The sequence below is a fragment of the Paenibacillus mendelii genome, from assembly GCF_024498075.1.
Classification (GTDB): Bacteria; Bacillota; Bacilli; order Paenibacillales; family Paenibacillaceae; genus Paenibacillus_Z; species Paenibacillus_Z mendelii.
Map to the genome: position 1 here is coordinate 1,038,087 of NZ_JANHOF010000001.1, position 228,752 is coordinate 1,266,838.

General features: G+C 52.7%; 245 protein-coding genes, 2 tRNA genes and 2 riboswitches (2 of these 249 cut by a window edge). Of the genes, 30 read left to right on the plus strand and 217 right to left on the minus strand.

Going from position 1 to position 228,752, the window contains the following annotated elements; translation table 11 throughout:
- Together NNL21_RS04570 and NNL21_RS04575 are read left to right on the plus strand one after the other, a co-directional pair.
- A protein-coding gene (locus NNL21_RS04570) for an AraC family transcriptional regulator (protein ID WP_204816241.1) crosses the window boundary here: on the plus strand, window positions 1–131 show its final stretch. The gene continues 751 nt to the left of window position 1, outside the view; 131 of the gene's 882 nt are visible here — the last part of the coding sequence; the start codon falls outside the window, past its left edge; the stop codon is at window positions 129–131.
- 143 nt (window positions 132–274) lie between these two features.
- A complete protein-coding gene (locus NNL21_RS04575; RefSeq protein WP_305880682.1) occupies window positions 275–1,636 on the plus strand; it encodes a hypothetical protein in 1,362 nt (453 codons plus the stop codon).
- Between the two features lie 110 nt (window positions 1,637–1,746).
- Here the strand turns inward: NNL21_RS04575 and NNL21_RS04580 are convergent, their stop codons facing one another.
- From NNL21_RS04580 to NNL21_RS04725, 30 genes are all read right to left on the minus strand, one after another.
- Complete coding sequence (locus NNL21_RS04580) at window positions 1,747–2,643, minus strand: TatD family hydrolase (protein ID WP_309145304.1); 897 nt, start codon at window positions 2,641–2,643, stop codon at window positions 1,747–1,749.
- Window positions 2,640–3,422, minus strand: a complete 783-nt coding sequence (locus NNL21_RS04585) for an ABC transporter ATP-binding protein (protein WP_204816243.1) — start codon at window positions 3,420–3,422, stop codon at window positions 2,640–2,642. Before NNL21_RS04585 ends, NNL21_RS04580 begins: the two co-directional genes overlap by 4 nt.
- Complete coding sequence (locus NNL21_RS04590) at window positions 3,419–4,201, minus strand: ABC transporter permease (RefSeq protein ID WP_204816244.1); 783 nt, start codon at window positions 4,199–4,201, stop codon at window positions 3,419–3,421. Before NNL21_RS04590 ends, NNL21_RS04585 begins: the two co-directional genes overlap by 4 nt.
- Window positions 4,191–4,493: a thiamine-binding protein gene (locus NNL21_RS04595; protein ID WP_204816245.1), complete on the minus strand. Its 303-nt coding sequence runs from the start codon at window positions 4,491–4,493 to the stop codon at window positions 4,191–4,193. The genes NNL21_RS04590 and NNL21_RS04595 overlap by 11 nt, the downstream gene beginning before the upstream one ends.
- Before the next feature lie 72 nt (window positions 4,494–4,565).
- Window positions 4,566–5,636, minus strand: coding sequence for an ABC transporter substrate-binding protein (locus NNL21_RS04600; protein WP_256555046.1), 1,071 nt, complete (start codon window positions 5,634–5,636; stop codon window positions 4,566–4,568).
- Window positions 5,637–5,787: 151 nt separating this feature from the next.
- Window positions 5,788–5,898, minus strand: a riboswitch (TPP riboswitch).
- 110 nt (window positions 5,899–6,008) lie between these two features.
- Window positions 6,009–7,121 (minus strand): GerAB/ArcD/ProY family transporter, encoded by a 1,113-nt coding sequence (locus tag NNL21_RS04605; protein WP_204816246.1) that lies wholly within the window; start codon window positions 7,119–7,121, stop codon window positions 6,009–6,011.
- 11 nt (window positions 7,122–7,132) lie between these two features.
- Window positions 7,133–8,359, minus strand: coding sequence for a Ger(x)C family spore germination protein (locus NNL21_RS04610; RefSeq protein ID WP_204816247.1), 1,227 nt, complete (start codon window positions 8,357–8,359; stop codon window positions 7,133–7,135).
- A 4-nt stretch (window positions 8,360–8,363) separates the two neighbouring features.
- Window positions 8,364–9,995 carry a spore germination protein gene (locus NNL21_RS04615; RefSeq protein ID WP_204816248.1) on the minus strand — a complete coding sequence of 544 codons (1,632 nt, stop codon included), beginning with the start codon at window positions 9,993–9,995 and terminating at the stop codon, window positions 8,364–8,366.
- Between the two features lie 101 nt (window positions 9,996–10,096).
- A complete protein-coding gene (locus NNL21_RS04620; protein ID WP_256555047.1) occupies window positions 10,097–10,789 on the minus strand; it encodes a DnaD domain protein in 693 nt (230 codons plus the stop codon).
- A 95-nt stretch (window positions 10,790–10,884) separates the two neighbouring features.
- Window positions 10,885–12,180 carry an asparagine--tRNA ligase gene (gene asnS, locus NNL21_RS04625; RefSeq protein ID WP_204816249.1) on the minus strand — a complete coding sequence of 432 codons (1,296 nt, stop codon included), beginning with the start codon at window positions 12,178–12,180 and terminating at the stop codon, window positions 10,885–10,887.
- A gap of 128 nt (window positions 12,181–12,308) precedes the next feature.
- Complete coding sequence (locus tag NNL21_RS04630) at window positions 12,309–13,544, minus strand: acetate kinase (protein ID WP_204816250.1); 1,236 nt, start codon at window positions 13,542–13,544, stop codon at window positions 12,309–12,311.
- Window positions 13,541–14,413: a 3-hydroxyacyl-CoA dehydrogenase family protein gene (locus NNL21_RS04635; protein WP_204816251.1), complete on the minus strand. Its 873-nt coding sequence runs from the start codon at window positions 14,411–14,413 to the stop codon at window positions 13,541–13,543. Before NNL21_RS04635 ends, NNL21_RS04630 begins: the two co-directional genes overlap by 4 nt.
- Window positions 14,414–14,617: 204 nt before the next feature.
- Complete coding sequence (locus NNL21_RS04640) at window positions 14,618–16,132, minus strand: AAA family ATPase (protein WP_204816252.1); 1,515 nt, start codon at window positions 16,130–16,132, stop codon at window positions 14,618–14,620.
- Window positions 16,125–16,661, minus strand: a complete 537-nt coding sequence (locus NNL21_RS04645; protein WP_204816253.1) for a hypothetical protein — start codon at window positions 16,659–16,661, stop codon at window positions 16,125–16,127. The genes NNL21_RS04640 and NNL21_RS04645 overlap by 8 nt, the downstream gene beginning before the upstream one ends.
- 155 nt (window positions 16,662–16,816) lie before the next feature.
- Window positions 16,817–17,365, minus strand: coding sequence for a cell wall elongation regulator TseB-like domain-containing protein (locus NNL21_RS04650; protein WP_204816254.1), 549 nt, complete (start codon window positions 17,363–17,365; stop codon window positions 16,817–16,819).
- Window positions 17,365–18,666 (minus strand): amidohydrolase family protein, encoded by a 1,302-nt coding sequence (locus NNL21_RS04655; protein ID WP_204816255.1) that lies wholly within the window; start codon window positions 18,664–18,666, stop codon window positions 17,365–17,367. The genes NNL21_RS04650 and NNL21_RS04655 overlap by 1 nt, the downstream gene beginning before the upstream one ends.
- On the minus strand, window positions 18,647–19,297 hold the full coding sequence (locus NNL21_RS04660; protein ID WP_204816256.1) for a redox-sensing transcriptional repressor Rex: 651 nt from the start codon (window positions 19,295–19,297) through the stop codon (window positions 18,647–18,649). Before NNL21_RS04660 ends, NNL21_RS04655 begins: the two co-directional genes overlap by 20 nt.
- 3 nt (window positions 19,298–19,300) lie before the next feature.
- Window positions 19,301–22,168, minus strand: coding sequence for an ATP-dependent DNA helicase DinG (gene dinG, locus NNL21_RS04665; RefSeq protein ID WP_204816257.1), 2,868 nt, complete (start codon window positions 22,166–22,168; stop codon window positions 19,301–19,303).
- Window positions 22,169–22,193: 25 nt separating this feature from the next.
- Window positions 22,194–22,988, minus strand: a complete 795-nt coding sequence (locus NNL21_RS04670) for a tetratricopeptide repeat protein (protein WP_204816258.1) — start codon at window positions 22,986–22,988, stop codon at window positions 22,194–22,196.
- A 65-nt stretch (window positions 22,989–23,053) separates the two neighbouring features.
- On the minus strand, window positions 23,054–23,437 hold the full coding sequence (gene panD, locus NNL21_RS04675; RefSeq protein ID WP_204816259.1) for an aspartate 1-decarboxylase: 384 nt from the start codon (window positions 23,435–23,437) through the stop codon (window positions 23,054–23,056).
- Between the two features lie 3 nt (window positions 23,438–23,440).
- Complete coding sequence (gene panC / locus NNL21_RS04680) at window positions 23,441–24,319, minus strand: pantoate--beta-alanine ligase (protein WP_204816260.1); 879 nt, start codon at window positions 24,317–24,319, stop codon at window positions 23,441–23,443.
- On the minus strand, window positions 24,316–25,218 hold the full coding sequence (gene panB / locus NNL21_RS04685) for a 3-methyl-2-oxobutanoate hydroxymethyltransferase (protein WP_204816261.1): 903 nt from the start codon (window positions 25,216–25,218) through the stop codon (window positions 24,316–24,318). Before panB ends, panC begins: the two co-directional genes overlap by 4 nt.
- A 286-nt stretch (window positions 25,219–25,504) precedes the next feature.
- The gene (locus NNL21_RS04690) at window positions 25,505–26,488 is read right to left on the minus strand and encodes a biotin--[acetyl-CoA-carboxylase] ligase (RefSeq protein WP_204816262.1); all 984 of its coding nucleotides are present in this window, start codon (window positions 26,486–26,488) and stop codon (window positions 25,505–25,507) included.
- Window positions 26,485–27,837, minus strand: a complete 1,353-nt coding sequence (locus NNL21_RS04695; protein WP_204816263.1) for a CCA tRNA nucleotidyltransferase — start codon at window positions 27,835–27,837, stop codon at window positions 26,485–26,487. The genes NNL21_RS04690 and NNL21_RS04695 overlap by 4 nt, the downstream gene beginning before the upstream one ends.
- A 28-nt stretch (window positions 27,838–27,865) precedes the next feature.
- Complete coding sequence (gene bshA / locus NNL21_RS04700) at window positions 27,866–29,026, minus strand: N-acetyl-alpha-D-glucosaminyl L-malate synthase BshA (RefSeq protein ID WP_204816264.1); 1,161 nt, start codon at window positions 29,024–29,026, stop codon at window positions 27,866–27,868.
- A 67-nt stretch (window positions 29,027–29,093) separates the two neighbouring features.
- Entirely contained in the window at window positions 29,094–29,792 is a 699-nt protein-coding gene (bshB1, locus tag NNL21_RS04705) for a bacillithiol biosynthesis deacetylase BshB1 (RefSeq protein ID WP_204816265.1), read from the minus strand.
- Window positions 29,792–30,208, minus strand: coding sequence for a methylglyoxal synthase (mgsA, locus tag NNL21_RS04710; protein ID WP_204816266.1), 417 nt, complete (start codon window positions 30,206–30,208; stop codon window positions 29,792–29,794). The genes bshB1 and mgsA overlap by 1 nt, the downstream gene beginning before the upstream one ends.
- Before the next feature lie 42 nt (window positions 30,209–30,250).
- On the minus strand, window positions 30,251–31,054 hold the full coding sequence (gene dapB / locus NNL21_RS04715) for a 4-hydroxy-tetrahydrodipicolinate reductase (protein ID WP_204816267.1): 804 nt from the start codon (window positions 31,052–31,054) through the stop codon (window positions 30,251–30,253).
- Window positions 31,055–31,061: 7 nt separating this feature from the next.
- A complete protein-coding gene (locus NNL21_RS04720) occupies window positions 31,062–31,607 on the minus strand; it encodes a tetratricopeptide repeat protein (protein ID WP_204816268.1) in 546 nt (181 codons plus the stop codon).
- Window positions 31,608–31,660: 53 nt separating this feature from the next.
- Window positions 31,661–31,996 carry a nucleotide pyrophosphohydrolase gene (locus NNL21_RS04725; RefSeq protein WP_204816269.1) on the minus strand — a complete coding sequence of 112 codons (336 nt, stop codon included), beginning with the start codon at window positions 31,994–31,996 and terminating at the stop codon, window positions 31,661–31,663.
- A 145-nt stretch (window positions 31,997–32,141) separates the two neighbouring features.
- On the opposite strand from NNL21_RS04725, the gene NNL21_RS04730 reads away from it, so the two are divergent.
- Window positions 32,142–33,008, plus strand: a complete 867-nt coding sequence (locus tag NNL21_RS04730) for a YitT family protein (protein WP_256555048.1) — start codon at window positions 32,142–32,144, stop codon at window positions 33,006–33,008.
- 38 nt (window positions 33,009–33,046) lie between these two features.
- Here NNL21_RS04730 and NNL21_RS04735 read toward each other — a convergent pair whose 3' ends face one another.
- The 58 genes from NNL21_RS04735 to NNL21_RS05020 all read right to left on the minus strand — a co-directional run bounded on the left by NNL21_RS04735 (window position 33,047) and on the right by NNL21_RS05020 (window position 80,989).
- The gene (locus NNL21_RS04735) at window positions 33,047–33,967 is read right to left on the minus strand and encodes a sporulation protein YpjB (protein ID WP_204816271.1); all 921 of its coding nucleotides are present in this window, start codon (window positions 33,965–33,967) and stop codon (window positions 33,047–33,049) included.
- Between the two features lie 36 nt (window positions 33,968–34,003).
- The gene (locus NNL21_RS04740) at window positions 34,004–34,654 is read right to left on the minus strand and encodes a DUF1405 domain-containing protein (protein WP_204816272.1); all 651 of its coding nucleotides are present in this window, start codon (window positions 34,652–34,654) and stop codon (window positions 34,004–34,006) included.
- A gap of 57 nt (window positions 34,655–34,711) precedes the next feature.
- On the minus strand, window positions 34,712–35,590 hold the full coding sequence (locus NNL21_RS04745) for a c-type cytochrome (RefSeq protein ID WP_204816273.1): 879 nt from the start codon (window positions 35,588–35,590) through the stop codon (window positions 34,712–34,714).
- A gap of 22 nt (window positions 35,591–35,612) precedes the next feature.
- The gene (gene qcrB, locus NNL21_RS04750) at window positions 35,613–36,284 is read right to left on the minus strand and encodes a menaquinol-cytochrome c reductase cytochrome b subunit (RefSeq protein ID WP_204816274.1); all 672 of its coding nucleotides are present in this window, start codon (window positions 36,282–36,284) and stop codon (window positions 35,613–35,615) included.
- Window positions 36,285–36,302: 18 nt separating this feature from the next.
- Complete coding sequence (locus NNL21_RS04755; RefSeq protein WP_204816275.1) at window positions 36,303–36,836, minus strand: QcrA and Rieske domain-containing protein; 534 nt, start codon at window positions 36,834–36,836, stop codon at window positions 36,303–36,305.
- A 243-nt stretch (window positions 36,837–37,079) separates the two neighbouring features.
- Window positions 37,080–37,502 (minus strand): DUF2487 family protein, encoded by a 423-nt coding sequence (locus NNL21_RS04760; RefSeq protein WP_204816276.1) that lies wholly within the window; start codon window positions 37,500–37,502, stop codon window positions 37,080–37,082.
- A gap of 141 nt (window positions 37,503–37,643) precedes the next feature.
- Window positions 37,644–37,826, minus strand: coding sequence for an IDEAL domain-containing protein (locus tag NNL21_RS04765; protein ID WP_204816277.1), 183 nt, complete (start codon window positions 37,824–37,826; stop codon window positions 37,644–37,646).
- 298 nt (window positions 37,827–38,124) lie between these two features.
- Entirely contained in the window at window positions 38,125–39,339 is a 1,215-nt protein-coding gene (locus NNL21_RS04770) for a hypothetical protein (RefSeq protein ID WP_204816278.1), read from the minus strand.
- Between the two features lie 143 nt (window positions 39,340–39,482).
- On the minus strand, window positions 39,483–40,073 hold the full coding sequence (locus NNL21_RS04775) for a histidine phosphatase family protein (protein WP_204816279.1): 591 nt from the start codon (window positions 40,071–40,073) through the stop codon (window positions 39,483–39,485).
- 76 nt (window positions 40,074–40,149) lie between these two features.
- Complete coding sequence (locus tag NNL21_RS04780; RefSeq protein ID WP_204816280.1) at window positions 40,150–40,752, minus strand: anti-sigma factor; 603 nt, start codon at window positions 40,750–40,752, stop codon at window positions 40,150–40,152.
- On the minus strand, window positions 40,749–41,345 hold the full coding sequence (locus NNL21_RS04785) for an RNA polymerase sigma factor (protein WP_204816281.1): 597 nt from the start codon (window positions 41,343–41,345) through the stop codon (window positions 40,749–40,751). Before NNL21_RS04785 ends, NNL21_RS04780 begins: the two co-directional genes overlap by 4 nt.
- 559 nt (window positions 41,346–41,904) lie before the next feature.
- On the minus strand, window positions 41,905–42,996 hold the full coding sequence (locus NNL21_RS04790) for a prephenate dehydrogenase (RefSeq protein WP_204816282.1): 1,092 nt from the start codon (window positions 42,994–42,996) through the stop codon (window positions 41,905–41,907).
- A gap of 4 nt (window positions 42,997–43,000) precedes the next feature.
- Window positions 43,001–44,098 carry a histidinol-phosphate transaminase gene (hisC, locus tag NNL21_RS04795; protein ID WP_204816283.1) on the minus strand — a complete coding sequence of 366 codons (1,098 nt, stop codon included), beginning with the start codon at window positions 44,096–44,098 and terminating at the stop codon, window positions 43,001–43,003.
- Between the two features lie 193 nt (window positions 44,099–44,291).
- Window positions 44,292–45,098, minus strand: coding sequence for a tryptophan synthase subunit alpha (gene trpA, locus NNL21_RS04800; RefSeq protein ID WP_204816284.1), 807 nt, complete (start codon window positions 45,096–45,098; stop codon window positions 44,292–44,294).
- The gene (gene trpB, locus NNL21_RS04805) at window positions 45,085–46,290 is read right to left on the minus strand and encodes a tryptophan synthase subunit beta (protein ID WP_204816285.1); all 1,206 of its coding nucleotides are present in this window, start codon (window positions 46,288–46,290) and stop codon (window positions 45,085–45,087) included. The genes trpA and trpB overlap by 14 nt, the downstream gene beginning before the upstream one ends.
- Window positions 46,287–46,982: a phosphoribosylanthranilate isomerase gene (locus NNL21_RS04810; protein ID WP_256555049.1), complete on the minus strand. Its 696-nt coding sequence runs from the start codon at window positions 46,980–46,982 to the stop codon at window positions 46,287–46,289. The genes trpB and NNL21_RS04810 overlap by 4 nt, the downstream gene beginning before the upstream one ends.
- Entirely contained in the window at window positions 46,979–47,776 is a 798-nt protein-coding gene (trpC, locus tag NNL21_RS04815; RefSeq protein ID WP_204816286.1) for an indole-3-glycerol phosphate synthase TrpC, read from the minus strand. Before trpC ends, NNL21_RS04810 begins: the two co-directional genes overlap by 4 nt.
- Window positions 47,766–48,812: an anthranilate phosphoribosyltransferase gene (trpD, locus tag NNL21_RS04820; protein ID WP_204816287.1), complete on the minus strand. Its 1,047-nt coding sequence runs from the start codon at window positions 48,810–48,812 to the stop codon at window positions 47,766–47,768. The genes trpC and trpD overlap by 11 nt, the downstream gene beginning before the upstream one ends.
- Window positions 48,813–48,818: 6 nt before the next feature.
- On the minus strand, window positions 48,819–50,369 hold the full coding sequence (gene trpE, locus NNL21_RS04825) for an anthranilate synthase component I (RefSeq protein ID WP_204816288.1): 1,551 nt from the start codon (window positions 50,367–50,369) through the stop codon (window positions 48,819–48,821).
- Window positions 50,370–50,745: 376 nt separating this feature from the next.
- Window positions 50,746–51,114 (minus strand): chorismate mutase, encoded by a 369-nt coding sequence (aroH, locus tag NNL21_RS04830; RefSeq protein WP_204816289.1) that lies wholly within the window; start codon window positions 51,112–51,114, stop codon window positions 50,746–50,748.
- A 4-nt stretch (window positions 51,115–51,118) separates the two neighbouring features.
- Entirely contained in the window at window positions 51,119–52,225 is a 1,107-nt protein-coding gene (aroB, locus tag NNL21_RS04835; RefSeq protein WP_204816290.1) for a 3-dehydroquinate synthase, read from the minus strand.
- On the minus strand, window positions 52,225–53,394 hold the full coding sequence (gene aroC, locus NNL21_RS04840; RefSeq protein WP_204816291.1) for a chorismate synthase: 1,170 nt from the start codon (window positions 53,392–53,394) through the stop codon (window positions 52,225–52,227). The genes aroB and aroC overlap by 1 nt, the downstream gene beginning before the upstream one ends.
- 302 nt (window positions 53,395–53,696) lie before the next feature.
- Window positions 53,697–53,864 (minus strand): hypothetical protein, encoded by a 168-nt coding sequence (locus NNL21_RS04845; protein WP_204816292.1) that lies wholly within the window; start codon window positions 53,862–53,864, stop codon window positions 53,697–53,699.
- Between the two features lie 69 nt (window positions 53,865–53,933).
- The gene (locus tag NNL21_RS04850; protein ID WP_204816293.1) at window positions 53,934–54,716 is read right to left on the minus strand and encodes a CheR family methyltransferase; all 783 of its coding nucleotides are present in this window, start codon (window positions 54,714–54,716) and stop codon (window positions 53,934–53,936) included.
- Between the two features lie 68 nt (window positions 54,717–54,784).
- A complete protein-coding gene (gene ndk / locus NNL21_RS04855) occupies window positions 54,785–55,228 on the minus strand; it encodes a nucleoside-diphosphate kinase (RefSeq protein ID WP_204816773.1) in 444 nt (147 codons plus the stop codon).
- 29 nt (window positions 55,229–55,257) lie between these two features.
- Window positions 55,258–56,232, minus strand: coding sequence for a polyprenyl synthetase family protein (locus NNL21_RS04860; protein WP_204816294.1), 975 nt, complete (start codon window positions 56,230–56,232; stop codon window positions 55,258–55,260).
- Window positions 56,229–57,089, minus strand: coding sequence for a menaquinone biosynthesis protein (locus NNL21_RS04865; protein ID WP_204816295.1), 861 nt, complete (start codon window positions 57,087–57,089; stop codon window positions 56,229–56,231). Before NNL21_RS04865 ends, NNL21_RS04860 begins: the two co-directional genes overlap by 4 nt.
- The gene (locus NNL21_RS04870) at window positions 57,052–57,702 is read right to left on the minus strand and encodes a UbiX family flavin prenyltransferase (protein WP_204816296.1); all 651 of its coding nucleotides are present in this window, start codon (window positions 57,700–57,702) and stop codon (window positions 57,052–57,054) included. Before NNL21_RS04870 ends, NNL21_RS04865 begins: the two co-directional genes overlap by 38 nt.
- The gene (locus tag NNL21_RS04875; protein ID WP_204816297.1) at window positions 57,696–58,571 is read right to left on the minus strand and encodes a UbiA-like polyprenyltransferase; all 876 of its coding nucleotides are present in this window, start codon (window positions 58,569–58,571) and stop codon (window positions 57,696–57,698) included. The genes NNL21_RS04870 and NNL21_RS04875 overlap by 7 nt, the downstream gene beginning before the upstream one ends.
- Window positions 58,568–59,287: a demethylmenaquinone methyltransferase gene (locus NNL21_RS04880; RefSeq protein ID WP_204816298.1), complete on the minus strand. Its 720-nt coding sequence runs from the start codon at window positions 59,285–59,287 to the stop codon at window positions 58,568–58,570. The genes NNL21_RS04875 and NNL21_RS04880 overlap by 4 nt, the downstream gene beginning before the upstream one ends.
- A gap of 22 nt (window positions 59,288–59,309) precedes the next feature.
- The gene (locus NNL21_RS04885) at window positions 59,310–60,164 is read right to left on the minus strand and encodes a heptaprenyl diphosphate synthase component 1 (protein WP_204816299.1); all 855 of its coding nucleotides are present in this window, start codon (window positions 60,162–60,164) and stop codon (window positions 59,310–59,312) included.
- A 133-nt stretch (window positions 60,165–60,297) separates the two neighbouring features.
- Entirely contained in the window at window positions 60,298–60,852 is a 555-nt protein-coding gene (locus tag NNL21_RS04890) for a hypothetical protein (protein ID WP_204816300.1), read from the minus strand.
- A 121-nt stretch (window positions 60,853–60,973) separates the two neighbouring features.
- Complete coding sequence (mtrB, locus tag NNL21_RS04895; RefSeq protein WP_204816301.1) at window positions 60,974–61,198, minus strand: trp RNA-binding attenuation protein MtrB; 225 nt, start codon at window positions 61,196–61,198, stop codon at window positions 60,974–60,976.
- 89 nt (window positions 61,199–61,287) lie between these two features.
- Window positions 61,288–61,364 (minus strand) — tRNA-Pro (locus NNL21_RS04900).
- Between the two features lie 164 nt (window positions 61,365–61,528).
- Complete coding sequence (hbs, locus tag NNL21_RS04905; RefSeq protein WP_204816302.1) at window positions 61,529–61,804, minus strand: non-specific DNA-binding protein Hbs; 276 nt, start codon at window positions 61,802–61,804, stop codon at window positions 61,529–61,531.
- 734 nt (window positions 61,805–62,538) lie between these two features.
- On the minus strand, window positions 62,539–64,017 hold the full coding sequence (gene spoIVA, locus NNL21_RS04910) for a stage IV sporulation protein A (RefSeq protein ID WP_204816303.1): 1,479 nt from the start codon (window positions 64,015–64,017) through the stop codon (window positions 62,539–62,541).
- A gap of 344 nt (window positions 64,018–64,361) precedes the next feature.
- Window positions 64,362–65,093, minus strand: coding sequence for a YphF family lipoprotein (locus NNL21_RS04915; protein ID WP_204816304.1), 732 nt, complete (start codon window positions 65,091–65,093; stop codon window positions 64,362–64,364).
- A gap of 18 nt (window positions 65,094–65,111) precedes the next feature.
- Window positions 65,112–65,453, minus strand: a complete 342-nt coding sequence (locus tag NNL21_RS04920; protein WP_204816305.1) for a 2Fe-2S iron-sulfur cluster-binding protein — start codon at window positions 65,451–65,453, stop codon at window positions 65,112–65,114.
- Complete coding sequence (locus NNL21_RS04925; protein WP_204816306.1) at window positions 65,450–66,073, minus strand: nucleotidyltransferase family protein; 624 nt, start codon at window positions 66,071–66,073, stop codon at window positions 65,450–65,452. Before NNL21_RS04925 ends, NNL21_RS04920 begins: the two co-directional genes overlap by 4 nt.
- Window positions 66,074–66,135: 62 nt before the next feature.
- Window positions 66,136–66,306 (minus strand): DUF2768 family protein, encoded by a 171-nt coding sequence (locus NNL21_RS04930; RefSeq protein WP_305880686.1) that lies wholly within the window; start codon window positions 66,304–66,306, stop codon window positions 66,136–66,138.
- Window positions 66,307–66,486: 180 nt separating this feature from the next.
- Window positions 66,487–66,762 (minus strand): stage VI sporulation protein F, encoded by a 276-nt coding sequence (locus NNL21_RS04935; RefSeq protein ID WP_204816308.1) that lies wholly within the window; start codon window positions 66,760–66,762, stop codon window positions 66,487–66,489.
- Between the two features lie 63 nt (window positions 66,763–66,825).
- Window positions 66,826–67,848 (minus strand): NAD(P)H-dependent glycerol-3-phosphate dehydrogenase, encoded by a 1,023-nt coding sequence (locus tag NNL21_RS04940; RefSeq protein ID WP_204816309.1) that lies wholly within the window; start codon window positions 67,846–67,848, stop codon window positions 66,826–66,828.
- 10 nt (window positions 67,849–67,858) lie between these two features.
- Window positions 67,859–68,452 carry a glycerol-3-phosphate 1-O-acyltransferase PlsY gene (plsY, locus tag NNL21_RS04945; RefSeq protein ID WP_204816310.1) on the minus strand — a complete coding sequence of 198 codons (594 nt, stop codon included), beginning with the start codon at window positions 68,450–68,452 and terminating at the stop codon, window positions 67,859–67,861.
- Between the two features lie 165 nt (window positions 68,453–68,617).
- On the minus strand, window positions 68,618–69,940 hold the full coding sequence (der, locus tag NNL21_RS04950; protein ID WP_204816311.1) for a ribosome biogenesis GTPase Der: 1,323 nt from the start codon (window positions 69,938–69,940) through the stop codon (window positions 68,618–68,620).
- A 161-nt stretch (window positions 69,941–70,101) separates the two neighbouring features.
- Window positions 70,102–70,287 carry a capping complex subunit for YIEGIA gene (locus NNL21_RS04955; protein WP_204816312.1) on the minus strand — a complete coding sequence of 62 codons (186 nt, stop codon included), beginning with the start codon at window positions 70,285–70,287 and terminating at the stop codon, window positions 70,102–70,104.
- The gene (locus NNL21_RS04960; RefSeq protein WP_204816313.1) at window positions 70,280–71,206 is read right to left on the minus strand and encodes a YIEGIA family protein; all 927 of its coding nucleotides are present in this window, start codon (window positions 71,204–71,206) and stop codon (window positions 70,280–70,282) included. Before NNL21_RS04960 ends, NNL21_RS04955 begins: the two co-directional genes overlap by 8 nt.
- Before the next feature lie 3 nt (window positions 71,207–71,209).
- On the minus strand, window positions 71,210–71,833 hold the full coding sequence (locus NNL21_RS04965) for a YphA family membrane protein (protein ID WP_204816314.1): 624 nt from the start codon (window positions 71,831–71,833) through the stop codon (window positions 71,210–71,212).
- A 229-nt stretch (window positions 71,834–72,062) separates the two neighbouring features.
- Complete coding sequence (rpsA, locus tag NNL21_RS04970; protein WP_204816315.1) at window positions 72,063–73,313, minus strand: 30S ribosomal protein S1; 1,251 nt, start codon at window positions 73,311–73,313, stop codon at window positions 72,063–72,065.
- 98 nt (window positions 73,314–73,411) lie between these two features.
- A complete protein-coding gene (locus NNL21_RS04975) occupies window positions 73,412–73,990 on the minus strand; it encodes a lysophospholipid acyltransferase family protein (protein ID WP_204816316.1) in 579 nt (192 codons plus the stop codon).
- Between the two features lie 3 nt (window positions 73,991–73,993).
- Entirely contained in the window at window positions 73,994–74,662 is a 669-nt protein-coding gene (gene cmk, locus NNL21_RS04980; protein WP_204816774.1) for a (d)CMP kinase, read from the minus strand.
- A gap of 180 nt (window positions 74,663–74,842) precedes the next feature.
- A complete protein-coding gene (locus NNL21_RS04985) occupies window positions 74,843–75,058 on the minus strand; it encodes a hypothetical protein (RefSeq protein ID WP_204816317.1) in 216 nt (71 codons plus the stop codon).
- A gap of 91 nt (window positions 75,059–75,149) precedes the next feature.
- Complete coding sequence (locus NNL21_RS04990; protein ID WP_204816318.1) at window positions 75,150–75,803, minus strand: flagellar brake protein; 654 nt, start codon at window positions 75,801–75,803, stop codon at window positions 75,150–75,152.
- Window positions 75,804–75,913: 110 nt separating this feature from the next.
- Window positions 75,914–77,248 carry a germination protein YpeB gene (ypeB, locus tag NNL21_RS04995; protein ID WP_204816319.1) on the minus strand — a complete coding sequence of 445 codons (1,335 nt, stop codon included), beginning with the start codon at window positions 77,246–77,248 and terminating at the stop codon, window positions 75,914–75,916.
- 104 nt (window positions 77,249–77,352) lie between these two features.
- Window positions 77,353–77,511 (minus strand): hypothetical protein, encoded by a 159-nt coding sequence (locus NNL21_RS05000; RefSeq protein ID WP_204816320.1) that lies wholly within the window; start codon window positions 77,509–77,511, stop codon window positions 77,353–77,355.
- A gap of 70 nt (window positions 77,512–77,581) precedes the next feature.
- Window positions 77,582–78,277, minus strand: coding sequence for a glutamic-type intramembrane protease PrsW (gene prsW, locus NNL21_RS05005; protein WP_204816775.1), 696 nt, complete (start codon window positions 78,275–78,277; stop codon window positions 77,582–77,584).
- 119 nt (window positions 78,278–78,396) lie between these two features.
- Window positions 78,397–79,647: a Glu/Leu/Phe/Val family dehydrogenase gene (locus NNL21_RS05010; protein WP_204816321.1), complete on the minus strand. Its 1,251-nt coding sequence runs from the start codon at window positions 79,645–79,647 to the stop codon at window positions 78,397–78,399.
- A gap of 167 nt (window positions 79,648–79,814) precedes the next feature.
- Entirely contained in the window at window positions 79,815–80,420 is a 606-nt protein-coding gene (locus NNL21_RS05015; protein ID WP_204816322.1) for a genetic competence negative regulator, read from the minus strand.
- A gap of 251 nt (window positions 80,421–80,671) precedes the next feature.
- On the minus strand, window positions 80,672–80,989 hold the full coding sequence (locus NNL21_RS05020) for a hypothetical protein (RefSeq protein WP_204816323.1): 318 nt from the start codon (window positions 80,987–80,989) through the stop codon (window positions 80,672–80,674).
- 242 nt (window positions 80,990–81,231) lie between these two features.
- Between NNL21_RS05020 and NNL21_RS05025 the strand changes: the two genes are divergently transcribed.
- The gene (locus NNL21_RS05025) at window positions 81,232–82,170 is read left to right on the plus strand and encodes a polysaccharide deacetylase family protein (protein ID WP_204816324.1); all 939 of its coding nucleotides are present in this window, start codon (window positions 81,232–81,234) and stop codon (window positions 82,168–82,170) included.
- On the opposite strand, the gene NNL21_RS05030 is transcribed toward NNL21_RS05025, so the two are convergent.
- Genes NNL21_RS05030 through NNL21_RS05040 form a run of 3 tightly spaced genes read right to left on the minus strand, consistent with a single transcriptional unit; the run spans window position 82,142 to window position 83,791 of the window.
- On the minus strand, window positions 82,142–82,981 hold the full coding sequence (locus NNL21_RS05030; protein WP_204816325.1) for a metallophosphoesterase: 840 nt from the start codon (window positions 82,979–82,981) through the stop codon (window positions 82,142–82,144). The two genes, NNL21_RS05025 and NNL21_RS05030, sit on opposite strands and share 29 nt — an antisense overlap.
- Complete coding sequence (locus tag NNL21_RS05035; RefSeq protein ID WP_204816326.1) at window positions 82,971–83,201, minus strand: hypothetical protein; 231 nt, start codon at window positions 83,199–83,201, stop codon at window positions 82,971–82,973. Before NNL21_RS05035 ends, NNL21_RS05030 begins: the two co-directional genes overlap by 11 nt.
- Entirely contained in the window at window positions 83,198–83,791 is a 594-nt protein-coding gene (locus NNL21_RS05040; protein WP_204816327.1) for a CPBP family intramembrane glutamic endopeptidase, read from the minus strand. The genes NNL21_RS05035 and NNL21_RS05040 overlap by 4 nt, the downstream gene beginning before the upstream one ends.
- 110 nt (window positions 83,792–83,901) lie before the next feature.
- Between NNL21_RS05040 and NNL21_RS05045 the strand changes: the two genes are divergently transcribed.
- Window positions 83,902–84,828, plus strand: coding sequence for a hypothetical protein (locus tag NNL21_RS05045; RefSeq protein ID WP_204816328.1), 927 nt, complete (start codon window positions 83,902–83,904; stop codon window positions 84,826–84,828).
- Between the two features lie 17 nt (window positions 84,829–84,845).
- Here NNL21_RS05045 and NNL21_RS05050 read toward each other — a convergent pair whose 3' ends face one another.
- Window positions 84,846–85,172, minus strand: coding sequence for a rhodanese-like domain-containing protein (locus NNL21_RS05050; protein ID WP_204816329.1), 327 nt, complete (start codon window positions 85,170–85,172; stop codon window positions 84,846–84,848).
- A 393-nt stretch (window positions 85,173–85,565) separates the two neighbouring features.
- Between NNL21_RS05050 and serA the strand changes: the two genes are divergently transcribed.
- A complete protein-coding gene (serA, locus tag NNL21_RS05055) occupies window positions 85,566–87,158 on the plus strand; it encodes a phosphoglycerate dehydrogenase (RefSeq protein WP_204816330.1) in 1,593 nt (530 codons plus the stop codon).
- A gap of 131 nt (window positions 87,159–87,289) precedes the next feature.
- On the opposite strand, the gene NNL21_RS05060 is transcribed toward serA, so the two are convergent.
- From NNL21_RS05060 to ald, 35 genes are all read right to left on the minus strand, one after another.
- Window positions 87,290–88,723 carry a HAMP domain-containing sensor histidine kinase gene (locus tag NNL21_RS05060; RefSeq protein WP_204816331.1) on the minus strand — a complete coding sequence of 478 codons (1,434 nt, stop codon included), beginning with the start codon at window positions 88,721–88,723 and terminating at the stop codon, window positions 87,290–87,292.
- Window positions 88,724–88,726: 3 nt separating this feature from the next.
- Window positions 88,727–89,443, minus strand: a complete 717-nt coding sequence (locus NNL21_RS05065; RefSeq protein ID WP_204816332.1) for a response regulator transcription factor — start codon at window positions 89,441–89,443, stop codon at window positions 88,727–88,729.
- Between the two features lie 40 nt (window positions 89,444–89,483).
- Window positions 89,484–90,743, minus strand: coding sequence for a cytochrome c biogenesis protein CcsA (gene ccsA, locus NNL21_RS05070; protein ID WP_204816333.1), 1,260 nt, complete (start codon window positions 90,741–90,743; stop codon window positions 89,484–89,486).
- Complete coding sequence (gene resB, locus NNL21_RS05075) at window positions 90,740–92,404, minus strand: cytochrome c biogenesis protein ResB (protein ID WP_256555051.1); 1,665 nt, start codon at window positions 92,402–92,404, stop codon at window positions 90,740–90,742. The genes ccsA and resB overlap by 4 nt, the downstream gene beginning before the upstream one ends.
- 19 nt (window positions 92,405–92,423) lie before the next feature.
- Entirely contained in the window at window positions 92,424–92,957 is a 534-nt protein-coding gene (locus NNL21_RS05080; protein ID WP_204816334.1) for a redoxin domain-containing protein, read from the minus strand.
- An 88-nt stretch (window positions 92,958–93,045) separates the two neighbouring features.
- Window positions 93,046–93,786, minus strand: coding sequence for a pseudouridine synthase (locus tag NNL21_RS05085; RefSeq protein WP_204816335.1), 741 nt, complete (start codon window positions 93,784–93,786; stop codon window positions 93,046–93,048).
- Window positions 93,787–93,921: 135 nt separating this feature from the next.
- The gene (locus tag NNL21_RS05090; protein ID WP_204816777.1) at window positions 93,922–94,410 is read right to left on the minus strand and encodes a spore maturation protein; all 489 of its coding nucleotides are present in this window, start codon (window positions 94,408–94,410) and stop codon (window positions 93,922–93,924) included.
- A 37-nt stretch (window positions 94,411–94,447) separates the two neighbouring features.
- A complete protein-coding gene (locus tag NNL21_RS05095) occupies window positions 94,448–95,182 on the minus strand; it encodes a nucleoside recognition domain-containing protein (RefSeq protein ID WP_204816336.1) in 735 nt (244 codons plus the stop codon).
- Window positions 95,182–96,387 (minus strand): D-alanyl-D-alanine carboxypeptidase family protein, encoded by a 1,206-nt coding sequence (locus NNL21_RS05100; RefSeq protein ID WP_256555052.1) that lies wholly within the window; start codon window positions 96,385–96,387, stop codon window positions 95,182–95,184. Before NNL21_RS05100 ends, NNL21_RS05095 begins: the two co-directional genes overlap by 1 nt.
- Window positions 96,388–96,592: 205 nt before the next feature.
- Complete coding sequence (locus NNL21_RS05105) at window positions 96,593–96,886, minus strand: spore germination protein GerW family protein (protein WP_256555053.1); 294 nt, start codon at window positions 96,884–96,886, stop codon at window positions 96,593–96,595.
- 139 nt (window positions 96,887–97,025) lie between these two features.
- Window positions 97,026–97,466 (minus strand): GerW family sporulation protein, encoded by a 441-nt coding sequence (gene ytfJ, locus NNL21_RS05110; RefSeq protein ID WP_204816337.1) that lies wholly within the window; start codon window positions 97,464–97,466, stop codon window positions 97,026–97,028.
- Window positions 97,467–97,825: 359 nt separating this feature from the next.
- Entirely contained in the window at window positions 97,826–98,530 is a 705-nt protein-coding gene (locus NNL21_RS05120; protein ID WP_204816338.1) for a DUF2953 domain-containing protein, read from the minus strand.
- Between the two features lie 81 nt (window positions 98,531–98,611).
- Window positions 98,612–99,280, minus strand: a complete 669-nt coding sequence (gene scpB, locus NNL21_RS05125; RefSeq protein ID WP_204816339.1) for an SMC-Scp complex subunit ScpB — start codon at window positions 99,278–99,280, stop codon at window positions 98,612–98,614.
- The gene (locus tag NNL21_RS05130) at window positions 99,249–100,031 is read right to left on the minus strand and encodes a segregation and condensation protein A (RefSeq protein ID WP_204816340.1); all 783 of its coding nucleotides are present in this window, start codon (window positions 100,029–100,031) and stop codon (window positions 99,249–99,251) included. Before NNL21_RS05130 ends, scpB begins: the two co-directional genes overlap by 32 nt.
- Before the next feature lie 51 nt (window positions 100,032–100,082).
- On the minus strand, window positions 100,083–100,553 hold the full coding sequence (gene ribH / locus NNL21_RS05135) for a 6,7-dimethyl-8-ribityllumazine synthase (RefSeq protein WP_204816341.1): 471 nt from the start codon (window positions 100,551–100,553) through the stop codon (window positions 100,083–100,085).
- A 115-nt stretch (window positions 100,554–100,668) separates the two neighbouring features.
- A complete protein-coding gene (locus tag NNL21_RS05140) occupies window positions 100,669–101,916 on the minus strand; it encodes a bifunctional 3,4-dihydroxy-2-butanone-4-phosphate synthase/GTP cyclohydrolase II (RefSeq protein ID WP_204816342.1) in 1,248 nt (415 codons plus the stop codon).
- Between the two features lie 36 nt (window positions 101,917–101,952).
- Complete coding sequence (ribE, locus tag NNL21_RS05145; RefSeq protein ID WP_204816343.1) at window positions 101,953–102,648, minus strand: riboflavin synthase; 696 nt, start codon at window positions 102,646–102,648, stop codon at window positions 101,953–101,955.
- Between the two features lie 33 nt (window positions 102,649–102,681).
- Window positions 102,682–103,812: a bifunctional diaminohydroxyphosphoribosylaminopyrimidine deaminase/5-amino-6-(5-phosphoribosylamino)uracil reductase RibD gene (ribD, locus tag NNL21_RS05150; RefSeq protein ID WP_256555054.1), complete on the minus strand. Its 1,131-nt coding sequence runs from the start codon at window positions 103,810–103,812 to the stop codon at window positions 102,682–102,684.
- A gap of 139 nt (window positions 103,813–103,951) precedes the next feature.
- Window positions 103,952–104,160, minus strand: a riboswitch (FMN riboswitch).
- A 117-nt stretch (window positions 104,161–104,277) separates the two neighbouring features.
- Window positions 104,278–104,625, minus strand: coding sequence for a hypothetical protein (locus NNL21_RS05155; protein ID WP_204816344.1), 348 nt, complete (start codon window positions 104,623–104,625; stop codon window positions 104,278–104,280).
- 176 nt (window positions 104,626–104,801) lie between these two features.
- Window positions 104,802–105,233 (minus strand): peptidylprolyl isomerase, encoded by a 432-nt coding sequence (locus NNL21_RS05160; RefSeq protein ID WP_204816345.1) that lies wholly within the window; start codon window positions 105,231–105,233, stop codon window positions 104,802–104,804.
- Between the two features lie 189 nt (window positions 105,234–105,422).
- Entirely contained in the window at window positions 105,423–106,754 is a 1,332-nt protein-coding gene (lysA, locus tag NNL21_RS05165) for a diaminopimelate decarboxylase (protein WP_204816346.1), read from the minus strand.
- 129 nt (window positions 106,755–106,883) lie between these two features.
- A complete protein-coding gene (locus NNL21_RS05170) occupies window positions 106,884–108,668 on the minus strand; it encodes a spore germination protein (protein WP_256555055.1) in 1,785 nt (594 codons plus the stop codon).
- Window positions 108,669–108,704: 36 nt separating this feature from the next.
- Entirely contained in the window at window positions 108,705–109,139 is a 435-nt protein-coding gene (locus tag NNL21_RS05175) for a stage V sporulation protein AB (protein WP_204816347.1), read from the minus strand.
- On the minus strand, window positions 109,136–109,765 hold the full coding sequence (locus NNL21_RS05180; protein WP_204816783.1) for a stage V sporulation protein AA: 630 nt from the start codon (window positions 109,763–109,765) through the stop codon (window positions 109,136–109,138). The genes NNL21_RS05175 and NNL21_RS05180 overlap by 4 nt, the downstream gene beginning before the upstream one ends.
- 113 nt (window positions 109,766–109,878) lie before the next feature.
- A complete protein-coding gene (gene sigF / locus NNL21_RS05185) occupies window positions 109,879–110,634 on the minus strand; it encodes an RNA polymerase sporulation sigma factor SigF (RefSeq protein WP_204816348.1) in 756 nt (251 codons plus the stop codon).
- Between the two features lie 20 nt (window positions 110,635–110,654).
- Window positions 110,655–111,101 carry an anti-sigma F factor gene (gene spoIIAB, locus NNL21_RS05190; RefSeq protein ID WP_204816349.1) on the minus strand — a complete coding sequence of 149 codons (447 nt, stop codon included), beginning with the start codon at window positions 111,099–111,101 and terminating at the stop codon, window positions 110,655–110,657.
- Window positions 111,098–111,451: an anti-sigma F factor antagonist gene (gene spoIIAA, locus NNL21_RS05195; protein ID WP_204816350.1), complete on the minus strand. Its 354-nt coding sequence runs from the start codon at window positions 111,449–111,451 to the stop codon at window positions 111,098–111,100. The genes spoIIAB and spoIIAA overlap by 4 nt, the downstream gene beginning before the upstream one ends.
- A gap of 220 nt (window positions 111,452–111,671) precedes the next feature.
- Window positions 111,672–112,814: a D-alanyl-D-alanine carboxypeptidase family protein gene (locus tag NNL21_RS05200; protein ID WP_256555095.1), complete on the minus strand. Its 1,143-nt coding sequence runs from the start codon at window positions 112,812–112,814 to the stop codon at window positions 111,672–111,674.
- Between the two features lie 367 nt (window positions 112,815–113,181).
- Complete coding sequence (locus tag NNL21_RS05205) at window positions 113,182–114,519, minus strand: pyrimidine-nucleoside phosphorylase (protein WP_204816352.1); 1,338 nt, start codon at window positions 114,517–114,519, stop codon at window positions 113,182–113,184.
- A 45-nt stretch (window positions 114,520–114,564) separates the two neighbouring features.
- Window positions 114,565–114,738 (minus strand): aspartyl-phosphate phosphatase Spo0E family protein, encoded by a 174-nt coding sequence (locus tag NNL21_RS05210; RefSeq protein WP_204816353.1) that lies wholly within the window; start codon window positions 114,736–114,738, stop codon window positions 114,565–114,567.
- 120 nt (window positions 114,739–114,858) lie between these two features.
- On the minus strand, window positions 114,859–115,683 hold the full coding sequence (locus NNL21_RS05215; protein ID WP_373567521.1) for a purine-nucleoside phosphorylase: 825 nt from the start codon (window positions 115,681–115,683) through the stop codon (window positions 114,859–114,861).
- A 47-nt stretch (window positions 115,684–115,730) separates the two neighbouring features.
- Window positions 115,731–116,906 (minus strand): phosphopentomutase, encoded by a 1,176-nt coding sequence (locus tag NNL21_RS05220; protein WP_204816354.1) that lies wholly within the window; start codon window positions 116,904–116,906, stop codon window positions 115,731–115,733.
- A 36-nt stretch (window positions 116,907–116,942) separates the two neighbouring features.
- Window positions 116,943–117,842, minus strand: coding sequence for a site-specific tyrosine recombinase XerD (gene xerD / locus NNL21_RS05225; protein WP_204816355.1), 900 nt, complete (start codon window positions 117,840–117,842; stop codon window positions 116,943–116,945).
- A 127-nt stretch (window positions 117,843–117,969) separates the two neighbouring features.
- Complete coding sequence (locus NNL21_RS05230; RefSeq protein WP_204816356.1) at window positions 117,970–118,203, minus strand: YqzK family protein; 234 nt, start codon at window positions 118,201–118,203, stop codon at window positions 117,970–117,972.
- Window positions 118,204–118,298: 95 nt separating this feature from the next.
- Entirely contained in the window at window positions 118,299–119,453 is a 1,155-nt protein-coding gene (gene ald, locus NNL21_RS05235) for an alanine dehydrogenase (RefSeq protein ID WP_204816357.1), read from the minus strand.
- 197 nt (window positions 119,454–119,650) lie between these two features.
- Between ald and NNL21_RS05240 the strand changes: the two genes are divergently transcribed.
- On the plus strand, window positions 119,651–121,042 hold the full coding sequence (locus tag NNL21_RS05240; RefSeq protein ID WP_256555096.1) for a S8 family peptidase: 1,392 nt from the start codon (window positions 119,651–119,653) through the stop codon (window positions 121,040–121,042).
- A gap of 92 nt (window positions 121,043–121,134) precedes the next feature.
- Here the strand turns inward: NNL21_RS05240 and fur are convergent, their stop codons facing one another.
- From fur to NNL21_RS05260, 4 genes are all read right to left on the minus strand, one after another.
- A complete protein-coding gene (gene fur / locus NNL21_RS05245) occupies window positions 121,135–121,587 on the minus strand; it encodes a ferric iron uptake transcriptional regulator (protein ID WP_204816359.1) in 453 nt (150 codons plus the stop codon).
- 96 nt (window positions 121,588–121,683) lie between these two features.
- Window positions 121,684–122,328 carry a stage II sporulation protein M gene (spoIIM, locus tag NNL21_RS05250; protein WP_204816360.1) on the minus strand — a complete coding sequence of 215 codons (645 nt, stop codon included), beginning with the start codon at window positions 122,326–122,328 and terminating at the stop codon, window positions 121,684–121,686.
- A gap of 133 nt (window positions 122,329–122,461) precedes the next feature.
- Complete coding sequence (locus NNL21_RS05255) at window positions 122,462–123,658, minus strand: endonuclease Q family protein (RefSeq protein WP_204816361.1); 1,197 nt, start codon at window positions 123,656–123,658, stop codon at window positions 122,462–122,464.
- Between the two features lie 2 nt (window positions 123,659–123,660).
- Entirely contained in the window at window positions 123,661–124,218 is a 558-nt protein-coding gene (locus NNL21_RS05260; RefSeq protein WP_204816362.1) for an NUDIX hydrolase, read from the minus strand.
- Between the two features lie 153 nt (window positions 124,219–124,371).
- Between NNL21_RS05260 and mciZ the strand changes: the two genes are divergently transcribed.
- Entirely contained in the window at window positions 124,372–124,533 is a 162-nt protein-coding gene (mciZ, locus tag NNL21_RS05265) for a Z-ring formation inhibitor MciZ (RefSeq protein WP_204816363.1), read from the plus strand.
- 220 nt (window positions 124,534–124,753) lie between these two features.
- Here mciZ and NNL21_RS05270 read toward each other — a convergent pair whose 3' ends face one another.
- The 6 genes from NNL21_RS05270 to lpdA form a co-directional block, all read right to left on the minus strand.
- On the minus strand, window positions 124,754–125,887 hold the full coding sequence (locus NNL21_RS05270) for a M20/M25/M40 family metallo-hydrolase (RefSeq protein ID WP_204816364.1): 1,134 nt from the start codon (window positions 125,885–125,887) through the stop codon (window positions 124,754–124,756).
- A gap of 128 nt (window positions 125,888–126,015) precedes the next feature.
- A complete protein-coding gene (gene lipB / locus NNL21_RS05275; protein WP_204816365.1) occupies window positions 126,016–126,756 on the minus strand; it encodes a lipoyl(octanoyl) transferase LipB in 741 nt (246 codons plus the stop codon).
- An 18-nt stretch (window positions 126,757–126,774) separates the two neighbouring features.
- Window positions 126,775–128,142, minus strand: coding sequence for a dihydrolipoamide acetyltransferase family protein (locus NNL21_RS05280; protein ID WP_204816366.1), 1,368 nt, complete (start codon window positions 128,140–128,142; stop codon window positions 126,775–126,777).
- A 50-nt stretch (window positions 128,143–128,192) separates the two neighbouring features.
- Window positions 128,193–129,176, minus strand: a complete 984-nt coding sequence (locus tag NNL21_RS05285; RefSeq protein WP_204816367.1) for an alpha-ketoacid dehydrogenase subunit beta — start codon at window positions 129,174–129,176, stop codon at window positions 128,193–128,195.
- Window position 129,177: 1 nt separating this feature from the next.
- A complete protein-coding gene (locus tag NNL21_RS05290; RefSeq protein WP_204816368.1) occupies window positions 129,178–130,209 on the minus strand; it encodes a thiamine pyrophosphate-dependent dehydrogenase E1 component subunit alpha in 1,032 nt (343 codons plus the stop codon).
- A gap of 132 nt (window positions 130,210–130,341) precedes the next feature.
- Complete coding sequence (lpdA, locus tag NNL21_RS05295; RefSeq protein ID WP_204816369.1) at window positions 130,342–131,766, minus strand: dihydrolipoyl dehydrogenase; 1,425 nt, start codon at window positions 131,764–131,766, stop codon at window positions 130,342–130,344.
- Between the two features lie 160 nt (window positions 131,767–131,926).
- Between lpdA and NNL21_RS05300 the strand changes: the two genes are divergently transcribed.
- On the plus strand, window positions 131,927–132,223 hold the full coding sequence (locus tag NNL21_RS05300; RefSeq protein WP_204816370.1) for a DUF2627 domain-containing protein: 297 nt from the start codon (window positions 131,927–131,929) through the stop codon (window positions 132,221–132,223).
- A gap of 289 nt (window positions 132,224–132,512) precedes the next feature.
- On the opposite strand, the gene NNL21_RS05305 is transcribed toward NNL21_RS05300, so the two are convergent.
- From NNL21_RS05305 to NNL21_RS05525, 45 genes are all read right to left on the minus strand, one after another.
- Complete coding sequence (locus tag NNL21_RS05305) at window positions 132,513–134,333, minus strand: methyl-accepting chemotaxis protein (protein WP_204816371.1); 1,821 nt, start codon at window positions 134,331–134,333, stop codon at window positions 132,513–132,515.
- Between the two features lie 19 nt (window positions 134,334–134,352).
- Complete coding sequence (locus NNL21_RS05310; RefSeq protein WP_256555056.1) at window positions 134,353–135,240, minus strand: fumarylacetoacetate hydrolase family protein; 888 nt, start codon at window positions 135,238–135,240, stop codon at window positions 134,353–134,355.
- A gap of 251 nt (window positions 135,241–135,491) precedes the next feature.
- On the minus strand, window positions 135,492–136,490 hold the full coding sequence (locus tag NNL21_RS05315) for a Gfo/Idh/MocA family protein (protein WP_204816372.1): 999 nt from the start codon (window positions 136,488–136,490) through the stop codon (window positions 135,492–135,494).
- Window positions 136,487–137,521 carry a zinc-dependent alcohol dehydrogenase gene (locus NNL21_RS05320; protein ID WP_204816373.1) on the minus strand — a complete coding sequence of 345 codons (1,035 nt, stop codon included), beginning with the start codon at window positions 137,519–137,521 and terminating at the stop codon, window positions 136,487–136,489. Before NNL21_RS05320 ends, NNL21_RS05315 begins: the two co-directional genes overlap by 4 nt.
- Before the next feature lie 60 nt (window positions 137,522–137,581).
- Window positions 137,582–138,715: an aminotransferase class V-fold PLP-dependent enzyme gene (locus NNL21_RS05325; protein ID WP_204816374.1), complete on the minus strand. Its 1,134-nt coding sequence runs from the start codon at window positions 138,713–138,715 to the stop codon at window positions 137,582–137,584.
- Between the two features lie 44 nt (window positions 138,716–138,759).
- Window positions 138,760–139,500 carry an MBL fold metallo-hydrolase gene (locus NNL21_RS05330; protein ID WP_204816375.1) on the minus strand — a complete coding sequence of 247 codons (741 nt, stop codon included), beginning with the start codon at window positions 139,498–139,500 and terminating at the stop codon, window positions 138,760–138,762.
- 24 nt (window positions 139,501–139,524) lie between these two features.
- Window positions 139,525–139,914: a RidA family protein gene (locus NNL21_RS05335; RefSeq protein ID WP_204816376.1), complete on the minus strand. Its 390-nt coding sequence runs from the start codon at window positions 139,912–139,914 to the stop codon at window positions 139,525–139,527.
- A gap of 68 nt (window positions 139,915–139,982) precedes the next feature.
- A complete protein-coding gene (locus NNL21_RS05340) occupies window positions 139,983–141,203 on the minus strand; it encodes a M20 family metallopeptidase (RefSeq protein ID WP_204816377.1) in 1,221 nt (406 codons plus the stop codon).
- Window positions 141,140–143,344, minus strand: a complete 2,205-nt coding sequence (locus NNL21_RS05345; protein ID WP_204816378.1) for a glycoside hydrolase family 20 zincin-like fold domain-containing protein — start codon at window positions 143,342–143,344, stop codon at window positions 141,140–141,142. Before NNL21_RS05345 ends, NNL21_RS05340 begins: the two co-directional genes overlap by 64 nt.
- Before the next feature lie 124 nt (window positions 143,345–143,468).
- Entirely contained in the window at window positions 143,469–144,455 is a 987-nt protein-coding gene (locus NNL21_RS05350; protein ID WP_204816379.1) for a substrate-binding domain-containing protein, read from the minus strand.
- Window positions 144,456–144,530: 75 nt separating this feature from the next.
- The gene (locus NNL21_RS05355) at window positions 144,531–145,514 is read right to left on the minus strand and encodes an ABC transporter permease (protein ID WP_309145305.1); all 984 of its coding nucleotides are present in this window, start codon (window positions 145,512–145,514) and stop codon (window positions 144,531–144,533) included.
- On the minus strand, window positions 145,507–147,009 hold the full coding sequence (locus tag NNL21_RS05360) for a sugar ABC transporter ATP-binding protein (RefSeq protein ID WP_204816380.1): 1,503 nt from the start codon (window positions 147,007–147,009) through the stop codon (window positions 145,507–145,509). Before NNL21_RS05360 ends, NNL21_RS05355 begins: the two co-directional genes overlap by 8 nt.
- Window positions 147,010–147,035: 26 nt before the next feature.
- Entirely contained in the window at window positions 147,036–147,737 is a 702-nt protein-coding gene (locus tag NNL21_RS05365; RefSeq protein WP_204816381.1) for a GntR family transcriptional regulator, read from the minus strand.
- A 327-nt stretch (window positions 147,738–148,064) separates the two neighbouring features.
- Window positions 148,065–148,646 (minus strand): ATP-dependent Clp endopeptidase proteolytic subunit ClpP, encoded by a 582-nt coding sequence (gene clpP, locus NNL21_RS05370; protein ID WP_204816382.1) that lies wholly within the window; start codon window positions 148,644–148,646, stop codon window positions 148,065–148,067.
- 90 nt (window positions 148,647–148,736) lie between these two features.
- Window positions 148,737–149,453, minus strand: coding sequence for an RNA polymerase sigma factor (locus NNL21_RS05375; protein ID WP_204816383.1), 717 nt, complete (start codon window positions 149,451–149,453; stop codon window positions 148,737–148,739).
- Between the two features lie 117 nt (window positions 149,454–149,570).
- Complete coding sequence (locus NNL21_RS05380) at window positions 149,571–150,065, minus strand: YhjD family protein (protein WP_204816384.1); 495 nt, start codon at window positions 150,063–150,065, stop codon at window positions 149,571–149,573.
- Window positions 150,062–151,318, minus strand: coding sequence for a DNA polymerase IV (locus NNL21_RS05385; protein WP_204816385.1), 1,257 nt, complete (start codon window positions 151,316–151,318; stop codon window positions 150,062–150,064). The genes NNL21_RS05380 and NNL21_RS05385 overlap by 4 nt, the downstream gene beginning before the upstream one ends.
- Window positions 151,308–151,508: a hypothetical protein gene (locus NNL21_RS05390; RefSeq protein ID WP_204816386.1), complete on the minus strand. Its 201-nt coding sequence runs from the start codon at window positions 151,506–151,508 to the stop codon at window positions 151,308–151,310. The genes NNL21_RS05385 and NNL21_RS05390 overlap by 11 nt, the downstream gene beginning before the upstream one ends.
- Window positions 151,509–151,689: 181 nt before the next feature.
- On the minus strand, window positions 151,690–153,045 hold the full coding sequence (locus tag NNL21_RS05395) for an outer membrane protein assembly factor BamB family protein (protein WP_204816387.1): 1,356 nt from the start codon (window positions 153,043–153,045) through the stop codon (window positions 151,690–151,692).
- 365 nt (window positions 153,046–153,410) lie between these two features.
- Window positions 153,411–154,232, minus strand: a complete 822-nt coding sequence (gene spo0A, locus NNL21_RS05400) for a sporulation transcription factor Spo0A (RefSeq protein WP_204816388.1) — start codon at window positions 154,230–154,232, stop codon at window positions 153,411–153,413.
- 231 nt (window positions 154,233–154,463) lie between these two features.
- Window positions 154,464–155,789 carry a SpoIVB peptidase gene (spoIVB, locus tag NNL21_RS05405; RefSeq protein WP_204816389.1) on the minus strand — a complete coding sequence of 442 codons (1,326 nt, stop codon included), beginning with the start codon at window positions 155,787–155,789 and terminating at the stop codon, window positions 154,464–154,466.
- A gap of 122 nt (window positions 155,790–155,911) precedes the next feature.
- Window positions 155,912–157,612, minus strand: coding sequence for a DNA repair protein RecN (recN, locus tag NNL21_RS05410; RefSeq protein ID WP_204816390.1), 1,701 nt, complete (start codon window positions 157,610–157,612; stop codon window positions 155,912–155,914).
- Between the two features lie 44 nt (window positions 157,613–157,656).
- Complete coding sequence (gene ahrC / locus NNL21_RS05415; protein ID WP_204816391.1) at window positions 157,657–158,106, minus strand: transcriptional regulator AhrC/ArgR; 450 nt, start codon at window positions 158,104–158,106, stop codon at window positions 157,657–157,659.
- A 30-nt stretch (window positions 158,107–158,136) separates the two neighbouring features.
- A complete protein-coding gene (locus NNL21_RS05420; protein ID WP_204816392.1) occupies window positions 158,137–158,601 on the minus strand; it encodes a hypothetical protein in 465 nt (154 codons plus the stop codon).
- A 294-nt stretch (window positions 158,602–158,895) separates the two neighbouring features.
- Window positions 158,896–159,723, minus strand: a complete 828-nt coding sequence (locus NNL21_RS05425) for a TlyA family RNA methyltransferase (protein WP_204816393.1) — start codon at window positions 159,721–159,723, stop codon at window positions 158,896–158,898.
- Between the two features lie 15 nt (window positions 159,724–159,738).
- Window positions 159,739–161,637, minus strand: coding sequence for a 1-deoxy-D-xylulose-5-phosphate synthase (gene dxs / locus NNL21_RS05430; RefSeq protein WP_204816394.1), 1,899 nt, complete (start codon window positions 161,635–161,637; stop codon window positions 159,739–159,741).
- Window positions 161,638–161,751: 114 nt separating this feature from the next.
- A complete protein-coding gene (locus NNL21_RS05435) occupies window positions 161,752–162,663 on the minus strand; it encodes a polyprenyl synthetase family protein (RefSeq protein ID WP_204816395.1) in 912 nt (303 codons plus the stop codon).
- A gap of 5 nt (window positions 162,664–162,668) precedes the next feature.
- Window positions 162,669–162,917, minus strand: a complete 249-nt coding sequence (gene xseB / locus NNL21_RS05440) for an exodeoxyribonuclease VII small subunit (protein WP_204816396.1) — start codon at window positions 162,915–162,917, stop codon at window positions 162,669–162,671.
- Window positions 162,918–162,920: 3 nt separating this feature from the next.
- Complete coding sequence (gene xseA, locus NNL21_RS05445; protein ID WP_204816397.1) at window positions 162,921–164,273, minus strand: exodeoxyribonuclease VII large subunit; 1,353 nt, start codon at window positions 164,271–164,273, stop codon at window positions 162,921–162,923.
- A 7-nt stretch (window positions 164,274–164,280) separates the two neighbouring features.
- On the minus strand, window positions 164,281–165,141 hold the full coding sequence (folD, locus tag NNL21_RS05450; RefSeq protein ID WP_204816398.1) for a bifunctional methylenetetrahydrofolate dehydrogenase/methenyltetrahydrofolate cyclohydrolase FolD: 861 nt from the start codon (window positions 165,139–165,141) through the stop codon (window positions 164,281–164,283).
- 12 nt (window positions 165,142–165,153) lie between these two features.
- On the minus strand, window positions 165,154–165,627 hold the full coding sequence (gene nusB / locus NNL21_RS05455) for a transcription antitermination factor NusB (protein WP_204816399.1): 474 nt from the start codon (window positions 165,625–165,627) through the stop codon (window positions 165,154–165,156).
- 149 nt (window positions 165,628–165,776) lie between these two features.
- Window positions 165,777–166,007: a DUF2273 domain-containing protein gene (locus tag NNL21_RS05460; RefSeq protein WP_204816400.1), complete on the minus strand. Its 231-nt coding sequence runs from the start codon at window positions 166,005–166,007 to the stop codon at window positions 165,777–165,779.
- Window positions 166,008–166,018: 11 nt separating this feature from the next.
- Window positions 166,019–166,579: an alkaline shock response membrane anchor protein AmaP gene (gene amaP, locus NNL21_RS05465; RefSeq protein ID WP_204816401.1), complete on the minus strand. Its 561-nt coding sequence runs from the start codon at window positions 166,577–166,579 to the stop codon at window positions 166,019–166,021.
- Between the two features lie 103 nt (window positions 166,580–166,682).
- On the minus strand, window positions 166,683–167,090 hold the full coding sequence (locus NNL21_RS05470) for an Asp23/Gls24 family envelope stress response protein (RefSeq protein ID WP_204816402.1): 408 nt from the start codon (window positions 167,088–167,090) through the stop codon (window positions 166,683–166,685).
- Between the two features lie 165 nt (window positions 167,091–167,255).
- Complete coding sequence (gene accC, locus NNL21_RS05475) at window positions 167,256–168,641, minus strand: acetyl-CoA carboxylase biotin carboxylase subunit (RefSeq protein ID WP_204816403.1); 1,386 nt, start codon at window positions 168,639–168,641, stop codon at window positions 167,256–167,258.
- Window positions 168,642–168,695: 54 nt separating this feature from the next.
- Complete coding sequence (gene accB / locus NNL21_RS05480; protein ID WP_204816404.1) at window positions 168,696–169,172, minus strand: acetyl-CoA carboxylase biotin carboxyl carrier protein; 477 nt, start codon at window positions 169,170–169,172, stop codon at window positions 168,696–168,698.
- 268 nt (window positions 169,173–169,440) lie between these two features.
- Complete coding sequence (locus NNL21_RS05485) at window positions 169,441–170,124, minus strand: SpoIIIAH-like family protein (protein ID WP_204816405.1); 684 nt, start codon at window positions 170,122–170,124, stop codon at window positions 169,441–169,443.
- 29 nt (window positions 170,125–170,153) lie between these two features.
- Window positions 170,154–170,792, minus strand: a complete 639-nt coding sequence (gene spoIIIAG / locus NNL21_RS05490; RefSeq protein WP_204816406.1) for a stage III sporulation protein AG — start codon at window positions 170,790–170,792, stop codon at window positions 170,154–170,156.
- Between the two features lie 20 nt (window positions 170,793–170,812).
- The gene (spoIIIAF, locus tag NNL21_RS05495; protein ID WP_204816407.1) at window positions 170,813–171,616 is read right to left on the minus strand and encodes a stage III sporulation protein AF; all 804 of its coding nucleotides are present in this window, start codon (window positions 171,614–171,616) and stop codon (window positions 170,813–170,815) included.
- 18 nt (window positions 171,617–171,634) lie between these two features.
- Window positions 171,635–172,897, minus strand: a complete 1,263-nt coding sequence (gene spoIIIAE / locus NNL21_RS05500) for a stage III sporulation protein AE (RefSeq protein ID WP_204816408.1) — start codon at window positions 172,895–172,897, stop codon at window positions 171,635–171,637.
- Window positions 172,898–172,901: 4 nt separating this feature from the next.
- Window positions 172,902–173,297, minus strand: a complete 396-nt coding sequence (spoIIIAD, locus tag NNL21_RS05505) for a stage III sporulation protein AD (protein WP_204816409.1) — start codon at window positions 173,295–173,297, stop codon at window positions 172,902–172,904.
- A 34-nt stretch (window positions 173,298–173,331) separates the two neighbouring features.
- On the minus strand, window positions 173,332–173,538 hold the full coding sequence (gene spoIIIAC, locus NNL21_RS05510; protein ID WP_204816410.1) for a stage III sporulation protein AC: 207 nt from the start codon (window positions 173,536–173,538) through the stop codon (window positions 173,332–173,334).
- Between the two features lie 15 nt (window positions 173,539–173,553).
- Window positions 173,554–174,078, minus strand: a complete 525-nt coding sequence (gene spoIIIAB / locus NNL21_RS05515; RefSeq protein WP_204816411.1) for a stage III sporulation protein SpoIIIAB — start codon at window positions 174,076–174,078, stop codon at window positions 173,554–173,556.
- Complete coding sequence (gene spoIIIAA, locus NNL21_RS05520; protein WP_204816412.1) at window positions 174,071–175,081, minus strand: stage III sporulation protein AA; 1,011 nt, start codon at window positions 175,079–175,081, stop codon at window positions 174,071–174,073. Before spoIIIAA ends, spoIIIAB begins: the two co-directional genes overlap by 8 nt.
- 143 nt (window positions 175,082–175,224) lie before the next feature.
- The gene (locus NNL21_RS05525) at window positions 175,225–175,491 is read right to left on the minus strand and encodes a YqhV family protein (protein WP_204816413.1); all 267 of its coding nucleotides are present in this window, start codon (window positions 175,489–175,491) and stop codon (window positions 175,225–175,227) included.
- A 188-nt stretch (window positions 175,492–175,679) separates the two neighbouring features.
- On the opposite strand from NNL21_RS05525, the gene comA reads away from it, so the two are divergent.
- The 3 genes from comA (at window position 175,680) to NNL21_RS05540 (ending at window position 177,861) form a co-directional block, all read left to right on the plus strand.
- Entirely contained in the window at window positions 175,680–176,543 is an 864-nt protein-coding gene (gene comA / locus NNL21_RS05530; RefSeq protein WP_256555057.1) for a phosphosulfolactate synthase, read from the plus strand.
- A 53-nt stretch (window positions 176,544–176,596) separates the two neighbouring features.
- On the plus strand, window positions 176,597–177,307 hold the full coding sequence (locus NNL21_RS05535; protein WP_204816414.1) for a 2-phosphosulfolactate phosphatase: 711 nt from the start codon (window positions 176,597–176,599) through the stop codon (window positions 177,305–177,307).
- A 92-nt stretch (window positions 177,308–177,399) separates the two neighbouring features.
- Complete coding sequence (locus NNL21_RS05540) at window positions 177,400–177,861, plus strand: DUF441 domain-containing protein (RefSeq protein ID WP_204816789.1); 462 nt, start codon at window positions 177,400–177,402, stop codon at window positions 177,859–177,861.
- Between the two features lie 134 nt (window positions 177,862–177,995).
- On the opposite strand, the gene NNL21_RS05545 is transcribed toward NNL21_RS05540, so the two are convergent.
- From NNL21_RS05545 to NNL21_RS05565, 5 genes are all read right to left on the minus strand, one after another.
- Window positions 177,996–179,249, minus strand: a complete 1,254-nt coding sequence (locus NNL21_RS05545) for an aspartate kinase (protein ID WP_204816415.1) — start codon at window positions 179,247–179,249, stop codon at window positions 177,996–177,998.
- A gap of 126 nt (window positions 179,250–179,375) precedes the next feature.
- Window positions 179,376–179,933, minus strand: coding sequence for an elongation factor P (efp, locus tag NNL21_RS05550; RefSeq protein WP_204816416.1), 558 nt, complete (start codon window positions 179,931–179,933; stop codon window positions 179,376–179,378).
- Window positions 179,934–179,985: 52 nt separating this feature from the next.
- Entirely contained in the window at window positions 179,986–181,059 is a 1,074-nt protein-coding gene (locus NNL21_RS05555; RefSeq protein ID WP_204816417.1) for a M24 family metallopeptidase, read from the minus strand.
- Between the two features lie 42 nt (window positions 181,060–181,101).
- The gene (aroQ, locus tag NNL21_RS05560; protein ID WP_204816418.1) at window positions 181,102–181,554 is read right to left on the minus strand and encodes a type II 3-dehydroquinate dehydratase; all 453 of its coding nucleotides are present in this window, start codon (window positions 181,552–181,554) and stop codon (window positions 181,102–181,104) included.
- A gap of 101 nt (window positions 181,555–181,655) precedes the next feature.
- Entirely contained in the window at window positions 181,656–182,159 is a 504-nt protein-coding gene (locus NNL21_RS05565; RefSeq protein ID WP_204816419.1) for a YqhR family membrane protein, read from the minus strand.
- Between the two features lie 256 nt (window positions 182,160–182,415).
- On the opposite strand from NNL21_RS05565, the gene NNL21_RS05570 reads away from it, so the two are divergent.
- Window positions 182,416–183,330 carry a DUF1385 domain-containing protein gene (locus NNL21_RS05570; protein ID WP_204816790.1) on the plus strand — a complete coding sequence of 305 codons (915 nt, stop codon included), beginning with the start codon at window positions 182,416–182,418 and terminating at the stop codon, window positions 183,328–183,330.
- Window positions 183,331–183,366: 36 nt separating this feature from the next.
- A complete protein-coding gene (locus NNL21_RS05575; RefSeq protein ID WP_204816420.1) occupies window positions 183,367–183,654 on the plus strand; it encodes a hypothetical protein in 288 nt (95 codons plus the stop codon).
- Here the strand turns inward: NNL21_RS05575 and NNL21_RS05580 are convergent.
- Window positions 183,651–184,589 carry a patatin-like phospholipase family protein gene (locus NNL21_RS05580; RefSeq protein WP_204816421.1) on the minus strand — a complete coding sequence of 313 codons (939 nt, stop codon included), beginning with the start codon at window positions 184,587–184,589 and terminating at the stop codon, window positions 183,651–183,653. The two genes, NNL21_RS05575 and NNL21_RS05580, sit on opposite strands and share 4 nt — an antisense overlap.
- Window positions 184,590–184,752: 163 nt before the next feature.
- Entirely contained in the window at window positions 184,753–185,175 is a 423-nt protein-coding gene (mntR, locus tag NNL21_RS05585) for a transcriptional regulator MntR (protein ID WP_204816422.1), read from the minus strand.
- Between the two features lie 222 nt (window positions 185,176–185,397).
- Here mntR and splB point away from each other — a divergent pair, with 222 nt between their 5' ends.
- Window positions 185,398–186,465 (plus strand): spore photoproduct lyase, encoded by a 1,068-nt coding sequence (gene splB, locus NNL21_RS05590; RefSeq protein WP_204816423.1) that lies wholly within the window; start codon window positions 185,398–185,400, stop codon window positions 186,463–186,465.
- On the opposite strand, the gene NNL21_RS05595 is transcribed toward splB, so the two are convergent.
- From NNL21_RS05595 to NNL21_RS05625, 8 genes are all read right to left on the minus strand, one after another.
- A complete protein-coding gene (locus NNL21_RS05595; RefSeq protein WP_204816424.1) occupies window positions 186,462–187,175 on the minus strand; it encodes a cytochrome c biogenesis CcdA family protein in 714 nt (237 codons plus the stop codon). The two genes, splB and NNL21_RS05595, sit on opposite strands and share 4 nt — an antisense overlap.
- 378 nt (window positions 187,176–187,553) lie before the next feature.
- Complete coding sequence (locus NNL21_RS05600; RefSeq protein ID WP_204816425.1) at window positions 187,554–188,357, minus strand: metal ABC transporter permease; 804 nt, start codon at window positions 188,355–188,357, stop codon at window positions 187,554–187,556.
- Window positions 188,345–189,163, minus strand: coding sequence for a metal ABC transporter ATP-binding protein (locus NNL21_RS05605; RefSeq protein WP_256555059.1), 819 nt, complete (start codon window positions 189,161–189,163; stop codon window positions 188,345–188,347). Before NNL21_RS05605 ends, NNL21_RS05600 begins: the two co-directional genes overlap by 13 nt.
- Before the next feature lie 40 nt (window positions 189,164–189,203).
- The gene (locus NNL21_RS05610) at window positions 189,204–190,172 is read right to left on the minus strand and encodes a metal ABC transporter substrate-binding protein (protein WP_204816426.1); all 969 of its coding nucleotides are present in this window, start codon (window positions 190,170–190,172) and stop codon (window positions 189,204–189,206) included.
- 127 nt (window positions 190,173–190,299) lie between these two features.
- Window positions 190,300–192,294 carry a methionine--tRNA ligase gene (gene metG / locus NNL21_RS05615; RefSeq protein ID WP_204816427.1) on the minus strand — a complete coding sequence of 665 codons (1,995 nt, stop codon included), beginning with the start codon at window positions 192,292–192,294 and terminating at the stop codon, window positions 190,300–190,302.
- 95 nt (window positions 192,295–192,389) lie between these two features.
- Window positions 192,390–192,605: a hypothetical protein gene (locus tag NNL21_RS37005; protein WP_444875337.1), complete on the minus strand. Its 216-nt coding sequence runs from the start codon at window positions 192,603–192,605 to the stop codon at window positions 192,390–192,392.
- A gap of 84 nt (window positions 192,606–192,689) precedes the next feature.
- The gene (yidD, locus tag NNL21_RS05620; protein ID WP_204816428.1) at window positions 192,690–192,953 is read right to left on the minus strand and encodes a membrane protein insertion efficiency factor YidD; all 264 of its coding nucleotides are present in this window, start codon (window positions 192,951–192,953) and stop codon (window positions 192,690–192,692) included.
- 47 nt (window positions 192,954–193,000) lie between these two features.
- Entirely contained in the window at window positions 193,001–193,411 is a 411-nt protein-coding gene (locus NNL21_RS05625; protein WP_204816429.1) for a Fur family transcriptional regulator, read from the minus strand.
- A gap of 214 nt (window positions 193,412–193,625) precedes the next feature.
- Here NNL21_RS05625 and NNL21_RS05630 point away from each other — a divergent pair, with 214 nt between their 5' ends.
- From NNL21_RS05630 to NNL21_RS05640, 3 genes are read left to right on the plus strand one after another with little or no spacing between them, the layout of a single operon-like run.
- Entirely contained in the window at window positions 193,626–194,618 is a 993-nt protein-coding gene (locus tag NNL21_RS05630) for a Gfo/Idh/MocA family protein (protein ID WP_204816430.1), read from the plus strand.
- 30 nt (window positions 194,619–194,648) lie between these two features.
- Window positions 194,649–195,611, plus strand: coding sequence for an AraC family transcriptional regulator (locus NNL21_RS05635; RefSeq protein ID WP_204816431.1), 963 nt, complete (start codon window positions 194,649–194,651; stop codon window positions 195,609–195,611).
- A 6-nt stretch (window positions 195,612–195,617) separates the two neighbouring features.
- Complete coding sequence (locus NNL21_RS05640; RefSeq protein WP_204816432.1) at window positions 195,618–196,697, plus strand: Gfo/Idh/MocA family protein; 1,080 nt, start codon at window positions 195,618–195,620, stop codon at window positions 196,695–196,697.
- Window positions 196,698–196,818: 121 nt separating this feature from the next.
- On the opposite strand, the gene NNL21_RS05645 is transcribed toward NNL21_RS05640, so the two are convergent.
- On the minus strand, window positions 196,819–198,810 hold the full coding sequence (locus tag NNL21_RS05645; protein ID WP_204816433.1) for a stalk domain-containing protein: 1,992 nt from the start codon (window positions 198,808–198,810) through the stop codon (window positions 196,819–196,821).
- 214 nt (window positions 198,811–199,024) lie between these two features.
- A complete protein-coding gene (locus NNL21_RS05650) occupies window positions 199,025–199,246 on the minus strand; it encodes a hypothetical protein (protein WP_204816434.1) in 222 nt (73 codons plus the stop codon).
- Between the two features lie 190 nt (window positions 199,247–199,436).
- Here NNL21_RS05650 and NNL21_RS05655 point away from each other — a divergent pair, with 190 nt between their 5' ends.
- Entirely contained in the window at window positions 199,437–199,967 is a 531-nt protein-coding gene (locus NNL21_RS05655) for a PCYCGC motif-containing (lipo)protein (RefSeq protein ID WP_204816793.1), read from the plus strand.
- A 2-nt stretch (window positions 199,968–199,969) separates the two neighbouring features.
- Here NNL21_RS05655 and NNL21_RS05660 read toward each other — a convergent pair whose 3' ends face one another.
- The 3 genes from NNL21_RS05660 to NNL21_RS05670 are packed head-to-tail and all read right to left on the minus strand — an operon-like array spanning window position 199,970 to window position 203,252.
- Entirely contained in the window at window positions 199,970–201,136 is a 1,167-nt protein-coding gene (locus NNL21_RS05660) for an ABC transporter permease (protein WP_204816435.1), read from the minus strand.
- A complete protein-coding gene (locus tag NNL21_RS05665) occupies window positions 201,129–202,289 on the minus strand; it encodes an ABC transporter permease (RefSeq protein WP_204816436.1) in 1,161 nt (386 codons plus the stop codon). The genes NNL21_RS05660 and NNL21_RS05665 overlap by 8 nt, the downstream gene beginning before the upstream one ends.
- 15 nt (window positions 202,290–202,304) lie before the next feature.
- Complete coding sequence (locus tag NNL21_RS05670; RefSeq protein ID WP_204816437.1) at window positions 202,305–203,252, minus strand: ABC transporter ATP-binding protein; 948 nt, start codon at window positions 203,250–203,252, stop codon at window positions 202,305–202,307.
- A 194-nt stretch (window positions 203,253–203,446) separates the two neighbouring features.
- On the opposite strand from NNL21_RS05670, the gene NNL21_RS05675 reads away from it, so the two are divergent.
- From NNL21_RS05675 to NNL21_RS05685, 3 genes are read left to right on the plus strand one after another with little or no spacing between them, the layout of a single operon-like run.
- Window positions 203,447–204,589 carry a sensor histidine kinase gene (locus NNL21_RS05675; RefSeq protein ID WP_204816438.1) on the plus strand — a complete coding sequence of 381 codons (1,143 nt, stop codon included), beginning with the start codon at window positions 203,447–203,449 and terminating at the stop codon, window positions 204,587–204,589.
- Between the two features lie 26 nt (window positions 204,590–204,615).
- On the plus strand, window positions 204,616–205,347 hold the full coding sequence (locus tag NNL21_RS05680) for a response regulator transcription factor (protein WP_204816439.1): 732 nt from the start codon (window positions 204,616–204,618) through the stop codon (window positions 205,345–205,347).
- Complete coding sequence (locus NNL21_RS05685; protein WP_204816440.1) at window positions 205,347–206,012, plus strand: YktB family protein; 666 nt, start codon at window positions 205,347–205,349, stop codon at window positions 206,010–206,012. The genes NNL21_RS05680 and NNL21_RS05685 overlap by 1 nt, the downstream gene beginning before the upstream one ends.
- A gap of 145 nt (window positions 206,013–206,157) precedes the next feature.
- On the opposite strand, the gene NNL21_RS05690 is transcribed toward NNL21_RS05685, so the two are convergent.
- Window positions 206,158–209,163, minus strand: coding sequence for an efflux RND transporter permease subunit (locus tag NNL21_RS05690; RefSeq protein WP_204816441.1), 3,006 nt, complete (start codon window positions 209,161–209,163; stop codon window positions 206,158–206,160).
- 239 nt (window positions 209,164–209,402) lie between these two features.
- Here NNL21_RS05690 and NNL21_RS05695 point away from each other — a divergent pair, with 239 nt between their 5' ends.
- A complete protein-coding gene (locus tag NNL21_RS05695) occupies window positions 209,403–210,164 on the plus strand; it encodes an ABC transporter ATP-binding protein (RefSeq protein ID WP_204816442.1) in 762 nt (253 codons plus the stop codon).
- Window positions 210,161–211,180, plus strand: a complete 1,020-nt coding sequence (locus NNL21_RS05700; RefSeq protein ID WP_204816443.1) for an ABC transporter permease — start codon at window positions 210,161–210,163, stop codon at window positions 211,178–211,180. Before NNL21_RS05695 ends, NNL21_RS05700 begins: the two co-directional genes overlap by 4 nt.
- Window positions 211,181–211,351: 171 nt before the next feature.
- On the opposite strand, the gene NNL21_RS05705 is transcribed toward NNL21_RS05700, so the two are convergent.
- From NNL21_RS05705 to NNL21_RS05740, 8 genes are all read right to left on the minus strand, one after another.
- The gene (locus NNL21_RS05705) at window positions 211,352–212,317 is read right to left on the minus strand and encodes an ROK family protein (protein ID WP_204816444.1); all 966 of its coding nucleotides are present in this window, start codon (window positions 212,315–212,317) and stop codon (window positions 211,352–211,354) included.
- On the minus strand, window positions 212,314–212,949 hold the full coding sequence (locus tag NNL21_RS05710; RefSeq protein ID WP_204816445.1) for a D-sedoheptulose-7-phosphate isomerase: 636 nt from the start codon (window positions 212,947–212,949) through the stop codon (window positions 212,314–212,316). Before NNL21_RS05710 ends, NNL21_RS05705 begins: the two co-directional genes overlap by 4 nt.
- A gap of 114 nt (window positions 212,950–213,063) precedes the next feature.
- Window positions 213,064–215,847 carry an ABC transporter permease gene (locus tag NNL21_RS05715; protein ID WP_204816446.1) on the minus strand — a complete coding sequence of 928 codons (2,784 nt, stop codon included), beginning with the start codon at window positions 215,845–215,847 and terminating at the stop codon, window positions 213,064–213,066.
- Window positions 215,844–216,527 carry an ABC transporter ATP-binding protein gene (locus NNL21_RS05720; RefSeq protein WP_204816447.1) on the minus strand — a complete coding sequence of 228 codons (684 nt, stop codon included), beginning with the start codon at window positions 216,525–216,527 and terminating at the stop codon, window positions 215,844–215,846. The genes NNL21_RS05715 and NNL21_RS05720 overlap by 4 nt, the downstream gene beginning before the upstream one ends.
- Window positions 216,528–216,651: 124 nt before the next feature.
- Window positions 216,652–217,995, minus strand: a complete 1,344-nt coding sequence (locus NNL21_RS05725; protein ID WP_204816448.1) for a sensor histidine kinase — start codon at window positions 217,993–217,995, stop codon at window positions 216,652–216,654.
- Between the two features lie 6 nt (window positions 217,996–218,001).
- Complete coding sequence (locus NNL21_RS05730; protein WP_204816449.1) at window positions 218,002–218,703, minus strand: response regulator; 702 nt, start codon at window positions 218,701–218,703, stop codon at window positions 218,002–218,004.
- Between the two features lie 119 nt (window positions 218,704–218,822).
- Window positions 218,823–220,016, minus strand: coding sequence for an MFS transporter (locus NNL21_RS05735; RefSeq protein ID WP_204816450.1), 1,194 nt, complete (start codon window positions 220,014–220,016; stop codon window positions 218,823–218,825).
- An 18-nt stretch (window positions 220,017–220,034) separates the two neighbouring features.
- On the minus strand, window positions 220,035–221,291 hold the full coding sequence (locus NNL21_RS05740; RefSeq protein ID WP_204816451.1) for an MFS transporter: 1,257 nt from the start codon (window positions 221,289–221,291) through the stop codon (window positions 220,035–220,037).
- A 142-nt stretch (window positions 221,292–221,433) separates the two neighbouring features.
- Between NNL21_RS05740 and NNL21_RS05745 the strand changes: the two genes are divergently transcribed.
- Both NNL21_RS05745 and NNL21_RS05750 read left to right on the plus strand, forming a co-directional pair.
- Complete coding sequence (locus NNL21_RS05745; RefSeq protein WP_204816452.1) at window positions 221,434–222,903, plus strand: aminotransferase class I/II-fold pyridoxal phosphate-dependent enzyme; 1,470 nt, start codon at window positions 221,434–221,436, stop codon at window positions 222,901–222,903.
- A gap of 141 nt (window positions 222,904–223,044) precedes the next feature.
- The gene (locus NNL21_RS05750) at window positions 223,045–223,464 is read left to right on the plus strand and encodes a DUF1885 family protein (protein WP_204816453.1); all 420 of its coding nucleotides are present in this window, start codon (window positions 223,045–223,047) and stop codon (window positions 223,462–223,464) included.
- A gap of 68 nt (window positions 223,465–223,532) precedes the next feature.
- Here the strand turns inward: NNL21_RS05750 and NNL21_RS05755 are convergent, their stop codons facing one another.
- The 3 genes from NNL21_RS05755 to NNL21_RS05765 form a co-directional block, all read right to left on the minus strand.
- Complete coding sequence (locus tag NNL21_RS05755; protein ID WP_204816454.1) at window positions 223,533–223,844, minus strand: DUF1292 domain-containing protein; 312 nt, start codon at window positions 223,842–223,844, stop codon at window positions 223,533–223,535.
- Window positions 223,845–223,963: 119 nt separating this feature from the next.
- On the minus strand, window positions 223,964–224,527 hold the full coding sequence (locus NNL21_RS05760; protein WP_204816455.1) for a stalk domain-containing protein: 564 nt from the start codon (window positions 224,525–224,527) through the stop codon (window positions 223,964–223,966).
- 185 nt (window positions 224,528–224,712) lie between these two features.
- Window positions 224,713–224,910 (minus strand): hypothetical protein, encoded by a 198-nt coding sequence (locus NNL21_RS05765; RefSeq protein WP_204816456.1) that lies wholly within the window; start codon window positions 224,908–224,910, stop codon window positions 224,713–224,715.
- Between the two features lie 182 nt (window positions 224,911–225,092).
- Between NNL21_RS05765 and NNL21_RS05770 the strand changes: the two genes are divergently transcribed.
- Entirely contained in the window at window positions 225,093–225,821 is a 729-nt protein-coding gene (locus tag NNL21_RS05770) for an MBL fold metallo-hydrolase (RefSeq protein WP_256555061.1), read from the plus strand.
- A gap of 80 nt (window positions 225,822–225,901) precedes the next feature.
- Here NNL21_RS05770 and NNL21_RS05775 read toward each other — a convergent pair whose 3' ends face one another.
- From NNL21_RS05775 to NNL21_RS05785, 3 genes are all read right to left on the minus strand, one after another.
- Window positions 225,902–226,156: a DUF3892 domain-containing protein gene (locus NNL21_RS05775; protein ID WP_204816457.1), complete on the minus strand. Its 255-nt coding sequence runs from the start codon at window positions 226,154–226,156 to the stop codon at window positions 225,902–225,904.
- A 265-nt stretch (window positions 226,157–226,421) separates the two neighbouring features.
- Window positions 226,422–226,655: a hypothetical protein gene (locus NNL21_RS05780; RefSeq protein WP_204816458.1), complete on the minus strand. Its 234-nt coding sequence runs from the start codon at window positions 226,653–226,655 to the stop codon at window positions 226,422–226,424.
- A 75-nt stretch (window positions 226,656–226,730) separates the two neighbouring features.
- On the minus strand, window positions 226,731–226,913 hold the full coding sequence (locus tag NNL21_RS05785; RefSeq protein WP_204816459.1) for a hypothetical protein: 183 nt from the start codon (window positions 226,911–226,913) through the stop codon (window positions 226,731–226,733).
- A 162-nt stretch (window positions 226,914–227,075) separates the two neighbouring features.
- Here NNL21_RS05785 and NNL21_RS05790 point away from each other — a divergent pair.
- From NNL21_RS05790 to NNL21_RS05800, 3 genes are all read left to right on the plus strand, one after another.
- Window positions 227,076–227,151 (plus strand) — tRNA-Val (locus NNL21_RS05790).
- Window positions 227,152–228,306: 1,155 nt separating this feature from the next.
- Window positions 228,307–228,486, plus strand: coding sequence for a small acid-soluble spore protein H (locus NNL21_RS05795; protein ID WP_204816460.1), 180 nt, complete (start codon window positions 228,307–228,309; stop codon window positions 228,484–228,486).
- A 77-nt stretch (window positions 228,487–228,563) separates the two neighbouring features.
- On the plus strand, window positions 228,564–228,752 hold the 5' portion of the coding sequence (locus NNL21_RS05800) for a DUF2905 domain-containing protein (RefSeq protein WP_204816461.1). It continues 33 nt past the right edge of the window; the window shows 189 of its 222 coding nt (coding positions 1–189); it begins with the start codon at window positions 228,564–228,566; the stop codon falls past the right edge of the window.

Sequence of the window (228,752 nt, forward strand, 5' to 3'; positions counted from 1 at the left end):
TCACGCAGCTGTCGATGCAGGAAATGTCTGAAGCGCTTGGATATCCTAATCTCCATACGTTCAGTCGTGCTTTTAAAAATAACTCCGGCTGCAGTCCTACCGCTTACCGCAATGCATTCCGCCACTCATGAGAACGCCTTCAAATAACCGAACGCCCAGCCCCTCCCCCGCATAGGATGTAGGACCATTCCTATAGGTACGAGAGGGTGTTTCCCAAGTGGACATTCAGCTTACTGCGCTGCACTGGGTTTATCTGGCATTCATTGTGTTTATCATGTCGCTTCTCATTAAACGCAGGGATACGTCACTCATTTGTGTGGTCGGAATTTTTGCGCTTGGCTTGCTTGCGACGGAAAGCCTCAGCGGGTCGGTCAGCGGCGTGTTCAACAGCTTTATTTATGCAACCAAAGAGTTGATCGGAACCATCTTCATCATCTCCATCATTGTAGCCATGAGCCGGATCCTCATCATTACCGGCGTAAACGAAATGATGGTAGCTCCCCTCACACGATTTATCCGGACGCCGGCGCTCGCTTTCTGGGGAATCGGAATTATTATGATGGTCACCTCATGGTTTTTCTGGCCTTCACCGGGGGTTGCCCTGATCGGAGCGGTTCTGCTTCCGGTAGCGGTCCGCGTCGGCCTCCCGGCGTTAGGTGCGGCGATGGCAATGAACCTGTTCGGTCACGGCATTGCCTTATCCGGCGATTATATTATCCAAGGTGCGCCGAAGCTGACTGCTGATGCGGCTGGGTTGCCCGTTACCGATGTCATGCAGGCCAGTATTCCACTTGTTATCGTTATGGGGCTTGTGACCACGGTCACCGCGTTCTGGATGATGAGGCGGGATATGCGCAGAGGGACATGGAGGAACGGTCTGGTTAAACTGGGACCTGGCGGCGGAGCGGAAAGCGACCCGACCCGCACCGACCCTTCCGTCCAAGTCCAGCTGCCGCTGCAATTGAAGCGATGGCTTGCTGTAATCGTCCCGGTGCTGTTTGCCGCCGATGTTATCGCCATGTTCGTGCTCGATTTGCAGGGCGGCGATGCAACGGCCCTAATTGGCGGCACGGCAGTGCTCATTTTAATTGCCATCACAATGATTGCACATCGCAATCGCGGGCTTGAACAAACAACTGTTTATTTAATTGAAGGATTTCAGTTCGGGTTTAAAGTGTTCGGTCCTGTCATTCCGATCGCCGCTTTCTTCTATCTGGGTGACGCGGCTTTCACGGAGCTGTTTGGCAAGTCGCTCCCTGATGGTTCCCATGGGATCGTGAATGATCTAGGGGTCGCGTTAGCTAACCATGTTCCGCTTAACGAAGCAATAGGCGCAATTACACTGACCGTAACAGGTGCGATCACAGGTCTCGACGGCTCCGGCTTCTCCGGTATTTCATTAGCAGGCTCGATCGCTCAGCTGTTCTCCTCCGCTATCGGAACCGGTGCCGATACGTTGACCGCGCTCGGTCAGGTAGCCGCCATTTGGGTTGGCGGCGGAACACTGATTCCCTGGGCACTCATTCCAGCAGCTGCTATATGCGGCGTCGACCCGTTCGAGCTGGCTCGGCGTAATTTGAAGCCGGTGCTCATCGGTCTGGCTGTGACGACGATCGTCGCTATGTTTCTCATTTAGAAGGTGTAGAAGGCCGCCCCAATTGTCACTCTCAATGACATTTGGGGCGGCCTTCTACTTTCTTTCTACCATGCGCTTACATCATGGTCAATCGACATAGGCTGGGCTGTTTACACCCAACCATAAAAAGAGGCCGCGTTACGCCATAATCGTAATTCCGCGTCTTCCTTCGCGAGCCCCTTCAGCTCCGCAATCTTATCCACTACTTGTCTTACCATGAGCGGCTTCGTCCGTTCACCGCTAAAGGGGCCTTCAAACGGCCAAGGGCCATCGGTTTCGGTCATCATCAGCTCAATCGGGTAAGCCCTCACAAGCCGCTGAATCTCAGGCTCATATTCGACATCTGGCGTGATGGAGATGTAATAACCTGCTTTAATCATTCGGTCAATCGTGGCAGACGATCCCTTGAACCAGTGAAAATGCGCTTGACGTACGCGATGCTTCTCCAACAGATCAAGCGACTTATCCGCATCCTCATAGACAGCATGCAGAACGATTGGCAGCTGCGTGTCAGAAGCAAGCTTGATGAATTTCTCCAGCAGCACTATATAAGGCATCTCGTCAAACGGTCTTCCCGCCGCTTCCGATTCCGTTCGCGTATAATAGGGCAATCCCACCTCGCCGATGACAAACCGTTCACCGGAAGCGAAGCGGACACGAATCCAGCGAAGCAGCTCTTCGATCGCGGCTTCGCCTGGCAGCGGCTGCTCGGGATGGAATCCGTATGCAGGCCGTACTCGGCCGGGGAACCGACTTGCCAGCGCTTGATTCGTCCGGGAGGATTCCAGGTGCATCGATACCGCCACCACACCGGTTATACCGCCAGCGAATGCCTCGGACAACAACGGTTCCCGCTCTTCCTCGGGATATAAATCCACATGCAGATGGGCATCGAACCAGCGCCCCGCCACCGGCTGTGAACGCTTTGATGATGATGCACTGTCCCTGCTTTCAAATCCGCGATTCTGGTTCACGCTGCCTTCTATATTCCCGTCCTCAGATTTCACGAGTGTCCTCCCTTCGACTCCGCGGGTGTGAGCAGGCTATAAATTTCTCGTTTCAGCTCGTTGAATACCGGATCGCTCCAAAGCTGCTCCCCGCGCGGACGCGGGAAAGGCACCATAATCTCGCGAATCACCTTCGCAGGTGCAGTAGAGAGCACGAGGATACGATCGGATAGCAGCAGCGCCTCTTCAATACTATGCGTGATGAATAACACGGACCGCCTGTCTTCCTCCCACAGCGAGAGCAACCACGTCTGCATATGCTGCCGGGTTAATGCATCGAGCGAACCAAAGGGCTCATCGAGGCACATGAGCGGCTGCGGTGACAGCAGCGCACGCAGGAACGAGACCCTCTGCTGCATGCCTCCTGACAGTGCATGTGGATAGGAATCCGCATCCCTCTCCAGCCCGATTCGCGCTAACCATTGGCGTGCAGATTGCCGGGCCTCCATCCGGTCGATACCGGCAATCTCGAGGGCCATCTCAATATTCCCTGCAACCGACAACCATGGCAGGAGCGAGGCATGCTGCGGCATGTATGAAATCAGACCGCGTTCTAACGGAGCAATTCGCCGACTGCCGATACGGATCTCGCCCGCATTCGCCTTCTCAAGACCGCCGATCAGATGAAAGAGCGTCGATTTGCCGCTGCCCGAAGGGCCGATAAGCGAGACGAATTCACCTTCCTTGACATGAAAGGATACATCGTCCAGAACAGCCTTCGAGGTGCGCCCGGACGCAAACGTCTTTGATACACCAACTACATCCAGAGCATGCGTCATCGTCCTGCCTCCTCCTCGCTCCGTACGCGCCACCGGATCATCATTCGCTCTGCAGCTGTGATTAATCCAAACAATAACAAACTAATGGCGATGATTGTGACAATACCGACGAATACCCGGCTCGTCTGCCAACCGTTCGAAGCCAATTGAATGAACTTACCAAGTCCCTTATCCGCCGTTGACTCCGCATAGATGGCGCTAATGACACTGTAGCTAGCCGCGATTTTCAAGCCGGAGAACAAATAACTGATCGAGCCTGGCAGCTCAAGCCGCCAGAAAAGCTGACCTTTGGTCGCTCCGATCATCTTCATATAGTTGACAAGTTTTGGATCGGCCTGCGTAAGTCCGGTTAGCATCGCCACCGCAACGGGAAAGAAGCATACAAGCATAAGCAGCAGCAGCCGGGGCAGCATACCAAAGCCGAACCAGATAACGAATAAGTTGATCAGCACAAAGACGGGAACATTCTGGGTCAGCACGAGCAGTGGATAGAAGCCTGCCTTTACCCAAGGAACCAGATGCAGCAAAGCGGCGAGCAACAAGCCCGCCGCCGATCCCGCTGCAAACCCAAGCAGCGTAATACCAAGTGTCGCAGATGCATGCTCGAACAGCCGCGGTGCAACGGACACGAACTCCCTAGCAATGTCAAGCGGCGAGGGAAGGATATACTCCTCAACTCCCATTAGCCTTACAGCCGCTTGCCAAATAACGATCAGCGAGGCAAGAACGACAACAGGCGGTCCTGCCTTACGAAGGCTGAACCATCTTCTATTGCCCATCAGGGTATTTCTCCAGCAGACGGTCCATCGAAGCCCCGCTTCCCGGATTGTGATACACTTTGATCTGGGAAATAATCGACGGGCAGCCCATCTCAGTCATCGCCTCGTTCATGCGCTGGACGATGGCAAGCAGCTCACCCAGCTCGCCCTCCATCGTCGTTTCGAGCGGCGCTACCCGGTAGGGCACGCCAGACGCTTTAATGATATCGATGGCACGGTCAACATAGGGAAGGACGCTTTCGCCTCCGGGGGTATGAGGTATAATTTGAATGCTTAGCAATGTGTTAGCCATGTTGTTCATTCTCCTCTCGAATTGCTGATCTTCATAGCAGACAATCAGTATTTCCGGTATGACACCAATGGTTTATTCCGGCAGAAACTCGTTCGTGAACGCCTTCTCCGCATCCAGCTCTTTATCCAGCAGCTTGTGCTCAAACATCCACTGTGCGTAGTTTTTCCAAACGTCGAGCTTTTGCTCACCCCACCGCGGCGCATCGTCTTGGTATTTGGGGCTGAGCCATTTCTGACTGGCACGAACCAGTTCGGGCTTCAGTTCTGGCTCTGCCTTGATGAGTACTTCTGCTGCTTCCTCAGGATGATCGATTGCGAATTGATACCCTTCCGCCGAACCTGCTACAAACGCCTGCACAATTTCTTTGTTGCCTGCAATCATCTTTTCGTTAGTCGCCAATACCGGTGTATAATAATCCAGCTTGTCGCTGTAATCGGTCAAATATACCATGTTCAGCTTATCGCCGCGCAGCTCGGCCTCTACACCCGTCCACGCGTAGAAAATCCAGGCAAAATCGATATTCTGCTTAACGGCCGTGAAGAAGTCCACATCCCCTGTACTGACGATCTTAACCTTCTTCGCGTCTGCTTTCTCCTCCTGCATCAGTGAATCAATAACCGCTTCCTCTGCCGGGGAACCCCAGCCGCCGTACGTCTTCCCTTCAAAATCCTTCGGCGTCTTGATGTTCTTGTCCGCCGGGGAAGCAAAGCCCGAGGTATTATGCTGAATGACCGCCGCGAGTGAGACGATTGGAACGCCTTGAATACGCGCCTGCGTAATGCCTTCCTGATAGCTGACGCCGAATTCCGCCGCTCCTGTCGCGACCATTTTGTCGGCACCGGCTTCACCAGGCTGTATGATCTCGACATCCAGTCCGTGATTTTTGTAAAATCCGTTGTCACGGGCTACATACAGGCCGGTATGGTTCGTATTCGGTGACCAGTCGAGCACCACCTTCACTTTCGTCAGCGGTTTAGCCGCCTCCTTATCAGCGGTTTCACCCGTACTGTTCCCGCCAGCACCGCTCTCCTTCTCCGGCGCATTCGCTCCATTGTTCGCGCCACAGCCTGTAAGCGCAAGCAGCATGATAACGAGTGCGATCCCCCATTTTGCCAAAGTTGTGTTTTGTTTGCCGTTCCTCATGATCAACTGCTCCTCTCCGTATTGCTTGGTGAGCGACAACCATTAGACATTACCATGAACCCATAAGAAAAAGCGTCCCCCTGGAATGGAAGACGCTTCGACATTGCTCTCTTGTCCCGCACAGCTTCCTTCCCTTAAAAGGCGAAAGCGGCACGGCTTGACGCGCAATTCCTACGCTGGCATTATCCAGATCAGGTCAGTGGGTCGGGATTCATCGGATCCCCTCTCAGCCGGCCAAACTCCAGCTCCCCGTGTCATATTCAGTTTGTCGCAAAACTTATTATAGCACTTGTCGGGCAAAATACCACTCTTTTATATCCAGAAGGGTTACGCTTCATCCTTCGGCGGGATCGAACAAATCCATTCTAAAGCTTATTTTTCAGCCGCCGCCCCGCCATCGACGCCTTTATTACTCCCCAGCCCTCTTAAAGCCCCGATGACCAGCAGCAATAGAGGAATGACAATTTGAAACAGAGGAAAAATTTTCACGCTGACGGTCAAGCCAATCCAGATGAACGTCGTATGGTCTGGCTCCAGGAAAGCCATGGCGGCGATAAGAACGATAATCACGACCGCATATGTGCGATAAGACTTCGGAAAAATCCCATTTACGACGAGGATCGCGGCCATATAAAACAGCGTCATCTTGACATAAAGTCCGATATAGAGCAGCAGTGTAACAAACACATCGACCCGCTCAAGGAAACTGGCGAAGCGGATCAGTTGAACGACTTCAAGGAGCGGCAGCGACGAAATCGATGCGATTTCCGGACCGAGTATGGAGATCGTGAGCGCGTTCATCAGCGTCAAGAAGAACGCCACGACGATATACGCCCAAACGGCGGCTCTTCCTAGCCGCTTGTTCTCCTTCACGCGGTGCCAGAACACGAGGAACACGACCATTTGCCCGAAAGGGAATGATACGATGTCGGGAAAAGCGGCGTTCAGGACGGGGGCTACGCCGTGCTCAAGCATCGGCAGCAGCCTGTGGTAATTGGACAGCCGGGAAACGATTAGCAGCAGCAGGATGAACGCATAGCTGACGAACACGATCGGAAATAGCAGTTCGACCACCCGGAAGAAAACCGTCGTTCCTTTCCAGGCGGCGTACAGCCCGATTAGACAAACAATTGCGATAATAATCCATTGCGGCGTCTGCTGCAGAATCGTCATGACGGTCAGCTCGCTGAAATCGCGTACGTTACGGCTTGCCTCGTAAATAAAATAAACCGCAAACAACAGACTGACCGCTGCTCCGAGAATTCGGCCAAGGTGGGCTCGAAGCAGTTCGTTCAGGCCATAGGAAGGAAAGCGGAGTTGAATGCGCAAATAGATCCAGGTCAGGACTAGCCCGGCTAATGACGCGAACAACATGGCAAGCCACGCATCCTGCTTGGCTTCGATGCCGAGCTCGAACAGCGGCGTGCTTCCCAGTTCGAACATGACCGTCATGACCACGATTTGGTACTTTCCGAGCGCCCCCATCGTCCTTCACCTCATCTTTGTCCGCCTGTCTTTTCCTGTGCCGCCTTAAAGCTGTTATTGCTCATACCGGTCCGGGAAACGGACACCTTGGTTTCCAACCGGATTTGCACGTCTTCCAGCTTGTCATTCCAGCCGGAACGGATTTTGTTCCACGTTTGCGGATATTTCTCATGGATGATGGTGCCGAAGCCGACAATATCCGCATGCTGTTTCTTCACCGCCACCCATCCGGCACTCATCATACGGTTTATTTCGCCGGCAATTTGGCTCTCCATGCGCCGAATGGATTGGGGCTTAGACAAATCGTCTATGCAGCGGTATTCGGTCAGGACGCCTTTCACCTTCGTACGGATTTGCATGACGAAGCCGTCCTTCGTGCGTTCCGGCTTGACCGTCGTCTTCGCTTCTTCGATGCGTATAGAAGATGATCGCGTCGTTTCGCCATTGACGCAGGCGAATGCGACCGTGGTCTGTTTAATTCGGCCGGATAGCCACATGACCCCCCGGCTCTGCTGTTCATTCAACCAGCCGATCAGCTTGTCCCCCTGAATGAGTCCGAGCTGATGGAGACGGATCTTCTTATTGGAATGCGTCTCCTTCATAATGTCGACGGAATCCGCCAACTCGCCTTCTCCCGATAGGGTCAAGCTCGGAATGCCGGCCGTATGGGTCGGACCCAGCAAGTCGAGCAGAATGCGATGGATTGACATCTGCGGAAACGACGAGCCGTTCTTCTGGTCGTTCTCGATCATACGCTGAACGGCTTGCCCGGGAATCTTCTCGAGGGGCATCAACTGCTCGAGAATGCTGCGCGCTTTGCCCCGTGTCAGAAACACGGTAACCGTTTCCCTTGAATCCGGGGTGCGCAGATAGACGTCAAGGAGCGGACCGATTCCTTGGCGAGCCGCCTTCTCACTGATGACGACCATTTGGTTATGGGGAAAGTATAGCTTCCGCGACAGCTCCTGACTCGTCTTGTTGACCGCCTCGCGTATACTGTCACTCTCCGTGGAGAATACATAGACGGGAGCTCCACCGGTCGAAACGCCCGTCGTGGCGGAGATCGCTTGAGGAATGATCAATTGGTAGGACATCCGCCATTTGCCGTTATCCTCCACATCGACTCCGGTTGCTGAAACGATACTGATATCGTTCAGCTCGATCTGGTTCCAGCAGCCACATTGAACAAGCAGGAGTAGAACGGCCGCGACGATTCGGACTATCCGTTGAATGAGCATACCGTTACTCCTCCTCCGGACCGGAGCTTCGGCGCTGCCATGGCGGCGCTTTGGCGTCCTTCTTGCGCTTTCCCCCGCCGATCGCGAGTGGTCTCGTCGACATCGCCCATCTTGGGACGCGGATCAGAATATCTTTCAGACTGCTAGGCAGGAGCGGCGCTGCAGGCGTCATATACGGAACGCCGAACGAACGCAATCCAGCGAGATGGGTTAACACCACGATAATTCCCGTAATAATGCCGAAGAAGCCAAGCGCGCCTGCCAGAAGCATCAAAGAGAAGCGGATCAAACGGGCAGCGATGGCGATATTGAACTGGGGGGTGACAAAGTTGGAAATCGCCGTGAATGAGACAGCGATGACCATCGCAGGCGATACGAGCCCCGCTTGCACCGCCGCTTGCCCCAATACGAGGGCGCCGACGATCGAGATCGCCGGGCCGATTGCCCGGGGCATACGAACCCCGGCTTCGCGCAGAACCTCGAAGGTGATTTCCATGAGAAGCGCTTCCGCAAGCGCCGGGAACGGGACTCCTTCCCTCTGAGCAGCCAAACTGATTAGCAGCGTCGTCGGCAGCATTTCCTGATGAAACGTCGTGACGGCGATATATGTAGCGGGCAGCAGCATGGAGACGACAAACGCAAAATGACGCAGCATCCGTAAAAACGTGGAAATATCGTAACGTTGATAGTAATCTTCCGCCGATTGGAAAAATTTAAAGAAGGTGACCGGCGCAAGAAGAACGAAAGGCGTTCCGTCCACAATGACCGCCACCTGTCCTTCCAGCAACCCGGCAGCCACCACGTCGGGCCGTTCCACGTTCATAAGTGTCGGAAACGGTGTAAACGTCTTGTCCTGGATGAATTCCTCTACGTATCCGCTCTCGAGCACGCCGTCTATATCGATTGCACGCAGCCTTCGGTTCATTTCATTGACGACGCCGGCGTCGGCGATTCCTTCAATATAAACGACAGCGATCCTGGTGTTGGTATGCCTTCCGATATAGAGACAGTGGATGCGCAGCTCGGACGATCGGATAATACGCCTGAGAAGGCCGATATTGGTCATACAATTTTCCGTAAAGCTGTGCTGAGGGCCGCGAATGACGGTTTGCGTGCTCGCCTCAGTAACAGCACGCTGTTCGCCCCCGCTCACGTCCGCGGCTAAAGCCGTCTGCTCGGATTCAGCGAGAATAAGGCATGATCCACCAAGCAAGGCTTCCAGCGCTTCCTCAATAGTCGTGATGGATCGAATCGTTCCAATGGAAAGAATGTGCTTGGCAATACCGACGATGATGCTGCCCTGTCTGTTGTTGTCCTGTCCGCTGTCCTGCAAGTCGAGTGGCGGTATCGGGCTATCCGCCAAGGGCGACAATATCCCTTCCTGGATCATCCGGTGATCGACGATGCTATCGATATAAACGACTATCAGCCGGATCGACTCTTTCCCGGCGCTACGCAATTCACGGAGCACGATATCGAGGCTCCCGCCAAGACGATCGCCAATTACGCGGGCGTTAACGTCCAGATCGGCCGTCAACGGTTCGACTTTATCGGTCTGCTTCCCGCCTTTTCCTTTAGTGGATGTATAGGTGTCGGACTGACGTGCGGAGCCTTTACGTTTGGAGAAGAAAGCCATAGCGTCCACCTTTTTCTTGGTAAGAGATCCACCTTATTGTGGGTAGACGCCAGAGTTATTATGTACTGCTGGGGAAATAAATCGGGTATGTAAGAACCGGTCTATTGGGGAGAACCGCTGCGGCCGCCGCGGAATTTCTGGGTATGCGCCTTCGCTTCGTCTGTGTTCGTCACCCGGTTGCGGCTCCATTCGATCAGGATGCGATCGATGTAGCGGAAGTGGAGCTTGCCTGCAAATACAGCTTCCTTCAGCGCAAACCGGATAAGCTCGTCTGGATACTTGTCCTGATCCAGCCAGGCGCTAATCGTTTCGCACTCCATCGGAGATAAGGGACGGCCGAACTCCTGCTCGAACACCGTAAATAGATCGGATGCTTTGGGCTCAACTTCGCGCTCTTCACGATTGTTCTGCATGGATTGGCGGGCGCTGTCCGACAGCCACTCCGCCGAACGGAGCATCCAACCATCCCAGTTATAGCACTCTGATCGGATGCCCGTAATCGGATCGACTTCTTCATCGATGGAGAGCAGCCCTTCCTTCATCAGTCGTCCAAGCAGCTGATGGGCGGCCATGGGTGTGACGCCGAGCCGCTCGGCAAGCTGCTCCGGTGTTGGAAAGTCGATTTGCTCCAGCTGCCGGAACATCAGCAGCTGAAGCAGCAGCAGCATCTCGGTATCGGATAATCCGATCGCTCTATAAGCCCGCAGCAAACCTGCGGGGATTACAACGCTTCCGCCGTTCATGGCAGCAGCCATGCCCCGTGCGTAAGCCTTCCACATATCATTGTTTTTCAATCATGTACCCTCCAAAAGTTTTGTGAGCGAATGCGTCCCTATAACCGGCTGCTTCACAAAACCCATCGGAATCGTACGAGGGATTGGACGCTCGTTTACGGATAGAGCCGGTGAAGCAAGCGCGGGAACGGAATCGTTTCCCTTACGTGCTCCAAGCCGCAAATCCAGGCGACTGTCCGCTCCAGTCCGAGGCCGAAGCCGGAGTGGGGAACGGTGCCGTAGCGGCGCAGATCCAAATACCATTGGTACGCCTCTTCAGAGAGCTGATGCTCATCAAAGCGCTCCGTGAGCAGCTGCGGATCATCGATCCGCTGCGATCCGCCGATAATTTCACCGTATCCTTCCGGCGCGATCATATCGGCGCATAGGACGACCTCCGGCCGTGCAGGATCCGGTTTCATATAGAAAGACTTAATGGCAGCCGGGTAATGCGTAATAAAGACAGGGCGGTCGAATTTCTCGGCGATAGCCGTCTCATGCGGCGCTCCGAAATCCTCACCCCATGGCACATCGAAGCCGTTCTCTTGAAGCAGCTTGATGGCGTCATCGTATGTCATGCGGGGGAACGGTGCTTGGATGGACTCCAGCTTGCTAATATCCCGACCAATCGTCTCCAGCTCTTTGCGGCAATGCGTGAGCACAGATTGAATAATCGACGAAACAAACTGCTCCTGTACGCGCAAGCTCTCCTCATGATCCACAAAAGCCATTTCGGGTTCAATCATCCAGAATTCGATCAGATGACGGCGGGTCTTCGATTTCTCCGCACGAAACGTCGGCCCGAACGAATAGACTTTACCCAGTGCCATGGCAGCGGCCTCCATGTAGAGCTGACCGCTTTGCGTTAAGTAGGCATCGTCGTCGAAATATTTGGTGTGAAACAAATTCGTCGTGCCTTCGCAAGAAGAAGGCGTCAGAATGGGCGGATCAACCAGCGTAAAGTCGCGATCGTCGAAAAACTGTTGAATCGCGCGTATAATTTGCGCACGCACGACTAGAATGGCACGCTGCTTCGGCGTTCGCAGCCATAGGTGCCGGCGGTCCATCAGAAAGTCGACGCCATGCTCCTTGGGTGTGATCGGATATTCCTCGGTTAGCTGGATGATCTCAATATCCTCTACGAGCAGCTCGAAACCCGAGGGACTGCGCGGTTCTTCACGCAACGTTCCTCGGACGTATAAGGAGCTTTCCTGCGTCAGGCGCTGAGCCGACTCCCAGACGGCTTCGGTCACTTCGCTTTTCACAGCAACGCCTTGAATGTAGCCCGTCCCGTCGCGAAGCTGAAGAAATTGGATTTTACCGCTGGAACGTTTGCCGCTGAGCCAACAGCCGATCCAGACCTGCTGCCCGGCGTACTCGCTTACTTGCTTGATCGTTCTTAACGTTTTCATCGTGAAATCACGTCCTTTCGGATCCTATCCTTCCCTTTTCCGTGGAACAGGCGGGCGTCGGTTAGCTGCTGACCAAGAAATATCCATCAATTCTGTACGCTTCCGCGGGAAACGAAGGCTTCTATAACCTATGCTTCCACTTCTACGATATTGCGATCTTCAGCTTGCTGCATCAAGATATGGTACGTATCCCGCGCAATAAGCAGCTCCTCGTTGGTCGGAACGACCAGGACAGCGACGCGCGACTCGTCCGTCGAGATAAGACGCGCATCCTTCGAGCGCTCCTCATTGCGGGCGCGATCGAGCTCAATACCAAGAAACGTAATCCCTTCGCATACCGTCTGCCTGGTGATCACGGAGTTTTCTCCCACGCCGGCAGTGAAGACCAGCGCGTCTACACCGTTCATGGCCGCCGCATAAGCTCCAATATACTTCTTCACTCTGTGCATGTACATGTCGAAAGCAAGCTTCGCCTGCTTATTGCCTTCCTCCATCGACTCCGTTATTTCGCGCATATCACTGCTGAGGCCGCTAATAGCCTGCAGGCCGCTATGCTTATTCAGCATGGAGTTCACTTCGTTCAGCGTCAGGTCTTCCTTGTTCATCGTGAACGGGACGATGGCCGGATCCAGATCTCCGCTTCGGGTTCCCATCATCAGGCCTTCCAGCGGGGTAAGCCCCATACTTGTATCGTAGGACTTCCCATGGAGAATGGCGGTACAGCTCGCCCCGTTGCCGATATGGCAGGTAATCATCTTCAACGATTCGAGAGGTTTCCCGAGCTTTTCCGCCGCCTGGCGGCTCACATAATCATGAGAGGTGCCGTGAAAGCCGTATCGGCGGATCTTGTGCCGTTTATATAGCACCATCGGAATCGGATATAAGAAGGTTTCCTGCGGCATGGTTTGATGGAATGCCGTGTCGAAGACGACTGTCTGCGGAACATCCGGCATATTCGTTTCAACCGCGTTGATCCCCATCATCGCTGGCGGGTTATGTAGAGGCGCCAGGTCAAACAGCTTGCGGATTTCAAGCTTCACGTTGGCATCGACGAGCGTGGAATGCTTGAAGCTTTCCCCCCCGTGCACCACCCGATGGCCGACAGCTTTGATTTCGTCCATGGACTTCAGCACACCGTACTCGGGATGAGTCAATAATTCGATTACGCGCTTGACCCCTGTAATATGATCCAATATTTCACTTACATGTCTAACCTCAGGCTTACCCGCCGGTTCATGGGTTATGATGGAGGAGTCGAGGCCAATGCGCTCCACCCGGCCTTTAGCGATTACGCTTTCGTCATGCATGTCGTAGAGCTGATATTTAAGCGATGAGCTTCCGGCATTCATAACCAAGATTATCATATGCGATTCCCGTCCTTATCATAATTGAAAAATCCGACTCCGCTCTTCGCGCCGAGCTGACCGCCGCGAACCATCTTCTTTAATACGATTGAAGGACGGTATTTCAATTCCCCATAATCGCGGAACATCCGCTCCAGTGCCGCCAGCACCGAATCGAGTCCGAAACGGTCGGCCATCTCAAAGGGTCCGTTCTGAAAGGAATATCCGATCCGCATCGCGCTGTCGATATCATCGGCGGAAGCAACGCCTTCCTCCAACACATGCAAAGCTTCGTTTATAAACAGACAAATGAGGCGCGTCGTTACATAACCGGGCGATTCGAACACCATGACGCCCTTCTTCTGGATAATGACCTCGACAAAATGCTTGGTACGTGAAAAGGTATCGTCTGAAGTCTTTAAGCCCCGCACGATTTCAACCAAATCCGTCTTCATGACCGGGTAGACGAAATGCATGCCGATGACTCTTTCCGGGAAAGCGGTAACACTGGCAAGCTCAGTTAAACTGAGCGTAGAGGTATTGCTAGCTAGTATGACATTCGGTCCGCATATCCGATCAAGCTCTTCAAATACGGTCTTCTTGCTGTCCAGATCCTCGGTTATCGTCTCGATCACAAGCTCGCACTCGTGCATGGATAACATCGTGTCCACGATATGAATCCTGCTGATGACCAGCTTCTTCTCCGATTTGGTTATGGCCCACTTCTCGATTTGCTTGTCCAAGCTCTGCTCAATCATGGCCAGGGCTTGCGATTGCCGATCCTCCGAATGCTCATATACATATACGTCCAGCCCATGAAAGGCAAGCATCTCTGCAATACCTTGACCCATCGTACCAGCTCCGATTACGCCTACTTTACGTACACTCAATTATGTCATCCCCCATATGCGCAAATAAAATCGAAGCTTATCCGCTTTCACTCTCCGTCTCTTATTATACCGTGTTTGTTTCACCGGGGCTAGGGAGAAACCTGGATGAAACCGTCTTCCTACGGGCATCGGGCAGTCTTAATTGTGACAGTACATGTACGAAAAAGACAAAAAAGGCGGAGCTGGACTCCGCCTTCCATTCGTTTATGCCGTTACCAGCGCGCTCGGGCTGCCGAGTGATTCAAGAAGCTCTCTGAACTGGTCGCCGCCTAATGTTTCCTCGCGGATGAGCACATCCAGCGACTTCTCAAACACGACTCGCTGTTCCTCGAGAAGCTGTTTAACCTGAATCATTAAGCCGTTCAGAATCTCCCCATTGACATGGGCCCACTTGTCGGGAGTCATCATCGAATTGTCGACAATTCCCATCTCCGTCAAGCCGGATTCAACCAATGTCCGCACGATGCTCATCGCTTGATCAAAATCACCGCGCGAGCCCGTGCTGCGATCGCCGTAGAACATTTCCTCGGCGGCGGCACCGCCAAGCGCGATCATGATCTGTCCCTCCAGAAATTGCCGCGTGTACAAATAACGGTCCTGCTGCGGATTGTGCCGTACATAACCAAGCGCTTGTCCGCGCGGGGACAGCGCAACCTGAGATACGCTGCCGGGTCGGACCAGCTCGGCGGTAATAGCATGCCCCAGCTCGTGCAGGGCTACACGCTCCTGCTCTTCCTTCGTTGCCTCCCGGTCTGTCTTCTCGCCCATCATGACCTTGTCAATCGCCATTGACAGATGGCGGTGCGAGATGGATTCCGTTTCATCACGCATCGCATAAATCGCCGCTTCGTTCATCACGCTCTCCAGCTGTGCACCGGAGAAGCCGAACGATTCCGCAGCTACCTTGTCCAGGTCAGCATCCTCGCCAAGCGGCTTATTCCGCGCATGTATGCTCAGAATATGCGAGCGGCCCTTCTTATCCGGAAGATCGACGGAGATATGACGGTCGAATCTGCCCGGACGCAGCAATGCGCTGTCGAGCATCTCCTTCCGGTTCGTAGCCCCCATTAACAAGATTCGGGGAGTATCGGACGTATGGATACCATCCATCTCGGTCAGCAGCTGGTTCAGTGTCTGATCGTATTCGCGATGCTGCCCTCCGTCCCGCTTGCCGCCGATCACATCGATTTCATCGATGAAGACTACAGCGCTGTTTAATCCGGCCTTCGCCGCCTTCTGCCTGGCTTCCTTAAAGATATCACGTATGCGGCTTGCCCCTACTCCGACATACATCTCGACAAATTCTGAACCCGATGCGGTCACATAGACGGAATTGGTATACTGCGCTGCTGCTTTGGCCAGCAGCGTCTTACCGGTTCCCGGAGGACCTGTCAGCAGTATTCCTTTTAACGGGCGAATGCCGAATTTCGCAATTTGTTCCTCGTGAACCAAGAAATCCAGAGCTTCGATCAGCTCCTGCTTAGCCCGCTCCTGACCGCCAATTTCATCGAAGGACAGCTGAAGGGGCGGCCGGGACTTCGTTCGGCGATCCCCGCCGACCGCAGCCAAATTGCCGCGCGATCTGATCATGAACAGCAGTCCGCCGAGAATCACGATGGACAGAACTAATGGCATGACGTTCATGCCGACGAAAAACTGCAGAAAAATTAAAAGCACGGGTACGAAACCAATGGCAATCTCCTTGATGTAATTACGCATTTGGCCACACCCCCAGCTTGTCAGGCGTACGCGGAAGAACGATATACTTCGTTGATGCTCCGTCCTTCAAGGTGATGTAGACGTTCACCTCATCCATCTCCGATGCTGCTTGCACACCTTTATACTGCGTTTCGATCTGCTTCATAGCCGCAGGGATTTCCGTATATTTGCGTGTTTCCATCGCTTGTGCAACGTCGAACAGCACGGAAGCCCATACATCGTTCAAGGTGGAGTCCGACTGCTCTCCCTGAATATTCAGGCGCAACTCGCGGGAGCCAATAACGGATTCGCCCTCACGTGCTATTTGATCATATATATTGCGAATGTTCGCGTCTTTATTAAGGGTCAGCTCCATCGTTACTGCATCACGGCCGATCACCGGCTTTGCCGTATCTACGCCGGGCACACTCTGAACGATTTGCTCGAGCGGCTTCACAGCAGCAAAGTTCCGGTACGTATACCAGCCTCCAATGAGGAGGGCCGCTGATATCACGGCAGTTATAATCGTAGGAAGAACTCGAATTTTCATATCTGCAAAAAGCCCCCTTTCAAGGATGCTGTAACTCTCTTTATAGCAACAAGTGTATACCCGTCTGCTATAAAAAAGTATATCACATCAACTTGTGTAAGGGGGTGTGTAATAGATGGCAGAGCTGGGTGCTGCACATCCGCTGGCAATCGCCGCTATTGCTTGGGCAGGCTGTACGTGATGATATAACCGCCGTCGCTATACCGGTAAAAATCATAATAATAGAAGTTCGTCCCCGACTGATCGCGGGAATAGAACAGCTCCCAGACGGGCTGGCCATCCTTCCATCCGAGTTTGATATGCTCCAAATCGGCATCGGGCTTCGAGCTGAGAAGCTTTTCTTTCAATTGGTCTTTGGTAAAGCCTTCTTTCACTTTGCGGATGACTGGCTGCTTGGTTATGTCCGTTTGTTCCGCCTGTTCTTCGTTCAGCCACACATATACATCGTCGCCCTGCTCATCTTTTCCTTCGACGATCCATACCGTTTCGTCCCATACATAGGTGTAGGAATCGCTCGTTTCCTTCAATGCGGCCGCCTTCATGGCCTGTGCTTCAACCTTCGTTTGCACATTCCACAAGGGGGCTTGAACATAACGGTAATATCCATTTGCTCCGATCAACAGGACGATCAAACTAGCGATAACCACTGCGGCTATGCGCGCCGGGGTCATCGAGGACGGACGCTTGCGGCGTGTAGCGCGCATTACCGTGCCAGCAGCCTTTCAAAGCAGCGCTGCGCCTCTGCTTTTACTTTCGACTCGTCGAGAAGGAGACATTCTCCCGATCTGACGACCTGGCGTCCGTCGATCCATACATGCTTAACGTCCCGTCCAGAACCAGCATACACAAGATGCGAGAGGATTTCCGTCTGCGGGTAAAAGTGAGGCTGGTCGGCATCGATCGCGATAAAGTCCGCCTTCATTCCCTGCTTAAGCATCCCCATTTGCTTCTCTTGTCCTAAAGCGCGGGCGCCGTATACCGTTCCCATCTTAAGCGCCTCGGAGGCAGGCACCGCAGTCGGATCGCCCGACACTCCCTTATGAATTAGTGCTGTAAGACGAATTTCATCAAATAGATCCAAGTTATTATTGCTCGCCGCACTGTCCGTACCCAGAGATACCGTAACTCCTGCTCTTAGCAGCTCCGGCACGCGCGCAACACCGCTGGCCAGCTTCAGATTGCTCGCCGGATTGTGAGACACCGCTGCTCCACGCTCCGCAAGCAGGGCAATTTCGTCATCGTTCAGATGAACCGCATGTGCAAGCAGGGCAGGACGTGAGAAGAAACCAAGCTTGTCCAGATGCTCGACCGGCCGGCAGCCATACTCATTCACATTCTGCTGCACCTCCGCCATGGATTCCGACATATGCGTATGCAGCGGCAAATTAAGCTCATGTGCGGCTTCAACGATACGCTCGATATAATCCGGGGGACAGGTATACGGCGCATGAGGAGACATCATGGTCGTTATGCGGCCGTCTGCCTGACCATTCCAATCCTTGGCGAACTGCTTGGCTTCCATCAGCTTCTCGGTTTGAATCTCAGGCAGACATAAGCCAATTACACCGCGGGTCAAAACGCCGCGAATACCCGATTGCATGGCCACCTCGGCTACAATATGCATACGGTCATACATATCCACGAAGGTGGTTGTACCCGATTTCAACATTTCGGCCACAGCAAGCGATGTGCCCCAGCGGACATCCTCGTCGGTAAACTTCGCTTCCATCGGCCACATTTTCTGCTCCAGCCATACTTGAAGCGCTTCGTCATCCGAATACCCCCGCAGAAGTGACATCGCGGAGTGCGCGTGCGTATTAATCAAGCCCGGCATAAAGACAAGCCCTTGTCCGTTCAACCGCTGCGCCCCTTCCGGGGCCGGGCTTGGCGCCTCTTCTCCCAAATAGACGATACGGTCATTCTCTACGACCATATGTCCTTTCAATACGGGACGGCTATCATCCATGGTCACGAATGTGCCGTTCTCAATCCACAGCCGGTTCATCGTCTTCCTCCTCTTTCTTCTCCAAATAATACGCTAAGCTCAGCAGCTCCGTTGTAAAATCGGCATAATGGATCCGTATATGATCGGGAACGCGCAGAATGGTCGGCGCAAAGTTCAAAATCCCTTTCACACCTGCATCTACGAAACGGTCCGCCACATTCTGCGCTTCAACTGCAGGGACGGTAATAATTCCGATCACGATGTTGAGCTCTTCCACCTTCGGCTTCAGATCGTCCATCGCTTGAACGGTCAGACTGTTTATTTGCGACCCCACTACGGCAGGATGCGCATCGAATACGGCCGTTATTTTCATGTTGTCTTTCAAATACGTATTGTAATTGCATAGTGCCCGCCCTAGATTGCCGGCACCTACAAGCCCGACGCTAAGCGGCTGGTCGAGCTTGAGGATTTGCCTTATCTTTTCAATGAGATACGAAACGTCATAACCAATTCCTTTACGTCCAAACTCGCCGAAGTAAGCCAAATCTTTGCGGATTTGCGCCGGATTAAGATCCAGCTTGTTGCCGAGCTCCTGCGACGAGACAGTCTGGACGTCCCGTTTATGCAGATCATTCAGCACCTGCAGGTAAACTGGCAGCCTGCGCACGACCGCTTCGGATATTTTCTTCATGGCTTACGTCTCCTCTCTTCCAACCGCTAACCATTCCCTGATCCTTGGTACGATTTGATCGAGATGCATATGCTCGATCTTCGGCCCAGGCAGCGAATACAAGAAATACTTACCATAGTACGTATCGATAACGCGGGTATCGTAAATAAGTACAATTCCCCGATCATTCGCCGTTCGGACAAGCCGCCCGAACCCCTGCTTAAATCGGATCACCGCTTGCGGTATAGAAAGCTTCATGAACGGGTTCTGCTTCTGCTCCTGCAGCATCTCCGACTTTGCCTCTACGAGCGGATGGTTCGGCGGTTGAAACGGCAATCTGACAATGGCCAGGCAGGTCAGAGCCTCCCCGGGTATGTCCACCCCTTCCCAGAAGCTGCTCGTCCCCAGCAGCACCGAAGCGGTCTGCTGCTGGAAGCGCCTGGTCAGCTTGCTCCGGTTACCGCTGTCAATGCCTTGTGCAAGCAATTGAATGCCGCTGGGGGCCAAGGCTTCCTTGAGTGGCTCGTAGACCTGCTTCAGCATACGATACGAGGTGAACAGGACTAGCATTCTTCCTTTGGTCTCCGTCGCTGCATCGGCTAGCGAGCGTATGAGCATTTCGTTGAATTGCGGGTCGCCAGCCGCCCCTTTCAATATGGGGAAATTGCGCGGAATACATACCAGTGCCTGTTCCCTGAAATTGAACGGAGACGGAAGCTGCACGGTTTTCAGCCTTCCCCGCTCCTCTTCCTGCAGCAGCCCGAGCTGCTCACTCGCATATTGAAACGATTTCTGAACCGATAAAGTTGCCGACGTAAGCACCACGCTTTTCTTTGCATCGAAGAAGTAGGTCCGCAGTTGGCCGCTTACGTCTGCCGGCACGGCATACAGATGAACCGATTTGGCGCGAAAATTGTTATTGGCTTCCAGCCAATAAACAAACTCCTTTTTGTCCGCTTTCATGAAGGCACGAAGATCGTCGCGCGCACGCATCAAATCCTTGACCGTGCCGCTTAAGTCGGTAACCAGCGCTACAACCGCTTGCTCATTGAGCTCGTCCTTCATCTCCGTGAACATCTTATCCAGCGCGCGGACGATTTTGTTCAGATGGCCGTGAACGACTTCCTCGACGCTCTGAGCATCCTTCCAGCTGCCCGGCAGCTTAGCGGATCTTAGGCGCAGCACGAACTGACCCGCTTCGCCGGATGAATCCTGAGCCCCGCTTCCCATTAAAGAGAACAGCGTTTCGAACAAACGGTCCCAATCATCGCGCAGCTCACCGAATACCGGCACCACATCGTCGATCGTTTCCCGCCATGCCTCGCTTTTCTCCGCGTCTTCATTGTTCAGTTTATGTTTAAGCTGAATCAACAAGCCGTTGCGGGCGTCCTTGCACAGTCTTGCAATTGGATGATTAACGGAATGATACGATAATTGCGTCCCCAAATGCTTGCCCGCCACTTCTTCCAGGTGATGGGCTTCATCCACAATGAGATGCTCATAGCCAGGCAAGAGCCGGTGATCGGCCCGGATATCCGTGAACAGCATGGAGTGATTGGTAATGACGACATCAGCTAAATTGGCTTCCTGCTTGGCGCGGTGATAATAACACCGTTTGAACCATGGACAGCTGCGGTTTAAGCAGGAGTCGGCGTCGCTTGCAACCGTTCCCCAGAAATCGGCGCCTTTATTGCCAAAGTTCAGCTCCTCCTGGTCGCCGTTATCCGTTTCCCCAAGCCATACGACCATCTGCGAAGCGGTTATACGATCCTCATTCGGTGAGCTGAAGTCCTTGGTGACGACTTTACCTTCGAACTTGCGCAAACATAAATAATTGCCGCGCCCTTTGAAGACCGCGGCCTTGAATGGATAAGGGAGTACGGATTGCAATAACGGTAAATCCCGTTGTCTAAGCTGTTCCTGAAGATTAATGGTATGGGTGCTGACCAGAATCTTTTTGTCCATCTTCACGCCGTAATAGAGCGCAGGAATGAGATAACCGAGTGATTTGCCCGTTCCTGTACCTGCTTCAATCATCAAATGCTTGTCCTGCTCGAAAGCCTCAAGCACTTCCTGAAACATAATATTTTGCGGTTCGCGTTCTTCATAATTCGGAATGATGGCTCGAAGGTTGTCTTTCATATGAGCAAGAAAGTCGGGGAACGTCCATTCTCCTACTGATTCTGCCTCTCCTGCACCGCTTCTTGGCGGCTCCTCATCCGTCCAGTCGCCGGTATTCATGGCGAATTGACGAAAGTAAGCATGGGCGCCCGGATCCACGGACGAAGAGAGCTCCCGCTGAACGGCAATTTCCTGCACAAACCAGCCTAAGTCATCAATATCATCCCCGAGTAAGATGGTTAGGCGTTGAAGCGTCAGTAGCGGAAGCTGTTCCAGCTTCCGGTAGCACAGCGCAAATAATTCACCGGTCGCAATAGCATCGCTGTCCGCACGGTGATGCTGATCATGTGCGATACCAAAAAGCTCCGTGACGGCTCCCAGCTGGTACGTTGTCAGCATCGGATACAGAATGCGCAGCAGATCGATTGTATCCAAGCGTCTCCCGGCGAAGGGCATATACCCGCAGCGATCGAGCGCTTGATTCAGAAAACCGGCATCGAATCCGACATTATGGGCAACCAACACGGCGTCATCCAGCAGCGGTATAAGCTCAAGCAGTACATCTTCAGCAGGCGGGGCATCTTCGACCATGGATTCGTCGATACCCGTCAGCTGCGTAATAAAGGGTGGAATCGGAATCGTGGGCTTGACGAAGCTGCTGAACGTACGAACGGTCTGCATATCCTCGTCAAGCAGCACGAGCCCCACTTGTATGATTTCATCGCCGGCACTATGTCCGGTCGTTTCCAAATCCAGTACCGCATAATTCATCCGAATTTCGATCCTCTCCCAAATTCTAAAGCTGCCCACTCCCAAAATATAGAGATAAGTGCCCCTGATCATGCTGCCGGCATGAATTCAAATTGGAGAGCGGGTCGGTAAAGGCGGGGTCGGTCTCATGAGCCTTCAAGAAGTATCTCTCCGCCTGCTCCAGATTCATCCTTACGGCCTGTATGCAGCCCAGCGCATTATAGCCGAGCGCCTGCCATTTGGGATGATCTGTCAGCTCCACAAGTAGTTGAAAATGGCGCTGCGCCTCCAGCCATTCCTGCAAATGCATATAAGTCATGGCTAGGAAAAGGCGTGCTCCATTGTTGTCTGGCGCACAATTGACTGCTTCCTGAAAATGTTCCGCGGCATGACGGAACATGAATAGCTTGAAGTATCCCTGGCCTTTCATGATCGCAGGGATCTCCTGGCCGTTGGAATCCGTCGTTGACAGTGAAATAAGATTAGGCGGAGATGAAGCGGAAGCCGTTTGAATACAGCCGGAAGCATGCGGCTGCGCCGATTGCCCCTTCTGCTGCTCCTGAACGGGTTTGTCGGCAGCGTCAAGCTGCTGCTCCCGAAAGTCAGCCATTTTTTCCTCAAACTGCAGCCATTCTTCAATAAATGTGTCACTTATTGATTTTAACATGGAAAGTTGCTCGGTGTATTGTTTCTTTTGTTCAAATGCTGCATGCGGATAATGAACCATAATGTCGTCAAGCATTTCGTGCATCGTTGCGAATACATGCCGGAACAATAGCCTGCACCTCGCCTTCGCTCCAAAGTTGAGTGAATTGTTATGCTCATTCTTTGCGCGGGGCATGGTTTTCATACTCCATGGCAATCGTTACACAAGTTTGGGATCATCATTAGGCTGTGGCCAGGCCGTTATATTATGGTGGCGTGAACTTCCTCGTTCATCGTCTCCACCGGACGGTTCGCTTCGTCCAGAATAACAACCTTTGGCTTATATTGGCGGGCTTCCTCCTCCGTCATCATGCCGTATGAAATGATAATGACGTTATCGCCGGGCTGAACCAGCCGGGCAGCCGCTCCGTTTAAGCAGATGACACCTGAGCCTCTTGGCCCGGGAATAACATAGGTTTCAAGCCTTGCTCCGTTGTAATTGTTGACAATTTGAACCCTTTCATTGGCCCAAATATCGGACAGCTCCATTAAATCCTCGTCAATGGTTATGCTTCCTACATAATTCAAGTTAGCCTCCGTCACAGTGGCCCGGTGCAGCTTGGATTTCATCATTGTTCTAAACATGACTTACACCTCCATGGAGTCCAGCAAGCGGTTATCGATCAGCCGCGTCTTGCCGAATTTTACAGCGAGCGCGACGATAAGTTTATTCGGGTAGCGGGATAAATCGGCATCAGCCGGAGGAACCGTTAGATCGGGATATTCCAATATTTCCGCATAATCAATGTCAGCCAGCGGCGCCTTCGCAATTGCTTGGCGTATTCGTTCCCCAAGCTGCTGCGCCGTAATCCCCGGTTCTTTCACCCATTGCTCTGCAGAAGCCAGCGCTTGAGACAGAACGACGGCTTGAGCCCGCGCCTCAGGGCTTAGATAGACGTTGCGCGAGCTCATCGCAAGACCATCGGCTTCACGCACCGTGTCGCACGGCACAATCTCAACTGGAATATTCAAATCGTATACCATTCGCTGGATAACGGCTACCTGCTGCGCATCCTTCATTCCAAAATAAGCACGATCAGGCTGTACGAGATGGAATAGCTTGCTTACAACCGTGCCAACTCCGTCAAAATGACCTGGGCGGGACGCTCCGCACAGCCGCTCGGTGACCTGATTGACAAGGACGCTCGTGAGCGGCTTCGAAGGATACATCTCCTGAACCGAAGGCATGAAGATGAGATCGATGCCGTTTTTTTCCGCCAATTCGATATCACGCTTCGCATCTCTGGGATATTGATCATAATCTTCATTAGGGCCAAATTGAAGCGGGTTGACGAATATCGATAATACGGCATAACCGCACTCCGTTCTCGCCCGGCGCATCAGACTGGCATGACCCTCGTGCAGATAACCCATGGTCGGCACCAATCCGATCCTGCCTTCCGAGGCCTCACGGCGATACTGGCGAATCGTGCGCTTCAGTTCTTCAATCGTGGTAACAACAATCATGCTTGTTTCCCTCCGCTTGTAGGACGATCATCAGAAGCTGGCTCATGAGCCGCAGAACCGGCACCGTATAAGTGTTTAACGAGCTCCTGATCCATCGGGAATGAATGCTCTTCTTGCGGGAAGGCCTTCGATTTCACGTCGGACACATACGCGCTGATCGCGCTGCGAACCGTCGTACCCAGATCGGCATACGTCTTAACGAAGCGCTTCGCCCGATAAGGTGATGAATATTGGAGGATGTCATGGTACACGAGCACCTGACCGTCACAGCTGCGCCCTGCTCCTATGCCAATGGTCGGGATTTTCAGTGCAGAAGTAATCGCCTCCCCGAGCGGCTCGGTGACCAATTCCACGACAATAGCGAACGCGCCGGCGGCTTCCAAAGCGAGGGCATCCTCGACCAATTGCTTTGCTTCCTGCTCTAGCTTGCCCTGCACCTTATACCCGCCAAGCTGGTGAACGGATTGCGGCGTAAGTCCAATATGGCCCATTACTGGAATTCCGGCTTGAACGAGTGCAGCTACCTCTTCGGCGATGTCTGCGCCGCCTTCCATTTTGACCGCATGAGCATGCCCTTCCTGCATGAGCCGCGCAGCATTGCGGAGAGTCGTTTCTTTTCCAAGACGGTAGGTCATGAAGGGCAAGTCTGCGACGATGAACGTCTGCCTTGCTCCGCGCGCCGCAGCGCGCGTATGGTACACCATGTCGTCCAGCGTTACCGGTATAGTTGTATCGTAGCCAAGCACGACATTGCCAAGCGAGTCACCGACGAGAATGACGTCAATACCCGCTTCCTCGGCCAACTTGGCGGATGGATAGTCATAAGCTGTCAGCACCGAGATCGGTTCGCCGCTTTGCTTCATTTTTTTCATTTTTGTAATCGTCAATGGTTGTTTCATTCTTCTCGTCCCCCTATGGGTTTAGGATAAACGCAAAAAAACCTTTTAGCCGCCGCTAAAAAGGTCCCAAACCAAAAAGGAACAACCCTCGCGCTTGCAAGCTTCCTTCTGTCTCGGTCCCTAACGGCTCAGAGCAGAATACGCAATGCCTTGCTACTACCATTATGTCGATAAATCGGGTCTGTTACTCTAAAGGCGCTCCGTCTTGAGGTGTGGTTCGCGGCTGCGATACCACCCTGCAGAGGCCTCTAATCACGATCAGTATAGCAGAAAACCGCTATATCGTCTATCCGCGGACATCCGGCGGCCCGCTTGTCACAGCCGAAAAGACATTGACTTGTGACCCGTCAAGCTTCTGTACAATAAGCGCGCCGCTCTCGCTGAGTCCGATTGGCGTTCCTTCAACTACTCCCGCAGGCGTCGTCAGCTTTACGGGCTTATGCAGCGTGACCGACAAGGCTTCCCACAAGGTCTGTATCGGTGAGAACCCTTCCTGCTGATAGAGCGTGTAGAGAAGCTCGAATTGACGGAAAAAGGCCGCGATGACCTCAGTCCGGTCTAACTCATTTCCCTGTTCAATCCGGAGCGACGTCGCAATACCGCGAAGCTCTTCCGGATAATCCTCCTCCGTCAAATTCACGCTGATCCCGATTCCGGCTATTATGTACCGGATCCGCTCGTCTTCAGCCGTAGATTCCAGCAGGATGCCGCTTATTTTCTTGCCGTCCACCAGCAGATCATTCGGCCACTTGATTCCGATATCCAGCGTTGTGAGCTCCTTCAATGCACGGCATAAGGCAACAGCGGTAAGCAGAGTTAGCTGCGGGGCGAATTGAAGGGAAAGGCTAGGGCGGAGAATCACGCTCATCCAGACTCCTTTGCCCGCGGGCGAAATCCAATTGCGCCCCATTCTGCCCCGGCCATTGGTTTGCTGCTCCGCGATGACAAGCGTGCCTTCCGCTGCTCCATCCTCAGCTAACTGCTGGGCAGCATTATTCGTCGAGTCCACCGAGTCCAGCAGCTTAACGGAACATATGAACGACGTATCCTTAAGCTTGGTCAAGAGCTCGGACAAAATCAGCTTGGACGGTTTTCCCGCCAGCCGGTAACCAAGTCTTCGGGAAGCCTCGATTTGATAGCCAAGCTCCTCCAGCTTCTTGATCTTTTTCCAGATGGCCGTCCGGCTTATGCCGAGCTCCTTGCTGATCGTCTCACCCGAAAGATATTGCCCGTCTTGCTGTTCCAGCATTTCGATAATCCGGCTGCTCATGTCTTCTCCAACTCACTTTCGTTTTCTTTCATGAAAGCCAGCAGTGACTCCCGGTCGTTCCGTACATGTCCATGGATAACGGCCCGCAGCAGCCCTTGAAGCAGCTGACCCAGCCATGGCCCTTCCGGCCGCTGAAGCAATCTGACTGCATCCGCGCCGCCAATTGCAAGCTCTCGCAGCGACCTTATAGGCATGTCCGATAGCCATTGACCGAGCTTGACTACTAATCCTTCAGCCGCAATTATTTCGAATGACCGTTCTTCCTCGGGTGCAAGCAGCTGAGGAATTGTACGCACCGCCGTTAGCCACGTGGAAGCATTCCCGATCCCTTCCCGAATAACCGTATCCAGCCATAGCTGACGGAGCTGTTCCTCCGAGCGATTCCCGTCTAATGCATGGTCAAGCTCTATTCCCATTAAATTCCCAATGCGTACGGTGGCGGCTAACGCGGCTTTGCGAACATTCGAAAACTTGAGTGCTTCCGCCAATTGAAAGGCATCCTCCGAGGTCAATCCCAGCGCTAGACATAGAGAAGTCCACCTTGTATCGGTTTCACTTAGCTTCTCCAACTCTTTCATGGCCATCACCTGATTATGCCGCGGTTCAGGCAGAGGCGTTGAAGCCTCCTTCTCTCCTGACAAGATCAGGAGCGTCTGCGGCAGCGGCACCTTTGTATGATGAAGCAATCCGCTTGCTGCAAACAAAGCGGCAGCCCGATGTGGATGGCTGCCGCTGATCATTTTGTCCGCTTCTGCACCTATCCGTTCCATAGCCACATGCTGGAGAAGCGCTCGATGACGTATCAAAGCATTCCATGTGCCCATCTCAAACCGTAGACGAAACTCAGCTGCAAACCGGATAGCTCTCACCATCCGCAGGGCGTCCTCTTGAAATCTCGCATCCGCCTCGCCTACGCACCGCAGTGTGCCATGACGCAAATCATTTAGCCCGCCGAACGGATCCACGAGCTGACCATTACCGCGCATAGCCATCGCGTTGATCGTAAAATCGCGTCTTAGCAGATCCGCCTCCAGATCGGTTACAAATTGAACCTCTGCCGGCCGGCGGAATTGCTCATAGGCCGATTCCTTGCGGAAGGTCGTGATTTCATACACGCCATTGCCCGTCATCACCGTGATCGTCCCATGCGCGAGCCCTGTCGGCACATGACGGGGAAAGAGCGCCATCACCTGCTGCGGCTCAGCAGACGTTGCGATATCGACATCCTTAAGCTCACGCCCCATCATCGTGTCCCGCACGCAGCCGCCGACGAATACTGCCACGTACCCATGCTCCTCCAGGAGATGAAGCACCGGGAGCGCTTCGTTTAAAGCTTTATTCAAGCGCATAGCGCTCCCTCCTTCAATCCGATCATTCTTAATCGCATACCGGCTGCGGAATATTGGCTTCGATTCCAAGTACCCGGTAGTAAATCCGTTCATATTCAGCCGTAATGAGGTCGTTGCAGAATTGCGTTCTCGCTCTCTTCAAGCATGCGTCGCGGAACTGCTCGTAAAGCCGTTCGTTCTGAAGCAGCCGGATCGCGTTCTCCGCCATGCTGTCCGTGTCTCCGATCGGAGACAAGTAACCGGTCTCTCCGTGTGTGACGAGCTCCGGAATGCCTCCTGCTTGAGAGCCGATCGTCGGCACGCCGCATGCCATAGCTTCCAACGCTACGAGACCGAAGCTTTCCTTCTCGGAAGGAAGCAGCATCAAATCCGCGATAGAGATCACATGTGCGACGTCATCCTGTTTGCCTAGGAAGTGCACACGATCTTCAAGTCCCATACTCCGAATTTTATGTTGGACCTTCGGCAGATCCGGTCCTTCTCCGACCAGCAGCAGACGGCTTGGAACCTGCTTTGCCACCTTGGCGAAGACATCCACGACATCGCTGACTCGTTTGACGGGACGGAAATTCGAGATGTGCATTAATATTTTTTCGCCGGGTCCGACATAATCATTGCGAAGAGACGCGCAGCTGCGCGGATAATAGATGCGTTTATCAACAAAGTTATAGGTCAAATCAATTGGCTTAACAATATCAAGCAGCTCGCGCGTTTCGCGGATCAAGTCATTCGATACAGCCGTAACCGCATCGCTTGAATTAATAGCCAGGCGGATTAAATCCTTCAAGGTCTCATCCTGCGCCAAAACCGTTATATCCGTGCCGTGTAGCGTGGTCACCGTACGTAAGCCGTCGCCCGCCATCTGCTTCGCGAGAAACGCACATATGGCATGCGGGACCGCATAATGAACGTGAAGCAGATCTAGCTGCTGCATCTTGGCTACCTGGGCCATCTTACTTGCCAACGACAAGTCGTAGGGCGGATAACGGAATACATAATAGTCGTTCACTTCGACTTCATGATAAAAAATATTTTTATGAAATTGTCCCAACCGGAACGGGACACTATGGGTTATAAAATGAATTTCATGTCCCTTCTCTGCCAAAAGCTTGCCCAGTTCCGTCGCCACGACGCCGGAACCACCCAATGTCGGATAACATGTTATGCCGATTTTCAGAGGTCTAGCCACGTAACCACCTCCATATGCGCTCTCTAGTGTAATTTATATGCGTCCGGTGACGAATTCTGACATCACGTTAAAATAAATTGACCGGCTGCGGTCGTTTAATGGCGAAGCCCTCGGCGTACGCCCACTGGCGTGTCTGGCCGAGCAGCAAATCCCTGGCTTCCACCCGCTCCACATAGCGGTCTGTCAGCGGGGTTTGTACCCGGTCTTCTCCACCCGCCACTTGCTCAAATTGAGAACGGTAGGCGCGAAGAGCGCTAATTTTCTGATCATAATGACCGCTCACATCCACGATAAGGGAAACGTCCGAGCTGTCATTAATATAATAAAAGAGAAGCTGCTCGACATGAACAGGTGGAAGCTCCGGCAAATATTTGCGCAGCTTGGCATTGAATACAGCTTCTTCTACCAGCCTGCTGCACGCGCCATGATCCGGATGACGATCCGCCCAATAGGGAGCGAATACAATGCGGGGACGCAAACGGCGAATTTCCCGGACGATGGCTTCTATTTGCTCAGCCGAGCCTGTTAGACCCCGGTCAGGCAGCGCTAGACAGGATCGGTCGTATAGACCCAGCACTGCGGCAGCTTCCGCCGCCTCCTGCCGCCTGATCTCCACTGTGCCGTTCGATGACATCTCCGCTTCCGTCAAGTCGCAGATAGCCACACGATAACCGGCCTCTACATGTTTAGCAATGGTGCCGCCCATACCAATTTCCACATCATCAGGATGAGCGCCGAAGGCCGCTATATCGACATATTCACTCATTACACTTCTCCTGGTTTGTATTTGTGTACAAGCTCCCGCCATGCGAAATCGCCGCGCTGGAGCGCCTTAACGAGCAGCTCGGCCGTTGCAACGTTCGTCGCGACCGGAATACCCTGCACATCGCAGAGCCGCAGCAGTGCGATAATATCAGGCTCATGCGGCTGCGCCATCAGCGGATCGCGCAGGAAGATGATCAGATCCATCTCGTTCTGCGCGACCAGCGCCCCGATCTGCTGGTCGCCGCCAAGCGGGCCGGACATGAAGCGGTGGATCGATAACCCGGTGTTCTCCATAATCCGCATTCCGGTCGTTCCGGTTGAATACAAGGTATGCCCATTAAAAACGGGCTCATAAGCGATTACGAAATTGACCATTTCTTCTTTTTTGCGGTCATGTGCGATAAATGCGATGTTCATGATGTAGTTCCCCTCTCCCGAAATACCCGTCAATCAAACGTATTAATCCATAATGTGCTCAAAACCGTAGATAAGTCCGGTATAGGTCATCACTTTTTTCACGGCAACAGCTACACCCGGCATATAACCTGCGCGCTCATAGGAATCGTGACGGATCTTAAGTGTTTGACCGAAGCCGCCAAAAATAACTTCCTGCTGTGCAAAGACGCCCGGCAGTCTTACGCTATGTATGCGAAAGCCGTTGTAGTAGCCGCCGCGCGCGCCCTCGATCGTCTCTTCTTCTTTAGGATTACCCTGACGAAGCTCCTGGCGAACCCCGGCGATGAGCTCGGCCGTCTTGATCGAAGTTCCGGAAGGCGCATCCAGCTTCTGGTCGCCGTGATATTCAATAATTTCGAGATGCGGAAAATATTTGGATGCCTGCGCGGCAAATTGCATCATGAGAATGGCGCCGATTGAGAAGTTCGGTGCGATAAGCCCTCCGATTTCCCGTTCCTGACAAAGCTTGTCCAGCTCTTCGATTTGCTCCGGGGTAAATCCCGTCGTCCCGATTACCGGGCGAACACCATGCATGATGGCGGTTTTTGTGTTCCCGTAAGCTGCTTGTGGTACCGTGAAATCAACGAGCACATCCGCGCGCGCGTCTGAAAGAGCGGTCTCCAAATCAGCCGCCACGGTAACGCCGCAAGGCTTGACGCCGACCATCGTACCCGCATCGATCGGCCCCGCGGAGGGACTGACTGCGGCAGCCAGCGTCATGTTCTCATCCTGCAGCACCATCTTGACTACTTCCCGGCCCATCCGGCCTCCGGCCCCAATAACCGCCACTCTTATCGTATCTGTCATGATTTGATCACCTGTTCCTTCTTCTATTTCTTCTATTGGATCCCTGCCCCTGTTTCCGCCCTTTCCGCGTCACATCGGCATATAGCCTTCGAGCGGCAGAATGCTGCGGGTCAAGCCGAATCGCTTCTTTGGCAAATTCAGCCGCTTGCTCGTAGTCCGCAAGCGATTCATACAGCGCGCCCAGCAGAAGCAGCGCCTCTAGGCTTAAGGGGTCCAAGTGGACCGCAAGGCGAAGCTTCGTGATCGCGCCTTCCGAATCGGGGGGCGTCATCGCCAGAAGCGCTTCGGCTTCCTGTGAAAGCAGCTTTGCTTGAACGGTCTGCAAATGGTAATGATATTCCTCATGATCCCCGTTAAGCTTGACGGCTTGCTCGGCATAATGAAGCGCCTTCGGCCATTTGCCGCTGCGGGCGCATGTTATCGAGCATTTATAATGATAATCCGCCTCTTGCGGGGCAAGTGCGATAGCTTCCTCAAACCGCATAACGGCCAGCTCGTAGTCTCCATTAAGGATGGCTTCATAAGCTTTTTTCATGCTGCTTTCTCCGTTCATCTGCCCATCCTCCTTGTACACAGGTGATGGTACAGCATATGTAGGGAGCTTGTTTACGGTTCGACGTTTTTTGGTGTCCAGCGATTCGCATCCCGGGTCGCGAATTTATTCATCACCCGATTATGCGCTTCCGTCATATCTATTCCTAGCGAGTTGGCAAAGCAGCATACAATGAATAAAATATCGCCCAGCTCCAGCTCGATCGAATTATCCGCTTCATCCAGCTTCTTCGGCTTCTCGCCAAATTGGTGGTTCACCTCGCGCGCCAGCTCGCCGACTTCTTCACTCATGCGGGCAAGCATGGAAAGCGGGCTGAAATACCCCTCTTTGAATTGTGAAATATAACGGTCCACCTCGCGTTGGATCTCCGCAAGCGATTTTTCGGCCATGATCGGTCGCAGTCCTTTCTGTCCTCATATTCTCTCCATATGTTATCGTAAAGCGCAATCGAAAACAATGCTTTTCGATTGCCCTCAAATCAGCCATACTAAGCCATACAATCCATCTTCGTTCCTGAAAGGAGCTAAAGCCATTGTGAACAACCGATTGTCAGCACTGCTGCGTACTCTGCCGCTCGTGACGGTGGGTACAGCCATTTATGCATTTGGCCTTCACTACTTCATTCTTCCGAATCAATTGATGGAAGGAGGCGTGACAGGCGTTGCCGTGCTCTTGAATTATGCCCTTGGCTGGCCGCTTTGGGTATCGACGCTTGTCTTGAATATACCTTTATTTATCATTGGATGGAGGATCCTGGGGTTTGGTCCGATGAGCTACTCCATATACGGAACGGTCTCGCTCTCGCTGTTCCTCGCTTTGATCGAGAAATGGATCGAGGCGGGCTGGATTGTCCCTTTCCAAACATCGAATGATTTCATTTTGGCCGCTTTATACGCGGGGGTTACGCTCGGGGCTGGCCTTGGCATCGTCTTCCGGTTTGGAGGCACAACGGGAGGGGCGGACATTCTGGCCCGGATCGGCTCCAAAATGCGGGGCTGGAGCATGGGCCAAATCATTTTGACCCTTGATGCCGTTATCATCGCCATATCGTTGTTATACATCCCAAAGGAGAAGGTGCTCTATACGCTGGTAGCTGTCTTCATAGCATCCAAAATGATTGACTTTATTCAGGAAGGCGCCTATGCCGCCAAAGCATTCTCCGTCTTCACTGACCACGGGGAGCGAATGTCTGCGCTCATCACTAAGGAAATGGAGCGGGGCACGACGTTGTTTGAAGCAAAAGGCGGGTATTCGGGCAACAAAAAGCAGGTCCTCTACTGCGTCGTCGCCCGCCATGAAATTAGACGGCTGAAGACGTTAATACGCAGTATCGACCCGCTTGCTTTCATCGTGATATCCGATGTGCACGACGTGCTTGGAGAAGGTTTCAAGGAAGAATAATAGGACATGAGCTGTGCATCGTGATCGTTCACGATCCATCAGCGGCGGCGAGCCTCATCAGAGAAGCCGGTTGGCGGATAGGCCGCCCCGTGATTCTGATCGAATCGATACCTTCTCCAGCCGGCATAGCCCAGTACGCCGAGCACGAACGCCGAAATATACATGGTGGCCAGCTGCTCTTTGCCCCTCCGCGCATCACGGATCGTTTGCGGCAGCATTGCAGGAAGCGGAGCTTCGGCCACAGCAGCATTGGTAACGAAAAGCGCTTCAACCGTCTGATCGAGTGCTATGAAAGCACCTTCGACAAGGCGCTTGTGTTCCTTATGGCTCGAAGCAAAGGCCAGAATACGTTCCGTGCGCTCAATTTGGTCATAGAACGCGCGAACCTGCTCCTGCGGGCGCCCCATGAGAGCCGCCACCTCGATCCGCTTCGAATGAAGCTGAAGAACATTCAAATTCGCCAGTGCGGCCGCCGGCCGGTCGATACCTTGTGCAGACCAAGCTTGGCGCATCCGAACAAGGTCGTTCTTCAACACCTCGCGGTATTGCAGCCATAACGGCGCCTTCCGGAATAAAGCATCGGCAGCGAGTTTCAATCTCGCAGCTTGCAAATATGCCGCATTCCCCTTATCATCGCTTAATGCCTGTCTGGCATCGCGTAAACTACGGTCGAAAGCCTCCCAGCCTGGCAGATTGCCAATATTGCGGATTTCCGGCTTGGCGGCAGCTTGCTCCAGCCGGTTAACCATTGAATAAGCAAGCTGGCGATTGCCGGCATTAGCTGCGGCGTATACTTGGTCCGCTAATTTGACGAAGAGCGCATCCGCTCTAGCGGCCGTCAGATCCGGCGACTTTGAATTAGGAACCTCGGCCGCCGCCGATACCTTGTCCCAACTATAACCGCCAATCGCCACCGATAATAGAGCAGCGAATAGTAATGAGATTATCGACCTTTTCACAAAGCATCCCCCCATACTAATGTATGAGGGGATGTCCTAATTTAGACTTCTTGAACGCTGGGCTAGGCGAATAGCAAGCACGGTCAACAGGAAACTGAATAACGTCAGGCCTACTGTGAAATTCCGAACGTCCGGCAGAATATCATCCAGCACCTGCGGAAGCCAGGGATAAATGTAGTACGAATAATCGATCATATCATTCAAGAACAGCCAGCATGCCGCCCCGAATGCCGCGGCAACGCCATAGGCGAAGAATCGGGTGAACAGCAGCGCTTCGATGGCCATCGCCAGATGAGAGGCGATCAGCATATAATTCTCCCATACCATCGGACTGCCTTTCATGGCGCCCGCAATAATCATTGCAACGGCCCAAATGCCGTATTTGATCGATGTCACGACGCCCAACGCTTCAATTGCTGAGCGCAGAAACTTTGCAGGTCCCGTCAGCGCCCGCTTCGGAGGGAAGAGCAGGTACAGCAAGGCCAATGTAAAAAACAAGCTTGCCGTCGGACTATCCGGAACGAATATGAGCTGCCATGCCGGATTATGCTCATAGGTTTCGATTAGCTGATCGCCGTACCAGATATAACCGTATATCGTGCCAAGCGCGTTGACGGTAAACAGCAGCCATAGAAAGGATCTGTTCATCAGCAGCGCACGGCTCCAAAACCATGATAGGGTCGACATGGACAACTCTCCTTAAAAAAAACCTGATCGCAGATTACGATCAGGTTTTGCGTTTGCTTATTCGGCCGGCGCTTTTTGCTTGGCCATCCAAGTAGAGATTTGCTCAATCTCGTCGGCGGAAAGCTGGTCTTTCTGAGCCGGCATGTTGTTCTTGCCGTTCGTAATGATATCGACGATCTCCTCTTTCGAGTGACGATCGCCTACGCCATTAAAGCCCGGAATACCTCCGCTTTCATTGCCTTTCATATCTGGTGCGTGGCAGCCCAGACAACGAGCCTTCAGAATATCCGTTACGGGATCATTCTTGTCCACGATCGGAATCGCAGCAGCTTCTTCCTGGGTTCCGCCTTCTCCTTGGCCTTTCTCAGCCGCTTCGCGAGCTTTCTCTTCGCGAAGATGATGCTCAGGGATCGTGTTCGTTTTCTCAAGCTCATGCGTGTAATGATCCCACGATTGCTTCGTAAGATAGAACAGCGAGATAAGTGACAAGAGCATAAGAATCGACGTGATCGGACGTTTGTAGAAGCGGCGCTCTTTACCGGTATCCAGGAACGGCGCTAGCAACAACGCACCGAATGCAATACCCGGAATGCCGATCGTTCCGAGAACGACATAGTCTTGCGCTACATACGGATATTTCAAAAATTGATACAGGAACAAGAAGTACCAGTCCGGCATCGGAATAAATGCCCCGTTCGTCGGATCCGCCGGGTAACCGAGCGGTGCCGGCTCCGCGATCGTCAGAACGAGGAAGCCGACGAGAACAACGACGCCGACCATCCATTCCTTCAGCAGGAAGTTCGGAATGAATGCTTCCGACTTACCCGGATAAGCCGAATAGTCCGGCGGTACTGTATCGTATCCGCCTGGTTTCTTCTTTACCCTGGAATCGCCGACGAATACGACTTTTTCGTTCGATTTGTGGCCGTGTGCCATTCGCAAATTGCCTCCCTTCGGCTTATAGTGGTCCCGAAATGCCTTGCTTCCGGATCATAAAGAAGTGAGCCGCTAGAAGCGCAAGGAGCGCGCCTGGCAAGAAGAAGACGTGAATCGCGAAGAAGCGCGTCAGTGTTTCCGCACCGACAATCTCGCCGCCCTGCATCAATTCTTTAATGTAAACACCGATATACGGAACGGATTCCGCAATCTGAATACCGACCTTCGTAGCAAAGTATGCTTTGTTATCCCATGGAAGCAGGTAACCTGTGAAGCCCAGACCGAGCATGATGAAGAAAATAAGCATCCCGACGACCCAGTTCATCTCGCGAGGCGCCTTGTAGGAGCCTGTAAAGAAGACGCGGAGCGTATGCAGGAACATCATGACGATAACTAAACTTGCGCCCCAGTGATGCATACCGCGAACGATACCGCCGAAGGCGACCTTGTGCTGCAGGTAGTCGACGCTCTTGTAAGCGTTGATGATATCTGGCACGAAGTACATCGTCAGGAACATACCGGACAAAATTTGAATAACCGTGATAAAAAACGTCAGACCGCCAAAGCAATACACGAATGCGGAGAAGTGGTGCGCAGGGTTAACGTGCTCCGGCACTTCATGGTCGGCCACGTCCCTCCACATCGGCGTAATATCGAGACGTTCATCAATCCAGTTGTAAACACCTTTAAACATCTGAGCCTACGCCCTCCTTTATTGTACCCGTGTATTAGGCTTGACCGGTCCAAGATAAACCCAGCCATTCTCGCGCTTCAATTCGTATTCGTCAAGCGGTTTCGGAGCGACGGTCAAGTTTTTGCCGTCTTTCGTATAGTGAGCGTTATGGCAAGGACACACGTATTCATTGTTCTTTTCCGTGTTCCAAGTGATCGTGCAGCCTAAATGCTTGCATATAGGCGAGAGCGCAAAGAAGTTTCCTTGATCATCTTTGGAAATCCATGCGGACAGCTCAGGATCGCTCACATACCAACCGTCGACCTGGTGAATTTTGAATTTGAACTCCTGCGGCTCGTTCGTGATCTTGGATTCCTCGACCACTTTAATGTATGTACCGCTTTCTTTCTTTTTCAAAATCGGATCAACCGCAAAGCGAATCATCGGCAGCGCCATGCCTGCCGCCATGAATGCGCCCGCGCCTCCGAGCGTATACGACAAAAATTGACGACGGGACATTTCGTTCCGTTTCACCGATTTATGCGCTTTTTCGTGTTGTTCGTGGTTACTCATCTTCTGTTCTACCCCCTTTGCCAACCATATCTTGCGTCTTGCCCACCGGCAAAACGTATGACGAACTAGGACATTACCTATAATAGCCTAGGTGCTTTGGAGCGTCAAGAATACGGTGGCACATAATCACAACGGAACAAAAACGGTTTTTTAATTTGTTATCATTTTGTCACATTTGACCTCGTCTGGGATTTGTTTTTCCCCATCTAAGGATGGCTTATTCACCCGATAACCGATTCCAGCTTATTGACCCAGCCAAATTCTTCTTACGGCTTCGCTCACGGTCTCGGCTGCCGGCGGCAAGCCATCCGTGCTTGTCCCGAATAGCAAATCCGCTGAAGGGATGAGCTCGCTGCGGGGATCCACCGGGAAAGCAGCCGCGATAATGACATACCGGAACCCCGTTTGCTTCAGCTTCGCGCATATCGCTTCGACCTGCCTGCCCGCGTTATCGGTCAGGTCGCCGTATTGGCATGCCGGATACGTCACGATTCTTCCTTTGAACGGACTTTCAATCTGGTACAGCACATCCCGCAGCCGCTCGAGAGCTTCGGTCGCTTGAAACGGCATCTCAGCTCCTGTCAAGCCGGTTACCGGCAGCACCGCTGTATCCAGATAAGGCTGCAGCTCAGCCCATTGATCAGGAGATAGCTCGCTAAATTTCATATTCACCTGTCCTTTACGTCAGTCAACATCCCTATTCTGCCTTAACATTCTCTAATCCTATCACATTCGTTCATGCAAAAAAAAGACCCCTTATTCGCATGCGGATCGCAATCCGGGCGAATAGCAGGTCTTTATGCGCCATTAGGCATACAGCGTTTTTAATTCGTCTGTCAACCGATGGAACGTATCCTTATCTCCTGATGCCAATGCGTGATCAATCGCTTGATACAATCGGTCCGTTCGATATTTTAAGACAGCCTCGTCAAGCACCATTTCTGCGACAAGTCCAAGCATCGCCTCGTACGATACTTTCATTTTGTCCATAGGATACACCTCCAAGCAATTCGGTTAAAGAGATCCTATATTCATTTCCTTGCGCCACAAACGCTCTTCATCGTCCTTCTCCCACGATGCCCGTCGTCTTTAGATGTCCGTTCATAGTCGACTTAAGCAGGCGATGCAAGTGAAAGCATATAGGCTCAAGCATGTATTTCAATCTGTCCGACATACCGGCCTCTAGTAAATCATATTCAGTCTGGAATGCTGCCGTTGCGTACGTTTGCCCTTATGACAAGGAATGTGCCTCCGCCCATACGAGACGGGCAAGCAGGACGCCCCCCTCTCAATCCAACACAATAGCTTCCTCGTCCTCGAGATTAAGCCCGGCTATCACGGCACGTCCAAGCGGTGTCATGCGGATCACGCGTCCAAGCTCATGATGCTCGCCGATTCGAATCAGTCCCAGGTGCAGCATCATACCGCTCAGCCGTTGTTCGAAGATGGTCTCCGCGTTGTCGTAATAATACGGTTTGATGAATGGAGTCAGCGCATGCTTCAACGAGTCCGCACTCACCCAGCGCGTCGACAACTTATCGATCCAATGAACGAGTGAACGCAGATTCGGAATGGCGTTCTTATACAGCCGCAGCCAGAATCGGTAGAGCTTGTCCGGCTGCTCCGGTCTAAGCTCAGCCTGCCGCTTCATGCCTTCACTTGTCAGGCTGAGCACCAAGCCGGTTTCGGATATCCAGCCGTTGAAGTAGCAATAGTCATAGATGAACGACATCCGATTCGGGTATTCCTTCATTCTTCTGCCATATCCGAACCGCCATTCACCGCGGGCCGGAAGCAGCTCCCTGACGCCGAGCCGGTCAATAATTTGCAGGACCCCACGTTTATACATGGCACCTTCGGAGGTAAGCTGAACTTCGTTCTGATAAATGAAGGTGAGCATCTCCGATACGTCGCTGCCGAGCAGCTGCTGTTCATCGCGATAAGCCTGGGGGTCATCGTCCGCATAGCTAAGCTGGGCGCTGAATTTACGCTCAAGCGTTTCACGGAAGCGAATTTTCAAATCGGCCGGAAGCTGGAATAAATAGCGGTTGGGACCGGTAAAACCGTTGAACAGCCAGCCATATTGTTTGAACCGGGATATGGTTTCCCGCGGCCCGGTCTCAGGGATGGGTTGATTCTTTGCAGCCTTGGTCCGTTTGGTGCCCGTCCGTTTCGTTTTTGCATCCTTTGCTTGAGCCGTTGGATGTGCTGAAGACTCTGGAACCGGCTGAACATCGCCGAATTTGCTTTGCTGTACTCTAGCGATCAGTTCTTCCAAACTGAAAGCATCCCGGGGATCGAACAATAACGAGTTCATAAACCGCAGGTCTTCAAGCTTCATGGAACCAATCTGCGCTTCGAACACTTCTCTCCGGCCAACCGCCTGCAGGATGGACTGAATCAGCTCATTCTTGGAATGCCCGTTGCATTCACAACGGTACGTTGTGGCAATCCGGCTAAGCTGACCGATATCCGCATAACTGAGCATATCCGCCAAGTTCATTTTCCATCCTCCAATCCCTAACTATTCAATTACGTTTACCTCCATTATGGGAAGATTGTTGGCATTTAATAACAACTCCACAAAAAAAGCCGCCATATCGCAATTCATGCGACAGGCGGCAGTATGAGTATATCGGCACTAGCTTACCGGCTCTGGGGTTGTTCCAGGTGCAGCGTGCAATTGTGAAGCAGCGGCTCCCAGCCGTCTCCTGAGCGCTCCATGATCGAGTAGGCCATATTGCCGATCGGCTTATCTTCGAGCTTCTCGCACATGACACGGAGCAGCTGGGCGAGCAGACTGCCATGCGTTACGACTAGCAAATTCTGGTCTGGCATCCGCTTGTAGGCATCATTAATAAAATCGAGTGCCCGCTTCCTCACGGCATCATCCGTTTCTTGCCCGCAATCGGTCAAGCGCCAATCCTTTCCCCACTTTACAAGCCGTTCTTCCTCGGTCGTACCTTCAACTTCCCCAAAATACCGTTCACGCAGCCGCTCATCGCTGGGAAGCAGCGGGATGCCAAGCCGATCTGCGATAATTTGGGCTGTCTTGTGCGCGCGCAGCAAATCGCTTGAGATGACCGCATCCCATTGACGCAGTTCTTGGAACAACCGCGCCGCCAAAGCCGTCGCCTGCCGAATGCCCTCCTGATTCAATGGGATATCGGTCTGGCCCTGTATTTTCCCTAACGCATTCCAATCTGTCTTGCCATGTCGAATCAATCCGATCCGCATGCTGTCGCCCCCTCGCAACCGAAAATGAAAAATCTCCAGCAACGAGCTGCTGGAGCAACGCAAATCGCTCATACGGTCAGTGACGCGTCCGAGACAACCAATTTAGAGTAAGCAGTGTCATCACCATGCCAAGCAAGGATAAGGCAATCCAGTACTGCGGAATGGTGGGGACTACATTAAGTACAATAGGCTCGCTGATGCTGGCTACCGGCACGTCCGCATAGAAATCGTTCCCGATCAATGAAGCATCGCTGGCGGCATTCGCCGTCTCAAGCAAGCCTGTAAGCTTCGCTACTTCTATAGATGCAGAATCATCATTGCCCATCAGTAAGAAGAATAATCCGCATATAAACATCGCCATACAGCAAGCTATGACGGCAGCTGTATTGCGGCGGAATGATTTGGTGAATTGATAAGTTCGGCTTTGGACAGGCATAAACCAAGATTGCTCGGCATAAATCCGGTCCATGACTCCGCGGTTCACGTGATCGACTGGCCCGGTTTCATCTTCGTATTCGGAAAACTGGCGTATCAGCTGCTCACTTTCTTCCCATATGCGGAATTCTTCCCGACATTCCACACAGGTTAAAAGATGTTCGTCAACAGCCTGCCGTTCCGAATCGTCTTCTGGCAAATCCCAATAAACGCCGAAAGATTGCTGGACATCCAGGCATTTCATCGCATTTTCATCCCCTCGTGTTGTTCCAGAAACGGCGTATCGCCGAAATACGGCTCCAGCTGGACTTTCACGCTGTTGCGTGCGCGGAATAGGAGCGATTTCACGGAGCTGACCGTTTGACCGAGAATCGTGGCAATCTCTTGGTATTCCAACTGGTCGTACTCACGCAAAATAAGCGCCGAGCGCTGTTTCTCCGGAAGATTGTTTATCGCTTCACGCACCATCGTCATCCTCTCGCTTTGGAGCAGGCGGTGTTCCGGCCCAGAGTCCAACGAGGCTATCGGCATGATACTAATTTCATCAAGAGAAACATTTCCTGTCTTTTGCTTGCGAAGCTCGCTAAGCACCGTATTTCTTGCTATGGTATACAGCCAAGTCGAGAACGAAGCGTCTACCTCGCGAAACGAGTGCAGACTGCGATACGCTTTATAAAACGTTTCCGAGCACATATCCTCTGCGAGCAGCTCAAGCTTCGAGCTCTTCAGCATGTGATAGATAAAGGCAAGGATCTTACGTTGGTAGCGCCGCATCAATTCCGAAAAGAGCTGTACATTACCGTCCTTGATTTCGCGTATTAACTGGGAATCGGTCATTGCGGGCGACCCTCCTTGGCCTTCGGAGTCCATCCCAGTCCGGTATATAATTGTACCGAACCGAAAAGAAAAAGTTGCGCTCTCCGTTCAAAAAGCTTGAAACTTATGTATGCAATGTACAATAGGATACAATTCGAGAGATAAGTCCAAATTCCTGCTTCTTTCGACACACCCTAATTCAACCATAATTTTACAATCAGCAAATCCATTGTACCACGCCTGGATGGCTGACGGCCTAAAAATTTCCCAAAAGTTTCTATACCCTTCCTTACCCCTACATGAATCCTTACGCTGCAAAGCAAAAAAAAGACCGCCTCGAAAGGCGGCCCGCACAATGTGCGATGGATTTGGATAGGAGTGGAGAGAAACCATACTGTACTTTTATTATATGTATACGTTTTCATTTTGTCAATAAGCGTTTTCATTTCCTTCAAAATATAATTTAATCCATAAGAAAAGCCGGTTAGACAGTATGAATGGCCTGTCTAGCCGGCTTGTATCTTACCGCTGGTGAGCAATGAAGGATTCCCTGCTCATGGAGATCGGTCGTCTTCCTCATTTAAAAATGTGCGGGATAGCCGATTTGACCCAGCTTGGCAACGGCTAGGTCCAGGTCCTCCTGCGTTCGGAAAGACATCCGCAGTACGCCTGGAATGTCCGCACGACTCTCGATAATCTGCATGTTGCTCAAATTTATCCGGTCATTGCCGAGCTCCGTGGCAATTTTCCCGATGATCCCCGGATGATCGGGTACATCAACATAGCATTCGTATAAGGAATGAATCATGCCTTTACGGCGCTCTGGAAGCTGATTACGGAATTCGCCGGCTTCTTGAAAGGCACGCTCGATGCCGGCTCCATTCTCTTCTTCGAGCAATTGAATGAAGGCCGATATCTCCATGTTCCAATCCTGCAGCAGCCTGAGCAGGATGCTGCGGTTATTGATTAGAATATCGCGCCACATAACCGGCTCGCTGGACGCAATGCGGGTAATGTCCCGGAAGCCGCCTGCGGCCAGGACACTGTACAACGGATTAGAATCGTTGTAACGGCTAATTTGATTTACAAGCGCGACGGCGATAATATGCGGCAAATGACTAATGGCTCCGACAATATTGTCATGCTGCTCGGCATTCACATGTACGATATGCGCATTCGTCAGCTTGAGCAGACCCGTCAGCTTGTCGACTTCCTGCTGCGGTGTTGAAGGGTCCGGCGTCAGAACGTAGAATGCATTCTCGAACAAATACGAGGAGGCCGCTTCCACGCCCGAGCGTTCCCCGCCTGCCATCGGATGTCCGCCGATGAAGGTAACGCCTTCTTGCTGCAGCGCCCTGCCGCATGCCGCGACCGATACCTTCGTACTTCCCACGTCGGTAATAATACAGCCGAGCTTCAGCTGTAGTCGGCCAAGCTCGTTCAAATAGTCTTCCAGCGTGCCCACCGGCACGCACAGAAATATAAAATCCGCGCCTTCAGCCGCTTCGCGCATGGAGGTCGTCGCATGATCGACGACGCCCCTTGCCACGTATTTAGCCACGGATGATTCGCGTACCGAGTGACCGACGACCGTTAATCCCGGTTTGCCCTTGAAGCATAGGGCAAGGGAGCCGCCGATCAGTCCGACGCCGAATATTGCTATTTTTGTCATAATATTACCCCAGCACCGCCGCTTCTTGGAGCACCTCTTCCAGTGCCCGGATGAACTTCTCGTTCTGCTCCTGGCTGCCAACGGTTATGCGGATATGCGTAGGGTAGTACGACCAGCGTGCCCGCGATACGATCCCTCTGCGAAGCAGTCCGTCGAATGCTTGCTGGGAAGGAAGCTTCACATCGAACATGATGAAATTGCCGTGAGGCTCGAAATAGCTGAGGCCAAGACGATCGAATTCAGCCATCATATAAGCAAGCCCTTGGGCGTTGCGCTCCTTACAGCTTTCAATAAACGCCGTATCCGCCACCGCAGCCGTCGCCGCTGCTTGTGCGAAACGAGTCGTGTTGAACGGCTCACGAACCTGATTGATATAATGAATCAAATCCGGATGCCCGACGCCGTAACCGATACGTAGTGCGGCAAGCCCGTAAATTTTGGAGAACGTACGCAGAATAATCACGTTCTTGAATTCGCCAAGGTAGTTGATGCTGTCCGGGTATGATGCGTCCGTCACATACTCCGCATAAGCTTCATCCAGCACGACAATAACACTCGAAGGCACCGCGCGGATGAATTCTTCCAGCTCGTCCTTGCCTACAATTGTACCGGTTGGATTATTCGGGTTGCAGATCCATACGATCTTGGTTTTCTCGTTCACTTTAGCCAGCATGGCCGGCAAATCATGCTTCCCGTCCTTAAGCGGCACTTCGATGCAGGTTGCGCCTTCGATCTCGGCATTGTGCTTGTACTGCGGGAACGTTTCATCAGCCATAATCGTTTCGTCGCCTGGCACCAAATAAGCGCGTGCAAGCATGAGAATAACTTCGTCGGAGCCTGCTCCGAACACAAGCTGCTTACGATCCACCTGCAAATAATCCGCTACGGCGGCCGCAAGCGCCGTGCTGAAGCTATCGGGATAGATACTCGTATTGGCAATCTCCGCTTGAATGGCAGCCTTCGCCTGTTCGGAGCATCCGAACGGATTTTCGTTGGACGCCAATTTAATGACCTCCGTCAAGCCGAGCTCGCGTTTCACTTCTTCAACCGGTTTACCGGGTTGGTATACGGGCAAATGTACGATACTGTTTTTTGGTTGCATTCCATTGTCACCTCGTCATAATGGGCTGTTCTTCGTAAAAACCTACGATAAACATTGTCTCATATCTTGTCTGCGTTTTAAAGTGTTTTCCCCTTCATCCTACGAAAGAAACAAGCCCTCCTGAAGGCAGCTGCCAACAGAAGGGCTCTATTAGTGGATGAAGAGTCCTGTATATACGTAAGATGCTTGCTGCTTAACCTTTCAGGCTGCTGACGAATGCCTTGATCTGCGCCAGGCCTTCCTGCTTCGTGCTCTCCGTTAACAGCAGCGGAAGGACTTCCTCGATCTTGCGAACGATAGCACTGCCGACGATCACGCCATCGCTCTGTTTGGCGAACCGCTCAACCTGCTCCCTGCTCGATATGCCAAACCCGACTGCAATCGGCGTATTGGTCGCCCCTCGAACGGTGGACAGAAACTCATCAATGCCCTGATGAAAGTCGGAACGAACGCCGGTTACGCCAAGTGAAGATACGCAATACACGAAGCCGCGCGCCTTGCCTGCAATGCGGGTGACGCGGTCGTTCGACGTTGGCGCGACTAGAGGAATGAGGTGAATGTCAGCCGCCTCGGCCAATTGACGCACTTCCTCGTCTTCTTCAATAGGAAGGTCAGGGATGATAAGGCCGCTGATCCCTTTTTCCGTTATATGCTTGAAGAAAGGCTCCAGCCCGAACTGTAGAACCGGATTATAGTATGTGAATAAGATGAAGGGCAGCTTAACTCCCGCTTGGCGTGCATCCTCTGCCACTTGTATACAATCGACAATGGAAATCTTATTCTTCAATGCCCGCTCGGAGGCACGTTGAATGACAGGTCCGTCAGCCAGCGGGTCGGAATACGGCACGCCCAGCTCGATCATGTCGGCGCCCGCTTCCTCCAAGGCCTGAATGATCTCCACAGAGGTAGCCAGATCAGGGTCGCCAATCGTCAGGAACGGAATAAGCGCACTCTCCCCCTTACTCCTTAGCTGTTCAAAAGCGGCATCAATGCGATTCATGTCCGGTTCCCTCCAAATAGCCCATAATGGCCTGTACGTCTTTATCGCCGCGGCCGGATAGGCTCACTACGACGATCTGATCCTTACCCAGCGTTGGCGCCAGCTTCATCACTTGAGCGATGGCATGTGCGGATTCCAATGCCGGAATAATGCCTTCCGTCTTGGAAAGCAGCTGCAGTGCCTCAAGCGCTTCAGCGTCGGTAATCGGTACGTATTGCGCCCGGTCCGTATCCTTCAAATAGGCGTGCTCCGGTCCGATGCCAGGATAGTCCAGCCCTGCCGATATCGAATGGGCCGGCTGTACTTGTCCATAATCATCCTGCAGCACATAGCTCAGAGAACCTTGGAAGACCCCATGGCGACCCTTGGTCATCGTCGCCGCATGCTCATCGGTCTCCACGCCTTTGCCCGCCGCCTCAACGCCGACCATACGCACGGACTCGTCGCCGATGAACGGGTAGAACATGCCGATGGCATTGCTGCCGCCGCCGACCGCAGCGACCACGTAATCCGGAAGCCGGCCGGCTTCCTTCATAATTTGCTCGCGCGACTCATCTCCGATAATACGCTGAAAATCGCGGACGATCATCGGATATGGATGCGGGCCTGTGACCGAACCCAGAATATAGTACGTATCATTCACATTGCTGACCCAGTAACGCAGCGTTTCATTACAAGCATCCTTAAGTGTACGGGTACCGGACAGTACCGGTACGACCTCCGCGCCGAGCAGCTTCATCCGGAATACGTTCAGCTCTTGACGCTTCGTATCCTCTTCACCCATAAATACTTTGCACTCCAGCCCTAACAGAGCTGCAATCGTTGCCGAAGCGACACCATGCTGGCCAGCGCCCGTCTCGGCAATAATCTTCGTCTTTCCCATCCGTTTGGCGAGAACGCCTTGGCCGATCGTGTTATTGATTTTGTGTGCACCGGTATGGTTCAAATCTTCGCGTTTCAAATAAATCTGAGCACCGCCCAAATGGTTCGATAACCGTTCCGCATGATAAAGCGAAGTTGGTCTTCCCGAATATTTATGAAGCAAATAACGTACTTCAGCAATAAACGCCGGATCTTTGGAATAATGGCGGTAAGCCTCTTCCAATTCTAGCAGCGCGTTCATCAGTGTTTCCGGCACATAACGTCCTCCGAATTTACCGAAACGCCCATTCTCGTCTGGAACTTGATTCATATGTGTTTCACCCTTTTCACGAATTGTTTGATCTTCTCCGTATCTTTGCTGCCATCCGTTTCAACACCGCTGGATACATCGACGCCATCTGCTGGATGCGCATCGAGCAGCTCCCTAATGTTATGAGGAGAGAGGCCGCCCGCTACATACAAGGGGACGCCGATCGATTTAGCCGCTTCGGCATAATCCTCGATCACATGCCACGCGAAGGTCTGACCGGTTCCTCCACCCGCCGTATCGATCAGCGCGGCATCTACTGTCCCCCGATAGGCATTCAATCGGCTGGAAGGAGATACCGATCCGTCGTCATTCGCCGAGACGGAAAAAACTTTCCATACCTCAACACCAATCTCCCGCTTGATCGCTCCGCACAGCTCTGGAGATTCGCTTCCATGAAGCTGGATCACATCCAGCGGTGCTTGGCTCAGCAGCTCACGGAGATCCGCAAGATTGCATCCGACGAATACACCGACCGTTCGAGGAGTCTGTCCGGATGGGGTGCTGAGCTTCTTTACTTCATCAATCAGTGAACCTGCTTGTTCCGGTGTTACCTGCCGCCGGCTCTTCGCGAATACAAAGCCGATTTCGTCCACAGGCAGTCCGTCCATCGCTCGTATCGTCGCGATATCCTGAAGTCCGCAGATCTTAACCCGGACATCTGTCCGTTCCTGCTGCGAGCTGCCGCCGCTCAAGAGACGGTTACCCGGCCCATGAGCTGATCGACCGCTTCCCTAACATCAGGTTGACGCATAAAATGCTCGCCGACAAGCACGCCTTTTGCCCCGACGGATTGCACGTACGCGATGTCCTCCGGCTTCGATATCGCACTCTCGCTAATGACGGTAATCCCCTGCGGTACCAGGTTGATCAGGGACTCCGTCGTGGTCAAATCTGTGGCGAATGTCTGCAAATTCCGATTATTGATTCCGATTAGGGTCGCTTTATCCAGTTCCAGCACGGTCTCCATCTCTACGCGATCGTGAACCTCAACCAGAACATCCAAGCCCAGCGATTTTGCGATATCATAAAGCTCCGACAGCTCCGACTGCCTCAGAATAGCGGCAATCAGCAGGACGGCATCTGCGCCGATTTCCCTAGCTTCATAGATTTGACGGTAGTCGATAATAAAATCTTTGCGAAGCAGGGGAACCTTCACCGCTTCCCGTATGGCGCTTAAGTAAGCATTGGAGCCTTGAAAATAATCCACATCGGTCAGCACCGAAATGCAGTCCGCTCCTGCCGAAGCATATGTCTGTGCCAATTTCACCGGATGAAAATCCGGCCGAATGAGCCCTTTGGATGGCGAAGCCTTCTTTACTTCGGCGATGAGGCCGACAGGACGCTTGCGGTCAGTTGTAATGGCCCGTTCAAAGCCAAGGCATCCGGGCATTCCGGCAATGCGCTTTTCTGCGTCATTCAACGAGAAGCGTCCTGAGAGATCGGCGACCTCGTTTCGTTTGGTGGCTACAATCTTATCAAGAAACATGGGCTACCTCTCCTGTCGTTTCAATCAATTTACTCAGCTTCTCAGCCGCTCTACCGGAATCGATCACAGCCGAGGCTATGTCTACGCCATCCCGCAGTGAAGCGGCTGCGCCGCCCACATAGATGCATGCGCCTGCATTCGCCAGCACGATTTCACGGTAGGCTCCCCTCTCTTCTCCGTTGAAGATGCGGCGAATGATCTGTGCATTCACGGAGGCATCCCCGCCAATCACTTCGGACAAGGAACACATGCTTAAGCCAATGGCTTCCGGCGTGATGTCGTAGGTTCTTACGACCCCATCCTGCAGCTCGGAGATTTGGGTCGGGGCCGAAATGCTGATCTCGTCCAGCCCATCATGGCTGCTGACGACCATGGCGCGTTTGAGGCCCAGCTCGCCGAGCACTTCCGCGACTGTCTCTGTCCGCGTACGATCATAGAGACCAAGGAGCTGACGATCCGCACCTGCCGGATTCGTCAATGGCCCCAGCATATTGAATATAGTCCGGATTCCGATTTCCCGTCGCGGACCGGTCGCATGCTTCAGCGAAGGATGGTAGAGCTGAGCGAACATGAAACAGATCCCGATCGATTCCAGGCAGTTGGCCGCTTGCTCTGCGGACAGTGTAATATTCACGCCGAGCGCTTCCAATACGTCTGCGCTTCCCGCCTTACCGGACATTGCTCGATTGCCGTGCTTAGCCACGCGAACGCCGGCTGCCGAAGCGATCATCGCGGAAGCCGTCGAGATATTAAATTTATGAATGCCGGATCCGCCTGTTCCGCAAGTATCCAACAGCCCTTCCTGCTTCGCAATGACACGGTTCGAATGTTCGCGCATCGACTCGGCAAACCCCGTAATTTCGTCCTTGGTCTCGCCTTTCATGCGAAGAGCCGTAATGACGGCTCCGATCTGTGCGCTTGTCGCTTCTCCGCTCATGATGATCCCCATGACCGAACGCGCTTCGTCACGGGTCAGATCCTTCCCGCTCATGATTGAAGCCAGTGCTCCCTGCATCGTCATCGTTTCGTATATCATCTCCGCTCATCCTCTCGCGTTTGCATAATAATCGACGTTAATCATGTTAACGCCCCGCTTCTGCGGTGCAAAAACAATTTCGGCAGCCCGTATCGCTTTGAGCATGGCCATGCCCTTGTTCACGGTTTCGGTATATTCGTTCTCCGGAACGGAATCCCATACGATGCCCGCTCCCGCTTGAACATACGCTTTCCCATGCTTGAAGATGATGGTCCGAATCGTGATGCATGTGTTCAAGCTGCCGCCGAATCCGAGGTAACCAATGGCACCGGCATAGGCGCCGCGCGCCTCGTTCTCCAGCTCCGCGATAATCTCCATCGCCCTCAGCTTAGGTGCCCCGGATACCGTGCCTGCCGGCATGCAGGATACGAAGGCGTCGAAGAAGTCTTTATCCTCGCGCAGCTTGCCCGACACATTAGAAACGATGTGCATGACATGGGAGTAACGTTCGATCTCCATATACGCGTCGCAATGGACCGAACCAAATTCCGCCACACGGCCGATGTCGTTACGTCCCAGATCCACGAGCATCAGATGCTCCGCACGCTCCTTCTCATCAGCTAGCAGCTCCAGCTCCAATGCATAATCTTCATCAGGGGTCTTGCCTCGAGGCCGCGTCCCCGCTATCGGACGGGTTTCCACCCGGTCACCATCAACCTTCACAAGCGCCTCTGGAGAAGTACCCACGATTACCTCGTCGTCCATTTTCAAGTAATACATGTACGGCGATGGATTCATCGTCCGCAGTACGCGATAGACATGGAGCGGATCAACTTCCGTTTCAATGTTGAACCGCTGCGATAATACCACTTGAAAAATATCGCCCGCCCGGATATATTCCTTCGCTTGATCCACATTGGACAAAAACTGCTCCTTCGTCACGTTGGAGCAAACTTCCCCAAGGTCCGGGTCTGTAGGTACGGCGCCGCCTGCCATGAGTGAGGTCGGCATCGGCTGCTGCAGCCGCTCAATGTTCTCTTCGATCCGGGCAATCGTTCGGTTGTACGCAGCTTCGATATCCGGATCCGAAGCGCCTTCCTTGATATGCACGTTACCGATCACTTGAATCTGCTGTTTAAAATGATCGAACACGATGATTTGATCGCAAAACATAAACTGCAAATCATTCATGTTCAAATCGTCGACGCGATGCGCGGGCAGCTTCTCGTAATATTGAAGCAAATCATATCCGAAGAACCCGATTGCCCCCCCTGTAAAGGACGGTAAATTGGCAATGGATGGGCTGCGGTACGAACGGAGGTGAGCTTTAAGCAGTTCAATCGGCTTGTCACGAAGTACGCGTTTCTCACCGTGCTGTTCAATGACCATTTCCCCATCTTGGCCCCGTATGAGCATGAATGGGTCGGTGCCGATATAGGAATAACGCGCCCATTTGACTCCGCCTTCCACGCTCTCTAGCAGAAAGGCGTGACGCTCGCGGGAGAAATGTTGAAACAATCGAATCGGCGTCTCCGTGTCTGCCATGACATGACGCACGACCGGAATTAGATTATAGCTCCCCGCTAACCGAAGAACCTGCTGCAGCTCGTTATTCATGCCTACCCACTCCTCTTATCGGATCAATAAAATAAAAAAAACTCCCGCCGAGGCAGGAGTGTTCGTGTTAAAAGATAGAAGAAGAGTGCCGACAAAGAGATCGGATTCAACAGCAAGCTCAAAACTACCGTCATCGGCCTCAATAGGCAGAACAAACGGCAGGTGCCCGCACCTGGTTCCGTCTTCTCGTTACTTACGCTCGGCTCAGCTAATCTGGGCTCATCTCATCTCTAATCACAAACGCTACATTCTCGGCTCATCTCTAAAACGGTTCAATAAGTATGACAACACTATACACTAGCACGGTCGAATTCGTCAACCGTCCGTTCTTAACGAATCTGTAAAGACATTTATGTCTTGCCAGTATGCGGTTAAACTATGCTTTCGCCAGATCCGGCCGAAGCGCTTGCGCGTGACCCAAGTAGATATGCTCAATATCCTTTTGCGATTTCTCGGTGTTGACCAGCACCATCAATCGTATGCATTTTTCGAGGCTGCCTTTGACAGGCACCTCCAACGCGCACATTAGCGGAACCAGCTCCCAGCCCTCCATCGAACGGATGGCACGCGCAGGGAACGTCGCGTCCAGATCGTTGGTTACCGTAACAAGCACGCTGCAGATATCGTCCGGCAGGATGGCATTGGCTTTCACGATATCATGGAGCAATTCTGCCGTTGCTTGTAAAATCGGTTGTTCTTCATTGACGTCCACGGTAATGGCGCCTCGTATTCCTCGAACACTCATGCGTCTATGCCTCCTGTTTCATTTGTTCTACGATTTCGCGTACAAGCGATGCGGAGACGGAATGATTGATTTCGACTCGGCCAATCGCTACGGGTACGATAAACGTCATAGAACCCTCTTGAAATTTCTTGTCATGCTTCATAGCATCCATAATCAGGTCCGTATCCAGATCCACCGGCAATCTGACCGGTAATCCGACTCTTGATAGGACATGCTTGGTCACCGTGTACACCTGCTCGGATGCCCCCAGCTTCACAGCCAAGCGGGCCGCACCGACCATGCCGATCGAAATCGCCTCGCCGTGGAGCAGCTGCTTGTATCCGGCTACAGCTTCGAGAGCATGACCGATGGTATGTCCGAGATTCAGGATCGCCCTCAGGTCATTCTCGCGTTCGTCCTTGGATACGACGGCAGCTTTGACGCTGCAGCCTTTATATAAAGCATAGCCCAGCGCTTCGGGGTCCAGTGCCAGCAGCCGCTCCGCGTTCTCATCGCACCATGCTACAAAATCCGCATCCCAAATGAGGCCGTGCTTCACAACCTCAGAGAGACCTGCGCTCACTTCCCGTTTAGGCAGTGTCTGCAGCGTGTTCAGATCATAGAGAACCATCTCCGGCTGATGAAAGGCGCCGATGATGTTCTTGGCTAGCGGATGATTCACCGCCACCTTGCCTCCAACGCTGCTGTCATGCGCGAGAATCGTGGTCGGCACTTGGACGAATTTAATGCCGCGCATATAAGAGGCCGCGACGAACCCGGCCAAGTCCCCGACGACGCCGCCGCCAAGGGCGACAATCGTCGATTTGCGGTCGAGCCCCGCCTGCAGCGCATGCGTGACCAGCTCTTGGAAGACAGTCAGTGACTTTGAGCTCTCTCCAGCAGGCACAATAGCGGTGCTGACGGTGAATCCCGCTTGTTTCAGGCTGGATTCTAAGTGTGCGAGATGATTTCCGGCTGCTATGTTCTCATCGGTTACAATCAGGATCGGCGATTTCAAGCTGATTCCGTGCTCGGCAAATCGTTTACCTGCTTGATCGATCAAGCCCTCGCCGATATAGATCGGATAAGAGCGTTCTCCCATATCAACAGTAAGTACCCTTGGCTCTCCCATTAGTACTGCTCCAGCTGTTTCAAGTAGTTGTTGTAATTAGCGTGGATCTCCTCCATGGAATCCCCGCCGAATTTCTCAAGGAATGCCTTCGCAACTTCCCAAGTTACCACATGCTCCATTACGACGCTCGCTGCCGGTACCGCACAAGCATCGGACCGCTCTACTTGCGCCGTGAACGGCTCCTTCGTGTCGATATCAACGCTTTGCAACGGTTTATACAGCGTTGGGATCGGCTTCATTACGCCGCGCACAACGATCTGCTCACCATTGGTCATACCGCCCTCGAAGCCGCCCAAACGGTTGCTTGCCCGGTAATAGCCGCGCTCCTCCGAATACATAATTTCATCGTGAACCTGCGAGCCGCGCAGTACCCCGGCTTCAAAGCCGATCCCGATCTCACAGCCCTTGAACGCGTTGATCGATACAACAGCCTGTGCGATCCGGCCATCGAGCTTCCGGTCGGCCTGAACATGGCTTCCCAGACCAACAGGAACACCTTCGATAATGCATTCCACGATACCGCCAATGGAGTCGCCATCCGCTTTAATTTGATCGATATAGGCCGTCATTTTCTCTTCGGTTTCCTTATCGACAACCCGAACGACAGATTCTTCCGTCAGGCGGATCAGCTCATCAACCGGAAGATCGTTAGGCGGGGCTTGGATCTCGCCGATGCGAATGACTTGCCCGGCCACTTTAATTCCGAATTCAGCCAAGAATTGGCGCGCTACGGCACCGACTGCGACGCGGGCCGCTGTCTCACGGGCACTGGAACGCTCCAGGACATTGCGCAGATCCTTCAAATTATATTTCAATCCGCCATTCAGATCCGCATGACCTGGGCGCGGGCGGTGAACGCGCCGCTTATCTTCATCGCTGCCTTCGATTGGCTCGATGTTCATCACCGTCGTCCAATGCTTCCAATCATTGTTGGCTACTACCAGTGCAACAGGAGCACCTGTTGTCTTACCATGACGAACGCCGCCGACAATCGCCGCTGTATCTTTCTCAATCTGCATGCGCTTGCCCCGTCCGTGACCCTTCTGCCGGCGCTGCAATTGAAAATTCAATTGTTCAAAGTCAAGTTTCAAGTTGCTCGGCAGCCCTTCGATAATCGCTGTCAGCTGCGGTCCATGAGTCTCTCCTGCTGTTAAATAACGTAAAGTCACGCTAAAGCTCCTCCCAAGCGTTAACGGCAGCGCCAGACTCGCAATGGGGCGGCACCATCCGCTCACGCGGTCGTTTCCATACCTTCCATCCGTTCCTTGCCTTATCCGTCCCACTATGTATAATTGCGTCTAATTATGTGCCCAAACATCTTTGCTCATTATAGTATAGCCTTGCCGGTTTGACAAGGAATTGCAAGCTTTTCCGCCATTCTTGGCTTCTGTGCGCAGCGCCTCCAAACATAGAAAAAAGCTGTCGGACGTGCAAGGCCTCCGCACGTTCGACAGCTCTTAGAATGATTATGCTATCCATTGATCGATTGCTTGCTGCTCTTCGTCTGAGCATCGGCAGCATAATATGGATCACTCATCAGACTTGGTAATTGTCCGCTATCAAGTCCCAATATTTGCGCGCATTCCTGCACGGTTATAAATCCCCGGCGATATGCCGCGATGACCTTCCGTTTATCCATACGCAACCTCCAGATATCTCTAATTACTCATTAGTATCGGAGAAGATGGAAGACCGTATACACCGCGCATTAGATGCAGCGTCGGTAGAAGAACGTTTCAACCGATTCGAGCTCGTATTGGGAAGGACTGAAAATTTGCTCCGTACTGCCAACGAACAGCAGCCCGCCAGGTTTCAGTGCCTTTGAAAATTTGTGATAAAGTTTCTGCTTCGCTTCTTCGGTAAAATAGATCATCACATTGCGGCATACGATTAAATCGAATTGGGTATCGAATGAATCCTGCAGCAGATTCTGCTGCTTGAACGTAATCATCTTCTTCAGCCGATCATCGACCTCGTATAGATCCTGATCCTTCTTAATTAAATATTGACCCAGATAAGCCGCCGGCACATCACGAACCGAGCGTTCATGATATTGTCCCTGCATGGCTTTCTGGAGCACTACGTTATCCAAATCCGTCGCGAGTATCGTCGTTCGATCGAGTATGCCCAGACGCCCCGCAATCATAGCCAGCGTGTAAGGCTCCTCGCCGGTCGAGCAAGCAGCGCTCCACAGCTTCAAGCGTCCTCCGCTCTTCAGCATCTCTGGCAGAAACTTCTGCTCCAGCGTCTCCCAACGGTTTGGATTCCGCCAAAACTCCGACACGTTGATCGTCATGCGATCCAGAAACTCATTGAACAGCTTAGAATCCTGCTGCATCGCGTCCCAATATGCCGCGAAGGAGGTAAAGCCGTACTTCGAGCGGAGCGTCGTAAGCCTCCGCTTCATCTGAGCTTCTTTATACTGCGAAAGATCGATATCGGTTTTCATTTTGATGTGCTTAATAAACTGTTCGAAATCCAGGTCTTCCAACCGAAATCCCTCCGCCGACACATGTTGTCCAATGACTTTCCTTCACGATCGAGCTGAACGACAGTAAATTAAATCCAGCGTTGAATCGTTTGTTCGTAGTCAACCAATTCATTCGGTCCGAAGAAGATGCTGATTTCGCGGCCGGCGCTTTCCGCCGAGTCCGAACCGTGTATGAGGTTGAAATTCGTATGTACGGCATAATCGGAACGGATCGTTCCAGGCGCCGCATCCAGTGCATTCGTCTTCCCGATGAGCGCACGCGATAGCGCAATGACATTGTCTCCCTGCCACACCATCGCAAATACCGGAGAGGCGGTTATAAAATCGACTAGCGGCGGATAGAAATCCTTGCCTACATGCTCTGCGTAGTGACGCTCGGCAATCTCGGGCGTCACCATCATAAACTTCGCGGCAACCAGCTGCAGGCCTTTGCGCTCGAAGCGCGAGATGATCTCGCCGATCAGACCGCGCTGCACACCGTCAGGCTTTACCATTAGAAATGTTCTTTCCATCATCAAAAACCTCCCTGTGTCACAAGTGACTAGTAATTGCGCTTTGCTACAAAATGAGCGATGTCCGTCAGATTCTTCTTAGCCGGGATATTCGGCATACCGTCAAGCGCCGAGATGGCTTTCGTAATATAACGGTCCGCCATAGCCTCCGCGATTTGAATGCCTTCGCTCTTGCGTATTAGTTTCAACGCGGGCTTCGTATCCCCTTCTCCGTCTGCTTGACGAATTTGCTTGATCTCGCTTAGAAGCCGCTCGCGGATATCATTCTCGCGCAGCGCCAGCAGCACAGGCAGGGTGATATTCCCTTGTCTGATGTCCGAGCCCGGCGGCTTGCCGATCTGCTTCTCCGTGCCAAGCAAATCCAAGAGATCGTCACGGATTTGGAACGCCATGCCCACATTATAACCGAACCGGTACAACCGATTCGCGATCGGCCATTCAGCGTCCGATGCCACGGCTCCCAATTGACAGCTGATGGCAATCAGCAGCGCGGTCTTGCGGCGGATGCGAAGCATATAATCACGGATAGACTGCTCCGTATTGAAGAAGTCGCGGATCTGCTCCATCTCGCCGATACACATCTGCACCATCGCTTTGGCCAAAATTTGATGGATCAAAGGATTGCTCAGCTCGGTGACGATGGCGAGCGCTTTGCCATAAATATAATCGCCCGTATACATCGCAATCCGGTTATCCCATTTTGACTTGACGGTTAGCTGGCCACGACGCGTCTCGGCATTGTCGATGACATCGTCATGTACGAGTGACGCCATATGGATCAGTTCGAGCGGAACCGCGATCCGCTGCAGCACGTCCAGCTCGTAATGCCCGAATTTACCCGCGAGCAGCACGAAGACCGGGCGGATCCGTTTTCCGCCCGCCTTCAGCAGATGAGTCGATGTTTCGGTAAGCAGCGCATGGTCAGATGTGACGCTGCGCGCAAGCTCCCGTTCAATGACATCGAGATCGCCTTTCATTTTGGCATATAGATCAAGTAGTTTCATTCGTTCACCTGCATGGCTGTTTGGTCTTCGATAACCTGCATCCGGACGGTCGTGTCCAGCAATCCAAGTTGCTTCGCATAATCGAAGTATAATGATAAGCCGCTTTGCTCGTCCGGTCCAAAATCGTAATGAAGCTCTTGAAAATAACGGCTCCAATACGACATGGTTCCTCCCAGCTGCTCGCATGCTTTGCTCGCAAGCGGATCGAGATTGCTCAGGCTCCTCCGTTTGCTCTCGGTCAGTACACGCAGTACTTGAGCTACAGCCTCGGGATCAGCCGCTGCTGTTTCTTTGCGTACGGCAACCAGAGCAAATGTCATTCCGAAGCCTGTCCACGTTTTCCATAGCTCGCCAAGATCGATAACCGTCATCCCTTCATTACGCAGGGACTCTTTAATGGCCGTATCCCCGATGAGAAGCGCGGCATCGGCCTGCTCCAGCATATTGTCAAGCGAAGGCTCCATGGTGATATAGGATGGATTGGCATTGTAATACAATGACATAATAATTTTCAGCAGATTGACCGAAGTGGCCGATGTAGCCGTCATAGCAATACGTCCTTGCAGCACGCGTTCCAGCGGCTCGCGCATGAACAATAGAATGGAATTAACTCTTCCTTTGGCACTGACAGACAGGTCTGGCAGAAGTAAATAGTCGTCCGCGTTCTGTGCGTATGCAAAGGAGGACATCGACGTGATATCCAGCTCTCCTTCACGGATTGCTTTATTTAATTCTGACGGTACTCGTTGTATAACAACAAAGCGGTCCTGTGGAAGCTTGTCCTCCGCATAATGAAAAATTGGCCATACATTCGCATAATCAATCCGTCCGATGGTGATCGGGCGACTTAGCCCCATGCTGCTCATCTCCCCATCTTCTGTACAAATCGTGATCTATTGGTATTTGATCAAGCACTTTGCCAACCAGAAAGTCAATCATGTCCTGCATCGACTGCGGCCCATAGTAGAAGGCCGGCATAGCTGGAATGAGCTTGACGCCCAGTCTGGTAAGCTTCAGCATATTTTCCAAGTGAATGGCGTGGAGAGGCGTTTCCCTGGGCACCAGCAGAAGCTTCCGCCCTTCCTTCAGCATAACATCCGCAGCCCGGGTCATCAAATTATCGGAGCTGCCATGCGCGATCGACGCGAGCGTTCCCATCGAGCATGGCATAATGATCATACCCTCCACACGGAAAGAACCGCTTGCAATCGAAGCGCCTATGTCTGCATTGGGATGGTAGATCAGGGAGCCCGATGCCATTGCATCGCCGAATCTAGCCTCAAGCGCCGACTGCCGCTTCGCCGTTACCCATCCTTGTTCTTCTTTAAGTACCCGCCAGCCCGCTTCCGTAATAACAAGGTGTACCTTGACTCCGGCGCTGATGAGCATCTCAATGAGGCGAATACCATAAATGGCTCCGCTGGCGCCCGTTATGCCTACTGCCCAACGGGCCTCCGGTGGCTTTACCATGTACGGAGCACCACCAAGTCAAACAACGTGAAGACGAACAATACCGTACTCAGCGCGCCGTTCATCGTGAAGAAGGCGGTCTGTACACGGCTGATATCGTTAGGCTTCACGAGCCAGTGCTCGTAGAACAGAATACCGGCCGCAATCACCGTACCAATCAGATAGCCCCAGCTAAGCGGGGTTGATGCAAACAATAGGAAGAAGCCTACCGCGGTGATGACATGAAAGGCGCGTGCCATTCTTAGTGCATTCTTAAGTCCAAATCGGGCTGGAATGGAATGGACCCCGTCCTTCCGGTCAAAGTCGAAATCCTGACAGGCATAAATAATATCAAAGCCGGCCAGCCAGAACACAACGGCGACATAGAGTATCCATGCCGATAAATCGAATGAACCTGTTACAGCCACCCATGCTCCAAGCGGCGCAAGTCCAATAGTCAGCCCCAGCACAACATGGCAAAGCCAAGTGAACCGCTTGGTGTAGGAATACAGCACGAGCATAAACACCGCTATCGGCATTAATTGCATGCAGATGGGCTCCAGACGCGACGAAGCCAGAAATAAAAGTACGAATGAGATCAAGCTGAACAGCAGCACTTCACTGATACGCAGCAGACCCGCCGGAATCGCCCGTTTGGCTGTCCGCGGATTCCGCTTGTCAATCGCACTGTCAATGACACGGTTGAGCCCCATGGCAGCGCTTCTCGCACCGATCATCGCCAGGAGAATCCAACCAATCTCGCTCCATTCCGGCAGTCGCTTCTCCATGACGACCGCTCCCAGCAGGGCGCCCATGAAAGCGAACGGCAGGGCAAAGATGGTGTGCTCAAACTTGATCATCTCTAGAAATATGCGTAATTTGCGAATCATGCTCCGTCCGTTCCCTTCGTTCCGATGTGCAGGCCAGCAATCCCTCCGGTCAGCGGATAAGCCTGTACGTTCCGGAGGCCGATTTCACGGTAAATCTCCGCGAGCTCGTTTAAATCCGGGAATGTCTTCAATGACTCCGGGAGCCATTTGTACTGCTCATACCGCTTCGCGACCAACTTGCCCATTAGCGGTAAAATACGTTCGAAATAGAAATAATAGACCGACTTGAACGGCTGATGAATCGGCTTGGACAATTCCAGACAGACGACCTGCCCGCCCGGCTTCACCACGCGTTTCATTTCTTTGAGCACCTGCACCAGATCCGGCACATTGCGAAGCCCGAAACCGATCGTGGCGTAGTCAAAGCGGTTGTCCTCGAATGGAAGCTCCATCGCATTGCCATGAAGGAGCGATATTTGGCCATCCAAGCCTTCCTGCTCAATCTTGCCCTGGCCGATATCGAGCATATTGCGGCTAAAATCAAGACCGACAATCGACCCGTCCACGCTTGCGCGAGCGAGTGCGATCGTCCAGTCGCAGGTGCCGCAGCATAAGTCGATGGAGGAGTCCCCTTGCTTAATTCCCATCTTGCGCATGGTGAACTTCCGCCATGCCTTATGTCTGCGGAAGCTCAGCAGATCATTCATTAAATCATATTTTGGCGCTATGCTTTGAAATACAGAGTGGACATGCTGTTCCTTCGAATTCGACTGCATCTGTTCCTTCACCTTCTTTCGCTTAGAGCCGCGCGGCCGGCACGAGCGGACGCATGAATGATTCGCCGATTTGCATCAGCTCGCGAACGAGCTTATCGGAATCCAGGCGTGCCGCCGCCGCTTGAATGCTCATGGCGGATTGTTTCAGCTTCTCGGCCAATTGACTTCGAATATCGTACTTCATTAACAACGCTTGAATAAAGGTCGGTTCGCTATTCCTCTCGGCCAGCTTCCGCTTCTCATCTTCTGTGCCCTCGCTCAGGACATGCCAGTACCCCCAGCTCCCTGTGAACGTGTCGGGACTGTCGCTCTTGACAAGCTCATCCAAAACCGCCTCGCAGCGGCCGACGCCATGAAGAACCTCCGACCACGGCTTTACGAACTTCTCTTCGAGAATGCCCGTGAACGAATGGAACACTTCCGTCTTCACTTGAACACATTGATTCAAATAGTCGTCCGCGGTCAGTTTCAACTGCTTCATTCTCATGTAGAGATTGATCTTTAACCGGTTCACTTCACAGACGCGATCACTAATAAGGCGAATCATATCAATTTGTCCGGCTTGGGCTAAAAGTTGAAAAAACCGGCTGCTGAAGTAGTCGCCGGCTAGCACCTTCAACTGGCGGGAACGCATCTCGCGTTCGTTCATGCGCCCCGAATCGGAATCGATCCCGTCGTGGGTATCCATGCCAAGTTGAACAAGGGATACAACAAGTGAATACAGTTCGCTGTGCATCAGAGGCGTGCGCTGGTTGGCTAAAAAAGCGAAAAGCAGCCGAATCCGCGTATCAGGAAAGGCCGGGAGTTCGGTATGCTTTTGAATCATGTCGTAGTCTACATATTTTTTTGCCATTTCGTGTATTCTGTTCGGTTTCATCCGTCAAGCCTCCGGGCAGAGCAGCGAAAGTCTTGCTGTTCTATAATCTAAATTATTATAGCATGTTGTTTTTCATTGCGCTACAAGCCTGGGACGGCTCAATCGCTGCAAATAAAGGGCTCTACCTGGCACCCTAATCCGCTTGTCCGCTTACCTGTCCGCCCAACGGGGTGAATGTCATCCGAAGCCGCTGTCTCCATAAGGAATCCGTCCGCGGCTGAGCGCTGTCCAGGGCTGACAAATCCGTCTCGATCCATGTGTCAGAACGGCGAACGTCCACGGCAGCATACAATGACGTCTTCTGCGATGCGAATTGTGGATCCGCGTCGGCGACAAAACGGACGAGCACCCGGTTCACATTGTCCGTCTGGACGAATGCTAAGTACAGCAGCCGCTCCAAATCTGCCATCCATCCCTGCGAATCCTCCGTTCTTCCTTCCACCGATAGATCGAGCGACAAGACGGCCTGTTTCCAATCGACCTTCCGAATCGGCAGCGACAGGCGCAAACCAATCATCGAGTCGACCAGATTGTCGTAGCTAATCCGCGTGATTGGCGCCGAATGGAAAACAGCCAGCTCATCGCGATCCCTGTCCGTTCGCGGATTGCCAAGCGGTATTAGAAGAAGCAAGGCCGCTGCAAGGGCAGCGACTGCCGCTGACGCAAGGAATCTTTTTCCAATATGCATATCTCGAACGCCTCCGTACATCGAATGTCCTACTCTCTATTGTACAAAGAAAAAAAGCAGGCTATGCCTGCTTGGACGCTCGGAACAGGAAACGTTGTATGCAAAAGGCGTGGTGCGGCATCTATTCCTCGGTATCGATGACACCGTGTTTCGTTGTGATTGTGGCTTTGCCGCGAATTTTGATAGCCGACGTATGATCGGTAAACTGGACGATCAGCACCTCGTTCTTATCCAGCTTCTCGGTATGGTGAAATTTAGTATCCATCCCGCGTGTCAAGCCGATCACTTGAACGCCTTGCGCCTTAGCTTTAATGACGATGTAGTCGCTCAGCTGCGAATCACTCATTCTCGCATCTCCTCTCATCACGTTATCATTGAAAAAAACTGCCTCCCGAACAAATTCATCAGGACGGCAGTTATGGCTTATTGTATGCATGGTCGGGTGTACCGGATTTGAACTGGCGACCTCTACCACCCCAAGGTAGCGCTCTACCAAGCTGAGCTAACACCCGACAAGAACCGGGACACCGGCTGGCGTACGTTTACGCTTGCCTCACTACCCGAGAACTGCAATGATGAGTCTACTGGATTTGCCTCCCAAAGTCAATAGTATTGCACAAAAAAAACGTCCGAATGCCTAGGCATTCGGACGTTAGCGACGGTCAGCCGCAGATGATTATTGGGATACGAGATCCTTCAACGATTTACCCGCTTTAAACGAAGGGATCTTGCTCGCAGGAATGTCGATCTCCTGACCTGTTTGCGGATTGCGTCCTTTACGAGCTTCGCGGCTTTTCACCTCGAAGTTTCCGAATCCGACAAGTTGAACTTTGTCGCCGCCTTGCAGCGCGTCGGAGATCGCATCGAATACAGCGTCAACTGCTTTCGAAGCGTCCTTCTTGGAAAGGTCGGTCAATTCAGCCACTTTCGCAATTAGTTCCGTTTTGTTCATTTCATTCACCTCCCCTTACAAGCGCTTCATTATCATTCTGTTTAACCGAAACGTACAAAAATATACCTTCAAGTCCCGGAAGAAGCGAATCGCTGCCTGATGTTAGCGGCGCTCGCCGGGGCAATGATTCAGAAAATGGTTAGATGTGAAACCCATTCCTGCTGAACCATGAACAAACTTATAGTAATACAGTCATTTTAGAATTTCAAGAGGGAGCACAAGTTTTGCCGCGTCAGACCTAGATTTTTTCATCATTTTACGGCTGAATTGGATGAAAGTAGAAGCTTGTGACAGAAGTGAGAATGCTAGCCGCCGGTATTGGGTGCACATACATCTGTCGCCGTTGTCTTGTGATAGTCGGGATCGCTGCAAGCCAATCCAGAATATGATTATGTACGTGAAGCAAATGAAGAGATGAAGCCACCTGAGAGCCTCTGAGAGCAGCGTAACGAATGATACACATCATTCCCCCCTCACTCTTCGTACAGACGCTGCACGGGTTCCCTGCGATACTGTAGAGCCAAGCGGCAGCGCAAGCAAGTCCCTGATAAGTTAGCATGACACACAATTCGCTATGATGACCAAGGCGGAGCTCTCATCGTCGAACAAGAATATCTGATCATTATAGGAGTCTCTCGACAAAAATGCAAACAAAGCAGCCCATTTATGATTCATTTCATTATTTTGTGAAAATAAGAGGAGGCGCGCCCGCGGGCGTGCCTCCTGACTCCAGCTTAAAGTATGATGGCGATTAATCCACCCGAACCTTCGTTAATGATGCGTCCGAGCGTTTCCTGCAGCTTATAGCGCGCATTATCCGGCATCATCGCGATTTTTCCTTGTATCCCTTCCCTTACGATGGAATGGAGCGAACGGCCGAACATATCGGAATCCCACACCTTGATCGGGTCGTTCTCGAAGTCCTGCATAAGGTATCGCACGAGCTCCTCGCTTTGCTTCTCCGTTCCAATTATAGGCGCGAATTCCGACTCGACATCGACCCGAATCATATGAATCGATGGCGCAGTCGCTTTCAATCGGACGCCGAATCGCGAGCCTTGACGGATCAATTCCGGCTCATCGAGCTCCATCTCCGCAAGCGTAGGTGCCGCGATGCCGTATCCTGTCGTTTTGACCATCTCAAGCGCTTCTTGAAACCGGTCATACTCCCGTTTCGCATGTGAAAACTCCTGCATGAGCTGGAGCAGGTGATCTTTGCCCCGAATCTCGACACCGACGACTTCCATCAGAATCTGATCATATAGTTCGTCCGGCGCATACAGGTCGATCTCCGCAACGCCTTGGCCCATATTCATACCGCTTAGTCCCGCGCGGGCAATAAAGTCGTAATCCATGAACTGGCTGACAACCCGGTCTACGTCCCGCAGACGGCGGATATCTTTGACCGTATCCCGTACCGAGTGCTCATAGTTGCTGCGCAGCCAATGCTGGTCGTTCAGTACCATGACCCAGCTCGGTAGATTGACGTTCACTTCGTGAACGGGGAACTCATAAAGAACCTCACGCAATACGGACATGACATCTTCTTCACCCATGCTGGCTACACTCAGCGTCATGACCGGTATATCATATTTCGCCTGCAGCTCGCTTCGCAGCTGGAGTGCTTCATCACTCCGCGGACGCGTAGAGTTCACAATCAGCACGAATGGCTTGCCGACTTCCTTCAGCTCGTTGATGACACGCTCTTCGGCTTCCACATAGGAGCTGCGGGGAATTTCAGCAATCGTTCCATCTGTCGTCACGACGACACCAAGCGTAGAATGCTCTTGAATGACCTTTCTCGTTCCGATTTCAGCAGCTTCTTGGAACGGAATCGGCTCCTCGAACCAAGGCGTCGTAATCATTCGCGGGCCGTTCTCGTCTTCATAGCCTTTTGCTCCGTCCACCGCATAACCTACACAATCTACGAGGCGGATGTTAACATCAAGGCCTTCGGCGACACGCAGCTGTACAGCCTGGTTCGGTACGAATTTAGGCTCTGTCGTCATGATCGTTTTGCCTGCCGCGCTTTGAGGCAGTTCATCAATCGCTCTCACGCGATCGGCATCGTTCGTAATGTTCGGCAGAACAACCGTCTCCATGAACCGTTTGATGAAGGTTGATTTGCCTGTGCGGACCGCACCGACAACGCCGAGGTAAATATCCCCGCCGGTTCGTTCGGCAATGTCCTTGAAAATGTCCACTTTCTCCACTGATATCCCCTCCCAATCGAATTTCGCCAGTACATGGACGTACCGTTACTGCCGCGTTTCCTCCTGCTGTGTAGTCGTCAGGGTTCGCCGCCTCCGCCGCTTAAGGAGCCAGGGCGGCGACGCAACTCGTACATGAATTTGGACTAGTAATAGCTTATTGCGCGAATGTCCCAAATATGACGACTACTTTCTTAAAATCTTTCGTTCTTGCCCGTTCCTTAAGGTTCCGGCCTTCCAAGATTGAGATATATGAGAGAAAGAGCTTCCCTATGCCAAAAATATACGGAAACGCGAAAAAACCCCTGCACGAAAAACGTGCAGGGGATACCTGTTGAGCGGCTGCGTTATTTGTTTGCCGCGGCCTGCGGCTCACCATTGACAAGATAATAAGCGGCCGACTTCACGGGTACAAAATCGGAATTGGCGACGAGAATTTCACGTAAGTCCTGCTCTGGGCCTGGCTTGGCGCCCTCTTGCTTGGTTATCACCTGGGTAAGGTCGATGCCATAATCGACGTACACCAAGCCCTTTGCGTCCATCATCGTTCCTAGTGTTTGGCCGGAGAATACACTGCGGATGTCCGGCTCATTCAAACTGAGCTTTGTATAGTCGATGCGCTTGAAACCCGGATACACAGAATCCCCTTCTGGAAGCTTGCCGCCATTCTTGCCCGCATAGGTTTTGATAGAATTCTGAATATCATTGATCCGTTGATAGATGACGAGATTCATAAGCTTAATCGTAGGATCGGTCTCTTCATTGATAATCAAGTAGTAGTAGCTTCCGCCTTTCTCGAAGGCATTAGCTGGGATATCGCTTATATATTGCATCCGCTGGAGCTTATCGAAGTCCACCAGATACTTTTCGTACATCGGGGTATCCGGCTTGCTGTTCTGGATCGGCAGCAATCCGGTATCCTTCTGATATTGATCGACAATGGTCTGCACATTCAGAATGGAATCCTTCGCCGGTCTTTGATTTTGCTCCAGCTGGTCATCTGGATATAAGCATCCGGAAAGAGCTGTTGCCATGATGGCAATGAGAAGCGCAGACATCGCGCCTTTTAATCGAAACATGATTATACGTCCTCCTATTTACCATAAATCATCCTCTTCAGCCTGCCGCATCAGCTGTTTTCGGACCGCAGCCTTGAGCGGATCCTCGGGGACCTCGACCGTCGCACGCCCGGTAATCCTCGTTTGGCAGGAGAGTCTTATTCCCTGCCTTTCGAGCTCCCCTATCTTGCGGCGTTCAATTTCACTAAGCGAAGTCAAGCCCACGCCATTGGTTACGACCTTGCACATCAGACAGGCCGCTTTGCCCCCGCACCGGGTACGGATCGGGACGCCTGCTTTCCTGGAAGCATCGAGCACCGAGGTTCCGGCGCGCACCGTAACCGTGCGGCCGGACGGAAGAAACGTGATGTCAACATTCACTGCAGCTCCTCCGTTTCATCTTGACCTATCCAAGCATGCACTTGCTTAACCATATCCTGCGAGAATCGATTACGCGCTTCAATCTGCTGGAATGCCTTCATATGAGCCTGGGGGTTCTTGCGCACCGCATCCGCGATCAGTTGAATACGGTCGATTCGGTCGCGCAATACATTAAACCACAATTCATGCGCGAGCGGAACGACGCCAATCATATGCCCCTTGCAAGCAACGGGCTGACTCAGTTCATCAAGCACATCCTTGATCTCGACTACATACCTGTTAGGGTCTGCTGTAATGACGAAGCCACCGACTAATTCAACCTGCACGCCGTGGATTCGATAATGACTGAGCTCCGACCGGTATAATTGACTGATGCTTACTTGGGGCTCATCTACGGCATACTCCCGCAATGTTTGATGAATTAGCGCAGCATCTTCGCTGTCAGCATACAAATCCAAGTCGCGGGGCGGTTGACCCAGCTTCAGTCCGCGCAGCATTAGCCCTGCGCTGCCGCCGACGAGCCACACCGCATCTGCAGCCGACGCCGCATTCGCGATAACGGCCAGTGCCCGGCGGATTGGCTCTGCTTCCTCCACCCGCACCACATCCTTTACAATCATAATATAAGGAACAGCCTGCTTGGCATTTAATTATGCCTTGCCCTATGTAGATCGACTGAAGCTTATAGAATAGAAATAAAACCGAGAATTCCGCCTACAACCAGAAACACAAATGCGACTAACGACATGATAAACCGGATAATGCCTTTAAATTTGTAACGCGCCCATGTGATCAGAACAGCCGCCAAAGCCATTAACCCAATCCCGATTAAAGATACCCACATTTTTGTCATTGCATCCACGTTGATTCACGCCACCTTGTCCGATGAATATTCGTTCTATTATAGCATTTGTCTCCTGCCTGCGGCTACTTTAAGCCCGTCTTCCTTTTGGATTAAGAAAAAGGACATTAGCGCAGGCGGATGCTGACGGCAATAGCCGGGCGCGCCTTCGCTTCTGTCCTTAATCCCTTATTATTTCATCATCATCTTCATCAGCGCTTCCACGTTGCCCATAGTCATGCCGCTCTTCTTAACGGCGCTGACAATGTCGTTGATCGTTCCTTCTGCTACCGGCACTTTAGCCATAGCCGCTACTTGTTTGATCAACTGACGGAGCTCAGCTTCGTTCTGCATCGTTTGCGCTGTTACGCCACTGGCGAGTTTCTTAACGGCGTTCTCTGAAATCACTTTGCCAGTTTTTTTATTGACGGCGCTTAATACGTCTTTAGATAAATTTTTGTCGCTCATACTTCCCCTCCTAACAAGTGCTTCTAGCATCATATGAGGAGAGGAAGTAATTGGTGTAGGCGTTTAAGGGGCCACGATGTCTTCCATTTCGTGGGTTCGTCCACGGCCCATTAAATCCTCGACGGCCGTCCTAGGTGACTTTCCTTCGAACAAGACATGGAAGAGCTGCTCGGTAATCGGCATCACAACATCGTATGTCACAGCCAGCTCGTGTGCAGCGCTCGTCGTGCGCACGCCCTCGACAACCATGCCCATACGTTCCAGCACGTCGTCCAATGGCAGCCCTTCAGCAAGCATCGCTCCCGCGCGCCAGTTACGGCTGTGTTTGCTGGTACAGGTGACCACCAGGTCTCCTACGCCTGCAAGACCCGCAAACGTCAACGGATTAGCGCCCATTGCGATTCCCAGCCGGGAAATCTCCGCGAGTCCGCGTGTCAGCAGCGCCGCCTTGGCATTGTCTCCGAATCCTAGTCCGTCCGATAAACCTGCGCCCAGCGCAATAATGTTCTTGATCGCACCCGCAACCTCGACACCGGTAACATCCGGATTCGTATATACTCTGAAGAATGGGGTTATAAAAGCATCCTGCGCTTGCTCAGCCGCTTGCTGGCATGCCGCCGCAACTACGACCGTAGTCGGCTGGCGCTTGACGACTTCCTCCGCATGGCTCGGACCCGAAATAACGACAAGCTTCTTCGGATCCGTCTTCAGCTCTTCGGCCAGAACGGTCGTCATCCGCTTTAAGCTTCCCGTTTCAAAGCCTTTTGTAGCATGAACGCAGAGGGCTTCCTGGTCTATGTAGGGAGCTGCCTGCCGGGCAACCTGTCTCATGGCAATGGATGGGGCTGCGAACAGCACCAGCTCCGCCCCGGACACCGCTGCTTCCATATCTGTCGTTGCCGTAATGGCGCTTGACAGCGTTAAATCGGTAAAAAACTTGCTGTTCGTATGGTTAACCTTGATTTCCTCAACTTGTGATTCGTTGCGGGACCACATCGTTACTTCATACTCATTATCAGCGAGCACGGTTGCCAGTGCCGTTCCCCAGCTGCCCGCAACCAATACCGCCGCTTTTCGTTTTGTCATGTGTACCCCCTTACCCTTTTCGCACACCCAGCTTGTTCTCATTGCCTTGAAGCAGCTTGACAATGTTGCTCCGGTGACGCAAGAAAGCGAATAAACAAATGATGAGACTCGCCCATAATAACGGCATAGATTTGTCCATCAGCCAGATGAACACCGGTGTAAGCGCGGCAAAAATGAGTGAACCGAGCGATACGAACCGGGTGATTACGATCGAAATAATCGCGATCACGCCTGCAATCAATGCAGGGACGAGTGCAAGAGACATAATCACGCCAACCGTTGTCGCAATCCCCTTACCGCCTTTAAAACCAAACCAAATCGGCCAATTATGGCCTGCAATGGCAGCAAGCCCGCAAAGAACCGGAGTCCAATCGTCACTGGCTAGAAGGCTGCCGATCATGACAGCGGCAACGCCTTTTGCGATATCAAGCAGAAACACGGCAATGGCCGGGCCCTTGCCGAGTATGCGAAGCGTATTCGTCGCACCCGCATTCCCGCTGCCATGATTGCGGATATCAATGCCTTTCACCCATTTGGCAATTAGTATGCTGAATGAGATGGAACCTATTAAATAACTGATCAGAATTCCGATAACTGTCAACACCGTCGTTATCTCCCCCTAAACCTTGCCGGACCTTCTTTGCTAATTCCCCGAAATTCCAAGCAGATCCCCTACTTAAAAAAAACACCCAAAGGGCTCCTACGGACAGAACCCCTTTGGACACTGACTTGCTATGCTATCGTTCTTTCCAGCCTTTAAGCCGTTCACCTAATCCTCGTCCGATTTTTTCCGGGTATAGATGCGGATCGGTGTGCCTTCAAAATCAAAGGCTGCGCGGATTTTATTCTCCAAATAACGCTGATACGAGAAATGCATCAACTCAGGATCGTTGGCAAACAACACGACCGTTGGCGGCTTCACGGCAACCTGTGTCGCATAGTTGATCCTGAGGCGTCTTCCTTTGTCCGATGGCGGCGGATTCAGTGCAATCGCATCCGAAACAACGTCGTTAAGCAGATGCGTTTGAATCCGCAGCGTATGCTGCTCTGACACATGATTAACGACTGGAAGAAGCTTATGCAAGCGCTGCTTGGTTTTAGCCGATAGGTACACGACCGGAGCGTAGGTCATGAACAGGAAATGATCGCGCATTTGCTGCGTGAACTGCTGCATGGTTTTGTCATCCTTCTCGATGACATCCCATTTGTTTACAACAAATATAGACGCTTTCCCGGCTTCATGCGCATACCCGGCAATATGCTTATCCTGCTCGATGATGCCTTCCTCGCCGTTGATGAGAATCAATGCAACATCAGCGCGTTCAATAGCCTTCAAGGCACGCATGACGCTATATTTTTCCGTCGTCTCGTATACCTTGCCGCGCTTGCGCATACCTGCCGTATCAATCAGGACATACTTCTGGCCGTCACGTTCGAATGGGGTATCGATCGCATCTCGCGTCGTACCTGCCACATCGCTGACGATCACTCTCTCTTCACCAAGAAGCGCATTGACCAGCGATGATTTCCCGACATTCGGCCGTCCGATCAACGCAACCCGAATGACGTCATCCTCATAATGCTCCTCCTCGATTTCTGGTAATCGCGCAACTGCTGCATCGAGCAAATCACCGATTCCCATACCGTGCGAGCCGGAAATCGGAATCGGATCACCGAATCCAAGGCTATAGAACTCGTAAATATCGTCATGCCGATTTAAATTATCGACTTTATTGACAGCTACGACAATCGGTTTACGTGATCGCAGCAGCATCTGTGCGACCTCGTCGTCCGCATGGGTCAACCCGGCTTTGGCATCTACCATGAAAATGATGACATCCGCTTCTTCAACAGCCAGCTCCGCTTGCATGCGGACTGACTTCATGATCTCATCTTCCCCATCAATTTCAATGCCCCCGGTATCCACAATACTGAAGGCTCTGCCATTCCATTCTCCGGTACCGTAAATACGATCCCGTGTGATGCCGGGCTTGTCCTCCACAATCGCTAACCGATCACCGATCACACGGTTAAAGATCGTAGATTTCCCCACATTCGGCCGCCCTACTATGGCGATAATGGGTCTAGACATCGACTTCACTCCTCAAGCGTAAACGTAATCGTATCATAAAGCCTTGCTCCACAAAGGAATCGTAAACCATCCCTTACTTATGCATGACTAACGGTAACGAACGTTTATCAAATTACTCACGCCTACCATCATAGCAAAAAACAGCGGCCTTGGCTAACATTTCATTCCTGCTTATGATCGACCAAAATAAACGTTCCATTCTTTAAATCATGCGTGCTGGCATCTAATATTTTTTCCAACAAAAAAGCGGTCGATTCGCGTTTATTTGCATCCGCTTCCACAAAGATTGGGGCACTTCCGGCTACGGAATCCCCTTCTGTTGTGACAATAGCCACGATTCTAGCCATTTTGTCCCTCCTTCCCTTGGTTCACGCTTGCTTCCGTTGGCATACGAACAGCCGACTCTAGGATGGGGACCCGCTCTACAACTGCTCTAGCCTTTTCTTCATCCTGCTCCTGCGGAATTAGAAATATCGCTAACCGGCCATCGTTCATATCCAGCTTGGCCATCGGAACCAATGCCGGCTCTCCGTCATCGCGATATACCCCCAGAATCGTAGACAAATCATAGAGGAGCGCTTGCCGCTGTCCCAGATTGCTCAGGGTCGCTTTTCCGTTCGCGTTAAAGGGGGTCAGCACTAAACCGATTCCCCGTTTGGCAATCAGAGCCTGATTGGATGACAGCCCCACGTTCATGATATAGACGTCATCCACAAGCAAATCCGGCCCGTCAATCCGAACTGGAGCTATATCCACCCGGGCGATATGGGAGATGGTCTTCCCCGATTTTAAGGCTCTTACGATAAATAGCGACAGCACCCCTGCCGCCACACCGTAAAGTACGCCAAGCGATATGGAGGCAAGGCTGGTAAGCAAGGCGGATAGAATAACCAAGTAGTTGCGGCCCTCGAATACCATCGCAATTCCTTCAATATAGGTCGCTCCCCGCGGAACCAGCTCCTGACTATCAATTTTCGACAGCGTTTCCCGCTCCATCTTACGAACATCCCGGAATTGCTGCGCGGCCAGCGTGAGGAAAGTAATAGCCGTGTAGTCCTTCTTATATAATGCCGGAACGGCGACTGCACCCAGTGCAGCGGCGATGACACCGAGTGAAATATGAATGATCCGCCCATGAGGATAGGTCGGATACTGCCGATAATCCGTCCTCAGCATGAGCAGCCGTGCACAGGTTCCGAAAGCAAGTCCGAGCAATATGCCGTATAGCACATGGTGTGGTTGACCCGATTTAAGCTGCTCCCACATGGATTATGAGCTCCCTCCCCGCTGCCGCCGCCAATGACCTTCAGCGATCCGGCCTCCCAAATAACGCAATCCGACTTTCACATTCCAAGCGATGCGAGCGACGACGAGCCCAATGGCTGCGCCATCCCACCACGCGGGATTTCCGATCATGATGGAGGTATGTCGTACAACTATGCCGCTGAATACGGCTATTGTCGCGGCAAAAATCACAATGGCATAGTGGTAACGAAACCGATCGGTTAGAAGACCCGCCAGCAAACCCGCTACAAGCGGGCCGTCCCAGCCCGGATTCACTAAGATGAAGACTGGATCGGATACGTACATATATCGAATCCAGAGCCATACGGAGCCAGCCAGCATCGCACATAGGATAACGAATACCGTCTGCATGGCGTTCCGGACCGCCGCGACCCCAACGAAGCCAGCGGCAAACGCCCATACCGCACTTCCCCGCAAGGCGATATCGAAGCCAATCGGGATGTTTACTGGATGAAGCAGAGAAGCTCCTAATAAGTAAATCAGGATAGACGAGCCCGTGATACGGCCAGCCACTTGGCGCTGCCATCCTGTCCAGTACAGAATGAGTCCGATAGACAGCAGCCATATTGCGGTATAACCCTCGTTCATTATGCATATCACCTCTCGATTTACCTATTATGCGCTTCATCCCCTCCTCCTAATCGATAAAAACAAGAAGAAACGAATCGCACCGCTTTTTGGCGCCCAAATTCGTTTCTTCCCCTTGTGTGTATCGAAATTCTTCTGTAGAACCGTTCCTTCTATAAAAGATAAAAAAGCCGCCCCTGCGGCAGAAGACTGCTGCAGGGGCGGCTCATAACCGCTTAGACGGTTCGATTTATTTCAATTTGCTGAGTTTGTCTCCGAAACGTTCAGCAAGCGTAAAGCTCATGCCTTCGTTGCTCAGGCTTACATTCGGGTTGTCGATTTTCTCAATTTTTGGTCCACGGTCGCGGTCACGATCGCCGCGCGGAGCTCTTTCGGCTCTTGGCGCTTGCTCTGGCGCTTCTTCCGTTTCTTTGATGCTCAAGCTAACACGCTTCTCGGCTGGGTTGAAGTCAAGAACCTTCGCTTTCACTTCTTGGCCTTCGGTAACGACCTCATGCGGGGTTGCCACATGGCGGTGCGCCAGTTGAGAGATGTGAACCAAGCCTTCTACACCCGGTGCGATTTCGACGAATGCGCCGAATGTTACGATACGGCGAACCGTACCCGTTACGATATCTCCGGTATTGAACTTGTCGCTTGCTGTTTCCCATGGGCCTGGCTCAGCTGCTTTCATGCTGAGGCTGATTTTGCCCAAAGAAGGATCAACCTTCAACACTTTTACGCGAACCGCTTGACCTTCGGAAACGATGTCCTTCGGATGCGCAACATGCTGCCATGAAAGCTCGGAAACGTGCACAAGGCCGTCGATTCCGCCGATATCAACGAATGCGCCGAATGGCGTCAGACGTTGTACAGTGCCTTCCAGCTCTTGACCTACTTGCAGGTCACTCATGATTTTTTGTTTGTTTTGCTCGAATTCGGCATCGAGTACTTCTTTTTGGGAGAGAATCACTTTATTGTTCTCGCGGTCGATTTCTTTCACTTTTACGCGGAGCGTACGCCCTTTGTAATCGCTGAAATCTTCTACGAAATGACGCTCAACCATGGATGCAGGAATGAAACCACGAACGCCGATGTCCGCGACGAGTCCACCTTTTACGACGTCGGCAACAGTGACTTCGAATACTTCGCCGTTGTCAAAACGTGCTTGAAGTTCATCCCAAGCGCGTTCTCCGTCGATTTGACGTTTGGAAAGAACAAGCTTTTCCTTCTCGTCATCAATACTTACTACTTTAAGCTCGACTTCTTGGCCGACTTCAACAGCCTCAGCTGCGTTATCAAGCTGTATCGAGGATAGTTCGCGAAGCGGAATGACGCCGTCATATTTATATCCAAGGCTAACGAACACTTGGTTATCTTCAATCTTGACGATCGTACCTTTTACCGTGTCGCCCTTCTTAACGGACACGAAATTATCCATTGCTTCTTGGCTGATCGTTTCCGCTGGTGCGGATTCTTGCACATTTGTTTCTTCTGACATTTGAAATACCTCCTCAATTCATACCCCAACTTTATTTAAACGTACGCTCACAAACTTGAATCAGCTCTGCTTCACGCACCGTCTAAAACAATAAAAGATTAACCTTTGCGAACCATTTCGCGAATATTCTCCATAATGGCATCTGTTACTCGATCCAGCACGTCGGAAGAAGAATCTTGTATGAAGGCTGTCAAATCGATCGGCTGACCGTAACGGATTTTCATTTTGCTGAATATGCGGTAATTTCCGATAATGGCTACCGGAATCACGGTCGCTTGGCTGCGCATGGCAATCATGGCCGCGCCCTTCTTGCCCATGCCGCTTGCCGACGCATTGCGTGTGCCTTCGGGAAAGATCCCCATCACGCCGCCCTCTTGCAGCAGAGCAATCGCAGAGCGAATCGCTTCCTTGCTTACGCCACCCCGCTTAACGGGAAAAGCGCCGAGTTCGCGGATGAACGAACCGAATAGCGGCACGTTGAACAGCTCCGCCTTCGCCATGTAATGAACCTTGCGGCTTACTTTGGTCCCGACTGTCGTAGGATCAAGCAGGCTAATGTGGTTCGAGCAGAGCACGACCGGCCCTGTTGCCGGAATATTCTCAAGCCCGCTAGCTTCAAACCGGAACAGCACGGCATAGATGAAACGGAGTAGGCTGCGGCAGATGCTGTATAACATAGTTTACTTCGCCTCCGCCGTTTTGGTTCGGCTCAAGTCTATAATAACTTCTACGACTTGGTCGATTGTCATTTCCGTACTGTCCACGACGACCGCGTCCTTCGCGCGAACAAGAGGGGCGTGTACCCGTTGTTCATCGCTTCGGTCACGTTCGGCGATTTCTTGCTCCAGCTGCATAAGCGGTACCTGCTGGTCACCTTTGAGTTCCTGAAACCTTCTCAATGCCCGGGTTTTAACACTTGCGGTAAGAAAAACTTTTAACTCCGCATCCGGAAGCACATGCGTGCCGATGTCCCGGCCGTCCATGACTATTCCTTTGGCGGAAGCTAGCTTACGCTGCAAATCTACAAGCTTCGCACGAACCACCTCATGGGAGGCAACCTGCGACACACGGAGTGTAACCTCGCGAGTTCGAATCTCATCGGTCACATCCTCGCCGTTTAACAGCACGGTTTGGCCATTCACGCCCGGCTCCAGCCGGATATCCAGTCCCGAGATAAGCGTTCCCAGCCTGTCCGGTTCATCCGGATTGACACCCGACCGATTAGCGGCAAGCGTTACTGCACGATACATCGCGCCGGTATCAATGTAAATATAGCCTAGTTGCTCGGCGACTTTGCGGGCAACCGTACTCTTACCTGCACCAGCAGGTCCGTCGATCGCCACGTTCATACGCACGCTGCAAAGTCTCTCATCCTTGCTCAACGATGTGCGACCTCCTCGAAAGCCTATAACGGCTGTGAGCCTCTTCCCTTAGAGAGACAGGCTCCTAAGCATCAAGAAAAAAGCAGGCTCTGCCTGCGGTTGTGAAAATTATACCACACTAGATAGGGAAGTGCAAAGAACGCGAACCTACTGGAAGGGGGTTCCTTCAAGCCGGTCCACGCCCGTTACCCACCTTCTAATCACCCCGGATTGCATGGCCAGCTGACTGATAACGACAGCAATCAACAGCGTTATGACAATTTTTTTCAATATTTGGGTTACATCGTCCGACAATTTCGTAAGCCGCTTGGATTGTTGGTCCAGCTGGCGCCTTTTGAGCGGCTTCAGGCGATTAACGTTCATCCCTAACTCCCCCCCATTTCTATGGTTTGGGGATAGTTTTTCCATGAAACGTATCCTTATTCGTTCCAAAAGGCCTTACTTATGTATTCGGTTATCTTTTTCGAACGTCCAGCTGGCGTTCAAAACAGTAGCGGATGATTTTTTGCCGCTCCCCGTCGGTAATGCTTGCATACTTTGCCATCACTTGATTACGCCCGGTCTCCATCTTCTTGACCCGGACGACCTCCGCTTTGAACTGGGCATGCTCGATCGAGCCATTCCGGTAAGGAACCAGCAACCAGCATTCCAGCTCGGTTCCCGACTTAATCGGCCACTTCCCGTCGCACAGAAAGGAGATGCCTCCGCCTCCGACATCGTCGGTTATACCAACAAATCGTACATGCGCGGATAGCTTAATCGCGATCTCAAGCTCTGATCCCACACGCAGAAAGTGCCGGCGTTGAACCTTCGTAATCGATTCCGGATCCGGCTTCTGAATGCGAACGAGCCGGACAACATCCTCTTTCAGGCCCAGTACATGCGAATTAAAGTAGTGCTTTACGCCGTCGCTGGATAAATAATACGCAGATAGCTCATCCCCGAGAAACAGACGTTTGTACCGTCCCGTCCCTTCCAGCACAGGGATTTCGATCAGCAGCTCATTATCATTCTCATCTGCAATTCTGGATTTATACTCCACTGCGGCTTCCTCTTCATCGGATGAAGCCACCTGCAGGAATAGAAATTGGTTAACTTTCGGCAGCATGGTCTCGTCCCTCCCAATTCTAGATTATAGCATAGGATGTCGAAATATGGGGAAGACGGTTTGAAAATGAAAAGAACGTGCGCAAGCGCACGTTCTTCCTGTATCTTAAGTCACTTTGGCAGCTGTTCAATCGTTTCCTCGATACCGGTTTCGGCATTGATATAGATCCTATAGACCCCACCGTTAATCCTGCCGGTAAACTCGTAACAGAGCACTTCTTCGCCAGAATCATTCATGATCATGGCTAGATTCTCTGATTGACGCTTCAAGTCTGGATTGAGAAGCTTACGGGCTTCGGTCGATGACAGCTTCGGTTTGGGAATTTTACGGCTATGGTGCTCGTACATATAATCCGCCGCCTGCAGACCGACAGCCTCTCCATTATCCATGGCGACCTTGACCGTTAATTTCTCCGGATAGAGCAGGACACCATCCTGCTGTGCGATACATGTGAATGTTGCGACCTTATCATATTCGTCATACATGATCGGCTTCATGCCATCGTAGCCGTGACGCGACAGAAATTCCAAGGCTTTGGTTTGAGCCTCCTTGACGCTCACCTTCTTCTGTCCAACGTCCCGCGGATCCATGTAATAGATCAATTGTCCACCCTTCTGGGTGAAATCCATTTGGATGGTACGTTTTGTCTTCGGCTGCTTCACGGTCGCGGAATAGGATGAAAACTCCGTGCCTTTTCCATTCTCAACGACACGTATCGCTTTCATGTCATGCGTATCGGTAAATTTTGCCGCCAGCTTCTTAATATCCTCCGGCGTTTTTTTCTCACCGCCCAGCATTTGCATCGTGCGCTTCTGATACATGCTCGAGACGGAAGGCCCCCAATTGATCTCCGGATATTCACTTACTTGCTTATCCACTGTTTTGAAGCCGTCGATAATGCTGTTGTCCCGGTTGGAATTCTCCGATGCAAGCGCAAGCTCCACATCCATCCAACGTAAATTGCTGGCTAGCACGGTACTCTGCACGCCCTGCAGTTCCTTCGATATTTGCTCGGAATTCGCATAGAGCGTCTTCAGCGTCTTATATTCATCTGACGAAAGCGGCTGTTTGGTCAAGTCGCGTACCGATGTTTTATAAGCGAAGTTTGCAATCTTGGACAGAAACTCTTCCGTTTTGTTGAACGGAAGCAGCGTGAGCGGCAGCTGATTGATTTCATTCTGAGCCTCACTCGTAAGGCGCCACACATTCACAAGTCCTTTGCGCTGATACCCCTGCGAGGACGAATGGACCGCAAGCGTGTTGCCAAGCTCGCGGTGCACCTGCTGGACATGGTAGGTCAAGTCATGGAATGCGCGCTGATATTGGTTCTCCGCTTTGATCAAGATGGAGTTCTTCTCCTGATGTTCTTGATATCCCCAATAAATGGATCCAATAAAAAACAGCGACATGACGGGAAACAGCACCGCGCTTAATCGTTGGTACATAAGACAAAAGCTCCTTTCTTGTGCAAAACCTGGTGTTAGTTTGGTTTGCCAAAAGGAGCTTTATGCATGTTTTTTGTTTTTTGGGTGAATCCTGCGCCGGGAAACTACAAAGCAAGCTCTTCGATTTCGAAATCCAAGGCGTTATTACAGATGCACTGCTTGAAGCCCGTATCGATTTGATCCTTTTCCCGGCGTCCGCGCAGTACAAATTTCTCGCCGCACGATCTGCACCGTATCGCTACTTTTACACGTGCCGAACTCATCGTTTCCTCCTCATCCATGCGTCAAGCCGCTTAATTGGATAACTCGTCTTCCTTATTATGGACGGTAACGCTATAACTTAACCTCTTCCTCCCGCCCTAAGAGCCGGAATGGCGATCTCGCATTGGCCCGGTTCATTTTGCGCAGTCCCTTGATCCATAAATACACCATGAGCGGCACGATGAACCAGATCCAATAGACAGTACCTGATCCCATGATCCAATCATACACGCCGTGCTCGACCACCGGAATCAAGAACGAAGCAAGAAGAAGCTTGCGGCTTCGGGAGCCGCTTGCGAATTTGGCTTTGCCAAAATAATAGCCCATCGTTACACCGAACAAGGCATGACCGGATACCGGGAGCAGAGCCCTGATGAGCAGTGGAGCGAATGAGGTTGGCTGATAAACGGCATACAGCACGTTCTCGACGGTCGCAAAGCCCAGCGATACGGCTACCGCATAGACAATGCCGTCATAGGGCTCGTCAAATTCCGTGTGATTGTAGATAATATGATACAAGACGAACCACTTGACCAGCTCCTCGACACCTGCCGATACGATAAAAGCAGATACGAATGGATTGTCCCCCCACCACAAGATGAGGCCTCGTTGGATGACCATAATCGGCAGAACGATAAGGAAGCCGAGGAAAAATACTTTCATTACCATATGGACGGGCTCTGCATCGTACCGGTCTTTTAAGTAGAAATATGTGAGCAGCGCTACGCCCGGAGCAATTGCCGCTGTCAATATGGATAAAACCAGCATCATCCCTGTTCGTCACCTCCCCCGTTACGGTCGCTTCCGCGATATATTGTTTAAACGCTGCCCCCACTAACGACTCGGGTGCAGCATTCTTTGTTCTTCCTCGAAGATTGTTCCACAAGCTATACCCAGCCTCTTAATCGGACGGCTTCCGCCATCTTCCGAACACCAACCATGTATGCAGCCAGCCGCATGTCTACATTCCGGGCTTGATGAAGCTCGTAAACTTGGTTAAAGCCGCGTACCATCATTTCACGAAGCTTGGCATCCACTTCCGCCTCGGACCAATAGTAGCCTTGGTTATTCTGGACCCATTCGAAGTATGAGACAATGACGCCTCCCCCGCTTGCAAGTACGTCCGGAACCAATAAAATGCCTCGATCCGTTACCATGCGAGTCGCTTCGAGCGTAGTCGGTCCATTGGCAGCCTCCACAATGATTCGGGCACGAATGTCGTTTGCATTAAGAGCTGTAATTTGGTTCTCAATGGCTGCTGGAACAAGTACGTCGCAATCGAGTTTAAGCAGCTCCTCATTCGTGATGGTCTCGCGGAATAAGTTCGTTACCATTCCGAACGAATCACGACGTTCGAGCAAATCTTCAATATTGAGCCCACTTTCATTATACAATGCTCCGTGCACATCCGAAATAGCAATAACTTTGGCACCGGCCTCATACATGAATTTGGCCAGGTAGCTGCCTGCGTTTCCGAAGCCTTGGATGACAACCCGTGCTTCATGAAGAGGGATTCCCTTCTTCTTCATGGCCTCGTGAATCATGATGGCCACACCCCGCGCCGTCGCTGTTTCTCTCCCCTGCGAACCGCCTAGGACAATCGGCTTGCCGGTAATAAATCCTGGTGAGTCAAACTCGCGTATGCGGCTGTATTCGTCCATCATCCACGCCATGATTTGGGAGTTTGTCATGACGTCAGGGGCTGGAATATCCTTGGTCGGACCTACGATCTGGCTTATTGCACGCACATAGCCGCGGCTAAGTCTCTCCAGCTCGCGGAATGACATCTTGCGGGGATCGCAAACAATGCCGCCTTTGCCTCCGCCGTAAGGAAGATCCGCTATCCCGCATTTGAGACTCATCCAAATCGACAGCGCTTTGACTTCCTGTTCATTGACATCGGGATGAAAGCGGACGCCACCCTTGGTCGGTCCGACCGCATCATTATGCTGAGCCCGGTATCCGAGAAAAACACGCGTCTTCCCGTCGTCCATCCGAACCGGAATGCGAACCGTCAGCAGGCGCATGGGCTCCTTCAACAGTTCAATCATATCTTCGCCGTATCCCAGCTTGCCCAGCGCTTCCTCAATGACAATCTGCGTCTGCTTCAGAACATTGCTTGAATCTATGCTGCTCATCAGAACCGTCACCACCTTTTCAATGACTAATATGGGCGGGAAACTGGCGGGATATGCGAAAAGCGACAGCGCTCGCCCAACGGCCGCTTAACGGATATTTATACGCACAATAAAAGAGCATCCCGCGCACGGTAGTACCGCAGCTGATGCTCTCACAATTCAAGCAGTTAAAAATGAGTGCAAATTTCCAAGACGGCTTTGGCAGGCATAATGACTTTACCGTATTCGTCCAATACAGCTGTTGTTACGGATGCCGCTTCACCGTATTCGGCGAGTAGGGCGATAATAGCATGGTACCGGGCAAGTTCCAAACCAACCGGTTCGAAAGCGAGCATATACTTACCGTTATATGCGTACAGACGTCCGTCTTCCGTAAGATCGGCTGCATGCAGCTGCTTACATGCGGAGATGACGTCTTCAATGTCCCGGAATGCATACAACACGACGTCGCTTTGTTCGAGCGTGACCTCAAGCTCGTACTCGTCCTCGTCCTGCTCTTCTTCCTGAAGTCCATCTTCGGACTTACCGTGCACTTTGCCCCGCGTTACAATGACGACCATTCCTTGTGCAGGAAGAGCGAACACTTCAACGGCAAGCGGGCCGCTTGCATCAAACCCGAGTTCCGTATAGGCTTGATCCATCATCTCGCTGAACAACTCATGCACCTTCGGAATTTCGCGCCACATGTCTTCCTTCTGGATCCCACGCTCCAGCAAGTCGTCGAACGTCAGAAAAATTCGTATTTTGTCTTGATTGAGTCGTTCGATTTTCATGATAGGATCCCCCTTTTCGAAAGTATCTGCTTCGTGTTTACGGAGCAAAACAGACTTCGAAAGCGCAAGTAACGCGGCAGTTTCTGTTATAAACAGCGTATGAAGCAGAAAGCGATGTGTGCTTAAATCGTGCTATGTAACCATGTTATCATTTATGTCCTTGGAATGCACTAGATCGTTAAAAAAAGAATCGCTCCAGCTGTCCATTTTTATTCGTACATGGACAGCTGGGCGATCTTCTTTTTATCAGTTTAATGCGATGGGTTTTGTGCTGCGATTTGCTCGGCTTCCCGCTTTACTTCAGGATCGCTGTTCATTATCATTTCAATTTGTCCCCAGGCCTCTGAATTCCTGCCTCTGGAAGCGCTGGAATGCTTCGGAGCAGTCACCGTTGTTTCGGGGCCAAATTTTTGTTTCATGACCGCATTGATCGCTCTGCCTTTCATGCCCGAGACGGCCTCGCCCGCGGCTGTTCCCGCCCATGCGACCCACCCTGGCCTTTTCTTAGACATGTAAGCGACTGCCGCCATACCCGCTATACCGCCAATAATAAACCCGCTCCATTTCATCGGTATTCCTCCTTGTTCATGTGTAGAGTTATTCACCCTCGTGTTATCCCGCGCCATTACGGGTAACAGATAGAATAACGCTTGATGATTTGATCCGTAGTTAGTTTGACCTTGCCCGAACCGGGTCATCCCTCTCCAAAAGAAGGAAGTCCGTTTTATGCTGCGGCCTGCGGTTGCGGTCTATGCTACAATGGAGAGAAAACTTCTAATAGGATCCAAGTAAGGCACAGGAGGATGGATAGATGCGCAGACAGCATATTACACAAACCTTGATCGTTTCCGCTCTTGCTGCCGGCTTGCTGGCAGGATGCGGAGCAAAGGAGAATGAACCGATCCCAAGCAATACGGAGACCCAGGCCAAGCCGCCTGTTGAGGACTTGAACCAGAACGATCATTCAGGCGCAAACGCACCTGTCGATAAGCCGGATTCCACCTCCCCGCCAGCCGGAGGGTCTGCGGGTACTGCCAATCCCGGACAGTCCCATCCGGATTCGGAGCAAAAGCCCGAAGCGGATGCGGAGACGAAGAAGCTGTATACCATGAACAAGGCCTACCGGTTTGTTCCGATCGATCCATCGACTACAACCGACAAAGTTGTCCTGCTGACCTTCGACGATGGTCCCAAGGAAGACGAGATGCTCACATCCATGCTCGACACCTTAGATAAACACAAAGCAAAGGCCATTTTCTTCGTGAATGGTTACCGCGTGAAGAAGCATCCGGAGCTGCTCACTAAAATTGCCGATCGCGGGCAAACAATCGGCAATCACTCGTGGGACCATATTGATCTGAAGAAAGAGACAGCGGCTTCGGCAGCGAAACAGATCGGCGACGTTCAACAAATTGTGAAAGACACGATTGGCAAGTCCCCTGTATTCTTTCGCCCGCCCTTCGGTTCTGGCGGCGATCAAGTAAAGAAAATAGTAAAAAACCATGGCATGCTGTTCATGACATGGTCCAATGGATCCTTGGATTGGGATAAAAGCACGAAAGACAAGCCGGACAAAGTGATCGAGAACGTGTTGGAGCAACTGCATCCCGGCGCCAATATTCTGATGCATGAATTGCCTTGGACCGCCGAAGCGCTGGATACCTTGCTCACCAAGCTGGAACAGAAAGGATACGGCTTCATCGATCCTGCTTCTATTGAGCTTAGTCCGCAGCCGGACACTGCAAAGTAAAGAGATGATACTCGGCGGGCGCATTATATCGCAGCGGTATCCTCGAGGTACCAAAGCCGCAGCTAACGAACAACCGGGAGGCCGATGCCGACCCGGTTGTTTCGGTATTGCCCACCGAAAACCAGCCTCTGCTGTACGCGGACCTTAGAATCGAACCAAGCATGGGCAGCGATATTTGGCCGCCATGCGTATGGCCGGAGAAGACGAGATCTACCCGATCGCAGGACTGCAGCTTATCGACGAGGATGGGATCATGCGCAAGCAGCATGGTGAATGTCCCTTCATCGTCCCTGGCTTCACGCAGCGCCATCTCCAAACGGTCTCTCCCCGTTCGAGGATCATCGACGCCAATCAAGCGGATGCGGCTGCCATCCCCCTGCTCCAGAATGACAGACTCATTGACGAGCACCCGTACCCCCTCATCCCTTAACATGACGTCGAATGCCCGTATGTCCTCATCATAATCATGATTGCCGTATACCATATAAATCGGGGCGATCGTACTGAGCTTGCGTATATTATCCCGGCTGCGCTGGAGCGGCACGCCCTTCTCGCGCAGGTCGCCGCCAATGAATACGAGCTCAGCCCCTCCGGCCTCCTTGCAGCGTTGGATGACCTTATCGGGAATGACGCGGCGATGTATGTCCGACAGAAAGAGGATTTTCGTTCCGTCGAATGAAGCCGGAAGCTGGCTCACCGATATGCTTTGCCGGTCTAATTTGTACCGGTAGGACGCGCTTATCATGAACAGAATAATACCAACGGCAAGGACGACGACTATTATTAAGGCGACCGCTATCTCATAACCCATACATCTTCTTCCCCCACATCAGCAATCCGATCACAAGCATTAAATAAATAACGATTTGAGCCCGATATAACCATTGCGTCATTTGCTTCTTATTTGACGGATGTTTGATACGCCTTGACGGCAGTTCGCCGTCCGACAAGCCATTGCGGGAATCCAATTTAGTTTGATCTCTCGGTGCTGCCGTAGCGCGGCGGCTGCCGAATTTCTCCATCCTGCTCATGTTTCCCTCCGGTAACGGATAACAAAACCCATAATCATATCGACCAGAAAATGCGCGATGATCGGCGCCCAGAGCGTACCGGTCTGCTCATAGATCCAGCCTAAGCCGTAGCTGATCGAGAATACGAGTCCTGTCGGTATCCAATGCTTGAGATAACGGACATGAATGACAGCAAAAATAATACTCGTCCAATAGGGACCGAACGAATGCTGAATGCCGCCGCGGAACAACGTTTCTTCACATACGGAGACAATGAAAGACAATAAAATAATGTGCCACCAAGCTCGATTCTTGAAAATCCGGTCATTAATGCCTCCGTCATCCCCAACTTCCTCGGGTACGAAACGCGACACAAGGACGTCAACCGCGATCACAAGGGCCCCAAGACCTAACCCCCACAAGATATATGTCGAATTCTGCGGTAAAGTAAATAATAAAAATGGATTCCGATGCTGAAATAATATCCATATGAAACCGATAATAAAAGTAATCGCTTGTGTCGCATACAAATTAATAAGCAGCATACGGTCGTCGAGCTCATCGATTGTCACCTTACGAAGCTTGAATTTGCTCATGTCGAATTTTTTCATACTTTACCGCCATTCGTGAAGGTTAATATTTTCTTTTAAACCAATTTAACCTATACTTATAGGACAATTGATCCAGTTTTTTGACGATATTTGTAATGAAGGAGATAATCATGGAGAAACGACTGACACGTACCGAAATGCTCTTTAGTCTTGGCTTCCTCTTTATGCTCGTTTTCGCAGTGGGCGCCTTTTTCTACGGGGTCAAGATGGGCTCGGATAAAACCGAAGCCAAGTTTATTGAGCAGACCAAGCATTTGAGCAGCGGCAATGTAAAGAACGCAACTGCGTACCAGCAACAGGATCTCGTCTCTTTCTATCATACCGTATTTTTGCCTTATCGTGAATTTCAAGCTGAATGGTTCCAAACCTTTAGCAAGATGTCGACCGGGCAGCTCTCGGATCCCGCCTCGGCGCTGAAGGAATTGACCAGTCTCGCCAACCAAAAGTATGCCGCGGCAGGCAGCAGCAGTTTTCCAGCATCGTCGCCGCTTCTGGGGCAATCCCAGGTCGAAATTATGAAAAGCCTGAAACTGTTCAGCAAGGCCGCTTCCAGAGGAGCTGGTTCTGCGAAAAGCATGGAAGTAACCGAGCTCATCGATGCATTGAACCAAGATGCTTATTATGTAGAAGGCGTGAAGCAAGCGATGGCCGGCCAGCAGAACTACTATTCCGCCATGCTGAAGTGGAGCAGCTCGATTGATCCGAATATACCTGATCATTATGAAGCGCAATCCGTCCTGCAAATTAATTCGTGGAAGTCACTTTCACTTACGATCAAAAACAAGCTGATGGCCGATCAGTTGAACGCACGCAAACAATTTGCGTCCTACTTTCCACAGGATTTAACGTCCCGCGTCGATGAATTCATCAATTCCGGGCAAGCAAGCAAAATGAAAATGAAGACGGTTGATTCCATTGTCGATCTGCTCATCAGCACGCAAGCCGTACGCTCAGGCGATTTTACCAGCAGCAAAGCCAAGCTCTATGCGGACGAGCTTCTGCCGCAGCTTCCTTTTTTCTATACGGAACAGAAATAGAACCGTTACATAACGCTTTAATCGTATTGGAATCCATAAATTGAGGCTATGGCCGCCATCCCGCCTGACACATTGCGGAGGTTTCCATAGCCTTTGTCATTCAAATAGCGGCAAACCGCCATGCTTCGGACGCCATGTGCGCATAGGATATACACCGGTTTATCACTGGGCAGCTCGCCTGCACGGCTTGGAATGGTTTGCATCGGAATCAGGGTCGATTGCTCCAAGTGGTAATAGTCCCATTCTTCCGGTTCCCGCACATCGATGATTTGGGAAGCCTCCAGCTCTCCATTATCGAGCATGCCGACAAATGATCTCGGATCTATATCGATCCATTGTTCCATCGATAACACCCCGTTTTTTGCGTATTCTTGCCCTTGATCATAACGAAATTTTCACAATTGGGCAAGTTTCGGCATTGCATTCATCCGCATCCTTGCTATAAAATAGGATAGATTAACATGGTAGCCGCGCTCATCGAATTTAACTGCCGGAGACGGCTTCAGATGAAAACCGTTTTTTTTGAGAATCGACTCTCGTCCCGCTTCTTCAAATAAGCGGCAGGCGAGGGTTTTTCACTTCTACATAAACACATGAATTTATGTTGGCTTTGCAATCGGAGTACTTCGGAAGCATAGCTGCACTGCACAAAACGGCTAATGCTCCCGAAGCAAGTTTTGTTTCGACGATACTCAAGGAAGCATAGCTGCACAAAACTTTTAGGAGGCACTATCACTATGTTCAAAGTATTGGTCTCAGACCCGATCAGCGATCTAGGTATCCAACAGCTAGTTGAAGCAGCAGACGTTACCGTTGACAAGAAGCCAGGTCTCAGTGAGGACGAGCTCATCGCCATTATCGGCGAATATGACGCCCTCCTCGTGCGCAGTCAAACACGCGTGACGGCTAGAATCATGGATGCCGGCAAACAGCTTAAAGTCGTCGGACGCGCAGGCGTCGGCGTAGATAATATCGATTTGGAAGCTGCTACTCAACGCGGGATTATTGTCATCAATGCGCCAGACGGCAACACGATCACGACCTGTGAGCATACCTTCGCCATGATGATGGCCCTCGCTCGTCATATTCCGCAAGCATACCAGAAAACCATTAGCGGACAATGGGACCGCAAATCATTTGTCGGCGTTGAGCTGCGCAACAAGATCCTTGGCGTTCTCGGCACAGGCCGCATCGGCAGCGAGGTCGCCAAACGCGCGAAGGCGTTCGGGATGGAAGTATGGGGCTATGACCCATTCCTAACCGAGGAACGTGCAGAGAAAAGCGGTATCCGCTTCTCTACCATTGACGAAATCGTACGCAATGCAGATTTCATGACCGTTCATACACCGCTGAATCCAGAGACCCGCCATATGATTTCGAGCCCGCAATTTGAAGTGATGAAGAAGGGCATGCGCATCGTCAACTGTGCCCGTGGCGGACTTATAGATGAGCAAGCGCTCGTGGAAGCGATCGATCAAGGCATCGTCGCAGGAGCGGCGTTCGACGTATTCGAGGTCGAGCCTCCTGCAGCGGATCATCCGTTCTTTACCCATCCGAAAATCATCGTTACTCCACACCTTGGAGCTTCGACGATCGAAGCGCAAGAGAATGTAGCGATCGATGTATCGGAGCAGGTATTGAATATTCTTCGCGATCAGCCGTTCTCGAACGCGATGAATATGCCGCCTATTCCGCCTAACGTATTGAACAAGCTGCAGCCTTACTTCCGCCTCGGCGAGAAGCTCGGCAGCTTCGCCGCTCAGCTCACCGAAGCCGCCGTTGAAGAGATTACCGTTAGCTATTCCGGCGAACTGGCTGAAGTCGATACCAAACCGCTTACCCGTTATATTGTTCGAGGCGTCTTGGCCCACCATCTGGGTCTGGACCAAGTGAATATCGTGAACTCGATGCACTTGGCCAAGGAACGCAGTGTTAACATCGTCAGTCAAACGACTAACGCATCGAAAGACTTTACGAACCTCGTGACGGTTACGCTGCGGACGAAGAAAGAGGAACGCCAGGTTGCGGGCACGCTTCTGACAGGCTACGGCCCAAGAATCGTTCAAATCGATAAATTCCCTGTCGATGTTACGCCGGAAGGCAACATCATTCTGGTCTCGCATAACGATAAGCCGGGTATTATCGGACGCGTTGGTACACTGCTGGGCAATAACGACGTCAACATCGCTACGATGCAGGTCGGACGTCAGCTTGTTGGCGGAGCAGCCATTATGGTGCTAACCGTAGATAAAGTCGTACCGAAGGAAACACTCTCCGAAATCGTGAAAGTCGCGCATCTGAATAGCGCCAAAGAGATCATACTTCTCTAAAACTGAGCACCGTCCGATATCATTCGGACGGTGTTTTTTATTGTTGTGGCGCAAATTGTTTCACGAACAACAAGATTTGTCGGCTTCCTTCAACAAAAAAAGCGCTCCACGGAGGGAACGCTTCTCATGATCTATTGTGCTTCGACAGGAAGCAGCATGGTGAATGTCGTACCTTTGCCGATAGTGCTCGTTACATCGATCCGCCCATGATGCGCCTCAATGATGTTCTTGACGATGGCAAGTCCTAGTCCTGTACCGCCCGATGTAGCACCGCGCGTGCGAGCCTTATCAGCCTTGTAGAACCGCTCGAAGATATAAGGAAGATCCTCCTGCGGTATCCCCTGGCCTTCGTCCTGAATTTTAAGCGCAACAAAAGGTTTGTCATCTACTTGCCCATACTGGGCAGCTATCTCAATTTCAGCTCCGCTCTGGGTGTGACGAAGTGCGTTATCAAGCAGATTCGTCAGCACCTGTTCCAGACGGTCTTCGTCGCCGGCTTGGATATGAAGGTCTGCTTCCGGCAGCGTGCAGAGCAAGGTGATGCCCCGCTCCTTCGCGTAAACCAGAAATTTACGATGCACACGCTTGACTAACGCTGCCAAGTCGACCCGATCCAGCCTCATCTCGATATGACCGGCTTCCATACGAGCCAAATCAAGCAAATCCTTCACAAGCCGCCCCATCCGAAGCGATTCATCATGGATAACCTGTACGAGCTCTTGACGTTCCTCCGGCGAAGCCGCAATATCATCGAGCAGCGCTTCACTGTACCCTTGCAGCATCGAGAGCGGTGTTCGAATCTCATGCGAGACGTTCGCGACAAAGTCACGCCGCAGCTTCTCCAGCTTCGATTCCTCTGTCACATTACGCATCACCGCAACCGCTCCCCGAACGGTATCATCCGACTTGAGAGGTGCCATAACGACCGACCATACACCGCTCTGCACATGTATTTTGTCCGTCATATCGCGCCCATGCTGCAGAATCGTACGGTACAGCTCTAACAGCGGGTCGGGAACCTGATTGCTGTCACGTGACGCCTGACCTGGGTCATCTTCTTTCCATTCCAGCTCGTTCCAACGCTTAATGAGCTGCTGTCCGGGCGGATTGGCCAAGATCACCTTTCCGGCCGCATCGAAAGTGATGACCGCATCTGCCATACTCCGCAATACGCTCGCTAGATGATCCTTCTCATGATTCAGATCCTTGATGAGTGTGTCGAGCTCCGACGCCATATGGTTGAAGGTATTGGCCAAATCACCGATTTCATCCGTTGACCGAATCGGTACGCGAGTCCTGTACTCTCCTTTGGCGATGAGGTCGGCTGCCGTTTTCATCTGAATAAGCGGCTGCGTAATTTTGGTAGACAGGAAGAACGCAAAGAATGTAGATAGCAAGAATCCAATGATCCCCGTATAGATAAACAACACTTTCACTTCATGTGAATTCTTCGTGAATGCAACATCGATGTACTGCAGCAGAAACATTCCCAGAATGATGAGCACGACCGCTACGAGCATAATAATCGTAATCCATAGCTTACCGACTACACTGCGCCACAACATACGCTATTTCTGCACTTCGAGCTTATACCCGACGCCCCATACAGTCGTAATCATGGTAGCCGCTTCCGGCGATACCTTGTTCAGCTTCTCGCGAAGCCGTTTCACATGTGTGTCAACCGTTCGCAAATCGCCGAAAAACTCATAGTTCCATACATCCTTGAGCAGTTCCTCGCGGGAGAACACTTTGTCTGGCGATATCGCGAGATAATGAAGCAGCTCATACTCCTTAGGCGTTAAGCTGACCTCTTGCCCTCCAGCCATGACCCTGTGTGCATCATGCTCGATGATGAGATGCGGAAATACGATATTATTGCTCGTTAATGCTTCTTTGGTTAGAAATGCCGTTGCAGAAGAGCGGCGCAGGATTGCCTTCACGCGATAGATGACTTCACGCGGGCTGAATGGCTTCACGACGTAATCGTCGGCGCCAACCTCGAATCCTTGCACGCGGTTCATCTCTTCGCCTTTCGCCGTCAGCATAATGACCGGTGTCGCCTTCACCTGCCTAAGCCGTGAGCACACCTCGATGCCGTCAATGCCCGGAAGCATGACATCTAGCAGAATCAGATCGAAATCGCTGCCAGTGGCGAGCCTCAACGCGGACTCCCCGTCCTCGGCTTCCTCGATCATATAGCCCTCTTTTTCCAAGTACATTTTGAGCAACCTGCGAATCCGTTCTTCATCGTCTACGATAAGTATGCGGTGTAACTGTTCGGTCATGCGAGCCTGCTCCTCTCTCAAACGAATCTTGGGTTTTGTTTTATACGCCTGCGTAAGAATGCAGACCGACGAGCACAAGGTTAACCCCAATTAACGTGAACATGACGACGACGAAGCCGACAACTGCAATCCATGCCGATTTTCTGCCGTGCCAGCCGCGCGACAAACGCAAGTGCAAATATGCGGTGTAATACAGCCATGTAATAAGCGCCCAGACTTCCTTTGGATCCCATCCCCAGAAGCGTGACCAGGCAATGTACGCCCAAATCATGGCGAATATCAACGCGCCGAGTGTAAAGATCGGGTAACCGATCGCAATCGCGCGGTAGCTGATTTCATCCAGATCATCCGGATCGACGCCATCCATAACTGAGTGGACGGCAGCTCCAATCCGTCTGCGAAGCACGAGACGAATCAATCCGTATAAGATCGTACCGTTAATAATCGACCAGACGATGGTATTCAGCTTGCGTGCCGCATCGACGCCTTTCATCCATGACGGTGTTTCAAACAACGGCTCTTTCACGCCCAAGAATGTATCCATGGACTGAACCTGGCTATTGTACGGCTTGAATATCGGAGGCATAGAATAACTGACTTCATCCGTCTTCGTTGATTCTACCCCTTGGCTCGAGATGGAGACCGTCTCTTGAATAAAATGCGCTTCATAGCCCATGCCGCGGAATGAGAACACGGAACCAATGAAAGCAATAATGATGACGACGACATACAGGGTAAACTCGACCCAACGCTGCTGCAGCCGCATTGATTTTTCTTGGGAGTTGAAATCGACAACCCGCAGCAGATACATAAGGCCCGCCGCGAATCCGACTGCGAAGAATGCTTCTCCGAGCGCGGCCGTCGTGACGTGAATCTTCAGCCAAATCGACTGCAGTGGCGGAATAAGCGGCTGTACTTCCTGAGGGAATACAGCGGCGAACGCGACAATGATGACCACGAGCGGCAAGGTGAAGAAACCCAGCATCGGCTTACGGTAGATGGCATAAACAACGATAAAGGCAAGCATGACCATCATCGCCAGGAAGGTCATAAATTCATACATGTTGCTGGTTGGGATATGTCCCCCGCCAGCCCATCTTGTGAAGAAGAAAGTCAGATGCGCGGCAAAGCCCAGCAGGGACGTTATGAAGGCAATCCGTCCCCATCTTCGCAAATGATCTTCAGAGTTGCGGTTGCTGAACTTGCGTCCGATGATCGCAACACCGTAGAATAAGAATCCAAAGCAATATAGAAAGAATGCGACGATAAACGCGTCGCTGCTGAAATCAACCAAACTCACGATTTGTTCCCTCCGTTATCGAGCGACTTCGGCTCTACGTCGATGCCTGTTTTGTGCAGCACAGCTGCCACCTCGGCACGCATGCCGTAATTGTTTTTATTCGTATGTGCGCCCAGCGAAACGCGGCCATTGTCCACCCGAAGCCAAATTCTGCGATGCTGCCAATAGGATCCAAGCAGCAGGCCGAACATGGAAATACCCGCTCCAACCCAGATATACGGCATTGCTTTATCGACACGAACATTCAACGTACTGACGACGGCCGCGAATGTAACGTCTTCCATCTTCGGCACTTTAATTTCGAATCGCTTTCCGATATCGCCGTTAATGGCATCCTGGCTGAACCGGACCTTGTCATTCTGTTTCGGGAAATACATATACGGCACGCCACCTTCAGGCAGGTCCGGTCCCTTCAACAGAAAGATAAACGCTGGCGCGTTCGGCTCCCTCGACTGAGTCCCCGGTTCCCCAGCGGAGTCAATAACAAAATCCATATATTTGGTTTTCAATTCCAGCGTGTATGGACCGAGCTTATAGTTGAGCTCTGGATCCCGCATGGTCAGATCGAAGGGTCCGTAGGTTTGACCGGTTTCCTTGTCAATCAGAACCGGCTTAACCGCCTTCAGCTTCGGCGTATCGTCGTATCCGAATTGATAGACCTTCAGACCCTGGTATGAAAGCGGATGATTGACCAGAATATCATGCTGCTTAACTTCCTCCAGCTTGGGTTCAAGCAATGGATCATCGCAATTCTCGCTGCATGTATATAGTACCGCCTTCGTCTCATATAGCTTCGCCCGGTTAGTTCCCTTCAATTCCTCAGGCAGCTCTTCGTCCTTGTAATAGTCTACCGTGAACTTCTCGTTCTTGATGAAATAGTTCGTTTTCGGAATTTGGACGATCTCCCCTTCCGGGACGGATACGTAATTATCCATAGACCAGCTTGGTATCGTACGCAGAAGCACAGCAAGTAAGAATACGATCAGACCGATATGGTTGATATAAGGTCCCCAACGGCTGAAACGGGCCTTCTCCGCCAGCAGCGCTGTCCCGTCCCGGTGAACGCGGTAACGCTTGCGCTTCAGCTGTTCCTCCATCTGGCCGATCCATGCTTCCGGGTCATTCTTCAGTTCGGCGGAATAAACCGTTTTTTGGCGGTTGATGAACTGCAGATGCTTGCGGATCTGCTGCTTGCTCAGCGCCCGGTACAGCGGCAGCACCCGGTCAAGGCTGCAGATGACAAGCGAGGTGCCGATCATCACCAGAAGTCCGATAAACCACCATGACTCATAGGTGTTGGATAGACCGAGCTTATAATACCACTTGCCGATCCATCCATACTTTTCTTCATAGTAGGTCGCAGGATCGAAGGAGACGAATGCATTCTCCTGCGTGAAGATCGTGCCGACAATAGCTGCGAGAAGCGTAATGATAATAATGCGGACCGCAATCTTGACCGAGGAGAAAAAGTTCCATACCCGGTCGATTATCGTGGGGTTGCTCTTCTGCGATCGCCTTGCGACGCCGTCATACCTCATCTCAAGAGGCATATCGGAGGCCGCCTCGCTGGCTTCAAGAGGCTTCCCGCAGCTCTCGCAAAGTACGGTTCCAACCGGGTTCTGGTGGCCGCACTCGCATTTCGTATTTTCAAATGACAACAAAGGAATAGACCTCCCTGACTTAGGACTGAAGCAGTTTCATGACGCGCTCATCAATGTCCTTCTCCGTCATCCCGCCAACGTATATGTCCATAATCGTTCCGTCAGGCTTGATGAAAAAGGTCGTCGGATAGGATCTCACCCCGTACAGCGTCTCGATCTTGTTGCGTTTGTCGCGCAAAATATCGTAGGTTAGGCCATACTTCCGCACGAAGTTAGAGACGGTCAAATCGTCCTCGCTCAGATTAATGCCGATAATTTCAAATGGCTTACCCTGACCCTGCCATTTCTCATATTGCCGCTGAAATTCCGGTGTTTCAACGACGCAAGGCGGGCAAAAGGTACCCCAAAAATTGATAACAAGCGCCTTTCCTTCATAGTCGGCCAGCCGATGGGGTTGTCCGTCCGAACTGAGCAGCGCGAAGTCTGGCGGAGCCTCGCCCCTCTTCGGGAGCCCGTCGTCGCTCACAAAAAGTGCCTTACCGATCGCGTAACCGCCGAGCAGCAAGACGCCGAGCAAAATGACGATTTGTATCTTTCTGCGGTTCTTTCCCATCTGTCTTATGTCACCGCCCAACATCTTTTATGAACTCACAATTGTCATTATAACGAAAATCGAACGGCAATTAGATTGCCGCCGATCGTTATTTTTGAATTTTATGTGTCTTAAGAGCCATATCACGCAGCTCCTGGACTTCTTTTTCCGTTAAGTGACGATATGTACCGCGAGCCAGATTCAGCAGGAAAAGTTCGCCGAATTTGATCCGTTTCAACCGGGTCACCGGATGCGATATCGCATCGAACATACGGCGCACCTGTCTGTTCCTTCCTTCATAGATCGTGATCATAATCGTCGCTTGCTTCTTATCGGTGTCGACGTCGTGATACTCCACCTCTGCCGGAGCGGTCATGCCGTCCTCCAGCATAATGCCCTTCTGAAGCTTCTCGAGCGACGTCCCGTGCGGAACTCCTTTTACGGTAGCCATATAGGTCTTGGGGACGTGATGACTCGGGTGTGTCAGCAGGTTGGCAAAATCGCCGTCATTCGTTAGCAGCAGCAGACCTTCCGTATCGTAATCCAAGCGGCCGACCGGATAGACCCGCTCCTTGATGCCGGGAAGATAGTCCGACACGATCTTGCGTCCTTGCGGATCGCTGGCGCTCGTGATGACCCCTTTAGGTTTGTTCAGCATTAAGTACAGCTTCTTTTCATTTCTTATTGTTCTTCCGTTGACCGTAATGACATCAACCGCCGGATCAGCCTTAACACCTAGCGTAGTCACCGGCTCACCGTTCACTTGGACTTGTCCGGCCAGTATGAGCTCTTCGCACTTGCGGCGCGAAGCAACCCCGGCTTGAGCCAATATTTTTTGTAATCGTTCCAATGATTTCACCTCACTCTTCATCATACCCCAAAATCGACAAATAAGGAAACTTGTCAAAAAATAAGTCTACCGGCGCAGCAGCATCCTCCACAATCGATGCTGAAACCGATAGACTTGGCGTAAGAACGTATGAGTTCATCCAAATACGAAGAGACAAATGACAATAGCAGCTACAAATCCGACCAGGTCGGAGAATAGACCGACCTTCAAGGCGTAACGGCTGCGGCGGATACCGACGGCTCCGAAGTATACGGTCAGGACGTATAGTGTGGTGTCTGTACTCCCCTGTATCGTGGAAGCAATTCGTCCGATCATGGAATCCGGCCCGTAATTCTTGATCAGCTCCGTCGTGAAAGCAAGTGAACCCGCACCGGTTAACGGGCGCAGCATGCCTAACGGCAGCACTTCACTGGGCACGCCGAAATAATCGAACAACGGGCGGATGAGTGACGAGAGCATGTCCATCGCACCCGATGCGCGAAACATGCTGATCGCCACCATCATCCCGACTAAGTGCGGAATGATATTAATGGCGGTATCGAAGCCATCCTTAGCCCCTTCCAGAAACGTCTCATAGACAGGCACCTTTCGAAATGCCGCATAAAGGGGAATAAAGACGATCATAATCGGTATGGTCCATGCGGATATTAGTGTAATCCATTCATACAACGGCCTCACCCTTTCCGCCGCCCGCAGGATGGCCATCTCCGGCGGCAGCCGGACCGATCCCCGCGCCAGACTGTGGAGAGGCCGCCTTAGGACGGCCCGTCCTCACCCTCGGACTGTCCCCTTTGCCGCCGTAGTCCTTCCAAGCAGGCGGTCCTGACCGGAACCGGTACCAGCGATCCGCCAAAATAGCCGCCGCCGTCGCCACTAACGTCGCTGCCAGCGTCGTCCCTACGATTTCCGCAGGATGCGCGGAGCTGTAGGTCATCCGTATGGCAATGAGCGTTGTCGGGACGAGGGTGATGCTGGAAGTATTAAGCGCAAGCAGTGTGCACATGGCGGGCGTCGCCGTCGATTTATCGGGGTTGAGCTTCTGGAGCTCCTGCATCGCTTTGATGCCCATCGGCGTCGCCGCATTGCCCAGCCCCAGTATATTCGCGCTCATGTTGCTCATTATATAGCCCAGCGCAGGGTGCCCCTTGGGCACATCCGGAAACAGAAAGCGAACGATCGGCTGAATCGCGGCCGCCAGCTTGCGCAGAAGCCCCCCGTCTTCGGCGATTCGCATTAATCCCAGCCAGAAGACCATCACGCTAATCAACCCAAGACTGACTGTGACACCGCTCTTCGCCCCTTCGAAGGCCGCTTCGGTGAGCGCCTCCATCCTTCCGGTCAGTGCAGCTGCAACGAAGCTAGCTACGATAAAGAACAACCAGATCCAGTTTACCATCACCCCGCCCCCATCCCACCGAATAATACCGACAACACCTGCTTTAGCGCACCGCCAAACGATCTTGCCCATGGCTTTACAGGCTCCGATTGAGCCGATGCCGTCCATATCGCCGTCTGACGGTCTGGCAGCGACATTCTAGCCCCAGCGGGCTCGTACACCATAGTAGAGCCTATTTTGTTATCGCCAATGTACCATTCGAGCGTTCCGCGCTCTCCCAGCGCATAGTAGGTTGAGTTGGGATCAAGCAGAACAAGCTTGGTCTTCAGTTCCTCCATCTCGCCAGCCGCGAAAGGAAAGCGTACTGTCCGCCCTACGGCGAGCGCATAGCCGTCTACAGGCTGACCCTTATAAGCGATTTCCGTAAGCGGATAATTGGCGAAGCCCCAGTCGAGCAGCTTAGAATGATCCACCCAATCGTTGCTGTCGTTAATCGTCACGGCAGCCAGCTGTTGGCCGTTTCGGGTCGCTGAACTAACGAGGCAGCGCAGCGACAGCTTGGTATACCCCGTCTTGACCCCATCCGCTCCATCATACATATGAAGCATCTTATTCTTGTTGGTCCACTTGTAATCCCACTCGTCATTCGGATTCGGAGCCGTCTTGACCGGTGTTTTCACAATGGCCTTGAACGTCGGATTGTGCATGGCATATGCCGTCAGCTTCGCCAGATCATTAGCAGATGAGTAATGGCCTTCTTGATCGAGCCCATGCGGATTCATAAATTGGCTGTTCGTCAAGCCCAGCATGCGCGCCTTTTCGTTCATCAAATGAACGAAGCCCTCCTCCGATCCGCCGACATGCTCAGCTATAGCCGTTGCGGCATCATTGCCGGAACGAAGCATCAGGCCGTACAGCATATTCTGAAGGCTCATCTCCTCGCCCAGCTTCAGGTAGATGGAGGACCCTTCTTTGGCAAAAGCGCGCTTACTTGTCTTCACCTTGTCAGACAGCTTGCCATGTTCGATTGCAACAATCGCCGTCATTATTTTGGTTAAACTGGCAATTCGCATAGGGGTGTCTCCATCTTTGCTGTACAGTAGACGGCCGGATTCCACATCAATCAGCGCAGCTGCTTTGGCATGGGTGCCGATCGGCGCCGGAGCTCCTCTAGACTCTGCCGCGGCCTCTGACGGAACAGCCGAGACAGACCATCCGATGATAAGCGCTCCTAGGAGCCGCATCCATTTACGATCGAGCCTCATACGTACGTTTCCTCCTCGTAATCAGGGCGCAAGAATGGCCCGGGTCTTGTACATTATATGAACGGAGCCCAAGGATATGTCCGAGCCCTGTCATGAGGGCATGCAAAAAAAAAGAAAACCGCCCTCTACGGACAGTTTTCCCACTTGCTTTGTCGGTTATCATAAATCGAATCAAGTATAGCGATATGCCTCTGGTTTGGTTAAATCAGGTGGCCTTCCGGTGTTTCGATGAGTACGCCCGACTCGTCGCTGGCCCGTCCACCATTCTTGAACAGCTCTTGAATACTTGAGGGGCCGAATCGATAACGCACTCCATCAGATGTGTTTGATTATCGAGCGGTACGACACGGACACCATGGGTGCCTACAACCAGGAAAGCGATTGGCGTGATGGAAACGCCGCCCCCGCTGCCGCCGCCGAACGGAAGGGCTACAAACCCGAACCCAACCTTCGAAATCGGCATAATGACGCTGCCGTCTGGCGTTTGTAAACGAAACAACTTTCTGTGTATTCCATTAACTTATATGAATCAGAAGTATAGTAACTACTAAATGACGATCACCTCATAACATATAATTATAACGATCAATTGCAAATGAAAAGACTGCCATTAAAGGCAGCCTTATAGATGAGTAATACTAAATCAAATGATCTTGACTGTGTATTTCTACATCTATCTTATCTTTTGGTTTAAATGCATCCTGAACCATGTTCATAACTTGAGGAATATGATCAATCACTCTATCCATCAAATGAGTTTGATTATCCAGTGGTACAATCCGTACTCCGCTGGTACCTACAACTAAGAATGCAATTGGGTTTATTGTGACTCCACCACCACTACCTCCACCGAAAGGAAGTTCAACAGATGCGTTATTTGCATCAGACTTTTGATGAGTTCCAGATGTAGTAAAATCACTTCCTCCTGCAGCAAATCCAAAGGAGACCTTTGAGATTGACATTATTACATCTCCATTTGGAGTCTGCACAGGATCACCAATTATCGTGCTAACATCAATCATCTTTTTAAGGTTCTCCATTGATGTTTGCATTAATCCTTGAATCGGGTGTTCATTCATTCCCTTTCCCTCCTGTACAATGTTGTTTTATATTGAATCAGTGATACATCAAGGGGTTTAGCGCAGTTTTCTTTTTGTGTCGTTTACTAACACTTCATCCGTCTGGCGTTTGTACCGGATCGCCTACGATGGTGTTCACATCAACCATGCCCTTGATGTTTTCCATCGCGGTTTGCATTAGACCTTATCGGATGATCTGTCATTGTTTATTCCTCCCGAAAAGTGTTGTGAAGCGACTCCACATTACACAGTCATCACAGCAAACTTACCTCGTAAGCGCTCAGTCGCGATATAGATAAGGACTTACCTACGCTTTCTGTATTGTGCACACAAGGAGGTGCGAATATGTATCGAGGATACTATGCTGTTTTTGATCCCAGCAAAATCCGCTGCCAAAGCAGCAAGTCGCGTCCAAGGCCTTTTAAATTGGAAGCGCGGCGCATGAGAATAAATCCGGCCAATATCGCATAACCAAGCCTGATCTTCGCCTTTAGCTGCCACTCCGACATAAAGTACGTCTGCTGGTACACCGGTTGAACCGACTGCTGAGGATTTGTCTGCAGACGCACTAATTGCGACAGAACCCCGATAGCGGTTGTCTTGATGGACCAGGCCATGCCTGTCAGCATGGCCGTCCACATGGCATCTCCGGTACCGACTGCCGTGTGCCAGCTCCACTCTGTCAGCCGCACATGACCAAGTGTCACTCTGACCCACCCAAGCAATCCCTCTGTTTCCTTGAGCAGCTTGTTGGTTTGTTGGAACGACTTAAGGATCTTATCCTTATCTACATTTTTCATGGAGGTATCACGAGAGCTGTCATCAATGTTTTCTGCTGTTTTTTCATGCTTCATTTCTATTCCAAAGCCTTTCATTCGAATGGCGGGCAGTTCCCAATGGTAGTTAATAATACCAAGCAAACCGCGCACACGAAGCTCAGCATGATCGTCGTCCCCGATTCGTTTCACATGAGCACTAATGACCAGTGAAGACAGAAGTGCCGTGAGAACGAGCAAAAAAAAGAGACCTGCCCCGATCAACCACCCGTACGGATAACCAAGCATGGGCCTCATTCCCCCAATTCCCTGTTTATGGACGGATATAGTATGACCTTAGGTACAAATCTCATTCATGCAGATATGCTGTCAGCTTTCGTTTACCCGCATCTCATCAGCTGCAAATTCATCATCAGCGCCCGGTTCGGTGCCCGGCTCATCTTCCGGCATTTCGTCAATCGTGATTTGACGGCTCTCCAGCTTCTCGAACAGCAGCTGCGTCTGTTCATCGAGCGAATCGTCATCCACCGCCGTCGGCTCCGGCAGCGCGTCCAATCCCGCAAGACCAAAGTAATCGAGGAACGACTTCGTCGTGCCATATAAGATCGGCCTGCCGATCGCTTCCGCTCGGCCCACCTCTTCTATCAAGTCTTTGATTACGAGTGAATGGATGGCCCGGTCACTCTTCACCCCGCGGATCTCTTCGATATCGATTCGCGTGATCGGCTGCCTGTAGGCTACGATGGATAACGTCTCAAGAGCTGCTTGCGAGAGGCTCGATCGGGTTGGTGTATAAGCCATCCGTTCGAAATACGGGGAATGCTCCGGGTTCGTCGTCAATCGGAACGCGCCTGCGACGAGCGACACCTGAATGCCGCGTTTCTTCCGTTTCAGCTCCCGCATCAAATCCTTGGCGATATCCGCAGCGACAGCGGCATCCAGCTGCAGAATGTCGGCCAGCTGCTTGGCGTTTAAGCCTTCGTCCCCCGCCATGAACAGCAAGCCTTCAATAACTGTCTTCAACTTCGAGAATTCCACTTTCCGCCGCTTCCCCTCTCCAATGAATCACAATATCTTCGAACAATTGATGCTGAAAACAGCGGATATGCTTCATCTTCATTAGCTCCAGCAAAGCGAGGAACGTGACGACAACCTCATGGCGGCTCATCTCTTCGCGAATGAGCTTGGAGAAACGAACCGTCTCGAATTCGCGAAGCACCGCGACGATATCGCGTATCCGATCCTTGACCGAGATTTCATCCCTGTGTACGGTCGCTACAATATTTCGCCTCGACGCCTTGCGCATCGCTTTCTGGAAAGCCTTGATGAGATCGTCCACATGCAGCCCTTTTACCGGATTTTCCTGAATGGTGGCCATATAGGGAGTCAAATCCTCCGCTTCCTTCGTGAATACGAGGCTGCGCTCGAATTCCTTATCCCGAAGCTGCTCGGCGATCTGCTTATACTTCCGGTACTCGACCAGCTTGGCGATCAACTCGTCGCGCGGATCGAGACCATCGTCATCCCACATGTCATCATACTCGTCCTCAATGACCGGCATCTTCGGGAGCAGCTGCTTGCTCTTGATAAACAGCAAGGTGGCCGCCATGACAAGAAACTCGCTGGTCACTTCAAGCTCCAGCTCCTGCATCGCATTCAAGTAGTCCATATACTGGTCTGTAATCTCGCTGATGGACACCTCGTGAATGTCAATCTCCGCCTTATCGATCAGGTGAAGGAGCAGGTCAAGCGGACCTTCGAACGATTCCAGTTTGTAAGTCACCGTCATGGTGCGGTCCTCCTAAGCATTGTTTGTCATGCCCCGCCTCGGGCAAGAAGCCTATTCTTGAAGCGCTTTGGTCAGGTTGACCATCTCGATTGCCGTAACCGCCGCTTCCCAGCCTTTATTGCCCGCTTTCGTCCCGGCACGTTCCACAGCCTGTTCGATCGAATCGGTTGTCAGTACCCCGAAGATCGTAGGTACGCCCGTCTTCAAATTAACGGCCGCAACGCCTTTTGCCGCTTCGCTGCAAACATAATCAAAGTGAGGCGTAGATCCGCGTATCACGGCTCCGAGTGTGATAACGGCGTCATATTTGCCGCTTTCGGCCATCTTTTGCGCGATTAGCGGAATTTCGAACGCTCCTGGAACCCATGCCACGTCAACATCAGAATCTGCGGCGCCATGACGCTTTAGAGCGTCCAAGGCTCCGCCTAGCAGCTTGCTCGAAATAAACTCATTGAAACGTCCGACTACGATACCGTAACGCTGTCCTTGCAATATTAAATGTCCTTCATATACATGCGGCATATTTATTACCTCCGTTAGTGGTTATTATAGAATATTCTGCCTCTGCGGCGGTTGTTGTTGATCCATTCAATCGTTCAACCCGTCTCGTTACTGCCGATCTTCATTAATATCACAATTAAATCTCGAATTCAAGCATATGGCCCAGCTTTGCTTTCTTTGTGTGCAGATAATTCGTATTGCTCTCGTTAGCCTCCATCTGGATCGGGACGCGCTCGACCACTTCGATGCCATATCCTTCAAGCCCGCGGATTTTACGCGGATTGTTCGTAAGCAGCCTCATTTTGCGAACACCAAGGTCCTTTAAGATTTGAGCACCGATACCGTATTCGCGCAAATCAGGAGCGAAGCCTAATTTAATATTCGCGTCGACCGTGTCGAATCCCTGCTCCTGCAGCTCATAAGCCTTCAGCTTATTGATCAGGCCAATCCCGCGTCCTTCCTGCCTCATATACAGCAGAACCCCGCTGCCGGCTTCCTCAATTTGCTTGAGCGCCGCAGCCAGCTGCGGCCCGCAATCGCAGCGGTTGGAGTGAAATACATCACCCGTCAGACATTCGGAGTGAACACGGACGAGTACCGGCAGATCAGAATTGATTTCTCCTTTAACCAGCGCAACATGCTCCTTGTTGTCCACCTCGTTCGTATAAGCAACGGCTCGAAACATGCCGAAATCGGTTGGCATCTTCACGTCCACCGCACGCTCGACAAGCTGTTCCTTCTCATTGCGGTAATGGATCATGTCGCGGATCGAGATCAGCTTCAGCTCATGGCGCTTTTTGAACTCGATCAAATCCGGCAAACGGGCCATGGAGCCGTCTTCTTTAATAATTTCGCAGATAACCGCAGCAGGCTTGGAGCCGCACATCCGGGCCAGATCGATCGCTGCCTCCGTATGACCTGCACGCCGGAGCACGCCGCCTTTCTTCGCAACTAATGGAAAGATGTGTCCCGGGCGCCGGAAGTCGTCGGCCGTTGTAGTCGGATCAATCAACGCTCTCACCGTCTGCGAACGCTCGTATGCGCTAATGCCTGTCGTGGTGGAAACATGGTCTACCGAAATCGTAAACGCCGTACCGTGATAGTCCGTATTCCGGGCGACCATCTGAGGCAGATCAAGCTCCTCTGCCCTCTCCTTCGTAATCGGCACGCACACGAGACCTCTGGCTTCCGTAATCATGAAATTGATGACTTCCGGCGTTGCTTTATCGGCTAGGGCGATCAAATCGCCTTCATTCTCGCGGTCTTCGTCATCTACCACGATAACGGGCTTGCCAAGCATAAGATCATATATCGCATCCTCGATAGCGTCAAATTCACGTGATACTTGATAATCGGAATCATCCTGTTTTCCTTGCTGGCTCATGTCATTCCCTCCTTCTCGTACAACTTACTCATTTACTTATAGAAAACCGTTATCCGCTAGAAATGCGGCTGTCAACCCTTTACCCGGGCCGCTGACACCGCCTGCTTCCATAGAATCGCCGCTGCCCCGCGGACCTGAGCCTTTATAATGCAGCAGATGGTCCACGTACTTTCCAAGCAGATCGCACTCAATATTAAGACTGCTTCCAGGCTGCTTGGACTGGAGAGCCGTCTCTCGCAGCGTGTGCGGAATGATCGAGATCGAGAAGCCCGATTCATGGCATTCCGTAACCGTTAAGCTGATTCCATCAATCGTAACCGAGCCTTGAGGAATAATATAACGCATGCAGCCTGCATCATGAGGACGAATGGCGAACACTACCGCATTGGCATCGGCCGTGCGGGACACGATGATACCCGTACCGTCGACATGGCCTTGCACGATATGACCGCCGAATCGGCCTCCGGCCTTCATGGCGCGCTCCAGATTAACACTCTCGCCGGAGCGGATATCTTTCAAGTTCGTATGCCGGAACGTCTGCGGCATCACATCAACCGTAAATGCAGAACGGTTGAATTCCGTTACAGTCAAGCAGACGCCGTTGACCGAGATGCTGTCCCCGATCATGACATCGGACAGAATGCGGGATGCCTCGAATGTCAGCATCATCGCTTCGCCCTGCTTAAAGACCCGTTTCAACGTTCCGATTTCTTCGATTAATCCGGTGAACAACGATGATTCCCTCCCTTAACAGCCTGATCCATCTTACGGTTTATTCCTCGTCTGCTCCGCTTGTACGGTCGCATAAACGGGATAACCGCTTATGCATACATCATCGCCAATTTGCTCAAGGACCATATTCTTAAGCGGGATCGCATCGGCCATACGGTCGAACCCGCTGAACGTGAAGGCTTCGGGCGACTGCCCCCCAATGAGCTTCGGCGCCATGAACAGGATGATCTTATCGACAAGCCCAAGCTCCAGCATGGACCCGTTAAGACGGCCGCCTCCCTCGAGAAGCACCGAAGCAATCTCGCGTTCACCCAGCTTCTTCATCCCGTAAGCTAGGTCCACTCTTGGTCCGGGTCCGCAAGTAATGATGCTGACTCCCTTGACCTCCAGCGCTGCGCGTTTCTCCGCGGGTGCGCCTGACGTTGTCAGCAGAATGACCGGAATGGATGCATCCTGGAGCAGCCGTGAATCGAGCGGCAGACGAAGCTGCGAGTCTACAACAATGCGTACGGGATGCAGGCCTGGAACAGATAATCTTGTCGTTAACTCAGGGTTGTCGGCTAGTGCAGTCTCAACACCGATCATAATGCCGCCATGCTGATGGCGCATCGTATGAACCCGCTCCCTTGCTTCAGGTCCGCTAACGAAGCGGCTGTCGCCGGTTTTGGCGGCGATTTTCCCATCAAGCGTCATGGCCGTCTTCAGCGTGATGAACGGCAGGCCAGTCGTAATATATTTGTTAAACGCTTCATTCATCGCAAGCGATTCGGCCTCCAGCAATCCCACATCAACCTCAATGCCGGATTCGCGTAATCGTGCAATCCCCCGTCCGGCGACCTGCGGATTCGGATCGAGACAGGCTACGACGACCCGCGCAGCCTTGGCCTCGATTATTCTCTCGCAGCATGGTGGCGTACGTCCGTAGTGGCTGCAGGGCTCGAGCGTGACATAGACGGTTGCCCCCTCTGCCTCGCTGCCGGCCATCTGCAGCGCATGGACTTCCGCATGCCCTTCTCCGCGCTTCAAGTGGGCTCCCAGACCGACAATTCGTCCCTCTTTCACGACAACGCATCCCACGACCGGATTAACTTCCGTCTGTCCCTTCGCTTTGGATGCCATATCTAAGGCTAGACGCATATAGAAAGCGTCGTTCATCACTTCCAAGGAAATAAAAAATCACCCCTAGCCGCAAAATGCCGACGGGGTGATGGCAGGGAATGACTAAAGACGCATTCAAACAAACCACTCAACTTTGTGAAAAAAGGAACAAAGCGAGCGGAACGTATAAATGGTGCTCAATAGCCGTCTCCTTCTCCCATCCAGACTATACTGTCGGTCCCGGATTCACACCAGGTCCACCGTGCCGCCAAACCATGCCGCTTAGGGCGTATGGCTTAAGCGATCCGGGTCACGGACTGACAACACGAAGGCAAGCGCGTGTCCGTGGACACGTAGCAAGCCATCATCTTGATCACCGCCGGTTGGGAATCTCACCCTACCCCGAAGGAAAGCTGCTGATACTTTGAAAAAATGTTACCACTCTGCAATGAAAATTGCAACTTATTTTGAAAACCATCGAAACAAGAAGCATGCCTGTCCGTCCAGGCATGCTTCTTGTTTCATTCTCATTTATTTGTCGTAACCAGGCAATATCGAGTTCTGGTTCATCAGCTTTGGCAGCAGATTCATCGATTCGATGTGTGCCCGCGTTTCCGGTGTTCCGAGCTCGTATACATAAGCGTATAAGTCCAGCAGGTTGTCGCTGAACGTCTGCGTCGCCGGGTCGCGCTCAGCAGATTTATACGGCACCATGGCACGGCCGGATGTTCTGGCGTAATCGCGATCCTCCCGATCCAGCTTCTGCTGCAGTTGCTCCAGCTCCTCATCGGTTGCTTGGATGGTCAGCTGCTCGGAACGGGATGGCTGCGTCTCAATCGTTCGCGACGAAACGGAAATATAGTAGGTTTGCGGCTCCATCCGTCAGCACTCCTTTCTGCTTAACGTTACGCAAGGATTCTATTCAGCTGCCTTGCGGCGTTATTTGTCATTACACGAACCAATTCGGCTTGAAACACGAATAGCCCGCGCCGGTATGACACCGGGGCGGGCCAGTCTCATCCCCCGTACGGGGCGTGAGTGCTGCCTATTAAGTATTAGATATCGACTACTTCGACTTTCTCCATCTTGTCGTTTCCTTTAACGGCGTCAATATGCTCCATGCCCTTTGTCACTTTACCGAACACCGTGTGCCCTCCGTCCAGATGCGGCTGCGGTTGGTAGCAAATATAGAACTGGCTGCCACCGGTATTGCGGCCGGCATGCGCCATAGCGAGCGATCCGCGCTCATGCTTGTTCGGGTTGATTTCGCAATTGATCGTATAGCCAGGACCACCTGTACCTGTTCCGCTTGGGCAGCCGCCTTGTGCGACGAAGCCTGGGATAACACGGTGGAACGTGAGGCCGTTATAGAAGCCTTCATTCGCTAGTTTCTCGAAGTTTGCCACTGTGTTTGGCGCATCTTGGTCAAACAGCTCGATCGTAACATCGGCTCCGTTGGCCAATTTAATATTCGCTTGTTTTGCCATTGTAATCCATCCTCTCGACTCTAGATTAAGGTTATATCTGCGTTTATGAGCCCCTTCGGGCAAACACCGCCATTATACCATGAACGTTTCCAAGAATAAAAGCTTGTCCCCTGGATCGAAGTGACGGGCTGTCACGATCCAGGGGACGCTTGACCGGGGGGTTCGCCCTCCAGGTGGTTATGGGATACCTTATTTGGCAGCTGAGGCTTGTTTCATGCGGGCTGGCATAACGTCGTTGCCGATGATGTCGTCAAGCGATTCGCGCTTAACGGCCACGTCGGCCTGTCCATCCTTCACGAAGACAACCGCCGGACGGCGAATCCGGTTATAGTTGCTTGCCATAGCGTAGTTATAAGCGCCCGTGCAAAATACGGCTAACAGGTCGCCGATTTCGGCCTTGGGCAGCTCGCAGTCGATAATGAGCTTGTCGCCGCTCTCGCAGCATTTGCCGGCGACCGTGACGGTTTCTTCGATTGGCGCGTTCGCGCGGTTTGCAATAACCGCTTCGTACTTGGACTCGTACAGAGCCGGACGCGGATTGTCAGTCATACCGCCATCAACGGCAATATACTTGCGAACGCCCGGTATTTCTTTACTTGTACCGATTGTGTATAGCGTCGTACCCGCATCGCCAACCATACTGCGGCCCGGCTCAACCCAAATTTCCGGAAGCGGGTAGTTCGCTTCGGAGAAGTTTGCTTTGATGGAGTCCGTAATGGCTTGGATGTACTGCGAAACCGGAAGCGGCTTGTCTTCGGCAGTGTAACGGATACCGAATCCTCCGCCCAAATTAATGACGCGGAACGTCACATTCAGCTCACTGCGCACTTGAACGGCGAAGCCCGCTACTTTGGCAGCAGCCATCTGGAAGCCTTCCACCTCGAAAATTTGCGAACCGATGTGGGAATGAACGCCCAGCAGCTCCAGATTAGGGAGCGCGTCAGCTTCCTGAATCGCGCGGTAGGCCGAGCCATTGGCAAGGTCGAAGCCGAACTTCGAATCCTGTTGTCCTGTCGAGATATAGTCATGCGTATGCGCTTCAACACCCGGCGTAATGCGGAGCAGCACGTTTGCTCGTTTGCCCTTGTCGCCGGCAAGCGCGTTGAGCAGCTGAAGCTCGATAAAGTTATCCACTACGAAGCAGCCGATGTTCGCATCGAGCGCCATGTTGATTTCGTCCGGCGTCTTGTTGTTGCCGTGGAAATGAATGCGCTGAACCGGGAAGCCGGCCTTGAGAGCCGTATACAGCTCGCCGTCGGACACGACGTCCAGCGACAGATCCTCCTGCTCGGCAATGGCGCACATCGCCATGACGCTGAATGCCTTGCTTGCGTAGGCAACCTGGAATTTCAGACCGGATGCCCGGAACGACTCCACGTATTCGCGTGCACGCTGGCGAACGAGCGCCTCATCGACAATATAAAGCGGTGTTCCGTATTGTTTAGCCAAATCAGTCGTATCACAACCACCGATTTCTAAGTGTCCTTGTGCGTTGATTTTGCTGGTACCGTGTAAATACATTGTTTTCCCTCCGTCGTTCTCCATGTTTATCCACTGATTGACTTGCACCATTGAACATCAGTATACAACAGGATGACTGCCCGGATAAATGGATAAATTCGCATTTCATTTGCATTATTTGTGAACCGCTTATCCGTTTCCTTTGGCCTTGGGCATCTTATCCCGCTGCTGCGGCTTCAGCAGGTTTGGCCGTGTCCTGTTGTGAAGTACAGGCATCCGGAATATGACGTTCCACATCCCCTTCAGATCGAACGGAATGAACGGCCACATGTAAGGCCGGTTAAAGGAACGCTCCGTTGCTAACATGATAAGCAGCAGCGTCGTCACCAACATAAACCCGGGCACCTTGAACAGAGCAACCGCTACGATGAGCACGAGCCGGACAATCCGGTTGGCCAGTCCTAATTCATAGCTGGGCGTTGCGAACATGCCGATGGCCGCAACCGCCATATATAAGATGACTTCGTTCACGAACAGACCTGTCTTAACGGCAATATCTCCGATCAAAATGGCAGCGACTAGCGACATCGCGGTAGACAGCGGCGCAGGTGTATGTACAGCTGCCAAGCGCATCAGATCCACCCCGCCCTCGGCAAGCAGAAACTGCGCGACCATCGGTATCTTCCCCGCTTCCTGTGCGCCTAAGAAAGAGAGTGCAGGCGGTTTAAGCTCTGGTTGAAGGGTAAACAGAAACCAGAGCGGCAGGACAAACAGAGACGACAATATACCGAAGTACCTAATCCATCGTAAATAGGTGCCAATAAACGGGGTTTGCCTATTTTCTTCCGCATGCTGGATATGATCGAAGTAGGTCGTCGGCAAAATCATGACGCTGGGTGACGTATCGACGAAAACCGCCACATTCCCTTCCAGCAAATGGGCGGCCACCACATCCGGACGCTCTGAATATCGGACGAGCGGAAACGGGCTCCATCCCCGTTTTACCGTCGCCTCTTCAAGCTGTTTGTCCGCCAGCGGCAAGCCATCCAGCTTCACCTGCTCGATCTTGTCGCGAATCGACTTCAGCAGCTCTTTATCCACGATATCGTCGATAAAAGCAATGCAGACATCCGTCTGCGTTCGTTCACCGACGCGCATGATTTCGTAACGCAGCTGCTTATCCCGCAATCTGCGTCTGACGAGCGTCACGTTAACCATCAGCGTCTCGACAAAGCCGTCGCGGCTGCCGCGCACGACGCGTTCAAGGGAAGGCTCTTCCGGTCCGCGGCCAGGGAATCGCTTGGCATCAATGAGTAGCACGGCAGCCTCGCCGTCAATATAGAGCGCGCTGGCTCCGGACAGCACATCCGTCATCATGCTGTTCCAATCGGTCTCGTGCGTTACCTGAACGGCAGGCACATACAACTCCAGGAACGACCGGAAGGCGTTCGACGACAAGTCGTCCGGCTGCAAATAGGTCAGCCGTATCAAGACCTCGGTCAGCACTTCATCCTTCGCGAAACCGTTCATGAAAAAAAGCGCTGTCCGCTTATCGCCGAACGTCATTTCCCTTACCACGACGTCAAAGCTGACCTTATAACCCACCTGTTTCTCCAGCATCTCGATATAATCTTCGATTCTGTCCGGAATCGGGGTTTGCCTCGGCTTATCCTCCTTCTTCTTATCGCCCCCTTTTTTCATATGGGCAATAATGGGGATTTCTTCGATTTCTATGTCGAGAGGATCACCCGCATCTTCAGACTGATGCCCCCCTCTTCCTCGCGCTTGCTCCTCCTTAACTTCCTCAACTTCCTTTACTTCGTTAGCTTCCCCCTCAGCTCGCACCTTGCCCTCATCCTCGGCTGCGTTAACATGCCCTTCGGCTTCTTCCTTCCGATACGTAAAGAGTTGAATCGGTTTCTTGAATTTCGTTTTTCCTCTATCGTTTGATTCTTCGTTATCGTAATCGCCCATGCTGCCTCTCCTTCCTTAAGCATCCTCTACGGGACATTAGGTCTTCCATTGAAACACGAGCCAGTCGAACAAGGAACCGGCGACTTTGCCCAATACCATAGCCATGACAAAGGAGGCGAGGAATGCCTGCAGCCGCAGCCGCTTTGCCAATATAGGCAGCACATTCATCACCTCGGTCAGCGCTGCAGCCAGCATGCCGACGAATATACCGTCCAGCAGACCAATGAATAGAAGCGTCACAATATGAGGCAGCGAAACGGACCAGTTCATAAAATCGGCCAACGACCAAAACACCGCACCCAAAACGACAGCTGTTTCGAACCAGGCTGACTTCCGGTAAGCTTGCCCCATCTGGGCCAAGCGCGGTATTAAATCCAGGACGATCAGCAGCGAAACCAATCCGCTCCCCACCGCGATCCCGCCGGCTAATCCGAGCACGACAATAAACAGATGACTCGCCCAGCTAATCATGAGTTCTTCCTTTCGCCGCGTTCGTTCTTGATTCGCATTTCCTCGGCAATGACATAGTCGTTCACGCTCTCCTCATACATAAACAGCTCCACCTCCAGCGGGTTCGGCTCTTCGTTCATTCGCTTGCGGAACAGATGATTGAAGAACACCAGCATGCCGATGCCAATGCCCAGCGAATACGGAATCTGGAACCATAACGGATGCTCCGACTTCTCCCCCGTCACCAGCTCCGTAATTCGCTGATGCACCTCCTTCATGCTGACGTCCGTGTGAAAGTTCATAATGGCGAGACCAGCCCCGAAGAACAGCAGCAGCCACGCCGCTATCAGCACGGCAATACGGGGCTTGGGGGGCGTATCCGCGACAATGACGAGCACCTGCGGATCGCCGAACGTCTCGACTACTACACCGGGGGCCGCCTCGCGAATCGCCTTGACGATTTGCAGCATGTCGATCACGACGCGGTTGCCGTCCTCCGGACGGTGCCGGTGAAGCACGAGCGAATGAAGCCGCTGCTCCAGCTCCGTATCGGCTGCAAATAGCCTCGCCGCCGACCCCAGCGTAACCATATTGTTTGGCTTGATGCCAATCCGTTTGCGCAACCGCAAATAGAGGGTCGAAGACATATCTTCCGTCAACGCACATCCCTCCTAAGTTTAAGATTCATTCCACCTATTGCTGCCTCCGTTAGTATGAGATAAGAAGGGCTAGGATAATCATGCAAAAAGACCAAATCGCCCTATTGGGCAATTTGGTCTCGGATCAACTGCAATATTTTCTTCTCCAGCCTCGACACCTGCACTTGGGAAATGCCGAGTCTTGCCGCTACTTCCGACTGGGTCTGATCGCGGTAATAGCGGAGAAACACGATAAGCCGCTCCCGCTCCGACAAGCCGCCGATCGCTTCATTGAGCGCCAGCTTATCGAACCAGCGCTCTTGGGAATCATCAGCTATCTGATCCATCAGCGTAATCGGATCGCCGTCATTCTCGAACACGGTTTCATGAATCGAGGTCGGCGGTTTATTCGCTTCCTGAGCGAACACGACGTCCTCCGGGCTTATCCCGAGCTGTTCCGCCACCTCTTTAATAGTGGGCAGCCGGCCGAGCACCTTCGATAATTCGTCCTTCGTCTTGCGCACCTTATTGGCTGTTTCTTTCAGCGACCGGCTTACCTTCAGCGTTCCGTCATCACGGAGGAACCGTTGAATTTCGCCTATAATCATCGGCACCGCGTAGGTGGAGAATTTCACGTCATACGACAGATCGAACTTATCCACAGACTTCAGCAGGCCTATGCATCCGATCTGGAATAGATCCTCGGGCTCGTAGCCGCGGCCCATAAACCGCTGCACGACCGACCAGACCAATCGTATGTTGCAGTGTACGAGCGTATCGCGGGCAACGGAATCGCCGGATTGACTAAGGGCAATGAGCCGCTTCACTTCAGAATCGTCCAAATAAGGCTGCGCCGTTTTTTTCATATCGACTTCCATGAGGTCCAACCCCTACGCGCTTAGTTAAACAGCGCTTTTTTCGATTCGATACGCTTGGTCATCGCAATGGATGTACCCCTGCCCGGTTCACTCGACACGTCAAATCCGTCCATGAAGTTTTCCATAATCGTGAAACCCATGCCCGATCGTTCCATCTCCGGCTTGGAGGTGAACAACGGCTGCCGAGCCAAATCCAAATCCTCAATCCCGCTGCCGTTGTCCTTGACGATCAGCGTGATGGTGTCCACCTCAATCATCGCTTCGATGGTGACCATTCCGCTCGGATCACTCTCGTAGCCATGGATGATGGCATTAGTCACGGCCTCAGAGACGACCGTCTTCAAATCGTTCAGCTCCTCCATCGTCGGATCGAGCTGAGAGACGAACGCAGCGACTGCGACGCGCGCGAATGCCTCATTTTCCGAACGTGCGGAGAACGTCAGCCTCATCTCATTCGTTCCGTTCATGAAACGACCTCCAGACTTGTGAGCGCGAGCCGCTCATTATCGTGAATCGGCAATATTTTGAACAGCCCGGAAAGCTCGAACAGACGATAGACACCGGGATTGACATCGCAGACGACCATTTTGCCATCCTTGGCCTTCAACTGCTTGTACCGGCCGAGAATGACGCCTAGACCCGAGCTGTCCATAAACAGGAGACCCTTCAAACTCAGAATGACATGATCGCTGCCGCCGCGCAGTATAGCCTCTTCCATCTTAAAGCGGACAGCGTCAGCCGTATGGTGGTCCAGCTCTCCGCGCAGCCTTACGATAAGCACATTGCGGTAATGCTCCAGTTCAACCTGCAAACTCATAGCTCGTTCAACTCCTAAACGTTTTTGCGTAGCTCTGCCGAGGCTGCTTACCCGCAATCGCAAGGCCCTTGCAACCACCGCTTCGAAAACGTCGGCCGCCTTGAATAGCGGCTCTGAACAAGCATTTCTACGAGTCTGCAGCTATTTCCTGCCTCCCGACAAAACTAGAAGCAGGACGCTAAGAGCTGACAAAAAGCGCAAACGGCGCGGTTTTTACCGATTAAGAGAAGAGACTTCCGCATGAACGCTTAAATAGCGTCCACCAGCCGGCCTTGTTCACCGATACCGGGGCATCGACCGCAAATTCAGCGAGCACCTCATCGCCTTGATAGACGATTAGCTTGCCGATCGGCTCATTGACTTTAACCGGTGCTTTAAGCGGCGCCAGCTGGAGCTCATGCCGGATGTCCTTCACCGTGCTTCCTTTTTTCAGCAGAACGCTGTAGGAATGCTTCGCCGTCAGCTCAACCTCCCGCACGTTCCCCTTCTCCACCTTAACAGTCCCCATCAAATCGCCTTTTTTGAAAATCGAATGGTTCATGTATTGGGCAAACGTATAATCGAGCATCTGGGAAACTTCCGCATTACGCGTCTTGGTATTCGGCTCGCCCATTACAACGGCAATGACGCGCAATCCGTCACGTCTTGCGGTAGCCGTCAAGCAAAACTTGGCTTCGCTCGTGAAGCCGGTCTTCAATCCGTCCGCCCCCGTGTAAAACCGGACAAGCTTATTCGTATTGACCAGCCAGAACGGCTTCTCCGTCGTTTTCCGAAGATAGTCTTGATACAAACCGGTATATTTCGTAATTTCGGCATGCTTCAGGAGCTCCATCGACATCACCGCAATATCATGCGCGGATGTGTAATGATTCTCTGCAGGGAGTCCGTTACAGTTGGCAAAATGGGTGTTTTTCAGCCCGAGTTCAGCCGCGCGTTTGTTCATCAATTCGACGAAAGCCGCTTCCGTCCCGGCAATCTTCTCGGCCATGGCGACGGATGCATCATTGCCCGAGGCAAGCGCAATGCCCTTGAGCATCTCCTCGACCGACATTTCCTCGCCGGGCTCCAAGAAAATCTGCGAACCGCCCATTGAAGCGGCATATTCGCTTGTCGGCACTTTGTCGGTCATTTTAATGACGCCTTCATCGAGCGCTTCCATGATGAGCAGCATGGTCATAATTTTGGTGATGCTGGCAGGCGGAAGCCGGTCATGGCTGTTTTTCTCGTATATGATCGTTCCGCTGCCTTGATCCATCAAGATGGCCGAACGCGCTGACGGCGCCAATTCGGTCTGACTGTTCGGCGCTGCTTTAGACGGCTTCTCTTCCTTCGCCCCTGCGGCGGCAGGAGCCAGTGTTATCATTATGGCGGTACTGAGCAATACAATCAGTCGTTTACAGTGTCTATTCATTGGTTAGTTCCCCTCCTGGATCCGGCCCGCATTGTAAGCAAACCCGAAGTACGGCTAAAATCTCTTTCTTAGTGTCGACCGATACGCGTTAAATTATTCCACTTCCTCCAAGGAAGACGGGGGAATTTGAAATCAGGAGTTGAACGTACGAAAGTTGACGGTTAACATGAACTGCGCAGGCGACTGCTCTTCCCGATCGTTCAAGGCTTACCCAACATCCCCTCTGGGATAAAAAAAAAGGCTGAACAGGTGTGAGGGCCTGTTCAGCCTTTCCCTACTATTATCAAGGTACAACTGCGCTGCCGCAGCAGTTGTACCCTTATTCCTGCGAATAGCGCTGCACGCCTGCCGCCGTCACGACCGACAACAGCAGCGGCTGCATATCCGGAGCTGCATTCCCGATCGTGTAAGCGTTACGCGTTCGCTCTGCAACTTGGCGGGTCTTCTCGTCGTCGGCACCCGCGTGCAGCCATGCGATCGGATCCCCTTCCTCTACGCGGTCTCCGACCTTGCGGCTGATCATCAGACCAACGGCGTAATCGATCTGATCATCCTTCGTTTCACGCCCGGCACCCAGCAGCATCGCTGCCAGACCCAGCTCTTCGGCGTTGATTCGCTGAACATACCCGCTCCTTCCGGCAGTCGCCTCGACAATGGCGGGCGCTTGAGGCAGCCGATCCGGATCGTCCACAACGGAGGGATCTCCCCCTTGAGCTGCCACGAACGCCCGGAACTTATCCAATGCCGCACCGGATGCAAGGCGGTCCCGAAGCATGGCTTCCGCCGTCTTCAAATCCGGCGCCTGCCCGCCAAGCACGACCATTTGCGCACTAAGGGCAAGACACAGCTCGGTCAGATCGGACGGACCTTCCCCGCGCAAGGTTGCAATAGCCTCCCGCACCTCCAGCGCATTGCCGATTGCATAACCGAGCGGCTGATCCATGTCGCTAATGATCGCCGAGGTTTGTCGGCCAACCTCTGCACCGATGTCTACCATAGCCTTGGCTAACGCCTCGGCATCGGCGGCTGTTTTCATGAATGCACCGCTGCCGGTCTTTACATCCAGCACGATAGCATCCGCGCCGGCCGCGATTTTCTTGCTCATGACTGAGCTTGCGATAAGCGGGATGGATTCCACGGTCGCGGTTACGTCACGCAGCGCATACAGCTTCTTGTCCGCCGGAGTAATATTGCCGCTCTGTCCGATCACGGCAAGGCCGATCCCGTTCACCTGCTCGAAAAACTGCTCCTGCGTCAGCTCCGTTCGGAAGCCGGGGATCGCTTCGAGCTTGTCGATCGTGCCCCCTGTATGGCCGAGCCCGCGGCCGGACATCTTGGCGACCGGAATTCCGCAGGCTGCGACGAGCGGCCCGATAATTAGCGTTGTCTTGTCGCCGACGCCTCCGGTGCTATGCTTGTCCACCTTGATCCCATGAATTGGCGACAAATCGACCTGATCGCCCGATCGCGCCATGGCGAGCGTCAGCTCGGCCGTCTCCCGAGCATTCATCCCCTGGAAGTAAACCGCCATCGCCCATGCCGACATCTGGTAATCAGGGATTTCTCCACGGCTGTAGCCATCCACAAGAAACGAGAGCTCGCCTCGCGTCAGCTGCCCTCCGTTTCTCTTCTTATGTATCAGATCGACCGTACGCATCTATGGCGCCCTCCTCGAAGCTGCGGGCACAAACGGCCGCAGAGGTCACTTCACGCGCTCAAGCAACCTGCGTTTCTCCGTTTGTACTTCCACTATTAATCGGTCGAGCGACTGGCTTAATACAAGCACATCCTGATGCAGCAAATCATCTTTTCGAATCGCTTCATCCACGAGTTGTCCGCGCAGTCGCTCCAACCGGCGATTGGTTTGGTTGTCCATGTAAATCCCCTTTTTCCGTCATTTATCACGGACATTATACGACGAACCACCGGACAAAGAATGTCATAATCGGTCGACCCAATTGTTACAATTTTGTTACAATAATGGGGTAAAACGTTTTTACAGCTGCGGAACGACACCATTTATGAGACCAAGGAACCGGGACTTTACCCGCTCGGTAGTTTCCATAACTTCGGCATGCGATAACGGCTGATCCAGAATACCTGAGGCCATATTGCTGATGCAGGAAATACCAAGCACTTCAATACCGGAATGACGCGCCGCGATGACTTCCGCCACAGTCGACATACCGACAGCATCCGCTCCCATCACGCGCATCATGCGGATTTCTGCGGGCGTTTCATACGATGGTCCCAGAACGCCGATGTAAACACCTTCTCGCAGCGTGAATCCTTGCTTCTCCGCCGTTTGGCGGGCCAGCCCGCGCAGTCGGCGGCAGTAGGCCTCGGACATATCAGGGAAGCGCGCACCCAGCTCCTCGTCATTCGGTCCGATCAACGGGTTGCGCGACGTCAAGTTAATATGGTCGCTGATCAGCATTAAATCTCCGGGCTCATAGCCGGTATTAATACCGCCGGCAGCATTCGTCACAACGAGCGTCTTGACGCCGATTGCCTTCATGACGCGGACCGGAAAGGAGGTCAGTTCAGGGCCGTAGCCTTCGTACATATGAAATCTTCCGCGCATCAGCACGACGGGCCGGCCGGACAACAGACCGATCATGAGCTCGCCCGCATGGCCTTCAACCGTCGATATCGGAAAATGCGGTATTTCATGATACGGAATGGTTACAGAATCTACGATATGATCGCCCAGAATGCCAAGCCCGGAACCCATAATCAGCCCGATCTCTGGCTGGATTGCCGTACGGGCGGCAATGTATTCTGCCGCTTCTCTAATGTGTGTTGATTGTAACATATTCATCGTCCAATTCCTCCTCCGCAGCCGGTTTTGGCCGCTTCCTGCATATATTAGAGCAATTCGTTCAGGAACGACGTGCCGTTCCCTGGCCGCTCTACGCCGAAATTATGAGCTATTGTTGCGGCAATGTCCGCAAACGTTGTTCTAATGCCTAGCGAGCCAGCCGATTGAAGAGATGGGCCGTATACGAGCAGAGGGACATATTCACGCGTATGATCCGTTCCCGTATAGGTCGGATCATTGCCGTGATCGGCGGTAAGGATCAGCAGATCGCTCTCGCCAAGGCTCTCCGCCAGCTCCGGCAGGCAGCGGTCGAAGGCCTCGAGCGCTTCCCCGTAACCCTTCGGATCGCGCCTATGGCCGTAGAGGGCATCGAAATCGACCAAATTTGTAAATAACAGCCCTTTGAACGGGCGCTCCAGCATGGCTACCGTCTGTCTGATCCCATCGTCGTTGCTCTTCGTCGGCCTCGCTTCCGTAATGCCTTCCCCGCTGAAAATATCCTGAATCTTCCCGATGGCGATGACATCTCGCCCTGCTTCCTTCAGGGCGTTCAGCACGGTAGGCTCCGGCGGATTCACCGCGTAATCATGACGATTCGGCGTTCTCCGAAAGTCGCCCGGCGTTCCAACGTAAGGCCGTGCGATGACCCGGCCGATAGCATACGGGTCTTGGAGCGTCAGCTCCCGCGCAATTTTGCAGCCCTCATATAGCTCTTCAAGCGGAATAACGTCTTCGTGTGCGGCAATTTGAAATACGCTGTCCGCGGACGTATAGACGATCCATTTGCCGGTTCTCATCTGCTCGTCTCCGAGCTCATTGAGAATTTCCGTTCCGCTGGCGGGCTTATTGCCCAGCACGCCGCGGCCGGTCCGCGCCTCGAATTCATCGAGCAGCTCGCGCGGGAATCCATCCGGGAACGTGCGAAACGGAACCGTAACCCGGAGTCCCGCCAGCTCCCAATGGCCGGTCATCGTATCTTTGCCGACGGAAACCTCCGCCATCTTTCCGTAGTAGGCCTGTGCCTGTCCTTCCGGTCTCCAGCTGCCGAGCGGCGCAATCCGGTCGAGTCCCCAGCTGCGCATATGCGGCAAGGCCAAGCTGGGCATCGTCTCCAAAATATGTCCGATCGTATGAGCGCCTGTATCCCCAAAAGCGCCGGCATCCGGCAGCTCACCGATGCCGACGCTATCGAGCACGATCAGCGTTATTCGTTCGAATCGCATCTTTCCACCCCTATCTGAACGCGGCCTCTAGAACCGCTACTTAACCCTTGCTCTTGGATGCGCCTGGTTGTAGACGTCCTTGATGCGCGATTTGGTGACCTGCATGTAGATCTGGGTTGTGGAGATATCGGCATGACCGAGCATCTCCTGCACCGATCGCAAATCGGCTCCGTTCTCCAGCAGGTGCGCCGCAAAGGAATGCCGAAGCGTATGCGGCGTGATGTCGCCGACGACACCCGCTTCCTGCGCATATTTCTTTATGATCTTCCAAAAACCTTGACGGGACATTCCCGTTCCAAGCTGATTCAAGAACAGAGCCTGTTCATCCATCCTATCCTTCAGCAGCTTGTCCCGCATGCCATCCAGGTAAGCCGTGATCGCATCGCATGCAATTCTGCCCAGCGGAATAATTCTTTCCTTCTCGCCGGATCCCACACAGCGGACAAATCCGAGCGGCAGGTTCAAATGGCCGACCTCAAGCGAGATCAATTCCGTTACGCGAATGCCTGTCGCATAAAGCATTTCAAGCATCGCTTTGTCGCGTACACCGGCTGCGGTGGCCGTATCAGGTGTATCCATCAGCCGCTCCACCTGCTCGATCGTGAGCACCAGCGGCAGCCGCTTCTCCTGCTTCAAGGTCTCCAGCTCCACGGAGGGGTCGCTTGGAATGAGACGCTCTCTCGTTAAATATTGAAAATAAGAGCGTATGGACACCGTATGGCGGGACACGGTCGCGACCGCCCGCCCCTGCTGCTTCAGCTCCAGCAAATAACGCGCGATATGATGCTTATGCATGTCCTGTGGCGCAGTCAGCCCGTGCTGCTCCGCATAATCGAGGAACGCAGTCAAATCCCGCTCGTATGATTCCAATGTATTCCGGGAGAGTCTCCTTACGGTAGACAAGTATTGGATAAAAGGTTGAAGCTGCGATTTCATGGAATATTCCCTCCCGGTAGTGATGCCAAGATGCCTATATTCCACAACGCCCCCCTTTTTTCCTGCCAAACCGCTCGAATTGCTGTCGAATCATCAAACATTCTTCCTAAAAAACACGTCGCAAGTCTCATTCACCGTACCAGTAGAATAGCCGCAGTCTTTCGGTGAACGTCGCGTCATCTGCCGTTCCTTCCGCCATACTGGACACCTTCAGCGCCTGTCCTTGGGGTACCCGGTATGGATCGGCCGGCGTTAACCACGCCGCAAGCCATTGGCAGCCGTCATACACGACTGTCGTACAAAGCACCATCAGCACGATGAACAGCGCTCTTCGAAACCATCTGCGAGCCGATAGCACCATAGCGCCCGCCCTCCTCTATGTGCATGCTTGAAGAAACCGCCTCTTTGGCGGTTTGTCCTTTACATCCACCTTATGAGAACAGCGGCGGAATCATGTCAGTCCATTACATGGCCCTGCTCATCGATCGGCAGGCGATCCAGAAGCTGCTGAAGCGGTCTATACGGCTGTGCTAAGGCTTCGGCCACTTTGGGATGAGTAATATGACCGCCGTACGTATTTACGCCCTTTCCGAGCGGCTCATTGCTTCTGATCGCCTCCCCCAGCCCTTTGTTGGCCAGTTCAAGCGCATAAGGCATCGTGACGTTAGTAAGGGCGTAGGTCGAGGTCCGCGGCACCGCCCCCGGCATATTGGCGACGGCATAATGCAGCACGCCATACTTCTCGTAAACCGGATTGCTGTGCGTCGTGACACGATCGATTGTAGCGATCGTCCCGCCTTGATCCACGGCAACATCTACAATGACCGAGCCTTTCTTCATCGTTTGCACCATCTCTTCCGTGACGAGATGAGGAGCGCGGGCACCCGGGATGAGCACCGCTCCAATGAGCAGGTCCGCCTTGCGGACCGCATTCGCAATATTATGCGGATTAGACATCAGCGTACGAATCCGGCCCCCATACACCTCATCGATATAGCGCATCCGCTCGGCGCTCCTCTCCAGTATGACGACGCTTGCCCCCATGCCCAGAGCGATCTTCGCGGCATTCAAGCCGACGATGCCTCCGCCGAGAATAATGACCTCTGCTGGCGGAACGCCCGGAACGCCTCCAAGCAGAATACCCCGTCCGCCATAGAAAGCCTCCAAAAACTGACTGCCGACCTGAACGGCCATTCGGCCCGCAACCTCGCTCATTGGCGTCAACAGCGGAAGGCTGCCGCCCGGAAGCTGTATCGTCTCGTACGCGATCCCGGTTACCCCATTGTCCGTCAGAGCCTGCGTCAGCTCCGGCGCCGCTGCTAGATGCAAGTACGTGAACAACAGCAGCCCTTCCCGGAAATAACCGAACTCGGCCGGCAGCGGTTCCTTCACCTTCATGATCATATCTGCCCGAGCCCAAACTTCAGCCGCCGCGGGTACCATCTTGGCTCCTTCGGCTACATACAGGTCGTCCGCAAACCCGCTTCCTTCTCCTGCGCTAGCCTGGACGAGCACCTCATGCCCTGCCCCGATCAGCATGCTGGCGCCGGCAGGCGTGACCGCGACACGGTATTCATTAGACTTGATTTCTTTTGGCACGCCGATTATCATTCGCAACTACCTCCTCGTACCTACATATGCAACGAAAGGACGGGTTGACAGTCCTTACGCGATACGGTTTCCTCCAGAAACGCAAAATATGTGTTTGGACGGCACCTACCCACGCCTGGTCAAGTTCGCCCCCATACACTGAATTACACGAATAAGATATTTTAGACGCTCCTAAGGAGGACATAGACTTGCAGAAGGTGGAAAGAATGCTTCGGCGCTGTCAAGTCAGTGGCATATCCGGCCATACCATTCGGCAAATGATCCGCTTCAAATACCGCCGCCATTATGCGCGATGCATGAGAGAGCTTCGGAAATACGGGATACGGCCGGCAAAGAGCATCAAAGGGGAGCGGATTATCTGCTGCAACATAGACAGCCGGCAATTACAGCGTTTCCGCTCGCTTATGGCCCATCCCCATATCAAATACGTGGAGCCGGACTTCGTCATAAAAGCGCATATGCTTCCGTCTCCGAGCAGAGGCGGCGGTCTTGCCGGAAGCCGTACGAAGCCGGGCATGCCAGTCACCTTGCAGCGCAGCCAGATCCATAACACACCGGGTGGCAAGCGCTCCGGCAGTAGGAGCCCGCGAACAGGAAAGTCCCTACCGCTGCTGTTCAAAAGGATTGTGCGGCGGCAGCCCGGTGGAAAGGCTGCCGCTGCACAATCCTGCCCGGCCGGCGTCACCTGGAACGTATGCCGCGTGCAGGCTCCAGAGGTATGGCCCCGGACGCGAGGGGGGAGCATTCCGATCGCCATCATCGATACCGGCATCGCCAATCACCCCGATCTGTATATCGCCGGCGGGATTAACACCATCAACGGGTCGTCGTATCGCGACGATAACGGACATGGAACCCATGTTGCAGGAATCGCCTCCGCGCTTGGAACAAGCGGCCTCATTCCCGGCGTCGCCCCCCGTGCCAAGTTGTATGCGGTGAAGGCGCTCAATGCCAACGGGGAAGGATTTATCTCCAATATTGTTGAGGGGATCGATTGGTGTATAAGAAAGGGCGTCCGCGTGATCAATCTAAGCCTTGGTCTGCAGGGCGCATCCAGCACCGCACTTCGCGATGCTGTGAAGAGGGCGCGCAGTAAGGGGATTATTGTCGTCTCCTCCGCAGGGAACAGCGGTGCAGGCAGCGGCGGGATCGACGAGCCCGCCAGTTATCCGGAGACGCTTGCCGTTGCAGCCTCTACACGGGATAACCAAATTGCCAGCTTCAGCAGCCGGGGCTCCGGCATCGATGTGACCGCACCCGGCACCGCCATACGCTCAACCTCGCCCGGCGGCGGTTATCAGACGATGGAGGGCACAAGCATGGCCAGCCCGCATGTGGCCGGCGGAGCTGCGCTGCTGCTGAGCCAGGATCCAAGGCTAACCCCCTCTCAGGTGGCGCAGCGGCTTCGCGCCTCCGCACAAAGGCTTTCCGGCTATTCCTCTGCTTCCCAGGGATCGGGTTTGCTGCAAATTGCGGATGCGCTCTCCTTAAGAAGCAGCAGGGTCCGGGCACGCCGGACTGCCAGGATCAGCTGCCGCTGCACGCTCAGCAAGCGCGGTAAGCGCAGTAAGCAGCGCAAGAAACGCTAGGCCCCCGGTCATTCTTCCAGCCTCCGGAATGAAAAAACTCCCACCGTGCGGTCGCAGTCATCACTAGGGATGACTCACGCTGCACGCGGGAGTTATTGTTGATCGTTCTTTTGGCGGCATCTTCTGCAGATGCCTTGGAAATCAAGACGATGGTCGATGACAGTAAAGCCATATTCCTTCTCGAGCCGCTCTTCAAGCGGTCCGAGCCAGTCTTCCAAGATCTCATCCATCGTTCCGCATTGTACGCAGATCAGATGATGATGGTGATGCTTGTTATTGTCCGTGCGCAGATCGTATCGGGCAACGCCGTCACCGAAATTCAATTTCTCTACGACATGGAGCTCACTGAGAAGCTCGAGTGTCCGATATACGGTTGCAAGGCCGATTTCCGGCGCTTTATCCTTCACGAGCATAAACACATCTTCGGCGCTCAGATGGTCTTCCTCGTTCTCCAGTAACACCCGTACCGTCGCCTCGCGCTGCGGGGTGAGCTTGTACCCTTGCGACTGCAGCTGCTGCTTAATTTTATCAATCCGGGATTCCATGGTTTCCCCCCTCGCACATGGCTCATGCCCATCGCCGGAAACACTTGTTTTTATTATAGAGTCACATTGCGAGGAAAGTCAAACTTTTTAGAATGATTACAATCCACCGGCCGCCCCGCTCAGCAGCGGAGCAGCCCACTTCAGCAGGCTTGGAGAAACGAACGCCTCAATCAAGGCTGCGCCGGCGATAATAAGAAGCATCGCGACCGCCGTTGAGGTATGGGACAGGAATGGCCCTCCAAGCGTACCGTATCTCCCCATAATCCGGTTCCGTATCATGTAGAGAGAGAACGAGACTGCCGAGACGCTTGCGATCAATATAGCGGGAACGACAATCAGGTTGGGCGGGGCAACCGAGACCAGCGAGAACAGAAGCCCGTTCCATTCATGCTGACTGACCAGCGTACCGACCGCAAACCCGACAAGAACCCCTTTTAAGAAATCAAGCGCAAGCACGAGCGGCATCCCCACTACCGTCAGCCCAAGCACCCAGATGAGTATGAGCCATTTGGCATGAAAAAAAACGCGTTCCCAGAACGACTCCGACCCGTCCGCACCCATCCCCGCCTGAATGCGCTGAACAAGCTGCTGCACATCTCCCGCCAAATTCTGCTGCTGGTCGAGTGTCAGCGCGCCCACGAGCAGCACGCCGAAGACAACGCCAACGACAAACAATACCGAGACGAATACATAAAGCGTCAACTGATCTTTCATCAGCGATTGCTGCATAGGCGAACGCATGGCATACGACCTCCACTTCAACGTTTTGCGGAGCAAAACTCGCATCGACGAGCATAAGCTCTTCCACGATAAAGTGTATGTCCAAGCCCTCGCTGCTATGACGAATGACGATGACCATGACGTTCGCTCCCCATTACGAACGCGCCACAGTGCCGTACCGCCCGCCGCCCCCGGCATTCAATTGCAGCTTACCGTCCCGCGCTGCGGCGATGGCCGCCGCTGCCGTATCACCGGCAATCCCCGCGATCTCTTCCCGCGAAGCGGTATGCAATACGGCCATCTCGGTTCCGAACCGGTCAAGCAGCTTGTTCAGCGTCACCTTCCCGATGCCTGGAACGAACTCCAGCGGCACTTGATAGATATATGGGGGCCGGTTGTCCTGCGCCGGGAGCTGTGTCCGACCGGCTTTCGCCCCGAGCTCCTCGATGCGGTCCATCACACCTTTTACCAGCTTCAGGCTTCCGCACGCCGGGCAGCGCTCGGCTGCCGCTTCCGCACCTGCAAGGGAAGAACAGCTCAAACAATACGTACGATGATACTTCCCAAGCAGCGGATTCAGCCCGTAATTGGCTGCGATCGACCGGCCCTCTCTTTCCTTGAGTGCAAGTGCAAATTCGGCGAATGACGGCTCCTTCAGCAGCAGCGCGTTGTACTCCCGGCCAATCTTGGCCAGTGAATGCGCATCGGAATTCGTCAGAAACGGCAGTTCATCCAGATCGGGAATCCACCCTGCCATCGCCGTATCCGAGCTTAGTCCCAATTCAACCGCATCGACGCCCGAGGGATCGAGCGTGTCCCCAAGCCGATCCGAGCAGCTTCCGAATAAGCTTTTATGCGGGGTGAAAATATGCGCGGGGATGAATAGGCCTCCCCTGCCCTTCGCTTCCTCTTGAAGTACGCGAGAGGGGACATAGATGCGTTGTGAGCTGAGATTCACGTTCCGCATATGGCGCGACATCCAGACCGTAAAGTCGCACATCGCACCAAAGGTCGGCAAATAGACGAGATGATGGGCAGGGCCGCAGCCTGCATCCCTGACTTCGATTTCCGCCCCTAATAGAATCGTCGTATTCCGGTACCGGATGCCGCCGCCTTCAATTTCCTCCATCTCGCCAGTGTCGAGCAGGCTTGCGATATCCTCCTGCACGCCCGGGGAGTGGCAGTCAATGACACCGAGAAGCCCGATCCCCTTCCGATGTGCCGCTTCTTGGGCGATGCTCCGGAAGGTCAAGTTGCGGCTGGCGCTGATCTTGACAGCCTCCCCGCTCTCCGTGCTGCCGATATGCAGATGCAGATCGGCGAAAACCCGGCCAAGCTTCTGGCTTCGCATAATTAAATCTCACCCGTCAGTCTGTAGACCTGCCAGGCATAGACAGCCAGTATCGTCTTGGCATCGCTGATTCGTTCTTCCCGGATATACTGCTGCGCCTGCTCGAAGGTGATAGCCTCCACATTCAAGAACTCGTCTTCATCCGGATTGCTCTCTCCTTTGACCAGATCCTCCGCCAGAAATATGAATAGCTTCTCGTCGGCAAAGCCCGGCGATGTGTAGAATGCGCTTAGCGGTCTTAGCCGGCCGGCCTTGTAGCCCGTTTCTTCCTCAAGCTCGCGTCCCGCCGCAACGATGGGATCTTCTCCAGCGTCCAGCTTGCCTGCTGGAATCTCCACTTGGAATTTCTCCATCGGCTTGCGGTACTGTTCCACGACCAGCATCTTGCCGTCGATTAGAGCGAGCACCGCAGCCGCGCCCGGATGTCTGACGATTTCCCGCGTCGCCGTCCCCCCGGTCGGCAGCTCGACCGTATCTACCTGCAGCGAAATGATTTTCCCTTGGAAGATCGGCTCCGTATGAACGGTCCGCTCCCGATATTCATCTGTCTTCTTCAACATAAATGTCTCTCCTTATTGGATATCGGATCTATAAATGCTGCATTAGGAAGCCGTGGTATAACCTGTCCGGCTTCCGCATATGCTTCATTATATCAAACCAAGGCTTTCAAAAAACGAATTTACGATTAATACCATCTAAAGGGGGAATATGACATGAAGCAGTATTCCGTCTCCACCCAGCTCATGCTCGTCGGTAAAGCATGGGAAATCCGTCATCAGCTCCGGCTTATGACAAGGCAGGTTCCGTCCAGCAGCCAGGATTCAAGCCGTACCTTAGGCGAATATCTCGAGCATCGACGTCCTCTACAACGCTAACCTTCCTTACTCTATATATAAATTCAGATACAGCCTATGAGCGTCGCCTCCGCGAGCGGCTCCTGCAAGGGACGCTCCCGCAAAGATGCATGAAGAAACCCGTCAGGCTTAGGCCTGGCGGGTTTCTTCATGCTGTTAATCCGGCATATGCAAGCACCGCCGGCATCATTGCCCTGCGCGATTGCCGCAGCGTTCCCCGTTTATCCGCTGGGACCGCCTTCTATGCCTGTCTATTCGCCGCTTGCTTGATAAGCTCGACGACGAGCTCGGCTGTTTTCACGAGATCCCTCACACGGATCTGTTCTTTCGTTGTATGGATATGCTCATAGCCGACCGCCAGATTAACCGTCGGAACGCCCAGACCGTTAAAAATATTGGCATCGCTGCCTCCGCCCGAATGGAACGTCTTCGGCGTGCCGCCGATGCTTGCAATGGCGGTTTTCGCCAACTCTACGACCGGATCTCCGTCTTCGTACGAATATGCCGGATAAATAATTTGGCTCTCGAAATCAGCCGATGCTCCGTATTCCGCCACAACGGCCTCGACCGCTTCTCTCATCGACGCAATCTGCTTATCCAGCTTATCGCCGGCGATGCTGCGCGCTTCTGCGTCCAATTTGACGAAATCACACACGATATTGGTTGCGCCTCCGCCTTCGAAACGTCCGATATTGGCGGTCGTTTCGTGATCGATCCGGCCAAGCGGCATCCGCGCGATCGCTTTCGCGGCGACTTGTATGGCGCTAATGCCCTTCTCGGGATTAACGCCGGCATGCGCCGATTTACCATGAATCTTGATTGAGATCTTCGCTTGTGCCGGCGCTGCGACGGCAATGTCTCCGACCTCGCCATTGGAATCCAGCGCATAACCGAATTTGGCTTCCAGCTTTGCGGAATCAAGCGACCTTGCACCGACGAGTCCCGATTCCTCCCCGGCGGTAATGATAAATTGTACGGCACCGTGCGGGATGGTCTGCTCCTTCAGCACCCGGATCGCTTCCAGCATCGCGGCGAGCCCGGCTTTGTCATCACTGCCCAGAATCGTCGTCCCGTCGCTGCGAATATAGCCGTCGGCATCAAGCTGCGGCTTGATGCCGTTGCCCGGCGTGACCGTGTCCATATGGGATGTGAAGAAGATCGTCTCTGCCTCCGGCGCACCGCTTGCATTCAGCTTAACAATCAAGTTGCCCGCACCGTGTCCGGTGACGGACGCCGAATCGTCTTCCTCGACGGACAATCCTAGTGCAGTGAACTCTTTCGTCAGCACATCGCATATTTGCCGCTCATTCTTCGTCTCGCTATCTACCCGGACAAGCGACAAAAACTGCTCTACTAACCGCTGCTCTTGAATCATTGACTTTCCTCCGTCCCTCTTTATCGTTTACAATAGGCTAGAACGTCTATAAATCTATTATCCGGAAGGGGCCTATTTCCATGCGCACGAATCGCATCATGAGGATTGTCGTTTGGCTGCTCATCATTTCACTGCTTATGTCCACCCTGCTCGTCGGCATCGGTTGGGTGCTCGAATAGATTCGTCAGATCCGCAGCCTCAAATCCGAAACTCCGGCAAAAGTAAGGAATCAGCTCTTCGGCCGCTTGTCGGACACTCAGGTGTATGCCCGTTAGATCCGTAAAGGACGTGACGTCATACTCCTGAATGCCGCAAGGCACAATTCCCCGAAAGCCTTCTTCGCCAATGCCAGCCTTCAGATTGAGCGCGAAGCCATGACTCGTCACGAATCCCCGGCGGGTCCGGCATTTGTTGAATTTTACCCCGATCGCCGCAAGCTTCGCATTGCCTACCCATACACCCGTATACTCCGGCTTCCGTCCGCCTTGAATGCCATAACCCGCGAGCCAATCAATGATAATCTGCTCCAGCTGTCTTAAATAGCCATGCAAATCCAACCCTGCCGCGTCCAGGTACAAGAGCGGGTAACCGACCAGTTGTCCGGGACCATGGTACGTAATGTCTCCGCCCCGGTCGATATGGAACACTTGAATCCCCTCTTCGGCCAGCTGCTCGTCCGAGTACAGCAGATGCTCCGGATGACGCTGCGAACCGACCGTATAGGTTGGCGGATGCTGAAGCAGGAGCAGCGTCTCACGCCGCTCCTCCTTGTCAATTTGCTTCACATAAGCTTTCTGCAGCTCCCACGCTTCGGCATAGCCAATTAGGGGGGTATAGCTGGCTTCCAGCTGTTTTAAATTCGTTGTCATCGCAAGTCAAGCCTCGTTTCAATACAGTTTCATTTCCTGATCGAAACCTTCGAGCGTATCTTTGACGCGCTGCAGAAACCGCCCGCAAATAACGCCGTCCAGAATACGATGGTCAAGTGACAAGCATACATTGGCCATGGAGCGAACCGCAAGCATATCATTGATGACGACAGGACGTTTTACGATGGATTCGAATGTCACGATTGCCGCCTGCGGGTAGTTGATGATCGGCTGGGTCAGAATCGAACCGAACGATCCCGTATTGTTCACAGTGAAGGTTCCGCCTTGAACATCATCCAGCTTAAGCTTGCCATCGCGCGTTTTGCGAGCCAATACGTCGATTTCTCGCGCAATGCCGGCAATATTCTTCTGGTCGGCATTCTTGATAACCGGCGTGATAACCGAGTCCTCGGTACCGACGGACAGCGATATGTTAATGTCCCGCTTAACGATAATTTTATCAACGGCCCACACGGAGTTAATGATTGGATAATCCTTGATCGCGTTGACGACCGCCTTGATGAAGAAGGCCAGGTACGTCAGATTGACGCCTTCGCGCGCACGGAACTCGTCCTTGAGCTTGTTGCGCAGGACGACGAGATTCGTAACGTCCACCTCAATCATCATCCAGCCATGCGGAATTTCCGTTACGCTCTGGCGCATCTTCTGGGCGATCGTGTTACGGATCGGCGTAATGTCGACGAACGTCTCGCCGCTGCCGGGTATCGATTGGCCTTCAACCTCGATATGCGGAATTCGCGGCGTCTCCGAGAAATGAATGCCGGACGAGCGAACCGGCACTCTCGGATCCATGTTCAGCTGCTCGGGCTTAGCAGCCGCTACAGAAGGCTCCGCTTTGGGCGCAGCAGCCTGCTTAACCGCTCCGGAAGCGACGTAAGCCAGCACATCCTTGCGCGTGATCCGGCCGCCCAATCCCGTACCCGGCACCAGAGTCAGATTGACGCCATGCTCGGCGGCAATTTGTTGAACTGCGGGCGAATAGCGGTGGCGCATGCTCGTATCGCCGTCCCCGCTTGCTGTGAAACCAGCCGCCTCAGCGGAGAGAGCTGCGTTACCGCTGCCCTTGCCGGCTTCTTGCGGGTTGCTGCCCGAGCTGCTCGGTATGCCCTCCGCAATGTCATCCTCCGTCTCCACAAGACAGATCGGTGTTCCAACGGGAATCGTCTCGCCGGCGCCGACCAAAATTTTGACCAGCGTACCCTTCAGCGTGGAAGGCAGCTCGGCATTAACCTTGTCGGTAATGATTTCAGCGAGCGGCTCATAGACGTCTACCGGGTCGCCGGGCTGCTTCAACCATTTTTCAATCGTTGCCGATACGAGCGATTCCGCTAACTGCGGCATGATGACTTCCACAACGGTTTTCATGATTATCAACTCCTAAAAACATTTTTCTACAGGAAAAATGCTGCTTGGTATTAGTAGAGCGCGAGATGGCGCATCGATTCCTTCACTTTTTCTTTATTGAGCATAAAAAACTTCTCGCCCGGCGGATTGATCGGCATCGCCGGCACATCCGGACCGCATAGCCGCATAATTGGGGCATCCAGCTCATAGAGCATCTCTTCCGCGATAATCGCGGATACCTCGCCCCCGATACCGCCGAACTTATTGTCCTCATGGATAATCAATACTTTGCCGGTACGGCGCGCCGCTTCGAGAATCGCCTCTTTGTCCAGCGGCTGCAGCGTACGCAGATCGAGGATATGCGCGGAAATCCCCTCCTGTGCCAGCTCCTCGGCCGCTTCCATCGCATAGTGAAGCGGGAGACTGTAGCTGATGACCGTAATATCATCACCCTCGCGCAGCACGTTCGCTTTGCCGATCGGAACCGTATAGTCAGTGTCCGGCACCTCGCCGACGACGAGCTTATAGCATTTTTTATTCTCAAAATATAGCACCGGATCCGGATCGCGAACGGCCGCCTTCAGCAGCCCTTTCGCATCGTACGGCGTGTACGGCGCGACGATCTTCAGCCCCGGTGTTCCGAAGAAGACTGATTCCGGACATTGGGAATGATACAAGCCGCCGAATACGCCCCCTCCGATCGGTGCGCGAACGACAAGCGGACAGTTCCAGTCATTATTCGAGCGGTAGCGGATTTTGGCCGCTTCGCTGATGATTTGGTTCGTCGCCGGAAACATGAAATCCGAATACTGCATCTCTGCAATCGGCTTCATGCCATACATCGCAGCTCCGATCGCAACGCCGGCAATAGCCGATTCCGCCAGCGGGGCATCGAGCGCGCGCAGTTCGCCGAACTGCTCCTGAAGTCCTTTAGTCGTGGTGAATACGCCGCCCTTCAGGCCCACATCCTCGCCGAGAACGAAGACGTCCTCATCGCGTTCCATCTCTTCCTTCATCGCCAGGCGTATTGCATCGATATATTCCATTACGGCCATCTTAACGCCCTCCTTCGCCCGAATCGTCTGCATAGACATGAAGGAGAATGTCCTCCGGCGCAGGGTACGGTGCTTTATCCCCATATTCCGTCGCATCATCGATCATCGCCCGAAGCTCTTTGCTCAGCTGCGCGTCCCGTTCTTCGTCCCAAATGCCGCATTCGATCAAATATTGCTTATATTTCGGTATGCCATCATTGCCGCGGTGCTCATCCACTTCTTCCTTCGTCCGGTAAGCAAGGTCGTTATCGGAGGTGGAATGCGGCGATATGCGATACATCATAGCCTCAATTAATGTCGGCCCTTCACCGGCAGCGGCGCGTGCGCGCGCTTCCTTCACGACGCGATAGACCTCCAGCGGATCATTCCCGTCGACCCGTATGCCTGGAAAGCCATAACCGATCGCACGCTCGTATACGTTCCCGCCCAGCTGCTTGTGCACAGGCGTCGAAATCGCATACTGATTGTTCTCGCACATGAAGATGACAGGCAGCTTATGTACGCCCGCGAAGTTGCAGCCTTCATGGAAATCGCCTTGATTGCTGGAGCCTTCCCCGAATGTGACGAAAGAAACGAAGTCTTTCTTCTTCATCTTCGCCGCCAGCGCAAGCCCGACCGCATGCGGAACTTGAGTGGTAACCGGACTTGAGCCGGTCACGATGCGAAGCCGTTTGCTGCCGAAGTGTCCGGGCATCTGGCGGCCGCCGCTGTTCGGATCCTCCGCCTTGGCGAATACCGACAGCATCAGCTCGCGCGGCGTCATGCCCACAGTCAGGACGAGGGCATAATCCCGATAATAAGGAAGAAAATAATCAATCTCCCGATTCAGGGCGTATGCCGCCGCCACCTGTGCCGGCTCCTGACCGATACCGGACACATGGAAGTTAATTTTGCCTGCCCGCTGCAGCAGAAGCCCTCGTTCATCGAAACGCCTTGCCATGAGCATCTTGGTATACATATCGATAGCCTGTTCATCGGTCAGCCCAAGCTCCTCGTGTCTGGACAATTGCCGAACAGATCCGGATTGCATCATAGGGATTCCCTCCTTGTTTAGCTGATCTTATAACCTGGTACTAAGACTTGATTCTATTATAACTGAGTTTTCGTGAAAAAGAAATGCGGAGAATACGCAGCAGCCGCATTCCCCCCATTTCTTCACCGTGATTTAGAACACAATTGCCTTGCCGTCAACCGCCAGCATCGCTTCTCCGATCGCCTCCGATAAGGTTGGATGCGGATGAATCACCTGGCCGACCTCCCATGGCGTCGCTTCCATCAGCAGCGCAAGCGAAGCTTCCGAAATGAGATCGGTCGCATGCGCTCCAATCAGATGTACGCCGAGGATGTCGTTCGTCGCGGCGTCGGCGACCACTTTCGCAAACCCTTCCGGCTCGCCCAGCACCAGAGCCTTGCCGATGGCCTGGAAGGGGATTTTGCCGATCAACACGTCGTGACCGCGCTCCCGGGCCGCGGCCTCCGTCAGTCCGACAGAAGCAACCTCCGGACGGGAATAGATGCACCGCGGAACCCTTGATCCGTCCCCTCCTTGCTCCTTGCCGCCAAGTATATGAGCAACGGCTGTAAGTCCTTCATGCGCGGCTGCATGTGCAAGCTGAAGCCCGCCGTTCACATCGCCGACCGCATAAATATGCGGTTCCGTCGTCTGATAGTAGCCATTGACGCGGATCGCGCCATTATGTAGACGAATATCCGTATTTTCAATGCCGATGCCCTCAACGTTCGCTTGACGGCCAACGGACACGAGCAGCTTCTCCGCTGTCAGCACGATGCCGCCTTCCGGCGTCTCCGCCGTAATCGAAGCCTGTCCATCCGTATAAGCATACGTATCCGCCAGCAATTTAATGCCTGTCAGGATGCGTACCTTGCGGCGGCGCAGCTCCTTGGCCAGCTCTTCGGATATGTCGGCATCCTCCCCCGGCAGAAGACGCTCAGCCGTCTCTGCGATCGTTACCTCCACGCCGAAATCAGCCAGCATGGACGCCCATTCGACGCCGATGACACCTCCGCCGATAATTAACATTGAGCTTGGCAGCTTCTCCATCAGGAGTGCATCGTCACTTGTCAGGATCGTCGTTCCGTCCGTTTGAAGCCCCGGCAGCATCCGCGGCCTTGCGCCTGTTGCGATCAGCAGATTCGTCGGGACGACGGTTTCCATCTCCCCATCGACAAGCTCGACCGCCACGCTTCCGCTTCTCGGCGAGAATATCGATGGTCCTATGACCCGGCCGTTTCCGTTAATAATCGTAATTCCGTTCTTGCGCATCAAATGCTGCAATCCGCGATGGAGCTGCTCAACCGTTTGCTCCTTGCGCCGCTGCACGCCGTCAAAATCGACGGACACCGCACCGTCCACTTGAATGCCGTAGGAAGCCGCTTTAAGCAGCGTGGCATACACCTCCGCACTGCGCAGAAGCGCCTTGCTCGGGATGCAGCCCCGGTGCAGGCAGGTGCCTCCCAGCTTATCCCGCTCAATGATCACGACGCTCTTGCCCGCTTGCGCCGCCCGAATGGCAGCCGTATAACCAGCTATTCCGCCCCCTAGAACGGCAATATCACATGGAATAGTCATAATTCTAGTCGCTCCTCAGCAGCCGATTTTACCTTCACCCTTCTATTGTACCTGTTTTCACGCCCCGGGAAAACATTGCAGCCACAAATGGACAGGCCTTCGAGAAAAGAGTATGATTATGAGCGTATCCGTGCTTTTTTTACAGGAGGATTTTACGTTCATGAAACTAATCATCGCCCGCTTTATTGCCATCATGCTGCTTGTCATTCCCGGACTTGGTGCTACATACGGGTTCCTGCTCATGAAGGATGCTGTTTTTCACTATTTCTCTTCGTTCGGCAATGATCATCTTACACCTAATTTCGAATGGGGATTATTTCTTCTGGGACTTCTGCTCTTCGCGGTCGGTATCGCCTTTATTGGCGGCTGGATCTTTTTTCGCGATCGCAAGAAGAACTATTTATCACCCCGCTTTCGCGGCAAACGTCCAAGCTCACCGGGTCCCGAATCCAAATAATTCTCTCCGCCCCGGCCGGCCCGTATAGACATCAAGAAGAAAGCAGCTTCGCCCTCCTTGGCGGCGAAGTTGCTTTCTTTCTTTTAAGATGCCTGCTCCGTAAAATTCAAGCCGCAGGAAGTAAAGTGTACTTTACACCTTTTGTGGATGAAAATAAATAGAGTCTTCAGAATTTCATTCCGAAGACTCTATCCATTCTACTATATATGAATACAACTGGTATTCAATTGCAAAGCTCGACTATCCAATGCTGCTGTCAAGCGGAATACGTTCTTCCCGTCATACCCAATCAGAGCACGGCCGGCTTGAACGCCGCATGCTGTCCCTCGTCGTCCGCCTCCCCGGCACCTTGAGCCGCCTTGGTATCCGCTGACGGCGGATCTTGAGCGTCGTCCTCATCTACCTTGAAGTGACCGACCGCCGCTTTCAATGCCCCCGATACTTCCAGCAGCTGCTCCGATGTCAGGGCGAACTCGCTGAGCACCATGGTTTGCTCCTGCACCATTGCCGACATCTGCTCGGTGAAGGCGGAGGTCTCCTCCGTCACCCGGCTGATCTCTTCAACCGAGCGGACAACGCTGCCGCTGCCTGCCGCAATCTGGCTGATGGAAGAAGCCGCTTCGATGACTTGCGACGTTAGCGCATCGACATTATCGACAATTTGCCTGACGTTTGACTCGGCCTCCCGAATGGCCGACGTACCGTTATAAACCGTCTTAGAACTGCTCGCGGTCAACTGAACGATCATCTCGACGTCCTGATTCATCCGTTTGAGCGTCGCTTCGATGCCCCCGGCAGATTGCGCCGTCTGATCAGCCAGTTTACGGATTTCAGCGGCAACGACTCCGAATCCCCTGCCATATTCCCCCGCACGGGCCGCTTCGATGGTCGCGTTGAGTGAGAGCAGATTCGTCTTCGTTGAGATATCGCTCATATAGCCGACAATGCCGAGAATCTCGTTCGATTGCTGCGACAGCTGCCCTATGCTGGACTGGATGACCGTGAACGCCCGGTCGATCTTCGCGACCTCTTCCTGCGTCTCGTCCAAATTCCTGCTGCCGCTCTCCGCAGCCGCCTGCGTCGTCTTGGCCAACTCTGCGACCTGCCTGGTCCCCTTGGCTGCAAGATCCAAGCCGCCCATGTTCTCCTGCATGATCGCGGATATTTCCTGCGTATGGGCCACCTGATTCTCCGCCCCTATGGCTACCCTGCTTACGGCTTCACTGACCTGGCCATTGATCTCGACCGTACCCGCGGCGCCTTCGCCGATCCGCTTGGAGACGGCAACAAGCCGCGCGGCCTGCTCCTGAATCTGGCGCATCATCGTCTGCATCGTGGCCAGCAGCCGATTCGTTTCTTGCCCCAGCTCCCAGGTTTCGTCGGTCGCCTTCACCTCGACGCGCTTGGTCAAATCGCCTCCGGAACGCGCAATATCGGCGATGGCGGTTGTGACCCGCCTGATGTTCCGGGTAATGTTGCGGGAGACAAAGAACGAGAAAGCGATGGTGAGGACGGCCAGCAGCACCGCCATCCCGTAAAGCAGTGAACGTAGACTGTCGTTCGTATCGATCAACGCGGCAATCCGCTTCTCCGTCACGTACTTCTCGGATTGCCGCAGCCGGGAAAGCTGCTCCTTCATTCCGGACATCGCCTTCTTGCCAGGATCGTCCAAGAAAAATTGCACAGCCGAGGCGGCTTCATTGCTGTAAGAAAGCGAAGCGGCCGCTTTGTCGGAAACCGCAAACCAACGATCCATCGCCCCCAGGACGCCGGCCAATCGGCTCATTTGCTCCGCATTGTCCGCCAGAAGCGTCTTCAGCGTCTCGTAATCCCGTTTCCATCTCGTCTTCTCTTCCTCGTAGAGGCCGAGATCGGCCCTCTCGCCGGTTATAATCGCGCGATATACGGCTGTTTCCATCGTCGAAGCGTATTTATCGAGCGTATGGGTCGTCTCGTGGATTTTGAGATCCCGGTTGACGATGGAATCCAGCTCGCTTTGAAGCGATTTGATCGTTCCCGAGACAATGAACAGCGATGCGGCTAGAAAGAGCAGCAACACGACATAGCCTATCGATATTTTATAGCTGATTTTGAAGCGAAATCTGCTCAATTCCCCATCCTCCTGCCGCTCAAGGCTGTGGGTTCGACGGATCCGGCTCTTGAACGTAGCGGTTGCGAAGCGAGCCGATTCCCTGCACGTAGGCCTCCGTCACGTCCCCGTCTTTCAGCCAGACAGGAGGCTTGTGGCCGAGTCCGACACCGGGCGGCGTCCCCGTGCTGATGATATCCCCAGGTGCGAGCGTCATCGTACGGGAGAGAAACGAAATCAAATACGGTATATCAAATATCAAATCCCGCGTGTTGGCATTTTGCATCGTCAAGCCGTTCAAGGCCAGCGACAGATCGAGAGCGCCGGGCTCTGCGATCGCATCCTTCGTCACGACGCAGGGTCCCATCGGGGCGAATGTGTCGATGGCTTTGCCGCGCGTCCACTGCCCTTCGGGCAGCTGAATATCCCTCGCGCTGACATCGTTGATCACCGTGTAACCGAACACATAGTCCATGGCTTCCTCGGGAGAAACGCGCTTTGCTTTCTTCCCGATAATGACGGCCAGCTCGACTTCATAATCGCATTGCGTCACTTCCGCCGGTATGATGACGTCGTCTTCCGGACCGACGATCGAGTTCGCGTACTTCGGGAAAAGCACCGGTACCTTCGGCACCGCCATATTCGACTCGGCCGCATGGTCATAATAGTTCAAGCCGACAAAAATCATTTTCGCCGGATCTGGAAGTGGGGCTTCGAGCCTCACTTCCTCGAATTCGATTATTTCCTGCGCGGACTCAGCCAGCGCAAGTCCCTGGGCCGCGCGATCGCCGCTCTCCGCGCACCGTTCAATCCATGCCTTCATGGACGGCACTCCCGTCACGGCTGCGATCCGTCCATCCTCTCTCCATATTCCAAGCCGCGGTTCGCCGCCCGGTTCCGCACGTTTCGTAAATTGTACCAGTCTCAAGCTCGCACTTCCTTTCCTTCCTGCATCTGTCCGCTCATCGGCTGATCGGCCGGAGGGGATCCTGCTGCGTAACGCTGTGAAATGACGTTCTATCCAATTTCTTCATATCTTCCGTTTGCTATGGCATGCCGGGCGGCCGCTGCTAGGCGACAGTCCGGAAGCCGTTGTGCGCAGGGCCGAGCAAACTAACTGTCTTTCTGCCGCGATGCCAAGCGACATCACGGCGTATATCGGGTAGTCGAAGATGACTGCTACAGAATGATTTCTTTGCCTTCCGATGCAGACCTCACGATCGCGTCCGCAACCTCGATGCCGTGGAGGGCGTCCTCGAACGAGATCCAATCCGGATTGCGGCCGTACATAATGCATTGGCCGACATAATTCAGCTGCTCGGCCAAGCAGCCGATAACCCGGCCGTTCTGCACGTGGTGGATGGAGACATCGGTCGTCGCTCTGCCCGAGCCCGTCCATACTTGTACGCCGGCGAGGCCCGTATCGAAGTGCACGGTCCCTTTCTCCCCGATGACCTCGGTATAGTCGTTAATGGCGATGCCCGCCGCATCCGGCGTCATCCAGTTACTGTGAAGAACAGCCACCGTCCCGCTCTCGAATTGGAGCTGGGCCCACAATATTTCCGGCGTCTTCGCCCCCGTAACCGAATTGCCCGTCGCGTAAACTTTCTTCACCCTGCTGCCCGCGTACCAGATCGCTTGGTCCAGATCGTGAATCATCAGCTCGTACACGGTATGCGTGCGCTGGTACGTCGCGAACAGCCCGTTCTCGCGGGAACGCTTCAGATAGATGCTGGCCGGCTTGCCGATTTGGCCGCTCTCGATGATCTGCTTGATTTCCGCGTATTTCGGCTCGAATCGGAGCAGATGGCCCGGCACCGCATAGCGGCCGTATTGCTGTGAAGCGGCGAGCATCTGTCTCGCTTCATCGGGATCCGTCGTGATCGGCTTCTCCACGATGACATGTTTACCTGCCTGAAGGGCTAACAGCGTCGGCTGCAGATGGTTCCGCTCGAACGTCACGATGCTGACCAGCTCGATGTCCGCTTCCTGGCTGAGCATCGCTCCGGCATCGTCATAGACATTGACAATATTGTATTGCTCTTTCGCAGCCTGGAGCCGCTCCGGATTGGCATCGCATACGGCGGCAATCTCCACGAACGGAAGCTGGCGATACGCTTCAAGGTGGCTCATGCCCCAGCTCCCGAGACCGATAATGCCGACTTTTAATGTTCTCATACCTCGCCACCATCCATCGAAAGAAAGATTTTGCCGGATTTCACACGGCCGTTGATCAAATCCTGAAACGCGCCGTCTCCCGCGGAGAGAGGCCGCACTTCCGTCCAGCCTTCTTCCGTAATGCTTCCGCTTACGAGCAGGCCAACGGCATCGTGGAAATCCTGCTGATTGTAGCAGAATGAACCCAGCAGCTCGATTTCGTTACGAATCTGAACATTGATCGGAATGACAGTATCGTCGATACCGAGTCCGATGTTCATGATCGTTCCGCCCGGATTGATGATCGACATAGCGGCGGAGCGCGTCTGCTGGAAGCCGGCCGCGTCGATCACGACGTCGACGCCCTTCTCTCCGGTTATGCGGCTGATCGTTTCCTTCATGTCGGTCGATCGTGGATTGATCGTTTCGTCCGCGGCGACTTGGGCGGCCATCCGAAGCCGTTCGTCCTGGGTATCGAGCATGATCACGCGTTCCGCTCCAAGCAGCTTCGCCGTCTTCGCGCATAGAATGCCGATGCCGCCAGCGCCGAATACGACGACGTTCGCGAAGTTATGGCGCAGCATGGCCCGGCGCGTCGCGCGCAGCGAGCAAGCCAGCGGCTCCGCCAAGGAGGCGCGGAACGAATCGATGTCGCCCGGCACCGGCACAACACTGGATGCGGGCACCGCCACCCATTCGCCGAATGCGCCGGGACGATGAATGCCCACGATCCTGCGGGTGGCGCAAAGCTGTGTCTGCCCTTTGCGGCAGGAGGCGCAGTCCCCGCAATGGTTCAGCGGATTGACAACCGCCTTCTGCCCGACGGCTAGTCCGGCTACCCGGCTGCCGGTCTCTACGATCCGGCCGCAAAATTCGTGACCCATAACAAGCGGCGGAACGCGCAGACTGTTATGGCCCAGATATCCCTCGATTTCCGATCCGCATATGCCTACGGCCTCGACGTGGATCAACACTTCGTCTTCCTTTGGTACGGGCTTATCCAGCGAGGTATATTCCATCTTCTCCGCTGCCGTCCATACAAGTGCTTGCATGATTGTTCCTCCTCAAAATGTGGTGAGCAGAGCTTCTCGAATAATTGCCGCGATCCCGTCCTATGCGCCGCCATTTATTACAGCCGGCAGCAGCGACGTTAGCCGCCGAATATCCGCCGAATCGGTGAAGGCGTGAATCGAAGCACGCACGCGATCATCGCTGCCCATGACATAAACGTCTTGTTCGGCCAGCTTGGCCGCGATCTCCTCTGCGCGGGCATGCGCGATGCTGACATTGCCCGCCCGGCGCGCCGGGTCGGACGGTGTCATCACCTGCAGCCCAAGCGCCTGCAGCTGCTCCATCAATTGCCCCCCGAGCGCAAGCACATGCTGCTCGATCTTATCGATCCCCGTCTCCAGCAGCAGCCGGGTCGCGCATTCGAGCGCATAAACCGTCGGGTAGCTCGGATAGCCGAGCTCGAACCTTCTGGCGTCATGATGAACCTCATAGGACGCGAAACGATCCTCGCCGGGAGCCCCGACGACGCTTCTCCATCCGACGTAAGTCGGGATCAACGACTCGATCCGCCCCGGATTGAGCGCAAGCACGCCCGCTCCGTGCGTGGATAACAGCCACTTGTACGAGCTGCATACGAGCATGTCGGTATGGCGGATATCGACGGGCACGACCCCGAGCGATTGCGTTGCATCGAGCAGCATTAAGGCGTTTGTATTCCGAAGCTGTTCATAAAGCTTCACATAATCGATCCGGGTACCGGACAAGTAACTGACATGACTGGTCATGACCAGTCGCGTCCGATCGTCGACGAGGTTAAGAATATCGTCTGTCTCCATCCCCCAGTTGCTGTGCCGGGCGACGCGCACTTCCACGCCTTGCCGCTTGAGGGCCAGCCAAGGCAGCACACCGGAAGGAAATTCCAGATTATTGATGACGACATTGTCGCCAGGCGCAAGCGGCACCGCCTGCGCCACCATGGAGATCGCTTCCGACGAGCTCGACATCAGCGCGATATTGTTCGCCCGCCCGCCGAACAGACCGGCCAGATTTGTCTTGCAAGCCCATTCCTTCTCCGCGTTCCGCTCCCTTCCCCAGGGACCCCGTGTACGGGAAACCATATATTCCAAGACGGCATCCATCACCTTGCGGTGCACCGGCGCCTCCGCCCCGCAGAAGAACCAGGTGCTTTGGTCCAAGCCGATAAAATCATTTTTATTCAATAAAGCTTCCATCATAAACCGTCCCTTCAGACGCGGATCGCGATCAGAGCCCACGTTGTCTATAAATTCGGCGGCAGCTCCAATCGGCTGAAGCAGCCATGCGCTTTCTCAATATGTCGATCAGCATTCGCAAGCAAAAACGGGCCGTGCCCGGGATACAGGCGATCGACGCTCAGGTTATGCAGCTTCTCGATTGTCTGTGCATACTCCTCAATATCGCAGTCCCACACATATTGCAAGACGATCTTGCCACCTGCAAATACGGTATCGCCCGCAAACAAGCTGCGCTCCCGTTCTCCCTTATCCCACAGAAAGCTGATATGCCCTCTGGCATGGCCAGGACTGTCAATCACCTGCAGCTCGATATCCCCGATGCGGATGACATCGCCTTCGTTCACACTTCGCTCAACCGGACAAGCGGGAAAAGAAAAGTCCGGATCATATACGCCGCCTCGCTTGGCCTGGTTCATGCTCGTCTTGTCCATGTCGCCGGCCCTGAGCCAGGCTGCCGCTTCATCCGACGCGATCACTTCCAACCCGTAACGGTCCTGAAAATAAAAGGCGCCCGCCGCATGATCCCCGTGAACATGCGTAATCAGCAGGCGGCGCACCTGCTCCATCGAGAAGCCGCTCCTCTCGATATTAGCCACGATGCGTTCCGGCGCGATGCCTCCACCCGCGTCGATCAGGGCGCATTCCGTCCCGCCGTCAAGCAAATAGACATTGCAATCCATCGGTTCGCTTAGTTCCATCCCATATTTGCCGCTTCCCACCAAATACACGCGCTCGCTAATGTTCATCCGATTCTCACTCCCGCCAAGCTTTTATTCCTCGATATAGGCCACGCATTCAATCTCGACGCACATCCCTTTCGGGAACTTGCCGATTTCCACTGTGCTGCGCACCGGCGGATCGTTCCGGAAGAACGGCGCGTATGCGGCGTCGTATTCCGCGAAGCGGTCCAGGTCATCGATAAAGGCAGTCACTTTCAGCACATTGCTCATGGAAGATCCGGCATCCTCCAGAATTTTTCCGATGTATTCGAGCACTAAAGCGGTTTGCCCAGCCATATCGCCGGGATGCATCACCGTCTTGGAGCCGAGCTCGAACGGGCATGTGCCCGCGACGTAAACCATACTGCCGTATTTGACCGCTTGCGAGTAGCTGCCGGCCGGTTGCGGCGCCCGCTCCGTGCGGATAATTTCCTTCTTCATCGTCTATTCCCTCCATTGCCGGTTGATGAATGTTCATTGGCAATCCTACGATTGTCTTGTCTGCCGTCTTACGCCCGAAAGGAGCGGGCTAACTCGACGTAGAAGCGCGCCGCGTCTCCGATATCCGACACCGGTACCCATTCCTCCTTGGAATGCGCCTGGGCGATGGAGCCGGGACCGTATACGATTGAAGGGATGCCCTTCATCCCCTGCAGCTTGCTGGCATCGCTGCCGTACGTTTCGCCATGAATGCCGCCGGGAAGCCCGATACGGCCGGCTGTCTCGCGCGCAGCCGTTACGATGCCCGCGTCATGCGGCGTCGCGAGTGCATAATCCAGCAGCAGCCGCTCCACCGCGAAGCGAATCCCTTCCATGGCGCAAAAAGCTTCGAGCTCACGCTCAATTCCGCTCATGACGATCTCCGGATCTTCGCCAGGAATGATTCTCCGATCGACTCGAATCGTGCAGCGATCCGGAACGATATTAATCTGATCGCCGCCGGCAATCGTGCCTATCGATACGGTGGCAGGCCCGCAGAGCGGATCCTGAATGTCCGCCAGCCCCGGGGCCAATTGCTCCGTGATATGCCGGATGATTTTCGACATGGCCACGATCGCGTTCTCACCCTCATGCGGTACGGAGCTGTGGGCCGCTTTGCCCAGCACATGCACCGCGAACCGGACGCAGCCCTTGTGGGCGACGACGATCTTCAGCTCCGTCGGTTCCCCGACGACGGCACCGGAGATCGGCATGTCCAGTTCCAGAAACTTCAGCAGGCCGCGGAAAGCATGCTCCTCATCCACCGATGCGCAGAGCACAAGATCGGAGCCGAGCAGCTCGGGCTCCGCCGCGCAAGTCTCCATCGCGGCAATCATCGCCGCGAGCGACCCCTTCGTATCGCATGCGCCTCTGCCGTAAAGCCTCCCGTCCCGATAGACCGCCTCAAGCGGGCGGTCCATGCTTCCTAAGGAGACGGTGTCCATATGCGCCTCGAACAGAAGAACCGAATCCGGATGGCCGGTCCGCAGCTCGATGATCAGATTGTCCCTGCCTGCCATGACCGGCTGACGGCTCACCTTCAGTCCGGCATCCAGACAGTATGATTCGATAAACCGGGACAGCTCCATCTCTCCCCTGGCGCCTTCACCGTAGTGGGGATTAACGCTTGGAATAGCGATCAGCCTCTCCAGCAATTCCAATGCCCGCCGGTTCATGTCTTGGCCGCTCATGAGCGAATCGCCGCAGTTGGCTTCGCCTGGGCAATCTTCGGCCCCCATTCCAACAGCCATTCCCAGGGCAAGCTCTCGCCGCCTACTATGTGGGCTACGTCGTTATCCGGCTTGTAACGTTCTCCCAGCCTGGAAACAAACGTCTTCTTATATTCGTTAATGACCATTGGAATGTAGTATTCGCCGATGGCAACGCCTGTCCAATCATGCTCCTTCGTATCGAAGTAATGCTCCTTGATCAGCCGGTAATCTTCCTCCGCATGATGCAGCGCCAGGTCGGCCAGCCGCTCCAGCCGCCGCGTCTCGTTCCCGCCCCGGTCGCGCTCATCGAGGTATCGATTGAAATAGATGCCGGCCCAGATCACTTCTTTCATCCGCAGCGCCATAATTCGGGTCGCCTCCGCGCATTCGCGCTGTTCTTGGGTCAAGCCCGCCGTTGCCAGAATCGCGTTCAGGTCGGCAATCGCGCCTTCTGCGGCATCCGCACATTCTTCCAGATACCGTTTGCCCTCTTCTCCAATATATTTGTTTGGCATGAACGGGAAGGATGGGAGCGTATCGCAAATTTGCGTTTCGTGGATGCATGGGAGCGTCCGGATCAGCCGCTCATAACGAGCGCCGTTCGTCTCGCCGAACATATGCCGCGCCGCATGGGCAAGGAATTCGTCATGATCCAGCGCCCAGGCATTCCATCCATACTGCGCCGCTGCCATGAAGAACAGCTCATGGCCATACCATTCGAAGCCATATCCGTTTATGCCCGTGCAGCCGGTATTGACGGCACCCTGGAATTGGGAAATATCGTTCCATAAATGCTGGAAAGCATAGTTCTTCAAGCTCTCCGGGAATGTATCCGGAATGATGTACGGAATGCGGCCCAAGCTGGCGGCGAAACCGCTGCCTTCGCAATTGCGGGACCAGATGCGCTCCGGACCGAACACGTCGACCCACTTCAGAAACTCCCGATCGTCATCCTCCAGTCCCGGTGCCCAGAACAGCTTCACCCGCTCAGGCAGCTTGTCCTTCCAAGCCGACAGCGTGTCCCGATCCTTAACGATGGGCGGCTCCCGCAGCCAGCGAACGCCGATCAGCGTATCCGGATTCAGCGCCTGCGCATACGCCTGCAGCAGGTCGACCGATACCGTATGCTTCGCGTCGTTAGGCGACAGATGTCCGTACTTCGCCTGGCAATCCGCACACTGGCAGAACCACTGAACCTCTTCGCTTTCCTCGAATACGAGCCCGTTGAAGCCCAGCTGCTCGATTCGCTTCACACTGGCAATCAGGTAGTCGCGCACCTCCGGCCTGGAGGTACACAGCGAATCATAATTGTTCACATGACCGCTATCCAGCAGCTCCGATGATAGCTGCCCCCTGCATTCGGGATGCATCACCGGATATCCCCCACTGTAGGAGTTCAGGCCGATATAGGCGTAAATATCGATGCCTCTGGCATTGGCATAGCGGATCATGTCTTCAAGAAACGGCTTACGCAGATTGGGGTGGGTAAACGATACCTCGATCCACCCGTTGATTTCTTTTGACCATGTTTGGACCTTGAGATCCCGCAGCACCGTCTCCGGGTATTCCGGAAATTCGAACGGCCAGAATCCGTACATGACGATGTTCAGCGCATTGATCTTATGCCGGTAGCACCAGTCCAGGAACGTCTCCCACCGGTCGCCCTCCCACAGCTGGGTACCGAAGCCCGCACGGGCGAATCCCGCATACCACGTCAGGGTGGGCGAGATGATCCGCTTCCTCGCGTCCGGTCCGTCGACGATCTGCATAGCGGGCACCGAGCCGTTAGCCGAATCCCGGAGAAGTGAAGTCAGCGTTGCCAGCCCATAGAGCGCGCCCGTCCAATCCCCGCCGTGAATGACGGTTCCGCTGCCGCTTATTGTCAGGCGGTAGGACTGATCCGGACAATGCTGCCGATCCAGCAGCGCGCGCGCTTCGTGCGGGATATTCCGGCCTGCCAGCAAGACGATATCGGCGTCCGCCTCGTCGGATACCGGCAGGATCTGCCGGAAGCCGGCTTTCTCCAATTCACTGCGTACGACCTCACCTGCAGCGGAAGGCAATCCTTCCATATACAGCTTTACTTGATCATCATGAAATACGAACCGGCCTTCCGACCGGACCGCCTGTTTCGGCGCGGGAAGCCATGTATGTTCAACCTGTCCCAGAGCAGCGCTCATCCGCGATAACCTCCTTGATTTTAGCGTACCGCCGTAATGGGGATGTTGCAAGAGAGGGCATACGGACAGAAGATCCGTCACGTATACCCCGATTCTTATCCGATTCTACGCTTGTCGCACAAGATTACTTCGCCAAGTATTCATCGACGTTCTCTTTCGTAACCGGTACGTAGTCGACCAGTTCCTTCTTCTCGAATTTCTCGCCTTTGATTAAACCGACGGCCACTTCAACGGCGCGCTTGCCCTCCGCCGTTACGTTATCCAGAACGGTCGCGGTCAGTCTATCCTCCTTGACTGCCTTCAACGCATCGGCAATACCGTCGATGCCGACGACGAGGATGTCTTTGCGGCCGGATGCCTCTACCGCCTGCAAAGCCCCCATCGCCATCTCATCGTTCTGCGCCGCGATCGCATTGATTTCCGGGAAGCGCTGCAGCCAGTCCTCGGTGATGCTCATCGCTTCGTCCCGGTTCCAGTTGGCCGTCTGCTCGGTCAGCTTCTTCACGTCTTTATGCTTGTCGAACAGCGCTTCCTGAAGCCCCGCGCCGCGGGTAATTTCCGCGGAGTGGCCGATCTGGCCTTGCAGCAGGGCTACGTTGCCTTTGCCGCCAAGCTTGTCCGCCAGAATATCGCCCATCATGATCCCCGATTGCTTCGGATCCGTGCCGACGAACACGTCATAGTTCTCGTTCTCCGTGAACGTGATGACTTCAACGAGCGGTATGCCGGCTTCCTTCACCTTGTCGACGGCCGGGCTGGAACCAACCAGATCGACAGCGTTCAGGATAACCGCGTCCACCTTCTGGGCGACCAGCGTATCCACTTGATTGAGCTGTTCCTCGATTTTATCCTGACTGTCCATGACGACCAGTTCCACCTTGAGCTCGCCGGCTTTCTCCTGCATCGATTCGACCAGCGACTTAATGAACTCATGCGACAAGCCTTGCGCGGCGACGCCGATTTTATAGCTCTTGTCCCCGCCGGAACCCGAATTCCCGCCGCTTTCTCCCGTCTTGCCCGTATCCCCGTTGCCATTGCTGCTGCAGCCCGTCAACATAACCGCTGCCAAGACCCCCGTGACCATCCATTTCCATGCCTTCCTTCTCTTCATGCCTCTTTCTCCTCCCATGGCTCTTGTTTTATATAATCAGATTCGCGCATTGCTGCGCGTATCTCTGATCTTCCCCTAACCATTCCGTTTGGCGCGCTGGTCCAGAATGACGGCGCCGGCAATAATCAAGCCTTTAATGATTTGCTGCCAATATGAAGAGACATCCAGGAGATTGAGACCGTTGTTGATGACCCCGATAATGAGGACGCCGACGATTGTGCCGAGCAGCGATCCCCTTCCGCCGAAGAGACTGGTGCCGCCGATCACGACCGCGGCGATCGCATCCAGTTCATAGCCCATGCCGCTATTGGGCTGTCCGGAACTAATCCGGGACGAAAGCAGGATGCCCGCCAGACCGGCCAGGAAGCCGTTGATCACATACACCCAGATTTTGATGCCCCCGACGCGGATGCCGGAGATCTTGGCGGCATTCTCATTGCCGCCGATCGCATAGACGTAGCGGCCGAACTTGGTTTTGTACAGCACGACGGCCATAATGACCGTGACCACGATGAAGATGATGACGGGCACCGGGATCGGACCGACATATCCTTGTCCCAAAAATTTGAACGGATCGGAGCTGACCACAATCGGCCTTCCGTTCGTATAGATCAGCGCAATGCCGCGCGCAATCGTCATCATTGCAAGCGTTGCCACGAAAGGCGCCACGTTGAGCTTGGCGCTCATCGTTCCGCTGACGCCGCCGAGCAGGCCGCTCGCCGCCATTCCCGCCAGCAGCGCCCAGCCGACCGCGCTGGGGTCATGCGAGACGATGCTTGTCGCAATGACCGCGGCGACCGCCATCAGCGAGCCGATGGACAGGTCGATGCCCGCCGTCAGGATGATGAACGTCATGCCTACGGCAAGAATGCCGTTGATCGACACCTGCCGCAGCACGTTCATTAAATTCGTCACCGTCAGGAACGTATCCGAGACGATACTGAGAATAATGACCGCCACTAGCAAAATCGCGATTAACCCGTACTTCCGCATCATTTCCGAAGAATTGCCTTTGTCTCTGACGACCATCTTCTGATTTACCGGCATGCCGTTAGGCAATGCGTCCACCCCCGATTGCACATTCCAGAATTTGTTCCTGCGTAATATCGCCCCGGGCGAATTCACCCCGGATTTCTCCCTCGCCCATGACCAGAATGCGGTCGCTCATGCCCAGCACCTCAGGAAGCTCCGAGGAAACCATGATGATCGCCAATCCCTGCTGCGCCAGCTTGGACATCATCTTGTAGATCTCCGCCTTGGCCCCGACATCGATGCCCCTCGTCGGTTCGTCCAGAATGAGCAGCTTGGGCGACGTCAGCAGCCACTTGGCGATGACGACCTTCTGCTGGTTTCCTCCACTCAGCGTTAGCACTTCCTGCTCCATCCGATTCATCTTGATGCGGATGTTCGAGGTCATCTCGTCGCACATGGCCGCTTCCGCCGATCGCGATACGAACGGCCCCTTGCTGGCCTTGGACAGACTGGCAAGCGTCATATTCTCGCGAATGGACCGGCTGAGCACAAGCCCGAGCTCCTTACGGTCTTCCGTGACGAAAGCCATGCCATGCCGGATCGCATCGGATGGATGACGTACGCGGACAGTCTCTCCCGCCATGACCACTTCGCCGCTGTCCGCGCGATCGATACCGAAGAGCGCCCGCATCACCTCGCTTCGTCCAGCGCCCATCAGACCGGCGATGCCGAGAATTTCACCTTCTCGAACGGCAAAGGAAACGTTTTCAAAATAGGGACGCCTCGTGAGTCCGCGCACTTCCAGTACGATCCCCCCGACTGCCGCATCCTCCTTCGGATAGATGGCATCCAGCGATCTCCCTACCATCATGGAGATCAATCCGTCGGAGTCCAGCTCGGCCGTATCCCGGACGCCGATTAGCTTGCCGTCGCGAAGGACCGTAATCCGATCCGTAATGGCGAAGATCTCTTCCATCCGGTGCGAAATATAGATGATCGGGACGCCTTGGCGCTTTAACTTCTCGATCGTCTGGAACAGCGTCTTGACTTCGCTCTCGGACAGCGCCGACGTAGGCTCGTCCATAATGATCAATTTGGCCTGGTAAGAAATCGCCTTGATGATCTCCAGCATCTGCTTCTGCGCAATGCTGAGCTGTCCCACCTTCGTATTCGGTTCGGCGCGAAACTGGAAGTCCTCCAATAACTGCCGCGTCTGTGCTTCAAGCTTCTTTGTATTGACGAACGGCGTCCCCGGGTAGCGAGGCTCTCTGCCAAGGAAAATATTCTCCGCCACCGTCATCTCCGGAATCGGATTCAGCTCCTGATGGATCATCGCGATACCGAGGTTCAAAGCCGCTTGCGGGTTGGCAAACTGCACGCTGTTTCCTTCGAAAACGATTTCACCTTCGTCCGGCTTGACCAGCCCTGTCAAAATTTTCATCAGGGTCGATTTACCGGCCCCGTTCTCGCCCATCAAGGCATGAACCTCGCCCCTTCGAATATCGAGCGAAACGCCGTCCAACGCCTTAACGCCGAAATAAGCCTTCGTCATCCCGCTCATCGTCAAAATGGTTTCTCCCATAACCCGCCCCTCCTTCTAGCTTGACGTCAAAACCATAAATCAGTACCCGATTCGGAATCCTCTTCGTCCTTCAAATCCAGGCACTCCCGGTAAGAACGATAGATATGCTTGCGCATCGTCAGCTCCGCCTTGTCAGGGCTGCGCTCCTTCAATGCCTCGATTAATTCCGAATGCTGCTCCACCTCCTTCTGCTTGGTGGACTCTTTGCCAAGAATCCGGTTGACCAGTGCGATCTGAAAGGAGTTCGATTCATAGGCGTGAATGAGCCGCGAGTGTGCCGAGAGCGTGATGATGGACTGGTGAATGAACACCGAATCCTCCAAGAGCGAGCTTACGTTATCGTCATCCGCTTTGCGTCTCATTTCGTCGTAAAATCGTTCCAACGCTTCGATTTCATCATCCCTCACCACCTGAGTAGCAATGCGGATGGCCAGCCCTTCGATCGATGCCCGCAACGAGTAGATTTCGAAAATATCGCGAGTCTGCAGCTCGTTCACGACCGGTCCCCGATTCGGAACAATCGTGACGATTCCCTCTCCGGACAATTGCCGGACCGCTTCCCTAACCGGTGTCTGGCTAATACCGAGCTCGCGGGCGAACTTCGTCTCAACGATACGGTCGCCCGGATTCAGCCTGCCGCTCAGGATCTCCTGCTTGAAAAAACCGACCAGGTCGTGACTCATGTTTTGTTTATCCGCGAAATACTGTTTCGAAATGGTCTCTTTCACGAAGCATTGCCTCCTTTGTTTTCTAAGATGACCGCTCAGGTTACGTATCTTTACATTTCTTATATTATATATAATAGATGATATATAATAAATTTGGCAACATAAATTTTTAAAACGCTTTCCTTGCCGTTCCGCTAGAAGCCTTTCCGGCTTGCCGGCTGTTAGGAAGCGCTGTCCGAAAATAGCAGAGGTAACCGCATTTTCGGCCGAAACAACAAATAAAGGAAAGGACTGGCGTACCAGTCCTTTCCTTTATTTTTGTGTCGAGAAGGCCTCTCCATCAGAGTCTATCTTTTGTTTACCTTGCTGCATACCTAGCTCTGATTCTCATACACGTTCAATGATCGCATCCACTAAGCCGTATGCCACGGCATCGGCTGCGCTCATGAAGCGGTCGCGATCCGAGTCGCGTTCAATCGTTTCCGGAGATTGGCCGGTATGACGGGCTAACACGTCGTTCACCTTCTCGCGTGTCTTCAGGATCCATTGGGCATGAATTTGAATATCGGCCGCTTGACCGCGCGCGCCGCCAAGCGGCTGGTGAATCATAACTTCGCTGTTGGGCAGTGCGAGTCGCTTGCCCTTGGCTCCGCCAGCCAGCAGCACGGCGCCGAAGCTTGCCGCCATTCCCAGGCATATCGTCGAAACATCTGCCTTGATGTACTGCATTGTATCGTAGATCGAGAATCCAGCCGTCACGGAGCCTCCCGGGCTGTTAATGTACATTTGGATATCCCGGTCCGGATCGTCCGCCGCCAGAAACAGCAGCTGTGCAACGATGACGTTAGCCATCCCATCTTCAATCTCGCCGTTCACCATCACAATCCGGTCCTTCAGCAGCCTGGAGTAAATGTCGTAGCTGCGCTCCCCGCGGTTCGTCTGCTCCACGACATAAGGGACAAGAGCCATGTCATCACATCCTAAAGGTTTTGTGGAGTAATACTTCGTTTTGTCGAGGTACTGCTTCTTCGAATTAGCATCGTAATAAAACTTGCTTCGCTAAGCGGCATACATCGCATTCGGCGAGGTGAAGGCGGACGTATTTGGCGCCGTGTATATAGGGGATTGCGCGAATCCGTTCAATTGCCCCACGGCCTGAAGCGGCTCTATCAGGTTGTCTTGTACGAGCGCCAAGTAGATCAGAGCTTCCGGATCCGAACACTGGAATGCCGATATAAACGCTTGAAACCATTCGCTGTTCGCTTGGGAAGCAGCGGGGACAACCCCCGTCTCAGGGTCGAGATGCTGCTTCAGCGCAGCGACTCCTTTTCTAGCTCGGTGTAAAGCAGCTTTAACCGCTCCCTCCGTCATTTGTAATCGCGCGGCTGCTTCGGCAGCTTTATATTGAAATACATCCCGCAGCAGAAAGACCGTTAACTGGAGCGGAGACAGCCTCTGGACAAGCGCGCTCAGAATGTGTTCGACCTCGAAGCTATGTTCATCCGTATGAGCCTCGTAGCCTGCCAGCTGCTGGATCAACCGATCCTTCAACTGCTGGCGGCGCACCTGGTCAATCCATATGTTCTTGGCCGTCCGCTTTATTAAAGCGGCGGGATTGGCATGGGGACGCTGTCCCTTGAGCAGCGGGAGTACTCGTAGACACGCTTCTTGAACGATATCCTCGGCTTCCCAGGGCGAATGGGTGAGCGTCAGGCAGTAACGGTAGAGAATGGTCATATTCCGCTCGATTTCTATAAGCTGATCGGCTTCCGACATGGTCCTGAACCTCCTTCCTCGCTTCATATATGGTAAACGAATAAGTACACTCCAAGGATACGGGGTACTTCCACAAAACTTCGCTGCACTTTCGCCCAGGAGCAGTTTGATGCTGCGTCAATCATTTATTTTTTGGAATAATATTGTAATATATTTCGAAATTCGAACGCTTGCTTCCGCCCGAATAATATCCCGGATCATCGTAAACTGGTCCTCATAGCCCCGGCAGTTGAACCGAAACGAGATCATGTTATCGATTCGCTCCTCTTCATACACCTTGATATTCCGCTGCCTCAAGGTTTTCCGGACGCGAGCCAGATCGGCATGAATTAAATCGAGCAGCGCACTCGCCGAACGAACATACAGCTTACGCAAAGAGTTGGTGGAGCCCTCGATGGACCGGCGGTTATTCTCGATAATCGACAGAATAATCGGCAGAATCGCATAATCGCGAACAAGGTTGATTTCTTCCGGCGTAGGCACGTTCTTCCTGATGTTTGGCTGCGGTGTCTCCGCGCTTTCCCTCCGAAGCTTCAGCAATTGCTCGCGGTGCTCAGGCAGCATCATGCGGCTCGATTCCCATAGCCCGTTTCCTTCGAGTTTTTTGCTCATTTGTAATGACCCCCGATTTTGGCGGCACGGTCATGCGCCAACCCCGCTTCTGTAAGCGAAGCAGCCCGCAATATCGAAGATACACCATATCTCCGCTTAATGCCATCGACCGTCCGGTCCAGGTCGCGCTGCCGTTCGCGGTTTCCGATCGTCAGCTGATACTCTCTGTCGTCGGTTAATGACGATAGCGTAATTCCCAGCTTGCGAACCGGCAGCCCATCCCAATGCCGATAAAATAATACTCTAGCTGCTTCGTAGACTTCTGCCCCGATATTCGTCGGATCGGCCAGCTTCATTTGGCGAAAAAATCCGGTCGGTTGGTCAAAATCCGCTCCTTGTGCACCTGCTGCTACCACGCTGCCCATGTATTTCTTCTCGCGGCAGCGGCGGCATACCTCGTCGCTCAACTCCAGCAGCACGGTATCGATCTCATCCGGCCGGCTGTAATCACGCGGCAGCGTCATGCCATGACCGATTGATTTCTGCAAATCATGCGTACTTGGCGTGACCGGAGAGGGATCGATTCCGTTCGCCGTACGCCAGTACACCTCAGCATTAATGTCGCTATTCTTGCCGAAACGCGCCCGCATCTTATTCTTTAATTGAGGCAGCGGCGTTCGTGCCACATCCCCGATTGTCTGCATCCCCATTCGGTTAAAGTGCGCCGTCATTCGACCGCCCACCCCGAACATCTCATTAACCCCAAGCGGCCACAGCACCGTCTCGACCTTGCTTGGTGGCAGCGTAAAGATGCCGGATTCATTCTTCTTCGCGAACAGATCGCAGGCCATTTTGGCGAGAATCTTGTTGGAGCTAATGCCCACGCGCGCCCAGACGCCGGTCTGCGTAAGGATTCGCGTTTGAATTTGGAACGCGATTTCGTCAGGAGAGCCGAAGAGCTTCGACGATGCGGTTACGTCCAGAAATTGCTCATCGATGCTGAACGGCTCCACTAAATCGGTAAACTGCCCGAATGTTTGGGTAATTAACAGCGATATGTCAATATACGTTTGCATCCGCGGCCGGATGACGACGAGTTCGGGGCATTTGGCAAGCGCTTGGCCTAATGTTTCCGCTGTGCGAACGCCTCGTTTCTTCGCGATCGGACATGCCGCAAGAATAATTCCGCTGCGCCGCTCCGGATCGCCCGCCACAACAACGGGATGATCATGATATTCCGGATGTGACGCTTTCTCCACACTGGCATAGAAAGACTGACAATCAGCGAGCATGATAACCCGGTCAGATGGCATGATGACGCACCACTTCATAAGCCAGCACGTTATCTACATGAAATATACGCGGGCCCCTGGACGTCATGCAATACGCCTTAATCTGACCATCGCGCACCGCTCTTATTTGAATAATCCGCTCACTGATTCGGCTATGACGGTCCATGTACACGATTCTAATGATACGGCCGATATACTTTTCGACTGACACAAGCAATCCCTCCGATACGAACGTATGATCCTATTATACACCGAATGTACGTTCGCTATGCAAGAGGAAATAAATGTATCAGCACAAAATAGGCATCTGCCCATCCCCACCATTTATTTGTGGAGCAGGGCATTGTCAATCTTAGGCTAAAAAAGGAGCCTCCCGGCTCCTTCGCTGCATACTATTTGCCTAATTTGATCCTCGCCAGATAATAAGAGCGAGTCTTAGCATCGTTGAAATACACATAAGCAAATCCGTTACGGGCAGACACGACTTTGTATACCTCTGCCTGGAAATAAGATAATATGAACGCATCTAAGGATTCTTTATAATCCTTCGTGATCGCAAGCGTCTTCGGATCCATGGTCTTCAAGGTGTTGGTTCCAATCTCGTACAAGGACAGGTCCTTCTCCGAGCTGAGATCGTTTCGCCCCATCGCTTGCATCAAAGGCTCGTTCTCATAGATCGTTTCCTGATTATAGCCGGCATAGAACGTATTGAAATGCCTAAATTTCGAAGTATATTTCGCAGTTTCCAGGCCGGTATCGGCATCGATTCGATGAAGCGAGTGAGGCATCGTGTTGGAGCGATAGCCGGTACGGTAATACACATTGCGCCCCGAAACGAATACATCGTCTTCACTAACGTAAGAATAAATAACTTTTTTCCACTTCAGTTTCCCTTTTGCATCATACAGCCGAAGAACCGCGGGGTTCGCGGAATCTACGTAGCTCTGCACATTCAGAGCATCTCCGTTGTCCAAGAAGCGCAATTGCCGGTAGCCGAGACCTCCGAAGCTTGTCTTCACGCTGATCTTGTACAGGAACTTATTATCGCTGCCGTATACATGCAATTCTTGACCGATAACGCTGCTCTTTTGATAAACGTATTTGTGATAGACCATCTTCCCTTTATTCGCCGTAAAAAAAGATAAATTATCATTCCCCGCGGTTTCGGGCAAAGCTTTGGAGAATACCACTTTTCCACTTGGGTTAATAACGAATAATTTCGTATTCGTCGTAATAACCGCGTTCCCATCCCCCTTCAACTGCAGCCATCCGCCCGAGGTGCCCGGAATCGTATAGCTCCAGCGCTGCTTACCCTCCGGAGACAGAGAATATGCCGTTCGAATACGGGTTTTGCCGCTGCTCTTCGTCGTCACATAATAGATATTACCTTGCTCATCCATATGTATATTATTTCCTTTGACATCCAGCTCGTTTGCTTGAAAATCTCTTCTCCACTTGATCTTGCCGTCCGGGCTTACGCACAGGATGCTGTTCGTAAATATATCGTTAGAACGGTGGACGACAAAATACGAATGACCGGCTTTGTTCGTCAGTGGAATGCTGAATAAGCCCGTTGTCTGCCTGTAGCTGCTATAATTGTACCGGAAGGCAACGCCTAATTTCTTCTCATCCAATACCCATTGGGCGGCAAAGTCTTGGCCGGAGGCTTCTGCAGATGCCGTATTTGCGGCAATCGGGCTTGTGATTAACAGGGCCATGCATAAGATAAGCCATAATCGAATTCTCAAGTTGGGATCTCCTCTGTCTGTTTTATTAATTAACCTTCGTTAAACGAGTACAATAATAGATAACGGTTATCAAGGCATCCTTGAATAGTCAAAGTGTTTTTCGTGAAAAATGCCGCATTTCCGCGTTTAACCCAAAATCTAAGTGAACGAAGCATGACGCGAATGGAGCTATCCGCTATGTCCGGCATTCCACATACCGCGGTTGCGGCAAGATTAAAGAAGCCAAAAGCAACATGCCCGCTGTCGCATTCTTATGTGCTTGTAATAACTCCTGAACGTAACAGTCCCTAAACACACGAAAGCCTCGTACGGGCCGCCAATAGGCCATTACGAGGCTTTCATTTAATTGTAATCCATTATGACTCTCAGCTAACTTTATGCTCAATCCGCAGCTTGTCCGCAACCATCGCAATAAATTCCGAGTTGGTCGGTTTCGACTTGCTGATGTTGATCGTGTAGCCGAACAAGTGCGAAATGCTGTCGATGTTACCGCGTGTCCAGGCGACTTCGATCGCGTGGCGGATCGCGCGTTCGACGCGAGATGGCGTCGTTTTGAATTTTTCAGCAATGGCCGGGTAGAGCGTCTTGGTGATGGCACCCAAGATTTCGATATTGTTATAGACCATCGTGATGGCCTCACGCAAGTATTGATATCCTTTAATATGCGCGGGAACGCCGATTTCATGAATAATACTCGTAATGTTGGCATCCAGGTTTTTCCCTTTGCCCATTGGAACGACATTCGACTTGGAAATGGTGGAGCTGTTCGAGAAATTAGATGATCCGGAGCTGGAAACAACCGTCGTATTTCCAACCAATTGACGGATACGGTTTGCCAAGATTTCCATATCGAAAGGTTTGAGTATGTAGTATGAAGCACCCAGCTGCACCGCTTTTTGCGTAATGTTTTCTTGACCGAATGCAGTTAGCATAATAATCTTAGGCATTGGGGATATATTCAATTCGCGCAGACGTTCCAACACACCAAGACCGTCCAAATGCGGCATAATAATATCCAGTATCAGAACATCAGGCGGTTTCCGTGTTTCCTCGAGCAAACGGAGCACTTCTTCACCGTTGTAGGCAATACCGGTAATCGTCATATCGCTTTGTTCTGAGATATATTCCGATAACAGGTTCGTAAACTCACGGTTGTCGTCAGCCAACAATACTTCAATTCTTTGCAAAGTAATATCCTCCTTAGACTCATTCGAGAATGAATGCACATTTGTATTGCTGAGCGTCTGCCCTTCTTGTCTAAGTTAAAGTTTTCGACACATGAAATGAAATTCCTTCTGTCGAATAATATTTTTCTTTATTTTTTAAATCATTTGTTTTATAATTAAAAATTTACTACATCAACCATCACCATTCGAACATTTTCGACAAATTTGAAAAAGAAAAAATCCTAAGGGGCGTTAAGCCGCCTTAAGATTTGAACTTGCTGTTTTCAGTAGGACACCGGCATCCTGAAGCATCCATTCGATAAAGCAGCCATAACCGGATGTCGGATCATTGACGAATACATGCGTCACAGCTCCAATTAGTTTTCCGTCCTGAATGATCGGACTTCCGGACATGCCTTGCACGATACCGCCTGTTCGTTCGATTAATCGCGGATCTGTAATCTTAATCACCATTCCTTTAGTGGCAGGTGACGATTGACTTGTGACATGCACGATTTCCACATTGAACCGCTCAATCTTCTGACCATTTACCACGGTAAGAATCTGTGCGGGACCTTCCTTGACTTCCTCAGCGAAAGCCACGGGCATCGCCTGTTGATTGTAGCTATGTGACGGCAGTTCCGTCATCTTCCCGAATATACCGAAGGGCGTATTGCGCTCGATATTACCAAGGACTTTGCTCTCTTTAACAAATTGGGCCCGTTTCTCGCCCGGCTCTCCATTCTGGCTCTTATTGATGGAGGTTACATGGGATTGAAGAATTTGTCCTTCTCCGACTTCAATCGGCGTTTGGGTATCCATATCCGTTATCACATGGCCCAATGCGCCGTAGACGCCTTGATCAGGAGCGTAGAATGTCAATGTGCCGACACCTGCAGCGGAATCCCGAATGTACAACCCAAGCCGCCAAGCACGGTCTTCTAAGTCATAGACCGGAGCCAGCTTGGTTTGGAACACTCGCTCTCCTCGCTTCACAGTAAGCTGAAGCGGTCGTTTATCGGTCCCGGCTTGTTCTGCAAGCTCGGCCACCTTCTGAACTTCCTTAATATGCTTCCCGTTAATTTGTACAATTAGATCGCCTAACTGCAAATTTGCGGTTTCCCCCGGGGAAACCTTCATCCCTTTTGAGGTGACGACCTGATGATGGCCCACAACCATAATGCCAGCCGATTTCACCTTGACACCGATGGTTTGTCCACCTGGAATGACCTTCAGGTCAGGAACGACATTCACTTTAACGGTTTTGAACGGAATCTTGCCGAATAGCTTCAACTTCATTGTCGTTTCACCGCTCTGTTGTGACTGAATCGAAAGCGGCTTATTGAGATCGACTGAGAACGACTGGTTGTTCGAACCGTTAACTTGAAGCATTCTTGGATCAACGGTCACTTGTGCATGGACAGGCATGCCATAGTCTAACTGCTTCAACTGGCCGGAGAACAAACGAAGTTCGTTTGGAAATGCGGCGTAATGTTGAAAAGGGGAGGAAAGACCAAGCACGCAAACGAAGAAAACGAGAACAAGACCGAGCCAACGCTTACGCCGATTGGCATTCAATGACTTCACGCTCCCTGAGCTTACTCCGCTTGACGAGATAGGCGTTCGCCATTTGCGTACCTATAAGGTATCCCTGCCCCTTATCTTTTATGTCGCCAAAAACATTCCCTGAATGCCTTCCATTACGCCCCCTTCTGACGATAAGCCAAGTCAAGCATTTCTTGAGCATGATGCCTAGTTTTTTCCGTTACCTCTACACCGCCGAGCATACGCGCAAGCTCTTCGATGCGCGTCCCCCATTCCAATTCCGCTACATTCGTGGAGGTACGTTCGGCTACGATCGTTTTTCGGATTTCATAATGATGATCCGCCATGCAAGCGACCTGCGGCAAATGCGTGATAGAAAATACCTGGCATTGACTCGATAATCGCGACATCTTCTCGGCGATCGCCTGAGCCGCTCTCCCGCTAACACCGGTATCGACCTCGTCGAAGACAAGTGATGGCACTTGATCGATTGACGCGAAGATCGTCTTGAGCGCAAGCATAATCCGCGACATCTCTCCGCCGGACGCGATCTTGCTGAGCGGCTTAAGCGGTTCTCCCGGATTCGGGGCAATAAGGAAAACAGCCTCATCGATTCCATTAGCAAGCAGGCGGTACGACTCGCCATCCTGATGCTGCTGAAGCTCAACCCGGAATGTCGTTCGTTCCATCTGAAGCTGTCTAAGCTCTCCTTCAATAGCGGCAGCGAGCCGGTCTGCTGCGGCGCGGCGCATATCGGATAGCGATTTGCCAATGAGCAGCGCTTCTTCATATAGATGCTGTTGTTCTCTTTGCAGCTTCTCCAGGTGTTCATCGCGATTTTCGATTTTGTCTGCTTCTGACTGAATGTTGTCCAGATAGGTCAAAATATCAGGAATGGTCTCTCCGTACTTACGCTTCAAGCTCCCGATCAGATCAATACGATCATCGATATAAGCCAACCGTTCAGGATCGGATTCGACCCCATCGCGATAGTCGCGGATTTGAAAAGCTGCATCCTCTAATTGATAAAATGCCGACTGCAGCTGCTCCAGCAGCGGTCCGAGGATCGCCGGATCATAATCACGAATATCTTCCAACCGTGTAATCGATCGGCTAAAGGCATCGAGGCCCTTATTGCCGCTCAACCACGCATACGCCTCTGCTGCTGAATCCCGTCTTTTGACCGCATGCATTAGCTTCTGCTTCTCTTCCTGTAACGATTCATCCTCGCCCGGGACGAGCTTGGCGGCAGCTATTTCCTCGATCTGGAATCGGTATAGATCAAGCAGTTGTATGTTCTGTCTGGATGAATCCTCCAGCGTCTTCTGCTGCTGGCGAACCTGCTCGAAGTTACGGTACGTAAATTTATAACGCTCCAGCAGTTTCGTGACACGTTCACCTGCATACAAGTCTAGCCAATCGATGTGCTTCTCGGTTTTGAACAAGGATTGATGCTCATGCTGGCCATGAATGTTGACGAGGTACTCGCCTGCTTCGCGAAGCATAGACATATTGACGATATGCCCATTGATGCGGCTTACGCTTTTCCCTTGGGAGGATAGCTCGCGTCGAACGATGAGCGCTTCTTCATGCGTCGCCTCGATACCGAAGGAAGCTAGCGTCTTCCATACCGGATGGCCCTGCGGAAGCTCGAACATCGCTTCGATCTCTGCTTTGTCGCAGCCATAACGGACCATATCTGACGATCCACGGCCTCCGACGATCAGACTGAGCGCATCAATCAAAATGGACTTGCCGGCACCTGTCTCACCCGTAAGCACTAGAAATCCGTCGTGGAAACGTACCGTAACCGATTCAATGACAGCCAAATTGCGTATGGACAGTTCGCGAAGCATAGCTTGTCTCCTCCTTATAACTGGGCGCAGGCAGCGCCGTCGCCTTAGTTCATGAAACCGAGCAATCGATCGATGATTTCGACGCTCTGTATCTTGGTGCGGCATATAATAAGAATGGTGTCGTCACCGCAAATTGTTCCCATGACTTCGTTCCATTCCATGTTGTCGATCAAAGAGCCGATGGCATTGGCGGTTCCGGGCAAGCATTTCATGACGACCAGATTATCTGTGTGATCGATATGGACGAAATTATCGGCAAGCGCTCGTTTTAATTTATGGATGGGATTCATACGCTGCTCCAGCGGCAGTGAATATTTGTAGCGGCCATCCTCGGCTGGAACCTTGATGAGCTGAAGCTCCTTAATATCTCTGGAGACCGTGGCTTGCGTTACCTGCATGCCTCCATTGCTCAATGCCTCAACCAGCTCTTCCTGGGTCTCCACAATTTGACTGGTTATTAGTTCCCTGATCTTCATATGTCTGACGCTCTTCATTCCATCAGCCTCCTGGGGCAGCCATATTCGTTATTTATCCGAAAATTGAAACGTAATTGTCCTGATGGTTCTCTCCCGCTGATCGACGAACAAGACGCCTTCGCATTCCGGAAAGAGCAGTGCGTAGACCAACAGCCTGTCCCTTACACCGCTGCCCGTCCAATCCATGGGCATCCGGTCCCGCGCGGTCTTCACGATGTAATGTTTGCCGTCTCTCTCGGCAATCATGTCAATGAATAAACGGCTGTGCAATTCCTCTCCGTCCAGGTCAATCGTTATCGGCACCCTATACTTGCCGTGCGTAACTTCATAACCGTTCCCTTCCAGGTAACGCACATTCTCATCCTCATCATTGACATCTTCGGCTTCGCTTAGTAAAAGCTTGGAATTCACTCCGGGCGGTTCGTGCAGCCAGCGGTAAAACATGCGGTACAGCCAGTAGATGATAACACTGCTGGCAATCAGCATGATCAGCCAGTCACCGTATTTCCCCATCCGATCCCTCCACTAACGCAACTTTATCCATTATCATTCGCGGTAGAGAAGAAATTTCCTTGTTCGATAGCCTAATTTATGGTTGAGCCGCTTCATCGTAGTGAATAGACCCCTCTGCAACGAAAGCGAACGCTTGTTTGGTTTTTTCTAGTTTATCAAATAATTTTGGATCTGAAAAGGGGAACAAGCATCTTTCTGACAAAAAAAGAGAAGCCCACGCATTCCGGTCGTAACCGTAATGTTAGGCTCCCCATTCTTCAGCCGCCATGCGAACTGTCGCATCCCTGCTGTTCTTTATGCTTGTGCAAAGGTCTGGCCGGCTTCTCCAACAAGCGCGGATATCCGATCGTCTCCTGGTACTGCCGCCGCAGCCGAATCGGCGTCCAAAACCCAATGAGCAAGAAATTCAATATTCCCTTCTCCTCCGGTAATGGGGGAGAACGTCACTTGCCGCAGTGACAAGCCGTGCTCTGCCGCGAATGCCAAGACCGTTCGCAGAACTTCTCTGTGAACAGCTGGCTCGCGGACAACCCCGGACTTGCCTACCTTGTCTCGACCCGCTTCAAATTGCGGCTTAATCAGCGCAACCACGCTTGATCCCGCAGGCAGCAGCTGAACCAGGGTGGCCAGGATGATTTTCAGTGAAATGAAGGAAACATCAATCGTCGCAAATGTAGGCGGAGGCCCTTGCAGGTCAGCCGGCTGCATATACCGGAAATTAGTGCGCTCCATGACGTTAACCCGCTCATCCTGGCGCAATGACCAATCCAATTGGTTATAGCCGACATCAATTGCATACACATAGGAGGCGCCGTTCTGGAGCGCGCAATCCGTGAAGCCTCCGGTTGAAGCGCCGATATCCAGCATAACCACGCCAGATAAATCCAGCTCGAAGGCGCGAATCGCCTTCTCGAGCTTCAGCCCTCCGCGGCTGACATAGGGGTGGAGCGCCCCTTTTACCGTTATGGATGCGGTTCTCGGTACTTTCGTGCCGCTTTTCTCGATCCGTTCCCCATCCACGATGACAAGCCCCGCCATAAGAGCCGCTTTCGCCTTTTCTCTGCTCTCATAGTACCCTTGCTCCACTAACAAAACGTCGATTCGTTCTTTCTCGATTTTCATCGTTTCTCCCGTTTCTTAAGCAGGACCGTTCACACGCTTGCGGGCGCGCGGCATCATCGCTTTTAATTCGCCAGCTACGCGATCTGCAGTTAAGCCCGTTTCTTGGCGTTGTTCTTCAATCGTCCCATGCTCCACAAATACATCGGGTACGCCGATTATTCGAACGGATGCATTCTTCACATTGTGAAGCGAGTAGAATTCTAGCACGGCGCTACCTAATCCGCCAAGCTCCGAGCCCTCTTCCAGAACGATCATGTTAATCCCTTCCTGAGCCAATTGATGAAGCATCGATTCATCCAATGGCTTAATGAACCGCGCGTTAATTACCCGAATGTTCAGGCCTTCGCGCTTCAATTGCTCGGCTGCTTCTTTGGCTACCTGCAGCATCGGGCCAATGGCAAGAATGGCTGCCGAGTCGCCCTCCCGGACGGTTTCCCACGTTCCGATTGGAATCGGCAAAGGCTCCTGCTCGATCTCAACCCCAAGCCCGTTAATGCGAGGATAGCGAATGGCAATCGGTCCATCGTTATAATCAATGGCTGTTTTCATCATACGGCGCATCTCGTTCTCGTCCTTCGGCATCATAAGAACCAAATTAGGGATATGGCGGAGGAACGGAATATCGTATACGCCTTGATGCGTTTCTCCGTCAGGGCCGACAAAGCCGGCTCGGTCGATCGCGAACACCACGTTCAGGTTCTGACGGCATATATCATGAACGACCTGATCATAGGCGCGCTGCAGGAAAGTGGAATAAACCGCAAATACCGGCTTCATTCCTTCCAATGCGAGCGCTGCGCACATGGTGGCCGCATGCTGCTCCGCGATACCGACATCGATCATTCGATTCGGATATTTCGCTGCGAAATCCAGCAATCCCGAACCGCCCGGCATCGCTGGCGTAACCGCGACAATCCGTTCATCCTGAGCAGCGAGCTCGATGAGTGAATCGCCGAACACTTGCGTATACATCGGAGGTCCGACCGCTTTCAACACTTGACCGGATTCGATCTTATAAGGTGTAATGCCATGCCACTTAAAGGAGTCGGCTTCCGCAGGTGAATAGCCTTTGCCTTTGACGGTAATGACATGGATAAGAACCGGACCATTCACGTTCTTCGCTTGCTCCATAACGTCCAGAAGCTGACTTAAGTCATGACCGTCCACCGGACCGAAGTAAGTAAGCCCGAACTGTTCGAACAGAATGCCGTTGACCAGCAAATATTTAATGCTGTCCTTGAGGCGCTCTGCCGTTTTGGCAAGCTTCCCGCCAATCGCCGGAATTTTATTTAAAAGCTGATTCAGCTCTTCTTTCGCTTTTTGATAATGGCGATCCGTCCGGATCTTGCCCAAATAATGATGCAGCGCACCGACGTTCGGCGCGATGGACATCTCGTTGTCATTGAGAATGACGATTAATTTCTTCTTCTCATGTCCGATATGATTCAGCGCCTCGAGCGCCATGCCGCCCGTCAGCGCGCCGTCCCCGATTACAGCGACGACTTCGTTATGCTCACCCTTAAGGTCTCTGGCGAGCGCCATACCCATTGCAGCAGACAACGATGTGCTGCTGTGCCCGGCTTCCCATACATCATGCTCGCTCTCGGAGCGCTTCACGAAGCCGCACAGTCCCTTATACTTGCGCAGCGTATCGAATTGTCCCATGCGTCCTGTCAACATTTTGTGAACGTAAGACTGGTGACCCACGTCGAATATAAACTTGTCAGTCGGGCTGTCGAACAAATAATGCATCGCAAGCGTCAATTCCACGACGCCAAGATTCGGCGCAAGGTGTCCGCCCGTAGCAGAAAGTTTCTCGATTAGAAATCCGCGGATTTCCTCGGCGAGCTCCTCCAGTTGGGGAATCGATAATGCTTTCAAATCCTTCGGCCCGTCAATTTGTTCGAGCAACACAGTGATTTCCTCGCTTTCGCGGACAAACGGCTAACCGTTGTCCAATGAACGTATAACGTTTTGAACAATTATAACATAGAACACATGTCGATGCCCAAAACAGTTGTTGTCCCATTAATGGTCCCTGCTCACTAAATAATCGGCGATGGCGAGCAGCCGGTCAGGGCGCGCCAGATCAGCCTTGGCAAGCGCCTGCTTGGCTTCCATCGTGAGGCGCTGTACAAGCTCCCGGCTTTGCTCAAGTCCGATTAGGTAAGGGTAAGTCACTTTGCTTTGCTGCACATCGCTCTGAACGGGCTTGCCCAGCTTGGATTCATCTCCGGTCAAATCGAGAATATCGTCCTGCACTTGAAAAGCAAGCCCCAGCTTGCGGGCAAACTCGCCCACCGCTTCCAGCTGAGCAGGAGTTGCTCCCCCAACCCGCGCCCCGGCTGTCACCGAGAACAGAATCAGGTCACTCGTCTTGCGCAGATGAATGTATTCGAGCTGCTCGATTGTCGTGAGTCCCTGCTCTCCGAGCAGGTCCGCCGCTTGCCCGCCTACCATGCCAGAAACACCCGCAAGCAGCGCCAGATCGGAGGCGATGGCAAGTGCGGTCTCTGGAGGCACACCGCGCTGTGCCGTTTGCGTAACCGCATAGAAAGCATGCGTCAGCAAGCCGTCACCTGCAAGAATGGCCATTCCTTCACCGAACACTTTATGATTCGTCGGTTTCCCGCGGCGAAAATCGTCATCGTCCATAGCGGGCAAGTCGTCATGAATGAGCGAGTACGTATGGATCATCTCGATCGCGCAGGCAACCGGCATAGCGGCGTCCCAAGCACGACGATCATCCCTCACCGCTTCTGCGGCAGTCAGTACGAGCGTCGGCCTAAGCCGTTTGCCGCCCGCTTCCAGCGAATACATCATCGCTTCGCGTAATTTATCCGGCATATTCCAATTGACAGGCAGCGACTCCCGCAGCGCCGCCTCGACCTCTGCTGCCGAACTAGCTATATATTCCTGAGTAGACGTAGACGCGTTCAAAGGCTTTATTCCCCTCTATCTTCGTTTGACGGCGCAAACGGTTTTTTCTGAAAGCCATTCTCCGTTTCGATAAGCACTTCGATCTTTCGTTCTACCTGTTCAAGCTTGGATCCGCATAGCTGCGATAGTTTCATGCCTTCTTGAAAAAGCTCGATTGCAGTCTCAAGCGGAACATCGCCATTCTCAAGCCGACCGACGATCGCTTCCAGACGCTCCATAGCCTCTTCAAAGCTTAATTGCTGCTCCTCACTCATCTATTACGTCTCCCCTTTCATGGCCCATACCTGACAGTCCAGCTGACCGTCGGCCAATTTAACTTTCACCAAATCGCCGGGTTGAACGTCCTCGATCGATTTAATGAGCCGGTTTTCCTTCTCGTCATAAACCAGGCTGTAGCCGCGCGACATGACCTTGAGCGGACTCAATGCATCTAACTGTCTGATAGTAGAGGCCACCTGCATACGCCGCTCTTTCATCAAGCTTCCCATCGCGGATTCGAGACGTCCCGCCGCAGCCTGCAGCCTTTTCGCTTCGAACGCCGCCTTCTCGCCCGGATGCGCTCCTGCCAAAGCCCCTTGCAGCCGAAGCAGCTTATCGCGGCTGCGTTCCGCTTTGCGCAAAGTCCGCTGCTCCAGACGCTCCTTCAACCGGTCAAGCCGTTCTGCTTGCTGAAGCATATATTTTCTAGGATTCATAAAGATCGGCGAGCGCCTGACGCGGTCCAATCGTTCCTTCCGCCTCATAGCAGAGGTACGGAGGGATTGATACAGTCTCGTCCTCAGCTGAGAAATTCCGGACTTCAGTTCCGCAATATTAGGTACTGCGAGCTCGGCCGCCGCTGTAGGCGTAGCAGCACGAAGGTCGGAAACAAAGTCCGCTATGGTGAAATCCGTCTCATGACCGACCGCGGAGATGACCGGAATCGATGAAGCGATGATACTGCGTGCAACCGCTTCTTCATTAAATGCCCACAGCTCCTCGAGCGATCCGCCTCCGCGCCCTACGATTAATACGTCGACTTCTGCCATTCGGTTCATTATTTGTATGGCCTTCACGATAGCCGGCGCGGCTCCCTTGCCCTGCACAAGAACAGGAAAAAGCAGCACCGGCACGGAAGGATGGCGGCGCTGCAGCGTAATAATAATATCTCGAACAGCCGCGCCCGTAGGGGAGGTAATGACCCCGATCGCTTTGGGAAACCGCGGGATGGGACGTTTGCGGCCCTCTGCAAATAAGCCCTCGCCATCCAGCTTTCGTTTGAGCTGCTCGAATGCCATATAAAGGCTGCCGATGCCATCCGGCTGCATCTGGGTCACATAGAACTGATAGTTCCCATCGCGTTCATAGACGGAAAAATTGCCTCGGGCCAGCACCTTGGTGCCTTCCTTTGGCATGAACGGCAGCTTCTGGTTATGAGAAGCAAACATGATGCATTTCAACCGGCTATCGGCATCCTTCAGCGTGAAATACATATGTCCGCTCGAATGATGCGTGAAATTCGAAATCTCGCCGCGAAGCCATACATCTCCCAGAAGAGGATCGGATTCCAGCTTCATTCGGATATATCGGTTAATTTCTTTGATCGAATATATACGTGATTCTAACGCCATCTTCGGGTCACTCCCCGACTTGGTTTTCTTGTTTTGCCGCCTTCAGCGTATTCAGCATAAGCATCGTAATGGTCATTGGACCGACTCCCCCGGGTACAGGAGTTATGTAGCCGGCTGTCTCAAGCACGTCCTCATAATCGACATCCCCGGCAAGCTTGCCGCTCGGCAGGCGGTTAATACCGACATCAACGACGACCGCTCCCGGCTTCACGAAGCTTGCTCCGATTGCTTTGGGCTTGCCGATCGCAACGACGAGAATGTCAGCGGTCTTCGCGATTTCTTCCATGTTCGCGGTTTTGGAATGACAGATCGTTACTGTCGCATGCTCCCGCAGCAGCAGCATGGCAACCGGCTTGCCGACAATGTTGCTGCGTCCGATCACGACCGCGTGCTTGCCGGCAATTTCGATTCCGCTCCGCTTGATCATTTCGATAACGCCAGCAGGCGTACATGGGAGCAGGCTATCGTCGCCGATAACAAGATTGCCGACGCTCATCGGATGGAAGCCATCGACGTCCTTATGGACGCTGATTGCATCGATAACCGCCTTCTCTTCAATATGCTTCGGCAGCGGAAGCTGCACGAGGATACCGTTGATATTCGATTGCTTATTCAATTTATCGATAAGCGACAGCAAATCTTCTTGCGAGGTCTGCGCTTCCAGGCGGTGAACCTCGGAGTAGAAGCCGAGCTGTTCACAGGCTTTGGCCTTGCTGCCTACATAAACGTTCGATGCCGGGTCGTCGCCAACGAGCACGACTGCCAAACCGGGAATAATACCACGCTCGGCCAGCTTCGCCGTCTCGGCAACGATTTCCGCGCGAATCGCGTCTGATATTTGTTTTCCTTCAATCCGTTGTGCGCTCACGTAAAAAACCTCCTAAATATGTTCCCCTGGCGTTAAGCCTTTAGGCTTAATTTCATCCAGTGCTTGAAGCAGCTTGCCCAAGACACCGTTAACGAATTTTCCCGATTCCTCGGTACCGAAATGTTTGGCGATTTCAATCGCTTCGTTAATCGCCGCTTTAGGCGGCACGTCATCACGAAATACAAGCTCATAGCACGACAGACGGAGAATCTGACGGTCGACGCGCGATAGTCTGTCCACCTGCCATCCGGTCAGATAGTGCTGCAGCATCTCATCAATCGCGACTTTATGCTCCGTTACCCCATAGACCAGATCACGGACATGCTCGTCGATTCGACCAACATCCGACGCTTTGGCGCCGATTTCGCTTTCCTCATTGCTGGCTTCGTCCATCAGCATGTCTACGGCATCTGATGCCGAGACCTCGTTCATTTCCATTTGGTACAAGCTCTGTACCGCTATTTCACGTGCAAGCCTTCGTTTCATGGGTCCTCCCTATAGGTGTAAATCGAATCGTGCCGGAACGTTACACGACCACGTTCGGCTGATGAATAGATGGTAACGTGGCAAAAATATGATCTCCTCCCTGCCCCGAAAGAAATACATTCGTCCGGGGTACGGAGGAGATCACAGTGCTATTTGAAGGGCCGCCACCGCTGCTGCAGCCATTCCATTAGCCGATTCCACGGAATGATCGGTCCATTGCCTTCATCCTTGAAGCCTCCGACGGTATAGCCGATCCAAATTAAAAGTCCGAAAAACAGCATGTCCCAAAATCCTACGATAAAATAGAGAATCCCAAGCACGATGCCTGTCGTTACGCCGGCGATTCGTCCTCCATAGGTTACCCAAATTTCTCTCCACATCGGCAACGCCCCTATTCCACGCGACTTTTAAAGTTTGCCGTCTGGATAATATTCGCTACAAATACAGATACGACCGCGACCGGTATCCCTGTAATTTCTTCTATATGAGATTTAACCGCTCGTTGAATGTCTTCTGTAATAACCGGGATCGAGGTCTCGCCATCTACAATTGCGCGTATTGTAATATCAATCCCCGCTTCGCCCAAAATAATTCTCGCCCGCAGATCTTTGACGCCGCGTTGGCGCCCGGCCGCTTTCAAGGCTAGATTCTCAACCGTTTCCAGAGAGATGCGAATGTCTCCAAACTCTGTCCGTTGATCGATGGAGGGTGCGGATGCATGACTCCGGCGCAGCGAGATATAGAAGAAGCGCACGCTTAGCAAGAATAATACGGCCGATACGGCAATGACCGTTCCTTGGAGCCACTTCACATTCCCGTATAAATCATGGGTCATATCGGAAATCCATTTCTCGGGCAGCCAGTGGAAGGCGGCGCTGAAGGCGAGAACGGATATCACACCGATAGCTAGGCTATATATAAACAACAGAAGCTTGTCCAACACTCTGATCAACGTGAGATTCCTCCTCGGGACGGACCGAATAAAACCCCCAAGCGCCGAGCGGCAAGCCCATTGACAAGGGGGTATCGCAATTATTCGCGGCAATCGCGTTCATTTACTTCACACGATTCTGCGTATCTTCTTCTTCTAGCTTCTCTGTCGTCTTGAAATGAACGTCATGGATGTGAACATTGACTTCGACGACATGAAGTCCTGTCATGGTTTCAATCGACCGCTTAACATTGCGTTGAATGTCAGCAGCAATCTCCGGAATACGGTTGCCGTATTCGACAATAATCGATACGTCAACTGCCGCTTCACGCTGTCCTACCTCGACTTTGACGCCCTTGGACAAGTTCTTGCGACCCAGCAGTTCGGCGATGCCGCCTGCGAATCCGCCACTCATACCTGCGACGCCCTGCACTTCGATCGTAGCCAATCCTGCAATGACTTCGATGACCTCGGGTGCGATTTGAATGGTACCCATGTCCGTTTTCTCATAATCCGCTGCGAGCGTGCTCATGGTTATTCTACACCTCCCGTAAAGTAGCGTAGCTCCAGCCTTTCGCCGGGGGCTCATCCGCTTCTTATTCTTATACTATAGCATTCAGAGAGAAATATGACAAACCTTAAGGGCTTAATTTGACGCCCCGGCAGGAGTCATAAGCCAAGGTTTGATCATGATGATTTAGCTTCCAAAAGGGGTGTCGTCACCATCCGGCTCCGGATTGTTCACATCGTTCTCTTCCAGAAACTTGATATCGAAATTGCCATTGAGAAATTTCGGATGATTGAGAAGCTTCATATGAAAAGGAATCGTTGTCTTGATGCCATCAATGGCAAATTCAGCGAGCGCACGCTTCATTCGGGCGATGGCGTCTTCACGCGTCTCCCCCCAAACGATAAGCTTAGCGATCATCGAATCATAATGCGGCGAAATGGTATAGCCGGGATATGCGGCACTGTCAACGCGCACGCCCAGTCCGCCCGGAGGCAGGTAGAATTGAATCTGGCCTGGCGAAGGCATGAAGTTCCGCTCCGGATCCTCCGCATTAATACGGCATTCAATGGACCAGCCGTTAATTTTCACGCCCGCTTGCGTGATGGACAACGGATTGCCTTCCGCAACACGAATCATCTCTTTAATGAGGTCGACGCCGGTAATCGCTTCGGTAACCGGATGCTCGACTTGAATGCGTGTGTTCATCTCCATGAAATAGAACTGGCCATCCGAACCGAGCAAGAACTCAAGCGTCCCCGCACCGGCATATTGAACAGCTTTGGCAGCACGCACTGCAGCCTGGCCCATCCGCTCCCTTAAGTCCGGACTAAGAACCGGGCAAGGCGCTTCCTCCACCAGCTTCTGGCGGCGCCGCTGTACGGAGCAGTCTCTCTCGAAGAGATGAACGGCATTGCCATGCTTATCCGCTATAATTTGAATTTCAACGTGCTTCATGCCCGTCAAGTATTTCTCCAAATAGACACCGGAGTTGCCGAACGCTTTGTGGGCTTCCTGCTGAGCGGTCGTGATTTGGGAGATCAGCGTCTCTTCGTTCTCCGCAATCCGGATTCCTTTGCCTCCGCCGCCTGCCGTAGCTTTAATAATGACCGGATAGCCGATTTCCCGAGCGACGCGGATCGCTTCATCCAAGTCTTCGACTAGCCCGTCAGAGCCAGGAATAACCGGCACATCCGCTTCCTTCATCGTAAGCTTGGCAACCGCTTTGTCGCCCATCTTGCTGATCGCCTGCGGAGACGGTCCGATAAACGTCACGTTGCATGACTCGCAAATTTCCGCGAAATCGGCGTTCTCCGCCAAAAATCCGTAGCCAGGGTGAATGGCATCGCACTCGGTCAATGTCGCCACGCTCATGATATTGGTCAGATTCAAATAGCTGTCCTTCGAGGCAACGGGTCCGATGCAGTACGCTTCATCTGCCAGACGAACGTGCAGCGATTCCCGGTCCGCTTCGGAGTAGACCGCCACCGTTTGGATTCCGAGCTCGCGGCAGGCGCGAATGATCCGGACCGCAATTTCACCCCGGTTGGCAATCAAAATTTTGTTGAATTTCACGCTTAAAGCCCCTTTCGTGCGCACTCTTCTTGAACTTGCTACGCGTTAGCCGGTTTATTCCGGCTTAACCAGGAACAAGGGTTGTCCGAACTCGATGAGTTGTCCATTCTCGACGAGAACTTCGACGATTTCACCGCGCACTTCCGCTTCCAGCTCATTCATCAGCTTCATGGCCTCGAGAATGCATACGACCGTCTTCTCATTCACGCGGTCGCCAACACTCACGAATGCCGGGGCATCCGGAGAGGAAGCGCGGTAGAACGTTCCTACCATCGGCGATAAGATAGGATGCAGGTTGTCCGCTTGCGAAACGGGTTGAACTGCGGGGGCGGGGGCGTCTGTTGGTTGGCCCGAGGCTGGAGCAGCCTGGGTATATGTAGGGACGATTGGCGCCGCTTGCACATTAACCACTTCCGTTTTGCCTGGCTTGCGGATCAACAGGCGTGCGCCTTCGTTTTCGATTTCCAGCTCGTGGACGGATGTTTGGTCGACCAGCTTGATCAGTTCTTTAATTTCACTCAGTTTGAACATGGTTTCACTCCTAAAAGGTTTCTGTGCTGCTTCATGCTCGGCTGCCGCTTTACGCGGGAATGCCAAAACTTGCACATAACAGAACTATTATAGCACAAACGCTGCTGAACACGAACCCATTTTTTATGAGCGCTTCAATGGAAAAGTCTGCTGCACCTAACAGTGCATCACCGGCGCCTCCAGAATCCGCGTGATAAAGCACGCTGCCCCTCGGCCGCCTGAAGGGCGTACAAGGGGCAGCATGAGTCAGGCCGAGGCCGACCATCTGTTAAGGAATGTACTGAACGGATACCTGATTGGCGGACAAGCCGAGCTCTTTCATGGCCAGCATCACAATGCTGTCCGCCTGGCTTTTCTCTAATTTTTCGCTTTGAACCACAACTTTATATTTATCATTCGGTTCCGGGGAGACAATGGCAATGTTGAACTGCTTGCCAAGCTCCTCTTCCAGACCGGTAATCTTGGCATTCTTCTCTTCCAGCTGATCCAGCTGATCAATCGCTTTCGTCGCCTGCTCCGGATTCTGCTTGGTATCGGAGATCACGCTGTATAATCGGTTGTTCTCTTCATAGAACTTCTGGTCGCGCTTGTACTGGATTTCGTCGAAAATGCTGCCCGCAGCTCCTTCCGCTTCTATTTTACGAAGCACCTCCTGATCCTCTTCGGAGATTTGATTCGCTTTCGCCTCTTCACCCGTGTCGGTTAAAGCTGTCTCCGGGGCTGCTTGACCATCCGGGGACACGACCTTGTCAACGACGATGCCATTCTCCTTGGAGCTGTCACCGGCTGCCGCTTCCGTAGCATTGGGAAGAATCGTCTGTTCCTGCTGTGTACCGTCCGTCAGCATATCGGACGAGGTATCGACGTCTTCGGTAAACAAGTAGTACGCGGATAAGATGACCATCAAGCTGAGCATCGATACAAGCCAAACCGTTTGTCTTTTCGTGTTCATGAATAAAAGCCTCCCTTTTCATTTTCGTGTTAGGATGCATGCTTACTCGGTACAACTGCAATGCGATTGACCGGTACATTAAGCCCCTTCTCCACCGCATCTAGCACGAGACGCCGTACGGTTCCGTTCTCGGCGCCCTTGGCGACGATGAGCACACCCCGGATCTTCGGCTTGATGCGCTTGGTGATAAGCGGAGACTGGCCGCCTGAAGATTCATACAAGACAACTTGCCCATCCTTTGTCGTCGACGTGATGTGGCGTTTGCCGCCATTCTTGTCATTCTCGTCGGTAATCTGCTGCGTTTCCTTGTCATTGCGGCCGACGATAATCTCTTCCGTTGAATCCACGGTGACCAGCACGGTCACCGATCCTACCCCCACGATCTTTTCCAATATATCTTTCAGCCGGTTTTCCAGCGGGTGCTCGATCGCCTCGAACGAGGATCCTTCCCCTTCTTTACCGCCGAGGAAAGTCGTCTGATCGGAAGGAGCGGCAGCCGGCTGTTCCGTGGTAGGCTCGACGGTCTGAAAGGTCAGTAAGGAATTCAACAGCATAAGCGCGACTCCGAGTGCTCCGACCAGCAGCAGCCAGCGCAGCGTCTTCACCCGCTTAGGGCCACCCGGTCCGCCGCCAACGAGCTTCTCCAGCCCTTCCAGCCATTTGGCCACGGTACTCACTCCTTTCTTATTCAGGACGCTCTCCCGGTGCTGGAACCATCGCCGGTGGCGATACGAACACGTACCAGATCCGGCGGAACCGACCAGCCTTCATTCAGCACCCGCCTTATGACTTCCGCGGTTCTCCCATCAACAAGCGAATATCCCTTGTCAGCGGTCTGCCTGGCATCAGCATCATCGGAATCGTCCGGATCTACTTGTACGAAGACCGAAACCGAATCAACAGGCTCGACGGGTTGTACTTCCTTGTTAGAATCCGGAGTCGCTGAAGTGCCAGCGCTCTTAGAATCCGTATCTGTTCCCCCGGGACTGTGATCTGAAGCTCCGGGGTCGACCTCCGCACCATTATCTTCCATGCTGTCGAGTGTTACTTCAACGCCTTGCAGGGAAGCCGGTTCGGTCTTCCCATCGCCTTCCAGGCGTACCGACACCGACATCACCTGGAGGCCGGTTCCCCGCTCCAGCGCTTCACTCATGGCGGCAGCCAGCTGCTTCTCCGTCAGCGCTGCCGCTGCCGCTTCCTGCTTCCGTCGCAGCGCATCCGCATCCCGTTGAATGTCTTCCAGCGTCGGCATCTTGAATTCCTTCGACGGCGGGGCTTTGAGCCAGTTTTCGAAACTAGCATTCAGCCGTGTATCAAAATCGCCCTGCAGCAGACGAATGATCGGCGACAGCAGCGTCAGCAGAATGATGAGTCCCGCTACCAGCCTCACATAGCGCTGCATCGTTTTGTTGGGCAGCAGCAGATCGATGAGTCCAGCCAGCAGCACGACTGCAATGATCTGCTTCAACCAGGTGGCAAGCCATGCCAGCATCCGTCTTCCCCCTTTAGCTCAGCGTATCATCACGGCGGCATTTCCTGCCGTCAATATGATCGTGACCGCGAGGAAGAACATTAAGCTGACAGCAGCCAGCGCGGCGAAAACATAGATAAGCGTTTTGCCTATCGTTTGCAAGCAATCGACAATCGGGCTGTCGCCGAGCGGCTGCATAATGGCTGCCGATACGTTATATATCAAGGCCAATGTCAATATTTTTATGGCCGGGAAGGCACATAGGAAGATGAGGATGATGACCCCGGCAAGACCAATCGCATTCTTGACAAGCATCGAAGCCGACATGACCGTGTCCGCAGCGTCGGAGAAGGTCCGGCCGATGACAGGCACGAAGTTCCCGGCGATGAACTTGGCGGTCCGCATCGTGACGCCATCGGTCACGGAGCTAGTCGCCCCTTGCACGGAGATGACGCCCAGAAAAATGGTCAGCATGATCGCCATCAGCCCAACCCCGAAGTTGCGCAGGACGTTCGCGAGCTGCGTTACCTTAAACTTATCCGTCAAGGCGCTGGCGATGTGCAGCACGGCGGAGAAGAACAGCAGCGGAAACACGACCGTATATATAACCGTCCCAACCGCATGGATCATGAACACGATCAAGGGATGCAGCACCGAGACCGTAACCACGTTGCCCATTGTAGCCAGAAGCGTGAGGAGCAGCGGAATCATCGCCATCATGAATTGAATCATGCCGCTGATCGCGTCCTTCGCATATCCGATAGCCACATTGAAGCTGTTCACCACCAGAACGATCATCACCATATAGGTAATGCTGTAGGCCACCTTGCTGACGGCATTGCGCTCGAACGCCGTTTGCAGCGTTTGAAGGATCATGCTGAAGACGGTGAGCATGACGATGGTGATGAGCAGCTTGCCATTGTATAGCACCTCATGCAGGACATACCGCAGCAGCCCGGTCAGCACCGTTGTCAGCTTGAGCCCCTCGCCGCCGGGGAGGATCATCTCCATAAAGCTCGGCACTTTGCTATCGGGAAACAATCCGCCATACTCCTTCATGAGCTTGTTCCAATAGGCTTCCACCGCTTCAGTATCGATCCCGCGCAGCTGCTCGTCCGCCAAGCTGGCCGTTACGGACGCTGTTCCTTCATCAGGGGGTGCGTTCGCGCCCTGGCCTCCGGCAGGCTGCTGCTGCCGGTCAGGCGTATCGGCAAGCGCCGCAGCCGATCCCGGCAGAAAGGCGAGAATTGCGATCCAAAGCGCCGCTTGCAGCGCCGCAATCCGGATAAGACGCTGCAGCATGCTCTCAACTCCCCGCCGGCAGCAGCCCGATCACGGTCTCGACGATGACTCCGATAATCGGGACCGCCATGACGAGAATGAGCACTTTGCCGGCAAATTCAATTTTTGAAGCGACACTTTCCTGACCCGCGTCCCGTACGATTTGAGCACCGAATTCTGCGATGTAGGCGATACCGATTATTTTCAAAATCGTCTTCAAGTAGATCGACGGAATGCCTGAACGGTCTGCAAGCTGCTCAAGCACGCTGATGACCGTTTCGATCTTACCGATCATGTACAGGAAGATGAACAATCCGGTAAATGCGGCGAGCAGGAAGGCGAACATTGGCTTTTGTTCCCGAACGACGAGAATGAGTATGGTCGTGATCAATCCGAGCCCGACGATTTGTATGATTTCCATTCGGGTTTCACCTGCCTTGGCTGAACGGGTCTTCTCACTGAAACAGAAAAATCGATTTTATTTCTTGAAACAGGTCATTCAGCAGCCGAACGACCATGAACAGGACGACCACAAATCCGATTAAGGTAACCCAGTGCGACATATCCTCTTTGCCCATCTGCTTAAGAACGGTGTGAATCATTGCGATAATAATGCCGATTCCCGCAATTTGAAAAATGGCGCTAACATCAATGTTGTTCATTCAACCGGCACCCCACTAAACGATCAAAATGACGACTAGTGCGGCGACGAGGACGCCCAGACTTTTGCACATCTTCTCGTAGCGCGCTTGATCGTCCCGAGCCGCGTCCTCTTCCGCCTTCAGCTGCTGCACAGCGAGCCGCAAATGTTTGACTTGATCATCGCGGTCGCTTATGCCAAGCGCCGAACCGAGCCGGATCAACGCCGCCTGCTCTGAATTTTTCATCGCCGTACCGGGCCAGTGCTTCGTTAGCGCTCGTTCCCAGCATTCGCGGAAGGTCAAACCCTCACTCTCGCCCTCGGCCAGCAGCCGGCTCACGCTTTGAAGCAGCCCGGCGATCGGCTCCGGCAGATGAGCGGCAGAATTCGTTACCGCCTCGGGCAGCGGCGTGTACCCGTATCCGATCTCGGTTTCCAGCCTCTGAAGCGCTTGAATGAGCTGGCGAATCTGACGCGGCCTGGCCGCGAACCTCGATGCCTGATGAAAACCGATCATCGTTCCGGCAAACAAGATGAGCACAGCCCCGATCAGCTTAACCATGGGCACCGCCCCCGCCGGTATAAGTAGGCTCTCTTGCCGTAGGCGCCCGGCCGGCGGGACGTGCCGCCACAATCCGGCTTGTCATTCCAGCTGAGCCGCGCTGCAGCTCGACACATACGGCGAATGCCCCAGCCTCAAGCAATCTCCTCAGAACCGGGCGCCCTCTCGCATCATCGGCATCCTTGGCATGTGCGGTGGCGATGACTGCAATCCCTGCATGGCAGGCGTCGAGAATGGCGTCGGCATCCTCCGGCCGTCCGATTTCGTCCACAACGAGTACATCCGGTGACATGGAGCGAAGCATCATCATCATCCCTTCTGCCTTGGGGCATGCATCCAGTACATCGGTGCGCGGGCCGACATCGAAGGTCGGCACCCCTCGAACGCATGCCGCAATTTCGGACCTTTCATCCACAATGCCGACTTTGCGGCCGATCCAACCGGCCGCTGCCGGATGCCCCCATGCGCCACTACTAACCGCTCTGGCCAAATCGCGCGCAATGGTGGTCTTTCCCTGCTGCGGAGGGCCAACGATCAGCGCCGGGAGTACAGACCTGCGCCCGAAGTCGAGCAGCTTGGGCAGCACTTTCGCCGATGCGCCCTTCACTTCGCGAGCGATCCGCAGGTTGAAGGCCGCAACATCGCGAATGCCCCGAACGCTGCCGCCCTCCAGCACCGTTCTCCCTGCAATACCGATCCGATGTCCGCCCGCCACGGTTATATACCCGCGCCGAAGCTCTTCTTCCATGGCATAAAGAGAGTGGTTCGTCACTCGTTCAAGCAGCCTGCGGCATGTGTCGCCCGTCGGCTTGTACGCTTCTTCCGGACGCGCAAGCAGACCGCCGTCTTGTCCGATGAAGTAAAAGCCGCCTTCATAGCCGATTTCGAGCGGTCGTCCTTCCCGTATCCGAATTTCTTCAACCGTATCCTTCACCCCGGCAGGCATGCGCTCCAGTATGGAAGCGAGCTCCGAGGGCAGCAGGTGAACGACGCGTACTAGCATAAGAAACCCTCCCGGAATTCAACTTAACCGCTATTTGCAAGTTTCATAGACCGATACTCGTAAAAACAGCTCTCTTGCTACCAATTCTATGCGGACAACCCGTTCAATATGACTCATTCAGACGTCTCCTAGTAGAAGCTTTGCTACTTTTTGAGAATACCGATTAACAAGCACGCGACTCCGCCTGTGATCCAGGCCAGCTTGTCAAACGACAGCTTATCCGACATCCCGACAAGCCCAATCGTTGTCGTTGTAATGAGAATGAGCGGCCCGACCAAGGCAAGCGAGGCATTGACCGCCAGCGCTTTGTCGATTTGATTCATTCGCAGCATGAGCAGCGCCGCGCATATTTCAATCGTTCCGGATAGGACGCGAAGCGAAGCCATACTGAGCACGATTTTATTCAGCATCTCTCTATCTCCTTTCCTTAAAAGTGTCTCTAGTACAGCCTATGCAGGCTTGTCTGTTGTTCATGCCCATTGCTTACAAACGTTTGAAGATCATCGTCAACCGGGCACACGCCCTGCTTCATCTGCATATATTGCTCTTGTCATTCCGATGACAATCCACGAATGAATCGACAAGCGAGGAGATTATTATGAAATTCATCCCCCGAGCTACGTGGCCGGCAGCGCTGAATGATCCAAGCGGAAGGCGCGTAATGCCGCACGTTTCCACAAATGAGAGCGACGCGGACCGGTCCGCCGGACGCGGGCAAACCATGATTATTGATAAGGGTCTCGGCAGGCATGCCTTCGCAGACCTGATTGAAACAGCGGGCAGCTACACCGATTGCATTAAATTCGGGTTCGGCACAGCCCCCCTCTACCCGACCGATCTGCTGCTGTCTAAGATCGAGCTTGCGAAGCGGCACGATATCATTGTCATGCCAGGTGGCACGCTGCTTGAAACAGCCGTTCAGCAGGGTTTAACAGCTGAATTCTTCGATACGATATGCAGGCTTGGCTTTAACGGCATCGAAGTGTCTGACGGAACGATTGAGCTTTCGCGTAAATTGCGCACGGAATTAATTCGCGAGGGTGTAAAGCGCGGTCTTCGAGTGGTTACAGAATATGGGAAGAAGCTTTCAGGCTCCGTAGTCGATGCAACCGCTCTCGCCTTGACTGCTGAAGCAGACTTGATTGCCGGTGCGAAGCTTGTTACGGTCGAAGCCCGTGAATCCGGTGTCGGCGTTGGCCTCTTTGACGAGCAAGGCGCATGCCGCGATGATGTTCTGGATACGTTATGCCGTGTCCTGCCGAACGTAGAGTTGATCATGTGGGAGGCGCCTCTTAAGCATCAGCAGGTTCTCTTTCTACAGACGTTCGGGTCAGACGTTCATCTAGGCAATATACCGCCAACCGAAGCTTTAGCACTGGAAACCATGCGGCGCGGCTTGCGTTCCGATACATTCGAATTCGGCCTGCAGAAGCAGGAGCAAGGGCTTCATTATATGATATAGAAAGATGGCATCGCCCATGGGACAATGTAAGAGGAAGGCGGATAAGAGCAGCCATGCATATTGAAGTCATCTCTAACGTGAATGAGGCGAGGGCTGACCGGATTACTCACCGGACTGCTATCGTCATCGATGTGTTGCGTGCGACCAGTACGATTGTGACGGCATTGGAAGCCGGCGCTGCGGGTGTCCTTCCGGTGGAAACCGTCTTGGAAGCCCGTGCGCTGCAGCGGCCGTATGATCTATTGGCCGGCGAGCGGTTCTGCCGCAAAATCGCCGGATTCGACCTCGGGAACTCCCCCCCGGACTTCATCCCAGAAACGGTCAAGAACCGGCGGGTTATCCTAACGACAACGAATGGGACCAGGGCGATGCAGAAAGCGCTTCGCGCCGACACCGTCCTTGCCGGGTCATTGATGAATGGCTCGGCAGCTGCCCGAGCCGCGATCGATTTGAAGCGTGATCTTGTGCTGATCTGCTCAGGCAGCCATGATGAATTCGCGCTAGAGGACGGATTATGCGCCGGATTCATCATCGATCGCCTCCAAGCCTTCAGCCAGACCCCTGCCGAAGTCGACGATTTTGGCAACGCCATGCTTGGTTTCTATCGAAGCACGGCAGGCCGCTTATCCGAGGCGCTGTTAGGGAGTGCGACAGGCAGGCGCTTAGCCAAAATGGGCTTTGCCCGGGATATCGAACAATGCGCAAAATCGGATTGCAGTGCTGCGGTCCCCAAACTTCAAGGTGATACACTCGTTCTCGGGTGACATATCGGGAGAGCTTGTTCCATACAATGGAGTATGGACGCCGCAGCAAGGTCATTGCGGCGATGCTGAACAGTTCGGGGGAGCAGACAAGCATGAATGGGCAAATCGTATTGGTTGTTCTCATTATCATCGGATTGATTGGCCGTTCGCCGATCATCTCGACGGCGGCATGCGTGCTCTTAGTCGTTCAACTCGTCCATCTGGAGCGGTACCTGCCGACGATCGAGCGGCGCGGGTTGGAGCTCGGATTGCTGTTTCTCACCTTCAGCGTACTTGTTCCCTTCGCTTCCGGACGGATTCAATCCAAAGAGATTATCAGCGCCCTCACCTCATGGCCGGGTATTCTCGCGCTGACCGGCGGAGCACTTGCTACGTATGTGAATGGTAAAGGTCTGGAAATGCTAAAGTTCGATCCCCAGCTTATTGTCGGTCTGGTGGTAGGCTCTATTATCGGCATCGTTTTTTTTCGCGGCATTCCCGTTGGCCCCTTGATGGCGGCAGGCATTACGGCCATCCTCTTCAAGCTGTTCAGCTTCATTGCAGGCCGTTTCTAGAAGGAAGCCGTCCGAAAAAGACAACCCACCAGCAGTACGTGCCCTGCCAGGGCGGTTTAGGAATGAATAAAGGGAAGGCTCGGGAGCAGAATCATCTGCTCCCGAGCCTTCCCTTGCTTCCTGCATATGAATTATTATCGGCGATCTTGAGGTCCGCCTACGAATGCTTGCTCCGCCGTGTCGAGACCGTATGCGGTATGGAGGGCACGGACAACGTCCTGTACCGGCTCCGCTGCAATTACACATGATACCCGTATTTCCGATGTACTGACGAGCTTGATGCTAATACCGAGATTCGAGATTACATCGAACATCTTGGCCGCTACGCCCGGGTTGCTAACCATTCCAGCGCCCACGATCGATACTTTCACGAGATCTTCCTCGGAATTCACTTCGCGGAAAGGCACTTCGCCGCGGATGCTCTCTACAACCGCAATCGCTTTGTCTTTGTCGCCGAGAGAAACGGTGAACGAGAAATCGGCTTTGCCGTCCTGAACTCCGCTCTGAACGATGATATCCACGTTGATTTCATTCGATGCAAGCGCGCCGAATACTTTGGCGAGGACGCCAGGAATATCCTCCACGCCCAGAATGCTGATTCTTGCTACGTTCTTGTCATAAGCGATGCCGCGTACGGTGACTCCCTGCTCCATGACCGTTTCCTCCTTCACGCTTGTCCCTTCGTTCTGCGTAAAGCTCGAACGCACGACTAGACGTACATTATATTGTTTCGCATATTCTACCGCGCGTGGATGCAGAACAGCAGCGCCCAAATTAGCGAGCTCCAGCATCTCGTCGTACGAAATCTCATTCAGCTTGCGTGCGCATTTCACAATCCGCGGGTCCGTCGAGTACACGCCGTCCACGTCGGTATAGATCTCGCAGACGTCGGCGTTAACCGCCGCTGCAAGCGCAACAGCAGTCGTATCCGACCCGCCGCGTCCGAGTGTCGTGATCTCGCCGTCTACGGACATCCCTTGGAACCCTGCGACGATAACAGCATGGCCTTCTTCGAAGGCTCTAAATATCCGGTTAGGATCAATATCCGTTATACGGGCTTTACCATGTACAGCTTCCGTACGAATTCCGGCTTGCCAGCCGGTTAATGATATGGCGGTATGGCCAATTTGATGAATGGCCATCGATAAGAGGGCAACCGATATTTGTTCCCCCGTCGTGAGCAGCATATCCATCTCGCGTGCCGGCGGATTCGAATTAAGCAGCTTAGACTGATCGATCAGATCGTCTGTCGTATCTCCCATCGCCGAAACGACGACCGCGACGCGATGACCGGCTTCTTTATAATCGGCAATCCGTCTGGCGACACGCTGCATCCGCTCGGTCGAGCCTACGGAACTGCCGCCGAACTTCATTACAATCAACGACAACGCAGATCCACTCCCCATGATTCTATTCCATCACAAAATAAGATTATAGCACATTTTTACCGATTTGGGTATGAAAAAACCGTCCGGACAGCTGCCCGGACGGCTCTTCATTCAATCTTTGCGATACTACGCGCGCGAGATATATTTGCCTTCACGCGTATCAATCAGAAGCACGTCACCCTCATTAATGAACAAAGGCACTTGAAGGCTGAGACCTGTCTCAACCGTCGCGTTCTTCGTTGCGCCTTGAGCCGTATTGCCCTTGATGCCCGGCTCTGTCTCAACGACTTTCAAATCGACGCTGTTCGGCATCGTAATCCCGATGATTTCACCTTGGTAGCTGGCAATGTTCACCGTCATGTTTTCTTTCAGGAAGTTAAGCTCCCATTCGAGCTGCTCGCGTTCCAGGTTGAACTGATCGTAGGTCTCATTATCCATAAACGTGTACTCGTTACCGGAGTTATACAAGTATTGTACGGCACGGTTCTCCACGTGAGCACGGCCGATATTTTCACCTGCACGGAAAGTCTTTTCTACCGTGTTGCCGTTACGCAGGTTCTTCAGCTTGGAGCGAACGAACGCTGCGCCTTTTCCTGGCTTTACATGCTGGAACTCAAGAACGGTAAAGATGTCGCCATCCACTTCAACGGTAAGGCCTGTTTTAAAATCATTGACTGAAATCACTAAGATTTCCCTCCTAAAAGTAGTGGCGCAAAATGGCGTCCAACCTAAAATTTTAACTTAATTGGTGAAGTTCCTTGGTAGAGGCGGTCAGCAGAGAAACGCCGCTCTCCGTAATGACAATGTCATCTTCAATTCGTACTCCGCCGAAGCCCGGCAAGTAAATGCCAGGTTCTACCGTGACCGTCATCCCCGGCTGCAAGACAAGCTCCCCTGTCTTGGATAAACGAGGCGCTTCATGAATTTCCATGCCGAGCCCGTGGCCCGTTCCGTGGCCGAATCGGTCGCCGTACCCGTACCGGGTAATAACGTCGCGCGCCAGCGCATCGGCTTCCCTGCCCGTCATGCCAGGTTTAATACCGTTTAGCGTGGTCAGCTGCGCTTCAAGAACAATGTCATAAATTTCGCGGTGCCGCTCTGTCGGGGTACCCACGACTACCGTGCGCGTCAGATCGGAGCAATATCCGTTCATATACGCGCCGAAATCCAGCTTGACGAATTCATCCTTGCCGATAATCCGGTCACTTGCGACACCGTGCGGCAGCGCAGACCGTTCACCGGAAGCGACGATCGTCTCGAAGGAAGAGGATGTCGCCCCTTTACTTCTCATGAACATTTCCATCTCCAGCGCGATATCGCGCTCACGGACGCCGGGTTTAATATACCGGAGGATATGCGTGAATGTCTCGTCGGCGAGTACAGCCGCTTCCCGCATGATGGCAAGCTCATCCTCGTCCTTGAACATGCGGATTTGCTCGACTAGGGAGGAGGTCGGCACGAGCTCGAGGCCGGTTAAGCTCTTCTGCCAAGACGCGTACTCCCCGAATACGACATGATCCTGTTCGAATCCTAGACGCTTGATGCCCGCTGCTGAAGTTAATTCAACTATCGTATCCATCGCACGGATACCGTGCTCGATTACGGTAAATCCGCCCGCCTGCTGAGCGGCTTGAGAGCCGTAGCGGAAATCTGTTACGAGCCAGGCTCCCGACGCTGTCAACAGAACCATTCCCGCTGAGCCCGTAAACCCGCTTACATAGCGCCTGTTAACCGCACTTGCGATTAACAGCCCGTCCAAGTTCAACTCCATTAGCTTAGTTCTGATAGCTGACACACGTTTATTCGACATACAACCACCCTTTCGGCATGCCGCGGCTAAAGGAGGAGCAAATTACCCTTCGCCTTGCTGCGACTGAAGATGCTGCACGAGTGCCGATAATCCCAGCACATAGCTTTGAGCGCCGAAGCCCGCAATTTGCCCGACTGCAACCGGCGCGATCACGGACAAGTGCCGGAACGCTTCCCGCTTATGGATGTTGGACATATGCACTTCAACGACGGGAATAGCAACTGTGCTGAGGGCATCGCGCAAAGCGTAACTGTAGTGCGTCAACGCGCCGGGATTGATCAAAATCCCCGACACTTTGCCATAAGCTTCATGAATGCGGTCAATCAGGAAGCCTTCGTGGTTGGATTGATAGAACGACGTTTCGACACCAAGGGATGAGGCCGTTTCTCTGACGGCCGATTCAATATCCGAGAGCGTCGCCGTACCATAAACACCAGGCTCGCGTACACCGAGCATGTTTAAGTTCGGTCCGTTCAAGACGAGTATGGAATGCATAAATACCTCCCGGCGCATAAGTCAATTGACATTTTACCACAAAGACCCACGCTTTGAGAAGTAGCTGCCTAGGCCAAGGGAGGGCTCGGCTTCAGAAGGCTTCAGAAGGCTCCAGCCGGCTCCCTGCTCGCTTCGTCATGGAACTCAAACGCGATTGTATAGCCGATGAACAGTCCCCACAGCACGTAAACCGATATTTCCGTCGCTATCGTGTCGTACCCAATCTTGTTGACCCGCTCCGTCAAGTTCATTAGCGGACCGATCCCGATAAAGATTATCAACCACCATATGGCCCCATATAAAATCCCCCACCGCGGTCCGGATAATCGTCCGAAAACCAGCATATACAAATACGTCGCTACAATGGAAAAAACAATAAAGCTGCCTATGCCGGCCACTTGCCCCCAGCCTGTCTTCAGAAAGGCGTGCCGGAAGAAGGGTTCGATGAGAAAGCCGGGAATCACTGTCGTAAAATGGATGTTATAAAGCAGCCAATGAACCACTCCCCAGAAAAGCCCCGCAAAAAAACCGAGTTTAAGTCCGTAGAGAACCCGGTTCGTCCGGTACGGCCGCTTATGTTTAAACCGTTTTCTTGATAGCTGCATAGCTAATATCCTCCATATGTAAGCGTCATGACGAGCTTATCTGTCCTAGTATGCGCAAAATCCGCGGTCATAATCGTTTGCTTGCGCATGATATAGCGGAAACGTTGCCACTCGCAATCAAGCCGTGAATCAAGTACAATAGATGAAGATGACGTTACTATATTTCAACTATTTTATTTGATCAAAGGATGGTGATTCGCCCTTGTCGCAGGACACGCGAAACATTTATGGGGGACAAGCGGTCATCGAAGGCGTCATGTTTGCCGGCAAACATGTAAACGTTACGGCGGTTCGCCGCAAGAACGACGAGATCGTCTTCTATGAAGTACCACGCACCACGAAGCCATGGATTCAGAAGCTGAAGAAAATACCGCTGCTTCGCGGAATTGTAGGTATTTTGGAATCGAGCGCCAAAGGCTCGCAGCATTTGAACTTTTCCATGGAGGCATACGCAGAAGACGAGTACGCGGACGACAAAGACAAAGTGAAAGAAGAGCCCGTGGAGAAGAAGAAAGAAGAGAAGAGCGGCTGGAGCCTGAGCATGATCGTCGGGGTGGCCGTCGCGGGAATTATTTCTTTTATTGTCGGAAAACTTATTTTCACCGTTGTGCCGGCAGCTGTAACTGAATTGATCTTTGGACATGACAAGATGAATATAGTAGTTAACAACCTCATTGAAGGTCTTATCAAAATCGTATTCCTGCTTTCGTATCTTTATATCATCTCGTTGACGCCGCTGATTAAACGGTTGTTCCAGTATCACGGTGCCGAGCATAAAGTGATAAGCGCATATGAAGGCGGAGTCGATCTAACCGTGAAGAACGTTCAAAGCTTCACGCGTCTTCATTACCGGTGCGGCAGCAGCTTTATCGTGTTTTCGGTCATTGTCGGCGTTGTAATCTACTCGCTCCCTATCTTTCACTGGGACTCGATGTGGGAACGCATTTATTTGAGAGTTCTGCTGCTGCCCGTCGTGCTTGGCGTTTCCTATGAAACGCTCCGGTTTACGAATGCGATGCGCGACATGCCGCTCTTAAGATCGCTTGGTTACCCCGGTCTATGGCTTCAGAAGCTGACCACGAAAGAACCGACCGACGAGCAAGTAGCCGTATCCATCGCTTCTTTCAGCAGAATGCTTGAAATCGACCGTCAAATGGGTAAGTCAGCTTAAGACCTGGTCAAGTATCGGAAGGAAAGGGTGAGGGTCATGCCTCGAAAAATGAGTCCATTGTTCATCTTCATTCTCACGCTCGCCGGTTTGGGTCTTGTTTATCAAATGATCTTTTTTCCTGGTAAGCTTCTTATTCCTGTCGTTGTGCTGGGCGTCATCTTTCTGGCGTATATGCTGCAGCAGAAGGGCCCGCGCGTCAAGCAGCGGACCAAGTCCGCGTCCCGGCGCGAGCAGCCAAGCAGCAAGCCGAAGACGCGTAAGACGGTACCCTTTCGCGTCATTGAAGGCGGCAAGGATGACGACAACCTGCCGAAATATCATTAGCTTTTTTTGAACGCACAGCAATCAGGCTCATCGAAAAATTCGGAGGCAGCTTCATAGCCGGAGCAAAACAGCGCATCGCTTTCTTCTTTCGATAGATGAAAATCCGTCGTACGGATGCCCAGCGTCGGAATCTTCACCGTCCGGTCCCTGTTCTGCTTCTCGATATATCGTTCATCATGAGCCTGAAGCATCGTCTCGAACATGGCTTGAAACATCGAAACCGGACCTCGTATGATACGGGGTTCGGTTTCGTTCTTTCCGACCATCTGATACCCGATCGTAGCAATCGGATGATCCACTCCCCGCTGCTCCGTGTCAAACATCCACAAGGGGAAGTTGCTCAGCAGACCCCCGTCAACAATATATGCCCACACCTTCTTTTTTCCATTCCGCAGTAAGCTCCGTTCATTCATTCGAATTCGGACCGGGTCGAAGAAGTAGGGAATACTCGTACTCATTCGAACTGCCGCAGCCACAGGCATTCGCATCGGATCCAATCCGTAATTCTTCATATCATCGGGAAGGACGAGCAGCTTGCCGTTCGTAATATCGGACGCCACGATCCGAAGCTTATCCTTGGGCAAATCCGCAAAGGTCCGCACCCCCTTCTCTTCAAGCAAACGCGTCATCCAGAGCATCAACGCTTCTCCGCTGTATAAGCCTTGCTTGACGAAAACCCGGATCGCAGGTCCGATCACATTAACCCGATACAAGCCGCCGCGCTTCAGGAAGGACCGGAATGGTGTCGTTTCGATGATATCCTTCATCTCCAACGCGTTGTAGCCAGCAGCAAGCAGTGCAGCGATAATTGAGCCGGACGAGGTGCCGGCCAGCCTATGAAATGCAATTCCCCGCTCTTCTGTTGCGCAAACGGCTCCTACAAGCGATATGCCCTTCACGCCTCCACCCTCAAACACCGCATTAATGCTAGTCATGGCACCCCTCCTATGCGGTTGACGGCCGCCCGAAAAAACAGCCGTTGACGCTAGTGATGTATATGCGGCACCAGCTTGACTAAAGCCCATCCGGCTTCACTTGGGCAAGTGGAGGATAATTAAAAACCGCCACCCCTGAATGGGTGGCGGTTCGTGTTCAATCCTATTCGTTATCGAGTTCGGTACGAATGGCTCTGAGCTCTTCCATTCGGCTCTCATCTTTCTGGAAGTAGGCAACAAGCGTTTCGATGCATGTAATCGAATCCCAGCTCAAGTGATGCTCGATTCCTTCAACATCCTTATAAATATTCTCCTCCTGCACCCCGATGAGCGTCAGGAAAGATTCGAGAAGCTGATGCCGGTCAACGAGGCGTTTGCCCATCTTCTTCCCTTTGTTTGTAAGGACGAGTCCACGATACTTTTCATATATCAAATAGTTGTCCTTATCCAGTTTCTGGATCATTTTGGTGACGGATGAAGGATGGACTTCAAGTCCCTCCGCAATATCGGAAACACGTGCATATCCCTTTTCGTCAATGAGCTTATAGATTCGTTCCAAGTAGTCTTCCATGCTAGGCGTCGGCATCGAAAGAACCTCCATTCCACCTTACAACATTCGATAATGCTGTTGTTTGTTCGTCTGCTTCTGCCCGATTTATGTCCAGACCGTGCGTTGCTCTTAGTATCATACACTGACGGGCAGGCCTGTCGCAACCTGTACACGGAACTTTCCATGATTGTTTGTAGCGTCCTTCACACAAACTACGTTTAGAAAAACTGCGCAATCGTCATGAGGAGGCATTCGACAATGAGCACGTCCCAGATCGCATCACCGGGATCCCGGAAGGTTCACGATTCCTTCGTACCCGAGCTCGTTTATTTTGAGCCGGCCGCCCTCGACTATCCGAAAGGACAGCACATTATGGAGTGGGTCAAGGATAAGGGAATTCCTTACCGGATGACCTCCTCCCATAACAGAATCACGAATTTGCCGGGTGATACGGAGCAGCAAAAGTACAAGATCGCCAAACGGACGCTGGTTGTCGGCCTCCGCAAAACCTTGAAATTCGATACATCCAAGCCTTCAGCCGAGTATGCCATCCCAATTGCAACAGGCTGCATGGGGCATTGCCACTACTGCTATTTGCAAACCACGCTGGGGTCGAAGCCTTATATCCGGGTCTATGTAAACACAGATGATATCATGAATGCGGCCAAAGCTTACATCGATGAGCGCGTTCCGGAGATCACACGCTTCGAAGCCGCCTGCACTTCCGATCCGGTCGGATTAGAGCCTATCACGGGAAGCTTGCGGGAATTGATCGAGTTTATGGCTGAGCAGGAATATGGCCGTCTCCGCTTCGTGACGAAGTTCCATTATGTCGACTCGCTGCTCGATGCGCATCATAATGGACACACCCGCATTCGTTTTAGCTTGAATAATAAGTATGTCATTCAACAATTTGAGCCTGCGACATCCCGCTTCGAGCAGCGGATCGAGGCAGCGGCCAAGGTTGCCCGAGCCGGGTATCCGCTTGGCTTTATCATTGCCCCCATCATCTGGCACGAAGGATGGGAGGATGGCTATGCCGAGCTGTTCGAAGCGCTGCACCAAGCGCTCCCACGGGACGTTTCAAGCGGATTGACCTTCGAGCTCATTCAGCATCGCTTCACGAAAACGGCGAAAGGCGTCATCGAGAAGCGTTACCCGCGAACGAAGCTGGAGATGGATATCGAGAAGCGGAAATATAAATGGGGGCGCTGGGGGCAAGGCAAATATGTATACCCCAGTGAACAAGCAGAAGCGCTCCGCATGTTTATCTCGGAGCGCATCTTTGACCATTTTCCGGATTCGACGATTGATTATTTCACTTAAAACTTAAGCCATTCCGGTGTGATCGAATTCAGCCAGACCGTAATCTTGGTCATCTGATCGGTAAAGAGCAGAACGCCCATCAGCAGCATAATGGCACCGCCGATCTTCATCATGGTCGCGGAATACCGGACGATCCATCTTGCAGATCCGATGAAGAAAGCAAGCACGAAGAACGGAATGGCGAAACCGAGCGCATACGCAGTGGTCAGCTGGAACCAGGTTCCCGGCTCCGAAGCGGCCAACGCCAGAATGGAGGCAAGGATCGGACCCGTACATGGCGACCATCCTGCCGAGAAGCCTATTCCGAATATGAAGGAAGCCAGATAACCGGACTTGTTCAACTTAAGCGGCAGCTTGCGTTCCTTAAGCAGCATCCAGGGTTGAATGAGTCCGATGAGAATTAACCCCATCAAAATGATAAGAACGGCAGACAGCTGGCGGATAAGATCTTGATAATCGGCGAATAAGTCCGCAAAGGCGTTCGTGCCATAGCCTAATGTGTAATAGACGACCGAGAAGCCCAAAATAAAGAAAAGCGTATGGGTCATCGTTCGTATCCGTATTTGTTTGCCGGGCTTCTCGCTCTTCAAATCGGTTACGGATACGCCGGTTATGTATGATAGATAGGATGGATAGAGAGGCAGACAGCAAGGCGAAATGAATGAAGCGATACCTGCCCCAAAGGCAATGATCACATTCACATCCGACATGAACAACCCTCCTAAAAGTTTTGTGAGACCTTTCGCTTCCGAAGGAACGATTCGAGCAAAACTCACTTCGAAAGCATCGGCTTAAGTTTTGTGAGACCTTTCGCTTCCGAAGGAGCGATTCGAGCAAAACTCACTTCGAAAGCATCGGCTTAAGTTTTGTGAGACCTTTCGCTTCCGAAGGAGCGATTCGAGCAAAACTCACTTCGAAAGCATCGGCTTAAGTTTTGTGAGACCTTTCGCTTCCGAAGGAGCGATTCGAGCAAAACTCACTTCGAAAGCATCGGCTTAAGTTTTGTGAGACCTTTCGCTTCCGAAGGAGCGAATTCGAGCAAAACTCACTTCGAAAGCATACGCTTAGTTTTGTGAGACCTTATCACATTAAGTACGAAGATTCCGTCTGAATGTGAGCAGCAGCAGCAGCACGGCAATTAATAGCAGTACGATCGTTCCACCCGGTGCTAAGTTCCACACACCTGCGATCAACAGGCCTCCCACGACCGCCAATTCAGCGATAATCACGACGGTTACGATGCTTTGACGAAAGCTTCGCGCAATGACAAGACTGCATGCGGTAGGAATTGTTAATAGTGCAGATACAAGCAAGGCCCCGACAATTTTGATCGACACGCTAATGACGAGCGCCGTTAGAATACTAATCATCATATTGAAGTACTTTGTTGGCAGGCCGCTCACCGCCGCGGCATCCTCATCAAAGGTAAGCAGAAACAATTCTTTGGCATGCAGGATGACCGCAATCAATACAATGACCGTTACAATGCCGATAAGCAGCAGGTCGATATCGTCGAGCGTGTATATACTACCGAATAAATAGCTGTTTACGCTGACATTGAAGCCCTTACCAAGCGTAAAGAGGAGAGAAGCCAGCGCAACACCGCCCGACATAATGATCGCGATCGATAGCTCGGCGTAGGTCTTGTAGGCCTTCCGAAGCTTCTCGATCGCGAATGTTGCCGCCAGTGCGAATACCAGTCCGACTCCTATTGGATAAACACCGATGAGAAATCCGAGTGCTACGCCGGCAATCGATACATGAGCCAGCGTGTCCCCAATCATCGACAGCCGCCTCAGCACAAGAAAGAGTCCCATCAGCGGGGCCGTAACCCCGATCAATAAGCCCCCGATCAGCGCCCTCTGAAAAAATTCACTCGTTACGATTTCCAACCCGCTACGCCCACTTTCTCTTCCGCGGTCAACTGACGCAATCCCGTCAACCCATGTGTCAGGTTCGTCTCCACACAATCCTCCAGATCATGTGAATGCTTCACGAAAAATTTCAACTTCCCGCACTCGCTCTTCGGTTCCTCCCCGATATAGGAACGAATCATATCCATATCGTGAGAGACCATCAGAAATGTAATATTATGATGCTGATGCATATGCTTGATCAAATGAAAGAACCCCTGCTGGGTCTCCACATCGATGCCAACGGTCGGCTCGTCCAGAATGAGCAGAGCCGGATTATTAATTAGAGCCCTTGCCAGAAAAGCGCGCTGCTGCTGCCCGCCGGAAAGCTGTCCAATCCGCTTACCCGATAAATCCTCAATATTCATCGCATGCAGCGCTTCCTCGCATTTGAGCTGATCGGCCTTCGTGATTCGGCGAAACAGCTTGCCGCGTCCGTATAAGCCAGACAGCACGACCTCGCGAACCGTTGCGGGGAACAAAGGGTTGAACGCATTCTTCTGAGGGACGTAACCAATCCGGTTCCATTCTCGAAATTCCCCGATCGGTTGACCGAACAGCTTGATCGTACCGCTGTCAGGCTTGATTAGACCGACGATCATCCGGAGCAGTGTCGTCTTGCCAGCACCATTCGAGCCGATCAGCCCAACAAAGTCGCGTTCCTGTATACCAAAATTAATATGCTCGACGACAGGCTTTTGTTGGTAAGCGAAGGATACGTCGATCAACTCGATTATATTCTGATGACATATGGGCTGGTAGATTTGCTTGAATTCGGTTGCCACGCTATCCTTCCTCCCGTTCAAAGTGAAATTATCATTCCTTCTATTGTAATGCTTGGAGTAAATTTTGCAAATTTGCGGTCATGAGCGAGAAATAATCATCGCCGTTCTTCTCCTGATCCGGCGTCAGCCCCTCCAGCGGGTTCAACACAAGTGTCTCCGCATCGGCCTCTCGAGCCAGCGTTCTGGCCAGCTCATCCGAAACCAGCTCTTCGAAGAAAATATACTTTACGCCGTTTTCCTTCACAAACTTTGAAATATTGAGCAAATCCTGTGCTTTCGGCTCGGCATCAGGCGATAATCCCATTATTGACACTTGGTTGAGTCCATAGTCTCTGGCCAAATAGCTAAAAGCATGGTGAGAAACGACGATATCCTTCTTCGGTGCCGCGCCAAGCTTCGCCGTATATTCGTCATCCAGCGCGTTCAGCTTCGTCTCCAATTGCTTGTAGTTCGCTTCATAATCCGCCTTGTGGTCAGGGTCAACGAAGCTCAAGCTGTCCAGCACATTGGCAGCCATGATCTTCATCGATTTCGGGCTAACCCAGGTGTGAGGATCGTGATGACCGCTTTCTTCCTCTTCATGATTCGCTTCTTCTTCATGTCCGTGATCATGGCCATCCTCAGAATCGCCCTCAATCAGCTTAATTCCATCGCTCGCTTCCCTCGTTACCAGCTTGCTGTCTTTACGCAATCCTTGAAGAAAGTCGTCCGTCCATCCTTCGAAGCCCGCACCGTTGTACAGGAATAGCTGTGCATTGGAGGTTGTGTCCAAATCCTGACTCTTCGGACTCCAATCATGGGGCTCCACACCGGCTGGTATAAGATTAATGACATTCGCTTGCTCGCCGCCAATTTGCTGTGCCAAGAAATATAACGGATAGAAGCTTGTCACGACGTTGGTTTTCCCTTCCGCAAGCTTGCTTTCTTGGCCGCTTCCACAGCCAGCCAGCACGGTTGTCATGATCATAAGCATCACGGCCGCCATTGTTCCATATCGTTGAAAACGCATGTTAATCCTGCTCCTCATTCTGCTTATTCGTAATCGTAACTATTACGTTATAGATTATATAGGCCGTGGGCACAGCTGTCAACGACAAACCGACGGCGCATAACACACCGTCGGTCCATGTTCATTCTTATTTCACAATTGCGCCGTTCGGCATATCTCCAGGAACGGTAGCCAGCGTCAGCTGATCGCCAACCGATGCGGCAAGAATCATTCCCTGCGACAGCTCCCCGCGCAGCTTGACCGGCTTGAGATTCGTGACACAGATCACTTTGCGTCCGACCATCTGCTCCGGCGTGTAAAATTTGGCGATACCGGAAACTACCTGCCTCTGCTCATAACCCAGATCCAGCTGAAGCTTCAGCAGCTTATCGGCCTTCTTGACCGGCTCGGCCGCAATGACCTGCGCGACGACCAGTTCAACCTTGGCGAAATCATCAATCGTGATTTCTTCTTTAGGCTCAGGCGCTTCGGCGATAGCTGCCGGAGCGGCGGCTCCCTCCTGCTGAGGCTCCTTGGCCTCCTCCGCCGAAGCTGCACCGCCATTCATGCTTGCCGCAATATAAGCGACTTCCTGCGCAACGTCAAGCCGCGGGAAGATCGGCTCGGCCTTCGAAACTTGCGTGCCGTCAGGCAGGAGACCGAACGTTCTCGTACTCTCCCACGTGGACAACTCGCCTTCCGCAATGCCAAGCTGTCTGCGTATTTCACGCGGCGCATTCGTCAGGAACGGCTGCAGCAGAACCGATATGATGCGCAGCGACTCGGCAAGATGGTACATCGTCGATGCAAGCTCATCCTTCTTCGCTTCATCCTTAGCCAGCGCCCACGGCTGGGTCTCATCAATGAATTTGTTCGTTCGCCCAATAAGCTGCCATATCGCGGTGAGTGCGATCGAGAACTCCATCTTTTCCATCGAAGCTTCTACTTGCTCAGCCGTACCGGCGGCAAGTGCAGACAGCGAAGCGTCGAATGCCGTTACGCTGCCATTGTAAGCTGGAATAGCTCCGCCAAAATACTTGTCGATCATAGCAATCGTCCGGTTCAGCAAGTTCCCTAGGTCATTGGCCAGATCGTGATTGATTCGTTCGACGAAGTTTTCCGGTGTAAACATGCCGTCTGCACCGAAAGGGACTTCCCGCAGCAGAAAATAACGCAGCGCGTCAAGGCCGTATCGATCGATCAGCATGACGGGATCAACTACATTGCCCTTGGACTTCGACATCTTGCCATCCTTCGCCAAAAACCAGCCGTGAGCGAACACTTGCTTCGGCAGTGGAAGCCCTAACGCCATCAGCATGATTGGCCAATAGATGGTATGGAAGCGAACGATCTCCTTACCCACCAGATGAACGTCAGCCGGCCAGAAGGTATCAAACTTCTTCGCATCCACGGAACCGTAGCCGAGTGCGGTAATGTAGTTGGACAAGGCATCGATCCAAACATACACAACGTGTTTCGGATCGCCCTTCACCTTGATTCCCCAATCGAAGGTTGTACGGGATACGGCCAGATCTTCCAAGCCCGGCTTGATAAAATTGTTGATCATCTCATTCTTGCGGGATTCCGGCTGAATAAATGAAGGGTTATCTTCATAATATTGCAGCAGCCTGTCTGCATAATTGCTCATCCGGAAGAAATAGCTCTCTTCCTTCACCAGCTCCACAGGACGCCCGCAATCCGGACAGTTTCCGTCCACGAGCTGACGCTCAAGGAAGAACGATTCGCACGGCGTGCAGTACCAGCCTTCATAAATACCCTTATAGATGTCACCCTGCTGCAGGAGGCGATCGAAGATCTCGACGACAATGTCCTTATGCCGCTGCTCGGTTGTACGGATGAAATCATCGTTGGAGATGTCCAGCTTCTTCCATAGTTCCTTGATCGTCACGACGATATCGTCTACGAACTTCTGTGGGGTCTTGCCTTTCTCCTCTGCTTTACGTTCGATTTTCTGGCCATGTTCATCCGTCCCGGTCAAATACCAGACTTTGTAGCCAAGCAGCCGCTTATAGCGTGCCATAACGTCGCCCGCTACCGTCGTATAGGCGTGACCGATATGGAGCTTGTCGCTCGGGTAATAAATTGGCGTTGTAATATAGAACGTTTTGTTTGCTTCGCTCATGAGAGAGCCCCCTTCATTAATGGTAGAACTGCATGTGCATATAGTTGTATCAACAATGTTTCGCAGACGATAAAAACAGAAAAAAGCCTCGTCCACTATGGGACGAAAGCTTCGTAGCTCACGCGGTACCACCCAAATTTCTCCCGCCGCGAGACCGCAGCGAAAGCTTCATTAAGCGCCGTCCAAGGACGGCAGCAGGCTGATAACGCGGCCGCGCGCCGCCCCCTAGCCGCAGCATGCATCGCTGCCGGTTCGAAAGCAGATTCTCCCGGACCATATTCCAGAAGGCGCACCTTACCGGTTCTCAGCAATCCCGGCTCTCTGACAAGGGCTTCTCTTCTGTACTTATCCGTTCATTGAAGGGTTGGTTATGGATAATGTTCTCTTGCTCCAAACTATACCGAATCTGGCGCTTCGCTGTCAAGGGCGGCCTGCCGTTCCTCACGGGTTGGCGGGACATGATCAATACCGCCCGGATGAAACGGGTGACAGCGGCTGATGCGCCTGACAGCCAGCCAGCTGCCTTTAAGCGCTCCATGCTTCTCGATCGCTTGCAGGGCGTACTCGGAGCAGGTTGGATAGAAACGGCAGGTTGGCGGCTTCAGCGGCGAAATATAGCGTCGATAAACATGTATCGGTGCTTGCAAGACTTTACGCATCGGCCGGCCCTCCTATTATGTGAATTCTAGCCGAACCCGAATGCTCCTCAACCGCAGGCTTGACAATATCCGAATACTTCAAATTTATGCTTCACCACTTTGAAGTCAGCCGGAACCTCCGTCTTTTCCATCGGACAGAACGTAATGGGATACGTTTTGCCGCAATTCAAACAAATAAGATGATGATGGTGATGATCCTCGCGGCAATGAAGCTTGAACTTTGCCCCGTCCTCGAACACGACCTGCTCCAAGACGCCCAGCTCTTCCATCACCCGCAGGTTGCGGTAGACCGTATCGAAGCTAAGACCGCTATACGTTTTTTCCATATATTCATAGACTGCCTTAGGGGCCAAATATCCCGGTGTGTCCGCGAATAGCTTGGCTAACGTTTTCCGTTGATCGGTAATACGCAACCCTTGGGCAGACATCCGTTCCACGATTTCTTCCGTTGTCAACACCTTGAGAACCCTCCGCATACTGCATTCTTCTTTCCATAATGCCCGAAAACGGGGGTCACGTCAATGATAGCGGCCTACTACCGAATCGCGACATGAATGATGTCGTGAATTTACAGTCCAGTTGTCATATTAATCGATTATAGACTACAATCATTTGTGTTAACTTATCGATGTGTCGCATAATTAGAGTATCTAATCCAGGAGGAATACATTCATGATTCGAGTTGCAATGCTCAGCTACTGGCATGTTCATGCTTGGGATTACACAAAACAGGTTCAAGGAAATAACGAGACAGAAATCGTTGCTGTCTGGGATGAAATCCCTAGCAGAGGCAAGGAATCCGCAGAGAAGCTTGGTGTTCCGTTTGTCGCAGATTTGGATGAACTGCTCGCACGTGGAGATGTTGATGCTGTCGTCGTTGACACACCAACGAATATCCATCGTGACGTCATGGTGAAAGCCGCTCGCGCAGGCAAACATATTTTCACCGAAAAAGTTGTTGCCCCAACCCTGAAAGAAGTGAATGAAATCTTAGCGGCTATCAACGAAGCCGGCGTCAAGCTCACAGTATCGCTGCCTCGCCTGAACGACGGCTACACACTTGCAGCACAAGAAGTGATTGGCAAGGGTCTTCTAGGCCAACTCACGCAAGCACGCGTGCGCCTATCGCATAACGGCGCAACGGCTGGCTGGCTGCCGGAGCACTTCTACAGCTTGGAGCAATGCGGAGGCGGGGCTCTGATCGACCTGGGCTGCCACCCCATGTATCTGAACCGTCTCTTCCTCGGCCAACCGCAAAGCATTAATGCGGCATTCGGCTACGTAAGCGGTAAAGAAGTTGAAGATAACGCCGTTGCCATCCTGAAGTATGACAATGGGGCTATCGGGATCGTCGAAGCCGGCTTCGTCAACAGCCATTCCCCTTTCTCCGTTGAGCTTCACGGAACAGAAGGTACGCTGTTGTACGGTTTTCCCGACGCGACGATGCGTGTACGGAGCAACAAACTGGAAGCGAATGAATGGGTTACTTACGAAATTCCAGCTAACCGTCTATCGGCTTTTGACCAATGGGTCGGACATATCTTGAATGGTACAACCGCAGATGAGAACATTGCACTCGCTGTCGATCTGACGAAGCTGATGGAAGCTTCCAATATCTCAGCAGCAGAGAAGCGCGACGTTCAAATTTCAGAATTACAAAACTAATCCAGCCGCTTCAGGAAGGATCGAACTATTATGGCTAAACCGTTTGCATACGCGCTTATGACCGAGAAAATGGATGCCATTGACCGTCTCGACATCCGTTTTCGCTGGGGCAGCTACGGCTTCCGTGTGCTTCGCTGCCATCTGACGTCCTTTCCGCCAGGCAAAATAATCCGGTTCCATAAACATTCGGAATATGAATTTCATTTCATTCCGCGCGGCAAAGGTACGATCAGCTTCGAAGAAGGCGAGCATCCGGTACATGAAGGGCAATTTTATTTAACCGGCCCCGGAGTCCTGCACCAACAGGAAGCCGACATCAAGGAGCCAATGGATGAGCTGTGCCTCCACATCGAGATTACGCCCCTGGACTTGGACGACTCCCAAACGTGGGGCGAGGCTTGGGAAGACCGGGAAGCGGAGGCGTGCATTCAAGCACTCGACGCACTCCCCCTTCGCCCCCTGGCTGATCAGTACAATGCAATGGCTTGGTTCTTAACCGCCTACCGTGCATGGCATGACGGACAGCCTGGCGCCTACTCGACGATCAAACAAGCCATCATCCAAATCCTGCTGCGTGCTTCCCGCATGTCATTGCTTCCTGGCGTCACCTATGAGCCGCCGGGAAGAAACATCAATGAGCACCGGTTCCAGATGGCAACTCAATTCATTCATGACAACTACGCTTCCGCGCTGTCTCTGAAGGAAGTGGCCGAGCGGATTCCAATCAGCGGCAGACAGCTGCAGCGCATCTTTCGCGAGCAGGGAGCAGAATCATTCAGCATCTATTTGGAAAATTACCGCTTGAACCAAATTTGCAGCGCAATCGTGGAAGGTCGCGGACCTATCGAGCAGATCGCGCTTGAACACGGATTTGCCAGCGGCAATTATTTGTATTATGTCTTCAAGAAACGTTTCGGCATGACGCCGAAACAGTATAAAGAGCGTCATTCAGGCGGTACATTATCGACAAAAGCTGATCCTAAAGGAGAATGATATGTAATGGCTAAATCCATGCGAATCGGTATTATCGGCAGCGGGGGCATTGCAAACGCTCATGTCAATCAATATAAGAAGCTGGCAGATGTGGAAATCGTCGGTATAGCTGACGTTGTACCCGGCAAAGCGAAACAATTCATAGAAGCGCAAGGCTTAGGCGGTGCGCAGTATTTCGAAGATCACCGCAAGCTGCTTGACATGGATCTCGACGGTGTCAGCATCTGTACGCCGAACGTCTCCCACCATCTGACGACCGTCGATGCGCTCCGCGCAGGGAAGAACGTGCTGCTCGAAAAACCGATGTCCGTCACGCTGGCCGAGGCCGTTGACATGGTCGAGACGCAGCGCGAGTCCGGCAAGATGCTGACGATCGGCTTCCAGCCGCGTTACGATCCCAACATGAAGCTCGTTCAAGACATCGTACAGTCCGGCAAGCTGGGCAAGGTATATTATGTGGAAACCGGCGGCGGACGCCGCAGAGGCATGCCTGGCGGCACGTTTATCCGTAAAGATCTTGCCGGGGCCGGCGCAATGGCCGACATCGGCTGTTATTCGCTGGATATGGCACTGAGCGCCATGGGATACCCGAAACCGCTCACGGTATCGGCCTACACGTCGAACTATTTTGGCACGAATCCGCTGTACCACCCGCAAGCCGATCAATTCGAAGTCGAGGATTTCGGCGTAGCCTTAGTACGCTTCGAGGGCGATCTGGTGCTCCAATTTAAAATTTCGTGGGCGATGCATATGGATTCGCTCGGCTCGACAATGTTCCTTGGCAGCGAAGGCGGCTTGAAGGTAAATCCTCACGGAACAGGCAACTGGTCTGGCGTATGGGATGGCAAGGTCGGCAGCATGACGCTCTTCCATGATTTCATGGGACAGCAGACTTCCACGCCTGTACCGGTCATCGAGCATCAGAAGGACCTGTTCTTCGAGAAAGTGCGTGACTTCGTCGAAGCGGTCCGCGAAGGCCGCCCGGCTCCGATCCCTGGCGACCAAATACTGATTCAGCAGGCGATCATCGACGGTGTGCTTCGTTCGGCCGAATCGAAACGGGAAGTTGCAATCGAGCTTCCGTAATATGAGTTCATCCCGTCACCAATAGACGCAATAGAAAAGGCTTCCTGCCCGGCGACTCAAGTCGCCGATGCAGGAAGCCTTTTTTTCTACCTGTTGTGCAAACGTTTGATATCCATTCCCCTTAATATTTGAGCGGGGGCATCTTCTGGAATAGCATCGCAACCGGCAGATTGCTGCCCGATGCGGGCGTAAAGACCATCTCAATGGATTCCTCTGTGTCACCGGTCCGGTACAAAACGGCAGCCTCTGAGTTATCCTTCAGAATGCTGTCCTTCGTTACGGTGACCAGCTCACCATTAACAAGAAACGCTCCTGTATAATGGCCGCCTCGCGCATTTAGAGTGATTACAGTATTCGGTGCAACGTGATTCAGCTGCATCCGGTAGACAACCCCGAAGTTGCCAACGTTGATTTCATTCTGGCCGCTCGTGCCATCGTATCCAACGAGATAGGAATCCTGCTTCCAGTCGCCCAGCACGATACGCTTCTCATCGTAGCCGAGCGGTTCGTTAATTTCCATGGTACGGTTCGCACTGTTGAACGTGCCCCTTACGTGTTTGCCATCACGTTCCATAACGGAGAGTGACGACAGCTCCTTAATCGGATCTTTGCCTTGAGCTACAACCACAACTCTGAACTGCAGCTCCTGGTCCGCGAAGACGTCCCCGTACGCGGATAACACTTGATTCGGCTTGATCGGAGCCATGGACAGCTCAGGCATCAGATTGATCGACTGGCCAGGCTTGATCGCCGTCCACTTCGGCGTTGGATTCTCCGCCAATGACTTCAAATACCGGACGGTCGAGAGCTTGCCGGTATTCTCCACATAAGGATCCGGACCGCCCATACCGAACGAGCTCGTATTGACGTTGGCAGTCGTTCTATTGTTATTCGTTGCAATCAGATACATCTTGACCGGATATCCGATCGAGTTAAAGTTATGGAACAGAAAGCGAATCGGTCCCGTCAACTGATCATCGTAGGCGATCCCTTCGTTGATGAAGACCTCCGGGCTGTTGCTCCGAATCATCTGTGCCATATCGGATTGAAGCGTATACTTGACTTCTGGAATATCCAGAACCGATGCTCCATTGATTGGAAACTTGTATCCGACCTCGGTAAACAACTTATTGTATTCGTCCCTCGTGTACAGGACTTCATCCGTGACGGTAACCGTCTTGGTCACCATGTGTGTCAACCCGTGGGCGTCCTCTACCTCGAGGGATATTTGATAGTCCCCTGCTTCAAAGAACGCCTTCTCTTGCTTCGTCCAGTTTTTGACCTCAACACCATTGATTGACCATGTCCTGCGTGCAATAGCATTCTCATCGTCATAGCTCAGGTCCGTGTACAGGATTTGCTCGCCGATCCGGTACTTCTCCTTCTCGGTCTTAAAGTCCGCTATCGGCGGCATATTCGGTGCCAGTACTTGCACGGTTACCGAATACGGCTCGCTCCACGCTCCCGACGCATCCTGTACTTGTCTTGTGATCGTATAGGAGCCAGCTTCCGGGAATACATCCATCTTGCCGTCCCAACGCTCGTCAACGAATGGCTGTCCGGTCGGGCTTGTCGCACGATCGATATAGGTAACCATAGTTTCACCGGCATAAATTTTGTCTGGTGATACTGCGAAATTAGCTGTAGGCAATGTGCTCCAAGCTAACGTCATCGACTTTCCAGCCAGCGTCAGCTTGCTGTCCGTGGCGATCGACCAGGTGCGCAGTGGTACCATCAGCGAGCCGTTCATCGCGAATGGAGCTACCGGCGCTTTGAGCACCTCTTTCCCCCGCTTGATGATCAGGCTTCCCGCTTTCAAGCGAATCTCCTGCGTACTGTTCGTTGCAACGGATTCCTTCGTCTTCGCGTCGTACGTAATTTTATAACCGAAACGATCCGCAACGGATCGGAACGCGATGAAAGCCGATCCATTCTTCAGCGTCAACGGCTGAACGGACAAATAAGAGGTCCCATTATGAATCATCGTCTTGCTGTCGAGCTGTACTGTCAGTTGATTGGAAGCTGCCCCTTCGGCGGATGCCGTCTCAGAGAGTGCGCCGCTCATCGGTACGAATAATAGCGATAACACGAGTAACCATTTCAGTGATTTCATGCTCCGTCTCCTTTTCTACATCTAAACAGCATCTCCTGGTGCTGTCTGTTGCTACCCTTCTTAAACGCTATGGTATCTTTAAAAGTTGCGGTGCTTCACCAAAGCGACAAGAAATAGACACAAAGCCTGCATTGTTATCTGCGGCTTGTGTCTACTTATTTCAGCGCCATCTATGTGAGCTCGTTTGCCCGGTGTCCGCCTCTCAGCCAGACTGCTAACCGTTGACGCGCATATTCATTAAGAAGCTGGCGATCATGGCAAGAAAAGCAATGATCGTGATAATGCCTATGGTATTCCGGACTCTTACCGCCGACTTCACCTTCTGCTCATTCTGCTCCAGGCGCGCCATGGAAACCGAGCGGTGGGTAAACATGAAAGTAATAAGAAGCGCCACGAAAACCATATTAACTAAAAACCAAATTTGCTGCCAATACATTGTCACAAACCTCCCAGAGACTTTTCCGTACGATAACAATGATCACGTATAGAGCGTACCCGCGCTCACGCGCCTCGACAAACCTCTATCGTTCAACTAGACTAGACTGTAAACGATAGCGAAGCGGAATGCAACCGACATCTTTTTGAACGGAGGAGCACGTAATATGAACGCAAGCTTTACACCCCTGATGCGCAAGGGTCCCCTGCTCGCCGCATGCTCAGTTGCACTGGCTGCGGTGCTGAGCGGCTGCTCAGGCAATAGTGAGCCCTTGCCAGCGAAAGAAGCTCATGCGCAGCACCAATCATCCGATCGGATACCTGAGGACACCCACCTCCCGAACGGCGATTTACAGCAAACAACCAGCAGCGTAAATTCACTGCCGGCCTTTCTGGACGGGGCTGCCGAAATGATCATACTCTCGTACAAGACAGCTGCAGCTAACCAGGATTTACTGAAGAGTATTCCATGCTACTGCGGCTGCGGGGAATCCGCCGGTCATCGCAGCAACCTGCAGTGCTTTATTAACGAAGCGGAGGAAGACGGCAGTATCGTATGGGATGATCATGGCACACGATGCGGTGTGTGCATGGAGACAGCCGTTATTGCGGCAGCCATGCATGCCGAAGGCAAAAGCATCAAGGACATTCGCGATGCCATCCATACCCGCTATGATGGACGAGCAGGCACACCGACTGACACACCCATGCCGGAATCGTAATCTTAGGATGCCGATCGGTTTGGCTGCAGAATAAATACGCCGAAGGCAAGCAATACCGCGGCGAACAGCAGCAGAATTCCGATCGGCAGCATCACATCCTGCAATCCGCTCCCAAACGCCATCCGATCAATCGCCTCCATCGCCCACCTCTGAGGCACAAAATTCGCCAGCTTCTGCATAAAATCCGGCATCATTCCGATCGGCCAGAAGCATCCTCCGAGCATACAGGTCGGTGTAACGACCAGCGTGCTAAGCTGGGGCAAGTGGTCTGTATTGCGTACCAGTCCTGCAATCGCTGTAGAGAGGCCGACCGCCGCAAGCAAGAAGCACTCTAGGACGAGAAAATGCGCGCCAAATTCGACACCGTAATCATAATGAAGCAAGCCGCGTGTGACGCCTAGAACAAGAAGAAGTTGAACCGTTCCGAGCACCATACTGCCTAGAAAGTTACCCAGTGCAATCTCGTATTTTCGTACCGGAGCCGTATACATACGGGCCATGGTCCGGTTCGTACGATCCTCCATTACAATTTGCACCGATTGATTGATCGCAAGCATGATAAACAAGAGTATGACGCCTGTCACCAGTACATTGCTTGGCTTCGTCTTCTTTGATTCCAAACTTTGCAGCGGCTCCGTCAACGAAATGCGGTGCTTCGCTTGTTCTTTCACGAGACGTTCCGCCTGCTGCAGCTGGTCTTCGACTGTTTTGCCTGATGCCGCCGCCATGGCCGCGAATGCAGATGACTGCTCGGCCTCAACCGCCAGCCTCTGTTCGATCGCAGCATTCCACAGCGTCACGCTCTGACGATAGAGCTTGGGCTGTACCTGACTTCCCTTCAGAAGAGATGCCGTGTAATTCTCCGGCACATAGAGAGCTGCATCAACCTGCCCTTCCACGACCGCTTTTCGGAGAGCTTCCTCACTCCTTTCCCCTTCACTGCTCAGTACAATCGATGGCTCGTTAGCGAGCTGCTCGATGAGCATTTGGCCAAAAGGCCCCTGATCTGCATTCCACACCGCGACGGTTTTCGGGGAATCCTGGGACGATCCGAACAGAGTGATGATAATAGACAGAACGAGCGCAGGAAGCAGAACAAGCATAATAAACCCTTTGGGATGGCCGATCGTACGCCGAACAATTAATCCGGCTATTATAAGGCTAGGCATGCAATCTCACCACTTTCTTCAGTCTCATCGCCCCGATGAACATGAGTACGGCAGCAATAGCCGCAAGTACTCCAATCCCCTGCCATATATGATCCATGTCCCCATTATCCATAATTCTGCGAATCGTGACGGTTGCCCAATGATTGATTGTGAAATCGCCTATACGGCGAATCGTTCCACTCAAGTCGGCCACCATGCCCCCGCTTAGGAATGTCATGAAGATTGTAAGCACCGAGAACATGTTCAACGTTGCTTTGCTCGTTCGAACGAATGATGCGATAATGGCGCTCAGCCCAACAGCCGAAGCCGAGGTCAGCAAGCATACGAGTATCATCAGGAAAGGGCTCCCACCCCACTGTACCCCATAAACGAGCCAAGAAAATCCGATAATGGCCATGGCTTGAAGGACCGCAAACAATCCGAAGCCTGTCAGTTTCCCTAGTACCAGCAGCCAGATGGGATGCGGTGTTCCGTAAAGACGGCCGATCGTGCCTAGTTCTCTTTCGTTTATTAACGATAAGATCCCTGACATGCCTGAATAGAGTAAAAACATGATTAAGTAGGCCCCCGCGTAATATTGGATGGCGGTCACCGATCCGAACGGATCCTTCCCGCCCCCGACATGCTCCGTCTTAATCCCAGGCAACGCTCTGGGCACGTCGTTCTCTTGCGGCAGGCCTGCGCTATTCGCACCTAGGACGGCGGCCGCTGTTTGACGGACTTCGATTTGGGTCAGGAGCCGCTGCAAGACCGACTCCGCCATAATATTGCGATTATCATCCCTGCCCGGATAGACATTCCATGCTGCCTCATCACCGGCCATCACACGCGCCGAGAAACCCGTCGGAATCACTACCCCGAAATCCGCGGTGCCATTCCTGACCTGCTCCCTCGCTTCATCTTCGGTCGAAACTTCCGTAGCGACCATATAATCTGCCGTCTCCTTATCTTGCAGGTAGGAGCGGATCATAGTGCCCAGGGCGTCTTCATCAGCAAGATGGACGGCAACCTTAACCGGCTTCATCTCCTCCCGGAATGCATTGCCTAACAGAAAGATAAGGAGCAGCGGCAGAAGAAACATAAGTGCAATCACCGATTTCATCCGAACGAAACGAATCAGTTCAAACCACGCCATTGTTAACCATGCGTACATTGCAGCTTCCCCCTCCTAAGAAGTACGATCCCGAAGCGTTCGCCCCGTGAGCTGAAGAAATAGTGTCTCCAAGTCCTGTTCCACCCTTGTCAGCTTCCGAAGCCCCACTTGATGCTTCTGCAAAATAAACAGTAAATCTTGCAGCGCCGTTGCCGATTCGTCTAATACAGCTTCAAAGGAGTTGGCTTCCAGCTCCGTGAATGATTTGATCCGTGGATGCTGCCGAATCTCGGCCGATGCAGCTGGATCCGTACGGTCAACCTCCAGAACCAGCTTCTCCTCACTGCCGATCTGCCGCCGTAATTCCTCTTTCGTCCCGGATACGATCAGCTTCCCTCGATCCATGATGCCGACACGCGTACAGATCGCTTCGACCTCTTCCATGTAATGACTTGTATAGATGATTGTAGATCCCAGCTTGTTGAGCGTTCGTACCGATTCGAGAATGTGATTGCGGGATTGCGGGTCGATCCCGACTGTCGGCTCATCCATAATGATCAGCTTCGGCTGATGCATAATGGCGCAAGCTATATTCAATCGACGCTTCATGCCGCCTGAGAACGTGGAAGGCTTGCTTCCAGCCTTATCTTGAAGGCCGACAAACTCCAGTGCCTCACTTACCCGCTCTCGGAGCAGCCTCCCGCGCAAACCGTATAATCTTGCGAAGAACGTTACATTCTCCGCTGCTGATAAGGAGTCATAGATCGCCAGCTCTTGAGGAACGAGTCCGATTCTCTTCTTCACCTCAAGCGCATGGCTGCGAACAGAGTAGCCGTCTACCTTAATATCCCCGCCATCGATGTCAAGAAGACCAGCCAGCATATGAATGGATGTGCTCTTCCCCGCCCCGTTCGGACCCAACAGGCCGAATATTTCACCCGCTCCGATGGCCAGCGACAGATGATTGACCGACGGGACGGTATCGTATTTCTTGACAACTTCATGGAATGTAACAAGACTCATGATTATATCTTCTCCCCTCAATACCTCATGTGCTTTATTGTACGTCTTTCATCGCTCCCATACAGGTCCGTTAAGTCATGATCGCAGCATGACGAAAGTCATTATTATTGTATCCGGTCAAGATCACACGAAGCTCGGCTAACCCGTTTGTGATATAATGAGAGTCATTGATTTCCTGCTAAAGGAGCTTGCCCATGTCTCTTCTGCTGATCTGGATCCGGCATCTGCTCTTAATCGTACCTGCTTTGGGTACACTATTGACCGGTCACGTAGAGGCGCAGGGATGGTTTACGCTGCAGGTTCTGATCGGTCTGCTTCTAATAAGAATCAGCGAAATACATATTCCGGTTCGGCGATTTATCCTGCCGATCGAGCTTATTTGGTTGAGTTATCTGGCTTACACCGAAGAAGGACTCATGTTTCTAGCTCTCTATTCAAGCTTAATCGCCATATTCATATACTCGCGGAAGCGGCAGCTGCTAGTCATGTTCGTCCTTCTTGTGGGACTGGCGCAGAATACGGTAATTCTGCATCGTGATGCCGAGCTCATCTGGATGGCGAACCTCATCTGGTTAACGATCTCTGCACTGCTGCTTGCTTATGAGCGTATTGCCGTCAAGCAGCACTATGCGGAATCGCTCTACGATGCCTTGGCCCGCAGTCACGAAGACCTCGAGCAGACGCGCAGACGCATGATCGATTATGCCGCTCAGGTAGAGCGTTTTGCTCAGGCAGAGGAACGTAACCGGATTGCCAAAGACATCCACGACGATCTTGGGCACCGGCTCATCCGGCAAAAAATGATGATGGAGGCTGCGCTTCAGCTGCTCGACAAGCAGCCAGACAAAGCACACGCCATGCTCGGACAAATCCGAGATCAAATGGAAGACAGCATGGAACGGATGCGGCGGACCGTGCGAAGACTATCACCGGTCAGCGATGATACTTCGCGCAAATACGCACTTGATCGCTTGATCGAGGAATCGGGTCGTGAGCTCGGCATCGAAGTGACGTTCACGATTGCCGGCCAGCCTTATCCGCTCTATCCCAGCATTGAATATGTGTTATACCGCAATTCGCAGGAGGCCATTACGAATGCCGTGCGTCATGGAGGCGCCAGGCGGGTTGACATTATACTCGAATACCGCCCTTCGGATCTTCGCCTTTCCGTCGCTAATGACGGCTTGGTGCCTGATGGGCCGATTGTGCAAGGAATCGGATTCCGCGGCATGAACGAACGGATCATGCTCGTAGGCGGGCAGCTTGATGTTGCAACGAAACCTCATTTTACCGTCACGACCATTGTGCCGCTCGGAGTTCAGGCAATTGAGGCCTGACAAGAAGAAAGGAGCTGTCCGCCCCCATGATAACAGTGCTGATTGTGGATGATGATCCATTCATACGCGAGAGCTTGAAGCTGATTCTCGACATCGAGCCGGACCTGACTGTCGTTGGCACATGCGGCGATGGCGAGGAAGCCTTCGCTTTCGCCTCACAGCAAGCGGTTGATGTCGTGCTGATGGACATTCGGATGCCTGTATGCGGCGGTGTTGAAGGCACCCGGAAGCTGAAGTCGCTGAAGAAGCCGCCCGCTGTGCTCATGCTCACGACGTTCGATGACGACGATCACATAACCGATGCCATTCGCAGCGGGGCAAACGGCTACTTGCTCAAGAACGTGCCTCCCAGCCGGATTGTCTCCGGCATCAAGACCATCTATGAAGGCTCCATGCTAATGCATCCCGACATTGCCCGTAAACTAGCCGGTCTCGTTGGGACAGCTGCGGCCGCTGCCCCGGCTGAGGCCGCCAGCTCTCTGTCAGCAGACGAAACTGCTGCTGCCCGTGATCACGCGCTCTCCGCTCTCGGACTGACACAAGCCGAACGGCATGTCATCCGATTAATTGCGGACGGTCAATCGAATAAAGAGATAGCCGGCAATCTGTTTCTTAGTGAAGGCACCGTGAAAAACAATATTACAGTGATCTTAGGCAAGCTGGGGTTACGCGATCGGACGCAGATCGCCATTCATTATTTGACCCTGCAGCCTGTCAAGCCCCATCCTACCGCATCTATAGAGAGGAACGATAAATAATGACAACGACGAATACGCAGCAACCCCAATCCGCCTCCACGCAAGCCTTTCCCGGTTTTACGCAGGATGATTTCGATGTCTTTGCCGTTCCCGGCTTGGAGCCTCGCATGACCCTGTTGATTGACCGCATTCGCCCAAAGCTGCATGAGCTTGGGGAACGGCTCTCACCCATGCTGAGCGAGCTGTGCGAGGAACCTATCTTTCCCCATGTCGCCAAGCATGCGCGCCGGACCATTAATCCGCCGGTGGATACTTGGGTGGCCTTCGCCCCGAATAAGCGCGGGTATAAGGCTCATCCCCATTTTCAAATCGGGCTGTTCGGCTCTCACGTATTCGTCCAGTTCGCCATTATTTACGAGTCCACGAACAAATCCGTATTCGCCGAGCATGCGCTCCAGCAGTTGGACGAAATTGCCAAGCATATTCCATCCCATTACATATGGTCGGGCGATCATATGGTTCCGGAAGGCGACCTGCAAAGCAAGCTGGGTGAAGAAGGACTGCGCAAGCTGCTGGAGCGGCTCAAAACCGTCAAAGCGTCCGAAGCCTTGTGCGGCATCCATATCGATCGGAACGATCCGCTTCTCCAAGACGGTGAAGCCTTCATCGCCAAGGCGGAAGAAACCTTCCGTACGGTTCTGCCGCTCTACAAAATGGCATTCTAAGTCATGCTGCGCTCACCAAGCGGCAGCATAACAAACGCACCGCCTCCGAGCTCATGGCCGGATGGCGGTGCGTTTTGTCATATAAGCCTTGTTAGACGAATGAAACAATCATTGCTGCTCTAATCGATATGGATCCGATATAGGGTTAAGCAGCCTGTTCCAGCTCCGCCGCGATGCGCTGGCGCTTCGACTTGCGGAAGAAGAACAATTCATAGATGCAAGGAATAATGATCAGCGTCAGCAGAGTCGCAATGGCAAGACCGCCAATAACGACGATGGCCAAGCTTTGCGATACGATACTGCCGCTCTCCGACGTGCCGAACACGAGCGGGAGCATGGCACAGATGGTCGCAATAGCCGTCATCAGAATCGGACGCATCCGGGTGGATGCCGCTTCGATCAACGCGTCGCGGATCGGCATCCGCTGCTCATTCTGCTTCACGCGGTCGATCAGCACGATTGCGTTCGTGACGACAATCCCAATGAGCATCAGCGCTCCAAACATGGCCGTGAAGTCCGGGGATATGCCCGAGATGAGCAACCCTCCAATCGCTCCGATTGCCGCAAGCGGCAGCGAGAACATAATCGCAAGCGGAGCGCGGATCGTCTTGAATGTGATCACCATGATCAGATACACAATGCCAATGGAGATGAGGGCGGTTAACCCCAGATCGGCAAAATCGCTCATTTGGTCCGCCGAGGCGCCCCCGATCACATAGTTGATACCCTCAGGAGCCTTCAGTTCGTTTACCTTCTTCGTAATTTCAGCGCCGACCACAGACAGCTGCGAAGGCTCGGCATCGGCAGTAACGCGAATGTACAGCTTGCCGTCCTTATGGTAGAACACGCTGGATTCCTCGCTCTTGACGAGCTTCGCCACGGATGACACCGGAACCGGACCGTTATCCGTCATGATCTGCAATTGGTTCAAATCGGCTTCCGATTTCGGGTCGATCGACGGCTGCAGCATGACGGCCGTTTCGCGGTTCTCCACCTTAATGGAGCCAATAGGCATCGGATTGAGCAGGCCCTGCAGCTGCATGGCCACATCCTGCCCCTTGGCCTTGACCGGATCAAGCTCGAACGTATAGACGGACTTCTTCTGCTCCTGGTTCGATTTCACCTTGACGACGTCCTTGATCGGCTTGATGGCCGCGATGACTTGATCGGCACCCTTGGCAATTTCCTCCGGATCGTCACCCGTCACATCGATTGTAATTTGTGAGGAGCTTCCCCCGCTCATGAAGTCGGCGGCTTCCGCGTTCAAATCCGCTCCTTTATAAGCCGGACGCTGCGCTTTGAGCTCATCGATCAGCTTCTCGGCATCCGCACCATCCTTCATGTCGACCATATATGTGACCAATGTCGGAGAGGAGACGTCGCCATATTTGGCATTGTCGGCGCTATTACCGTTCATCATGAGCACCCAATCAATATCCGTACGGGCATTCAAATATTTCTCCAGGTTGCGGCCTGCCGTTACGACCTCATCATGCGGCGTCTCGCCCGGATATTCGAGCGATACATTCACCGTAGACGCATTGGAGCTATCGAGTGCCGCTTTCGGCATGAGCATGTAAGCTCCAATCGATCCGAAGAACAATAGAGCTGAAATAAGCAGCGGTATCCATTTATGCTTCAAATTCCAGGATAGGAAGCTGGAGAAGCGTTTGGAGCCTTCGTGCTCGACCATCTTCGTCCCGCGCAGCAGCACAGCGCTAAGGAGTGGCACGACGGTTAAGGCGACGATCAGCGAGGCCAGCAAGGAATACGATACTGTCAGCGCGAACGGCAGCAGGAAATCTTGCAGGGAACCGCGCAGCAGACCCATAGGCAGGAATACGGCAACCGTTACGAGCGTCGATGACGTAATAGCCGTTGCCACTTCTTTGGTAGAGTCGATGATTAACTGGGTCGAGAATGCTTCTTTCTGCAGTCTTCGATATATATTCTCGATGACGACAATGCTGTCGTCGACGAGGCGGCCGACCGCAACGGCGACGCCGCCAAGCGTAATGATGTTCAGCGTCACGCCAGACAGATCCAGTAAATACAGCGTTATTCCGAGCGACAGCGGAATGGATACAATGGTAATGATCGTCGCTCTGATATTACGCATGAAGAGCAGAATCACGATGGTCGCGAATAATGCGCCCAGCAGAACTTCCTTGAGCATGGAATTGACCGAGCTGACGACCTGCTCCGAAGTGCTCAGCAGCACCTTGGCTTGGATGGACGGCATTTCGTTGTTCAAGCGCTCGACCGTCTCATTGACACGATCGCCGACTGATACCGCATTCGCGCTGCCTGACTTGGAGATCGTCAACATGAGTACATCGCTTCCATCAATGCTGCTGATGCTCTCCTGCTGCTTCTCCAGCTTCACATCGGCAACGTCTCCAAGCGTGACGCCCGCAATGACAGGCAGCTTACGAAGCGTTTCGATATCGTTAATATCCGCACGTACATTAATGTTTCCCGACATGCCGCCGATCGTTTTCTCCCCAACTGAAGAAGTCGTTCCGCGGCCCTGCAGCACACCCATAAGCGCTTGGAATGGGATACCCTTCTCTTCGAGCTTCGCCGTATTCGGAATGACGGATATGCTGGGCATCGACTTACCGGACAGCGACACTTCTCCGGCACCGTCGATTTGTTTGAATTCGTTAATGATCTCTTTCTCCGCTAGCTCGCGCTCCGCCTCGCTCATCTTCGCGTCGAAGCCGATCGTAACCCAAGAAATCGGAATCATAGACGTATTGAATTGAACAACGAACGGCTTGGAGACCGTTTCCGGCAGCTGCACCGCGCTAACGGAGCGCTCGACTTCAGCCTTCGCGTCCTTCATATTCGTCTTGGAATCGAATGATAGATTAATTTGTGTGAACCCGTTGCCCGAGGTGGAGAACATGCCGCTCTTCCCCTTCGTAAATTGCAGCGCATCCTCAAGCTTGGCGGTAACCTGCGTTTCCATTGATTTGGCATCATATCCCGGCCCAATCGCCGCCACCGTTACCATCGGGTTATCCGCCTCCGGCAGAAATTCCATCGGCAGCTTCCAATAGCTGATAACCCCCATGACCAACGCCATCAATACGACGATTTTCATCGCGGCTTTGTTATTGAACGCCCACTTCGTAAATCCTTGCATGACCTTATCTCCCCTCAATCTGGTTCATCTCAAACTCCTTGCTAAAGCTTACCTGTTTATGGCATACGCCAAAAACGTCTAGAGTCTAGTCTTTGACTACGACTTGAGGAGGAGTACCTATCATGCTGAAGGTTGAAGCTCCATGCATGGGACCGGCATGAATAATTGTCATTTACAACATCCCGAATACTGCTATTCTAGAAGGGAGCGATCACTCATGAAGAGGAGCGTGATTAACGATGACTCTTCCCCCTCACGTTGAACCGGCTTCCCCGCAGCTGCCCGTTGTCGAGCTAAATGAGATTACACGTATCTTCGGAAAGCGATCTATACTTGAGAGCGTTTCGCTGCGGGTGGAACAAGGCGAGCTGTTCGGCTTGCTTGGGCCATCCGGCTCGGGTAAGACGACACTCATAAAAGTCATTACCGGCATCGACCGGGCTGATCGCGGTACCGTCCGTATGCTGGGCACGCCCATGCCGCAGCTGCGCATGCTGCAGCGCTTCGGCTACATGGCCCAATCCGACGCGCTTTACAGTGAGTTAACAGCCAAGCAAAACCTGCTCTTCTTTGCCTCTTTATATGGGCTTAGCGGAGCCCGGCGGAAGAAACGGATTGAAGAATCGATGGCCGTTGTCGACTTGCTCGATCACCTCGACAAGCCGGTATCGGCTTATTCGGGCGGCATGAGGCGAAGGCTGTCGCTTGCGATCGCACTGCTGCATGAGCCCGCCCTGCTCGTGCTTGACGAGCCGACCGTCGGCATCGATCCGGTACTGCGGCAATCGATTTGGAAAGAGCTTCTCGCCATGCGCAGCAGAGGTACGACGATTATTTTGACGACGCATGTGATGGACGAAGCGGATAAATGCGACCGGCTCGGCTTAATCCGTGATGGACGCCTGACCGCAATCGATACGCCGGAAGCGCTCAAAGCGAAGACCGGGAGTACTTCGATCGAAGATGCATTCATCGTTCTCGGGGGAGGGGTGCGGGCATGAGAATACGGGCACTGGCCATCCGGATTATCCGTCAGTTCGTGCGCGACAAGCGTACGCTGGCCCTGCTGTTCTTGGCACCTCTGCTCATTCTGACGCTGATGAAGCTCGTCTTTAACGGTCAGGCGGTGGAGCCGCAGATTGGTACGCTGAACATGCCGCCGCAGCTTGTCGATCGGCTGGAGCAGGCCGGAGCGGCAATTATAACCTTCAGAGAAGCGGCCGATGCCGCCTCTGCGATTGCAAATGGCAGCCTCGATGCGGTATTGACGCTGGACGCCGGCAAACCTGCCATACAGCTGGAGGGCAGCGATCCGGCAATGAATAAGACCGTCTTAATGCTGCTTCAACGGACTCTCCAGGAAGCATCGCCGAATGTCCAGGCTGCCGTTTCTTACCTCCACGGCAGCGAGGAAATGACATCTTTCGATTCTTTCGGTCCCGTTCTGGTCGGCTTCTTCTCGTTCTTCTTCGTCTTTATGCTTGCCGGAGTCTCGTTTCTGCGAGAGCGAACCAGCGGCACGCTGGAGCGTCTGCTGGCGACGCCGATCCGCCGCTATGAAGTCGTGGCCGGTTATTTATCCGGCTTCGGACTGTTCACCCTGCTGCAAGCGGCGCTCATCGCCTGGTTCGCAATCGACATACTGGGCCTCTATATGGATGGCTCCATATGGCTTGTCCTGCTTATAAACCTGCTGCTGTCGCTAACGGCACTGACGCTCGGCACGCTGCTCTCCTCCTATGCCGGCAGCGAGTTTCAAATCATTCAGTTCATACCGCTCGTGGTCGTCCCGCAGGTATTCTTCTCTGGGCTGTTCTCCCTAGAAGCCATGACGCCTTGGCTGCAGAAGCTCAGCTATGCGATGCCGCTTTATTATGGAGCTGATGCGATGCGAAGCATCATGCTGAGGGGCGCGGGCTGGGGCAGCATTCAGACTGATGTGTACGTTCTGCTCGGTTTCTCGACCGTATTCGCCTTATTGAATGTGGCAGCGCTGCGCAAACATCGGGCGATATAGTAACCAAGACCGACAAACATGCAGCAGGGGCTGTTCCATAAATTACTCATGGAACAGCCCCTGTGTCGATTATGAATGGTGGATCATGCGGCTGTTCCTGCACACCCCATTGGGAGCTCAGAGCCATTCCCATGCAGTTGAAACAGCCTGCGCCCGCGCTGGGCTCGCATCTCAGGACAACGTGTTCAGCGCGACGGAGAGTGCGGCCAGATCCCCCACATTCTCCTGAAGCGCAGCAGGCACGACCCGGCAAACGCCGACTGCAAGCGGCAGCGCCTCTTGCCGCAGCTCGCTCATCGTGATCTCTTCCAGCAGCGCAAGCTGCCGCCCGTAAATACTTCCAATCACGATGATCTCCGGGTTGAGAATATCAACGAGAATGGCCAGACCGCGTCCAAGCTTGCGGCCCACGATCTCGAACACCTCAAGCGCCAGCTCATCGCCCGCTGCGGCAGCCTCCGCCACGGATTTCGTCGTGATGCCGCCTAGCTCCTCGGCATTGCTGCAGAACAGCGGCTTGCCTCCTGCCTTCAACCTGTCCTCCGCCATATCCCTTGCCAAACGCGCAATTCCGCCACCGCTGCAGAAGCCTTCAAACGAGCCGGCCTTGCCGTAGCCCACCGGACCTGTCGGCTCCATTCGGACATGTCCTACCTCGCCAGCCATGTCATTGGTCCCGCTGTATAATCTGCCATTCAACACCAGACCCGCACCCATGCCTGTTCCGAAGGTAAGAAAAATCATGTTCGTCGAACCTTTACCCGCTCCCCACTTCCATTCGGCAAGCGCACAGGCATTAGCGTCATTCTGCAAGCCGACTGGCACGCCATAGCGATTGCGCAGCGGCGACATGACATCAATTCGATCCCAGCCTGGCAAATTGGGCGGCGAAAGAATATAACCGGTCTTGCTGTCCAGCGGACCGCCGCAGCTAATTCCTATTGCATCCGGAAGTTCATCGCCATATTCAGCAAGCAGCTCATCCAAATTCCGGATGATCGATTCGATCGCTTCCTCCGGGACAGCCGGGGTCGGAAACATTCGTTTCCCTAACAATTCTACGCCGTCATCCGCCGCGCGTCCAAGGCACACGGCGCACTTCGTTCCTCCGATATCCACGCCTGCCAGCATGCTCATGACGGGAAGAACGCCTCCTCCAGCATCATGCAAATGGCATGATAGACCGGCAGATGCCTCTCTTGAATGTCGGGCGTGCTGTCATAAGGAACACGGATTACGGTATCGCAAACATCCTTCATTTGACCGCCGCTGCGGCCTGTCAGCCCAATCGTGCGCGCGCCCATGGCTTTGGCCACCTGCAGGGCATGGAGGACATTCTTGGAGTTTCCCGATGTGCTGAGGCCGATAACGGCATCACCCTCTTTGGCATAGCCGAACACCTGCTGTGCGAACACCATATCCGGCTCCACGTCATTTATGAATGCCATAGCAAGTGCCGACTGACTGACAAGTGAGATGGCTGGCAGAGCGCCTTGAAGATGATCTGCCAGGTAATCCCCTTGACCGGGGAATGCCTCATTCAGGCGGGCTCGGACCGAATCGTTCACAGGGCGTTGAAGCATGAAGCCCTTCATCAATTCACCTACAATATGCTCACTGTCTGAAGCACTGCCGCCATTCCCGCAGACGAGTACCTTGCCGCCATTGGCATAAGTATGATGCAGCAGCTCAACGGCTTGTCGAATATCGGGCAGACAGATATCCATCTCCGGATACTTGCGAATCATTTGTTCTAAGACGGGTTCCATAACCCCATCACTCCTAATTGGATGAATTAGACATCAGAACAAGATTATCCGAATATTGGACAAATGTCACCGTTTTCTTGCAAAATACGAGTCAATTGACACTGGGAGTCGCGATCATTCCTCAGACGATCGAAGGGCATCCGCCGGGGTAAGCTTCAGCGCCGATCTTGCCGGACCGATATTGATCAATAACGCGGCCAGCAGCAATCCGAGCAGCATGGGAACGATCATGTCATACGGGTAGTGAAAAGGGATCGCCTCTTCATACGGCTTCACATCCTGAGACAAGGTATGGATGAACAGGTTGGATCCGGTCGTGCCGACCGCCCAGCCCGTTAATAAGCCTGAAGCCGCCACAATGGAGCCTTCCAGCACAAACATCCGTGTGATCTGCGCACCGGACAGACCCATGCAGCTCATCATCGCAATGGCTCTGCTTCTCTCCCGTACAGCTCTAAACTGAACAACAGCAAGTCCAAGGAGCCCGATCAGAGCGGAAAGTGCCGTAAATCCAATAAATCCGCGGAACAATTGGCGATTGACGAGCTGTTCTGCCGCATTATCCGAATAAGGAGCTTGGAACGTCATGATCCCGTTCACGACGAATCGGTCCTTTAACCGCTGAGCCGTTTCCACATGACGATAATCGAACTGCACCAGAACGAAACCGAGTTCATCTTGGTTTGGCCATTTATGACCATACTTTCGAAGCTGCCGATGAACCTCTTCATTCACATAAGTAGCGTCATAAACTTGAATTCTGGCTTTATTATCCGAATTCTCGTCAGCAAACCCGGCAACCACAAACGATTGTTCCGTCAATGGCTTCCATTCATCCTTGCTGCTTCTAAGTTTGTTCTCATAGACCGGGAGCGTAATCCGGTCGCCGGTCTTGATTCGAGTCTGCGCATCTGTGCCTGTGCCGACAAGGGATACGTCGCGATCCGTTATCGGGAGAACGATGTATGCCGGATCGTTCATGACGGCTTTCCACACATCTTCATCGCTTTCGAACCGCGCGTCCCTCTCGATCAGTTTCAATCCACCGCCGCGGACAAGCGCCTCCGTAACCGGGATGACTGCCTGCGCACTTCCCCTCTCCTCCATTAATAGCATATATGGCTCCACAGTCGTAACAGACGTAATGCTGTCTGCGATCTGCTTGTCACGCTCGATGACAGATAGGATGGATGCCTTCTGTTCAGGAGTCGTATATCCCGCATAGCCGCCGAAACCCAGCATCGTTTGATTATTGCGGTCCACATCGTTAACCGTCAATACCATGGTCGATATGCTCGACATAAACGTAATCGTCATCATAACGAATGCAAATAATAGCGAGATCGTTAACGTCCGGCTCCGATGGGCATTCGGATATTTGACTGCAAGAAGCACAGAAACATCCGGAAAACCCAGCCTTCTCGCAATGGCGCCAATCATCCCAGCTCCCCCTGAAACTGCGTGCAGTATCAGAATGACTGCGCCTATACATCCGCAAAGCCACAAGAATAGAACAGCTCCGATGCGGCTGCCGCTAAGCTCGGGCGGAGCAATGAGCGACTGATACAGATGCGCGGCCACAACAATCGCGCAGCCGATGAGGAGAACGAACCGCCGCTTGCTCTTTCGTCCCGGATAAGAAGCTGCTCCCGCAGTTCCATCGCGAAGCGCATCCACAATTCGAATACGGCCAGCTTTCCAAGCCACAACGACAGCAATCATTCCAAGGAATATAGCGATGACTGCAAACAGTTGGACTGTTCCCGCTATACTCACATAGGGAGTAACCGGTATATTTGCCCCGCTTATCCGAGACAGTTCTTCAGAATAAACGCCATAGAACAGCTTCACGAGCGCATACCCGCCCGCCGTGCCAAGCAGCGTCCCTGCCGCAGCGCTGAATATGGAGAGCAGCAGCGCTTCCGCAGCGAATATACCGCCGATCTGGCGGCGCGATATCCCAATGGCGCGGAGCACGCCGTACATCCCCCGTCTCCCCTCGGCGATCATAATGAGCACCTGTCGCATTAATAATGCGCTGGATGCCACAGCCACGCCGCTGATCATCGAGACGATGAATGAAATATTCAGATTATCGGCTTTGTTCTCAGCTTCATATTTCAACAGCCGCAGTTGAAAGATAGCCGAATCCGACTTCCCGTAATACGTGAATCCCGCTACAGGCAGCCCGGGATCGGTACGGCCGGCCAGCAGCGTATGATAGCCGGGCTGCTTCATGCCGACAAGCTTTCGCGCGGCCTCCTCACTGACAATAACCGTCCCCGCCGCTGCCGCATTACCGCCGCGAAATCCCGTTAAGCCCGTCTGTTTGGCCGCGAGCCGGACTTGGAACAGCTGCCGTTTGCCTTCATGATCCATTAATTGAATGGCGTCTCCCTGACGGATATCCATGTCCAGCGCGGTATCTTCGTCGATTACCGCTTCATCGAAGCGAAGGTCGCGGCCCCAGACCTCGGGTTGGGTGGAATCAAAAGATTTTGCCCGCTGGCCAGACAATCCGATGACCAGCATCCCGGTTTTACTTCGCTGCTGCTCGGATCCGGCTTGGCTCCCGGCAATTAGCGTCGAATCTCCTTGAATAACCGGCAAGAATCGAATTGCGGCCCCACCCTGCTTATATTCTGCTATAATCGACTCGGCTTCCTCGGCTGTGAATTCACTTGTCTGTTCGTTCTTGGGTCTTAGCTCCCAGTCGATCGGACCAAAGCGTGCGTCGATCCATGCGTCGCCGCTGTGCTTCACCGACTGATAATTAACGAACGATACGGCAATCAGCAGCGCGCCGATTGCACCGGCAGCAGTCGTTAACAAGGTCTGCTTCCATTGCCTCCGCATATTCTCCCATGCCATCTTCCAAACCAGACGAGTGCCGATCATGACCTGACGCCTCCGTCATGAACGATTCGCCCGTTCTGCATCCGAATCGTCCGATGTGTCCGTGAAGCGATTTGCGGATCATGCGTGACAATGACGATAGTCGTTCCATAATGATGATTGAGCATGTCAAGCAGGCCGATAACCTGCTCGGCGGTGTCAGTATCGAGCGCTCCTGTCGGCTCGTCCGCCCATAGGATCAACGGCTCGCCAATGATCGCCCGGGCAATCGCCACCCGCTGGTTTTGTCCGCCGGAGAGCTCGGAGGGGTAGCGGTTGGCCCGATCAGCCAAGCCAACCCGCTTGAGCGCCTCAAGTGCGCGTTCTTTGGCCTCCTTCCTCCTCACGCCTTGAGCCATGAGCGGAAGCGCCGCATTCTCCCAAGCGCACAGCACGGGAACGAGGTGGTAGGATTGAAAGACGAACCCCATCTTCTGAAGGCGGAAGCGCGAGAGCTCCCGTTCCTTTAAACGGTGAATAGGCATGTCGCCAATCCATACTTCACCTTCGTCCATCTGCTCGATTCCTGCCATTAGATGCAGCAAGGTCGTCTTTCCGCAGCCAGACGGTCCTGTAACCGAAACGGTCTCGCCTTTCTTTATCTCGAAGCTGACCTGCTTAAGTGCGCGCGTAGCCGCTTCACCTGCTCCGAACGTCTTCGTTAATCCTTGGATACGTATCATTCTTAGCGTCTCACCTCGATTATGATTGGGGCACGCCTATAACGTATCAAGCCGATGTGCAGCGATCATCGAGCAATTGTGCAGAACTGATGGAGATTGGAATTACATAGTCTTCTCCGGGCTCTCACTCCGCAATGACCGGCAGGATAAGCCCGAAGCAAGCCCCTTCTCCCCACTTGCTGCTGACGGTAATCTGCCCGCCATGGGCCTCCGCATACTGCTTCGCTATGGCCAATCCAAGTCCAAGCCCTGAACTCCGTCCATTCTCCCCAGAAGATGATATCGGTTTGCCCCGGTAGAAGCGATCAAATAATTGCGGCAATTCCTCTTCCTCGATGCCCCAGCCATCATCCGTCACTTCGAAGACGACCCGGCTCGAATCGAGCTGGATCCGGACTCTTATCTCTTGCCGCGCATGCCGTATGGCATTACCCGCCAAATTGACAACCGCCTGTCTGATCCGAATCTGATCCGCGAACATCCTGATCTCGCTGTCCGACTCGATTCGGATACATATACCCCTATCCTCCGCCTCCGCGGACAGCATCTCCACGACGGATGACACGAGCTCCGTGAACGAGAACCATTGCTTCTCAAGAGGCAGATGGCCCGTCTCTGCCAGAGCCAGCTCCTGCAGATCACGAACGAGCTTCGACATTCGTATGGTCTCGTCGTGCAGGGCCGAAGTCTTGGCAAGAGGCAGCGGTTCACCCGCATATAAGGCGTTGTCGAGCTGCGTACGCATGACCGACAGCGGAGTCCGCAGCTCGTGAGCGATATCGGCAACCATGGTCCGTCTGACCGTTTCCAGTTTGTTTATGCGAAGCTGGGCCCGGCCTAGAGCATGCTCCACCGCAGATAACGGGTCTGCCGGATCCACCGATAATGCATGAGACGCAGGGTTCCCCCTCCCTGCATGCTCCTCTGCCAGCTGCTGCGCCAGTGCATACAGTCGTGACATCTTCCGGTGAAACTCCCGTTGAAACCCTGAGAACCATAACATCCACAGCGTGAATACCGCAGCCGCCAGCGCAATCGCAAGGAGCCAGACCAGCAAGCCAGGGCTCTGACTGCTCAAGGATTCACTATCGCTGTATCCGACAATCCGCCCCTGTACGATGATCGGCTTCGATCGATCAGTACTGCCTTCAACGGCCTTGAATCCATCATGCGATACGAATGACCCCAGCTTGTTTCCTTGCTCGTCCCTAAACGCAATTCGAAACGGCCAGCGATCCGGATATCGGGGGGCATCTGCCTCCAGCTCTTGGGCAAAGCCTTTCCATCCCCCATGATTCTCGTAGTAGAGGGCTGCATACCGGCTCCAATAGAGCGACAACCGCTCCTCCGCATCACGTCCGCCGCTAACTTGCAGAGACCAGCCAATCAATAAAATGATGACAGCAGCGGTTATTGCTGCAGCTGCTCCCATGAGCTTTGCCGCCGCAGTCCGGCTCAGATTCGGCATCCTTGGTCACACCTCTTCGTTGAATGAATAACCCACTCCATACACGGTCAGCACATAACGGGGATCCGCGGGATTCTGCTCAAGCTTGCGCCTTATATTACGAATGTGGGAGTCCATCGTCCGTTCGAAGCCGACATAAGCATCTCCAAGCGCTTCGTCCATGAGCTGCATCCGCGTGTAGACTCTCCCCGGATGCGAGGCCAGCTTCAGAAGCAGCGTAAATTCAGTTCGGGTCAGCTCCACCTTAAGGCAGCTCTTGAATACAGTATATTTGCTGGGATCAATCGTTAATTCCCCCCGGCAAATAGTTGCATCCGCATCGCTGGTTACCTGCATATTCGTCGATCGGCGCGAACGCCTCATGACGGCTTTAATACGCGCGCCCAGCTCACGTAACCCGAATGGCTTGGACACGTAATCATCCGCTCCTAATTCTAGCGCGAGCACCTTGTCGAACTCGTCGCCTTTGGCCGTCACCATAATAACAGGCAGGTTCCATTGCCGCTCGTTAAGCTTGCACAGATCAAGTCCGCTCCCACCGCCCGGCAGCATCCAATCAACAATCAATAAATCAGGCTTGACCGTCTCGATTCGCTGCACTGCCTCTTCATATGTCGATGCGCCATAAACGCGGTAGCCCTCCTGCTTAAAGAATGCGACGCACTCTGCAAGCAAATTCTCTTCATCCTCTACCCATACAATATTCAAAGCCGGTTTTCGCCTCCTCAAGAAAAAAAACCGACTCCCTCCGCCCGCTAGGGACGGCCGAAATCGGCTTTCGAGCCTATCTGTTCTCATTCATGCTTGCCCTGAAAATGACCTGTTCATTAAATCGAGCTTGAATTTGTACGTTCATGGGTACCTTGGCTATCCAGCATGCGGAACCGCAGCAGCAGCAGAAGCGCCGCAAGGGAGAGGAATCCGCCGATCAAATACGGCAGCTCCACATTGACGGTAAACAGGAATGCCCCCATTAGCGGACCGATTATCCGCCCCAGACTATCCATGGAGGAGCTCAACCCGGAGGCTACACCTTGTCCGACGGTCGTCTTCTGCGTAATGAGCGAGGTCACGCACGGACGGATCAGCGCGTTGCCAATGCCGAAGATCGCCAGATATACCGTTGCGGTCCACAGCGAATGCGAGGTGACCAAGAGCAGGAAGCCCACCGCCGATATAATAAGCCCCGCTGCAATAAATTTAGGCTCGTCTCCTTTGCGGATCATACGGCGTACCACGCCGCCCTGAACGAGCGCACCGACCAAGCCGCAGACGAGAAACATGATTCCAACCTGGAGCGGTGTGACATCGAACCGCTTCATGCCGAAGAGCTGAAGCGTCGCCTCGAGTCCAGCCAGTGATAGGGAGACGAATAATGCAAGAACATACAAATATTTGAGCGATCCCGTGAATGCTTTCCAGCGGGAAGGTTTCCGTTCATGAGAAGCGGTTCGCTGCTCCGGGGTTAACGATTCGGTCAGCTTGGTTGCAGCCAGCGCGAACGTTATCAATGCTAGAGCTGCCGCGGCATAGAACGGCGTGTTATGTGAAACGAGGCTAAGCAGCCCGCCAAATCCAGGACCGATCGTAAACCCGAGTCCGATGGACATTCCAACCAGTCCCATCCCCTTCGTACGCTGATCCGGCGGTGTAATGTCCGCAACATAGGCAACGATTACCGAGGTCACCGCTCCCGAGAACAAGCCTCCCAGAACACGGGATATGTACATAAGCGTCAAATTTCCATCCGCGATTCCGAATACGAGGAAGCTTGCAGCAAAGCCAAGCACGCCAATCAGAATTACCGGCCGGCGTCCGATCCGGTCGGACAAACCGCCCCATATCGGCGATAGCACGAAGGATATAGCCGAATAAATCGATAGCATCATCCCGGTGTGAAACTCGACCGAGCCCGGGCTGGCTTCTTTAATAAGCTCAGGTAAAACAGGGATAATAATCCCGAAGCCGATAAATGTTGTAATAAGCATCATCATTACGATGCCAAGCCGTTTGTCTCTCATATTGGTTCCCTCCACCTATCATCGTACCACAACTGCCGGACGTCTTGTTATGAACAAATGAAGAACAAACAACAGCAGCAGAACCGACCCGCTCACAAGAAACGGGGCATGCGGACCGAACAGGTCATAGAGCTTTCCGGACATAATGCTCCCAAACACCATGCCTAAGCCTTCAATAGTCAGGAAGAAGCCCCATACCGCGCCGCGTTCCGATTTTGGAATGGCTTCGGCGATCAGCGCGTTCCACGCTGGAATGATAAGTGCATAGCCCAGACCGATGACTGCAACAATAATCAGGACATAGGGCAGCGATCGGGTATAGCCCAGCACCGGCAGCGCAACGGCAGATAAGAGAAAGCCGACATGTAAGAACCACTTGGTTCCGAAACGGTCGACCCACTTGCCAACCGGTATGAGACCCAGAACCGTAATCGCGCCCCCGGCAACCAAGTACATGCTGTACTGCTGCGGCGTCAGATGCAAGACAGTCCGGGCGTATAAGGTCAGGACGGGCGTCAATAAGCCCAGCGCAAAATTTTGCGTAAACATCGCCGGATACAGGAGCCGGCTAGCGTGCATGGAACGGCGGACTTTAGCAAAATAAGCCCTGATTCGAACCTGAAATGGCGGTTTGGCATCCGCCTCGGCTGCATGTATCTCCTTACGTCCTTCAATTTCCATCGATTTGCGGCGCCCTGGCAGAAAGAGTGCAACGAGCACGACAAGAATCATCATACCGATCAGCAATCGGAACGCCGGAAAATAAGTATTATCAACGATAAAGAAATTAATGATGATCGGTCCAGAACCGACACCAACTAGCCAAGCCATATAGACAACGCTCATAATGGTGCCGCTCGCTTCATTGCCTGCGACAGCCGTCGCCCCCGTAATGACACAAGGCCAGAGCGGGGATGTTCCAACTCCTAGGAGAACACATGCGAGAATGACCCAGCCAAAAGCCGAGGTGAATGATACGATTGCAACGGCAGCGAATGTAAATAAAACGCCGAATAGCATCACATACCGGTATCCGATCCGGTCAATGATCCATCCGAGCGGACTGCGGAAAGCATTGTCACCAATATATTGCAAAGCTAACGCCCAGCCAACCGCGTAGGCGGACAAGCCCAGTACCGTTCCCATATAGACGGGAAGGATAGATATGAGAAGAGCTCCTTTTACAAATTCAACAAGAAACATAATGATTAGCAATTGGACAACAAAAGGCGATGTCAGCACTTTTTTGCCGGCCCAGCCGTTAGCGATTTTCATAGGTGTGCTCCTTTCCCTTCAATAACAAGACTCCCACTCTTCTATAGTTTCTACAAAAATGCCGCTTGCAATCCCCCCTGTTTTTGCTATACTCAACCTTGTTTGTTAACGAAACTTGACGAAAGGTGGGGATGAAACAACGATGGATCATTCTCGTACCCCATTGTTCAGTGCTCTGCGCGAGCACGCGGCTCACAATCCCGTTCAATTCCATATTCCTGGACATAAGAAGGGTCTAGGCAGTGACCCCGAATTCAGATCGTTTATCGGCGATAATGCATTGTCGATCGACTTGATCAATATTGCCCCATTGGATGATTTGCACCAGCCAACCGGCGTAATCGAAGAAGCTCAAAAATTGGCAGCCGATGCTTTCGGAGCCGATTATACCTTTTTTTCGGTACAAGGAACAAGCGGTGCCATCATGACCATGATTTTGTCGGTGTGCGCACCCGGCGAGAAAATTATCGTGCCCCGCAATGTGCACAAGTCGATTATGTCTGCGATCATATTCGCCGGCGCCCGCCCTGTCTTCATCTCACCGGCACGCGATTCGAATCTTGGCATCGATCACGGCATTACAACCCGCTCGGTCAAGCGGGCGCTGGAACGGCATCCCGACGCGAAGGCCGTTCTTGTCATTAACCCGACTTATTTCGGCATCTGCGCGAATTTGAAAGAAATCGTTGATCTGGTTCACAGCTACGATATCCCTGTCCTTGTCGACGAAGCGCATGGCGTTCTCATTCAATTTCACGAGAAGCTGCCAATGTCCGCCATGCAGGCGGGTGCGGATATGGCCGCAACTAGCGTACACAAGCTGGGCGGATCCATGACGCAGAGCTCCGTGCTCAACGTTCGCAAAGGACGCGTGAACCCGCATCGCATTCAGACGATTATAAGCATGCTCACGACAACATCGACATCGTATATTCTGCTCGCTTCCCTGGATACCTCTCGGCGGAACCTGGCGCTGAACGGCCATGATATTGCGGAGCAAACAATATCACTCGCTCAGCTTGCGCGCGATGAGATTAATAATATCCCAGGCCTCTACTGTATAGGGGAAGAAATTTTGGGCGATGAAGCGACTTACGATTACGATCCGACCAAGCTGACCATCCATGTTCGCCATCTGGGCATTACCGGCTACGAAACGGAGAATTGGCTGCGCGACCACCACAACATTGAAGTTGAACTGAGTGACATGTACAACATCCTGTGTCTCGTTACACCAGGAGATACCCGTGATTCGATTGATAAGCTGCTGATCGGACTACGCGAGCTGGCGGATACACACCACATTGTGAACGAAGCGATGGAGCTGGTCGTCAAAATCCCGGAAATCCCCCAGCTCTCGCTCACACCCCGCGACGCATTCTATGCCGAGACTGAAATTGTTCCATTCAAAGAATCCGCGGGACGCATTATCGCTGAGTTTATATATGTTTACCCACCTGGCATCCCGATTCTACTCCCAGGCGAGGTTATCTCTCAGCAGAACATCAATTATATCATCGACCATGTGGAAATCGGACTGCCTGTTAAGGGACCTGAGGACCGCAGCATCCAATTCGTTAAAGTAATCGTGGAAGAGACCGCGATTTCGTAACCGCATCTATCCAACACGAAGACCGGAGAGCAATCTCCGGTCTTCGTGCGTATAGACAGGGCCCCCCGTCCATATGGTCTGATTGGCGGATATTGTCAATCCCAGCCCGGGATGCTATGATGTTGAAGGGGGTGGACTACGTTGGGTCAAAGCGCTTACATCACTTTTACGGACGGCTCTCTCGTCGATCGTCTTGACCTCTCTGGGGTGAAGGCACAATTGGACCGTTATCGCGAACAAACATCGCTGACAGGCCAACAGCTGGGGTGGGATTATACCGAAGCGGCTTTTCCGTATACGTTCGAAACGAAGCCTGGTGAGGAAGATCGTTGGTTCTATTTGAAGGGAACAAGCCCGCTATACAACTACATCCTGTTTGGCGTCGGAACGAAGCAGGACGATGACCGCGAGAAAGCCTTTGTCCAAGTCGTTCTTCCTGATTCGGCTACCCATGGCGACAAGGCAAAGGGCAACGAGCTGTGCAAATATATGGCCAAGCAGCTGCAGGCCGAATTGAAGATGTTTAACGGACGAACCATCTATTACAATCCGCGCAAATAACGATAAACAAACAAGCTCCAGTACCATGGAAGGTTCCGGAGCTTGTTTGTTATCAGATGCTTATTGTGCTAAGCTTCATTCTCACTTTGGGCGATTTCTTCATAGATACGAGTAACGCGTTCCCATTCTGCATCGTCCTCGATACCGACAAGGAAAGCTTCCTCGTTCTCTTCTTCAATTCGGAATATAACACCGTCTGCTTCCGGATCGTTGCGATCCAGCAGGACTGCATAGGCTTTTTCTTCCGATTCGAATGTGTAAACCATTACCATCTCGCGCTCTTTGCCTTCTTCGTCCGTAACTAGAAATACATGCTCTTCATGCTCATGATCGTGATCATGACCACAACCGCAGTTTTCTCCGTGTTGATGTTCACTCATGGGATACCCTCATTTCAATTCATCTATGGACTTTCCTTCGTATCGTAACATGAGAACAATTGCCCGGTCAAACAAAACACCCCCCGCTATGAAACACAGCTGGGGAAGCAGAAACCGCACTATTGCGCGGTAATAATTTTCTCCGAAACAAGCTTCCATTCGTCATTCGCATTCACTTTCAGGAAGAACCGAACGGCATACTTACCAGACGCGTCAAAATTATATTTAATGTCGTCTGTACGGTACCAGAAGTTGTCCTTGTTCACCGATACATTCTGCGATTGAATAACTTTCTCGGTGCCTGACGGGTCATAGATCGATACCTTAACAGCAGCAACCTCGGTCTTTAAATTGTCAATCTGCGCAAACACCTTGAATGTGTAGTGGTTACCTTTGTTGACATTACCAAAGATATTATTGTCTTGGAACAAGAACATATGAACATTCGGTTTATAGACCGTGACCTTCTTCGAAGCCTCGTCCCAAATAACAAGTGACTGCAGCGTGCTGGCTAATTGCCTCACCGCTAAGTACGTCTTCCCGTCAGATATTAGACCCGCATCATCAAGCTCTTCTCCATTAACGATAACTCTTACTTTCTGCGCCGCCGAATCGGCGAACATCATCGTACCGCCCCATAATGACATGACCAGCAGCAAGATGAGAAGCCTTCTGAATTTCATGCTCGCAAACCCTCCATCCGTTTGTCTGGATGTAAGGTTATACTCCCTCATTTGTCCAAAGTTGCGTCAAAACTCAAACTTTTTTCTGTTGAATTTTGTCGGATTCTGTTGATCGCCGCGCTTTCCCGGGAAATGGTATATTATCTCTCATTTCCCGGGCTGCAAGCTATAGCATCATAGACCGTTTACACGAATGTGCGTGTCAATATACAGGGTACCCCTTTGCCTACCGCTCCCGGCCTTCTCATTCCTTCCAAATAACGCATTCCCCTCGCACATGGCGTTTTGCATACCGCACAGGTATCGGATAGAACGAGTCGCATAACAGCTTGTTTACGGTCGGACGGCGACTGCTTCTTTTTGACTACTTTGGCTTTGCTCATGGCCGCTCTCACTCCTGCTCATCGCATCATTCGGTGCTTGGATATTCTATGATGGAGCAGGCGTTCGTGTATCCGCATTTGTCCCGTGGAAACTGACATATTTCGATGGTCAGCCCCTTTAATTTTTCATAAGGAAATGATAAATTGGTTAATAACGGATATGCTCAAGGGGGAACACCCGATTGAAAATACAGATGCTTGGGACAGGAAGCGCGTTTGCAAAAAACTACTACAATACGAATGCGCTGCTCTTCTCAAACGGGAAAACCGCAATGCTGGATTGCGGAATTACAGCGCCATTATCGCTGCATAAGCTTGGCAAAACCTTTGATGAAATCGATGCGCTGCTTATTAGCCATATTCATGCCGACCATATCGGGGGAATGGAAGAATACGCCTTCCAGATGAAATTTGTATACGGACGGAAACCTTTATTGTTCGTGCCAGAGCCTCTGGTTAAGCCCTTGTGGGAATCATCGCTGCAAGGCGGGCTGATGCAGGAGGATCTGCTCTTGCTTGAGGATTATTTTGAAGTGAGGCCGGTCTATGCAGGAATAGGGACAGAGATTCTGCCCGGCCTAACGGTTGAACCGATCCCTACGAAGCATATTGCCAACAAACCGAACTTTTCTTACCTCATCAATGGAACGTTCTTCTATTCAGCCGACATGAAATTTGACGATGACTTATTGAAGACGCTCTGCAAGCGAGGCTGCACAACCATCTTTCATGACTGTCAGCTGCGGCCTCCAGGTGCTGTACATACGACGCTTGATGAGCTTCGGTCCCTACCGGAGGGTATTCAAGAGCGGATTTGGCTCATGCATTACGACGATACTATGCCTCAGTATGAAGGGCGAACGGGATCCATGCGATTTGTAGAACAGCATAAAGAGTATAAATTCAATTAAATGAATGTAAAGCAACAACAAAGAAGGAACAGCTTCGGCTGTTCCTTCTTTGTTGTTTAGAATGCGCTCCGTCAGCTAATCTAGAAGATCGGCAGCTGATCCAGATTGTTTGAGGGATCGCCATCCGCATCGCCGCGAATATACGTGCCCCCATCTCTTCCTTTAAAAGCATTGACGCCTGCTAATTGACCCGCTTCCACTTCCTGCAATGCCTCTTCGTACTGTAAAACACGGCCTGTAGATGTTTGGAAAGCTGTTAAGTCACCGTCACCATTCTTCTGAACGGCAACAATCGATTCCCGATTGTCTGATCCGGCTTGCTCGAATGTGTTCATAGCTTAGCCTCCTTTGTAGTCACAAGGAATAGAATGCCCGCTATGCCCTTCTATTATTCGACATGATCAGGTATGATAGAAACGCACCACGTGCCCGAAAGGAGTTGAACGCAGCCGTGACGTCGGTTTACGTAATTTCGATTATAATGGTCATCGTCTTAACCGCATTGTTTCTGTGGGTCACCAAAAAAGCCTATTCCCGTAAATGGGAGGATGAATAGAACCAGCGTCCGGGTTTCCGTATGCGAGATCCCGGACGACTATTTCAGGAGTCGGTCAAAGGTGCAGCGTATGGATCCGCTACCGTATCCGGGAGTTTCGGATTCAGTGGTTTCTCCGATTCCGGTCCCTCATATACGCTGCCAAGAACCGATTCGCTCTCCGGATAAACCTCCATCATGACTGTATTCGATTGAACTGTCTTCGTTGATCTCCCCAGGAAGTCCGTACAGCCTGAGCACAGCAGCAAACAACCTATCAGAACGATTACTTTTCTCAAGATCGACCATCCCCAGCCTTTATGTTCATGCAATGGGAATAGTATGCTCCAATAATGGATAGGCTAAACGCTTGTTTAGTGTCTTCTTGTCTTGCTGTCGGGTCCTGCTTCTGGAGGCAGCTTGCGTCCCCACACGAACAGCTCGTCGTATGCGAATGAATCCTTAACCACAAGACGGGTGGTGCACCACGAGACGATCCCGACGATACCGAATAAACCAACGATCCATACAGCCAAATAAGCCGCTTCGTTCATCATAATCTCCGCCTCTCTTCCAACTGCATCTACCATAAAGATATGATTGCAGCCTGTCGAATAGTCTCGTTATGAGAGCGGATTCTTATAAGATATAATTTTTCTTGATAAATGTGTTGACTTTCTGATTTGAACTTGTTATATTATTACTTGTCACTGCGACATGATCTGTTAGCTCAGCTGGGAGAGCACCATCTTGACAGGGTGGGGGTCAGTGGTTCGAGCCCACTACAGATCACCATACTTCTAAAGCTGAAACCCTTGATAATCAAGGGTTTTTTTGTTTTTTAAATTTTTCAAACCCTCTGATTCCAACGATTTTCCCACGTGATACGAATCTGTCTCCGATCAAATAGAAAAAGGCAGAGCGGGATGTTACGCCCTTCTGCCTTCATTCTTATTAAAGATATTAATTTCGGTTCCTCCCAGCCAAATCCTAAAGACCAGTTGGCTTATATTTCTCTCTCCCAGCTCGTGCCACATGAACGGAGCATCACCGAGAAATTCCTTTTAGCTGCATTCCTTTCGCACCTTCACGGAGCAAATTAAATCTGCTATAAATCAAACAATGTAGAGGAGCCTATCAATCTCCTGCGTAAAGGTTCCTTTTCTAATCTAATTGAATTCCATCATATAATCATATAATCCGGTTTTATACAAGAAATGGGGGTTCACCTCGCATACTTGTCCACACCTTTCCTCGGAAACAATCATAGAATGCATTAATTCCAAAGAAAGGGTGATTGAATTGGCAAACACAGATGTAAGGCTCCAACTTTTCTCCGGCAATAATTTTACAAATCGGCGTATTGTTCTTAGACGTGGCGGGGTAGCAATTCGAGATTTGGGAGCATTTCGTTTTGATAACGTCCTTTCCAGTTTCCGTCTAAGAAATGTTTCAACCACAGATTCTGTGACACTAGTTTTATTTTCACGAATTAACTTCCAGGGGTCCGTTCGCGTTTTTCGTGGAGCCCAAAACGTATCAAATTTAGGGAATTTCAATAATCTAACTTCTTCCTTAATTTTAGTAGGACGTAACCTTACAGATGCCCAGATTCGACAGATCCAAAGTACCGGTAACCCTCCTCGTGATATTTTGGTTATCAGACAATAACAAACTGGTGAATTAGGCACAGAGATGTGCCTTTTTTTTTCGGGCTCTCCCCTACTAGGTGCCGTGCCCTGAATATGTATGGTTTGATGCCTCGTAGTGTCCAATAAGAAAAGAAGCAAAGGCGTATTTAACGCAGTCCAGAAGCAATCGAATGTGACTGTACACTGCCGGTTGCAATAGCTATCGACCTTCGCAAAGCAGCTGCCGTTAAATAAGAATAACTATTGATATTTGTGTAATAATACAACGGTGTCATTACAAATGTGGAGGTTGTTTAACATGAACACGCAAAGAGCACAAGAGATCGTCGATTCACCTACCATGATTAACGTGACCTATCAAGGAACAAATATCTATATTCAACATGTTGACGAAAAAACGGAAATGGCAAGAATCTACCCGCTTGATGAGCCGGAGAAAGAGCTGACGGTGCCTTTACACAACTTAAGTGAGCACTAGATATGCAAAAGTCGTCTTATAAAGGGACGACTTTTTTTATATGAATATATCCATCAAAACGAAAGGAAGGTATGAACATGAATAACGTTCCAAAGCTTCTTTTGGGGGCCGGAGTCGTATTAATTATCGTTGCTCTGATCTGGATGTTCCTCGGTCGGTTTATGAATCTAGGCCGGCTGCCAGGCGATGTGGCCGTTGAGAAAGGTAATTTCAAGGTTTACTTCCCAATTGTGACTTGTATCGTAATAAGCGTCGTTCTTTCGTTG

Bases quoted from the DNA above. Each gene is read 5' to 3' on its own strand.
- NNL21_RS04575 (WP_305880682.1), top strand. From the start codon at position 275: ATGTCGCTTCTCATTAAACGCAGGGATACGTCACTCATTTGTGTGGTC.
- NNL21_RS04585 (WP_204816243.1), bottom strand. From the start codon at position 3,422: ATGACGCATGCTCTGGATGTAGTTGGTGTATCAAAGACGTTTGCGTCC.
- NNL21_RS04590 (WP_204816244.1), bottom strand. From the start codon at position 4,201: ATGGGCAATAGAAGATGGTTCAGCCTTCGTAAGGCAGGACCGCCTGTT.
- NNL21_RS04595 (WP_204816245.1), bottom strand. From the start codon at position 4,493: ATGGCTAACACATTGCTAAGCATTCAAATTATACCTCATACCCCCGGA.
- NNL21_RS04600 (WP_256555046.1), bottom strand. From the start codon at position 5,636: ATGAGGAACGGCAAACAAAACACAACTTTGGCAAAATGGGGGATCGCA.
- NNL21_RS04605 (WP_204816246.1), bottom strand. From the start codon at position 7,121: ATGGGGGCGCTCGGAAAGTACCAAATCGTGGTCATGACGGTCATGTTC.
- NNL21_RS04610 (WP_204816247.1), bottom strand. From the start codon at position 8,359: ATGCTCATTCAACGGATAGTCCGAATCGTCGCGGCCGTTCTACTCCTG.
- NNL21_RS04615 (WP_204816248.1), bottom strand. From the start codon at position 9,995: ATGGCTTTCTTCTCCAAACGTAAAGGCTCCGCACGTCAGTCCGACACC.
- asnS (WP_204816249.1), bottom strand. From the start codon at position 12,180: ATGAAAACGTTAAGAACGATCAAGCAAGTAAGCGAGTACGCCGGGCAG.
- NNL21_RS04630 (WP_204816250.1), bottom strand. From the start codon at position 13,544: ATGATAATCTTGGTTATGAATGCCGGAAGCTCATCGCTTAAATATCAG.
- NNL21_RS04640 (WP_204816252.1), bottom strand. From the start codon at position 16,132: ATGCGTAATTACATCAAGGAGATTGCCATTGGTTTCGTACCCGTGCTT.
- NNL21_RS04645 (WP_204816253.1), bottom strand. From the start codon at position 16,661: ATGAAAATTCGAGTTCTTCCTACGATTATAACTGCCGTGATATCAGCG.
- NNL21_RS04650 (WP_204816254.1), bottom strand. From the start codon at position 17,365: ATGCGCGCTACACGCCGCAAGCGTCCGTCCTCGATGACCCCGGCGCGC.
- NNL21_RS04655 (WP_204816255.1), bottom strand. From the start codon at position 18,666: ATGAACCGGCTGTGGATTGAGAACGGCACATTCGTGACCATGGATGAT.
- NNL21_RS04660 (WP_204816256.1), bottom strand. From the start codon at position 19,297: ATGAAGAAAATATCCGAAGCGGTCGTGCGCAGGCTGCCAGTTTACCTG.
- dinG (WP_204816257.1), bottom strand. From the start codon at position 22,168: ATGAATTATGCGGTACTGGATTTGGAAACGACCGGACATAGTGCCGGC.
- NNL21_RS04670 (WP_204816258.1), bottom strand. From the start codon at position 22,988: ATGCCCCGCGCAAAGAATGAGCATAACAATTCACTCAACTTTGGAGCG.
- panD (WP_204816259.1), bottom strand. From the start codon at position 23,437: ATGTTTAGAACAATGATGAAATCCAAGCTGCACCGGGCCACTGTGACG.
- panC (WP_204816260.1), bottom strand. From the start codon at position 24,319: ATGATTGTTGTTACCACGATTGAAGAACTGAAGCGCACGATTCGCCAG.
- panB (WP_204816261.1), bottom strand. From the start codon at position 25,218: ATGAAACAACCATTGACGATTACAAAAATGAAAAAAATGAAGCAAAGC.
- NNL21_RS04690 (WP_204816262.1), bottom strand. From the start codon at position 26,488: ATGAGCAGCCGGATTATCGAAATGCTGGAACAGCAAGACGGGCAATAT.
- NNL21_RS04695 (WP_204816263.1), bottom strand. From the start codon at position 27,837: ATGCGCTTGAATAAAGCTTTAAACGAAGCGCTCCCGGTGCTTCATCTC.
- bshB1 (WP_204816265.1), bottom strand. From the start codon at position 29,792: ATGAGTGAATATGTCGATATAGCGGCCTTCGGCGCTCATCCTGATGAT.
- mgsA (WP_204816266.1), bottom strand. From the start codon at position 30,208: ATGAACATCGCATTTATCGCACATGACCGCAAAAAAGAAGAAATGGTC.
- dapB (WP_204816267.1), bottom strand. From the start codon at position 31,054: ATGACAGATACGATAAGAGTGGCGGTTATTGGGGCCGGAGGCCGGATG.
- NNL21_RS04720 (WP_204816268.1), bottom strand. From the start codon at position 31,607: ATGAACGGAGAAAGCAGCATGAAAAAAGCTTATGAAGCCATCCTTAAT.
- NNL21_RS04725 (WP_204816269.1), bottom strand. From the start codon at position 31,996: ATGGCCGAAAAATCGCTTGCGGAGATCCAACGCGAGGTGGACCGTTAT.
- NNL21_RS04740 (WP_204816272.1), bottom strand. From the start codon at position 34,654: ATGTCGACCCTATCATGGTTTTGGAGCCGTGCGCTGCTGATGAACAGA.
- NNL21_RS04745 (WP_204816273.1), bottom strand. From the start codon at position 35,590: ATGGCACACGGCCACAAATCGAACGAAAAAGTCGTATTCGTCGGCGAT.
- qcrB (WP_204816274.1), bottom strand. From the start codon at position 36,284: ATGTTTAAAGGTGTTTACAACTGGATTGATGAACGTCTCGATATTACG.
- NNL21_RS04755 (WP_204816275.1), bottom strand. From the start codon at position 36,836: ATGAGTAACCACGAACAACACGAAAAAGCGCATAAATCGGTGAAACGG.
- NNL21_RS04760 (WP_204816276.1), bottom strand. From the start codon at position 37,502: ATGAAATTTAGCGAGCTATCTCCTGATCAATGGGCTGAGCTGCAGCCT.
- NNL21_RS04765 (WP_204816277.1), bottom strand. From the start codon at position 37,826: ATGGACAAAATGAAAGTATCGTACGAGGCGATGCTTGGACTTGTCGCA.
- NNL21_RS04770 (WP_204816278.1), bottom strand. From the start codon at position 39,339: ATGAACTTGGCGGATATGCTCAGTTATGCGGATATCGGTCAGCTTAGC.
- NNL21_RS04775 (WP_204816279.1), bottom strand. From the start codon at position 40,073: ATGCGGATCGGATTGATTCGACATGGCAAGACAGATTGGAATGCGTTA.
- NNL21_RS04780 (WP_204816280.1), bottom strand. From the start codon at position 40,752: ATGAAATGCCTGGATGTCCAGCAATCTTTCGGCGTTTATTGGGATTTG.
- NNL21_RS04785 (WP_204816281.1), bottom strand. From the start codon at position 41,345: ATGACCGATTCCCAGTTAATACGCGAAATCAAGGACGGTAATGTACAG.
- NNL21_RS04790 (WP_204816282.1), bottom strand. From the start codon at position 42,996: ATGACAAAAATAGCAATATTCGGCGTCGGACTGATCGGCGGCTCCCTT.
- hisC (WP_204816283.1), bottom strand. From the start codon at position 44,098: ATGCAACCAAAAAACAGTATCGTACATTTGCCCGTATACCAACCCGGT.
- trpA (WP_204816284.1), bottom strand. From the start codon at position 45,098: ATGAATCGCATTGATGCCGCTTTTGAACAGCTAAGGAGTAAGGGGGAG.
- trpB (WP_204816285.1), bottom strand. From the start codon at position 46,290: ATGAATCAAGTTCCAGACGAGAATGGGCGTTTCGGTAAATTCGGAGGA.
- trpC (WP_204816286.1), bottom strand. From the start codon at position 47,776: ATGTTTCTTGATAAGATTGTAGCCACCAAACGAAACGAGGTCGCCGAT.
- trpD (WP_204816287.1), bottom strand. From the start codon at position 48,812: ATGATATACGAAACGATGACGATGCAGGGAGCACTGGCTTCAATCATG.
- trpE (WP_204816288.1), bottom strand. From the start codon at position 50,369: ATGAATAACGAGCTGCAGCAGGTTCTTCGGTTAGCGGGGAGCTATAAT.
- aroH (WP_204816289.1), bottom strand. From the start codon at position 51,114: ATGAGTGTTCGAGGAATACGAGGCGCCATTACCGTGGACGTCAATGAA.
- aroB (WP_204816290.1), bottom strand. From the start codon at position 52,225: ATGGGAGAGCCAAGGGTACTTACTGTTGATATGGGAGAACGCTCTTAT.
- NNL21_RS04845 (WP_204816292.1), bottom strand. From the start codon at position 53,864: ATGGATAAACGGAAGGTCATCGCGGCATATCGCCGGGGATTTATAACC.
- ndk (WP_204816773.1), bottom strand. From the start codon at position 55,228: ATGGAAAGAACATTTCTAATGGTAAAGCCTGACGGTGTGCAGCGCGGT.
- NNL21_RS04860 (WP_204816294.1), bottom strand. From the start codon at position 56,232: ATGAAACTACTTGATCTATATGCCAAAATGAAAGGCGATCTCGATGTC.
- NNL21_RS04865 (WP_204816295.1), bottom strand. From the start codon at position 57,089: ATGGGGCTAAGTCGCCCGATCACCATCGGACGGATTGATTATGCGAAT.
- NNL21_RS04870 (WP_204816296.1), bottom strand. From the start codon at position 57,702: ATGGTAAAGCCACCGGAGGCCCGTTGGGCAGTAGGCATAACGGGCGCC.
- NNL21_RS04875 (WP_204816297.1), bottom strand. From the start codon at position 58,571: ATGATTCGCAAATTACGCATATTTCTAGAGATGATCAAGTTTGAGCAC.
- NNL21_RS04880 (WP_204816298.1), bottom strand. From the start codon at position 59,287: ATGCAGTCGAATTCGAAGGAACAGCATGTCCACTCTGTATTTCAAAGC.
- NNL21_RS04885 (WP_204816299.1), bottom strand. From the start codon at position 60,164: ATGAAACCGAACAGAATACACGAAATGGCAAAAAAATATGTAGACTAC.
- NNL21_RS04890 (WP_204816300.1), bottom strand. From the start codon at position 60,852: ATGCATATTGGAAAAAGATTCCTTGCGTCAGCGGCAGTCGCTGCCCTT.
- mtrB (WP_204816301.1), bottom strand. From the start codon at position 61,198: ATGAGTGATTCGCAGCTGAGCGACTACATCGTCATTAAAGCTAAGGCG.
- hbs (WP_204816302.1), bottom strand. From the start codon at position 61,804: ATGAACAAAACGGAACTAATTGCGAAAGTGGCTGAATTGACCGACCTT.
- NNL21_RS04915 (WP_204816304.1), bottom strand. From the start codon at position 65,093: ATGTTTCGATTAAAAGGCGCGATGTCTGCGCTTCTCATTGCCATCATG.
- NNL21_RS04925 (WP_204816306.1), bottom strand. From the start codon at position 66,073: ATGATTGTAAAGGATGTGGTGCGGGTGGAGGAAGCAGAGCCAATCCGC.
- NNL21_RS04930 (WP_305880686.1), bottom strand. From the start codon at position 66,306: ATGACAAAAATGTGGGTATCTTTAATCGGGATTGGGTTAATGGCTTTG.
- NNL21_RS04935 (WP_204816308.1), bottom strand. From the start codon at position 66,762: ATGAGCGACAAAAATTTATCTAAAGACGTATTAAGCGCCGTCAATAAA.
- NNL21_RS04940 (WP_204816309.1), bottom strand. From the start codon at position 67,848: ATGACAAAACGAAAAGCGGCGGTATTGGTTGCGGGCAGCTGGGGAACG.
- der (WP_204816311.1), bottom strand. From the start codon at position 69,940: ATGTCTAGACCCATTATCGCCATAGTAGGGCGGCCGAATGTGGGGAAA.
- NNL21_RS04955 (WP_204816312.1), bottom strand. From the start codon at position 70,287: ATGGCTAGAATCGTGGCTATTGTCACAACAGAAGGGGATTCCGTAGCC.
- NNL21_RS04960 (WP_204816313.1), bottom strand. From the start codon at position 71,206: ATGTGGGAGCAGCTTAAATCGGGTCAACCACACCATGTGCTATACGGC.
- NNL21_RS04965 (WP_204816314.1), bottom strand. From the start codon at position 71,833: ATGAACGAGGGTTATACCGCAATATGGCTGCTGTCTATCGGACTCATT.
- rpsA (WP_204816315.1), bottom strand. From the start codon at position 73,313: ATGTCAGAAGAAACAAATGTGCAAGAATCCGCACCAGCGGAAACGATC.
- NNL21_RS04975 (WP_204816316.1), bottom strand. From the start codon at position 73,990: ATGTTATACAGCATCTGCCGCAGCCTACTCCGTTTCATCTATGCCGTG.
- cmk (WP_204816774.1), bottom strand. From the start codon at position 74,662: ATGAACGTGGCGATCGACGGACCTGCTGGTGCAGGTAAGAGTACGGTT.
- NNL21_RS04985 (WP_204816317.1), bottom strand. From the start codon at position 75,058: ATGAACGTTAATCGCCTGAAGCCGCTCAAAAGGCGCCAGCTGGACCAA.
- NNL21_RS04990 (WP_204816318.1), bottom strand. From the start codon at position 75,803: ATGCTGCCGAAAGTTAACCAATTTCTATTCCTGCAGGTGGCTTCATCC.
- ypeB (WP_204816319.1), bottom strand. From the start codon at position 77,248: ATGTACCAACGATTAAGCGCGGTGCTGTTTCCCGTCATGTCGCTGTTT.
- NNL21_RS05000 (WP_204816320.1), bottom strand. From the start codon at position 77,511: ATGAGTTCGGCACGTGTAAAAGTAGCGATACGGTGCAGATCGTGCGGC.
- prsW (WP_204816775.1), bottom strand. From the start codon at position 78,277: ATGCTGGTTTTATCCATATTGACAGCGGCAATTGCTCCGGGCGTAGCG.
- NNL21_RS05010 (WP_204816321.1), bottom strand. From the start codon at position 79,647: ATGAGCAGCATAGATTCAAGCAATGTTCTGAAGCAGACGCAGATTGTC.
- NNL21_RS05015 (WP_204816322.1), bottom strand. From the start codon at position 80,420: ATGAAAATCGAACGACTCAATCAAGACAAAATACGAATTTTTCTGACG.
- NNL21_RS05020 (WP_204816323.1), bottom strand. From the start codon at position 80,989: ATGAAATGGAGCGGGTTTATTATTGGCGGTATAGCGGGTATGGCGGCA.
- NNL21_RS05025 (WP_204816324.1), top strand. From the start codon at position 81,232: ATGCGCAGACAGCATATTACACAAACCTTGATCGTTTCCGCTCTTGCT.
- NNL21_RS05030 (WP_204816325.1), bottom strand. From the start codon at position 82,981: ATGGGTTATGAGATAGCGGTCGCCTTAATAATAGTCGTCGTCCTTGCC.
- NNL21_RS05035 (WP_204816326.1), bottom strand. From the start codon at position 83,201: ATGAGCAGGATGGAGAAATTCGGCAGCCGCCGCGCTACGGCAGCACCG.
- NNL21_RS05040 (WP_204816327.1), bottom strand. From the start codon at position 83,791: ATGAAAAAATTCGACATGAGCAAATTCAAGCTTCGTAAGGTGACAATC.
- NNL21_RS05045 (WP_204816328.1), top strand. From the start codon at position 83,902: ATGGAGAAACGACTGACACGTACCGAAATGCTCTTTAGTCTTGGCTTC.
- NNL21_RS05050 (WP_204816329.1), bottom strand. From the start codon at position 85,172: ATGGAACAATGGATCGATATAGATCCGAGATCATTTGTCGGCATGCTC.
- serA (WP_204816330.1), top strand. From the start codon at position 85,566: ATGTTCAAAGTATTGGTCTCAGACCCGATCAGCGATCTAGGTATCCAA.
- NNL21_RS05060 (WP_204816331.1), bottom strand. From the start codon at position 88,723: ATGTTGTGGCGCAGTGTAGTCGGTAAGCTATGGATTACGATTATTATG.
- NNL21_RS05065 (WP_204816332.1), bottom strand. From the start codon at position 89,443: ATGACCGAACAGTTACACCGCATACTTATCGTAGACGATGAAGAACGG.
- NNL21_RS05080 (WP_204816334.1), bottom strand. From the start codon at position 92,957: ATGGGAAAGAACCGCAGAAAGATACAAATCGTCATTTTGCTCGGCGTC.
- NNL21_RS05090 (WP_204816777.1), bottom strand. From the start codon at position 94,410: ATGATCGTCTTTATTCCCCTTTATGCGGCATTTCGAAAGGTGCCTGTC.
- NNL21_RS05095 (WP_204816336.1), bottom strand. From the start codon at position 95,182: ATGGTAAACTGGATCTGGTTGTTCTTTATCGTAGCTAGCTTCGTTGCA.
- NNL21_RS05100 (WP_256555052.1), bottom strand. From the start codon at position 96,387: ATGAGGCTCGATCGTAAATGGATGCGGCTCCTAGGAGCGCTTATCATC.
- ytfJ (WP_204816337.1), bottom strand. From the start codon at position 97,466: ATGAATGAACACCCGATTCAAGGATTAATGCAAACATCAATGGAGAAC.
- NNL21_RS05120 (WP_204816338.1), bottom strand. From the start codon at position 98,530: ATGCTTGGTTATCCGTACGGGTGGTTGATCGGGGCAGGTCTCTTTTTT.
- NNL21_RS05130 (WP_204816340.1), bottom strand. From the start codon at position 100,031: ATGACGGTGACTTACAAACTGGAATCGTTCGAAGGTCCGCTTGACCTG.
- ribH (WP_204816341.1), bottom strand. From the start codon at position 100,553: ATGCCGCATGTATATGAAGGACATTTAATATTGCAAGGACAGCGTTAC.
- NNL21_RS05140 (WP_204816342.1), bottom strand. From the start codon at position 101,916: ATGAGCCAGCAAGGAAAACAGGATGATTCCGATTATCAAGTATCACGT.
- NNL21_RS05155 (WP_204816344.1), bottom strand. From the start codon at position 104,625: ATGGAGCCGCAAACCTACTATATTTCCGTTTCGTCGCGAACGATTGAG.
- NNL21_RS05160 (WP_204816345.1), bottom strand. From the start codon at position 105,233: ATGGCAAAACAAGCGAATATTAAATTGGCCAACGGAGCCGATGTTACG.
- lysA (WP_204816346.1), bottom strand. From the start codon at position 106,754: ATGTATTTACACGGTACCAGCAAAATCAACGCACAAGGACACTTAGAA.
- NNL21_RS05170 (WP_256555055.1), bottom strand. From the start codon at position 108,668: ATGGGCGATTACGATAACGAAGAATCAAACGATAGAGGAAAAACGAAA.
- NNL21_RS05175 (WP_204816347.1), bottom strand. From the start codon at position 109,139: ATGATTAGCTGGGCGAGTCATCTGTTTATTGTCGTGCTCGGATTAGCC.
- NNL21_RS05180 (WP_204816783.1), bottom strand. From the start codon at position 109,765: ATGTCTTCGACCCTCTATTTGCGGTTGCGCAAACGGATTGGCATCAAG.
- sigF (WP_204816348.1), bottom strand. From the start codon at position 110,634: ATGGAAGTCGATATGAAAAAAACGGCGCAGCCTTATTTGGACGATTCT.
- spoIIAB (WP_204816349.1), bottom strand. From the start codon at position 111,101: ATGAACGGAACGAATGAGATGAGGCTGACGTTCTCCGCACGTTCGGAA.
- spoIIAA (WP_204816350.1), bottom strand. From the start codon at position 111,451: ATGAGTTTGCAGGTTGAACTGGAGCATTACCGCAATGTGCTTATCGTA.
- NNL21_RS05200 (WP_256555095.1), bottom strand. From the start codon at position 112,814: ATGATAACACTGGCTCCTGCCGCCGCAGGGGCGAAGGAAGAGAAGCCG.
- NNL21_RS05205 (WP_204816352.1), bottom strand. From the start codon at position 114,519: ATGCGTACGGTCGATCTGATACATAAGAAGAGAAACGGAGGGCAGCTG.
- NNL21_RS05210 (WP_204816353.1), bottom strand. From the start codon at position 114,738: ATGGACAACCAAACCAATCGCCGGTTGGAGCGACTGCGCGGACAACTC.
- NNL21_RS05215 (WP_373567521.1), bottom strand. From the start codon at position 115,683: ATGAATATGTTACAATCAACACACATTAGAGAAGCGGCAGAATACATT.
- NNL21_RS05220 (WP_204816354.1), bottom strand. From the start codon at position 116,906: ATGCGATTCGAACGAATAACGCTGATCGTGCTCGATAGCGTCGGCATC.
- xerD (WP_204816355.1), bottom strand. From the start codon at position 117,842: ATGAAATCGCAGCTTCAACCTTTTATCCAATACTTGTCTACCGTAAGG.
- NNL21_RS05230 (WP_204816356.1), bottom strand. From the start codon at position 118,203: ATGGTGCTATCGGCTCGCAGATGGTTTCGAAGAGCGCTGTTCATCGTG.
- ald (WP_204816357.1), bottom strand. From the start codon at position 119,453: ATGATAATCGGCGTGCCAAAAGAAATCAAGTCTAATGAATACCGTGTC.
- fur (WP_204816359.1), bottom strand. From the start codon at position 121,587: ATGGAATCCCGGATTGATAAAATTAAGCAGCAGCTGCAGTCGCAAGGG.
- spoIIM (WP_204816360.1), bottom strand. From the start codon at position 122,328: ATGCGTTCGCCTATGCAGCAATCGCTGATGAAAGATCAGTTGACGCTT.
- NNL21_RS05255 (WP_204816361.1), bottom strand. From the start codon at position 123,658: ATGCGAAGCCAGAAGCTTGGCCGGGTTTTCGCCGATCTGCATCTGCAT.
- NNL21_RS05260 (WP_204816362.1), bottom strand. From the start codon at position 124,218: ATGTTGAAGAAGACAGATGAATATCGGGAGCGGACCGTTCATACGGAG.
- mciZ (WP_204816363.1), top strand. From the start codon at position 124,372: ATGAAGCAGTATTCCGTCTCCACCCAGCTCATGCTCGTCGGTAAAGCA.
- NNL21_RS05270 (WP_204816364.1), bottom strand. From the start codon at position 125,887: ATGATTCAAGAGCAGCGGTTAGTAGAGCAGTTTTTGTCGCTTGTCCGG.
- lipB (WP_204816365.1), bottom strand. From the start codon at position 126,756: ATGACAACGAATTTAAAACAGCTGGAAGCCAGCTATACCCCCCTAATT.
- NNL21_RS05280 (WP_204816366.1), bottom strand. From the start codon at position 128,142: ATGAAAACCGTTGTGGAAGTCATCATGCCGCAGTTAGCGGAATCGCTC.
- NNL21_RS05285 (WP_204816367.1), bottom strand. From the start codon at position 129,176: ATGGCCGTAATGGAATATATCGATGCAATACGCCTGGCGATGAAGGAA.
- NNL21_RS05290 (WP_204816368.1), bottom strand. From the start codon at position 130,209: ATGATGCAATCCGGATCTGTTCGGCAATTGTCCAGACACGAGGAGCTT.
- lpdA (WP_204816369.1), bottom strand. From the start codon at position 131,766: ATGACTATTCCATGTGATATTGCCGTTCTAGGGGGCGGAATAGCTGGT.
- NNL21_RS05300 (WP_204816370.1), top strand. From the start codon at position 131,927: ATGAAACTAATCATCGCCCGCTTTATTGCCATCATGCTGCTTGTCATT.
- NNL21_RS05315 (WP_204816372.1), bottom strand. From the start codon at position 136,490: ATGAGAACATTAAAAGTCGGCATTATCGGTCTCGGGAGCTGGGGCATG.
- NNL21_RS05320 (WP_204816373.1), bottom strand. From the start codon at position 137,521: ATGCAAGCACTTGTATGGACGGCAGCGGAGAAGATGGAATATACCTCG.
- NNL21_RS05325 (WP_204816374.1), bottom strand. From the start codon at position 138,715: ATGATGGAAGCTTTATTGAATAAAAATGATTTTATCGGCTTGGACCAA.
- NNL21_RS05330 (WP_204816375.1), bottom strand. From the start codon at position 139,500: ATGAACATTAGCGAGCGCGTGTATTTGGTGGGAAGCGGCAAATATGGG.
- NNL21_RS05335 (WP_204816376.1), bottom strand. From the start codon at position 139,914: ATGAAGAAGGAAATTATCCGCACGGAGCGGGCGCCGCAACCGGCCGGC.
- NNL21_RS05340 (WP_204816377.1), bottom strand. From the start codon at position 141,203: ATGGCTGTTGGAATGGGGGCCGAAGATTGCCCAGGCGAAGCCAACTGC.
- NNL21_RS05345 (WP_204816378.1), bottom strand. From the start codon at position 143,344: ATGAGCGCTGCTCTGGGACAGGTTGAACATACATGGCTTCCCGCGCCG.
- NNL21_RS05350 (WP_204816379.1), bottom strand. From the start codon at position 144,455: ATGAAGAGAAGGAAGGCATGGAAATGGATGGTCACGGGGGTCTTGGCA.
- NNL21_RS05360 (WP_204816380.1), bottom strand. From the start codon at position 147,009: ATGGGAGAAACCATTTTGACGATGAGCGGGATGACGAAGGCTTATTTC.
- clpP (WP_204816382.1), bottom strand. From the start codon at position 148,646: ATGGCTCTTGTCCCTTATGTCGTGGAGCAGACGAACCGCGGGGAGCGC.
- NNL21_RS05375 (WP_204816383.1), bottom strand. From the start codon at position 149,453: ATGTCGGAAGCCGATCAGCTTATAGAAATCGAGCGGAATATGACCATT.
- NNL21_RS05380 (WP_204816384.1), bottom strand. From the start codon at position 150,065: ATGAGCAAAAAACTCGAAGGAAACGGGCTATGGGAATCGAGCCGCATG.
- NNL21_RS05385 (WP_204816385.1), bottom strand. From the start codon at position 151,318: ATGCCATCTGACCGGGTTATCATGCTCGCTGATTGTCAGTCTTTCTAT.
- recN (WP_204816390.1), bottom strand. From the start codon at position 157,612: ATGCTTCGCGAACTGTCCATACGCAATTTGGCTGTCATTGAATCGGTT.
- ahrC (WP_204816391.1), bottom strand. From the start codon at position 158,106: ATGAAGAGCGTCAGACATATGAAGATCAGGGAACTAATAACCAGTCAA.
- NNL21_RS05420 (WP_204816392.1), bottom strand. From the start codon at position 158,601: ATGGGGAAATACGGTGACTGGCTGATCATGCTGATTGCCAGCAGTGTT.
- NNL21_RS05425 (WP_204816393.1), bottom strand. From the start codon at position 159,723: ATGAAAATCGAGAAAGAACGAATCGACGTTTTGTTAGTGGAGCAAGGG.
- xseB (WP_204816396.1), bottom strand. From the start codon at position 162,917: ATGAGTGAGGAGCAGCAATTAAGCTTTGAAGAGGCTATGGAGCGTCTG.
- xseA (WP_204816397.1), bottom strand. From the start codon at position 164,273: ATGGCGTTAGAATCACGTATATATTCGATCAAAGAAATTAACCGATAT.
- nusB (WP_204816399.1), bottom strand. From the start codon at position 165,627: ATGAAACGAAGGCTTGCACGTGAAATAGCGGTACAGAGCTTGTACCAA.
- NNL21_RS05460 (WP_204816400.1), bottom strand. From the start codon at position 166,007: ATGTGGAGAGAAATTTGGGTAACCTATGGAGGACGAATCGCCGGCGTA.
- NNL21_RS05470 (WP_204816402.1), bottom strand. From the start codon at position 167,090: ATGAGCACGCTCGCAGCGGATTATGAGAAAACGGACATGGGTACCATT.
- accB (WP_204816404.1), bottom strand. From the start codon at position 169,172: ATGTTCAAACTGAGTGAAATTAAAGAACTGATCAAGCTGGTCGACCAA.
- NNL21_RS05485 (WP_204816405.1), bottom strand. From the start codon at position 170,124: ATGAACACGAAAAGACAAACGGTTTGGCTTGTATCGATGCTCAGCTTG.
- spoIIIAF (WP_204816407.1), bottom strand. From the start codon at position 171,616: ATGCTGGCATGGCTTGCCACCTGGTTGAAGCAGATCATTGCAGTCGTG.
- spoIIIAE (WP_204816408.1), bottom strand. From the start codon at position 172,897: ATGCTGCAGCGTCTTATCCGGATTGCGGCGCTGCAAGCGGCGCTTTGG.
- spoIIIAD (WP_204816409.1), bottom strand. From the start codon at position 173,297: ATGGAAATCATACAAATCGTCGGGCTCGGATTGATCACGACCATACTC.
- spoIIIAC (WP_204816410.1), bottom strand. From the start codon at position 173,538: ATGAACAACATTGATGTTAGCGCCATTTTTCAAATTGCGGGAATCGGC.
- spoIIIAB (WP_204816411.1), bottom strand. From the start codon at position 174,078: ATGGTTAAGCTGATCGGGGCTGTGCTCATCTTGTTTGCCGGAACGATG.
- spoIIIAA (WP_204816412.1), bottom strand. From the start codon at position 175,081: ATGCTAGTACGCGTCGTTCACCTGCTGCCCTCGGAGCTCGCTTCCATA.
- NNL21_RS05525 (WP_204816413.1), bottom strand. From the start codon at position 175,491: ATGCTGAATAAAATCGTGCTCAGTATGGCTTCGCTTCGCGTCCTATCC.
- comA (WP_256555057.1), top strand. From the start codon at position 175,680: ATGAAATTCATCCCCCGAGCTACGTGGCCGGCAGCGCTGAATGATCCA.
- NNL21_RS05535 (WP_204816414.1), top strand. From the start codon at position 176,597: ATGCATATTGAAGTCATCTCTAACGTGAATGAGGCGAGGGCTGACCGG.
- NNL21_RS05540 (WP_204816789.1), top strand. From the start codon at position 177,400: ATGAATGGGCAAATCGTATTGGTTGTTCTCATTATCATCGGATTGATT.
- NNL21_RS05555 (WP_204816417.1), bottom strand. From the start codon at position 181,059: ATGTCGAATAAACGTGTGTCAGCTATCAGAACTAAGCTAATGGAGTTG.
- aroQ (WP_204816418.1), bottom strand. From the start codon at position 181,554: ATGCATTCCATACTCGTCTTGAACGGACCGAACTTAAACATGCTCGGT.
- NNL21_RS05565 (WP_204816419.1), bottom strand. From the start codon at position 182,159: ATGCAGCTATCAAGAAAACGGTTTAAACATAAGCGGCCGTACCGGACG.
- NNL21_RS05570 (WP_204816790.1), top strand. From the start codon at position 182,416: ATGTTTGCCGGCAAACATGTAAACGTTACGGCGGTTCGCCGCAAGAAC.
- NNL21_RS05575 (WP_204816420.1), top strand. From the start codon at position 183,367: ATGCCTCGAAAAATGAGTCCATTGTTCATCTTCATTCTCACGCTCGCC.
- NNL21_RS05580 (WP_204816421.1), bottom strand. From the start codon at position 184,589: ATGACTAGCATTAATGCGGTGTTTGAGGGTGGAGGCGTGAAGGGCATA.
- mntR (WP_204816422.1), bottom strand. From the start codon at position 185,175: ATGCCGACGCCTAGCATGGAAGACTACTTGGAACGAATCTATAAGCTC.
- splB (WP_204816423.1), top strand. From the start codon at position 185,398: ATGAGCACGTCCCAGATCGCATCACCGGGATCCCGGAAGGTTCACGAT.
- NNL21_RS05595 (WP_204816424.1), bottom strand. From the start codon at position 187,175: ATGTCGGATGTGAATGTGATCATTGCCTTTGGGGCAGGTATCGCTTCA.
- NNL21_RS05610 (WP_204816426.1), bottom strand. From the start codon at position 190,172: ATGCGTTTTCAACGATATGGAACAATGGCGGCCGTGATGCTTATGATC.
- metG (WP_204816427.1), bottom strand. From the start codon at position 192,294: ATGAGCGAAGCAAACAAAACGTTCTATATTACAACGCCAATTTATTAC.
- yidD (WP_204816428.1), bottom strand. From the start codon at position 192,953: ATGCGTAAAGTCTTGCAAGCACCGATACATGTTTATCGACGCTATATT.
- NNL21_RS05630 (WP_204816430.1), top strand. From the start codon at position 193,626: ATGATTCGAGTTGCAATGCTCAGCTACTGGCATGTTCATGCTTGGGAT.
- NNL21_RS05635 (WP_204816431.1), top strand. From the start codon at position 194,649: ATGGCTAAACCGTTTGCATACGCGCTTATGACCGAGAAAATGGATGCC.
- NNL21_RS05640 (WP_204816432.1), top strand. From the start codon at position 195,618: ATGGCTAAATCCATGCGAATCGGTATTATCGGCAGCGGGGGCATTGCA.
- NNL21_RS05645 (WP_204816433.1), bottom strand. From the start codon at position 198,810: ATGAAATCACTGAAATGGTTACTCGTGTTATCGCTATTATTCGTACCG.
- NNL21_RS05650 (WP_204816434.1), bottom strand. From the start codon at position 199,246: ATGTATTGGCAGCAAATTTGGTTTTTAGTTAATATGGTTTTCGTGGCG.
- NNL21_RS05655 (WP_204816793.1), top strand. From the start codon at position 199,437: ATGCGCAAGGGTCCCCTGCTCGCCGCATGCTCAGTTGCACTGGCTGCG.
- NNL21_RS05660 (WP_204816435.1), bottom strand. From the start codon at position 201,136: ATGCCTAGCCTTATAATAGCCGGATTAATTGTTCGGCGTACGATCGGC.
- NNL21_RS05665 (WP_204816436.1), bottom strand. From the start codon at position 202,289: ATGTACGCATGGTTAACAATGGCGTGGTTTGAACTGATTCGTTTCGTT.
- NNL21_RS05670 (WP_204816437.1), bottom strand. From the start codon at position 203,252: ATGAGTCTTGTTACATTCCATGAAGTTGTCAAGAAATACGATACCGTC.
- NNL21_RS05675 (WP_204816438.1), top strand. From the start codon at position 203,447: ATGTCTCTTCTGCTGATCTGGATCCGGCATCTGCTCTTAATCGTACCT.
- NNL21_RS05680 (WP_204816439.1), top strand. From the start codon at position 204,616: ATGATAACAGTGCTGATTGTGGATGATGATCCATTCATACGCGAGAGC.
- NNL21_RS05685 (WP_204816440.1), top strand. From the start codon at position 205,347: ATGACAACGACGAATACGCAGCAACCCCAATCCGCCTCCACGCAAGCC.
- NNL21_RS05690 (WP_204816441.1), bottom strand. From the start codon at position 209,163: ATGCAAGGATTTACGAAGTGGGCGTTCAATAACAAAGCCGCGATGAAA.
- NNL21_RS05695 (WP_204816442.1), top strand. From the start codon at position 209,403: ATGACTCTTCCCCCTCACGTTGAACCGGCTTCCCCGCAGCTGCCCGTT.
- NNL21_RS05700 (WP_204816443.1), top strand. From the start codon at position 210,161: ATGAGAATACGGGCACTGGCCATCCGGATTATCCGTCAGTTCGTGCGC.
- NNL21_RS05705 (WP_204816444.1), bottom strand. From the start codon at position 212,317: ATGAGCATGCTGGCAGGCGTGGATATCGGAGGAACGAAGTGCGCCGTG.
- NNL21_RS05710 (WP_204816445.1), bottom strand. From the start codon at position 212,949: ATGGAACCCGTCTTAGAACAAATGATTCGCAAGTATCCGGAGATGGAT.
- NNL21_RS05715 (WP_204816446.1), bottom strand. From the start codon at position 215,847: ATGATCGGCACTCGTCTGGTTTGGAAGATGGCATGGGAGAATATGCGG.
- NNL21_RS05720 (WP_204816447.1), bottom strand. From the start codon at position 216,527: ATGATACGTATCCAAGGATTAACGAAGACGTTCGGAGCAGGTGAAGCG.
- NNL21_RS05725 (WP_204816448.1), bottom strand. From the start codon at position 217,995: ATGCCGAATCTGAGCCGGACTGCGGCGGCAAAGCTCATGGGAGCAGCT.
- NNL21_RS05735 (WP_204816450.1), bottom strand. From the start codon at position 220,016: ATGAGAGACAAACGGCTTGGCATCGTAATGATGATGCTTATTACAACA.
- NNL21_RS05740 (WP_204816451.1), bottom strand. From the start codon at position 221,291: ATGAAAATCGCTAACGGCTGGGCCGGCAAAAAAGTGCTGACATCGCCT.
- NNL21_RS05745 (WP_204816452.1), top strand. From the start codon at position 221,434: ATGGATCATTCTCGTACCCCATTGTTCAGTGCTCTGCGCGAGCACGCG.
- NNL21_RS05755 (WP_204816454.1), bottom strand. From the start codon at position 223,844: ATGAGTGAACATCAACACGGAGAAAACTGCGGTTGTGGTCATGATCAC.
- NNL21_RS05760 (WP_204816455.1), bottom strand. From the start codon at position 224,527: ATGAAATTCAGAAGGCTTCTCATCTTGCTGCTGGTCATGTCATTATGG.
- NNL21_RS05765 (WP_204816456.1), bottom strand. From the start codon at position 224,910: ATGAGCAAAGCCAAAGTAGTCAAAAAGAAGCAGTCGCCGTCCGACCGT.
- NNL21_RS05775 (WP_204816457.1), bottom strand. From the start codon at position 226,156: ATGAACACATTCGAGCAAGCCGGATCAGACAATCGGGAATCGATTGTT.
- NNL21_RS05785 (WP_204816459.1), bottom strand. From the start codon at position 226,913: ATGATGAACGAAGCGGCTTATTTGGCTGTATGGATCGTTGGTTTATTC.
- NNL21_RS05795 (WP_204816460.1), top strand. From the start codon at position 228,307: ATGAACACGCAAAGAGCACAAGAGATCGTCGATTCACCTACCATGATT.